Here is a 166,501-nt window from a genome sequence, read left to right as displayed (position 1 = left end):
CCTTCCGGATCCGCCCCCGAAAGCGTGAAGTCGTCGGTATGGCAGATGCCGGTCGCCTTCACCTCGACCAGAACCTCGCCGGCCCGCGGCCCTTCGAGCTCGACTTCAGTCACGACAAGGGGTTTTCCGGCCTCGACGGCCAGAGCAGCGCGAGTGCGCATGGATGCCTCCGGTACTACGTTATGTAAGCGGCCCTTGTGAGGCCTTGTACACAGATTACAGACGGGCCAAAGCACAAAGACAATTGCGACCTTAGTGTGCAAAACGCGACCTTTGGCTTCCCCCTCGGTCCCCCTATACTGAAACCCGTGAGAACACGGAGACATCAAGGATGAGAGTCGCCTGTCATGCGTTTGGTCCAATGCGCCGCCTGGCGTTTGGTTTGACGGTCGGTCTGGCGCTTGGCCTGACACAAGCCCCCGGCAATTCAGTTGCCATGGACTTTTCCGATCCGGACTGGCCCTGCATCCAGCGCAAGGTCGAGAAACTATCCGCGAGCCTGATGTGGCCAGCGCCTGTCACCACCGCTCCGCTCTCAGCCGAGGCAACCGAGCTCGTCGAAATGCTATCGCTTCGGCGGGTCAGCCTGGAAGAGGCCGATGCGCATGTCCGCGCCTTTGTGGAGCGGGCCAAGGTCGACGGCAATGTGCTCGGCAATGTTTTTTACGGCGTGTTCGAAAATATCGCCGAGACCCGACAGCGACTGATCACGGGGATAGGTCGCTACTCCCGGAGCCAGATCGCACTCTCATCCCGAATCGACAGTGCCCGCGTCGAAATGGCGAAGCTTTCGAAAGTGGAAAGTCCCGATTTCGACCGCATAGACAAGCTGGAGGAGCAGATCGACTGGGACGAGCGCATCTATCGCGATCGCTCGCAGGCGCTTACATATGTGTGCGAAACGCCGGTGCTTCTGGAAAAGCGCGCCTATGCCATTGCACAGATCCTGCTCAAGCATATGCCGGATTGACGTTTGAGCGCATTGGAAGTGTACATTGTACCCCCCACAAACGATTGCGCGTTTCTGACGCCGCGCTAAGGATCCCACTCCATTTCCGTATAGGCGGCCGTGGCGTTTTGCGGATTCAAGAGATCGAACAGGCTCCATCGGGCTGATTCGCTTTGGCCGACGGTCTCGCTCGCGTCTCCCAGCGCCAGGCCGTCGTCGAGCGCTTTCTTCGTGTCGGATTCCAGAACACGCAGATAGCGTTCGAGCGGCTCGGCTGCCTGCGGCCAGTCGAGCAGCGGGCCTCCATGCCCAGGCACGACTTTCCGCGCGCCGAGTCCCTTCATTTCGGAAAGGACTGCCAGCCAGCCGCGCAACGATCCGTCGAGGGCCGGCATGTGCGTGTCGAACAGCAGATCGCCGGCGAAAAGGATACCGGAAGTCGGGTCGTAGATCGTGAGGTCGGTAGAGGTGTGCGCCGTTGGCCAGGTGCGCAACTCCAGCACCCTGCCGCCGAGGTCGATCGCCTCCTGCTGCGCTGCCGTCCGATCCGGTGCGATTATACGGCTACCCAGGAACGCGGTCTCGCCGAGCCGCCGGGCATAGCTTGCCCGATAGTCCTCGACGCGGTCGGCCAGCGCACGCGGCAAATCGGCCTGGCCGAGCACCACCGCGCCGGCCTCGCGGAGTGCCTCGGCGCCGAAGACATGGTCCGGATGCATATGCGTCAGGATCAGATTACTGATCGGCAGGCGGCTTCGTTCCCGGATTGCCAGATAGATCTCTTCGCCCAATTTGCGCGCCCCGCCGGAGTCGATCACGGCAATGCTGCGCGACCCCACGACGAAACCGAAATTGGAAACGTCGCCGCCGTTTTCCGCATCCGGCTCCGCCACCCGGCCCCGATGCAGGAAAACCCCCGGGGCGGCCTCGCTGAAGGAGAGAACCGACTTGGGCCTCGGGGCACAGAATGGCGCCTTCTCGGCCCAATTGCCCGGCCGGCGCGTGACGGAGTGCAGCGCCTGCTCGCACCCCGCCTTCGTCTCCGCCCCAAAGCCGGGCAGCAGTGCCACGCGGCAGGTCTCGCGCGGCGGCGCGTCGGGAACGGCCGCAGCCAGAATGCACATGGTCACGAATGCTTCGAACACCTGAGGCCCCTGCGTTTTTCACAAAGTGGGCGATTTACAAGCTTGCGGCGGCCGGTCGCGCCAGACAACATATCCGAAAGGCTCGCTTCTGTTCCCTGGCATTTCTATGCTAAAGGATACATGCAGCCTTTCCAAAAAGGGGGCTTTGAACCATGAAGCTCATTCTCGCGCTTATTCCCGTCATGCTGACGGCAAATCTCGCACTTGCCGAGCCGGAGAAGCCGGACAACCCGCTTGCAGACGGTACGACCTGGCATGACTTGAAAGGCGACATCGTCGGAGAGGCGGCCATCCTCGACGGCACGGCCCTGTTCTCCGTCGCGGCGCCCTACCGTGCCAACGACGCCGCGACGGTGCCCATCACGATCGAGCAGACGGACGCGGCGGCGGGGCCGATCAAATCGCTCAAGCTGGTGATCGACGAGAATCCGGCGCCGGTTGCGGCGGAAATTCGCTTCGGCCCGACGATGGCACCGCTGAAATTCGAAACCCGCGTGCGCGTCAACCAGTACTCCAACATCCGTGCGATCGCCGAAACGCCACAGGGCATTTTCATGAATGGCCGCTTCGTCAAGGCATCCGGCGGCTGCTCGGCGCCCGCTACGAAGGATCCGGTCGCGGCTCTGAAGGGCATGGGAGAGATGCGGCTGAAGCTCTTCGGCGGCGAGGGTAAAGTACAAAAACCCCGCCGCGAGGCGCAGATCATGATCCGGCATCCGAACTATTCCGGTCTCCAGCGGGACCAGATCACTCAACTCTTCGTCGGTGCCAAGTTCATCTCCGAACTGGTGGTGAAGCAGGGAGATGAGCTTTTGTTCGCGCTCGACGGCGGGATATCGATCAGTGAAAATCCTGTGTTCCGCTTCAGCTATACCGACAATGGGGCCCCGGACTTCACGGTCCATGCGGTCGATACGGACGGCAATGTCTTCGACCGCGTCCTGCCGAAGACGCCACCCGCCTGACGGGTGGCCACATCAGACCGCTAAGTGCCCGGCCTTTTCTTGTCGCAATTTCGGACGGAAAAAACCGCTACGCACTTTTCCTGGAATTGCTTTTAGAAGCACAGCATCTCCGCCTCTGCCTGGGCGCGCCTCAGATCCGCGACCATGGTGCGCGGCACCACGGCCGACTTGAACATGGCAAGCTGTTCGCCGCTTCCCTGCTGGAGAGACAGGACCGTTTCGGCCTGAACATATTTGTCATAGGGCAGGATCGAGGCGATCACATCGATCGAGCATGCGCATTTGCTCAAGACTTCCCGGCTCTGCCCGTTGGCGGCCATGCAGCCGAACACATAATCGGCCCGGACCTCAGTGGGATAATCGTTCAGACGCTCCGACATGCTCTGCCCGCCTGCAGGGACTGCCGTCAACGCAATTGCAAGCGCCGACAAGGCGGCGCGCATCATGGCTGATCCTCCCCTGACGCATTCGACCCTGACGCTCTCAAGGTAATTGCGTGGGAATAGCCGGCCCCCGAGCTGTCGGCGGCCGAAGGAATAGTGGCCACCAGCGAAAAGTACCAGCCGGGAACATCTTCCGAAACGGTAACGGCGAGCGACAGATCGGCAACCCGCCCCATTTTTTCGCGCGCCTTGTCGTGTTCGAACGGCCGGATCGTCACCTCACGCGCCGCGATCTCGCGGTCATTATAGCGCAGCGTTACCGGCTCGATTTGCGCATCCCGCAGCAAAGCCTCCTTGATGCGATTGCGCATATAGAAGGGGCTGCCGCCCGACTGTGCCGCCAGATCGGAAAGCACGGTTTCGAGAAAATACATGATCAGCGGATTGCCGACCGAACGCGGATAATTGCCGAGCCCCCGAGACTGGCTCCCCTGATAGAGGGTCATCGAAACATTGTCGCCGGCCTGCACCTTCAGGCCGACTGCGAAGCGACCGCTCCTCTCACCTGAATCGACCCCGGACACGACCTTGTCGTAGACGAGGCTACCCTGGGGATCTCCGTTCCCGGCCTTTTCCGCCTCCAGCCCCTTCAGCGCCGCGGAATGGAAGAGAAGCTCGTAGGTCTCTGCAGCGGCTGCGGATCCGTGGGCTGGTCCAAGCAAGATTAGAGCGATCAGGAAAAAAATGCGCATCGCGGATCTACCGTCTGATATGAAGCTGCCGTTCAACGACACCGAGCCTAGCAGTGGCTCCGGCAATGTCATCGGAGACCTTTGTCTGTGTTTGCCTCACGCCACGCGGGCCCGGGTCTTCCAGTCGATCAACGCTCTGAGCCGCACCAGTTGCACAGGCTTGGTGAGCACGGCGAAGGACATTTCGGTACAGAGCTGCAGGAATTGCCGCTGCCGGTTGGCGGAAATGATGATAGCGGGGATTTCCGCTCCAGCGAGCGCCCGCAGCGTGCGGATGGTCTCTATGCCGTTATCGTCATCGTTCAACTGATAGTCGACGAGCAGAATGTCGGGCGCCGTGCCGATTTCCTGCATCAGCGCTGCCGCATCGGCAGTCGAGCCGGCCGCCAGAACGCTTGCTCCCCAGCTCTCCAGAACCTGCGTCATTGCGTGTAGCTCGTCGGCGTCGTTCTCGACGATCATGACGATCAGGTCGAGACTGCCCTCAAGCATCGGCTCCATTCTCGGCTCCTCGCTCACGCTGGCACGGCCCGGCGGCGCCAGCGGCACTTCGATCGAGAAGACGGAACCTCGGCCGGGCTGCGATGCCAGGCCTATGGGGTGACCGAGGTGCCGGCATGCCCGCTCGACGATCGACAGGCCAAGTCCCATGCCCGGACCTTTCGCAGCGCCACTGGCTCGGGTGAATTCCTTGAATATCCGCGCCCGGTCCTCCTCTGATATTCCGACACCCGTATCCCACACTTCTATTCGCACGGCATCGCCTTTCAGCCGGCAACCGACCAGCACACGCCCGCGCTCCGTATATTGGATGGCGTTGACGACCAGGTTCTGAACGCAACGCATCAGGTAGCGCTGGTCGCTGCTGACCCAGCGCGTCGACGGCACGATTCGAAGCTCGATCGCCCTTTCCGTCGCCAGGGGCGCCAGATCCTCGGCCACACCCTGCAGCAGGCTTCCGAGATTGAACGAAGTGACGTTGAACTCGGCGCCCGAACTGTCCAGACGGGAAATGTCGAGAAGCGCCTGCAGAAGCGATTCGATGGATGTGAAGGAACGCTTCAAACGGCTGACGACCTCCTCGACACCCGGCTGCCCCATCCTGTCGGTCAGCATCGACAGATAAAGCTTAGCCGCATTGATCGGCTGAAGGAGGTCGTGACTGGCCGCCGCCAGAAAACGCGTCTTGGATGTGTGGGCTGCTTCCGCAGCTTCCTTGGCGTGTCGAAGGGCGGCCTCGATTTTTGTCTGTTCGTCGGCGTGGATTTGCAGCAGGCGATTGGCCTCGGTCAGTTCGGCGGTACGCTCCTGTACGCGTTGCTCCAGAAGTGCGGAAGCTTCGGTCTCTGCCGTTACGTCCATTATAGAAACGATGAAGCCGTCGTCGGGCAGGGAATGGATGCGGATATCGAGGCCCATCCCGTCGCGCCGGCGGAAGCGCTCCTGAACGGCCTCGCCACGGCGCACCGCCTTGAACCAGCCGGATACCCTGGAGCGACGCCCCTCGCGATCGAGAATTTCGTGGCGCTCGACGTGTTCGACAATGCGCTGGAAAGGACTTCGCTTCTTTAGAAGCGAGAGCGGTACGCCGAGAAGCTCACCGAAGCGCTCGTTCCGAACCAGCAGTTCGCCTCTCGAGGAAAACGTGCAGATGCCGAGGGACATATGGTCGAAGGCCGCCTGCAGGAGATGAGACTGCTGGTCGATCAGACGGTTCTTCTCGCGCCGGTTCTCCCGTACGATGTCCGTGATTTCGGTCTGCAGGACCGTGATGTTGCCGGAACTGGTCTGCCGATAGGAAATCTGGAACCAGCGGTCGTTCCGCAGAACCATGACGAAGGATGAGAAGCGCTGCCCTGACCCCTGCTCCTTCGCGACCGGGTGCGGCCGCCCGGACACTCCGTTTTCGTCGCGGTTCAGATACTTGCTCGCATTGACTGCTGCCAGGTAGTCGTCGAAGCCAAGACCTGGCTTGATCAGCGGCTCGACATCGGGCAGCAATTGCCGGAACTGGGCATTGCAGGCCTGCAGCCGCTCTTCGGAGAAGAGAGCGAAGCCGTCCTCCATCGCCACCATGGCATCGGCGAGATTCCTCTGTATGCGCTCCTGCGTCTGGTAGGCCACCTCGAGCTCACTCGAAGCCCGGTCCAGCGTATCGAGCGCCTTTTCGAGATCCTTGGTCTTCTCCCAGACCTCCGCCTGGAGCGCGATAGCGGATTCAAAGAGAGAATAGGCAGTGCCGCCGACTTCGTGCCCGCGCTCTGCCCGGTTGACGAGGGCTTCGATGATCTTGGCCTGCTTGGCAATCTGGATCTCATAGGCCTCGTTCGGATCGATCATAGCGGCGCGCCCTCCTTTGGCCGGAAAAACGCGACGCCGACGAAGGTCTGATTCACGTGGACGCCGAGATGCTGCTCGCCATAGGTGTTGAAGCCGACGACGCGGTTCTGCCGCAATTGCTGGGAAACCTCGCTGTCCAGGCCCTTCCGCTCGATCTCGAGCTTGCGCAGATAGCAATCGAATCCCAGTATGAAGTCGGGCGCTTCGCCGTCATGGCCGTTGACCGCCAGCCCCGTCTCGAGCGTGCGGATGATCTCCTTGCCGCGACCCAGCCGCAGCAGGAGACCATCGTCTATCGCCGATAGGAAGGTGAGGCCATGCTCGCCGTGTATCTGCTGTATCGCCCGTACGTGATAGAGATTGCCGTTGCGCACCAGCACCGGGTTCTCCGCAAACACCATCGGTGACAACTCGTCGACCGGTACCTTGACGAGCCGGGCATATTCCTCCGCCGCCGGAGAGCCGTTGATTTCCAGAACCAGCCGTTCCTCCGGAACGGCGCGGGTCACCACCATGCGCTTGTCGGTCGGCTGGAAGTGGTCGAAGCCGAGGCCGCTGAACTCCAGGTCGGTTTCGAGCAGCAGGAGAAGCGCCGCATTGCTGTGAAATTCACCGTTGCGGAGTACCTGTGTGCGCTGGAACCGCAGCCCGTCGCCGGCCGAACCGCCGAAAACCGGGATATCCTTCAGCCCCGCCTCGAGCGCTGCCACCAGAACATCCTCCTGCTTGGACAGTCCGTCGGCAAAGATCAGCGCCAACCGCTTTCGGCCCGGCGTAACGCGGAACTGCGAGGCGAGCCGCTCCGTCTGCGACACGACATCGGCAATCGAAACCGGAGAAATCGGCTGGAACAGGATCGAGGCTACCCGAAAATGATGCCGTTGGAAGGCAACCGCCAGCAGGGCGTCGTTTTCATAGCCACGAGGCGTAATCTGGCCCGCCGTCGTGCAGCCGAAGACGACCGTGTTCGGCAACGACTTTCTAAGCGCCGCGGCGAGGTCGTCCGTTTGCAGCCTGTTCGGCACGAACAGAAAAATGAAACTTGGCCTTGCCGTGGCGAGCTGCCGCCTGATGTCGGCAAGGGCAGTGAACGCATCCTCGGCGCGTGATGTCGCAAGCCGCACCGCCTCCGCCGGTTTGCGCTCAAGATCATCGACAGCCGTCATGCATGGTCACCCTCCTACTCCGATCCCGCCATCCGGATACACTTCATTGAAGGCTGTGGCGGATCGATACTTCGCGGACCAGCATGGCCGCCTGGGTGCGGTTATGGACACCCAGCCGGCGCAGAAGCGCCGTGATATGCGCCTTGACGGTCGCCTCGGCAAGTTGCATCTCATAGGCGATCAGCTTGTTCGGCATGCCTTCGCAGATCAGACTCAGTATGCGGGTCTGCTGCTGCGACAGATGGGCGATCTTGCGTGAGATCGTCTCGGCCGACTGGTCCGCGGCAGTCGCGCGCGCCTGAACCGCATAGCCCGGCGGCACATAGGTCTTGCCGTTCCAGATATCCTGCATCGCCTCCTGAAAATTATGGCGATCGATGTCCTTGGGAATAAAGCCCGCGGCACCGGCGGCCATGACCGATTGAACGACGTCGTGCGACGTGAAGGCGGAGATCACAATGACCGGTATATCGGGCATCTTCTCCTTGATCTTCAGAAAGCCGCTCAGGCCCGAAGCGTCGGGCAGGTTGAGATCGAGCATGATCAGATCGGGCGAGAAGCGCAACCGCAACTGCTGCAGCGCTTCACTCAGCGACGTCGCCGTTCTGATCCGGCGTGTATTGAAGGTGCTTTCCATCGTCGCGGCCAGCGCATCGCAATAGAGCGGATGATCATCGATCACCAGGGCCGACTTTATCGAAAGCGAATGAACGGGCAAGGCTGTCCGTGGCATGGTTCTCCTCCCGAGACACTGCAAGCCGATGGAGCAGCATCGAGCCGCTCCAGATGCACCGGAAACATCTGTTCTCCCAAGGCATCTCTCCCAAGGCATCGTACTCTCCCCAGCACGATGCGAATCGTTGTTGCACAGTTTTCCACACCGGGCAATTCCGAGTTTTGACGATGCGACACCCGATCGTCGCCGCTGCGCTCCAGAGCCTCAAAGTCTGATGCTGGCGGGGGGCCGGACACTCAGACCGGCTGGGTCCCATCCGCAAGCCGGCAGCGCCATTTCTTGACGCGAAGGGCGGGGTGCTGCTCGGACCATTCGGCGATATACACCGCAGACTGAAACATGCATTGATTCAAGGATCTCAAGTCCTGAAATCGTAGCGTTTCCTCCCGGCACTTTTCGGGTGCCGATGCGAGGCATACGGTCAGTACGAGCGTTACCGGGTCCATGACTTTTCCCGTTTCGGATGAAGCTTACGCATGGGCTAATATAACCTCCAACGCGCGATGGCGCCAGCCGCCGGCAGCCGCCTTACATCACCGCCACCTCCGAGACGGTTCTCGAGGAAGGCATGATCTTCTCGATCGAGCCGGGGATCCCTCCCGGGCCGCTTCGGAATCCGTCTTGACGACATCGTGGTTCTTCGGCGCGACGGCCCGAAGTTTTCTCTTCGCTGCCCCGGACAGTTCACCTCGCCGACGGCTGACGGTCTCGTTCAACGCGTGTTGTCGAGAGGCCCGGCCCGCATCCGCGGCGCCGGCCTCTTTATTAAATCGGATGACGGGCATTCCCTATCGGCCTGCATTGGCCGCCTCTTTGAAATGTTCGCGAAACAGGTTCTTGAAGTCGCGGAACTTCCCGAACCCGAGATGACTTGCGAGACGCACAACCGTCGTTCTGGACACGCCGCACTTGCCCGCTATGGATGTTGCCGTGCTGAAGGCGATGAACTCGGGTTGATCGAGAACAGCGCGCATGACACGCTCGAGCTCCCCCGGGAATACGACTTCCCTCTTGGCGATCATCGACTTGAGCTCATACAGATTTGACGGAGGAGTTCGGCTTTCCCGCCGGGCCTGCGCCTTGCTACCGCCACCGTCCTTCGTGCCGGATGCGTGGCGCGGCGGCTGCGTCGTCATCGGACACCCTCGATCAGGCGGATCCAGTCCGCTGCACGGGCGGCGGCCTCGATCAGAACAGGTTTTGGCGCCTTGTACCACTCTGCGCGCGAAAGGCGGCGGTGTTCGCGGATATGCGCGATCGCCGCATCCAGGGTCGTGAACTGCGATGGGAGCGTCAGGTGCAGGAACAGTGCCATGACGATGACCGAGCGAGAGCGCCCTCCCCGACAGTTCACGAGTACGTTGCCCCGCTCCCGCCTCGGATAGGAGGGCTTCTCCGGCAATACCTGCTCCAGCGCCGCACGCAGGATGAAATAGGCCGCGACCATCTGCGTGTCCGGGTTGCCGGAACCGTCGATCAAGCCGATCTTGTAGTAACGGATTTCGCCCGGTCCATAGGCGCTGCCCTCGTGATCGGATACGAGGCCGGCCCGTCGCACATAGTTGAAGTCCAGGTTTACCGCACAGTTGACCACGGTGGTGACGCCATTCTGGCGCAGGAGCTCCAGATCGCTGGCACCTTCCTTGCCGCTGATGAAGAGATCGACTTGATAGAGCGGATGCTTCTCATAAATCAGGCTGAGCTTCGGGAGTTCGGCGGCGATCGATTGCGGGTCTGGGTCCAACTGCTGCATGTTTTTACTCCGGCGCAGACCTCAGGTCTCGCGCTGTGTCCGATTGGGAACGCTTGCTACTGCCCGGTCTTTGCAATCCGGGACGTCGAGATCGATCGGGCGACCCGCTCGAGCGTTGGATAATCCGCCCCCCGTCCTGTAGCGATATAGCCCGGACACATGAAATCCGGCCCATCGGCCGCGACTTTGCCGAGGGTAAGTGGTTCGTACCGCCCGCCGGCATTCTTCAGGATCAGCGTTGCGGCGGCAACGTCCCAGGCATTGACCCCGAAACCGGCCGCGGCGTCCGCCCATCCGGCCGCGACATGGGCGATGCTGAGGGCCGCACTGCCGGGCCGGCGCAGCGTCGAGAAGGTCTCCACCAATATCCCGAAATTGGCCAGCGCTGCCTCCCGGCCATCGACACGAAAATCGCGCGCCACCGGATAGCCGGTAATGAGAGTGGCGTGCTTTTCGTTATCGGCGGCACGCGACGCAAGCGCATTGCCGTTCAGTTCCGCACTTTCGAGGTCCGCCGAGAACATTAGGTCCGCCACCGGATCGTAGACGGCGCCGGCAAGCACGGCTCCCTCCCTCACGACCGCGACTGATACGCACCAGAAGGCAATTCCGCGCGCGAAGTTCGCCGTTCCGTCTATCGGATCGACATACCACTGAAACTCGCCGTCACCGGTCTGGCCGCCCTCCTCGCCCATGATCGCCGAGTTTGGTTCATGCTCGAGGATGTAGGCTCGAATGATCGCCTCCGCCCGCCTGTCGTGGACGGTGACGATATCGTGCAGGTCCGCCTTGTAGTCCACGGCCATTTCGGACCGGAACGCTTCGAGAAGAGGCATGCGAACCGCAAGGGCGGCCCCCCGCGCAATTTCCGCAAGTCGCCCTGAGAGGGCGGCGGAATCGGGATCGGCGATATGCGATCCGGAAGACGGCTTCGGCTGCATTGAATATCCAGTCTGTTGAAATCGGTCTGTCGGAGAAAGGCCGGCGCGGGGCCCCGCGCCGGCCTGAATCATTTGCTGTAATTGGTGCGCCAGAGGTCCTGCCACTCCTCACGACGGTCGAAGTCGCTGAGACCCGTCGCAGCGTCGTAGCCGAAGAGCCGGTCGGAAACGGCCATCAACCCGGATGGTTCGTCCGCGGGCATCCTGATGTCGGTATTGGTCGGCAACTTGCCGTCCTTCATCTGCGGCGCGATGCCTTCCTCGGTCAGGATATAGTGGATGAACAGCTTGGCGGCGTTCGGGCTTGAAGTCTTCGACGCGATCAGGCCCAGCTTGACATAGGTCCAGCCGACCCAGGGCTCGAGCTCCTTGCAGATGCCGAGCTTATAGCCTTTGGCTTCGTTGTCGCGGAATTTGGCCGAACTCAGGAGACCGAAGAACGGCTCCTTCTGGCCCGGCGCGCCGACGGCCTCGGCCACTGGATCGTCGCCGTCCGTCGCGAGCGGCGCGTTCTGCGCCATGGCCTTGACCCAGGCGGCGGACGCGCTCTTCTCCTCCGACCGCAATTCCTGGCCGAAATGCGCCTTGTAGGCGGCGGCAACCTTGTCATCGCCATGTGCCTCCATCTGGTTGAACCAGTCGGTGTAAGTGCTCTTCGTCAGCGGATCGACGAGCGCGACCTTGCCCCTCCACTGCGGCTCGGTCAGCTCCCAGATGTTGGAGACCGGACACTTGTCATAGGCTTCGGTATTATAGGCCCAGACGTTGGCATTGGTTGAAATCGCCAGCGGCTTCTGGAACTCCGGCGGTATTTTTGCGGCCATATCCTCCGGCAGATAGCTCTCGACGAACTCGTCCGGCAGAAGCTGCGCAAGCGCCGCCGGCGCATCGGTAATCAGGACCACGTCGCCCTGCACATTGTTCGCCTGCGCCTCCCGGATGATCATTTCCAGCTGGCTGTTCGCCGACACCTTCATGCCGGTCGCTTTCAGCCCGTATTTAGCGTTGAAATTCTCTGCCATCTCGACGATCTTGCCGGTGCTGTCATAGATGGTGATCGGTTTCTCGTTCTTTGCCGCCTCGATCAGACGGTTCAGATCAAACCCGCCCGCCGCAACAGCTTTTGCCCCGATTAGCCCGGCCATCAAACCGACCGTGGCGATGGTCGCCGGGCCCACTTTGCTGTTCCTCGACATCTTCGCTTCACTCCCAAGGAGCGCGACGGCAAAACTGCCATCGCCTCATTTCCGATCGGCCGTCTCCGAAATCCGGCCGGCCCTACTTCTGGTAGTTCACGCGCCAGAAATCCTGCCACGTCTCGCGCGCGTCCCAATCGTCGAGGCTCGTTGCCATGCTATAGGGCAGAAGCTGGTCGAGAACCGCCGCGATCCCGGAAGGCTCATCCTCAGGCAGAGCGACCTCCCTGTTGGTCGACATCTTGCCGTCGACCGCCTGGGGAGCGATCCCTTCCGCAGTCATGACATAGTGGATGAAGAGGCGAGCGGCGTTCGGGCTGTCCGTGCCCTTGGTGATCAGCCCGACCCCCGGATAGAGCCAGCCGACCCACGGCTTGAGGTCCTTGCACAGACCGAGCTTCATGCCCTTTTCCGCATTATCGCGAAACTTCGCGGAGCTCATCAGGCCCATGAAGGGCTCCGATTGGCCGGGCGCGCCGACCGCATCGGCGGCGGCCGCATCGGCATCGGTCAGGAGCGGCGCATTCGCGGCAAGCGCCTTGACCCAGGCCGCTGTCGCGCTGGTCTCCTCGGTCTGTAGCTCTTTGCCGTAGAGGTCCTTGTAGGCGGCAGCGAGTTTTTCGTCTCCGTGCTTCGCCATCTGGTTGAACCAATCGACATAGGATGCCTTGCCGAGCGGGTCCTGCATCGCAACCTTGCCCTTCCACTTGGGCTCGGTCAGCTGCCAGATATTCGTGACCGGGCATTTGTCGAAGAGTTCGGTGTTGTACGCCCAGACATTGGCGCTGGTGACGACCGTCAGGGGATCCTGGTGTTCCGCCGCTATGTTGCCGGCGAAATCCGGGGGCACCCAGCTCTCGGCGAACCCCTGCGGGATGAGCTGCGCCATTGCGGCGGGAGCATCGCTGATGATGGAGACGTCGCCCTGAATGTTGTTGGCCCGCGCCTCGCGGATGATCATCTCGAGCTGAGCCGATGCCTTGACTTTCGAGCCCTCCGCGCCGACGTCGTATTTGTCGGCGAAGTTCTTCGCCATCTCGACGATCTTGCCGGTGCTGTCGTAGACGGTGATCGGCTTTTCCTTGCGGGCCGCCTCAACGAGCGCATCCATATCGAAAGGCTCCTCGGCCCAAGCCCCGGAGCCAAGCACGCACAGCATCGCAGTCCCCAGAAAAAGGTATCTGCCGCTTCTCGCATTCCGTTTCATTTTGTTCCTCCCTCAGCAGGTTGCTTCTCGTCGTTCGTCCTATCCGGTCGTCAGTTGTAGGTTGCGGTGCTCCTCAGCCGGTCGTCCGCCTCTGCGATCCGGCGGCCGTCGGCATCGAACACATGCAGGGCCTCGGGCGGCGCAAAGAAGAGGACCCTGGCGCCCTGCTCGACCCTCGGCGGGACATGCGTCGTCAGGAACAGGGTGTGGTTGTCGGTCCTTAGCTCCAGGATCCAGTTGCCTCCCGTCGGCAGGACGCCGGTAACCGTCGTCTCGCCCGAGAAGCTCCCCTCCGGCACGTCCTCGGTCCGCGCGGCATAACCTATCGCCTCGGGGCGGATACCGACGGAGCCGATGCTCCTCAGCCCTGGAAGATGCGCGGCAAGATAGGCCTCAGCCTTATCCGTCACATCGGATGTGCCGGGATCGCCGAAGTCGAGAATATTGATGGGCGGGCTGCCGACGAACTCGGCGACGAAGCGATTCGCCGGGCGATCATAGATGTCGTTTGGCGTGCCTATCTGCTGCAGCGTGCCTTCGTTCATGACGGCGATGGTCGTCGCGAGCGTCATCGCCTCCCATTGGTCATGGGTGACAAAGACGATGGTCGTCTTGAATTCCTTGTGCAGCCGCTTGAGCTCCGCGCGCATTTCCAGCCGCAGCCGCGCGTCGAGGTTGGAAAGCGGCTCGTCGAGCAACAGCACGCCGGGGTTGATTGCCAGCATGCGGGCCAGCGCCACCCGCTGCTGCTGACCGCCGGACAGTTGCGACGGATAACGATCGCGGTACTTGGCGATATCGAGCGCCTGCATGACGCGCTCGACGCGCTCTTCCCTTTCCGCTTTGGGCAGCTTGCGCAGCCTCAGGCCGAAATCCGTATTGCGCTCGATCGTCAGGTGCGGCCACAGGGCATAGCTCTGGAAGACGAGGCCCATCTCCCGTTTCTCGGGCGGCACGAACACGCCGCCGGAGACGCAGTCGACGACCCTGTCACCGACGCGGATTTCGCCGCCCGAGAGATTTTCGAGGCCGGCAATCATTCTGAGCGTCGTGGTTTTTCCGCAGCCCGAGGGACCGAGCAGGCACATGAATTCGCCATCGCGGATTTCCAGATCGAGATCGGAAACGGCATTCGCCGAATTCACGCCGTAGTTTTTCTGCGCACCGCGCAGGTTGATCGTGGGCATCAGCTTCCAAGTCCTTCTGCAAGATTTGTGCGGGTCAGCTTCTGGGTGATGAGCGTGCCCAGATAAGCGATGGCGGCAATGATGAGCACCACGGCGTTAGCGGCCTGCGTGTAGTGGTAGTCGACGAGGCGCAATGAATAGGTGGTCAGCACATCCGTGCTCGGCACGGCGAGGATGACGAAGAGGCTAAGGCCCTTGATCCCGGAGATGAACGGCAGCAGCACGCCGGTGACGAGCGAGCCCTTCTGGATCGGAATGACGATCGAAGTCATCCGTCTGAGCCAGCCGGCACCGGCAATCTGGGCCGCCTCCTCCGGGTCCTTTCCGAGCTGAGTCATCGCAGAGATGCCGGCGCGCGAGGCGTAGGGCATCTGGTCTGCGATGAGCGCGAGCACGAGGATGACGACCGTGCCATAGAGTGCCGGCATCGGTCCGCGGGGTACTGCGAACAGTGACAGATAGGCCGCGGCAAAGGCTATGCCAGGCACCAGATAGGGCAGGAAGGTCACCTGCCGGAGATAGACCGACAGCAGGCGAACAGGCGTGCGAATGACCACATAGCCGACCAGCAGGCCGAGAATGCCCGACGTCACCGAAGCGAGCCCCACGATCGTCAGCGTGTTCTTTGCAGCTGCCCAAAGGTCGGGACTAAGGAGGATGCCGGTCTTCAGCGCAACGGTATCGAGATCACGACCAATCCAATAATCAAGGGTGAAGTTGTCGAGCGTGAATCGCGCGGGCAGCTTCATGATCGTCGACAGGAACAGGGTGAGAAGCGGCAAGCCCACACTCATCAGGAAGACCGTGGCAGCGAAGCCCGCCGCCGGCAGACGCATGCGGCCGAGGCGGCTCTGCCGGTCCATCGAGCCCTTCGAGCCGATCGTGACGAAGCGACGCGCCTCGCGCACCAGCCGTGCATCGATCAGCAGCGTGATGATGCCGATCAGCATGATGGAGCCGGCGATCACTCCGGCGACCCCCGTCTGGCGCGAGGCGATACTGCGGAAAAGCGAAGTCGAGAGAACTTCGAATTTGACCGGCAGGCCGAGCACGTAGGGCACGCCGAACTCGCCCAGGCACTTGGCGAAGATGAGCACCATCGATGAAAGCAATGCCGGACGCATCAAGGGCAGGATGATCTGCAAGGCCACCTGGTGATGCCTGGCGCCGAGGATGCGCGCCGAATCCTCGAGCTGCGAGTCGAAGCGCCTGAGCGCCGAACCGAAAAGGAGGATGACAAAGGGTGTGTAGTGCAGCGCCAGGATGATGGTGATTGGAAATCGCCCATAAGCGAGCCAGTCGGGCGGTGTCAGCCCAACCGCCTCCAGCCAACCCGGCTGACCGCCGACCGTGCGGTTCTTGAAGAGCGTGGTCCAGGCGAGCGCAAAGGTCCAGGCCGGCAACATGTAGGGTACGATCAGCGCGGTCGCGAACCAGCGGCGCCCGAACATATCCGTCCGGCTGATGAGCCAGGCGAGCACGGTGCCGATCACGAGGGACAGCAAAATGGCGCCCATCGCCACCGAGAGCGTATTGAGAAGCGGGCGCCAGAACAGGTCTGCCGACACCGGAGAAAACAGCACCCTGTCGAGGTAGTAGAGCGTGAACTCGCCGACATCCTTGCTCAGGCGCCGCTCGTGCCCGAACTGGACCCGGGCCGCATCGAGCACGATGGAAATGATCGGTACGACGATCAGATAGGTGAACAGCAGTGCAGTCAGCACGCCTATGAGTGTCGTGGGTTCCCGTAACGCAACCTTCAGCCGATAGCGCCAGGCCTGCCAGGCCGTTGGCGCGGCAGGCCCGTTTGCGGCCGCTACCGCCTTCGCCGATTCACTTAGAAGAGCCATCATTCCTCCCATGGCCGCTAATGCATATTTCGCCAGAGCCTGATGTCCGCCGACGCCGGTTGAACGCGCTTCGCGGAGATGCAAGCCTCTTGCGCGGCGACGACGGCCCACCGTTCCTCCCGGAGCCATGCCGCTGTTCCGACCTTTGCCGGCCGCCGACGGAATAAAAATTCCATAATTGCCGTCGTTATGGAACGTATGATCGATTCAGTCCGCCCGTTTGTCAACTGAAAAATGCACACGTGATCATTTGATTATTTCGTTGTTTTCATTAATCTATTTTCCTGCGAACACGTGTTCAGTTTTATTCCGGTTCGATGCAGGCGGGATGAAGCTGTCGGGCATCGGGGAAGACGGCCCGAAATGAGACCTGCCGCCACGGCCCGCGTAATTTTCCGATTGGAACTTTGCGCAGTTTGTGGCCTCTGATAGAGGGCTGATCGATGCCGAAAGGAGGACGGATGGCGAGGACTTTTGTGACTGCCGAAGAGGTCGCAAAGCGTGCGGGCGTGTCGCGCTCGGCGGTATCGCGCACCTTCACCCCCGGCGCCAGCGTCTCGAAGGCGGTCCGGCGCAAGGTCCTGAAAGCCGCTGGGGAGCTGGGTTACCGCGTCAATCGCCTAGCGCAGGTGCTGAACAATGACCGATCCAACCTGATCGGCGTGGTCGGCGCCAATCTCTCCTCGCCTTTCATTTCGAAGCAGCTCGACCTGTTGAGCATCGGGCTCCTGCGCCAGGGTAAGCAATGCCTGCTTCTGAACGCCGCGGACGCGCGACAGGACATTGCGCCTCTGATCGAACTCCTTTTCGAGTTCCGCGCCCAGGCTATCGTCGTGCTCTCCGGGGAACCCCCGGGATCGATCGTCGACGAATGCATTGCCAATGGCGTGCGTCTCATCCTTATCAACCAGCGCCTCGATCGCACGGATACGAACATGGTGCTGAGTGACGATTCGCATGGGGCGGACCTCGCCGCCCTGCGGCTGATCAAAGCGAATTGCAGAAAGGTCGCGGTCGTGACCAGCGGCAGCCAGACCCCCGCCCAGCTGCGGAGGGCCAACGCGTTCACGCAGCGAATGCAGGCCGAGGGAGTGGAGGTCGTCGCCTGGTCGGGCGGGCCGACGAGCTACGAATCCGGGCTGCAGGCGGGACGCGAGCTTCTGGCCGACAAGGCGATCGACGGCGCCTTCTGTGTAACCGACCTTCTCGCGCTGGGATTTCTCGATGCCGCACGGCTGGAAATGAACCGCCGCGTTCCGCAGGACATTTCGATTCTCGGCTTCGACGACATTCCGCAGGCCGGCTGGAAGAGCTACGAACTCACGACGGTTGCACAGTCCTTCGAATCGCTGACGGAGAAGGTCCTTTCCGCTCTCGACAGCGACGATCTGGAAACGCGGCTGCAGGTCGTGCCGGTAACATTAGTGGAGCGGCAGACGGCGCGCTAGGCTAGACCAAGCACTGCCGGACGGAAAACCGCTCCACACTTTTCCTGGAAGTGCTCTGACGTCACACGGCTTGACGGATGCGGCTGTCTATGAGGAGGCCGCTTCCGACCAGAATCGGATGGGCGACCGAGGCGACATGAGCGTTGATCCGCTTCAGGTCACGCAGCATGTCGAGATGCAGCGAGCTCGTCTGGATGCTGTCGAGCCGCCCTTCGCGAAGGCGCTGCAAATGGCATTCGGCCGATTGCTTCTCCAGCCGGCGCACCTCTTCCTTCACCTCCACGAGACGCCGCGCCAGCTCCGCATCGCCGGTCGCAAAGACCGCCTGCGCCATGCGCAGATTGTCGAGCGTGATCGCGAAGAGCCTCGCAAGTTCGCCCTGCCCGTCTTCTGAAAAACGAAGGCCGAGGCTGATCTTCTTGGCGATCTCAGGATGCAGTCCCTTCTCGATGACGTCGCCGATATGCTCCAGATTGATGGCGTAGTCGACGATCTGCCGGGCGCGACGGTGGTCTTCGTCCGTCATGCCATCCTTGCCGACCTTCGAGACATAGAGCTTTATCTCGTGCTGTATCCGGTCGACCCGACCTTCGAGCAGGCTGATATCGGCAAGCCGCGATAAATCGTTGCCCCTGAGTGCCTCCAGCGCCCGAACGAGCATGCTCTCGATCAGGTCGCCGACCGACATGACCTCTCGCCCGGCGCCTGCAAGTGCAGCAACGGGCCGCGCGAGCGCTTCCATATCCAGATAGCGCGGCCCGTTCTCGCTTTCGGCCTCCTCCGGGATGTGGCTGGCCGTCAGCCGATAAAGGAGAGGCGATAATGGAAAGGCGGCAAGCGCCACGGCAAGGTTGAAGAGAAGATGGGCGTCGACGGCGAGCTTTTGCGGCGAAAGACGCGCCAGTTCCATAAGATACGCGCCGTAACCGGCCAGCGGCAGGGCGATGGCGCAGCCGGCCGCCCTGACGATGAGGTTGCCGATCGTAACACGGCGCGCGCTGGCGGAAGCACCGAGCGTTGCGAGCACCGGCGGAACGGCGCCGCCAAGATTCGCGCCGAGGACAAGGACGATGACGAGCGCGGTCGACAGGCCGCCGGTCGCCGATAACGACAGGATCAGCACGACGATGGCAAGGCTGGAGGATGCCAGCACGGCAAGCCCGGCGGCGAAGATCAGAGCCACCGGCCAGGCGTTTTCCAGCATCGCCAGAAAGGCGCTGAGCGCCGGCGACTGCCGGAGCGGATCGGTAGCATTTGCAAGAAGATGCGAGGATAGCAGCATGAGGCCGATCCCAACGATGGCGCTGCCGGCGCCCCTGCGCGCGCTGGACCGCGTCCGGGAAAGGGCAAACCCCGCGACAATGAGCAGCGGCGACAGCCAGCCGAGGCCGAGCGCCACGATCCATGCGGTTGCGGCCGTGCCGACATTTGCCCCCAGCAAGACGACCTGCGCCATGGCCGGCGCAATCAGCTCCTTTTCCACGAAGGAGGCGACCATGAGCGCCGTTGCAGTCGAGCTTTGGAGGGCGATGGTTGCCACGAACCCCGCGGCGAAGGAGCGCGCGCCACCTCGGGTGCCGGCAGCAAGGCCGGTTCTCAGCCGTGCGCCCCAGGCTCTCGACATGCCGTCCTTGACCTGGCCCAATCCGTAGAGGAGCAGCGCCACCGCGCCGAAAAGATTGACCCCGACAATCATCGATTCCATGAGTCCACCTTATTTGCCTGTCGACTTTGCCGACGCAAAACCCGTCCAGGGCCACCCGGTCTTCCGTTGCCGATCACGCCGAAGCGTCTTGCCGGGCGGGATTTGACGGGACGACGATGTGCGCCTGACTATTGCCCGCGCGTTCAAGAAAGAGACCCAATGCTCCCAGGAATATGGCGACGAAGCCTTTCGCCGGACTGTCGTGGCAGGTCTGTGGCTCGCATCCGAACCGGTCGGCGAGAAACCGATAGAGAGGCAGCCGCGACTCTTCGATATGCGCCAAAGCGAGCGATGCCCCCTGCCGGAGACAATACCAGTCGGCGACGAGTTCTATCATCGGCAGGCGTCCGAGCTCGGCAATGTCGATTGCCGAAGCCTGCCCCAGAGCTGAGAGCTTTGGCGCGCTGCCGGCGGACTCGCCAGTGAAGAGACACGCGATCTCTTCCAGTGTGAGGTCCGCCACCCGCTCGACTATTGCGCGCGGCCACTCCTCCGGGAAATATCGGTGGCTGACCAGCGCCCGCTTGTGCGCCCTGAGAAATGCTCCGTAGCTAGGGGCCGAGAAGGCGTCGTCCGGTTCTTCACCAAGCAGGGCGGCCTCTCGCTCATAGGCGTTCCGGAGCCGCGGATGGACCGGTAATCCCGACAATTCCACCGTCTCGACTGCAACATTCCCTTCTCCCGGATGGGCGATCTTGAAGGCCGGCGGAAAGGCGACGAGCGATGGGACCGCGACATTCGTCAGTGATTGGCCGCCGCTGCCGCGGCGCGTAACGCCTTCCACATGAAGATGCCCGCTGAAATGGAGCGACAGTCCGGCCGCCAGCAGCGCGCGTTCGACTGCCCTTCGCGGTGTGCGCCGGGCAATGTTGGTCTCGCCGAAAAGCGCCCCCTCGGCGCCGGTCGCACCGTCGAAAGGGTCGAGCACCGGATAGTGCGAAAAGGCGAGCAGTGTTTTTCCGAGCCTTTCTGCCCGTGCGCAGACATCGGCAATCCACGGGATGACGAAAGGCTTACAGCGGAGCATCGCGTTCCATCCGCCCGAGGTGCTGTCGATGAAGGCCGCCTCGTCGCCCCATTCATAGACCCCGTTCACGGGCTCGAAGACATTGGCGTCGATCATCAGCAGCCATAGACCGGGCTCGGGCTCGACCAGGTAGGACGCGTCCATCATGTTGTAACGGTTCCTGCCGTCCGGCGATGCAACCTCGTATTCGCGGTCCTCCGCGGCATCGGACATACCGAACGGGGTCTCCCAATGGAGATATTCCGGCTTGCGGAAGTAGCCGAAGCCAGCCATCGGATCGAGGCCGGCCGGGTACCCTTCACAATACATGCGATCACTGACCGTAACGCCGCTGCCGGCGCGCTTCACGTCGCTGGTGACGAGAATGCCCCGACCTGCGCAGTCGAGGAATTGCTTGGTGTGATGCCTGCCCTGCGGACCGAAGATGTCGTGATTGCCGGGGAGCGCATAGAACGACATGCCGAAGGCGGAATGCTCGTCGAGAATGTTCCGGAGCGCGCCGGTGGTGGCGCGCTGGCCATCATCCGTGTAATCCCCGAGCAGGACGACGTGGCGAATGCCCCGCCGGCGCACTTCCGCGAGCGCTGCCAGGAACGCGTCCGCGCTTTCGTTGAAGACGCGGGTCGATTTCCGGGTCTCTGCCCAGCTGCGCATCGTGATTTTCCGGCCCTCCACCTCCACCCGGTCGAAGCCGAAATCTGCTTCGAGGTCATGGAAATGCGCGTCGGCGATCACGGCGACTGCCGGCAGCGCACGTTTCAGCATTGCGGGTCCCCGTGCCGCGCGCGCTCGATGAGGTCGATCCAGGCGGAGGCCTTCCTTGCCGCCTCGTAGAGCATCGGCTTCGGCGTTTCGAACCATTCGTCTTGCATCAATTGCCTGCGTTCTCGGATCGCCGCCACCGCATCGTCCAGGGTCGGGTAAAGCTCCGGCTGTTGCTTGTGGAGGAAGAGCGAAACGAGCGCCACGGAACGGCTTCGCCCGCCCCGGCAATTCACGAGAAGGTTCCCGCCGTCCCGGAAGGGATAGGTGGGCCGTTTCGGCATCGATTGGCGAAGTGCGCCGTCGAGTATGTAATAGGCGCCCAGCATCATCGTTTCGGGGCTGCCCTCACCATCGATCATACCGAGCTTATAGTAGCGTATTCCCGCGAAGCCGGCCGCCAGGCGCTCGACATCCGGCTCGTCGGACGGCGTCTCGACATAATTGATGTCGAGATTGATAGCGCAGTTGACGACGGTGGTGATGCCGTGACGTCGCAGAAGACCGAGGTCACGCGCGCCCTCGCTGCCGCCGATATAGAGAGCGGAACCATGCGGTCCGAGTCCTTCGGCTATCGGGCTGATGGCAGGTCGGTCGTGGACAGGTGCGTCCATTCTTTTTCCTCTTTGCGGGCGACGCCGCGTGATCTTCAATCCACGAAGGTTGCCGGACAGGCCGGAGCCGTCTGCCGGCAGGCAGGAATCACCGCTGCGTCCAACGGTATATTCGAGGCGCGGCTCGTCTCCGAAGCAAGAGCCGGCGCCACGGCAAGAGCCGGTCCCCCGGCGTCCAGGCTGCCGATTTCAAGATAGGGACAGACCACCCCGCCCGCTTCGCTCACGAGTAGCAGGCCGGCAAGGCAATCCCAGGAATTCATATGCAGTTCGATATAGCCGTCCGAGCGGCCATCGGCGACATATGCAAGGGCCAATGCGCCGGAACCGGCCCGGCGAACATTTGCCCCCATGCCGAGCAGCGCTTCCATCACGCCGAGATATGCCGTGTTCGGCACGCGCATCGACCAGCCCATTTCCAGAGACGCGGCATCGAAGCGGGCCGTTTGCGCGACGTGGATCGGAACCCCGTTCCGCGTCGCGCCTTGTCCGCGTCGCGCGAAATAGAGTTCGTCCTGCGCCGGATTGTAGATCGCGGCGATTTCGGTAGACCCGCTCTGGACAAAGGCGATCGAGATGCAGAAATGCGGAATGCCCCGTGCATAATTCGCCGTGCCGTCGATGGGGTCGACAACCCAGGCTCGCTCGCTTATCGCTCCCCCACCCTCTTCGCCGAAGAAACTGTCTTCCGGAAAATGCGCGGCGAGCGCGCAACGGATATGCGCCTCGGAAGCCGCATCCACTTCTGTGAGGAAGTCTTGGGGGCCTTTCATGGAGACGCTTCGTCTCCCATTGCCCAGAAACCCTCTGAGCACCAATGCGCCGGCGGAACGGATGACGTCACGGCAAAGTTCTGCGCGACCATGGAGGTCATCCGAAAAAAACTGTCGATCCACTGGCTTCCACCTGCTCATTGCACACGCGCGCAATATTGCACACGTGTTCATTACAGACAAGCCCGTTCGGATCAGGAACTGCTACGTTTGATTAGGTGCTCACGATCACGTTCATGGTTCTAGGTCGGTTCGTCCTAGGCTTTCATGAACGTGATCGCTTGTGATGGCTAGCGCGGGATGAGGAGAAGCGTGTGCACTTTTCCTCCTTCCACGCTAACCCTTGATGAAGGCGAGCAGATCCGGGTTGATCACATCGGCATGCGTCGTCAACATGCCGTGCGGGTATCCTTCGTAGACCTTCAGCGTGCCGTTCTTCAGAAGTTTGACGGCAAGCCGCGCGGAGCTGTCGATGGGCACGATCTGGTCGTCGTCGCCGTGCATGACGAGCGTCGGGACCTCGATCTTCTTGAGATCCTCAGTGAAATCCGTCTCGGAGAATGCCTTGATGCCCTCGTAATGGGCCTTCGCGCTTCCCATCATCCCCTGCCGCCACCAATTCTGGATCGCGCCGGTTGAGACCTTCGCGTCGGGGCGATTGAAGCCATAGAAGGGGCCACTCGGCAGATCGAGGAAGAACTGGGAGCGGTTTGCCGCGAGCTGAGCGCGAAGACCGTCGAACACCTCCATCGGAAGCCCGCCCGGATAGGCTTCGGTCTTGAGCATGATCGGCGGCACGGCGCCGACCATCACGAGCTTGGCGACACGGCCGGCACCATGCCGGGCGACATAGGCCAGAGCCTCGCCGCCGCCGGTGGAGTGTCCTATGTGGATGGTGTCGCGCAGGTCGAGCTCCGTGGCGAGTGCCGCCACGTCCGCCGCGTAATGCGCGATGTCATGCCCGTCGCTTATCTGGGTCGAGCGGCCGTGGCCGCGCCGGTCGTGGGCGATCACTCGGTATCCCTTGCTCAGGAAGTAAAGCATCTGGGCGTCCCAGTCGTCGGAGGAAAGCGGCCATCCGTGATGGAACACGATCGGCTGGCCGGAGCCCCAATCCTTGTAGAAGATCTCGACACCGTCTTCCGTCGTGATGAAGTTCTTTGTCATGGGAACGGCTCCTTTGTTTTGGTTCATGGGGTCTTTTTCCGCGGCGAAGGCTGTCGGGACAGCCATCGCCAACGAAACTGAGGCGCCCGCAAGCAGCGCTTGCCGGCGCGACAATTGAAGAGAATCGATCATGTTTGCCTCTTGCAGCCGTCACTGCGTTTTGCACGTCCAGGGGCGCTGGCGTTCCGCCCTCTCGTCACTTGCCCTTGATATGCGGGCGGTTGATTGCCAAAAGATGCTGTACGGCGGGAGGCTCCAACCCCTGATGATAGGCGCGGACTTCCTGCTGAACATCGGCGTCCGCCTTCGACACGCGCCTGTGCTGCCGCATGTGTTCGGCCCAGGACTCCACCGTGAACCATTCGACGACGCGGCTCGGATCGGCGGCATCCTCGGTCACGCCCCAGCCGTAGGCCCCATCGCGGCGGCGCTCGTGCGAGAGGCTTGCAAGCGCTTTCAGAAAGGCGGGCCGGTCCTTCCTGTCGACGATGTATTCGATCAGGATGAGCACGGGGCCGCGGTCGTTCTCAACCGGCTGAGCCGTCAGCGGTTCCGGCCAGTGATTGGAGGGCACAAGCTCGGCCTCGCCTCTGGGGAGCTTTACCCTATGAAAGCCGAGCCCGACACAGAGAAGGCCGATCGCGGCGATGCCGAGGGCCGACGGGACGCCAACTGCTTCGGCGATCGCGCCCCAGGCAAGGCTTCCCCCGGTCATCGCACCGTTGAAGACGGTCAGATAGACGGCAAGCGAGCGTCCCCGCACCCAATTGGGGAGGATGGACTGCGCTGTGCTGTTCAACGTCGTCAGCGCCGTGATCCAGGCAGCGCCGCAGGCCAGCAAGGCCGCGACGGCCGCCCATTGCGGCGGAGCGAGCGAAAGTACGCCCATGACAGCGGCGGTGACGATTGCGGCTGCGAGCAGCAGGCCATCGGCATCCAGCCTGGCGCGCAGGCGCGGCATGACCAGAGCGCCGCAGACCGCGCCTGCGCCGACGGCGCCAAGCAGCATGCCATAGAAGCTGGCGTCTCCACCGAGAAGCTGGCGCGCGACGAGCGGCAGCAATGCCCAGATGGCGCTCGAAAAAGCAAAGAATACGGCCGCGCGGATGAGGACGACGTGCAGTTCCCTGCTCGACCGGGCATAGCGCAGACCCGCCCTGAACGCGCCGAAGAAGCGCTCGGCAAGCGCATCGTCCTCAGGCGTCCCGCGCCGCCACCAGAGCAGTGCAGCGACGACGAAGACATAAGTGATGACATCCACCCCGTAGGTGACCGCAGCGCCGAACCAGGCCAGCAGCAGACCGCCGAGCGCCGGGCCGATCGCGCGCGAAATATTGATGCCCAGCGAGTTGAGCGCCACCGCTCCTTTGACGTCCTGCCTCTGCACGAGTTCAGGCACGATCGCCTGCCATGTTGGTGCGACGAGAGCGGCTCCGATGCCCCCAATGAAAGTAAGCGCAACGAGCGAGCTGACGGACTGAAGCCCCATGGCGGAGAGCGTGAGAAGGCAAAGACTGGCGGAAGCGAGAAGCAATTGAACGGCGATCAGGAACTTTCGCCGGTCGAGGATATCCGAAAGCACTCCGGCCGGGATGGCGAGCAGGAAAACGGGAAGCGTCGCCGCGGCCTGTACGAGCGAAACCGCGGCGGGCGTCGCCGAAAGTTCGGTCACGAGCCAGGAACTGGCGACGTCGCGGATGAAGCTGCCCGTATTGCCTATGATCGTTGCCACCCAAAGGACGGCAAAGACCTGCTGCCGCAACGGAGCGAATGTGCCCGTGCCCTCGAGACCCGCCGCTTTCATCGGAAGCTCCTTCTTGCCGCCGGACGACGGCGGGGTTCATACAGGGCGACAAGGACGAAGGCGCCGACGAGACCGAAATGCTCGAAAAAGCCGTTCATCGCCATGGACCGCTCCAAGCCCGGTTGCAAATCCCAGAAACGGAATGCGATGAAGGTCGTCGCGAAGGTGAAGAGCGCAAGCGCAAGCGCCGCCGCCCGCCGATAGAAGCCGGTAAGGATGAGCGCCGACATAGAGAGCTCGAACACGATCACGCCGACGGCAAAGAATGGCGCGGGATAAAGGCCGAAATGGTCCATTTCGGCGATCGCGCCGCTAAAATCGAAAATCTTGATCAAAGGGCCCTGAATATAGGCGGAGCAGAGGGCGAGCAGCGCCAGAAAATGAAGCCCCGACACGGACGACCTCACCGGTCGGGCGTCGCGCAATGAAATGTTCGTCATCTGAAGTTCCCTCACACGGCCCAGCAAGAGCAGCCAAGCGCGCCGAAGAACCCTTTCAGGTCTGCAACCGGCAGTCTCGATGTCCAGGCGCCGGCATGGTCGTGCCCATGGACCCCGCAATTGCTGGCGCAGCCGCAGGACGCGATTGCCGTTCGCTTCAGCGAATGCCTTCCCGCGCCCTCCGGTTCGCCCCACGCCGCATAGCCGCCATAGTTCCTTACCGGCGACCAGTCGGGCATCGCCGGCGGCAGAGGGTTCTCGTCGAGGCTGGCGAAATCGTTTGCCGCATAGACGATCCTGCCCCCGACCATCGTCAGATCGGCAGTCAGAAACGAGATCTCGTCCTCGGCACAGGTGAAATAGTCTTTGGCCGGCACGATAAGGTCGGCGAGCTGCCCCTTTTCGATGCGGCCCTTCCGGCCCTCCTCGTTGGAAAACCATTGGACTTTCTCGGTCCACATCCGCAGCGCCGTTTCGCGGTCGAGGCAGTTGGCGCGCGGATAGAGCTGCATACCGCCGACCGTCTTACCGGTCACCAGCCAGGAAAGCGAAACCCAGGGATTGTAGGAGGCGACGCGCGTGGCGTCCGTGCCCGCGGAGACCTTGACGCCTTTATCCAGCATGCGCGCGACCGGCGGCGTAGCTTCGGCGGCACCATGGCCATAGCGTTCGACGAAATACTCGCCCTGATAGGCCATGCGATGCTGTACCGCTATGCCGCCGCCCAGCGCCGCGATGCGGTCGATTGAGCTGTCCGAGATCGTCTCGGCATGGTCGAAGAACCAGTTGATGCCGGCAAGCGGGATGTCCTGGTTGACTTTCTCGAAGACGTCGAGCGCACGGCTGATCGTCTCGTCGTATGTCGCGTGCAGGCGCCAGGGCCAGCGGTTCTCCGCTAGAATTCGCACGACTTCCTCAAGCTCACCTTCCATTTCGGGCGCCATTTCCGGGCGCGGTTCGCGGAAATCCTCGAAGTCTGCCGCAGAGAAGACGAGCATTTCGCCAGCGCCGTTGTGACGGAAGAAGTCATCGCCCTGCTTGTATTTTACGGAGGACGTCCACTTGAGAAAGTCTTCCTTCTCCTCCTTCGGCTTCTGGGTGAAGAGGTTGTAGGCAAGTCTCACCGTCATCTGCCCTTCGTCGGCGAGCTTCTGAATGACGGCGTAGTCGTCTGGATAGTTCTGGAAGCCGCCGCCCGCGTCGATGACGCTGGTGATCCCGAGCCGATTGAGCTCGCGCATGAAGTGCCGAGTCGAATTGACCTGATATTCCAATGGAAGCTTCGGTCCCTTGGCAAGCGTCGAATAGAGAATGCCCGCATTCGGCTTGGCGATGAGCAGCCCGGTCGGATTGCCCCTGGCGTCCCGGGTGATCTCACCTCCGGGCGGATCCGGCGTGTCCTTGCCGTAACCAACCGCGCGCAATGCCGCGCCGTTGAGCAGTGCCCGGTCATAAAGGTGCAGGAGGAACACCGGCGTGTCGGGGGCGATCGCGTTGATCTCGTCGATCGTCGGAAGCCGCTTTTCAATGAACTGATGTTCGGTGAAGCCGCCGACGACGCGCACCCATTGCGGAGGCGGCGTGATCGCCACTTGCCGCTTCAGCATGTTCATGGCGTCGGCGAGAGAGCGCACGCCGTCCCAGCGCAGTTCCATATTGAAATTAAGCCCACCGCGCACAACGTGGGTATGGTTGTCATTGAGGCCAGGCAGGACGCGCTTGCCCTTCAGGTCGACGACCTTCGTGTCCGGCCCGGCAAGCGCCATGACCTCTTGGTCCAGCCCGACGGCAAGGAACCTGCCGTCCTTGACGGCGATGGCCGTGGCGTTCGGTTTCGCGGCGTCCAGCGTGGTCACCAGACCACGGTGCAGGATCAGATCGGCGCTCATCGGCTTGTCTCCTGAGGTCGAAACAGAATTGGCGGCGCGCGCCGGTGAAATCAGGCCCGGGAGCGCCAGGGAGGACGCTGCACCAAGAAAACTGCGGCGCGTCGGCATCAGCTGAGCTCCGTGTTGGCTGGACGATCACGCATGCCGCCATCATCTGCCCCGGTCGGCAAATTGCCGAAAACATGCGGGGCGCAGCGACTGTGGACCCAGGAAACTGTTACCGGATTGCCCGATAACAGGCGTTTGACGAGCGGCACCGCCTGCTCGCCGACGAGGATTCCCAGGAGCCCGACCAGCGCGATCACCGGCGGTGCGGGAGAGCGAATGTTGAGAAGGCTGTAGATCACGCCAACGAGCAGCCCCGCTCCGAGCGAAAGGAGATACATCTTCATCGTCGCTTCCTTTGCATCACGATAATTTCAGGTCGGATCGACGCTCCGACCGCAGGCGCGGCCGGAGCAGACCAGCGCGGCTCAGTGCCCCTCAGAAGCGCCGAACATCGACTTGGCATAGATGATGCCGAGACCGTAGGCGCCGCCGAACTTCCTGGCGATGCCGGTGGTCATCTCGTAGCTCTCGGTACGCGCCCAATCGCGCTGCAGTTCGAGCATGTATTGCAGGGAGGTCATCGGCCTGACGCCTGCCTGCACCATGCGGTCCATGGCGCGCTCATGCGCCTCGTCCGACACGTCGCCGCAAGCATCTGCGATCACATAGACTTCAAAGCCCTGGTCGAGCGCGGAAAGGGTCGGGCCGACGATGCATACGGAAGTCCACAGGCCGCAGAAGACCAGGCGCTTCCTGCCGATGCGGTTGACCTCCTCGATCACTGCCGCGTCTTCCCAGGTGTTCATGGAGGTGCGGTCCAGAAGCGCCTGTCCGGGGAACGCATCCGTGATTTCGGAGAACATCGGACCGGAGAAAGTCTTCTCCGCGACCGTCGTCAGAACAGTCGAGACGCCAAAACCCGCCGCCGCGTTTGCGACGAGCGCCGCATTGTTTCGTAACAGGACCGCGTCGATCGATTTCGTCGCAAAGGCCATTTGCGACTGAAAGTCGATCATGATCAACGTGTGGTCATTGGGCGAAACGAGGAGGTTCCCGGGGGTCGGTGTCGCGTTCAGGGTCATGGTTTCGGCCTCTTTCCGTTGGCTGCCGAATTGCAGCTTGAAAGGCTGCGACAATGGCAGGAGCGGCCGTCCCGTTCTTGTAGCCGAAGACACCTTTTTGAAGATTTTCATCGCCCGCTTTCACGACTGCCGGTGTCTTCTCCACACGCCCGGCGTCGCGCCCATCGCCTGCACGAAGGCACGCGTGAAATGGCTCTGATCCGAAAAGCCGCAAAGGGTGGCGATTTCCCGGAGCGGCGCTTGCGTGAACTCCAGCAGATGGATGGCCTTCTCTATCCGCTGTTGCGACAGCCACTGGTGCGGCGTCTTCCCCAGAGTTTCGCGGAAGGCGCGCAGGAAGGTGGCCTGCGACAGCTGGCATATCCCGGCGAGCTCTTCGACGGTCAGGTCTCCGGCCAGTCTGCTCTGCGCGAGATCCTTGAGCAACGACTGAGAACGCATGGAAAGCCTGCGCCCTTTACCCGCCGCGCGACCGCGACCGTTCCCGTACTGGCGCACGAGATGGATGCCTATGGCGGCGGAGAGCTGATCGACGAAGAGCGCGCTTCTGCCGGCCTGCCCGTCGACGGTTGCAAACAGTGCGCCCAGCATGCCGCCGAGCACCGGGTCAGCGTGTCCCGCAACGGAATTCAATTCCGTGACACCTTTGATGTCCGCCCCATCGGTGATCCGCTCGAGCGCGCTATGGCTGACCTCAAGGAGCATGAAGTCGAAAGAACCGTTGAGGTCTGCCCGATAATCGTCCGAAAAGGTTCTCACATAGATCGAATTCTCTTCGAAATCGTGGACCGTGGAATGATGCTCCCGGATTATTCGTCGCCGATGGCCGCCCGACGCCGAAACACCTATCAGATAGCCACGACCGGTGGCCGGCGTGCTGACCCGGCCGGCAGGTGCCCTCGCGGAACGCTTGCGGTGAAACGTCATGTTGCCGCCGTCGATCGTGCGGTCCTCGTCCAGCTTTTCCACGGAACAGCCAAGGCTGTCGCGGGGGCGCGGGCCGGCGACGTCTGAAGAAGCGTTCGTCATGCCGTCTTGGTCCTGCAAATTGAGCCACCTGTCAGCTGGAGCGGGATGAGGAAAGCTGGCCGGTTTTCCGCCTGCATCCCGCTCACATCATCGCTTTTGCCAAGCCGGCATTCTTGTATGAAACACACGCGTTTTGAAGGATCTGAGCCATCTGCGCTCAGGCCTTCAGCCGGAGAGCTGCTCCATTGCTGGCCGCGCGCACCGGTTCTTCCGTCTGTAGCGCGCAGGCGTCTCGCCCGTCAGACCAGTGAAGACCCGCGTCAGATGGCTCTGATCCGCGAAACCGCAGGCGATTGCGGCTTCCGCGATCGGCACATCCTGAAGCAAAAGCTCCTTCACGCGCCCGGTCCGATATTCGCTCAGCCACCTGGATGGCGTGCGCCCGAAACTCTCCTTGAAAGCCTTATTGAAATAGCTGCGCGACAGCTCGCAAAGGCGTGCCAACTCTCCAAGCGAAAACGGTTTATTGAAGTGGTTCGCGAGAAATTCCGTCGCAAGTCTTTCCTGCCAGGGCGCAAGGGTCCCCTTTTTGCCGATCGGAAAGTGCAGCCCGCCATATGTCTGGCTCAGATGCGCCAGCACGGCAAGGTTGATTTGCTCCAGAAAAAGGGAACTGGCAGTTTCGGGACTTTCGAGCGACGGCAACAGCGCCTGGGCAAGTCCGTACATCACGGGATCGATGCGCCCCTGCACAGAGGCAAGCCCCAGATATTCGTTCCGCCCGGCCTGCTTCGCAAAGGCGCTCATTCGGGCAAATGGAATTTGAAAGCGAATATTGTCGAATGGCGAAAGATGATGACACTGCCAGCGATCGCGCAGATCGGTGATCGCCAGAGATGCCCTGGAGTGCCCGCCTTCGTAAACGAGCTTGCCAGCCTTCCACAGTCGATGGGCTTCAAAGTCACGCAGTTGAACGATCACACTGAATGCTTCGGCACAGGGTGTCGCCGGTGCGGCTTTCAGATCGTACCGGTCGGAACAGACTCTGGTCACCGAAATATCGCCGGAAGTGATCGATCTGATGATCGGGCCTTGTGAATCCACGGCATTCGATTCCTGATGAAGGGCCATCGGTGTGGGTCTCCGATTTCCGGTTTGGCGCGCTACGCGGCCTGATCTTGCTGCGGATTCGCAGCTATCTGTGACTGGATACAATGAGCAGGAGCCCACTACCATACGCCACCTCATCTTCATGTGACAGCCGTCCAACCCGCCCTCTCAGAGCAATGCCAGACCGCTCGCACTTCCCTCATCCGGAGTTTAGTTGAGCCATCGTCCGCGCCAATCGGAAGGAGAGGTTCCCGTGGCTCTGCGAAAGGCACGGTCGAATTGATCCACGTCGCTGAAGCCGCAGCGCTTCGCCACCTCGCTCAACGTCAAGGCGCGTGAGGTCAGGTATTGTTTCGCCCGGACGATCCTGTGACGCATCAGCCACTGGGACGGGGTCAAGCCGGCAACGTCGCTGAAGCCATTGATGAAGTCCCGCTTGGACAGACCGGCCGCGGCGGCCGCGGCCGCAAACGAGAAGTCTTCGGCAAAATGCTCGATCATGAAGTCCTTGGCGGCCTTTTCCTGCCATACAGACAGGCCCGCAACGCCGCCGCGAGCCTCGCCGGGATCGGTATAGGAGTGAAGCAGGTGCGCACAGACTGCGATTGCAATATGCTGGAGGACTGCATTTTGGCCGCGGCCCTGTTCGTCGAAGAAGGGAAGCAGGGCGGTGCCCAGATTTCGCATGACGTCATCGTCCTCGCCCCTTCGGCACCTGAGCCCGGTTGCCCGGGGGGCATTCGCGACTTTGGATACTTCGCGAAAGAGGTCTCGCGGCATATAGAAGGCCAGCGAATCGAGGTCGCTCACGAGCCGGATGCTCGCGCCATGCGTCAGGTCTACGAGACAGACGGAACCCTCGCGGTATCGCCGCACCTCGCACTCTGTGCCGTCGCCGGCAACATCGCGATGAAGCGCATCATCAAGATAGAGCATGAGGAAATAGGCATCGTCAGCCGGCAGCCTTACCAACCGGCTGGCCCTGCCGTCCAGGCGGCACTGCAGACGGGTCACTGAAAATTTCGCCGCATGAACCGGCCGCGCCACCAGACAAGGAGATTCCGGCTCCCCGAAAAACACACCCACCTTCTCTTCGGCGATCATTCTGAGGCTCACGTCCAACTCCCGGCTCGTGCAACTGGCGGTCTGCGTGTGTGATGCGCCGCCGGGCTCCTGGATAGAACGGTTTGCGCTCCTTGGAAGTTTCGCGAGAATATCAAGACGGGCTCTCTCCCGAAATTCCGAGGATGCATTACGCGCCCTTGATCGGGAAGCTACAGAGCGGGCGCGCGGCTTTCTTGCACCTTTTAATCTCATTTTGCCGCAAAACGCACCTTTTGATGCAGGCCAGCTGCGGACTGCTGCATCGCAATCAGCAGGAAACCGGCGAAACGGATCAAATTTCCCCGTCCCGCTCTTTTTGGGCAGTGCCGGAACAGCGGCGGCGCCTTGCGGTTTGGGTCGCTTCCCAGACAGGAGGACCACATGTTTTACACGGACGGCAAGCTTCAATATCCAGTCCGCGTCGAAAAAGCCAATCCGCTTTTCGCACGCGCCCTTCAGCAGGCAATCGGCGGCATCGAGGGGGAGATCCGCGTGGCAATGCAGTATTTCTTCCAGGCCTGCGGTGCGCGCGGCGACCCGAAGTTTCGCGACCTTCTAATGAACACCGCGGCGGAGGAACTGGGTCACATCGAGATGCTGGCGACGGCGGTAGCGCTCAATCTCGAGGGCGCGCCGCTCAGTCTCAAAGAGCAAGTCGCAAACGACCCCATCTCCGGCGCTGTGCTCGGCGGCATGAATCTCAAGAACCTGCTGTCGGCGGGCCTATCGGCGATGCCGGTCGACTCCGACGGTGTACCTTTCGACATGTCGCATATCTATGCCAGCGGCAATATCGCTGCGGACATGGTGGCGAATGTCGCGGCGGAGTCTACTGGCAGGGCGCTCGCGGTTCGGCTTTACGAGATGACGGATGACCCCGGCATGAAAGACATGCTGTCCTATCTGATTGCACGGGACACGATGCACCAGAACCAGTGGCTCGCGGCCATCGAGGAGCTCGGCGGCGGTCAGGGCGTCTTCCCCATTCCGAACAGCTTCCCGCAGGATCAGGAACAGCAGGAGTTCAGCTATGCCTTCCTGGGCTTTCAGCAGGACGGCAGCGATCCCGTGGCGGGCCGGTGGTCGCAAGGCACATCCATCGATGGCAAAGGCAGCTTCAAGGCTGGGTCGATCATGCCTATGGGCGAGAAGCCGCAACTGGCACCCGCCAAGCCGAGGGGCGGCGCCCAAAAGGAACAGATGTAAGTCGCATGCGCCGGACGAATGGCGCCGGCTCATACGATCAAGAAGGAGGGAGGCGCCCACCTCCCTCCTTCTTGTGCGGCGATGTGGTTGCGGCGCTCCAAAGCGAAGACCGCCAAGGCATTCTAATACGTATTTGTAAAATTGAATTTGCATATCCTTGCATTACATGTAGAAAATACGTCATCTAAGATGACAACAATGGGATCTCATCGCCTTCTTATGCTTGTGATTCTCGCCGACGATTTGACGGGCGCTCTTGACTCGGCTGCCCCGTTCGCTGGGCGCGGCCTTCATACGGAGGTCGCACTCGCGCTGGAATCCGTGGATGCCGCCCTTGCGGACCAACCGGAGGTTCTTGTCGTCAATGTGAAGTCGCGCGAGGTCTCCCCGGACGAGGCGCGCATGGCGACGTCCGACGTCCTGAAACACGTTCCCGACGACGCGCGGATTTTCAAGAAGGTCGACTCCCGGCTCAAGGGCAATATCGAGGTCGAACTCGACGCGATCAGGTATAACCGCGCGCTTGTCGCGCCGGCCATACCCGACTTCGGCCGCGTCGTGGCCGGTGGCCATGTGCGGGGATTCGGCGTGAACGCTCCGATCCCAATCGCCGAAAGGCTCGGCCGTCACGCGGAAAGTGCATTGATCCCGGATACCACGTCTCGCGACGATATGCTCGCTGCAGTGGAAACGGGCGAGGCTGCCGGATGCGACCTGATGATCGGCGCAAGAGGACTTGCCGAAGCGCTTGCTCATCGCATGACCGGCGGTGCCGGGCTACCCCTGATGTCAGTCCCTCAGGAGCCGATTCTGATCGTCGTCGGTTCCCGCGACCCGATCACCGTCGAACAGGTCGGGGTGCTGCGGGAAGATTACGCGGTGGGTTATTTCCCGGCCGTTGGCGGCAGGGTGCAGCAAGAAGCAGGCCGCCCTGCGGAAATGGTGACCGTCATTCAGGCCGTCGAGGGGGAGATGCCGCTCAGCCCCTCCGAGGTATCCGTCAATCTGGCGGAGAGCGTCGTTCCGGCTTTCACCGGCCGCGCCTCAACGCTGCTGCTTACTGGAGGCGCAACGGCCGAGGCTGTGCTGGCACGATTGGGCGTTTCCCGCTTCCGTCTCCTCGGCGAATGCATGCCGGGGATGGCGCTGGCCTTTGCAGATGGCCGTTATATCATCACCAAGTCCGGCGGATTCGGCCGGCGGGACACTCTGAGCGACATCGCGAGGCAGATTCTGGGGGAGGCGAGATAGACGATGGGACTGCAGGAAGGGACCCCCCGCAAGGGCCTGCCCGACATCGTGTTCGAAAGAATGCACCGGGCGATCAAGTCCGGCGCTTATAAGCCTGACGAGCGTTTGCCGACCGAACATGAGCTGGCGACGGAGTTCGAGGTATCCCGACCGATCGTTCGTGAGGCATTGCGGCGCCTCAGGGAACAGGGACTCATTTACTCGCGGCGCGGCGCGGGGAGTTTCGTGCGCGCCACGGGACTTCGCGAACCGCTGGGCTTCGGTCAGCTGGAAAACGTCGCCGATCTCCTGAACTGCTATGAGTTCCGGCTGACACTGGAACCCGCCGCCGCGGCCGCCGCCGCGCTCCGGCACGACGAGACGAGCCTTGCAGCGATCCGCCGGGCGCTCGAACTGCTGCGTGACGCCACCAATCGGCAGTCTCACCGCGAGGACGCTGACTTCCAGTTCCATCTTGCGATCGCCCGCGCTGCCCAGAACAGCTACTTCTCGACCGCCATGGAGGCGCTGAAGGAACACATTGCCGTCGGCATGAAGTTCCATGGCATCTCGGTGAAGCGCGAGGCAAGCGGCCTCTCGCGCGTGTTCGCGGAACACGAGGCGATTGCCGACGCCATCGCCGCCGGCAACGCCGAAGACGCTCGCATATTGATGCTGAAGCATCTGACCGGGTCGCGCGACCGCCTGTTCCTCGCCTCGCAGTAGTCTGGATCACGATGTTTTTCAGGCGGGATTGGCCCTGAAAACATCGTGATCTATTCCAAAGTGCTGGAGCGTAGCCGTTTCGTGCCTGGCAGGTGTGTCTGTTTTTTCATGTCATCACGCCTGGACGAGAGCGGGGCGAAAAAAGTGCGCACGGTTTTCGCCCGCATCCGCTCTAACCTGTGATCACGTTCATGATTTTAGGTCGTTCCGCCTGAAATCATCTTGACCTAGTCAGATACAGCGCGTTCGTCGCTCGCCCGTCAGAGCGCCATACACAATTTCCGCGCCTCGCCTTACGCCCTACAGCGCCGTGCGTCTTATAAGACGCACAAAGGTCGCTGTAGCACTTCGATCTGCTGCATGTTTTTGTCCTTCAATCGGATCCGATTAAAGGATCATGCAATAGGCTAAAATGCCGCCCGATAGATCTCCAGAACGTCCGCCTCGCTCATATCTGCGGGATTGTTGTCCATGAGCCGGCGGATCGAATGGGCATCGGCGGCAAAGCGGGGCAGATCCGCGCCCTTGGCGCCATTGGCGGCCAGAGACATCTCTATGCCGAGACCGGCGCAGAAGTCCCTTGCGGCCGAGAGCAGATCACGCTGCGACAGGCCCTGCCCGAGGCCAAGCGCATCGGCGACCTCGGCCGTTTTTGCGGAGACGACCGGCTGGTTGAAGGCAAGCACATGCGGAAAGATGATGGCATTGGCGAGGCCGTGCGGCAGGTGCAGGAGCGTGCCGAGCGGATAGGATATCGCGTGCCCCGCCGCCGTGTTGACGGGGCCAAGGCAGATGCCGCCATAATAGGAAGCGAGCATCATGCCCTCGCGCGCCTCGGTATCTTCTCCGTCCCGCACGGCACGGGCGAGATATTTGCCGACGAGGTTGAACCCCATGCGGGCAAAGCCGTCGATCATCGGATGGGACTTGCGGTTGGTGAAGGCCTCGACGCAATGCGCCATGGCATCCACCCCGGTCGCGGCGGTGACGGCAGGCGGCACGCTGTATGTGAGCTCCGGATCGAGTACGGCAAGATCGGCGATCATGTGCGGGCTTTCGACCGCGATCTTGCTGCCCTTGCCGGGATCGGTGATCAGTGAGCGGATTCCCGCTTCCGAGCCGGTGCCCGCCGTCGTCGCGACCTGCGCCAGGCGCACATTGCGGCCAGCCACGCGATTTGGCCCGGCGACATCCGCAAGCGACTGTCCCGAATCCCAGAGCACCGCCACCAGCTTGGCGACATCCATCACCGAGCCGCCGCCAAGACCGACGATCAAGTCCGGGCGGGCCTTCCGGGCGGCGTCCAGCGCCGCGTCGAGCGTCGCGATATCGGGTTCCCCCGGAATTGCATCGAAGAGGGTTAGCTTGCCAGGAAGCTGCAGGCGCTCGGCGAAGCCCGATGTGATCGGCGTCGCGATGACGAGCGTCGAGGCCACCTCAGCGGCCCACGTGCCGACCTGACTGATGTTCCCCGCGCCGACGACAAGCCGACGCGGCTGATGAATCGTGATCATGACGCTGCCTTTCTGCTTGCCTTGCCGGCCACGAGTTTGCGGGCATAGGCGATCGCGGAATTCAGGTTGCCGTGATTTGCGATGCCCTTTCCGGCAATGTCGAAGGCGGTGCCGTGATCGACGGAGGTGCGGTCGATGGGCAGGTCCACGGAAACATTCACCGCAGTATCGAAGGCGACGAGCTTGATCGGGATGTGACCCTGATCGTGATATTGCGCAACGACCAGATCGAAGCTTCCCGAATAGGCGCGGTGGAACACGGTGTCGGCCGAGATCGGCCCCTGCACGTCGATGCCTTCTTCACGGGCCGCCGCCACCGCGGGGCCGATCTGATCGTCGTCTTCCGTGCCGAACAGGCCGTTCTCGCCACAATGGGGGTTGATGCCGGCGACCGCGATCCGCGGGCGCTCATAGCCAATGCGCTTCAGATGCGCGTTGCCGGCCCGGATCGTGGCAAGGACCCGCTCGGTCGTGGCGCGGCTGATCGCCTCCTTGAGCGAGACATGGGTGGACACGTGAATCACCTTGAGACGCTCGGAGGCAAGGAGCATATAGGCGGCGCTCGACCCGGTCAGGCTGCGCAGCATGCCGGTATGGCCATCATAATGATGGCCGGCCATGTTGAGTGCCTCCTTGTTGATCGGCGCCGTGACGATGCAGCCGATCTTGCCCTTCTCGGCATCGCGCACCGCGCGTTCGATGAAGCGAAAGGCAGCATCGCCTGCAACCGCGGAGAGGCTTCCCCAGGCAAGCGGCGCTCCCTCGATCGGAAGATCGACAACATGTGGTGCAAGGTCGACGGCAACCCCGAGTGCCTTCCTTGCAGCCTCGAGCGTCGCCAGGTTGCCGTAGATCCGGGTCGCCTCGCGGTCCTCGGCCGACATTTCCGCAAGCGACCTGACCGTGATCTCCGGTCCAACGCCACAGGGATCGCCCATGGTGATGCCGATAATGTTGCTCATCGAATTCTCCCGTCAGTCCGGTCTGCCCATCCGGGCGGCAGACGGACATATTTGATTGCACGCCGATGGAAGGTGTAGGCGATGTGCAGGCTGCCGTCGTCTCCCTCCAGGAGCCACGGATAGGACATTTCCTTGTTGTGGCCATCGGTCGAATTGTTGGAGAGGCATGTCCCCGGTCCATTCTCGATCACGATGCGCTCGGGGAAGGTACGGCCGCCGTCGTCCGACAGGCAGACGCTTACGGGTGCTCGCGGCACGCCCCAAATAGGCACGCACCCGCCCGACGGATCAGCGTCGGGCCGGCCGTCATCCTCTCCGAGTTCGTCGTAAAGCGACGCCCGGCGATCGGGCGAAAGGGCCGCGTTCACGGGATTGCAGATCATGGCCAATCGGCCGTCGCTCAAGCGAATGACGGCGATGGAGGAATTGTTGTTCGGCACATCGGTCGGCGCCGGCAAGCTCCATGTCCGTCCGCCATCGGCGCTTTCGACGCGGTACACCTGGTCCGCCTGGCGGCGACGGAAGAAGGCGGCGTAGCCGTCTCCGCCGACTGGGACCGGGCTCATATGCACGCAACCGATCGAGTCCTCCAGATCGGCGAGCCGCCACCTTTCACCGCCGTCGGTCGAAATGCCGACCGCCGCGTTGTCGTGGCTGCCGTTCCACTTCTGGCCGGGGCGTTGAATGCAGCGAAAGATGGGAAGCAGCCAGGCGCCATCATCTCTCACGACCAGCGGCGCGCGGATGAAACAGCCGCGCGGCAGGTCGAGATAGCGCCCCTCGGCGGCATCGAGTTTCGTCGGATCGTCAGGATCCCTCTCGATCGCGGCCATGCGGATGCGGCACTCGTCCTGATTGCCCGCAGGTTGGGAGGTATGGAAAAGCCACAACCGACCGTCGGGCGCCGTGAAGAGTACCGGGTTCTGTTCGGAATGGTCTGCGTCGAAGCTCAGCCGCTGCGGTTCGCCCCATCGCTCGGCGCCTGGCGCGAGCACGGAAGCGAAGATCGAGATATCGGATTTTCCCTCTAGCGTACCGCCGAACCAGGCACAGACGAGACTTCCGTCCTCGAGCCTGTGCAGAAAGGCCGCATGGTTCTGCACCATGGGCGACGGGAGCAGCGATTCCAGTCTGCCGTCCCTGGCTTCCCGGAGCTTGCCGGTCATTGCGTTTGCGATTTCCTCAGGCGTCATGAAAGCCTCCTGTTGCCATGGACAATCGCGTTATTTCTCAAGTTGTCAAGTTTTCTGTTTTTCTTTTGCAACTCTTTTGCGGCTGATGGATTGCATTATAGTGTTGAAAACACTTATTTTTTTAAGACCGAAAATTTTTCGGATCGCAATGGGCGAGAAAACAATTTGACAAACTTATCAGGAAATTGGATTGTCGGGGCAATTCCAGGCGGCGGAAGGAAAAACTCCGTCCATAGACGATAGCTAGGAGGCTGACTGCTGCCGATATGCGGCCCGGAAACGGCACAGGTCGAAAATAGGCAACCGCCTGACACGAAATTCTTAGGGAGGAGAATGCAAATGAAAAGATCGCTGCTTTTGGGAGTCCTCATGCTGGGCTCCGCCCTATCCCCCGCTTTCGGGGAATCGGGACCGATCAAGATCGTCCTACCGGAAGAGGCAGATCTGCTTGAGCCTTGCATGGCCACGCGTTCCAATATCGGCCGCATCATCATGCAGAACGTCAGCGAGACGCTGACCGAGCTTGACGTTCGCGGCGGCAAGGGCCTGATGCCGCGTCTGGCGGAAAGCTGGGAGCAGAAGGAGGATGGCAGCTGGCGCTTCAACTTGCGCAAGGGCGTCAAGTTCTCCGACGGCACCGACTTCAACGCCAAAGACGTCAAGTACAGCTTCGACCGCGTGATGAGCGACAAGAACGCCTGCGAGTCGCGCCGCTACTTCGGCGGCATGAACATCAAGATCGACGTCGTCGATGACGCCACCATCGATTTCACCGTCGATCCCGTTCAGCCCATCCTGCCGCTTCTCCTGTCGTTGCTGACGATCGTACCGGAAGAGACTCCGATGGAATTCGTTCGCGAGCCTGTCGGGACCGGCCCCTACGAGCTGACTGACTGGACGCCCGGCCAGCAGATCGTGCTCACTGCCCGCGACGACTACTGGGGCGAGAAGCCGGAGGTCACCGAGGCCACCTATCTGTTCCGCTCCGATCCTGCGGTCCGCGCCGCAATGGTCCAGACGGGTGAAGCAGACCTTTCGCCCTCCATATCGCAGACCGAGGCCACGAATCCTGCCACGGATTTCTCCTATCTCGACAGTGAGACCGTTTACCTGCGCATCGATCACAATATCGAGCCGCTGAACGATGTCCGCGTGCGCCGCGCTCTGAACCTTGCTATCGACCGCGAAGCTTTCCTCGGGACGCTGGTGCCCGACAGCGCCGTTCTTGCCACCGCTATCGTTCCGCGGCCGACGCTCGGCTGGAACCCGGACGTCAAGGTCTTCCCCTATGATCCCGATCAGGCAAAGAAGCTCATCGAGGAAGCCAAGGCCGACGGCGTCAAGGTGGACACGCCGATCACCATCATCGCGCGCACGGCGAACTTCCCGAACGTGACCGAAATCATGGAGGCTATCCAGGCGCAGTTGCAGGAGGTCGGGCTTCAGGTCGAGCTCAAGTTCGTTGAGGTCGCCGAGCATGAGGTCTATTATTCAAAGCCTTTCAAGGACGGGCGCGGCCCGCAGCTCGTTGCGGCGATGCACGACAACTCGAAGGGCGATCCCTCCTTCTCGATGTTCTTCAAATACGACTCCGAAGGCACGCAGTCGGGCTTTGCCGATCCGAAGGTCGACGACCTGATCGCCCGAGCAAATGCAGCCGTCGGTGACGAACGCGCAAAGCTCTGGTCCGAGCTCATCGCCTATGTGCACGACGAGGTGGTGGCAGATGTGCTTCTGTTCCACATGGTCGGCTTCTCGCGGGTATCGGAGCGGCTGGACTTCAAGCCGACAATGGCGACGAATTCCATGCTGCAGCTCTCCGAGATCAAGATCAAATGACCTGGAGCAATCCCAGGAAAAGTGTGTAGCAGCTTTCCGTCTGCAACTGCGAAAACCGCGTAAAAGCGGCCGTTCGAACGAAGACCTTCCGGCGGCGGGATACCCGCCGCCTCATGCAAATCGAGGGCTGCCATGCTCAGATTCATCCGCCAACGCGCGCTCGCCAGCCTGATCTCGCTCATCGGCCTGATCGTCATGGTTTTCTTTCTGTCCCGGATGACCGGCGACCCGGCGGCTCTGTTTCTACCCGTCGAGGCGTCCGCCGAGATGAAGGACCAGTTCCGGGAACTGCACGGGCTCAACGATCCCATCCTCGTCCAGTTCGCCCGGTATGTGGGCGACGTTGCGACCGGCGACCTGGGTCAATCCCTGCGCAAGGCCCGCCCTGCCCTCGATGTCGTACTCGAGGCCTTCACCTGGACCCTCTGGCTCGCCATCATCACGATGACCCTTGTCACCGGTGCGGCGATCGTCGTCGGCTCGCTTGGCGCCTTCCGCTCCGGCGGCTTCTTCGACCGGTTCTCCTCGATGATATCGCTCGTCGGAGCGTCAGTACCGGATTTCTGGCTGGCGATCGTCGCCATCGTCATCTTCTCGATCAACTTCGCGATCCTCCCGACTTCCGGCACCGGATCGGTCCTGCACTGGATCCTGCCGATCGCTGTTCTCTTCGTCCGCCCCTTCGGGATCATCGTCCAGGTGGTGCGCGGCGCAATGGTCGGCGCGCTTTCCTCGGCCTATGTGAAGACGGCCCGCGCCAAGGGCGTGAAGTCCGGACCCATCATCTTCATCCACGCTCTGCGTAATGCGATGCTGCCCGTCATCACCGTGGTGGGCGATCAGGCAGCGAGCCTGCTGAACGGAGCGGTCGTTGTCGAGACCATCTTCGGCTTCCCCGGAGTGGGCAAGCTCATGATCGACTCCATCCTGCAACGGGATTTCAACGTGGTGCTTGCGGCGATCCTTGTCACGGCCATTGCCATCTTCCTCATGAACGTCCTGATCGATCTCGCCTACGCTTTGCTCGATCCGCGCATCCGGCACTGAGGAGGCAACGCAAATGACCCTCGCAACCACCGACAACGTCATCGCTGCAGAGCCGTCGCTCCTGGTCCGCATGATGCGCATGCTGCTGGCGGATAAGTTCGCGCTCTCAGCGGCTATCTTCCTTCTCGTCATCCTGGCCATCGCCATCATCGGGCCGAGCTGGCTTGGCGATCTCGCTACGAAGCAAAATCTGCGCGGCCGGAATCTGCCGCCCTTCGACTGGACCCGCACCTGGGTCTGGTGGATGGGCGCCGACGCGCTCGGCCGACCACTCTTTGCCCGCATCATCGTTGCCGCCCAGAACACTTTGATGGTCGCCGCCGGCGCCGTGATCCTTTCGTCGGTCATCGGCACCGTTTTAGGGCTCATAGCCGGCTTCTCCTCGCCGCGCACCGGCCAGATCATCATGCGTCTCGCCGACGTGATCATGTCCTTCCCCTCATTGCTGATCGCGGTGATCGTGCTTTATGTCCTGGGCTCCTCGATCCTCAACCTGATGCTGGTGCTCGCCATCACCCGTATACCGGTCTATCTTCGCACGACGCGCGCCGAAGTGCTGGAGATCCGCGAGCGCATGTTCGTGCAGGCCGCCCGCGTCATGGGCGCCTCCAGCAAGCGCATTCTCTTCCGACACATTCTGCCTGTGGTGCTGCCGACGCTGACGACGCTCGCAACCCTCGATTTCGCCTATGTCATGCTGGCGGAAAGCGCTCTGTCCTTCCTCGGCATCGGCATCCAGCCGCCGGAAATCACCTGGGGTCTGATGATCTCGCAGGGCCGGCAATATCTCACCAACGCCTGGTGGCTGTCCTTCTGGCCCGGGCTTGCCATCATTCTCACCACCATGTCGCTCAACCTGCTGTCGAACTGGATGCGGATCGCGCTCGATCCGGTACAGCGCTGGCGTCTCGAAATGAAGGGCGGCAAAAATGGCTGAACATCTGCTCGAGGTCCGTAATCTCTCGGTCGAATTTCACACCGCGGCCGGCGTGGTGCACGCCGTAAAATCGATCTCCTATCACCTCGACAAGGGAGAGAAGCTGGCCATCCTCGGCGAAAGCGGCTCCGGCAAGTCGGTATCTTCCTCGGCGATCATGAACCTCATCGACATGCCGCCGGGGCGCATCAGCGGCGGCGAAATCCTGCTCGACGGCAGGGACCTGCTGACGATGCCAGCCGAGGAGCGGCGCGAGGTCAACGGCCGCCGGGTGGCCATGATCTTCCAGGATCCGCTCAGCCACCTCAATCCAGTCTACAGCGTCGGCTGGCAGATCGCGGAAGCCATGACCACCCATGGGCTCGCCGGCAGCAAGGCACGCGAGGAAGGACTGCGGCTCCTTCGCCGCGTCGGAATTCCCGAGCCCGAGCGGGCAATGCGCAAATATCCGCACGAGTTCTCGGGTGGCCAGCGCCAGCGCGTCATGATCGCAATGGCGTTGGCGCTGCGGCCGGATCTCTTGATAGCAGACGAACCGACCACCGCACTCGACGTGACCGTGCAGGCAGAAGTTCTAAAGCTTCTGAAGGAGCTGCAGCGCGAAACAGGTATGGCGGTGCTGATCATCACGCACGATCTCGGCGTCGTGGCGGAAATCGCCGACCGGGTGGTCGTGATGGAGAAAGGCACCCTCGTCGAGGCGGGGACCGTCCGCGAGATCTACAAGAACCCGCAGCATCCCTATACGCGCAAGCTCATCGCCGCCGCCCCCGGAAAGGGCGTGATGCATGAGCCCGGCGCCCGCGCCGAGCCTCTGCTCAGCGTGCGCGACGTGCGCAAGACCTACGGCTCGTTCGAAGCACTGAAGGGCATCTCCTTCGACCTGATGCCCGGCGAGACAATGGCGGTGGTCGGGGAAAGCGGATCCGGTAAATCGACCCTGGCCCGTGCACTGCTTCGTCTCGACGAGCCGGACAGCGGCACTGCCTTGTGGAAGGGACGCGACCTTTTCGCGTTATCGCCTTCAGAGCTCTACAAGCTCCGGCGCGACCTCCAGATGGTGTTTCAGGACCCGACGCAGTCGCTCAATCCGCGCATGACGGTGTTTCAGCTGATCTCCGAAGCCTGGGTTATTCATCCGGACATTCTGCCCAAGGCAAGATGGCGCGAGCGCGTCGCGGAGCTCCTCGCGCAGGTCGGTCTTTCGGCCGAACACATGAGCCGCTATCCGCACCAGTTTTCCGGCGGCCAGCGCCAGCGCATCGCCATCGCCCGGGCGCTTGCACTCGAGCCGCAGTTGATCATCTGCGATGAAGCCGTCTCAGCGCTGGACGTCTCCGTGCAGGCGCAGGTGATCGAGCTTCTCGACAAGCTGCGGCGCGAAATGGGCATCGCCTTCATCTTCATCGCCCATGACCTTCCCGTCGTTCGTGATTTCGCCGATCACGTCATGGTCATGCAGCAGGGAGAAATCGTCGAGCTCGGCACCATCCGCGAGGTCTTCGAAACGCCGCGCCAGGCCTATACGCGTGCGCTCCTGGCGGCCAGTCTCAGTCCCGACCCCGACGCCAAAGCCGGTTGCCCTGAACCGCCGGCCGCCGACGCCGAAATTCTCATTCCGAAGCGGAGCCACTGATGTCCAAGAAAGCTTTCGTCGCACTCGTCACATGCTTCAACGAGGACGAGACGATCAATTATGCGGCAACCCGAGCGCAGGTGCGCCGGCAGGTCGCCGCCGGCAACAACATCATGTGCGCCGGCACCAATGGCGACTTCACCGCGCTCACGCACGAGGAAAAGATCCGCCTAACCGAGGAGGTGGTCGACGAGGTCGGCGGCCGCGCAGAGGTCATCGTCAATGCCGGCATGCCGGCGACCTTCGAGACCTTACAGCTCGCACGTGCCTTCGACCGGATCGGCGTCAGCGGCATTGCCGTCATTACACCCTTCTTCATCGCCTGCACGCAGGATGGCCTGATCCGGCACTTTTCGACTGTGGCCGATGCCGTAGAGACCCCCGTCTATCTCTACGACATCCCGGCGCGAACCCAGAACCATATAGAACCAGGGACGGCGCTGAAGCTTTCCGAGCACGGCAATATCGCCGGCATCAAGGATTCCGGCGGCGCGCAGGATACGCTCGCGGCCTATCTGCAGGTGGCACGCGACGTGCCGGGCTTTGAAGTCTATTCCGGCCCCGACCATCTGGTCCTCTGGTCGCTGCAGAATGGCGCCGCCGGCTGCATTTCCGGCCTCGGCAATGCCATGCCGGACGTGCTTGCCGGTATTCTGAGCGCATTCAATGCCGGCGACATCGCCGAGGCTGAACGCCAGCAGTCCATCTACACTGCCTTCCGCACCGAACTTTACGCCCTCGGCTTCCCACCCGCCCTGGTCAAGCGCGCTCTCTATCTGCAGGATTCCTCCGTCGGCGCCTCCCGGCAGCCGGCTTTGCTCCCGAACGACGAGCAGGACGCAAAGATACGAGAGATTCTGGTGCGGTTTTCCGTCCCCATGCCGCTCTAATCCGTCCTCTGGAGAGAGCCTTTCCTGGTCTAAATGGAAAGGCTTTCGTGAGACTCGGGCAGGCCGCCGTGTCTGACAGGAGCCTCTGAGACGGCACGCATCGCTCTTACGGCGCGCCGGGGAAGAAGCGGCACATTGCGCCGCAATGCGCCGGGCAACCTCGTGACGAGCGGCAGCAGTAGCATCCCCAAATAGATGCTGATTCTGGAGCTTGGAACAAGGCTCTCAAAGAGCGCGGGACCGATGACCCGGCTCTGGTGGACCAAGTCACGCGTTGCATTGTGATAGCTCTGCAATGCCCGGCGATAGTCGCCCTTGGCCTCCGCCAACTCTCGCGCAAGGGTATATGCCCCTATCACGGCCAGGCTTGTGCCGCCGCCGACTGCCGGCGCCGGGCAGTAAGCCGCATCGCCGACCAGTGCGATGCGGGCCCGGTGCCAGCTCTGCATGGTGATCTGATCGAGCGATTCGAAGTAAAAGTCCTTTGCGCCCGTCAGCCGGTCAAGCAGGTGCGCCACCTCCCACGACTCCCCGCCGAACGTCGTTTGCAGGGCTTTGATTTGTCCCTTTACGTCGTCGTGTTGAAGGCCAAGAGGCCGGGTCGGCCGAAACAGAAATATAACGGCGGCGTCGCCGCTATGACGAATCGGAAAGACAACCACGGTCTTATTCGGAACGACGTAGCGATGCACGCCTTCGCCCAGCTTATGATCGTCTGCGACCGTGTACCCGCAGACATAGCCGCCAAGATTGCGGCTGAACCGGTCTTCCTCACCGAAAGCGATATGCCTGACGTTCGAGTGCTGGCCGTCGGCGCCGATCACCAGCTCAAAGTCTCGCGAGTCGCCGCTTTCGAATGTGACGTTCACTCCGCCGGCATGCTCATCCATACCGCTGATGGAATTGCCGAACATGAAGTCGCCGCCAGCGCTCAGGCTTCGACCGAGGATCCCCACAAGTTCGCCACGCATGATCTCGATCTGTTTCGAAGCGAACTGACCCGAGATCCGGTTGAGTTCGATCTCCCGCGGACGCAGCCCCGGCGTAATCATCACACCACGATCGTTGCGTGTACGCCGCTCCTCGAGCTCGGCAAGCAGTCCCATCCATTCAAGGACGTCGAGTGCCGTGCCCCAAAGGTCGACCGCGTGGCCGCCTCTCCGAAGTCCGGTGGACTTCTCCACGATGGTCGGCCGGAAGCCGTAGCGTCCCAACCACCAGGCGAGAACCAGACCGGCGATGCCGGAACCTGAAATGAGTATGTCTTTTCCACGCATGGACCGTGCATCCTGACATAAGCGATCTCTCGTAGAACGCACTCGATCGCTTTTCGCTGCAACCTTGCCTTCAAGGCTGCACCTTGCGTCCGCTTCGAGTCCGTCGTAGGGTACGGTACCGTACCGTATCTTCCAATATCACGCAAATTCATTTGGGGCATAGCATGAAGCGAAAGATCAAAGGCGTAGCGTCCGCGGCGACCGCGCTCCTGGTGTTTGGAGTGGGGGCGTATTTTGGACGGGCATGGTGGCAAGAGTTCCGCATGCACGAACGGACGGACAACGCCTATGTCCGCGCCGACATCACCGCCATCAGTCCCAAAGTCGCCGGATACGTATCCACGGTGCTGGTCGACGATAACCAGGTCGTCGAAGCCGGCGCCATTCTTTTGCGAATAGACGACGATGACTATCTCGCTCAGCGAGATCGTGCGGCTGCGAGCGTCGCACAGGCCGAAGCAGCCGTAGGAAATCTGACACGCCGTAAGAGCCTGCAGCTCGCCAATATCCGCGAGGCCGAAGCGATGATCGATGTCGCCCGCGCGGATCTCGAGCTTTCGCGCCGGGAGCTGTCACGAGCGACGCGCCTGGTCGATCAGGGATGGACGGCGCAGCGGAACCACGATACGGCGACGGCGAAAGCACAGAGTGCTCGCGCCACGCTCGTTCGCGCCGAAGCGGCGGCAGCGGCTGCCCGGGCGCAGCTGGCAGTGCTTGATTCGGAATCTCCGCAGATCTCGGCGCGCCTCGCCGAGGCGCGCGCAAACCTCCGACTCGCGGAAATTGCCCTTTCTGAAACGGTCATCAGAGCGCCGGTGTCCGGAGTTGTCGGGAACCGAAAAGTGCGCGAGGGCGAATATGTCCGGCCCGGCAGCGTTCTTCTGTCCGTGGTTCCCCTTGACGGCATCTGGGTCGTCGCCAATCTCAAGGAGACACAGCTTGCCCGCGTCATGCCTGGCCAACGTGCCGAAATCCGCGTGGACGGTTATTCGACGACGGTGATCGAAGGACGCGTAGACAGCCTGGCACCCGCAAGCGGCGCCGCCTTCAGTCTTTTACCACCGGACAATGCGACCGGGAATTTCATCAAGGTCGTTCAGCGCGTGCCCGTCAAGATCCGGCTTGAGCCCGATCACGCTTTTCAGGGCCGGCTCGTCCCGGGTCTGTCGGTGGACGTCGCCATACACCTGGCTCCCGAGCCCGAGCGGCCACCCTCCCAAAGCAATCCGGTCGCCGCTGGCCGCCCGACTTCATCCCTAACTGCCAGGAGAGAGCCATGACCCGCTTCGCTGCGACGCGCCACTTGCGAACGGCTGAAAGGGATGAGCCAAAGGCTTCGCTTCGACCGTGGCTGGTCCTTGTCTTCCTGTCGATTGCCGCGACCATGGATGCCGTCAACAGCACGGTGCTCGTCGTCACGCGCGGTCATCTCATGGGCGGCACGCATGCGACACCGGACGAGATTGCCTGGATCAACATGACCTACCTCGCTGCCAAGCTGACCGCGCTCCCTGCATCCGCCTGGATGATGTCATGCGCCTCGCCTTCACGCTTACTGGCCGGCGCCATTGCGGCGCTCATCGCCAGCTCGCTGGGGTGTTCCGCCACGGATGATCTCGGCTGGCTCATCGGCTGGCGGGTCCTTCAGGGCGCTGCCGGTGCAACTCTGCTCGTGGTCGGGCAGACGCTGCTGTTTTCGATGTTCCCGCGGTCCCGTCAGGGGATCGTCCAAGGACTGTTCGCCTTCGCTACCATCATGGCGCCGACCACTCTCACGCCTTCACTACAGGGCTGGATCGCCGACACGCACTCCTGGTCATGGCTTTTTGCCGCAAATGTGCCCCTTGGCACCGCCGGGCTTTTCGCTGCCTTTCTTGCGGCCGATGGGCAAACTACGGTGCGCCTTGTTCGCCGGCTCGATGGGGTCGGGCTGGTGCTCTTCGCCCTATTTGCGACCGCCTTCGTCTTTGTCACGCAGGAAGGGAGCCGCTACAACTGGTTCGATGAACCGGAAATCATCGAGTATTTTGCCCTCGGTTCGGCTGCAATCCTCGCCTTTATGGCATGGCAATTCACGAAGCAGGGCCGCGACCCCCTTCTTGACTTCGTTATTTTTCGCGACGAGCATTTCACCTTCGGCTTCGTCGTCAGCTTCGTCGCGGGCTGTGCCCTGTTCGGCAGCGCCTTCGTCATCCCGGCATTCGCCACCGGCGTACTCGATTTTCCACCCGCTTATGCGGGTTTCGTCCTCTTGCCGGGTGGGCCGCTTGTCTGCGTCGGACTTCTCGCGGCAGGCGGGCTGATCGATGCAAGGGGCCTCGACCCGGCCAAGCCTATTCCCCTAGGTATCGTCTGCTTCATGGCGGCGATGTGGGCATTGTCCGGCTCGACATCGGGGAGCGGCCTGTCAGACCTTATACCGCCTATTATGCTCCGAGGCCTGGGGCTCGGCCTGCTCTTCGTCTCGCTGACGCTCCTCACGTTGCGCGACCTGGGCCCGGAGATGATCGCCCAGGGTGTGGCCCTTTTCAACCTTGGCCGTCAGATGGGTGGGCAATTCGGGATTGCTTGGCTGTCGACAATCCTTGACAATCAGAACGCCCAGAACCGGACAGTACTGTCCCAATATCTGGCGCCGGGCGAGCATGCCGTGACTGAACGGCAGGACGCTGTGGCAAATTATCTGACATCGCGTGGCTACTTCCCCGAAGAAGCCGGCACCGCAGCCACTGCGGTCATTCAGAAGGCCTTCGCCCAGCAGGTGGCGACGCTCTCTTTCAACGCGTGTTTCCTGGCAATTGCACTATTGTTTATCGCCGCGGTGCCGGTCCTGATCGCGACGAAGCTCACCCTCGGCCGTCTGGTGGGGCGGCACGGCAATCTGAAGCAAGGGCCAGCCTGCCTGGAGAACACAAATGAGCGGACAAGCGATCTCTAAGCTTATCGAATGGCTCGCCGGCGACGATTGTCATCGGGCGGATGATGGCGGCCTGGCGGAAGGTCTGGGACAACGCCTGCGCGCTCACGGGCTGCCGCTCGATCGTCTCACGCTGCATCTGAGAACTCTGCACCCTGAGATATTCGGCCGCAGTGTGGCTTGGGCGCCCTCGGAACCGGTCGAGGTCCGAGAACGAGAGCACGGCTTCGATCGTACAGCCGGCTTTGCCGGAAACCCGATTAGAAATGCAATGGAAACAGGCGAGCCGGTGATGGTCCGTATCGGTGCTTCGAACCGTCCGCTTTGGGTCGACAGCGACCTGTTCCGGGACCGCGGGCTCGTTGAATTCTATATCATGCCGCTTCGCAACGCCGACGGCACAGCAGGCGCCGCCAGCTTCGCGACGACGCAGCCCTCGGGGTTCACGGATCTGCATCGGGCAGCAATCGATCGGATTGCGCCGGCTCTGCGCAACGCATGTGAGCTTCGCACGCTCAGGAGGATCGAGCATACCCTGCTCGATACCTATATCGGCGCCAGTCCGGCTCGCCGTGTGTTGGCGGGCGGAGTTCGCCGCGGGCAAGTCGAGAAACTTGAAGCCGCACTCATGCTGTGCGACCTGCGCGGCTTCACCGAGCTTTCAAATCAGCTTTCAGCCGAGCGGGTATTGGAACTCCTGAACGGCTACTTCGATCAGGTCGTACCTGCAATCACACAAGCCGGCGGCGAGGTGATCAAATTCATGGGCGACGCGGCACTGGCCTTCTTCGACCTGCAGGATCCCGCCACCTCCTGCAATGCTGCTCTCGCAAGCGCTTTCGATGCGCTGAAGCGCTTGCAGTGCTGCTCCCCACGCGGAGTTCGGCTCCACGCAGGCATCGCTCTCCACTACGGTCAAGCAGCCTATGGCAACATCGGCGCCAGCCAGCGCCTCGATTTCACGCTGATCGGCACCGACGTCAATCTGGTCAGCCGGATACAGGGAGTCTGCAGCGCAACCGGGCACCGGCTGATCCTGTCGGAGCGCTGCGCGCGGCTTCTTCATCCTGATTGCAGCAAATCAATTGGACGCCACAGGCTCAGGGGATTTCCGGAGCATGCTACGCTCTACGTTCCAGCCTCTCATCCGGCGTCCAAAAACTAGAACGGGGGAGGAAAATATGCGCGGTCCCCCGCCGGCAAGCCGCACGCATTCATCGTGACCTCGTCAGCTCGGTCTTCCGGATGCCGTACACAAAAACGTCGACGGCATCGCGAACCGACGAGCGAGCTTCCGCAGGCGTCGGCGGATCGCAAAGCCCAAGCACGACCTTCAGGTGCAGGTCGTCGCGGATCATGCCTATGAAGTGCTCCGCCAGTTTCGCCGCGGAACGCTTTGGTATTCCCCAGTTGTCCGCCCCTTCCTCGAGGATACTTGCAAGAGCTGCACTGGCCCTGCCGGGACCGTTCTCGAAGAAAGCGCGCGCCACGCCAGGAAACCGCGCGCCTTCGCCGACGACTATACGGTAGAGCTGCAGGGCTTCCGGTGACATGACTGCGTCGAGGTAATGGCTTCCGCTCCTGTAAAGCACCGTATCGAGGTCGGCACCGGCAATGTTCGCGGCGGGGAATGGGCCCATTACCCGGCCGGTGATCTCCTTTATGACTGTCGTAAACAGCTGATCTTTCTTGCCGAAATAGCTGTAGATGGTCCGCTTCGAACCACCCGCCTTCGCGATGATCGAGTCGACGCTCGCACCGGAAAAGCCCGAACTCAGGAACACCTCCGTGGCTGCGCGCAGAAACTCTTCGCGACGGGCGTCCCGTTTCCCGGAGCGGCCTGATGCCGCTTCCTGGTCGTCCTCGTCTTCGGCAAACTCTTCTTCGGCCATCCAATTTTCCGGTTCTGTGCTGCGCAAGTCCTGCGGCGGTTTTAATATGCGCTGGGTCGCAGAACAACGGCGATACCACGCATTACTGTCATCCGGTGCGAGTTGACGTTTACTTTGCTTCAGCCGGAAGCCCGCCGGCCGGACCGGTAGAGAGCCCATCCGGCAATCAGCATCACGGCCCCCCAGAGGAGAAAGCCGATGTCCCAGTAGACCCACTGATCGCGCGGCACCGTCTCGTTGACATGGTGGAGTCCAAGCAGCTGATGGTTGACCATGCCCTCGACCAGGTTGAAGGCGCCGAAGCCCATAAGAAAGCTGCCAGCCATCAGCCTGGCCGACCAATGCAGGCGCCTGCGGTGCGCACTGCGCCACAAAACCACCACGCCCAGGACGACGAAGATGTATGTGGCCGCGTGAAAGAGGCCATCGAAAAACGTGTTCAGCTTCAGGTTTTCCAGGCTGTCGGGGGGAAAACCTGCGCTGCTCAGCATGTGATGCCACTGAAGCACCTGATGGAGAACGATGCCGTCGAAGAAGCCACCAAGGCCCAGACCGAGCAGAATTCCGGCTGCGGCAGGGAATTCTCCGTTGCCTTGTCGGGTGTTGTCCAATGCCGGCCATCCTTTCAGCAGCACACGGCAAAATCGGCGCGCCTCAGGGAGCTCGATAGGCTGAATCCGTATCGACGGGGTTTTCGACATATTTCCCTTCAGGCGGCACCGCGAGATGGTCGAAGTCTCGCGCAAGCTCGGCAAGTGCCATGCGCATTTCCTGGCCGCGCATAGCGGGTCCGTGCCCCGTGACGGCAAGCTCGGGCCGGAGCGATGCAAGCGCCTCGACCGACATGCGCGCCTTTGCCCAGTCCACGGTGTAGTACATGGGCGGGCCATGCATTTCCGGGCTTTGGACCGCGACGGCATAGGCCGACTCCTGCCGCGTCGTAATGAAAGCATCTCCCGCGACGACGATCCGGTCGGCTTCGCGCCAGAGAGAAACGTGGCCGGGCGTGTGGCCCGGCGTATGAAGCCAGCGCCACCCGGGCATATGCGGTACGCTGCCGTCGGCCGGCAGCGGCTCTAGCCAACGGCCCACATTTACCGGTCCACGGGGAAAGAGCGGGGAAAGGAGCGACATCAGCCCTCCCCCGACCGAGGAATCCGGCGGAGGATAGGCCGCACGCCCGTCGAGATAAGGCTGCTCCAAAGGATGGGCGAAAACCGGGACATCCCACTCATCGGCAAGGTCCTCCAGGGCTCCTATGTGATCAAAGTGGCCATGGGTCATGACGATCGCCGCCGGCCGCGCATCAGACCCGAAGCGCTCCGCCGCAGCCTGCTTGATAAGCGCTCTTGTTCCGACCACACCGGCATCGATAAGCACCCATCCGCGGTCGCCGCAGCCGGGCTCTCCGAAGAAAATCACGTTGACGATCGCAAGCCGCCGGTAAGCGAGGTCCCGCGCAATTTCCTGCGTCCCGTCGTCACGCGCTGCGTCGGATTGCGGCTTGTCGGCGACTGCCGACGGGCCGAGCGGTATCTGAGCCATATCGCATCTCCTCGCCAATCAGGCCTGCCTAACACGTCTACCGGTCAATGGTTCCCGGCACCTATCCGCAGGCGGTTGGCGGTTGCGAATAGCACGCGGCCAGGCCATTCTAGTGCCCAGGCTCAATACTGCTTGCATGGAGCAACCGCTCCACCAGTATCGGCAGAAACGATTGCACGGTTCAGCTCGGGATTGTATTCTTTCGATCTATTTATTAATTGATCAGTTTGATGAAACCTTCTTTTCATTTCGCCTAAGCTGTTTTAATGTTCTCCACGTCAGTAGAAGCGGTCAGCCGCGTTAGTATCTAACGATACAACATCCGGTCGGGAATTGCTGGCATGCGATCGCGCAGACCGCAGCCCGACGGACCTTTCTGACCTCGCCTTCAGCAAAGTTGACGTCGAACTCCGGGGCGCCTCGCTCACGGGCAATCCTCGGAATTTGCCCGTGAATCGGTTTGACGGCAACTTTGGAGAGACTGATGATTATCGACATTAGCTGCTACCCGACCAAGCTTGTGGATCTGGCCTGGCGGCACGATGGCGAGCCGTTTACAGGTGAGCGCCTCCTCAAGATGATGGACGGCCCTTATTATGTGAATGGGAAGCCGCGCCGCATCGACAAAGCCTTCATTCAGCCGCCGCAGGGCAATACGATCTACACCGACGGCTACGGCGATCTGACTGGCAAGGCGGCGATCCGGGACTACATGTCCTACACCGTCGAGCTCGTTCAGAAATATCCGGACCGCTTCATCGGCTGCTTCGTCTACAACCCTCGCTACGGCACGCAGAACGGCGCCGAAGAGATCGAGCACCACGCCAAGGAATACGGCTTCAAGATGGTGCAGCTCCAGGCGAACATGCACGCCTACCGCCCCGACCGGGCGCTCGACTGGTTGCGCCCCGCGATGAGGAAATGCGCCGATCTCGGCCTTATCGTGAAGGTGCACACCGGCGACGGCCCCTACAGCATTCCGACCGAATTCTACCCGATCATCCGCGAGTTTCCGTCGGTCAATTTCGTCCTCGGGCACTTCGGCGTGCAGACGGGCGGGGTCTACGTCTTCGAGCCGTTCCAGATGGCGATGGATGCGCCGAACATCTATGTGGAGTCGGGCTGGTGCCTGCAATCGCGCATCGTCGAATTCGCCAAGGAACTACCCAAGCACAAGCTCCTGTTCGGCACCGACACCCCTCCGAACGAACCGGGGATGTGGCTGCGGCTACTCGAGGTCCTGTGCCATGAACCGCCGCAGGGACTGAACCTCGACGAGGACACGCTCGAGGACTACCTCGGCAACAATATCGGACGGATGATCGGTCTCGATCCGACCCCGCCTCCACGCAGCGTCGAAGAGGCGCAGGCGCGCCTCAAGGGCGCCCATGCCAGCCTTCAGCCGGCATGACGCTTCCGCACGCGTGCTTCATGAAATCGGAGAAATAAGATGATTATCGACACCCACCTCCACCCGACCAATCTGGTCGACGAGGCATGGCGCCACACCGGCACGCCTTTCAACGGCGAGCGCATGCTGAAACTGATGGACGGGCCCTACATGATCAACGGCAAGCCTCGCCGCATCGACATGGGCTTCATCCAGCCGCCGCCCGGCAATACCGGCTACCGAGACGGCAACCGCATGGGCCGCGAGGGCATTCGCGACTACATGGCCTATATCGCCGAACTTTGCCAGAAATACCCGGACCGCTTCATCGGCAACTTCAACTACAACCCGCGTTGGGGGCCCGAAAACGGCGCTGCAGAGCTCGAGTTCCATGTGAAGGAATACGGCTTCAAGATGCTGAAGCTGCACGCCAACATGCATGGCTACCGGCCCGACCGTGCCCTCGACTGGCTACGTCCTGCCATGAAGAAGTGCGCAGAACTCGGCGTCGTCGTGCTGATCCACACCGGGGATGGTCCTTATACCATTCCGACGATGTTCTACCCGATCATCCGCGAGTTCCCGATGGTCAATTTCATCATCGGGCACTTCGGCATCCAGACGGGGGGCAATTATTCGTTCGAGTCCTTCTGGATGGCGATGGATACGCCCAATGTTTACTGCGAGTCCGGGTGGTGCTTCCAATCCCGCATCGTCGAATTCGCGAAGGAGCTGCCGAAACACAAGATCGTTTTCGGAACGGACTCGCCGCCGAACGAACCGGGCATGTGGCTGCGCGAACTTGAGGTCCTCTGCCACGAACCGCCCCACGGGCTCGGGCTCTCGGAAGACGATCTCGAAGGCTACCTCGGCAACAACATCGCCAAGCTCGTCGGCATCGACCCTACCCCTCCGCCTCGCAATCTCGAGGAGGCCAAGGCGCGCCTCACCGACACTTATGCAGGACTGAGGCGCGAGCCTGCTCCCGCATGATGCGGCTAGTGACGGTGAACTCCGGGAATTGGAGCGGGATTCGGGCGGACTGACCGCGCGCAATTTCCTCATCCCGCTCCAGGGCAGCGGCTCCCTCCAAGGCCGCTGCCCGCTCATACGAAGTGAACGATACAGCAAAGGGCAGGGTTATGGAGTTCGGCAGCCAGGACGTCCGCTACTTTCTCCGGGAATACCAGAAGGCGTACCCGGAAGACGTACTCACCATCGAGGACCACATCACCGACGACCAGGACGCGACGGCATTCATCTGGAGGCTCAACCAGCAGGGCAAGGCGCCGCTCCTGCATTTCCGGAATGTCGAGGGTATCGCCTGCGAAGTGATCGCCAACACCTTCGGTTCGCGCGAGCGTATCGCCCGTATGTTCGGGACCTCCCAGGACCGGTTGCACGAAGCTTACCAGGCACGCTCTCGAAAGGCTCTGCCGCCGCGTCTGCTCGACAGCGGACCGGTGACCGAATGCGTCGAAGAAGGCGACATCGACCTGAACACGCTGCCGATGCTGAAGCATTTCGCGACCGACAGGGCGAAATACATTACCAGCGGCATCATCATCGCTGAGCATCCGGAAACCGGGGCCGGCAATCTCAGCTATCACCGCGCCATGATCCATTCGAAGAACGAGCTGGCGACGAGCCTGCATTCGCGCGGCCATCTGTGGCGTCTGCTCAACATGGCAAAGGACCGCGGCGAGAAACTGAGGGTCGCCATGGTCATAGGCGCACATCCCCTCTTCATGATTGCGGCATCGGCGCGCCTTGCATTCGGTGAAGACGAGCGCGACGTCGCCGGCGGCCTGCTCGGCGAGCCGCTGGAGGTCGTACGGACTCCCAGATATGGCATCCGGGTTCCAGCCTATGCCGAGATGGTCCTTGAAGGAGTGATCGAGCCCGAAGCCCAGGTTGCCGAAGGACCCTTCGGAGAGTTTACCGGCTACTCTTCCGACCGGTCGACAAACAATCTCTTCCGTGTCGAAACGTTCCTGCGCCGCAAGGACGCAATCCTGGTCAGCGTCGCCGGCGGCAACTCGTCCGAACATCTCAATCTCGGCCGCGTTCCGCGCGAGGCGGAGATGGTCGAAAAGCTGAAGCAGCGTTTCCCGAGCGTAACGGCGGTCCACTATCCTGCATCCGGCACGCATTTTCATGCTTATATCGCCCTCAACCAGACAAGGCCCGGCGAGGCCCGCCAGATCATGCTCGGCCTGCTCGGCTGGGACGCCTATCTGAAGACCGTCATTGCCGTCGACGCCGACGTCGACATCACGCAGGACTCCGAAGTTCTCTGGGCCATGTCGGCTCATTTCCAGCCGCACAGGGATGTCGTCATCATCGAGGGGCTGCCCGGCAACGCGCTCGATCCCTCGGCAACCGGCATCGGCACGACGTCCCGCATGGGTCTCGACGCGACACGCGGGCCTGATTTCCATGGCGTGCTCGCCAGGATCGACGACGCCGCCTTCGGCCGCGTTTCTTCGATCCTGGCGAAACTCGCTCGTCCATAGACTGACAACGACGCTTGGAGGATGCAGCGATGAAGGCGGACCGGGAACAGAGAAAACGGATCATCGTCGGCATTAGCGGCGCCTCCGGCGTCATATACGGCATCCGGCTGCTGGAGATCCTGCGCGATCTGGACATCGAGACCCATCTGGTGATGAGCCGCGCCGCCCAGATCACGCTTGCGATGGAAACGGACTTCAAGGTGGCCGAGGTCGAGGCGCTTGCCTGTCACGTCCACTCGAACAAGGACATCGGCGCCTCCTGCTCCAGCGGCTCTTTCCGCACCCTCGGGATGATCGTGGCGCCCTGCTCGGTCAAGACTCTTTCGGAAATCGCGACGGGCATGACATCGGGGCTGCTGTCCCGGGCGGCTGACGTCACACTGAAGGAACGCCGCCGGCTGGTGCTCATGCTGCGCGAAACGCCGCTGCACCTCGGCCATATTCGTTCGATGGCCCAGGTGACTGAAGCAGGAGCGATCATCTGCCCGCCCGTTCCGGCCTTCTATGCGCGTCCGCAGACGCTGGACGAGATGGTCAATCATACCGTGGCCCGCGTGCTTGATCTGTTCGACATCGATACCGGGCTCGCACATCGCTGGAGCGGGCGGCGCGCTGTCGTTCTGCCAAATCGATTTGAAGATGCCGACGCGAAGACGAGGTGAAGCAATACCGCTTGTTCGCCGGCCGGAGGAGGGTCGGATCAAGCGGAAGGTTCGTTGATAAGAAACGGGAGGAGCGAGAATGAATAAGGACTCGAAGTGTGATGCTATCGAAGAAATGTTTCCCGCGCCGAAGCTGGCGGCGCTCGGGCTGCAGCATGTTCTGGTCATGTATGCCGGTGCGATCGCGGTTCCCCTGATCATCGGCAGTGCATTGAACCTCTCGAAGGATCAGATTGCGATGCTGATCAGCGCGGATCTTTTCTGCTGCGGTATCGTCACGCTCATACAATGTCTTGGCATCTGGAACATAGGCGCCCGCCTGCCGATCATGATGGGCATTGGCTTCACCGCGGTCCCCCCGATTATCGCCACGGGCACGGATCCGGATCTTGGAATGCCGGGCGTTCTTGGGGCCGTGATTGCATCCGGCGTGTTTACGCTTCTGGCGGCGCCCTATTTCAGCCGCTGGGTTCGCTTCTTTCCGGCAGTGGTCACCGGGACGGTGATGCTGGTTATCGGCCTCTCACTGATGCGCGTCGGGGTAAACTGGGCGGCGGGCGGCCAGCCGATGATAAAGGGTCCGGACGGGCTCATTCCCAATCCGGCTTACGGCCAACCCTTTGCTCTTGCAGTCGCCGCCATCGTGCTGGTTTCCATTCTCCTGATGACCCGCTTCCTGAAGGGGTTTCTCGCCAACCTGGCTGTTCTCTTCGGCATAGGGATCGGGTTCGCGATAGCGGTCGCCTTCGGCAAGGTGGATTTCCAAGGCGTGGCGGATGCGAGCTGGGTCACGGTCGTGACGCCCTTTGCATTCGGAATGCCGGTATTCGACCTGTGGGCATCGGTCGCGCTGTGCACGGTCATGATCGTCATGATGATCGAAGCAACCGGCCAGATCCTCGCGGTCGGCGACATGGCTGGCCGCACGATCACCGAAGCCGACCTGGCACGCGGACTGCGTACGGACGGCATCGGCAATGTCATCGGTGGAATCTTCAACACCTTCACATACACCACCTATGCACAGAATGTGGGATTGCTCCAGATAACGGGCGTGATGAGCCGCTGGGCGGTCGCGGCAGGCGGCATCGTACTGATCCTTCTCGGCTGCCTGCCGAAGATTGCGTTCATTACCGCTTCCATACCGAGTTACGTCGTCGGGGGCGCCGCAATCGTGATGTTCGGCATGGTCTCGGCGACCGGCGTCAAGATCCTCTCCCGCGTCGATTTCGTGGCGAACCGCCGCAACCTCTACATTGTCGCCGTAAGCGTAGGGCTGGCGATGATTCCCGTCGTCGCGGACAAGATCTTTGCGCAGTTGCCGGAGTTCATCGACCGGTTCTTCCATAGCGGCGTGCTGGTCGGAACCTTCTCGGCGGTGCTGCTCAACCTGCTGTTCAACGGCATTCCCCGGCGGGAAGAGGTGCAGCCGGTTTTGCTCGGTGAAGGGGCCGTCCGGCATCCGGGGTAGATCACAGGAAAAGTATTCAACGGTTTGCCCGTGCGAAAGCGCGACATGCACCGCCCCGGCGATATCACCTGGGGCGGTGCGATCTTATGTAGCGTTGGCTGGCGGGTCGGATACCCCCTGCCTCCGGCCCGGTGGGATCCGCCGCGCAAGGACAAAGGAAATCCGCCGAAGCCTCCCGGCTTCGGCGGATTTTTCGTCATTCCCTCGGGATCAATTAACCGTTTCGCCGGCCGGGGTAAGGCAGCGCTTCAGACCTTCCTCCAGGACCGCCCGGTCGAGATTGCGGCCGATGAAGACCAGCTTCGAATAGGGCATATCCTTCCCCCAGACATGATCCGGACGGAAATCCATCAGCTTGTGCACCGCCTGGAGGACGAAGAAGCGAGGGTCTCCGGTGATCGCTATGATGCCTTTGGTACGGAATATGTCGTCGCCCTTTTCCCGAAGCAGGTCCGAGAGATATTCCGTCAGGCGATGCTGGTCGAAGGGCCGGTCGAAGACGAAGGATTCCGAGCTGACCGTCGCATCATGATGATGGTGGTGGTGATGACCGTGGTGGTGGTGATCGAGATCGAGCAGCTTGGCGCGTTCGGCAACATAGGATGGCGCGAAACCGGAAATGCCGAGGATGCTCGACAGGTCCACCTTGCCATAGCTCGAGCGTACGATTTCGGCCGTCTGGTTGAGCTTGCGCATGTCGCGTTCCAGAGGAGCGATCTCGCCATCCGATACGAGGTCGATCTTATTGATGATGATACGGTCGGCGGCGACGATCTGATCGACCGCCTGGTTGTCGCGCCCATCGAGAACGGGATCCTCGATATGCTGTCCGATATGCTTGGCGTCGACCAGGGTCACGATGCCGTCCAGCGTCACATGCTTGCCGATTTCATCATCGATGAAGAAGGCTGTTGCAACGGGGGTCGGGTCTGCCAGCCCGCTGGTCTCGACGAGGATGTGGTCGAACTTGTCCTTTCGGGCAAGCAGTTTCTGCAGGACCTCGATCAGGTCGTTGCGCACGTCGACGAAGCAGCAGATGCAGCCGTTCTTCATCTGGTAGATCTCTTCCTCCGAGGCGAGCACCAGGTCCGAGTCGACATCCACCTCGCCGAACTCGTTCTCGATCACGGCGATGCGGTGGCCGTGCCGTTCAGTCAGTATGTGGTTCAAAAGCGTCGTCTTCCCGGCACCGAGAAAGCCGGTCAGGATGGTGACGGGAATTTTGCTGTCCTGAAGATGGTTGGTCTGCATCACTGCCTCGTTTCGTTGGCTTTGGTCTTGAGCGCGTTCAACACTTGCTCGGGCGTTATCGGGTAATGATGGAAGCGGACGCCGATGGCGTCGTAGATCGCGTTGGCGATGGCCGGCCCGATCGCGATGATCGGATCCTCGCCGACGCCTTTGGCGCCGTATGGGCCGCCGGGATCCGGCGCCGTCTCGATGATGATGGTGCGGATGGACGGCATGTCCATCGACAGCGGCATCTTGTAGTCGACGAAGCTCGGATTGAGCGAGCGCCCGTCGGTAAGGTCGATGACGTAGTCCTCGCTGAGCGTGTGGCCGATGCCCTGCTGAATGCCGCCCTCGATCTGTCCTGCCGCGGCGATCGGATGGATGACCCTGCCGATCTCGTGTACCGGCACGACCTCCAGAACGGCGACCTCGCCCGTCTCCGTATCCACCTCGACTTCGGCGAAATGCGCGGCGAAGGAGTAGGACTTCGTCGGCATATAGGTACCGACGCCGACCAGTTGCACCGCCGGCATGCCCCGCTGCGGCCCCACGGCTTCGGAAAGCCGGAGGCTCTGGTTCGAGCCGTTGGCGACGACCACGAATCCATCGCGGATCGCGAGGTCGCCGGGCTCCGCCTTGAGCAGGGGGGCGGCGTGCTCGAGCACCTGCCTGCGCACGTCGGCCGCCGCGAGCTGCGCCGCCCGGCCGCCCAGATAAGTCGTGTGGCTGGCAAAGGCGCCGATGTCCCAGGGCACGATGTCGGTATCGCCCTGAACGACGGAGACGGCCTCGAACGGCACTCCGAGCTCTTCGGCGACGATCTGCGACAGCGCCGTATGCGCGCCGGTGCCAAGGCCAGCTGTACCGGTGATCAGGGTCACCGTGCCGTCCTCGTTCATTTTGACGATCGCGTTGCCCTGCTCCTTGATGCCGGGATAGGCGCTGGAGCCGTGCATTTCGCACCCGATCCCAATCCCGCGCCGCTTGACGGTTTCCGGCTTCTCGCGCCGGCGCAGTTCGTGCCAGTTCGTCTCTTCCATGACACGGCGGATACAATCCACCAGCCCATGGCCGACGATCGGATGCCCCGACGGCGCCATGTCGCCCTCGCGCACCGCATTCATCAGCTTGAACTCGGCCGGATCGAAACCGAGCTTCTCGGCCGCCTCGTCCATCATCAGGTCGAGTGCGTAATATGTCTGCACGACGCCATAGCCGCGAAAGGCCCCGGCGATCGGCGAGTTCGTGTAGATGCAGCGGCCTTCGAGACGCACATTTTCGCAGCGATAGAGCGAGGTCAGTGCAGCAGTGCCGACATTGGTTACGCCTGGACCGTGCGATCCGTAGGCCCCGGAATTGAACGTGACCCTGGCTTCGCGGGCGACGATGCGGCCATCCCTGGTGAAGCCCTGCTTGAGCCAGATCTTGCCGGGGTGACGCGAGCGGCCGCCCACGAATGTTTCCTTCCGGCTGAACTCCATCTTGACGGGGCGCCCGGTCCGGCGTGCAAGCAGCGCGCAGAGGAATTCGTTCTGAAACAGATCCTGCTTTGCGCCGAAGCCTCCGCCCATGTGGTCGACGATCACGCGCACCTTGTTCAGCGGCACGCCGAGCACTTCGGCGAGGGTGCCGCGGACCATGAAGGCACTTTGCGTCGAGGTCCACATGGTCAGCTTGCCGTTGCCGTCCCACTGGCTGACACAGACGTTCGGCTCCATATAGGCCGGAGTCGGGCGGCCGAGATCATATTCGCGCTCGATAACCAGATCCGCTTCGCCAAAGCCCTTGTCGACGTCGCCCCGCGTGACGAAGACCGGCGGCAGCACGTAATTCTGACCGAGGCCGTTCTCATGAATCGGCGGTGCCGCGGGATCCGATGCCGCTTCGATGGTGAAGAGGCCGGGCAGAGGGTCGTATTCGACCTCGATGAGTGCGACCGCCCGCTCGGCGATTTCCTCACTGACGGCAGCGACGGCGGCAACGCCCTCGCCCCAGTAGCGTACCCTCTCGTCCAGGATGTACTGGTCCTTTGTAACCGATGCCGAGCGTGGATGCGGCGAGCCGGCATGCAGCACGCGCGGAACGTCCTGGTGGGTCAGCACCGCCTTCACTCCTTGGAGCGCCAGCGCCTTGGACGTATCGATGCTTTTGATGCGCGCATGCGCGATGTTGCTGCGCTTCATCTTGGCATAGAGCATGCCGGGCAAAGCGACGTCTCCAGCATATCTCGCCGCCCCCGTCACCTTTTCCAGCGTATCGGAACGCTTGACGCTTTTGCCCACGACGGTGAAATCCCGTTCGGACAAATCTCTGTCGATTCTCTCATGCGTGTTCATAGCGTTCCCGCCCTTCTCAATTCCTCCGCCGTGGCCCTGACGGCATCGATGATCTTGGTGTAGCCGGTGCAGCGGCAGATATTGCCGGCAAGCGCGAAGCGGATCTCGTCCTCGCTCGGGTCCGGATTTTCGTCCAGCAGCGCCTTGGCCATCATGATGATGCCCGGCGTGCAGAAGCCGCACTGCGCCCCGCCGAATTCCATGAACTTCTGCTGCAGGGCGTGCGGCTTGTCATAGGCCGGCTGCAGGCCCTCGATCGTCTCGATCGCCGCCCCCTCGGCTTCGGCGGCGAGCACCAGGCAGGCATTGACCGGGCGACCGTCCATGATGACCGTGCAGGCACCGCAGTCACCGACGTCGCAGCCTTTCTTGGTTCCGGTGAGGCTGCCTTCGTTGCGCAGCGCGTCCAGCAGCGTGCGGTTCAGGGCGACGGAGAGTTCGCACGGCTCGCCGTTGACCGTCATCGAAACAAGCCGGTTCATTGCACACCCCCCATGGCGTAACCGATGGCACGGCGCGTGAGAACGCCGACCATGTCGCGGCGGTAGGCCGCACTCGCCCGCACATTGCCTATGGGCGTCGCCTCCTGCATGGCGCTTTCCGCAGCCTCGGCGAGCAGCGCCGCGTCGATCATGCGGCCCCTGAGCAGGTCCTCGGTCCTGCGCGCGCGGATGACGGTCGGAGCCACGGCCCCGAGCGCTATCCTAATGTCGGAACATTGTCCGGCGACATGTTCCATGCTGACGGCCACGCCGACGGTGGCGAGTTCCATCGCCTTGCGGCGGCCGTGTTTGATATAGGCCCGGCCGCTCGTCGGCCGCGGCGCCGGCATGGATATGCCCGTGACGATGTCTCCGGGGACGAGAACCGTCCGGCCCGGACCGGTGAAGAACTCATCGAGCGGAATGCTGCGCTCGGTGCCTCCACTATAGACGGAAAGGCTGGCGCCGTCGGCGATCAGAGGTGGAATGGTGTCGGCCGAGGGCGAAGCGCGGCAGATATTACCGACAACCGTCGCGCGATTGCGCACCTGGATCGAACCAAGGAGACTTACCGCCTTGGCGAGGTTCGGATAATTGCCGTTGACCGCCGGGGAGGTCTCGATCTCCCGGACCGTCACCAGCGCGCCGAAGCGAAGCCCGTTTGCCGGATCGTAGGCGAAATCCGTAAGGCCAGGTATTTTCTTGATGTTGACGATATGGTGCGCGCTGCGAAGGTCCTCCTTCAGCTCCACGAGAAGATCGGTGCCGCCGGCGATGATGCTTGCGTCCTTGCCCAGCCGCCTCAGAAGTTCGCTGGCCTCGGCAAGGGTGGCCGGCTCGTAATATTCAAACGGTTTCATGCATTTCTCCTCCCAGATAGCTGCGGTGAGCCGCCGCTCGCCGCGAATGGCTTCAATCGACGACGGGGCTTTCATCCGCCTGTCGTGCATTTCCGTCCGGCCCGTCGGCGGCCTGCGCGGAACGAAGCTCCTGCATGGCAGCAGCCCGCTCGGCGCCCAGTTCACGTTCCAAGGCGCGAAGATGCTCCATGTTGAGATGTGCGGCCCTTTCTCCGTCTCTGCTGGCGATTGCCTCGACGATCTCCGAATGCGCATGATTGCCGCAGAAGCGCGGCTCGGTTTCCGGCCGCGACCAGGACAGGAGCGGCTGGCGGTTGATGAGATCGCGTATGACGCCCGTCAGCACGTCGTTGCCGGCCATTTCCGCCAGGAGCACGTGAAACCGCCGGGACAGGTGCCGGGCATCTTCCATCCGTCCCCTTTCATAGGCTTCTCGCTCGTCCTCCACGAAGGCGCGCAGGCGTTCCAACTCGCCTTCCCCGATCGTCCCTGCGAGCTTCTTAACCGCCGCTGTCTCGATCACGATGCGCGCATCGAAGATCTGCCGGGCTTCATCGGGCGAGCACATCGCGATGGATGCGCCCTTGTTGGGGCTCAGTTCGACGAGGCCGGCATGCGCGAGGCGCATGAGCCCGTTGCGTATCGCCGACCTGCTGGCGCCGGAGGCAATGGCAAGCTCCCGCTCGATAAGTCTGGCGCCGGGAGCCACCCGATGATCCATGATCGCTTCGACAATGACCTGAACGACACGATGCTCGGCCTCCGGCCCGCTCATCGCGGCACCGGCAGGGGCGCGGTCTTTCTGACTCCTGAAAAAGGGCGACACGGCCATAGGAACTCTCTCCAGTTTCGATTGTCAACAATCTATACTTGGAGCCCCCGTGTCAACAATACGTACTGATTCGAATGGTAGAGTTATTTTGGAACGATGAAAATACATGGCATAGCCCTTTTCTACGACACTGCGTAATGAACGAGGCAATTTTTCGTATCTTTTTCAGACATACGAGCAACTCTCGTCGATACATTTGCCGACATGACGCGCAAAGAACCTTGAAAAGGGCGTCCATTACACATACAGATGCGCATCAACGTTTGCATTACACCGATTGTCTGTCTTGTATACTGCACCCATCGCGTGAGGAGCTGACGGAAACTGTGCCGGCCGAACATTCATGAAATATTCAAATCAATATATATTTATTATGAAATTGCCTCATCAATCGGCGCTTCATAGTCTCCATCCAGACGGAACGAGATGGAGTCACGCGATGCATACGGTTATTGGAGCCCGTCAAGGCGGCGCCCGCCGCGCACTTCTCTTGCGGGGATGCCGGATCGCCGGCGAAATTGCGGCCGAGGCCGGGCGCGACATCCTCGTTGGAGAGAATGGCCGCATCGCAAGGATCGGCTCCCGGCTGGACGTGGGTCCGGATGTGGCCGTCGTCGAGGTCCGCGGTGCACTCATCTCACCGGGATTTGTCGACGTACATCAGCATCTGGACAAGACCGGCGTTCTCAGGTTCACGCCGAATCCCTCGGGAACATTGCAGGGCGCGCGGGAGGCATTCGCCGAATATGCCCGCAAGGCGCCGGAAGAGGATGTTACGCGACGGGCTGCGCGGACCATGGCGCGCTGCCTTGGCCGGGGCACCACGGCGATCCGGAGCCATATAAATGTCGACAAGGATGCCGGCTTCAACGGGATCAACGCCCTGGCCCGGCTGCGCTCTGAATGGGCCGACCGGCTCACGCTGCAGATAGTCGCATTCATGACGCCGCATCCCAACCAGGATCTCGCCTGGCTGGAGAGCAACATCGATGCCGCCGTTGAACAGGCGGACGCGGTGGGAGGCACACCGGCCGTCGCCGAGGACCCGATCCGCTATCTCGACATTCTGTTTGCAGCCGCCAAGCGGCATGGCCGGCCCATCGACCTGCACCTCGACGAACACCTGAACCCCGAACGGCCGCTTTTCGATGCGGTGTTCGAACGCGTCCGCAAATTCGGCCTGCAGGGACGGACCGTCCTCGGGCACGCCTCCGTCCTGAGTGCACTTCCGAGGACGGAATTCGAGCGCATCCGCGACCGCATGATCGACCTCGACATCGCGGTCGTGACCTTGCCTGCCGCCAACCTCTATTTGCAGGGCCGAAGCCACGACATGTTACCGCCCCGAGGCTTGACGCGCGTCGCCGAGCTGATCCGCTCGGGCGTGGCAATCGCAACCGCGTCGGACAACATTCAGGATCCGTTCGTGCCGACGGGATCGGGCGACATGCTCGAGATCGCGCGCTGGACGCTGCTCGCCGGTCATCTGCGCGGCGACGAGCTCGCCACAGCCTATGACATGATCACCAAGATTCCGGCACGCATGATGAATTTGGGCGCTGACTACGGCATTCGCGAGGGCGCCTGGGCGGATCTCGTCATCAGCGATTGCGAGGATGTGAGCGCGCTCGTCAGCGCAGGTCCGGACTGCATGCAGGTCCTTGCAAAAGGCCGGCCGATCGCAGCACCCGCATTCCCTGCCATGGCAGCCATATGCGCATTGGAAAATGTCCCCTGAACGGCAACAAGCCGTCGGGACGGGCATGATGAGGAGAGGAAGGGAGGAGCATCATGATGATTACCAGAAGAGGCTGTTTGGCATCGGCGGTCGCAGCGGCCGCACTCATTGCCGCGGGGTCGGCACTCGCCGAGGGTGCACCGTTCAAGATGGGATTGCTTGTCCCCGGAAGCGTCTCGGAGGAGGGGTGGAACAGGATCGGGTTCAACGCCCTCAAAGGCGTGGAGGCTGAACTCGGTGCCGAGGTGAGCTATGTCGAGCTTCAGCAGAACCCCGCATCCTTCGAGAAAGCCTTCCACGACTTCGCCAGCCAGGGCTACAACGTCATTCTCGGGCACGGCTTCGAGTTTCAGGACGCCGCACTCGCGGTTGCGCCTGAATATCCCGATACGGTCTTTCTCATTTCCTCGAGCTACATATCCGAGGGCAATGTCATCGGGCTCAACACGGATACGAGCCAACCCTTCTATCTGATGGGTGTGATCGCGGCCAAGACGGGCAAGAAGGCGGGTCTCGTCGGAGGCATGGAGATTCCACCGATCAAGGAGGCCTTCGAAGGATTTACCAATGGCGTGCGAAGCGTCGCGCCGGACTTTCCGATCAGCGAAGTCTACATCGGCAATTTCACCGATGCGACAGCGACCAAGGAAGCGAGCCTCAGCCTGATCTCGCAAGGGGCGGACTTTGTCCTGCCGAACGCGTCAGGAGCGACGGTTGGCGGATTCCAGGCCGCCGCGGAATCGGGCGAAAACGTCAAGACCTTCAGCATCTTCAGCGACTTCACATCGGTTGCTCCCAAGAACATCCTCGGCCTTTACATCGCCGATTATGCCCGTGGGGTCATCCGGATCGTCGGGGACATAAAGAATGGCAAAAAGCCGACGACCAATGTCGAATTCGGTCTGAAAGATGCCGACGTCATGCAATTCACCTATAACGACCAGGCTGCAAATCCGGTGACGGAGAACGTTCGAAAATACGTCGATGAGGTGAAGGCCAAGATCGCAGCCGGAGAAATCAAGACCCGGCAGAAATAACGCCGAATCCATTCCGGTGCGAAAAGGATGGTCAGGACCCGGCGAACCGCGCCGGGTCCGCCGGCACCCCGGGATGCTCCCATCCTGCCACGATAACCGCTTCGATCGATTGTTCGACGGAAGGCCTTGGGCCTTTCCCTAATCCGAAGGCAGCAAACTCATGGCAAACAGTGAAAGTGGACAGCCGCTAGCGGTTGCCCCCCAAGCCTATGGCGCCCTGTGGCGAGGCTTGCTCCGTCCCTTGCGTACCGTCGCTCAGCCGGCTGCGGCCGTCGCGCTGGCTCTGGCCTGCGGTGCGGCGCTTCTGGCCTTCAATGGTTACGACGCGCGCGCCGTGATCGACGTGATGGTGCTGGGAGTCTTCCAGGACACCCGCTCGATCGCTGAGATTCTTCTGAAGGCAACGCCGCTGATCCTGATCGGCGTCGGCCTGTGCGTTGCCTTCCGGTGCAGCATCTGGAACATCGGTGCCGAGGGGCAATTCTATGCCGGGGCCGCGGCCGCGACTGCGATAGGCGTCTCGTTCAATGGATTGGGTGCCTGGCTCTATGTGCCACTGGTCATGCTTGCCGGGGCTCTTGCCGGGGCGGCATGGGCGGCCATCGCAGGCCTTTTGAAGATCTATTTCCGGGCGAGCGAGATCGTGACGACGATCATGCTGAATTACATCGCCCTCATCATGACGAGCTATCTCGTGACCGGGCCCCTGCGGGACGCGGCTGCAGCTTATCCGCAATCTGCGCGTCTCGTACAGGAGGCATGGATGCCGCGCATCCTTCCGCCGACCCGCCTCCACATCGGAATCCTCGTTGCGCTGGTGCTTGCGGTCGTAATGTATGTCTTTCTGTTTCGCAGTGCCCGGGGCTACGCATTGAGGGTGGTCGGGATCAGCCCGGATGCCGCGCGTTACGCCGGAATAAGCGTCCCCAGGAACATCATGATCTCGATTTGCCTCAGCGGCAGCATGGCCGGGCTGGCAGGTGCCTTCGAGATCGCGGGCGTCACCCGGCGGCTCTTCCAGTCGATCTCCCCCGGCTACGGCTTCGAAGGCATTGCCGTCGCACTTCTTGCCAACAACAATCCGATCGGGGCCATCTTTTCGGGGCTCCTTTTCGCGGTCCTGCGAAGCGGGTCCGAGCTTATGCAGATCACGGCTCAGATACCCCAGGTTCTGGTGCTCGTGATCCAGGGCATCGTCATTCTCTCGGTCGTGGGCTTTGCCGTGTTGCGGATCCCGTCATTGCGCCCTTCCGAATAGGTGGAACCATGGAAGATCTAGCAAGCCTGAGCTTTCTCGCGGCAACCATTGCAGCCTCATGGCGGCTGGCGGCGCCATTGATATTCGCATCCATCGGCGAAGTGTTTTCCGAACGCGCAGGAGTCCTCAATATCGGCCTCGAAGGCACGATGCTGGCGGGCGCCTTTGCCGGCTTCGCCGCCGCCTTCACCAGCGGGAGCATCCTGTTCGGGGTCGCCGCGGCAATCGCGGCAGGTGTTCTCGTCGGACTGCTGTTTGCGTTCTTCACCATCACGATCAAGGCGGACCAGATCGTGGTCGGCGCGGCCATCAACCTGCTGGGCCTCGGCCTGACGGCGTTCCTGTTTCGCTCCTATTTTCCCTCCGCGGGCAAAGGTATCGACATTGCCAAACCCGTCCACCTGCCCTGGCTCAGCGATCTGCCGTTCTTCGGCGAAGCGCTTTTCCGGCAGAACGCCTTTGTCTACAGCACGCTTCCCGTCGCCGCGCTTGCGGTGTTCGTTCTCTACAGGACGTCGTTCGGGCTGACGCTTCGCGCCGTTGGCGAGCATCCGAAGGCCGTCGACGTTGCTGGCCGCAGCGTTGCGCTCTACCGCTACGGCGCGGTGCTCATCTGCTCGGCGCTCGCGGCACTCGGTGGAGCCTTTCTGACGCTCGCTCACTCCAACCAGTTCGTCGAAGGCATTTCCTCCGGGCGCGGCTTCATAGCCCTTGCCGTGGTCGTTTTCGCGAGATGGTCACCCATCGGCGCCTTTGTCGTGTCGCTGCTGTTCGGGGTCTTCTATGCGCTGCAACTGCAGCTGCAGGCGCAACCGGTGCATTTCCTTCCCTACCAGCTGTTCCAGGCCCTGCCCTACCTCATGACCATTGCGGCGCTGATCTTTGTCCGAAATCGCGTGGGCACACCGAGCATGCTCGGCGTCGCTTACAAAAAGAGCTGAGGAGGCGAAAATGTCGGGAAGGCAGCTGCTTCTAATGGATGGCATTCACAAGCGTTTCGGGCCGCTCATCGTAAGCGCCGGCGTCACCCTCGATATCGAGGAGAACGAAATTCACGCCCTTCTCGGTGAAAACGGTGCCGGCAAGACCGTTTTGATGAGCATACTCTGCGGCGTTCTCTCGCCCGATGAAGGGCAGATCATTTTCAAGGGCCAGGCACTCAAGCCCGGCTCCCCGCGCCAAGCCATCAAGCATCGCATCGGCATGGTCCACCAGCACTTCATGCTGGTCCCCAACCTGACGGTCGCCGAGAACTACGTTCTGGGACAGGGCTCGCCGTTCAGCGTGATCCGCGACATGAAGACCGTTCATGCCCGCATCGTCGAGCTCAGCGACCGCTACGGTCTCGGCGTGAAGCCCGACGCGCTCATCTCCGACCTTTCGGTGGGCGAACAGCAGCGCGTCGAAATTCTCAAGGTGCTCTACCACGGCGTTGAACTGCTGATCCTCGACGAGCCGACGGCGGTCCTGACGCCTCAGGAGACCGATCGGCTCCTGCATTTGCTTCGCCGCCTCGTCGAGGACGGGAAGACGGTCATCTTCATTTCGCACAAACTGGACGAGGTGATACGCGTCAGCGACCGCGTCAGCGTGATGCGCGACGCCAAGGTTGTCCGCACCGTGAAAACCTCCGAAACCAATGCGCGCGAACTCGCGCGCATGATGGTCGGCAGAGACGTTCTGATGGATTTGCCGCGGGCACCGATCGAGCCCGGTCGCGTCGTGCTCTCGGTCGAGCATCTGAACTGCGACGGTGAATCCGGGCTTCCGGCACTCCACGGGGTGTCCTTCCAGGTCCGGGCCAACGAAATCGTCGGAATCGCGGGCGTCTCCGGCAATGGCCAGAGTGAGCTGGCTCTGGCCTTGACGGGGCTCCTTCCGATTGCTTCGGGCAGCGTCACGCTCGAAGGGGCCGAACTCGTGGGCCGATCGTCCCACGACATCAATCAGATGCCCATTGCGCATATCCCCGAAGATCGTCACCGGATGGGTATCGTGCTGCCGCTTCCGCTGACGGAAAACGTGATACTTCAGCGCTTCGACAAGCCGCCGTTCAGCTCTCGAGGCATGCTCGACATGAGCGAAATCACGAGGCAAACCCGTGATCTCATGCGGCGCTTCCAGGTCAAGGCCTCCGGCCCGGGCGACCGCATCCAGAATCTGTCCGGCGGCAACCAGCAAAAGCTCGTCGTCGGACGCGAGCTGGACCGCCGCTTCGATTTCCTGCTGATCAACCAGCTTACGCGCGGAATCGACATCGGCGCGACCGAGCTGGTGATGCACAAGATCCTCGAGCAACGCAGCGCCGGCAAGGCCATTCTGCTGATATCCACGGAGCTTGAAGAGCTGTTTACGCTCTGCGATCGAATTCTCGTCATGTATGAGGGCCGTCTCGTCGGTGAAATGCCACCCGATCGCGGCCGCCTGGAGGAGATCGGACTGCTGATGGCCGGCAAATCGCCGATGTCGGCGGCGTGAGCGAACGGCCGAAGGCGATCGACAGCCCATCCATTGTTTTTGAAGCCGAAAAAGAGGAACTTGGAGGTGAAACGGTAACGGACGGCTTTGTGACCGCCAAGCGCGAAGTACGAAACGCAGAGAACTACGTATGAATGTGACACTTCGCCAGTTGCAGGCATTTATTGCCGTGGCCGAACTCGGGCGTTTCCATCTGGCGGCGGATCACCTCGGACTTACGCAATCGGCGATCAGCATTCTGATCAGAGATCTGGAAGCCGTCCTCAAGCACCGCTTATTCGACCGGCACACGCGCATGGTCAGCCTTACGACGGCCGGAGCGGAGTTTCTGCCGCAGGCCCGCAAGATCATGTCGGACCTCGAGATCGCAGTCACGAACGTCCACGAGCTGGCGAACCTGCAGCGCGGCCGGGTTACCATTGCGGCTGCGATCGTGCTCGCTGCGACCTTGCTGCCTCCGGTCATCGCGCGGTTCGTCAAGCGATATCCCGACATACAGGTGCAGGTACGGGACATGCCGGAGGAGGAGATCCGGTCGGCGTTGAAACGAAACGAGGCGGACCTGGGCATCGGCACCGTTTCCGCCGACGACCCGGAGATTCAGGCCAGCGTGCTCATGCGTGACCAACTCACACTGATTTGCCGCTCCGACCATCGCTTCGCAAGGGCGCCGCAGGTGAGCTGGGCGAATCTTGCCGGCGAGGCTCTGATCGGTCTTGCAAAGGACAACCCCTTGCGCGGACTCGTCGATCACGCGCTGATCGCCTCCGGAGTCGAGGTGAAGACGAGATACGAGGTGCGGTTCTCAACGACGGCGATCAGCATGGTGGCGGAAGGCCTTGGCATAGCGATCCTTCCGGAAAACTCACGTCAACTCACCACGAATGTGGACGTGCGGATCGTCGACCTCGTCGATCCCGTCATCAGCCGCAACATCTCCATTCTGCAGTACCGGCAACCGATGCTCTCGCCGGCGGCGGCGAAGATGAAGGAGTTTCTTATGGGAGCGAGCCGCAAGCCCTCGTGACAGCATCATGATGGCCCGTCCGAGGCCCCCAGCAAGGCGAGGGCCTCATCGATCGCCGGCATGGCGAGACCGGCTCCTCGCCGGGCGACCGCCAGCGCGCCGAAGGCATTAGCAAGACGGCAGCATTCCCGTCCCGTCATTCCGGTGAGGCGGCCATGGATGTGCCCGGCGGCGAAGGCGTCGCCGGCTCCCGTGGTATCGAAAGCATCGGCGGGGAGCCAGGAGGCGCTCTCCGTCACCCCTGCGCTACAGAGCAACGACCGACCCTCATTCGCCTTTACCGCAACGCGTTCGACGCCGAGATCGAGCAGGGCGCGAACTGCCTCTTCCAGGCTTGTGCCGTACGGCTTGTCGGCCAGCGGAGCTAGGTCCGCATCGCCGAGCACGATCGTGTCAAGCCTCGGCAGGATGGTCCGTACGCGCGATGCAAGCCTCGAAACGATGCCGCCCGGAATATCGAGGGTGATCGGAATGTTGCGGGCGACGGCCAGGCCGATTGCATGATCGGCAGCCTCCGATTGGGGGCTCTGCAGGAAGGCGTAGCCGGACAGGTGGAAGAGTTCGGCTGCATCGAACGCCGCCGCGTCGATTGCGGCCGGCGAAAGCTGTGCATTGGCGCCGCGATAGGCGAACATGGTTCGCTCGCCGGTGCTGCCGACGGTCACGACATTGATCTGGGTCGGTTCTGCCGAATCCCGACCGATCCAAGTGGTGTCTATACCCTCGCCTCGCAGATCCCGAAGGGCCTGTTTGCCCCAGCCGTCATCACCGACCCTGCCGATAAGCCTGCATCGGTGCCCCGACCTCGAAAGGGCAACCGCCGTATTCGTCGCAGAACCGCCCAGAAACATCCTCTGGGCGGTCGCGATCGCCTCTCCGCCTTCGGGCGGATAAGTGGAGATCTCAAGGGCCAGATCGACGTTGATGTCACCAAGCAGGACGATGACGGACATGTCGCAACCTTAGATCTCCATATGCATCTGGTCTATCGCACTATCCACATCGGCGATGATGTCGTCGATATGCTCGATGCCGACCGAAAAGCGCACGAGACCGTCGACGACGCCCATCGCCTCCCTTTCCTGGCTCGGAATATCCAGGAAGGCCATGGTGGCGGGCACCTGCGTCGTCGTTCTGAGCCCCCCGAGGCTCGCGGCGAAGGAACAAAGCTGCAAACGCTTTAGAAGCCGGACACCGGACGCTTCGTCATCAACCTGGAACGAGAGCATTGCGCCGCCGCCGCGCAACTGCTCCTTGGCGGATGCGTAGTTCGGGTGCGAAGGCAGGCCCGGATAGAACACGCGCCTGACCCTCGGATGGGCCTCGAGATGCTTCGCGAGCGCCAGCGCATTTGCGCATTGCTTCTCCAGCCGCAGCGCCAGGGTCTGCGCGCCGCGCAAAAGCAGCCATGCATTGAAGGGCGAAAGCGGGGCGCCCAGTTTGTTGAGCGTGTTCCAACGCACGTCTTCGAGCCAGTCCGGCGGCAGGATATCGGATTTCAACGTGATAACCCCGCCCACCGCGTCATTATGCCCGCCGATGAACTTGGTCGCGCTCTCTACGACCACGTCGACGCCGAAATCATGCGGGCGGCAGACTGCCGGCGACGCGAAGGTATTGTCGCAGATCACCACGATGCCGCGCGCATGTGCCAGCTCCACGAGCGCCTTCAGGGGCGGCACCTTCATCGTCGGATTGGCAATGGCCTCGACGTAGAGCACCTTCGTTTCTTCCGTAAGCGCGTTCTCGACCGCCCTCACGTCGGTGCAATCCACCAGGCTCACCTTCAGTCCGAAATCCTGGGCGCGGTGATCGAAGAATTCGTGTGTGCTCGAATAGGTCGTCAGATCGGCGACGATGTGATCGCCCGCCTTGAGGATGCCGAACAAGGCATGCGAGATGGCCGCCATTCCGGACGCGGTCGCCAGGCAGGCCGTGCCGCCGGTGAGCTTGGCGATGTGTTCTTCGAACTTGTATTCCGTCGGATTGCCGCAGCGTGAATAGATGTTCACTTCCTTGCGCGCGCCGGCAACGATCTGATCGTAGATGTCTCCGTCATACTGGAAATTCGCCGACATGTAGATCGGATAGCTGATCGACTGGGAATGTTCTTCCGGCGTGTAGAATACGGCTTGGCTTGCAAAATCGAGCTCTTTGGGGGACATCGCGACTCTCCTGGGAATTGGCAGCGGCACCGGTTCGGTGACTCACCCCTTGACGGCTCCGCCGATAAGGGCCGCCGTTATCTGGCGTTCGAAAAAGACGAATAGGACGAGCGGCGCGATGGCTGCGATCAGGATCGCGGCCAGCATCACCGGGTAATTGGTTATATGTTCGCCTACGAAATCGGTCAGACCCACGGGCAAGGTCTTGCGCGACGGGCTGTTGATGAAGACCACAGGGAACAGGAAATCGTTCCAGACCCAGATCATGTTGACGATGGCAACAGTGAACATTGCCGGGCGGGCGATGGGCAGCGCCACCCGCAGAAAGATCTTCCACTCCGAGGCTCCGTCCATCCGCGCGGCATCGAACAGGTCGCGCGGGAGCGTGTTGAAGAATGCCTGCATGATGAAGATCGAGACGGGAACGTTGAAGGCGGCGGTCGGCAGGATGACGCCGAGATGCGTGTCGAGGAGGCCCGCGCCGCGAAGCATGACGACCAGCGGGACCAATGCGACATAGGCCGGAATCGCCATTGCGGCCGTCATGCTCAACTCGACCGCCGGTATCCAGCGCGGCCGATAGGCTGCGAGCGCAAATCCGGCGAGCGTCGCAAGGACCACCGTGATCAGGGTTGCCCCCGCCATGATCAGCAACGAATTGACGGCATAACCGCCGAGCGCGCCGCCGCTCCAGGCGCCAACATAGGCATCGAGGGAGAAGCTCTTCGGCAGCGACCAGACGGAGCGCATGAACTCCCTGTTGGTCTTGAAGGTGCTGTAGATCATCCAGAAGAACGGAAAGATCACCATCAGGACGTGCGCGGTCAACACTGCCAAAACGATGGTACTTGTCAGGTTCCAGCGGCGGACGGCCGTCATGACCAGGCTCCCGCACCCGCACCAATCCGCTTCATATAACGGAAAGCGATCCATGCTCCGAGAGCCGTAAGCACCATTTGGGCGAAGCCGATGGCCGCGGCGTACCCCATTTCGAAGCTTCCGAAGCCCATCTTGTAAAGATAGGTCGACACCACCTCGCTTGCGTGGTTGGGACCGCCGTTCGTCAGAACGAAGACGAGAGAAAAGGTCTTGAGCGAGCCGATGATCGCCAGCAGCGAATTGGCGCGCACGGCATCCCACACCATGGGAACGGTGATCGAAAAGAACTTGCGGAAGTCGCCGGCACCGTCGATTTCCGCCGCCTCATAGACACTTTCCGGAACGTTGCGCACGGCGGCCACGAACAGGAGCACGTAAAGACCGAGATAGGTGAAGCTCATCACGACGACGACGGCCGTGAATGCCGTCTCGGATTCTCCGAGCCAACCGCGCTTGAGGCCACCGAGGCCGATCGCCGAGAGCCCCGCGTTCACCAGGCCGAAATAGGGATTGTACATGAAGCGCCAGAGCAGCCCGATGCATATTTCGCTGACCATGACCGGCACGAGATAGAAGAAGAGGAAAATACGGCTGAAGGCGGGCACGATGCGGACCAGGCAATAGGCGATCGCGAGGGCCAGAAACACCTGCAGCACAATCGCCGATAGCGCTACGAGGATGTTGCGGAAAAGCGCCTGCCAGAAGATCGCATCGCCGGCGAGACGGACGAAATTGCCCGCGCCCAGGAACACCGGCATCGATGCGCCATCCCATCGAAAGAGCGAAAGCCATCCTGCATAGGCCACGGGATAGGCGACGAAGGCGAAGACGAAGAGCAGCGCGGGCGACAGGAAGAGAATGGCAGCCCGGTTGGATCTCTTTGCGAAGCTGGTATCGGCGCTCATGCTCTTCCCTCGAGGGGCCGGGGCGTTACTTCGCCCGCAATGCGTCTTCGATGCGCTTGGCCGCATCCGCGGGCGGCAGCGAGCCATCGAGCACTCCTTGCAGCGAGGTGTAATAGATGTTCGTCGCTGCGGGCGGCATGGCGGTGTCGTAGAAAGGATCGAGGTGGCCGGCAGCCTTCATCAGCTTGTTGCTGATATCGTAGAGGACTGGCCCGGCGGCCGTTTCGGTGGTGGCGTCCTTGACGGTCACCATCGTCTTGCGCAACTCGACATATTTGGTCATCACCTCGCGCGAGGTCAGGAACTTCAGCAGGGTGACCGCGTCTGCCTTATTCTCCGCCTTCTGCGAAACGCCGAAACTCGCAGCGACGCCGGCCAGCACGTCGGACTGGTCCCCGGCCCCGCCTGCGACAGCGGGGAAGGCGAAATAGCCAAGCTCGAAGCCTTCGGGCGCGTCCGCCGATGCGCCTATCTGCCACGTGCCGTTCAGCATCATTGCAGCCTGACCGTTGAGGAAGAGCATATTGGCTTCCTGATCGCTCATGCCGTTGAATCCGATCGGGAAATACTCTTGCTTCGCGAGTTCGGCGAGCTTCTCCATCGCCTTCGTCGCCTCGGCGCCCAGCGTCGCATCCGGATCCCCGTTCACGAAAGCCGAGACGACGCCCGAGCCCTTGAGCCGCATTTCGAGATACTGGAACCAGAACGTTGCCGGCCAGGAATCCTTGTTGCCGAGCGAAAAGGGGACAAGCCCTTCACCTTTCACCTTCTCGGCGAGGGCGAGCAGCTCTTCATAGGTCTTCGGCACCGTCCAGCCGTTCTCGGCGAAACGGGCCTTGTCGTACCAGAACACCACCGAATCCACGTCTACGGGGACGGCATAGGTGTGACCGTCCTTGCTGGTCTGGGAGATTGCGCTTTCAAGGAAACTGTCACGCCACCCGTCCCTGGCGAGTTCCTCGTCCAGGGCATACATCTGCCCGCCTTTGACGAAGGCGTTCAGGAAGCCGCCAGGCAGCGTGTAGAAGACATCCGGAGGATTGCCCGAGGCCATGGCGGTGTTGAGCTTCGTCTTGTAGGCCGATTGCTCGGCAGCGACCACTTCGAGCTTGACCTCGGGATGGGCCTTTGCGAATTCGCCGAGAGCGAAGTCGATGAATTCGACCTTGTCCTGCTGACCCGCATAAGCGTGCCAGAACGAAAGCTCTCCGGCGGAAGCCGGCATTGCTGCCAGAGCGGCAGCGGCGCCGGCGATCAGAAGACGTTTCAGCCTCACGATGTCCTCCCCATTTCCCTGCGGCCAAGCACTGCCGCCCATGAAGTGATGCCACATCGAAAATCACGTGTCTATAGTGACACCACAACATCGCCATGCTAATACCGGTCTTAGGACAGCCCCAGCTAGCAGGAGCCGCCATGACTGTTGACTTGCGTGGTCCCTCCGTACCAGCCAGCAGCCGGCTGCGCAGCGTTTTGCCTAAATTGTCGGACGCCGAACGGCGGGTGGCGCTATGGATGCTGAAGAACGTCGACCTGAGCATTCGGCAGTCCATGTCGGCGATCGCCCAGGCGACGGATGTCAGCGACACGACCGTCTTGAGGATGTGCCGCACCGCCGGCTTCGAAGGTTTCACCGACCTGAAACTGGCTTTGGCGCAAGAACCTCGCGAAGCAATCGAACATAGCTCGGGAGAACCGGAGGCGAGCGCCCTGCAGGCAGCGGGCCGGCTGTTTCGCGCGATAACTCAGGCGCTCAACGACACATTCGGGGTGCTCGACGAGGCGACCTTCGCAAAAGCGCTGGATCTGGTCGCCAATGCGAAACACATAATGGTCGGGGGCGTCGGTGGTTCGGGTATCGTCGCCCAGGCATTCTACCAGCGATGTATCCGGCTCGGCCTGCGCTGCGACGCGCCGATCGATTCACAATTGCAGATCATGCATGCCGCACTCACCGGCCCGGGGGATCTGGTGGTCGCTATCTCCTATTCCGGGATCACGAGCGATCCGGTCCTCGTGCTTCAGGAAGCAAAAGCCCGGGGCGCTTCCACGCTCTGTATTACCGGCAACAGCAGTTCCGCGCTGGCGCGCCTGGCGGATGTCGTGCTTGTCAGCGTTTCCCATGAACAAGGCAGCGAACCCATGGCGGCGCAAATCGCCCAGATGACCCTGGTCGACGCGCTTTACGCGGCGCTCGTCGCGCGAAATCCCGAGCCGGCCCAACTCACCGAGGAACGCATGGTCAACGCAATCCTTCCCAAGTCAATCTAGTTGCAAACGGAAACTGCCTTGAAAATTCAGATCTATACGATGCAGACCGCCGCCGAAGCGGTTGCCGCAGCCGCAGCCGGCGTGGACTATCTCGGTGTCACGCCATCGAACCGCGGACTTCCCGGCGAGATCACCTTCGCCAAGGCACGCGAGATCGTCGACGCGCTCGAAGGGAAAGCCCAGCGCGTCGCTCTATCGGTGGAAAGCAATCTCGATGACATCGCCGCGATGGTCGAGGCGGTTCGTCCCGATGTCCTGCACCTTTGCGGCGACATCGCGCTTGTGACGCCCGAACAGGTCAAAGTGTTGCGGTCTCGACTGTCCGCTGAACACCCCGCCTTGCGGATCCTGCAGGCCATTCCCATGACCGGTCCCGAAGCTCTCGATCAAGCCGCCGCATTCGAGCCCTTCGTCGACATGTTCATCCTCGACTCGGTTGCCCCGCATATAGGCGGCATCGGTGCTGCCGGGGTGACGCATGACTGGTCGCTCAGCCGCGAAATCGTCGCCAGAAGCAGGCTCCCGGTCATTCTTGCGGGTGGCCTCAGGCCCGACAATGTTCGGGCAGCCATCGAAGCCGTCCGTCCGTGGGGGGTCGATTCCCTCACCCACACGAACCGGCCGCTCCCCGAAGGTGGCTTTCGCAAGGATCTGGACAAGATCGCAGCTTTCGTGGAGGCCGCGAGAGCGACCTGAAACCGGGGGCGTCCCCCGCCCGGCCGATGTCGCCGCACTCCAGGCGAAAGCCTGGAGTGCGGCCTGGAAGGGCTCCGGGTAGAGAGCGTGCATCTCCGACGCCACGCGTGCCGATGCACTTCGATCGCCTTTTGCTCTTGAAGCGCCTGCTGCGGCGACTAGATCATAGTTGTTGTCCGCCCGGAGGGGCCGACACTTCATGACTCGTCCCCAGGCAAGGAGCTTCGTTCATGAAGATCGCTCAGATCGCACCACTTTTCGAGCGCGTCCCGCCAAAGCTCTACGGCGGGACGGAGCGTGTCGTTCACCATTTGACGGAAGAGCTCGTCCGGCAGGGTCACGAGGTCACCCTCTTCGCGAGCGGCGACTCGATGACATCGGCAAGGCTCGTCCCCTGCTCGCAAATGGCGCTGAGGTTGAACCCCGCCATTCAGGATCCGATTCCCTATCACATGATGCTGCTGGAAGAAGTGCGCCGGCAGGCGCCCGCCTTCGACATCCTGCACTTCCACATCGATCTTCTTCATTTTCCCCTTGTCCGCGACCTCGCCGGAAAGACGGTGACGACCCTGCACGGCCGGCTCGATCTGCCCGACCTCCAGCCGTTCTACGCCGCGTTTCCGGATGTCCCCCTGGTTTCTATCTCGCACGATCAGCGGCGGCCGATGCCGCCGGTCAACTGGATCGCCACTGTCCATCACGGGCTGGCTCCGGACGTCCTTCCCTTCACCAGCCCTCCCAAGGGCGACTACCTGGCCTTTCTTGGCCGTATCTCGCCGGAAAAGCGGCCCGACCGTGCGATCGAAATCGCCGCCCGGGCCGGCATGCCGTTGAAAATGGCCGCGAAGGTGGACCGGGTGGACGAGCCCTATTGGCTGAGTGAGATCGAGCCGCTCATCCGGCGCTATCCGAATGTCGAGTTCATCGGCGAAATCAACGAACATCAGAAGGCCGAATTCCTTGGAAACGCGCGCGCCCTCCTCTTCCCGATCGACTGGCCCGAACCCTTCGGTCTGGTGATGATCGAGGCGATGGCCTGCGGCACGCCGGTGATCGCCTTTCGCTGCGGCTCGGTGCCTGAGATCGTCGACCACGGCGTTTCGGGTTTCATCGTCGACAGCACCGAGGAAGCGTTGAAGGCGGTCCACGGACTCGACCGGGTCGATCGCCGTATGGTCCGTGCCACATTCGACAGGCGTTTTACGGCCCAGCGCATGGCAAACGATTATCTCGATATCTATCGTGCTCTGGCAAGCGGCAGCCAAAGGGTCATGCCGATCCATGCTGCGAACGAAAGCAATGCCGGCCCTGGCTCTGCCCGGGTCGCCTGATACCGGATCACATTGAACGCGCAACGACGAAGTTCAGTGTGATCGATCGAAGGAGCGAGAGCGGGATGCGCGGCGGAAAGCCGCGCGAAAGGCTCCTCATCCCGCGCTGATGCAACGGAGACCGATCCTATGGGAACCAATCTCTCCGGAGCGGCGGCCGAAGCCGCTCCCGATGTGACATCTGCGGACGAACTGGGGCCGGCAGCGGTCTCGCGTTACGAGCGAAGCTCCAGATCCCTGAAACACGGCGATACCTTCGCCGTGTTCGACCATAACGGCGACGCGTTTTCCTCTCCTTCCAATCCGGAGGGCATCTTCCATCGCGATACCCGCCATCTCTCTCAATTCGTGCTGAGGCTGAACGGCGCCAGATCGCTGCTGCTGAGTTCCACGCTCCGCGACGACAATGCCACGCTCGACTGCGATCTCACCAATCCGGCTCTCGTGCTCGATACCGGTGGCGAGGTTTTGAAGCATGACCTCATTCATGTGCGGCGCACCCGCTTTCTCTGGCAGGAGGCCTGCTACGAACGACTGGTGCTGCGCAACTTCGATGAGGCCCCGAGAAGGCTGCAGGTCGAGCTGTCCTTTGCCGCCGACTTCGCCGACCTCTTCGAAGTGCGCGGCACCCCAAGGCGGCGGCGCGGCACCCATCATAACGCGCTCGTCGGCAATGGCCGGGTGGTCCTTGCCTATGACGGCCTCGACGGCCAGACCCGCAGCACGACTCTTCGCTTCGATCCGGAGCCGCAGAGGCTTACAGGGCAGGAGGCAAGCTTTGTCGTCGAGCTCGCTCCGAACCAGGCGCAATCGATCTTCATCGAGATCGTTTGCAACAGCCTTGAGGACAATCCGCACCCCCCGGCCTTCAACTTCTTTCTCGCGCTGCGCGACGCCCGCAGGGCGCTACGCTACTCCGCCTCGCGCGCGGCCGCGGTCGTGACCTCCAATGCGGTGTTCAACGAGGCCGTCAGACGCAGCGTCGCCGATCTCTATATGCTGCTTACGGAGACGCCCGAGGGTCCCTACCCCTATGCCGGCATTCCCTGGTTCAGCACCGTCTTCGGCCGGGATGCGCTCATCACCGCGCTTGAGACCCTGTGGCTGGACCCGGCGATCGCGAAGGGCGTGCTCAGACATCTCGCAGCAAACCAGGCGACCGATTTCGACCCAGTTGCCGATGCGGAGCCGGGCAAGATCCTGCATGAGATGCGTTATGGCGAAATGGCGGAACTCGGCGAAGTTCCTTTCCGGCGCTATTATGGCAGCGTCGATTCCACCCCTCTCTTCATCATGCTTGCCGGCGCCTATCTCGACCGTACCGGTGATACCGACACCGTGCGGGGCCTCTGGCCGAATATAGTGGCCGCACTCGACTGGATCGATCGTTTCGGCGACCGCGACGGCGACGGCTTCGTCGAATATGGAAGCCGGACGGCGAAGGGCCTGGTGAACCAGTGCTGGAAGGACAGCCATGATTCGATCTTCCACGCCGATGGCAGACTGGCTAAAGGGCCGGTCGCGACCGCCGAGGTGCAGGCATATATCTTCGGAGCCTGGCGGGCGGCCGCCCGCCTGTCGCGCAAGCTCGGCCATGCAGAGGATGCGCTGAGGCTCGAGCAACGGGCCGAAGACCTGCGCATCCGTTTCGACGCGGCCTTCTTCGACGAGGAGCTTGGCACCTATTCGCTGGCACTCGACGGGGACAAGAACCCCTGCCGCGTCCGTTCCTCCAATGCGGGGCATGCGCTCTTCACCGGCATCGCACTGCCTGAGCGCGCCGGCAGGGTCGTGTCCACGCTGATGGCCCAGTCCTCCTTCTGCGGCTGGGGCGTGCGCACGATCGCCGCTTCTGAGGCGCGCTACAATCCCATGAGCTACCACAATGGCTCGGTCTGGCCGCATGACAATGCTCTGATCGCCGCAGGCTTCGTACGCTACGGCTTCCAGGCAGAAGCGGCCAGCATCTTCGAAGGGCTGTTCGCCGCCTCCACCTATATCGACCTCAGGCGCTTGCCGGAGCTCTTCTGCGGCTTTTCGCGCCAGCGCGCCCGCGGCCCTACCTTCTACCCGGTTTCCTGCGTGCCGCAGGCCTGGGCGGCAGCGGCACCCCTTTATCTGCTTCAGTCGATGATCGGCCTCGGCTTCGACGCCGAGAAGTCGCAGGTCATGTTGACCGAACCCACCCTCCCGCCCTTCCTCGATGAAGTCGTGCTGAAACGGCTGCGGGTCGGGCCTGGGATCGTCGACATTGCACTGAGGCGATCGCGATCCCAGGTGGTCGTGGACGTGCTGGAGCGGAAGGGCGGCGTGAAGGTACTGACGACCCATTGAGCCCTGGTACACCGGAATACCGGATACGCCGTTTCTCAACGTGGCACTAATGCATTAGTGTATTGCTCCTCCATTCCCGCCATGCTACAGCCGCATGGAAGATCCACTTGTCGGGAATCGTACAGTCAATGACATCCACACTTCGAAGCGCGCGGTGGTTTGCGCCCGATGACCTTCGCTCTTCCGGTCACCGCTCCCGCCTTATGCAGATGGGCTATGATGCCAGGGATTGGGGCGAGAAGCCGATCATCGCGATCCTGAACACGTGGTCGGATCTCAATCCGTGCCACGCCCATTTCAAGCACCGGATCGAAGATGTGAAGCGCGGCGTGCTGCAGGCCGGCGGATTTCCCGTCGAACTGCCGGTGCAGTCGCTCTCGGAAAGCTCGCTAAAGCCTACGACGATGCTTTACCGGAACTTCCTGGCCATGGAGGCCGAGGAGTTGTTGCGCGGTCACCCCATCGACGGGACGGTGCTGATGGGCGGATGCGACAAGACCACGCCCGCCCTCGTCATGGGCGCCATCAGTGCCGGCCTCCCGATGATCTTCCTGCCCGCCGGCCCGATGCTGCGTGGCCACTATAAGGGCGAACATCTCGGCTCCGGATCGGATGCGTGGAAATACTGGGACGAGCGCCGCGCGGGAACGATCACGGATGAACAATGGATCGGCGTGGAGGAAGGCATCGCCCGCTCATACGGTCACTGCATGACGTTCGGAACGGCCAGTACGATGACGGCTATCGCCGAGTCTCTCGGACTGACGCTTCCGGGCGCGAGCTCGATCCCCGCGGCCGACGCCAACCACATCCGCATGAGCACGCGATGCGGCAGGCGTATTGTCGAGATGGTTCACGAGAAGCTGGCGCCTGATAAAATCATCACCGAAAAGTCGGTCGCAAATGCGAGTGCCGTGGCGATGGCTACGGGCTGTTCGACCAATGCCGTGGTGCATCTCATCGCAATGGCGCGACGGGCCGGGGTGCCGCTGACGCTCGAAGATCTCGACAGGATCAGCCGCACGACGCCCGTCATCGCCAATATCAGACCCTCCGGCAAACAGTATCTGATGGAGGATTTCTACTACGCCGGCGGCCTTCGCGCGCTGATGGCAGAGATGAAGGAGCTCCTGCATCTCGATGCGATGACCGTGAGCGGATTTCCTTTGGGTGCAACGCTTGAAGGGGCGGAGGTCCATAATTCCGATGTCATCCGGCCGCTTTCGAATCCTATCTATCATGAAGGCTCGCTTGCCGTTCTGAAGGGCAACCTGGCTCCGGACGGCTGCGTCGTGAAGCCCTCCGCCTGCGAGGAGCGGCTGCGGGTCCATGAGGGACCGGCGCTCGTGTTCGACAGCTATCCGGAGATGAAGGCTGCGATCGACGATGAGGATCTCGACGTCACGCCCGACCACGTGCTCATCCTCAGAAATGCGGGACCCAAGGGCGGGCCCGGAATGCCGGAATGGGGTATGCTGCCGATCCCGAAGAAGATTCTGAAACAGGGCTGTCGCGACATGCTCCGCATTTCCGACGCCCGCATGAGCGGCACGAGCTACGGCGCGTGCATCCTGCACGTGGCGCCTGAGTCTCATATCGGGGGGCCTCTTTCGCTCGTCAGGACGGGAGACGTCATCCGTGTCGACGTGCCGAACCGGACGATCGATATGCTGGTCGACGAGGAGACTTTGGCGAAACGCCGCGCCGAATGGAAACCTCCCGCCGACCGTTACGAACGTGGCTATGGCTGGATGTTCTCCAGGCACATCAAGCAGGCCAATGAAGGTTGCGACTTCGACTTTCTCGAAACCGCCTTCGGCTCAGCGGTGGGCGAGCCCGACATTTTCTGACTTCAAGAGCGTCCCACGGAGGAAAACATGTCCGTTTATAGTCTGTCCAAAGAGGCCCGCAGGAAATTCGAAGGCGTAAGCTGCGCCACTTTGTGCACCGCCCTCTTCAAGCGGGGCCTGCGCAACCAGTTCATCCAGGACGTTCGTCCGGTCTCGCCGAAGGCCACGAACATGGTCGGCCAGGCCTTCACACTCAGATACATTCCTGCTCGCGAGGACCTGAACCAGCTTTCCGTGTTTCAGAACCCCGACCACCCCCAGCGCGCAGCCGTGGAGCAGTGCCCTCCCGGCTTCGTCATGGTGATGGACAGCCGCAAGGACCCGCGAGCGGCTTCCGCGGGCTCGATCCTGGTTTCCCGACTGATGGTGCGCGGAGTGGCGGGCGTGGTCACCGATGGTGGTTTCCGGGACAGCCCGGAAATTGGCGAGCTCGACATCCCGGCCTATCACTGCCGCCCATCCGCGCCGACGAACCTGACATTGCACCAGGCGCTCGACATCAACATCCCGATCGGCTGCGGCGACGTCGCCGTCTGGCCAGGAGACGTCGTCATAGGCGATCGCGAAGGCGTGGTCGTCGTCCCCGCGCATCTGGCCGAAGAGATCGCCGACGAAGCCGTCGAGATGACGGCCTTCGAGGACTTCGTCACCGAAGAAGTCCTGAAGGGGCGCTCCATCATCGGCCTGTACCCTGCGACGCAGGAACGGACAAAGGCCGATTTTGCAGCCTGGCGGCAGAGCAAGGGGCGCTAGGCATGGCGATGCTCCGGGACGTGACCGTTCTTCAAGCCGCCGAACTTCCGGAAAAAACCGACCGCGAGTTGAGGGAAATCTTCAACGTCCTCCGGCTTCCAACGGACGAGGCGGCGATCGGCCCGCTCCTGGCCGAGCATGGGACGCGCATTCGCGGCGTCGCCGTCAGGCACGCTCATATCGACGCGGCAATGCTCGACCGGCTGCCGGCGCTGGAGATCCTCTCCAGCTACAGCGCCGGTCTCGACGGCATCGATGTCGAGAGTGCGCATGCCCGCGGCGTCGTCGTCCGCAACACGTCGAGAATCCTCGCCGAGGATGTCGCCGATCTGGCGCTTGCGTTGAGCATCTCGGCCACGCGCGGCCTCATGCGCGGCCACGACTTCGTGCGCGAAGGCAGATGGGGACAGATCGCCTTCCCTCTGGGCCGCTCGCTTCGATCGATGAAGACGGGGATCATCGGACTTGGACATATCGGCTCGGCCGTCGCCGCCCGCCTGCGGGCCATCGGCGCGGCGACCGCCTATTCCGGACCGCGACGCAAGCCGGTCGACCTTCCCTATTTCGACAGTGTCGAAGGCCTGGCGGCCTGGGCTGATCTTCTGGTCGTCACCTGTCCCGCGGGCCCCGAGACGATCGGGCTCGTCAATCACGCCGTCCTCGCGAACCTCGGCCCGGAAGGCTACCTGGTGAACGTCTCGCGCGGCACGATCGTCGACGAGCAGGCGCTCATAAGCGCGCTCGCCGGAAACAGGATCGCAGGCGCAGCGCTCGACGTCTTCGAGAACGAGCCCTTCGTCCCGGATACCCTCCGCAACGACCCGCGCGTCGTGCTGTCGCCGCATATGGGCAGCGGAACACACGAGACGCGGCAACAGATGGGCGACAGCATGGTTGCCGCCCTGGTGGAGCATTTCGAGAGCCGAAGCGCGTGATCATCGCAAGAAGCCACGCGCAATCTTCGCGGCTTTCTGAGGGGTAGGCAAGGCGACAAGGGCGGCGGATTATAACTCTGGCAAGAGGCGTTTGGCCCTTGCAGGGCTGTACGCGCGCCGCCCGCAGCTCTACTTCGTGCCCCTTCCCTCTCGGTGAAAGAGAAGTGTGATCGCTCCGAGGATGATCGCTCCGCCGATCACCACATCGAGCCGGATCGGCTCGCCGAAGAACAGGAGGCCGATGACGAGGGCGAGCGGCAGCCGTATGAAATCGACGGTAACCAGCAGGGATGCATCCGCCAGCTTCATTGCCCGTGCGAAGGAAAGCTGCGCGAAAAGACCGCCGATACCCTGCAGCGTCATCAGGAAAAGGCTGAACAGCGAAGGCGTCTGCCAAAAGGGCAAAGCGAGGAGGAAGGCGACGGGAACCGTCACCAGGAGATTCAGCCAGGCTATGCTGACCGGGTCCTCGCGCCCGGCCGAAACCTTCATCAGGAGCGCGACGATGGCAAGACCGACCGCGGAAGCGAGTGCCCAGGCAGCGCCTGTGTCGAAGGTTTCCGCACCCGGCCGGACGACGATCAGGATGCCCGCGAAGCCGCCGGCGAGGCTGAGGGCCCGGCCGGAGGAAAACCGCTCGCCCAGAAAAAGCACCGAGCCGAAGGCGACGAAAAGAGGCATGGTGAAGGCGATCGCAGTCGCGGAGGCCAGAGGGATCTGCGTGACCGCGATGAAGGCCGCGAGCAGGGCCAGAAGCTTGATGATGGCCCTGATCGCATGGACGTGGAACGACATCGTCCGCTCTACGACGAAACCCCGCGAGCGAATGAGCAGATAGAGCGCGCCCAGACTGGCGAGATTGCGGAAGAAGACGATCCCGATCGGGTGAACCTCTCCAGCCACGAAGCGCACGATCACGCTATCCATCGCCGCAACCAGAGAATTCGCCCCCATCAACAGGGCTCCTGCGACGACCGCAGGCATGGCGATCTTCTTCATGCCGCGTCGGCGGCTGTCTGCCACTTCGGCTTCGGCGTCGCATTGATGAGCTGGCGCGTATAGGCATGCTGCGGACTGCGGAAGATCTCTTCCGTCGTCGCATGCTCGACGATCTCGCCGCTCTTCATGACGATGATCCGGTCGGCGAAGTGACGCACGATCGGCAGGTCATGGGTTATGAAAATGTAGGCGAGGCCCAGCCGGTCGCGCAATTCCGCCAAGAGGCCGATCACCTGCACCTGCACCGAGACGTCGAGCGCCGACACGGCCTCGTCGCACACGACGAGCTCCGGATCGCAGGCAAGCGCCCGGGCAATGGCGATGCGCTGCCGCTGCCCCCCTGAGAACTGATGAGGATAGCGTGCGGCATGCTCGGGGTTCAGGCCGACGAGCCCCAGCAATTCAGTAACGCGGTCGCGCCAACGGGGCTTCTCCAGAATATCCTTGTGGATGCGCCACGGCTCCGAAACGATATCGAGCACCGTCATGCGCGGGTTCATCGAGCTGTAGGGATCCTGAAAAACCATCTGCACCTTCCGGCGGAAGGCCAGCAATTCCTTGCGGTCCATCTTCAGGATATCGCGCCCGTGGAACAGCGCCTCTCCGCCGGACGCTTCGTTGAGACCCAGAAGCACGCGCGCGACGGTGGACTTGCCGGAGCCGCTCTCGCCAACTATGCCGATGGTCTCCCCTGCCGCAACGTCGAAGCTCAACTTCTTGACCGCGTGCAACCGCGCCGGTTTCGCGAAAAACCCGGAGGAGAGAGTGTAGAACTTGTCGATGTTCCTTACTTCCAGGATCGGCTTTCCAGCGGGCCTTCCGCGTTTCGGCGGGGCTTCGTGATCGCCATGCGGTAGCGCGTTGATCAGCGTCCGCGTATAGGTATGGGCGGGGTTTTCGAAGACCGCACGGGCCTCGCCCTCTTCCACGATGCGGCCGGATTTCATGACGATCACCCTGTCGGCCATGTTCGCGGCCACCTCGAGGTCGTGGGTGATCATGATGATGGCAAGGCCGTCCTCCGCCTGCAGCTTCTTCAGAAGCTCGAGAATCTGGGCCTGCACGCTCACGTCGAGCGCTGTCGTCGGCTCGTCGGCGATCAGGATTTCCGGCCTGAGCGCGATTGCCATGCCGATCATGATGCGCTGGCGCTGGCCGCCGGAGAATTGGTGCGGATACTGGTCGATGCGCTTCTCCGGCTCCGGGATGCCGACGCGCCTCAATATATCGATCGCCCTCTGCCGCGCCACGCCACCGCTCGCCACTCCGTGGACGCTGAACACCTCCTCCATCTGCCAGCCGATCGTATAGACCGGGTTCAGATGCGAAAGCGGGTCCTGGAAGATCATCGCGATCTTGCGGCCGTTGAGGTCCCGCCGCTCACCTTCCGAAAGCGAGGAGAGATCGCGGCCGCGATAGGCGACCGACCCCGCGCAGATGTCGCCGGGAGGCGTGTCGATGAGTCCCATGATCGCACTGGCGCTTACCGATTTGCCGGAACCGGACTCGCCCAGGATCACGAGCGTCTCTCCGGCATCGACATGGAAGCTGACGCCGTTTGTCGCGCGGAAGGATCCGCCAAGCGACAGGAAATCGACGGTCAGGTCCTTGACCTCGAGAAGATGTGTGCCGGTCATTTGCGTTTCTCCGGAATGCCCTTCTTCGAGCGAGCGAGTTCGATCCGCCAGCGCTGCTGCGGATCGGCATAGGTGCGCCACCAGCTCGAGAGAATATTGAGCGAAAGCGTCGTCAGCAGGATCGCAAGACCCGGCCAGAATGCAATCCACCAGGCGGTCGAGAGATAGCCACGGCCGGTGGCGACCATGGCGCCCCAGGTGAATTCAGGCGCCTGGATGCCGAGGCCGAGGAAGCTCAGCGATGACTCGGCAAGAACGACGGTCGCGAAGTCGATCGCGCCGATCGTCACAAGGGTGGGCAGCACCATCGGGGCGATATGGCGGAAAAGGATGCGCCTATGATTGGCGCCAAGCGCAACGGCGGCGCTCACGAACATACGCTCTCTCACCTCGAGCACTTCCGCACGAGTCGTGCGCAGATAAATCGGCACGCGGGTGATCGCCAGGACGAGGACGAGATTGGTGACGGAAGGCCCCAGGCTGAAAAGAACGATGAGGGCGAGCAGGAGCGACGGAAAGCTCATCACGATATCCGCACCGCGCATGATCATCGTGCCGGCGGCGCCTCGCGAATAGCCGGCAATCAAACCGAGCATACCGCCGATCACGACCGAAAAAAGCACGGCGCAGAACGCGATGCCGATGGTGTTTTGCGCGCCGACCACAAGCCGAGCGAGCAGGCTGCGGCCGAGCGTATCGGCACCGAGAACATAGGTCCAGCCCTGGGACAGGTCGAACGGCGCCATGTTTCGTGCACGGAAATTGGGCTTGTCGATAAGATCGCCCACAAGCCATGGACCGAAAACGGCACATCCGACCACGATCAGCAGGAAGATCACCGCGGCGAGCGCCAGCCAGTCCCGGCTGATGAGGCGCAGCACCTGAAAACGAGAGACTTTCGTCTCGGGGGTATCGGCAGAAGTCGTCATGGCTGTCGCGCTCATCTCGTTTCAAACCTTATGCGGGGATCGAGCCGCGCATAGACGAGATCGATCGCGATGTTCAGGACGAAGATGGCGATCGCCGTAACCAGCACCGTCGCCTGGATGAGCGCGAAATCGCGCCTCACGATCGCGTCGATCATGAGTTTACCGATGCCGGGCCAGCCGAAGATGGTCTCAACGACCACGGCGCCGTTGACGAGGCTTGCAGCAAGGTCGCCGGCGACGGTGATCACCGGGAGCAGCGAATTGCGCAGCGCGTGGCGGAAGACGATACGGGATCGGTTCACGCCCTTGGCACGCGCCGTCTTCACATAAGGGGAAGCGAGTGCGCTCATCATCGTGCCGCGAACGACCTGGACGAGGAGACCGAAGGGCCGCAATGTCAGAACGAAGATCGGCATGATCCAGTGCAGGGCCGTCCCCGTGCCCGAGGTCGGAAGCAGGCCTAGCCCGACCGAGAAGACAAGGATCGCGACGATAGCGACCCAGAAATCCGGAGCGCTGGCGCCGGCAAGCGACGCGGTGGTCGCGAGCTTGTCGAAGAGGCTACCCGGGCGAGCGGCGGCAAGCGATCCGACCACGACCGCAAGACAGAGCGAAAGAACAATCGCGATCGCGGCGAGCTTCAGCGTTTGCGGAAAGGCCTCGAGCGCGACCTCCATGGCCGGCCGGTTGCGGCTCAACGCGTCGCCGAAATCGAAACGCGCCAGATCGACGAGGTAGCGGCCGAATTGAACGACCAAGGGATCGTTAAAACCGTGCGCCTCCGAAAACGCCTGACGCTGCGCTTCGGACGAATCGAGCGGCAGATAGAGATAGGCCGGATCGCCCGTCAGCCTCGAAAGGAAGAAGACCAGGACCAGAAGTCCGATCACTGCGATCACGCTCTGGCCGGCGCGTCTGAGAATGAAAGCGAACACGGCGTTTCCTTTCCACCGCAAACAGGGACGGCGCCGCGACGTGGGACACGCCGCGGCGAAAGGTCGGGTTCGTCAGTCCTTGAAGTGAATCTCGGAGAGCGCGATCTCGCTGTTCGTTTTGAGATCCGGCTTCCAGTCGAGGCGCGAGCCGACGCGGACATATCCGATCATGTGGTACATCGGCACGTCTGCAACGATCTCGTCGTGCACCTTTGCGAAGACCTCCTGGAAGAGCTTTTCGCGCTCGTCGCCGGTCGCAGCCATGGCTTTCTTGAGGACGGCATCGAGATCCTTGTCTGCGATCGTCGAATATTGCCCCTCGCTCAGATACATGACCGGCGCGGTGAACCCGGCATCGCCGGTATTGTTGTCGTGCTGCTGCTGGAACAGGGTCGGGCCGCGCCCTTCGGGAAAAGGCTTGTCGAGATAGCGTACCCAGTCTGCCGCCTCGAGCTGGCGTATCGAAACGTTGAGCCCGATTTCCTGCCACATGGACCGGATCGCTTCCAGGCTTTCAGCCGAATTCGGGAAAAAGCCGTTGCGCCCGATCAGCACGATCTCCTTGTCGACCGGAGCGCCGTCGGCCTTGGCCTGCTCGACCAGCTTCATCGCCTCTTCGGGATTGTAGGTCCATGGCTTGATATCGGGATTGTGTCCGCGCACGCCCGGAACGACCATTTGCGACGCCCTGAGCACATCCTTGCCGAACAGCGCTTCGCCCATCCCGTCCCAGTCGATGGCCATGTTCAGGGCCTTGCGGATACGAACGTCGTCGAGCGGTGGGATTTGCGCATCGATCCGCATGCGTGTCGTCTCGGAATTCAGATAGGCGAAGTCCGACTCTGCATTGGTCGCGTCCTGTACCGCGATGGACGGAGTCATATCCGCTTCACCGGATTCGACCATGGCCGCGCGGATAGCCGACTCGCTGCGCCAGACATAGGTTGCACGCGTGACGTCCGGCTTGGCACCCCAGTAGGCATCGTGACGCTTCAGCACGATCTGTTCATTGGACTTGCTTTCGACCACATAGGGGCCCGTGCCGACGGGATCGTTGCTTTCCTTGTCGAAGGGCATGTTCGGCGAGACGATCTGGACGGTGCCGAGCAGTGTCGGCATGATCGGCACCGGGCTGTCGGAGGAAATCTCCACCGTCTGCGCGTCGACCGCCTTCGGCGTCAGCTTGACGTCGCCGAATTTGGAGCGGCTGTCGCAGGTGATGTTCGGATTCATCAGGCGATTGATGGACTTGACCACCGCTTCGGCATTGAACTCCACGCCATCCTGGAACTTGACGCCGCTCTTGAGATGCACGCGCCAGGTAAGATCGTCCACCTGCTCCCATTTTTCCGCGAGCCAGGGGCCAACGGTGCCTTTCTCCGTATCGATGACGGTCAGGGTCTCGGTGATGTTGGAATTGATGATGCGGCCGATATCCGACCGGATGGAGCGACAGGGATCGAGATTGGCCGGCTGCTCCGGCAATACGATCTTCACTTCCCCTTCGGCTGCGATGGCGGCGCCAGCGAGCAGCGTCGCTGCAAATAGCGCCAAGGCGCCGGTACAATAGCGGATGATCATTTCTCTCTCCTCCTCGATGGTCTTCCAGACGCCTTTGCGCGGCGACCGTTCACACGGCCTTATTGCTCCTCCGCACCGCATTCACATTAAAGCACTAATGTATTAGTTAGCATACATCAATCTGTCAACTCACGCTAAGGCGCTTACCGACGGCTTCCCCGCGCGCCTCAGGCAATCGGCCTCGGCAACCTGCAAGGCCTTCACCGCGACGCCGACCGGACCAAGTTTTTCAGCATTAAGATTGGAGATCATCGGCATCAGCGGCCCCGTATCTGCAATACCTGCCAGCCGCATCCCATCATGGAGGACCTGAAGGCCCCCGAGCTCCGCGCGAACTTTCTCGAACTCCAGGAACGGCCGGCTGAGTTCAAAGGCTTCTGCGCCGCGTCCTGCCTTGTAGAGCCTTAGAAGTTCCATCGCCGCCGACGGGGCAATGCAGACGGCCCCCGAGGTATAGGTCGTCAGGCTGCGGCCGCCGAGGTGATCGTGAATTGGCGTTTCGCCCATGCCGCTCGCCATCCGATCTTTTCCAATCGCCGCGATGATGGCGTCGAGATAGGCATCCTGTGCAGGATCGGGGCGCTCCACCGCATATTTGACGAAGTCGACCGCGCCTTCCGAGACGAGCCGGCCAAGCTCGTCCGGATCGACGTAGTTCTCCCGCTTAAGATATAATACGAGGCCATGGCCCAGGACCGCCGCAAGGCGGCGTACGCCATTGGCGACACCGGCCGGATCCGCCGGAAACTGCGTGGGCAGGAGCATCACATTCCTCAAACCCAGATCGCGGGCGATCGGCGCCTGCGCCAGGGCTTTTCCGAAGTCCGGACCGATCGACGTTATGATACGGGTTTCGGGCGAAGCGGCAGCGATCACCGCCTGCATTCCCGCCCGATAGTCCTCCAGACCGAAGTGGTAGAGATTGGCATTTCCGCCATAGAGTAGGATACCCACTCCGCCTTCCTCTATGTGGCGGATGATCGCGGCGTTGGCGTCGGCGTTCACCGTAAGGTCCGCGTTCAACGCGATGGGCGGAACCGCAACCACCGAAGCTGCGTAATCACGGGCATCAAGTCTGATTTGCATGAGAACCTCCTCCATAAGTCGGTTTTCATTACAACATCGTCTTGGATTTGTAAAATATAATTACTTATCAGGAGTCGATTGTTCCGTCCGTCATCCGTCGGCGCGCTTTGATGATATGCGTCTCCATCGCCACACGCGCCCATGCGGCATCTTTCGTGCGGATCGCTTCGACAATCTCGGCATGTTCGGCGATGACCCGGCGGGCGCGTGCCTGCGAGCCGGAACGGGTGAGCGCCAGCGAGACATTCATGAAACTCGTCAGCGAGACCTCCGGCCCCTCCAGCGCCTTGGCGAAGAATTCGTTTCCGGTTGCTTCGCAGATCGCAAGATGGAAACGCCTGTCGCTTTCAGGCAGGAAAGCCCCTCTGCCGACCTCATGGGCGAAGGTTTCATGGGCTTCGACGATGGCGGCAAGCTGCTTTTCCGTGCGCCGCTCCGCAGCCAGTGCGGCCGCCTGGCCTTCCACATGGAAGCGGAGCTCCTGATATCGAAGGAAGCGCGAGATATCCTCCAGGTCGGCGAGTTCCGGAAGAGTTTGCGAAGGCCGGCTGAGGACATAGGTGCCGCTGCCGCGCCGCGCTTCAACAAGGCCGTCGACTCTCAGACGCGCCAGTGCTTCCCGGACGACCGGCCGCGAAACGCCGAAACGTTCGGCCAACTCGTTCTCGGTCGGCAGCCGCGCGCCCGGTTGAAAAACTCCATTCAATATGTCGTGCAGGATGCGCCCATAGACCTGATCGGCATAGCTCGAAGGGCGGGCTTCCGCTAGGCTTTCGAGAATGAGCGGCTTCTCGGGCACGGCGATCCTTCCTATCCTGCCGGGGCCGCCGTCGCGGTCCCTTCACACTGACACATTAATGCATTATTACAGGATCGGGAACTGTTCTGGAGGAATGGATTTTTGATATCGGAAGCTCCGACAGCCAAACATCGAACCGGCCTTGATCGCACCCGGCAGATTGCACCGCAAATTGTCGAATATCTTCGCGAGAAGATCCTCGCGCTGGAACTTGCTCCCGGTACGGCGCTCTCACGCGTCGAACTGCAGAACCAGTTCGGGCTCAGCCAGACGCCGGTGCGTGACGCGCTCATGCGGCTGGAGGAAGAAGGTCTCGTCACCGTCTATCCGCAATATGCGACGCTGGTCTCCAAAATCGACATCAACCTGGCGCGTCAGACCCATCTCATGCGGCGCGCCGTCGAGCAGGAAGCCGTCTTCAACCTTGCGGAAAACGCAAACAGACGGCAGATCGCTGATCGCCTGCGAACCGCGAACACGAACCTGAAGGCGCTGGCCTCGAAGGAGTTTGCCGATTTTCTCGCCGCCGACCGTGCATTCCACTTTATAATATTCGACGAAGCCGGGCTGGAGCATATCTGGCCGATCATCCGCCGCCACAGCGGCCATATCGATCGCCTGCGGCGCCTCAATCTCGTCAATGTCGGCACCAAACGGGTCGTGGATACCCATGACATGATCATCGAAGGAATCGAAAAGGGCGCGCCCGTGGACGCGGCTCAAGCGATGAAGACCCATCTCTCCGGCACATTGTCGATGATCGACGACATCGCGGCGCGTTATCCGGATTATATAGAACTGGGGTAAGAAGCCCGGGAGCCGGGCGGAGCAACGAACGGCCGGATCTCTTCTCGCAGCCGTGTTTCAGATGCCAGCCGGATTTCTCCGGCCGGCATCTTGCAGGTCAGGCGAGGTGATGGCGTTCCTGGAGACCATAGACGGGTGTCGATATGCCCTCGCAGCGCGCTTTCAACTGCAGCGACAGATATTGCGAATAATGCCGCGACTGATGCAGGTTTCCGCCGTGGAACCAGAGCGCCTCCTGCTGCGTCGGCTTCCACATGTTTCGCTGCTCGCCCTCCCAGGGGCCCGGGTCCTTCGGCGTATCGGAGCCGAGGCCCCAGACCTTGCCGACCTTGTCCGCGACTTCCCTGGAGATGAGGTCGGCTGCCCAGCCATTCATCGAGCCGTAGCCTGTAGCATAGACGACGAGATCGGCCGGAAGCACTGTGCCGTCCTTGAGCACCACGGAATCCTCCGTCAGATGGCTGACGTCAGAACCGGATTTCAGCTTGATGCTGCCGTCGATCACGAGATCGCAGGCGCCGACGTCGATATAGTAGCCGGATCCGCGACGCAGATACTTCATGAAAAGGCCGGATCCGTCCGCGCCCCAGTCGAGCATGAAGCCGGCCTTTTCGAGATCGGCATAGAACTTGGCGTCCCGCTCGCGCATCTTCTCGTATAGCGGGATCTGGAACTCGTGCATGATCCGGTAGGGCAGCGAAGCAAAGATCAGATCAGCCTTGCGCGTCGTCATGCCGGCGGCAAGCGCCCGCTCGGAATAAAGGTCTCCAAGCCCGATCTCCATCAGCGTATCCGCTGCACCATCGTCACATCCGCGCCCCCTTCCCAGAGCGCGGCGCAGATATCGTGCGCGGAATTGTTGGAGCCGATGACGACGACCCTCTTCTCACGATATGCATCGGGACCGGGATGCTGAGAGGAATGCTGCTGCTCGCCCTTGAAGATATCCTGGCCCCTCAGCTTCGGGACGTTCGGCTTGCCCGACATGCCGGTCGCCAGAACGAGCTGCTTCGGCCGGAGGACGACCTCCTCCCCATCGCGCTCGACGACGACCGTCCATTCCTTCGTTACATCGTCATACCGTGCTGATTTGCAGGTGGTCGAACTCCAGTAATTGAGTTCCATCACTTTGGTATACATCTCCAGCCAGTCGCCGATCTTGTCTTTCGGGGCGAATACCGGCCAGTTCTCCGGGAAGGGGATATAGGGGAGATGGTCGTACCAGACCGGATCGTGCAGGCAGAGCGACTTGTAGCGCTTCCGCCAGCTGTCGCCGGGCCGCTCGTTCTTCTCGATAATGATGGCCGGAACGCCGAGCTGCCTGAGGCGCGCGCCGAGTGCTATTCCGCCCTGACCTCCGCCGATGATGACGACGTAGGGTTGGCTTGTATAACCGAGTTCGGCCGCTTCGGTTTCGCGCTTTTCCTTCCATGTCTTGCGGCTCGGGTCATGGCCGTGCTCGGCGCCGAGCGGACGTCTGGCTCCCCTTGGCTCCTCGTGTCCTTTAAGCTCCGTCATCGTCGTCAGAAGCGTCCAGATCAGGCCGTTCTTGAGGCGGATATGGCCGTGGCCGCGCGCCACCTCCGTTTCGAATTCGAACCATCCTTCGGTGACACCGTCTGCGTCACCAGGCCGTTCCATCTCGTCCTGGCGCAGCCGCGCCGGCTTGATCGCGGCAAGCTGGCTCGTCAGCATATCGCGGATCTGGTCCTGCCCCTCCATGGTTTTGAGATTCCAGGTGAAGGCAACCAGATCGCGCCAGTAGCAATCGGCCTGGAACAGGTTGACGGCGGCATCGATGTCGCCACGTTCGAGGGCTCTTCCGAGTTTGGCGAGCACAATGTCGATGCGGGTGCCGGGACTTTCTTCAAGCATGGGTATCCTCCTCTTCGCTTGGTTGACGCGCGGGCGGCTCCTCGACTGCCCGCACCGGATCTACGCGTTCAGTTCGTGAGGTCGATCAGGATCTTCAGGTGCCTGCCACCCGGATCGAGAAGCGCATCGAAGCCGTCCGCCACGGCCCGATCGAGACCAATACGACCGGTGACGACCTGTTTTGCGGGCAAATGTCCTGAGGCTATCAAGCGGATCACACGCGGCCAGTAGTGTGTCGGGTAGGCCCAGGAGCCGCGCAGATCGATGTCCTTGAACGTGACCTGAAACCAGTCGATCGGGTTCTCGTGCGGATGCAGCCCGGTCTGAACCACGACACCCTGCTTGCGCACGGCGTCGACGCAGCCCTTGAGCGCGTGCTCGTTTCCGACGCATTCGATAGCGACGTCGCACCCGACTTTGCCCTCCGTAGCCGCGCGCACCACATCGCCCGGGTTGCTCCGACCCGGATTGATCGGGGTTATGTCCGGAAGAATGGATGAAGCGAATTCAAGGCGGGCGTCGTTGATGTCGGAGACGAAGAGCTGCGCAGCACCGGCCGCGCGTGCGGCAAGAAGGGTCAGGACTCCGATCGGCCCGGCACCGGTCACGAGCACGCTGCTGCCCGCCGTGACCCCGCCCCGGTCGCAAGCGTAGACGGCGACCGCGCTCGGCTCGACAAGCGCCGCCTCCTCGTCGCTCATCTCTTCGGGAATCTTCTCGACATTGTATTCGTTGAGAAGGGCGTATTCCGCCATGCCTCCCCACGCCCAGCTCAGACCGGCAAGGGCCAGATCGGTACTCAGGTGGAAGAGGCCGCGATCGGCGAAGAAGTCGCCGGCGCGCGGCATGATCAGCGGCTGCACGGATACCCGGTCGCCGGCACGGACCGAAGTCACACCCTCACCGACGGCCTCCACCACACCGCCGAACTCGTGGCCAAGGACCTGTGGGCCATGGGCGCCGGTAAACGGATGTGGTTCCTTTGGAACGAAAATCGGACCGTAGGCATATTCGTGCAGGTCCGTTCCGCAGATTCCGACGAAGCGGTTGCGGACCAGCACCTGCCCCGCTGCGGGTTCGCCCGGCGCCTGAATGTCCTCGATCCTGAGATCCCTTGCCGCATGAAATCTGAGCGCTCGCATGTTTCCTCCCGATGACTGTGGTGTCCGGGCAGCGAGTTGCAATGGCCGTGCCAATTGCCTGGAGATGAGGAAATGCAATGTAATCAATGCCGGCGATGACTGGCCTTGTTGCAGTCAGTGGTTCGAGCGCCACAGCTGTGGCACCTGACCTGTTGCGCGGGCGCAACCGTGCTCAGCGCTTGAGGCTGTAGCGCTTGATCTGCCGGTGCACCGTCGAGCGATCGAGCCCCAGCCGGCGGGCGGTCTCGGAAATATTCCAGTCGCAAGTGGCGAGCATAAGGCTCAAGGCCGCCCCCGCCTCGCTTCCGCCGACGGTGTCCGCATTCACCAGGAGGTGGTCCGGCAGGTCGCCGATCTCCACGACGCCGTTCTCGGCGAGCGCTGCAGCCACGGCGACGACATTGTCGAGTTCGCGGATGTTTCCCGGCCAATCATGCGCCTTGAGCGCCGCGAGCGCGGCCTCCGACAATATCAACTCACCGTCGCCGTGCCGCTTCAGCAGCTGTTCGAGTATCCAGTCAAAGTCCGGCCGGTCCCTGAGCGCCGGAATCGAGAGGGTCGCGGCATTGAGCCGGTAATAGAGATCCTCGCGGAACGCCCCTTGCGCGACAAGCGTCTGCAGTGGCCGGTGCGATGCCGACACGACCCGGATCCGGACCTTTCGCGGCACGGTGCCGCCGACCGGCAGGACCTCGCCCTCGGCAAGTACGCGCAACAGCCTGCTTTGCAGGGCAAGCGGCATGTCGCCTATCTCGTCTAGGAAGAGCGTTCCTCCGTCCGCCTGCTCGATCAGGCCCTTGCGCCCCTTCGCCGAAGCGCCGGTAAAGGCGCCCGGCAGGTAGCCGAAAAGCTCGCTCTCGATCAATTGCTCGGGGATCGCCGCGCAGTTGATCGCGACGAACTGCCCCTTCAGACCGCTGCCCTCGTGGATAGCGCGCGCAAGATGCTCTTTGCCGGTCCCCGTCTCTCCCTGAACGAGGATCGGCAGCCCGGTACGCGCGAGCTTCGCGGCCCTTGCCTGCAGCGCGGCGATCACCGGCGCGTCGCCGCCGAGCCGCCGCAAGGCCGGCGGAATCTGCTCGCGCGAGACGACTGGCGCACGTACGGTCGAATGCGGCTCGATCGCATGGGCGAAGAGCGCATTTCCGTCGCGGGCGAAGACGAGGCGCTCCTGGGTCGGGCGGCGCCGGGTGAGGTCGGAAAGATCGTCGACCTCGATATCGAAGAAACGTGACACCGGCTCGCCGATCAGTTTCCGGGGATCGCGCCAGTCCAGCCCGGTCGAGCGTGCGAGTATTTTGGCTCCCCCATGCGTCATTCCGGCGATCCGGCCGAGGCCGTCGATCGAGATGGCCGCCTCCGGATCGACATCGAGAAATTCGGGTGAGCGCGAGAACCGCAGCACCCACTGGTTTCGCGCCTGCGCCATGAGGTTGGCAAGCTCTATGCGTCTCACGGTGGCGGTCACCAGATGCAGCGCGAGGTTCTGGCTGGCCTTGAGGATCGGCGAACTCAGCAGCGAGATATCCAGCACCGCGGAGAGTTCGCCCTTGTTGTCATAAATCGGTGCCGCCGTGCAGGAGAGCGGGGTGTGGGTATTGTCGAAATGGTCGGTCTGATGGATCGTCAGCGCCTCTCCCGTTTCCAGGCATGCGCCGACCGCACAGGTACCGGCGCGCCATTCGGACCACTCCGAGCCGAGATAAAGCCCGGCCTTTCGCAAGCTGTTGTTGAAGAGAGGGTCTCCAAGGAACTCCACGGTCACGCCTTCCCGGTCGGAGAGAAGCAGCACGTAGTTCTGCCCGGCAACCTGGCGGAACAGGTGCTCCAGCCCCGAGCGAGCGATGCCGATCAGGTCCTCCGATTGCTGCCGGTGTTCCTTGAGCCGGGTTTCAGGCACGATATAGGCTTCGCAACTCTGGGCCGGGTCGAGCCGGTGATGCTCGAGGCAGCGCATCCAGGATTTCACGACCGTTTCGTCGCGGCTGACCGGAAGGCCACGGCCAACGCGCTCAATTTCGCGGATATGTTCGGAATGTGAAAACACGACCGCCTCCCAACGGACACCTCGCTCCTCGCCTGAAGTGTGCGCATGGCGAGGCCGAATGTAAAGGAACCGGCCGTTTTTGGGCTCGGGTTACCTCATTCGGGAGCTTGTCACAGGGACAATGGACGAAATCGACGCATTCGGGCGCTCGCTCATCAGCTACGCCGTTTCAGTTGCGCGCGCGGCCCCCTCCAGCAGCCGGTCCACGATCATCCGGCCGATCGGAATCGCAGACGTTGCAGCCGGAGATGGCGCGTTGCAGACGTGAAGCATCCGTTCGGTCTCTTCGAAGAGGAAATCATGGACGAGGCTGCCGTCGGCCGTGACAGCCTGCGCGCGGATGCCAGATTGTGCACGGCTAAGGTCGGCGATCGTTAGCGGCGGACAGTATTTCCGGCACTCCTGCAGATAGCGGTATCGAGAGGCAGAGTTGGCAAATTCACGGATTGCCGAACGCCAGTTCCTGGCTGCCATTTTCCAGAAGCCGGGGAAAGCCGCCATGTCCGCCACATCGGCAAGAGCGAAGCTGCCCTTCGGATAACCTTCGCGCGCAAAGCCGAGCACGGCATTGGGCCCGACCGTCATCCCTCCTTCGATCGTCCGGGTGAGATGAATGCCGAGGAAGGGCAGGCCCGGGTCTGGAATGGGATAGATGAGGCGCCGGGTCAGAGCCGCCTTGGACGACGGAAGCACATAATATTCCCCCCGGAACGGAACGATCCGGTGGTGGATCGTCAGGCCAGCCATCAGAGCTATACGGTCGGACTGGAGGCCTGCGCAGGCGATCAGCTTGCGCGCGTCGAAGCGGCCGGAGGCACTTGCAACCCTCACACTGCCTGCCTCCTCCACGATGGCGGAGACCTCGGCCCCGCGCCTGATTTCGCCGCCCCGGGCTTCGATACGCGCTGCCATTGCCCGGCAGACCGCCGAATAGTCGACAATCCCGGTCGCATGGACGAGGAGCGCACCGAGGCCGGCGATATTCGGCTCGTCGGATCGCAATTGCGACATCGACAGGCGGCTGTATTCGATGCCGTTCCGGCGCGCCCTATCCTCGAGGCTCTCCATTCCTTCAATCTCGGCATCGTTCGTCGCCACCAGCAGTTTGCCGCAGGTTTCGAAAGGAATACCGTTTTCGGTGCAGAACGCCTTTGTCGCCTCCGCTCCCTCGCGGCACAGCGTCGCTTTCAGGGATCCCGGCGCATAATAAATCCCGGCATGGATCACGCCGCTGTTATGGCCCGTCTGATGACGCGCAAGCTCCGGCTCCTTTTCCAAGAGCAAGATCCTGGAGCCGGGCACTCTGTCCTGCAGCGCCATGGCCGTCGACAGGCCGACGATGCCGCCTCCTATGATGCAATAGTCGTACAATCCGCAACCCTCTCGACCGCCGAAGGCAGGCGGCCGTCGCTCTCTTGTCTAGACGATCTCACCGCTTCGTTGAAGTACGCTGCATGACAGTAGCGGCAAGGGTCCAGGCGGCCGACGCGGGCCGGTCAGAAGGCGCGCACACGCGGCAGAACCGATCTGCCAAAGACATCGATGAACTCAAGCTGATTGCGACCGACATTGTGAAGATATATCTCGTCGAAGCCGGCGGCGATATCCTCCTCGATCCAGGCGGCGTGCCGCCCCGGATCCGAGGAGATCCTGACATGCTTGTCGAGATCCTCGGGACGAACGCTCTTCGTGGCTGACTCGATTTCACCCGGCGTCCTCAGCGTCTCCGACTGACCGGGGCTGAGCACGTTGCTCCTCCACTGATCGAAAGCATTTTGCCGCGCCTCCTCGTCCGTCTGTGCATAGGAGACATGGACCTGAAGGCAGAGAGGCTTGCCGTCGCCGCCGCCGCGCCTGAAGGCCTCGGCAATGGCGGCAAGCTTTGTCGACGACTGATTGACGGTGATGAGACCGTCCGCCCATTCTCCGGCCGTTTCGGCCGTTTCAGGCGTTAGAGCCGCGGCGATCAGCGCCGGCGGGTGCTCGGCGAGCGTATAAAGGCGGGCCTCCGACACGGCAATGGGTGCTTGCCGGTTAACCGTCCGGCCGGCCCAAAGCTCGCGGATGACCTCGACCGCCTCGAGGAGTCTGGCCCTTCGCTCCGCCTTTTCGGGCCAGACCCCACCGACAGCCTGTTCGTTCAGCGCCTCCCCACTGCCCAACGCCAGCCAGGCAAGCCGCCGCGGGAACATCTGCGCAAGGGTTGCAGCTGCCTGCGCCGTTATCGCGGGGTGATAGCGCCAGCCGCAAGGAACCGTGACGAGGCCGAAGCTCTTCTCTGTCGCCTGTAGGGCGGCGCCGAGCCACGCCCAGGCAAAGCCGCTTTGCCCCTGCCGCTCGCTCCAGGGCGCGAGATGGTCGGACGACATGGTGCAATCGAAGCCGGCCTCTTCCGCCGCCCGCGCCCAGCCCAACAGGTCGAGCGGCGTAAATTGCTCGTGCGATGCGTGATAGCCGATCCTCGCCATTTCAGTCCTTCCTTCCCGAATGGAGCCAGGCATAGCCGAATGGGCCAAGACCCATCGTCAGATGCTGGCCGGAGAGCTCGACCTCGCCTTCGCCGAAAACATCCTTGAGCCTGGCGTCGATGGCGCCGGGCAGTTCGACTTCCGCCCGCCGCTTGGCCTCCGTTAGATTATGCAGCACGACGAACAGCTCGGTGCCGTCGGAATAGGCGAGCGCAAACAGCGCGGGATCCCGTGTATGCAGCACGATCGGCCGGCCCCTTTGAAAAAGCTTGTGACTGCGCCGCATCAGGATCATCGCCCGGACGCGGTTGAGGAGCGACCGGGGGTCCTCTCGCTGTGCTTCGACATTGATCCGCTTGAAGGCGAAGGGTCCGTCGGTCACGATTGGCTGTATGAGCCTGGCGCGCTGGGCCGTGGAAAAGCCGGCATTGGCGCCAGCGTTCCACTGCATGGGGACGCGGACGGGCTCACGGCCCGGGCGGGAAGGGTCTTCGCCCATGCCTATTTCGTCGCCGTAGAGGACAAGGGGCACGCCCGGAGAAGAAAGAAGCAGGCTGAACGCCAGTTCCAATCTCGTCTGGTTTCCCTCGAGCATCGGTGCGAGCCGACGCCTGATGCCGCGTCCGTAGATCCGCATCTCCTCGTCCGGAGCGAAGGCGGCAAAGGTCTCCTGCTGGATGTCTTCCGGCAGGCGGTCGAGGTTGAGCTCGTCGAGATTGCGAAGGAAATTGACCCAGCCTCGATGGGGAGGCGGCTCCGGCATTATCGAAAGCGCCTGACCTATGAGATCGGCCTTCTGCCGCGCGAGGCTTGCCGCGAAAGACGCGCTCAGAACGAAGTTGAACAGAAGATCGAGTTTCCCTTCACCGAAATAGGGGCGCAGCTTTTCAGGCGAGAGGTCCGCCTCGCCGAGCAGAAGACCATCCCGGCGTCTGCCTTCGACCAGCTCACGCATCTCCCGCAGGAAGCCATGAGGATCCCTGGGATCAGCGTGTTCTATGCCCGTCTCGCCGATGACGAAGGGCGCGGCATCAACCCGGAAGCCGTCGACGCCCAATGTCAGCCAGTAATCGACCACGCGGAGCAATTCGTCGCGCACCGCCGGATTGGCGATGTTCAGGTCCGGCTGGAAGTGGCGAAACTTGTGAAAATAATAGGCCTGGGCGAGCTCGTCATACGTCCAGACGCTGCTTTCCTCACCGGGAAATGCCGTCTTGTTGTCCGGAGCGACCGGCGGCGGGCTGGCGGACCAGACATAGTAATCGCGGAAGCGGCACCTCGCATCCCGCCGTGCGGCCTGAAACCACGGATGCTCGCTCGATGTGTGGTTGGCGACGAGATCGATGATGACGCGAATACCGTGTTCGCCGGCAGCGTGCAGAAAGTTCAGGAAGTCGTCCAGCGTCCCGAGCGCAGGATCGACAGAGTAATAGTCGCTGACGTCGTAACCATTGTCGGCGAAGGGGGACCTGAAGAAGGGCGACAGCCAGACGCAGTCGATGCCGAGGTGGCTCAGATAGACTACCCGCTCCCTCAGTCCGATGAAGTCGCCGATCCCGTCGCCGTTTCCGTCAGCGAACCTTCGCACGTCGATTCCATAGATGACCGAGCTTGTGAACCACGGCGCCTCATTCATCATCGGCTCCCTTGCAAGTTCCGCGCCGCATAAGCCGCCGTCGCAATCGTACTGCGTGATCCCGTGCCACTGTCGAGCCGGGTAAACTGCACGACGACGGGAACGTCAGCCTCTATGACCGCTCCGAAATCGACGTCCAGCGGCAGCGCCTCGGGAAAGATCAGATCATTGAAGCGGATGCGGCGTACCCGCCGAGCGGCAATCTCCACATCATACGGTCCGACAACGGGGCGATCCGCATAGTGGATCTGAATGCGCAGCCGGGCCGGGCTGTCGGAACAGTTGAGAACCGCGATCTCGTCGCGGCTGGTGAATTCGGGCTCCATGCCGTTACTCCCCAAGGGGATGTGCCCCCCGGCTATCGTCCATCGCCTTTTTCCGATCGCCTCCATGCACCCTCTTAGCACCCGAGAAGTCTGCGCAAATAAGGCGTTAGAAACCGCCCCTCCGGGTCCAGCTCCTGCCGAAGGGCAAGAAAACGATCCCACATCGGGTAGAGGGCCTTGAGTTCGGTCGCGCGAAGACTGTGCTTTTTCGCCCAGTGCGGCCGGCCGCCATGGTCCCGCATCACCGGTTCGAGGTCGAGAAAGAAGTCCCAATAGGGCAGCGTCGCGTTCTGATGGAGCGATATGCTCACAGAGTCCCGGCCATAGGCTTCGCTCAGCCAGGTGTCGTCACGCTTGATGTAACGGTAGAGCACGCGCCAGCCGACCGAGCGGCGCCATTTTTCCTTGATGCGCGTGCGCAGCTTTCTCATGCAATCCGGTCCGGCCTCGGCCGGCATGGAATATTCCATTTCCTCGAAGCGATAAGGAAGATCGCTGTGCTGCGGAATGACCTCGTGCGGCGGCCCGGTCTCGTCCTTCGCCAGCCGGGCGAAGGCGCCATAAGTCTTTTCCTCGCCCGGCGGGTTGAGGCAACGGATCTTCACCTCATCGGAGCGGGGATACCAATAGAAGTCGAAGTTCCGATTTTCCCGGGAAAGCCGATCGAGTGCCTCCATGCAGGGCTCGAAGCCAAGGCACCATTCCTGACGGCGGAGATCGTGCAAGGGTTCGAGCTGGAGAGTGGCTGAGGTGAGAATGCCGAGCGTCCCGAAGGAAACACGCAAGGCTCGCACGAAATCCAGGTCCTCTTCGACGCCGAAGGTGGTGATCTCTCCCCGGGCGGTGACCAGGCGGCCGCCGACAAGCATCATCGAAAGGTTGGGGAAGTTTCGTCCGGAGCCATGCGTGCCGGTTCCGATCGCGCCCCCGACGGTCTGGGTTGCGACGTCGCCGAAATTTGAGAGCGTCATGCCCGCCGACTGCAGCTCCTTGCTAAGCTCCGTCAGTTGTGAGCCGGCACCGACCGCGGCTCGGTGACATCGAGAGTCATGCTCATGCAGACCACAGATATTGGCCAGAGAAACCAGGACATCGTCCGTGACGTAAATCTCGCTCGAAGAATGTGCCGAGCCCACCGGCCGTATGGTTCGGCCCTGCCTGCCGGCCGCGCGCACGAGCGCTGCCACGGCCTCTTCATGCTCCGGCACCTCCAGACGCGCTGGACGAAAGCGCAGACCGCCCGACCAGTTGTGGCAATCCTGGTCCAGGTTTTTTGAGGTTGCACTCCAGGGTGTGTTTGCCATGCTAATCCTGGCAGTAGGCGATCGTGCTCAAGAGAGCGTGGGAAGGCTGCCGGGAATCGAGCCGGGTCTGTTGCACCACGACCGGCGTGTCGGCTTCGATCAGCGACGCATAGGGCGTATCCCGCGGCACGGGCTCCGGATCATCGAGATCGTTGAAGCGAAGATGTACGGTCCGCCGAGCGGCGACGGTAAACCGGAACGGGCCCGCCGGCTCCCTGTCCGAAAAAAACAATGTGATCTCGACCTTCGCCGGCGTGTCCCCGGTATTCAGGACACAGGCGCTCTCATGGGAGACGAGCGCGGGATCGTCGCTCGCGCTCGATGAAGGAATATAGCCGTCGGCGATTGCCCATCGCCTGCTGCCAATAGCATGCGTCATTCTCAAATCCTCAAAAACAAACGCTTCCGGTCGAACCTAAGAAGGCGAGCTTTGTTCCATCGGCGGGCCACCGAGGCGCGTCGCCACAAGCGCCTACGGTATGCGCCTACGGTATCCCTGGCAGGTCACCGGTATTGGCGTCCGGCGCCGCTTCATGTGGTGCCTGCGGCTCCTCCTCGGTGACTTTCCTGCCTGCGGAGGAATGCCTGAGGTTTTCTTCGATTTTCTCATGTCCCGGCGTTTGCGGAAGCGCGGCACGGAAATTGCGGGCGTAGTCCTCGGGCATTTTGGGCGGCATCAGCGGCTCGTAGCGATCGACCAGCGCCTGAATGACGACCGGTCCTTCGGCTGCGAATGCCTGATCCAGAACCCCGTCTATTTCGTCGAAGGACCGGATCGTGAAGCCTCGGCCGCCCATGGCTTCTGCCGCAGCGGCGAAGTCGATCGGCGGCAGCTCGCAGGCGAATTGCGGATTGCCCAGGAACATCATCTGTTCCCAGGCGATCTGGTTCAGCATGTCGTTACGGATCACCAGGAGCTTCAAAGGAATCTCATAGCGGACGGCCGTGGCGAATTCTCCGAGCTGCATGGCGAAGCCGCCATCGCCCACCACCGCGTAGATGGGACGGGCGGGCATGGCGATGCCAGCCGCGATCGCGTAAGGGAGACCCGAGGCCATGGATGCGAGTGCGCCCGATACCGCAAACATATGGTCGGCACCGAGATCCACATGGCGGGCCGCAAGTTCGGTGTTTTGTCCGGAATCTGTGACGACGATGCCGTTTGCCGCGATGCGCCTGCCAAACGCGCCGACCGCGGCCTGCGGCTTCAGGGGAGAACTCCTGTCGCCCTCCATGGCACGCAATTCACGCCGCCAGTTTCGCGTTTTCTCTTGCGCCTGTTCGAGAAACGTCCGGTCTGCTTTGCGCTGAAGCCGTTCATTGAGCATGCGAAGGGTCTCTCCCGCCGCGCCGACAAGCCCGACTTCGACCGGATAGCGAAGCCCGATGCGCTGCGGGTCATGATCGATCTGGATTCCGGTGGCTGCGTGGGGCTTCGGATAGTATTCGATATAGGGGAAGGTCGAACCGACGATCAGCAGCGTGTCGCATTGCTGCATGATCTCCTGCGACGGTACCGTTCCCAGAATTCCGATGCCTCCGGTGGTGAACGGGTCGTCGTCGGGCAGCACGGCCTTTCCGAGCAGGGCTTTTGCCACCGGCGCGCCCAACAGGTCCGCCGTCTCGCGCAAAAGCCCCTTTGCCTCGAGCGCGCCGCGACCGGCAAGAATCGCAACCTTCCTGCCCGCATTCAGAAGGTCCGCCGCGCGCAGAATATCGTCTTCGCGCGGCACCAGCCTGCCTTCGAAAAAGCGGCTCGGCATGTGCCCTTCGCGGTTGCGGCGGGACCGCCCACCGCCGGCCATACGCTCTTGCACGTCGTTGGCGATCGAAAGATGCGCGACCCCGCGCTTCGAGAGGGCCGACCGGCAGGCGAGGTTTGCGAGATTTTCCATGTGGGCGGCATCGTTCACCTGAGCATTGTAGACGGCGACGTTTTCGAAGACGCGGGTGAGATCGACGTCCTGCTGCGAAAAAGTCTCTATCAGGTCATGATACTGCATGCCGGTGATCGCCAGCACCGGCATCTGATCGAGCTTCGCATCGTAGAGGCCGGTCAGGAGGTTCGTTCCGCCCGGACCCGAAGTGGCAAGACAAACGCCGAGCCTGCCCGTGAACTTGGCATAGGCGCACGCCATGAAGGCAGCGGACTGCTCGTGGCGCACGGAGACGAAGCGGATGCGGTCCTGCCGCCGCCTCAGCGCCTCCATGATACCGTTGATGCCGTCTCCCGGCAGGCCGAAGACCACTTCGACCTTCCATTCGATAAGCGTCTCTATGAGAATGTCGGAAGCATTCGGCATGTCTATTCCTCCTCCGGCCAGCGAGAGCGCGATTTTGCGGGTGATGGGTTGAAGGCTCGGGGCCTTCTAATCCCCTCCGCCGGGGAATTGTTCCGCCATGGCGGTGCTGCACCGCGAGAGCCCTGGGAAGCTTTATTCGGCAGCTATGCTGTTGCTGGAACAAATCACGGTTGAAAGGGATTCATTTCCAATCGGAATGCACGGGATAGGAAGCTTGGACTGGAAAAACGCGCTCACCGGAAATACGGCCGGCCGATTGCGACGGGCAAGCCGGCCGATTATCAAGGAGGCCGAAAATGTCTGGCGCAGCGCGCCCGCACGACATCTCTCGTTCCTCGTGGATGCAGCAGCCTATTATGCCTGTCTCGACACCATGTTCGAGGAAGCGGAAGAGCAGCTGTGGATCACCGGCTGGGACTTCGATCCGCGCATCAAGCTCAGGCCGGAAGACCCGCATGCGGAATCCCTTGGAAGCACGCTTGAGCGGCTGGCTGCGCAGAAGCCCGACCTGAAAATCCGCATTCTCATTTGGGCGATGGGCCCCATTTATTCGGGAAAGTCGCTCAGGCTTTTCCGCAAGCAGCAATGGGCAGCGCATCCGCAGATCGAGCTCCGCTTCGCGAGCCATCGCGCGCTGCGAGGGTCGCATCATCAGAAGCTCGTCTGCATCGATGACAGGATCGCCTTCGCGGGGGGCATCGACCTGACGGCGCGCCGCTGGGACACGCCGGAACACGCGGCAGAGAACGAGTTGCGTCGAGATCCGGACGGCAAGCCTTATGACCCGGTGCATGACATCCAGGCGATTGTCGAAGGCGAGGCGAGCCGCGCGATCGGTGATCTCTGCCGCGCCCGCTGGACAGCCTCCACCGGCGAAGAAGTCGAAGCTCCGCGTGCGAAGGCATCAAAAGGCGCGCGCACATGGCCATGGCCCAACGGCACCGTGCCGATCCTCGAAAATTGCCCGGTCGCAATCGCCCGGACCGAGCCCGGCTCCGGCAAAAAGCGCGCCCGCCGGGAAGCATTGCGGCTGACGCTTGACGCCTTGCGCAGCGCGCGTCGCCACATCTATATCGAAAACCAGTATTTCGCGTCCGGAAGGATAGGGCAGCTGCTCTGCGACCGGCTGCAGGAGCCGGACGGCCCGGAAGTGGTGATCATCACGACCCGAAGCTCGCATGGGCTGCTGGAACGCATCGTCATGGGCGGCAACCGCGACCGTCTCATTCGACGGCTCACACAGGCTGACCGTTACGGCAGGCTCAGGGTTGCCTATCCGGCCGTTCCCGCCCCCGACGGATCCGAGCAGGAGGTGATGATCCATTCCAAGGTGGTCGCGATCGACGACCGCTTTTTCCGGGTCGGTTCGTCGAACTTCAACCACCGCTCGGAAAGCCTCGACACCGAATGCGATGTTGCCGTGGAAGCCGCCAATGAAGGACACCGCGCGGCAATTGCCAAAATACGCAATGGCCTGATCGCAGAACATCTCGACGTCCATGCGGACGCCTTCGCAGAGGCCCTGAGGGAAACGAGCTCCCTCATAGCCGCCATAGACAGGTTGAACACGCGCCCGCGCGGCATACGCAGCTTTGACGGAATCGACAATGGCGGCGCGACCGATCTGGTCTGGGGAACGGAGATCATCGATCCGCAGCGGCCGATCCGGCCCTTTTATCGCACGCACAAGCTGCTCAGGCGCTGGGTCGGTCAGCTTTTCGCCTTGCTCGCGAGGCTCTTATCGTCGTCGCGACGGGCAGCGAGCTCCGCAACGGACAGCGATATCAAGCCCAGCGGCAGCGGCAGGAAGAAATAGATCGCCCGAAAGGCGATGAGAGCGCCCAGACTCGCCGAACTGCCGAGCAGAAATGCAATCGTCGCTTCCAGGACGCCGATTCCACCGGGAACGTGACTGACGATCGCAGTCACCCCGGCACCGACATAGGCCATTGCCGTGTCGATGAAACTCACCTCTTCAAAAGCGCTGAGCAGCTGATGCAGGGATGCGCTGACGCAGAGGAAGTTGGCCACACCGACGATCACCTGCAAGGTGGCGATCTTCACCGAGGGCATTTCGAAGCTCCAGCGGAAGATGCGGACCGAACCGCGCAACAAACACGCAAGCAGTACATAGCTGGCCGCTGTTGCGATGCAGGCAGCGCCGAGCAGAAATGCGCCGCTCGTGGACAACCCGGTAAGCCGCGCGGCGTCCGCCGGCACCGCCACAAAGCAAAGCCCGGCCAATGCGATAAGCCCGAGGCCCACTGTGACCCCACAAAAGAGAATGACTTTCGCAATCTCTTCGGCGCTCAAGCCCCAGCGCGAATAGAAACGATACCGGATGGCACCGCTGCTCAGGGCCGCGCCGCCGACATTATGGCCGATCGAAAGGCTGGTGAACGAAGCGATGGCGATTTGCGGATAGGGGAGCTTTCGCCCGACATAGCGAATGGCGAGAGTGTCGAACAGCGTCAGGCAGAAATAGGAAAGAAAGACGAAACCGATGCCTGCAAAGAGATGCCGGCCAGGAATCCGCATGATCGAACCGACGATCTCATTGAAACTATGCTGGCTAAGCGTTCGATAGATCAGCCAGCCCGCCACCGCGATACCCGCCGCTATGAACAGCCTCGCTAGTATTTTCCTGGACATCGGCACTCCCTTGCGCACTCACCGGAACGAAATGCAGGCGCTGCGTGTTCCCGAAAGCGATGCGACAGCGGATACGTTTCCTCACCTATAACGTCCACAGCTGCTTCGGCACCGACCGCAAGCTCGATCCCGCGCGCATCGCCGCCGTGATCGCGGAATGCCGGCCCGACGTGATTGCCTTGCAGGAAGTCGACGTCGGCCGCGCCCGCACCGGTGGAATAGACCAGGCACACATGATCGCCACGCATCTCAGCATGGACGCTCAGTTCCATCCGGCACTCCACCTCGAGGATGAGAAATATGGCGATGCCGTGCTGACGGCTTTGCCCATGCGGTTGATCAGGGCTGCTCCACTGCCCTCGTCCGGCGAACCGCGAGGCGCGCTATGGGTGGAAATTGACGCGGCCGGCGTCAAACTGCAGGTGATCGTGACGCATCTCGGACTGCGCGGTGCCGAGCGCTTGCGCCAGGCAACGGCCCTGCTGGGCCCGGGATGGCTCGGGGCAATGGAGCAGGGAAAAACCCGCTTGATTCTGGCAGGAGATCTCAATGCAACCGGGCGTTCCGCCTCCTACAGGCTCCTCGCCCGGCAGCTCAAGGACGTACAGCTCCTCACTGGCAATAAGCCCCGGCCCACTTTTCCTTCCCGGTTGCCGCTGCTGCGTATCGACCACGTGCTGATAGGCGACTGCATTGAAGTGGTTTCCTGCCAGGTACACAGCAGCGCCCTGGCGCGAAGCGCCTCGGACCATCTTCCGCTCCTGACCGAACTAGACGTCCTCGCGTAGGCGAGATCGGCCTATCCGCCTGAGCTGTTGGTGATGGCGGGCCGCATGCCGCACGAAAACGCCGCGGACCTTCCGGGTGCGCGGCGCCGGCACTTCCGCCGAAGCGTTCGCGGCAAAGGCTGTTCAATGCTTGGCCGTCACGTCTCGCTGATCCCGCTCCAGGAACCTGCGGGTGATCTCGCCGGCGTGCTCGCCCAGCCAGTCCGCCATCGCGATTTCCTGCTGCAAGATGCTCTCGCAGACCCGCTTCGTCTCCTGATCACCCGCCTGTTCGGCCGCGGCAATGAGAATTTTATAACTCGCGATTTCCATGTGCTCGAATGTGTAACTGGCCAGCGAGCCCTTGACCACTTCGTCACTGACAAACAGACCGCTCAGGCCTTGTCCGAAAGCCATGATCTTGCCGCTGATATCCTTGATGCTCGAGGTTCCGCCGTCCAGGCGCTCGAGGCAGCGTTCGAGCATCGCCGCCTGGTCCCGCGTCTCCTGCAGGTGACGGTCGATCCTGGATTTCAGTTCGGGATAGTTTTCCAGCCGGCCGGATTGGCTGGTCAGCATCGTGATCGCCTGCTCTTCCATCGCGTGCGCATCCCTGAGCCAAGCCACAAGGTGTTCGTTCGCAGTAGCCATCTGATGTTCCTTTCTTTTTCGCGCGTGCTCCAACCGGCAGTTTGCGGAATTGTTCCTGCGGGACCGCCCCGCCGCGGCCAGTCGACGGCTGCGGAACAATTCCAGGGCTTGATGATTTGAGACCGGAAACCGCAGGTTCTCTGGTTCGGTCTCGGCAATGGGTCGGAAGGGTGCACATGTCGAAAATCGTGGCTGCAGCAGTGATCGTAGGCCTGGTACTAATCGCGGGGCTTTGGATGATGTTTCCCCTCGACCAACCGGCCGAACCGGGGCAGCCTCCTCCGCATGCTATCGACCAATCGGAATGAATCCGGAACGGACGTTTGAAAATGACGCGAGAAATCCAGGAAAAACTCAAGATCTACCGGCTGTCGCCCCTGGCCGAGCCCGACGATCCGAACTGGCAGAACGCCAGTTACCAGGGCGAAGTCGTCGTTGCCGCGAGATCAAGCGGCGACGCCCGGATCGTCGCCTCGGAGGCGGAACTCGACTTTCTGGAGATCGACGCCAAGCCGGCCGAAGGCGTTACAACCGACATGGCCAGCGCCTTTCGCAGCGAAAAGCTCTATACAGTCGTTGAGGAAGGGCCGGCTCCGGAAGGCACAGAACGCGGCGTGCTCGATGGCGTGGTCGGTGTCGACAACATCGTTTCGACGCAGCTTTAGGCCGATCCCGCCCAAAAAGATCAAGCAAGTCCCCTTCACCGGCAGCATTCTAGGGCCGCCAAGAGTTACCAGTCTCACAAACCGAACGGAAATGTATCGGGCACGCCGGCCCTTGTGTGTTCAGGTCCGAGCGGCTCGACCGGGTTCGTTTCATCGAACCAGACGAATGCATCGAACTGCCGCGGCAGCGAGGCGTGGGAATAATGGCTCAACCGTTCCGTTTCCGGTCGGTAGATGACTCCGATGAAGCGCTCGAGCATCGGCTTGAGAAGGCATTCGCTCAGGGGCGCGTGGCGGGCAAAATCGATGAGGAAGCGCGCTACGCCTGAGTCGTGAAGCACACGCTCGTAGCTCCCTTCGAGCGAGGCCCGGATAGTCTTCACTTCCATGTCGCCATCCCAATCGCTTGCGGCAGCCACACGGCCGCTATGCGTGCCGAAGCCGATCAGCACAGCCTGATCGCCGTAGCGCTCACGGCAGAGCTGGCCGATGTTCAACTCCTCGCGGGCAGTACCCATGTCGGTGTGGCGGGCGTCGCCGATATGAGAGTTGTGCGCCCACACGACCGCCTTCGATTGATCGCCGCGCGCGTTCAACAGGTGCTCGAGCGTCTCGAACATATGGCTGTCACGCATGTTCCAGGAGTCAGGCCCGGCATAATACATGATCCTGTAATAGCGCTCGGCCGAGGCCACCAGCCGCGCATTCTGTACCGCGTCGAGAAGCTCGTCGCCGCTACCGCGGCCGGCTTCGAGCTGCTTCTCCAGAAGTTCCCGGCATTGCTCGACGACGGCTTCCTCGCATTTGCGGAAGCCTGCCGTCATCGCAGCACGGCCATACGTCGATGGTTCGTTCTGCCAGGGCGTGAGACACCCGTAGCGCGCGCGGGCAACTGCAGCCGCTTGTGGATCGGTCTGGTCAAGATATCGCAGGACGGCGGCAATGGAGCCGCGGATGTTATAAATGTCGAGCCCATGGAAGCCGGCCCGATCGGAGGCCTCCCTGCTGCCGTTGAGCTCGCGCATCCATTCCACGAACTCCATCACTTCGCGGTTGCGCCACATCCAAACCGGGAACCGCTGGAAGGGCGCGTCCTGTAGCATGCCCGGCGCTCGGTGGCGAACATAGCGGTCGATCGCTGCGGCATCCGGCCAATCCGCCTCGACCGCCACGATCGTAAATCCATGTTCCTCGATCAGACGGCGCGTGATGGCCGCGCGGGCACGATAAAATTCCGACGTGCCGTGGCTTGCTTCTCCGAGCAGCACGACCCGCCGCCCGGCGAATCTATCGAAAAGCCGCCCGAAGGCCGGATCGTCGAAGGCGGGCAGCGGTTCGGCCGCCGACGCCACCATCTGCGACAGAGTGGGGGCCGGCCTGAGGCTCTGCCTTGCCCGGGGCTCCGCCCGCTCGTCGTGCCAGCCATATTCGCCGATTAGCGGCACAAACCTTACACCACCGAGGTCCTGCTCCTTAAACGTCGTGGCACTCACGCGCGTGACCTTCAGCAGGCGCTGTTCGTCCGGCGGCCCGACGGGGATGACGAGGTGGCCGCCAAGATCGAGTTGCTGCTTCAGCGCATACGGTATCTCGGGACTTCCAGCCGCAACCAGTATGGCGTCGAAGGGGCCTGCTTCCGGCCAACCGGTGGTACCGTCGCCGACGCGGACATCGATATTCTTGTAGCGGAGGTCGGCAAAGCGCTGCCCGGCGATCCTGGCGAGCCCTGCATGGCGCTCCATCGTATAGACATGTGCCGCGATCCGGCTGAGCACTGCGGCTGCATAACCGGATCCGGTTCCGATTTCGAGCACCGTGTCGCCGGGCTGAACCTCGGCTCGCTCTATCATCAGCGCCACGATATAGGGCTGCGAAATCGTCTGGCCGTGGCCGATCGACAACGCCGAATCCTCGTAGGCGAACTCTTCGAAGCCCGGGTCCACAAAGGCCTCCCGCGGAACGACGCGCATCGCTTTCACCACATGGTCGTTCCTAATTCCCCTCCGCGAGAGGTGCGACGCGATCATGCGTTCGCGGGCTCTGGAAAAATCAATCATGGCGGTGCCTCCTTGCGTCTCCTCGCAGCCCGGTACTCGATCATCTCCTTATTCGAACAGGCGACCTGGCATGCGGCCTCGGCCGGGTCGCCTGTATCGAACCGAAACGGGGGTGTGCAGCCGCGCGGGAAACTTCGGACTGCCGCCTGCTGCTACAACAGCGCCGGGGGGCTGAGGCGTTCCCGTTCGCGTGTCACCTCATCGAGGCTGTACGGGTTCGAAGCGGCGTCGAACCGGGTCCAGCCGTCTTCCGTAAAAGCGCGTCGCCGGAACGATATATCGACCGCATTGCGGTTTCTCAGAATACCATCCGCTTGGGCGACCAGCTTCTCATCGGCCCTGACCACCACTAGCGCGCTGCCTCGGCGCACGCCCTCTGCGTAAAGATGCGCATCCTCCTCCTCGAGACCGGAGTGGGTGAGCGTTTCGATGATGCCGCCGGCACACTCTCCGGTGAGAGCCCCGGCGGCGGCCGACGCAAGCCAGCCGGCCCCGACGACAGGTCCGATCCCTGGTGTCACCATCAGGTCCAGGCCCATCAAAAGCCCCGTCGCGCCGGGCACGGCGCCGCCGCTCGTATAGCGCTCGCCCGCATTGTTGGCGACGATGCTCATATCTTCCGAGGGAAACCCCGCCGCTTCGAGATCGCTAACCGCCCCTCGCGCTTCGTCGTAATCATCAAACAGCCCTGCCACGACCCTCATGTCTTCTTCCTTTTCCTTCTGCAGCGCATAGACGGCTGAGGAGCGTGCGCGGTGTCGCCCGTATCAGCGCCGATCTCTTCCAAAGAGTTGAGACGTGGGATGCGGGCAGGGCCCAGGCTTCCTCATACCGCTTCCAGGCGCAGTCAGCGGCGGCTTCCGGGACACTCATCAGCACTGCAAGGCCTAAGACGTTATACTTCAGGCCCTCGTTCTCGGGCGCCTGATCCGGCCCCCAAACCTTCCAGGCCGGAATTGGTTCCGCCGACGGCCGTGGCCGAGATCAATGGGAAACCTGCACTGGACTCGGCATTGAAGATGCGGTCGGAACATTCGCGCCCCTTCTCGGTTGCACCTGCGACCGCAGGTTTGGGTTTCAGTTTGGAGGAAGCGCAATGGCTACGAATGCAAAGGACGGCAAGGCCGCCAAGAGCTCGAAAGGGACACATGGTGGAAATCGGGCAGGAGACCAGGCGAAGAAGGACGATGTCAAGAAAAGCAGCCAGTCGGCCGGGAAGGATCCGCAGAGGGGCAGCCGATAAGGCGCCATTGGCCACAATCCGCCCGGGCTGAACGAAAGGAACAATCATGCTGAAATGGGCTCTGATTTTTTTCGTAATCTCGTTGATCGCCGGGTTTCTCGGCTTCTCCGGCATATCGGCCGCGACGGCGGGGATCGCAAAGATATTGTTCTACATTGCAGTCATCATTTTTCTCGTCTTCCTCGTGCTGGCCCTGGCGGTTGGAGGCGCCGTAACTTAGAGCAGACCCATTGAATGCAGAATCCAGTCGCCGCGTGCCTCATCCAAGGCTTGCTTTACAGAGTAGGCAGCGGCCGGCCAAGGTGGTCAACGGGCGCGCTGACCTGGTATGGCCAGAGCGGCTTCTATGCCGATGTCCAGGCCGGCTGAGCTGGTTCTCCAGCGATCTCCCTTCTGCCATTCTCGGCAATCTCGCCAGCGGCAATGACGGCTTCGGCTATGGCTTGATTCTCGAAGCCGCCAGCGCTTCGCCATTGGCGACAACTGGGCGCTCACGCCCCAGGCGCAGTTGAGCTGCGCCTCGGTCGATTTCGACGACTTCACCGATCCGTTTGCCGCCCGTGTCTCGCTCGATGACGGCGACAGCCTGCGTGCCTGGATCGGCATGAGCATCGATTATGAGAATGTCTGGCAGGGGCAGCAAGGCGACACACGCCGTATGGGGGTCTATGGCATTGCCAACGTCATTCACGACATGTCGGGCCGTATGCGGGCCCGGATGTCGGAGGTGACGCTCGACAGCCAACCCGAGGACCGGCGAGATCGGCCTTGGCGGCAGCTATAATTGGGGCGACGACAAATACGCACGCTATGGCAAGCTACGCGCCACCACCGGCCTTACCGACTTCGGCGACAGCCATGCCCTGGGCACCGTCGGACTGCGGGTCAGGTTCTGACGGCATTCAGAACGAGGGGACAAGTGAAAGGGCGGCCCGCGGGCCGCCCGGAATTGCAGGCAATCAAAACTTTGGAGCAGTTCCGCGCTGTTTTGGCGGTGACGGGCACCCAGCCCCGGTCACTCGCCACCCGGCTCGGTCAGTGCAAGCTCTTGGAGTGCATGCGCAGGAGCGAGCGAGCTTCCATCGCCGAACCGGGGCGCATGGCCGCCACATATTGCTCGGTCAGCTCCATCATCGCGAGCGCGATTTCCTGCCATGACCAGCCCGCCTCTTCGGCCAGGGCGGTCAGGACGAGGAACTCATCCTCTAATGCACGCTGACATTCAAGCTCGCGGCTGATCTGCTGGCTATGAACGGTGGGGCTGATCACAGGCATATGCTCCTCCCACAACGGCGCATCGACAGACGCGCTCGGTCGCTGTAGCGATTTGATTTACTTATTGGTTTTGCCCTTCGCTTCGGCTCGGGGCACTCATGCGATAGCTGCCAGACAAACGCCACGACCGCGCCGGCGGTTCCATCACGTTCGCACCTGGGCGCATTGCCGCAGAATGATCGGCGGATTTTGCAGGAGTGATTCCGCGTTGTTGAAGGGCGTGCCGCCCGTTCTGCCCCAACGGAACTTCCGAAAGACTGGCGTGTTGTCACGAGAGTCCCGTTCATTTGGAAGGCCAGTATGACATCAATGACCCCGCACAGCCCATCGGAAGGCCCCTCAGAGCCGCTCGCGCTGCCGCAGCTCGTGGATGAGGAAGCCGAGGCCTTCGTCGCCGAGGCGATCGCGGAGCTGGGCCGGTCGGGAATTCCGTTTCTGATCGCGGGGACTTTTGCCGTGAGTGCACATACCGGAATATCGCGGCCGACAAAGGATCTCGACGTCTTCTGCAAACCCGGTGACTACATCCGGATCCTCAATCATTTCAAGGCGCTCGGATATGCCGTCGAAATCGAGGACGACCGATGGCTTGGAAAGGTTTTCAAGGGCAAATCCTTCTTCGACGTGATCTTCTCATCACCGAACGGAACCATGATGGTCAGCGACTCCTGGTTCGCCAATGCTCTGCCGGTGGAGATCGGCCCCTCCATCTGCCAGGTCGTAGCGCCGACGGAACTCGTCTGGTCCAAGTCGTTCATTCAGCTTCGCCACCGCTACGACGGTGCCGACGTCGCGCATGTGATCCTCAAGGCCTATGACCGGATCGATTGGACAAGATTGCTCGGTTACATGGAAGCGCATTGGGAGGTCCTGCTCATTCACATCCTGAACTTCCGCTGGATCTATCCCTCGGAGCGGGACAAGGTTCCGCTCTGGCTGGTGGACGAGCTTTTGAGCCGGCTGGCGGCACAAAGAGACCTGCCACTGCCCCAGACGAAGATCTGCCGCGGCAGGATGTACTCTCGACCCGACTATGAAATCGATGTGAAGGAATGGGGTTTCGCTGACGTCGGAGGCGACTCCGACCTCAGCGCGGAAACTGAGGATAAGGACTGATGAGCAAGCTGAAGGTGGCCGCCGTGGCGGACCTGCATGTAAAGGAGGACCGATCGGTCTCCTACACGGACCTGTTTGCGGAAGTCTCGCGCGCGGCGGATGTGCTTGTCATTGCCGGCGACCTGACGGACCTGGGAAAGCCTGCGGAAGCAGAACTGCTCGCCGCGGATATGAAATCCTGCACCATTCCGGTCGTCGCTGTGCTCGGCAATCATGACCATCAATGCGACGCCGTGGAGGAGGTCTCGTCCATTCTTGTGAAAGCGGGTGTGCATCTCCTCGATGGTCAAAGCATCGAAATCGCGGGCGTCGGCTTCTGCGGAACGAAGGGTTTCATCGGCGGCTTCGGGCGGCACATGCTGGGTGCCTTCGGCGAAGCGGCGATAAAGACCATGGTCGGAACGAGCGTCGACGAAGCGATCCGGCTCGAAAACGCATTGAGGGCGACCAGGGCAGAGCGCGCGCTCGTCGTGTTGCACTACTCGCCCATTCCCGAAACCGTCGACGGAGAGCCCAAGGAGATCTATCCGTTTCTCGGGTCCTCGCGTCTTGCGGAGACCATCGACCGTTTCAAGGTGAGCGCCGTCGTCCACGGCCATGCCCACAAAGGCGCCTATCAAGGAAAGACACCCGGCGGGGCTCCGGTCTTCAATGTCGCCGCCCATGTCGAAAAGCCGACGGGCAGACCCTACGCCATACTCGAACTCTGATGCGTCATCACCCGGCCGAGCCTTTCCGCCCGCCGGCGAGCCGTCACGGTCTGAGGACCACCTTGATGCAGCCGTCCTTCCTTTCCGCGAAAGTCTTGTAGAGTTCGGGGCCGTCGGCGAGCCCGCCGCGGTGGGTCACCACGAATGAGGGATCGATCTCGCCCTTTTCTATGCGGTCGAGGAGCGCCGGCAGATAGCGCTGCACAGGCGTCTGAGCCATTCTGAACGTCAGCCCGCGGTTGATCGCCGAACCGAACGGGACCTTATCAAGATAGCCGCCATAGACACCGACGACGGAAACAGTGCCGAAGTTCCTGCAGCAATGGATCGCCTGTCGAAGCACATGTGGCCGGTCCGTTCCCATGAACGTTGCGACCTTCACGCGATCGACGAGGGAACCCAGGCTTGCACGGCTGTCAGCCTCCGTCCCCACCGCATCGATACAGGCATCGGCCCCCCTGCCGTGCGTGATCTCCATGATACGGTCGTAAATGTCCTCCGCTATGTAATCGAGCGTCACGGCGCCGGCGGTCTCTGCAAGTCTCAGCCGCTCCGCAATCGTGTCTATCGCGATGACCCGCTCGGCGCCGAGCAGGAATGCCGAACGGATCGCCATCTGTCCCACCGGACCGCAACCCCAGACGGCTATCGTCTGGGCAGGCTCGATGTCGCAGAACTCCGCCGCCATATAGCCGGTTGGAAAGATATCGGAGAGGAAGAGCGCCTGCTCGTCCGTCAGCTCGTCCGGGACCTTGATCGGTCCGACATCGGCGTGCGGCACCCGGAGATACTCCGCCTGTCCGCCGCTATAGCCTCCGAGGAGATGGGAGTAGCCGAACAGACCGGCGGGTGAATTGCCCCAGAGCTTCGCTGCCTTCTCCCGGTCGGGGTTGGTCCGCTCGCACGCCGAATAGAAGCCCTTCCGGCAGAAAAAGCACTCCCCGCAGGAAATGGTAAACGGTACGACCACCCGGTCGCCAACCTTCAGATTGGAGGCGCCGCTGCCGACTTCCACGACCTCTCCCATGGTTTCATGGCCCAGAACGTCGCCATTCTCCATGGATGGGATGAGGCCGTGGAAAATATGAACGTCCGATCCGCAAATCGCACAGGCCGTGACCTTGATGATGACGTCTCGTTCATCCTTGATTTCAGGATCGGGCACGCTCTCGCAACGGATATCGCCCTTGCCGTGCCATGTCAGCGCTTTCACGTCGGAGCTCCTTGTCAATCGCTGGAAGAAAAAGAAAAGGACGGCGCTCTGCTCGTCCTTCACATTCCTCCAAACACGGAGCTGGGGCAGGTGTTCCCAGGATCGGAGGTGATCGAAGCCGGATGCCCGCACGAAGCGGGCTCCGGGTTCGCTCCAAGGCGATCACACGACGAGCACGAAATCTCCTGCAGTCAGTCCCGGCTGTGTAGAGAGGACTGCAAACTGCACGGCCGTATGCCCCGAAAGGTTGCCGTCAGCATCATAGTAGAGCGCGCCCGTCGTCGTATCGTAAACGACTCTTTGGTTCACGCCTTGCGCCTCCGTTGCGCCGGCCGCCGCGTAGAACTGGTTGCTTGCCAGCGAACCGCCGCTCAGGCTGGTGAAAACGCTCTTCGACAGAAAGAGCCGGTCTCCGGCGGTAAAATCCAGAACCATGTCGACATTGCTCGCTCCCAAAGCGAAGTCGAACTGGAAAATATCCGCCCCCGCGCCGCCGGACAGCATGTCGCTTCCGCCGCCGCCCGACAGCAGATTTGCATTGCCGTCGCCGCTCAGGCTGTCATTGCCGGTCCCGCCCCAGACGTTCTCGATATTGCGGACCGTATCCTCGGCCACCCCGCCGACCATGACAGCCGTGGAGGCGGCACCGTTGAGGGTGACGGAAACCGATGCACTCTTGTCGCGGTAGTTCGCCGTGTCGGAGGCCGCCCCACCGTCAAGAATGTCCGCTCCGCCGCCGCCGGTAAGCAAATCCTTGCCGTCATTGCCATTGAGGGTGTTGGCGGAGTCGTCGCCCGTCAGCGTATCGTTGCCCTTGCCGCCGAATACGTTTTCAATGTTTCGGATTGTGTCTTCCGCGACCCCGCCGACGAAGACGAAGCTGTCACCGGCGCCGAAGAGGGTCACATCGACAGCCGCCGCCTTCTCGCGATAATCGGCCGTATCGGACCCCGCCCCGCCATCGATGAAGTCAGCGCCGAGCGCTCCACGAAACGTGTTGCTCGCGCCATCGCCGACAAGTGTGTCGGCACCGGACCCCGCCAATATGTTTTCTACACCGCGAATGACGTCTTCCGCAACTCCGCCGACCAAGACCGTCGCGTTCGTGGTCCCGTTGAGCGTGACGGAGATCGCGTCGGCTTTCTCGAGGTAATCCGCAGTGTCGATGCCATTGCCGCCATCCAGCACGTCACTGCCCAAGCCGCCTTTCAGCGTATCGGCACCGTCATTGCCAAGCAGCACATTGGCCAGGTCGTCGCCGACAAGCGTGTCGCCGGCCGAACCGCCTGCAACGTTTTCGAAGTTGCGGATCGTATCTTCGTTAAGGCCGCCCACCTTGACAAGCGCGGCATTCGCGCCACTGAGCGTGACGACAACCGACGTCACCTTGTCCCGATAATCGGCCGTATCGACCCCCGCGCCGCCGTCCAGGCCGTCTGCCCCGGCCCCGCCGCGGATTGTGTTGCTGTTGCCGTCGCCTGTCAGCACGTCGGCGCCGGCGCCTCCGAAGATGTTCTCGATATTGCGGACCGTGTCCTCGGCCACCCCGCCGACAGTGGCTGTCGTATTAGCCACACCCGCAAGGGTCAGGACGACGGCAGCGGTCTTGTCGCCGAAGTCTATGGTGTCTGATCCGCTGCCGCCATCCACAACGTCCTGGCCGCCGCCCCCCTTTAGCAGGTCGGCGCCGCCGCCCCCGAGGAGGCTGTTTGCCAGCGCATCGCCGGTGATCACATCCGCCAGGGCGCTTCCAGTGATGCTTTCGACGTTGCGCAACGTGTCCTCGGCCGCGTTGCCTATGAACACCCTCGCGTCAATGGCGCCGTTGAGCGTTACAGCGATCGCCTTCGCCGAGGCCGAATAGTCGGCCGTGTCGGTACCCGCCCCGCCATCGAACACGTTCTGCAAGCCGTCGCCAACGAACACGTCGTTGCCCGAACCGCCGATGATGTTCTCGATGTTGCGCAGCGTATCCTCCGCGATGCCGCCGACGAGGACCGTTGCCGGGCTCGCGCCGGCCAGAGTTACGACAAGCGATGACGTCTTGTCGCTGAAGTCCGCCGTGTCGCTGCCGGCAGCGCCATCCAGCACATCGGCGCCGAGGCCGCCACGGAACATATTGGCGGCGGCATCGCCCGTGAGCTGATCGTTTCCCGCACCGCCGATGATGTTTTCGATGTTTCGGACCGAGTCCTCCGCCGTTCCGCCGACGGTCGCAACGGCATCGATCGCTCCGTTGAGGGCAAGCACGACGGATTGCGCCTTGTCGCTGAAGTCCGCGGTATCGCTGCCGGAGCCGCCGTCAAGCGCGTCGGCGCCAAGACCACCGCGAAACGTGTTGGCAGCGGCATCGCCGCTGAGCGTATCGTCTCCCGAACCCCCGACGATGTTTTCGATCTTGGCGATCGAGTCCTCGGCAAGGCCGCCGACTGTCACTGTGACGGGATTGCCGCCATTCAGCGCCACGACGATGGCAGCCTGCTTGTCGCTGTAGTCCGCCGTATCGCTGTCCTCGCCGCCGTCCAGTATGTCGGCACCGCTGCCGCCCATGAGCCAGTCGTTGCCGCGCGCACCCGAGAGCTTGTTGGCGGCGGCATCGCCGGTAAGCGTATCGCCTGCCGATCCACCTACGATGTTCTCGACGTTGCGGATCGTATCCTCCGCAACGCCGCCGACGAAGACTGTAGCTCCATTCGCACCATTGAGCTGCACGAGGACGGAGGATGTCTTTTCGCGCAGGTCGAAGGTGTCGACCCCGTTGCCGCCATCGACGGTATCGTTGCCCTCGCCACCGAACAGGGAATCGGCGCCAATGCCGCCATTGAGAATGTCGTTTCCTACCTCACCGCGAAGAATGTTGTCCCGATCATCGCCCGTTAGGATGTCGTCGCCCGAACCGCCATAGACGTTTTCGAAGTTGCTGATCATGTCCTCGGCGATGCCGTTCACGAAAACTGTCACAGGTGTCGCCCCGGCCAGCGTGACCACGACGGAGGCTGTCTTGTCGGTATAGTCGGCCGTATCATTCCCGCCGCCGCCGTCGAGCACGTCGTTTCCGCCGCCTCCCCGGAAGAGATTGTTCAGCGCGTCGCCGGTGATAAAGTCGTCGCCGGAGCCCCCGTAAACGTTCTCTACGTTGGCAAGCGTGTCCTCCGCGACGCCATTGATAAAGACGGTCGCCGCCGTCGCACCGGTCAATGTGACTACGATTGGGGCCGCCTTCTCGCGATAGTCGGCCGTGTCCACACCCGCGCCGCCATTGATGATGTCTGCGCCTCCAAGTCCCTGAAGCAGGTCGTCGCCGGCTAAACCATTGAGGCTGTCGTCCGAACCCGTGCCGATGAGAATATTGTTTCCAGAAGTGCCGTTGATGACTGCCATTGGAATCCCTCCCTGAAGGCTCCTGATGAGACGCTGGAACGCTGCGCCCACGGCTTAGAGAATTAGTGAAAGAAACGAGCACTGGTGATGATGCGCTTCTTGGGTGTTTTCGCTCACGCAATCCCACCGGGTACCGGCGCGGGATTCAAAAACTGTGCGGCTGTCCGCTTCCCGCTCGAAATGCAACAATCAATATTGTTCAATGGCGTGGGGCCGGCTCGACCTGAGCATCTGGTCTTGGCGGTTCCTTTTCACGAAATTGCATTCAGCCCTGTTTCGAAAGTCCAGCCAGAGCGAAAGCAGGCGGCGAGGTAATGCGGAGCCGGGCCCCGCGCTCATACGCGATTGGACGGCGATCCTCTTCGCCGTCTACTTCCGAATTGTTCGGATCGCTGAAGTGCATCGTGCTGTCCCGGTCGCATTTGGTTGCGCAAGATATCCCTGTGGGATATTGCCACCGCAAACAACCGGCGGGAATATACCGAACCATATAGTGATAAAGACTATCTCGGACGTCGGAGGATACTCGGAACTCAGCAGAAATTGTCTGCCCACTATTTTCCGGGAAACTAGGATCTCTGGTCTTGACTATATATTGATCCGGACGAATTTCCCTCACTATTCGCGCGGACGGCGCGCTGACCCCATTGCGAACTCAGGCTTTCAGAGTGTTGGTGTACTGAACGTGAAGGGCGGCAAGCGTCGCGCGATTGCTGATGTCCAGCTTGCGAAAGATATTGTGCAGGTGGATGCCGATCGTTCCCTCGGATGTTCCGAGCCTGGATGCGATCATACGGTTGGACAGGCCGCCGCAGATCAGCGCTGCGATCTCACGTTCGCGTGGCGTCAGCAGACTGAACCTTTCCAGGGTCACATCTTCGCTGACCTGGGACGCCTTCTCCATCAGATCGGCGGGAAGCCACTTTCCGCCCATGGCAACCTGCCGCATGCAGTCCAGCAGCGCTTCCGGCGCATACTCCTTCAGAAGAAGACCGGAGAGGCCCATCTTCAGCGCTTCCGCGACCTGAGGTCCGCTGATGGTGGCGGTCAGGAAAATCACTCTCGTAAAACGGTGGGTACCGCGAAGCGCCCTGAGGATCTCCAATCCGCCCATGCCCGGCATGGCCACGTCAAGGACGGCAATATCGGGCTGGAGGCGGGATATGAGTGAGATGGCTTCGACCCCGCTCGCGGTCGCGCCCACGATGGTGAAGTCCGGCGCCGCGGCAATGATGTCTTGCAAGCCCCTGAGGAGCAACGGATGATCGTCGACGAGCAGCACCGTATGCATCATCTGAGCCCCGGCTTTAGCGGCAGCGTGATCGTCAGACCGAGCCCCGGCGAACTCCGGCAAATTGCCAGACTGCCGCCGAGTTCCGCAATACGTTGCGACAGCGAGAAGGGCTTCTTGGACGTGAGTCCATCCGCTATTCCTGTGCCGTTATCGGAAATATCCAGTTCCAGAAGGCCTGCGCTCCCGATAAAGCCGATCCGCACCACTGTGGCTCGTCCATGGCGCACTGCATTGGCGACAGCCTCGGAAATCAGCTGCATTATCTCGAAAAGCATCCATCGCGGGACCATCATTCCAGGCGATCCGATCGAAACGTCGATGCTGCAACTCCACTGCATTCGCAGAAGGTCGAGAAATTCCGGCAGGTCCTGATCGAGCCTCGCGAGATTGCCCTCCTCTCCGGGCCGGTTCTCATCGACGAATTTGCGCACGCATTGCTGTTGCTCGAGAATGAGCGAACCCACCTCCATCAGCTTCTGCCTTGCGCCATCGGGGAAAGCTTCACCGATGAGCTTCAGTTTGAGGCGCGCGGCCGTGAGATTCTGAAGCACGCTGTCATGCAGGTCGCGAGCGAGTCGCATTCGCCCTTCGGCACGGGCAGCCTGGATGAGAGCGACACGCTCGAGCTCCGTCCCGACGCGCGTTGCGATGATCTGAGTCAGGTCTTTCATGTCGTCGGTTGAATTTGCGTAGCTTATAACGAAAACGCGGCCCCGGTAACGGAGGCTCGAAAAGGCCGCGGAAACCACCTTGCAATTTGGCCGGCCGGCATTCGCGTGGATCTGGGGCAGATCGGCGAAAAGGCCGTTCAGGGCCTCACCGCTCCTCGAATGGCGTTCGTCGCAGCCATCGGGATCATGGCGCCGCCAGAATTCAGGATCCCTCAGGTCAGCCAATTGGAGCCGACCACTCGTCCAGAATGCGGCGCATCCGGACTCGAACTCCTGTTCGCGCCAGATGACGAGCAGATGCGCATCTCCCAGAACGCCGGAAGCATGCTGCAGGACGATGCTCAACCAGGATAGGCGGTCCTCGCCGATCGCGCCAGACGGCCATTGCGCGAGCTGCGCAAGGCGCTGCCGGCTTCGTTCCCGATACGCCCCGAAATAGCCGAGCGTCGCCGCGATAAGCACAAAATAGATCGAACGCATGATGAATATGTTGAGCTCGGCGTCCCCATCCAGGAGATCGGGAAGCCCCACCACGAGCTGAACGATCAGCGCGATCAGCGCCCCCAGCGAGGCACCCTTGAGCCCCCAGCGCATCGTCATGGCAAGGATCACGAAAGGCAGAATAGAGAAGAACGGGCTCGCCAGTTCGTTCGTCAGAAAGGTCAGCCAACCGACGACGGCGGCGTCGACGCCGTGGATCAGCAGGTGCACGGGGCTGACGAACGAAAACCGCAGTGGAAAAAACACCAGGGCAACCGCGAGGAGAAGGTAGAGGCCGAGAACAAGACGAGACTCGTAAAGCATCGAGTTCGGACGGGTGGGATCGAGATAGATCGCCAGTATCGCAAAGACTGCGGTGATCACGCGACCCAGGCAAATCAGGCGTTCCGGGTCGGTACGCAACAACCATTCACGCGCCGCCCCGGCAAATTCCTTGGCGGGACGATACGCACGCAAAGTCGCGTCATTCCGGGTGATCGCCATGCGTACTTCGCCTTCACGCAATCGCGTAAATAAAATATGTATTAGTATGCGGCGATCTTCACTGCGAACGGGTCGAAAGTCAACGACGCGAAAGAATCTCCGTCGCTTGCGGGTTTCCCCTTTTCATCCCGGACCTAGGTGCGCCTGAAGAGACGCGCGACGCCGGAGTGGCCTCGGCGGGCGGCGGCGCCCTGCCTGCCGAGAACCAGCGCGGCGACTGCAAGGCCCACAACGCAAACCGCCGCGGTCGCAGCGATCGGAACCCGGTGGCGCGAGCGGAGGCCTCCGTCGATCCCCCCGGCTACTGCGGGCGGCCTGAAGAGATTGCCGTGGCTGGTGGCCGCACGCGGCGCCCGGCTCAAATAGCGGGCGGTCATGCGCGCCATGAGCCGCGTCGTGGTTTCAGGGGCAACGAAATGTGCAAAGCGCGTCAGGTCGGCGACAAGACCCACGGTCAGTTTATTACGCGGGCGTTCTGCCAGACGAAGGATGGCGCGAGCGGCACGACGTGCATTGTAGACGGGAGGAGGAACGCTGAGCCTGCGGCCGGTATAGTTGGCGCCGTGCACGACCCCGGGCGTATCCAGGAAAGTCGGATATACGTCGCAGATGTGAATATCGCGCTCCTCGGCGAGCTCGGCACGCAGCGCTTCGGAAAAGCCTCGAAGGCCGAATTTGCTGGCGCTGTAGGCCGCAGCGAAGGGCGCAGAGGCGAAGCCGCCGAGTGAGATCATGTTGATGAAGGTGCCATGGCCCTGCTTCCGAAAAATCGGTATCGCGGCATGCGCGTCGTTGAAATGACCGATCAGGTTCGTGCGGATGACCTGTTCATGCGCTTCGATCGGCGTTTCGTCGAAGCGGCCGACTGCGCCGACGCCGACATTGCTGAACCAGACGTCGATCCTGCCGAAGCTCATCGCCTTCTTGGCGAGGCCCTTGACCGCCTCGGCATTGGTCACATCCGTCGGGGCGACGAGAACCTCCGCTCCAAGCTTTCGGCAGGTTCGGGCCACCTCGTGCAGTGCTGCCGCGTCGCGCGCCGCCAGCACGAGCTTTGATCCGCGTCGTGCGAAGGCTTCGGCGGTGGCCTGCCCCACACCCGACGAGGCCCCGGTGATGACGACCACCGCACCTTCAAGATTCAACATTTCGCTCCTCCATTCGCGGGTCGCAGGCGCCGCAACCGCACCCGATCGGGTCGACCCGATCTGAAACATCATGATCTAGCGCTTCGTCTTACCCGCATCCGACAGCTTGCCACGATGCGGATCCTTCAGGTTTTCGCCGACGGCGTCGCGGTCGCGTTCCGGGTCGTCCTTGGCGGGGAGATAGCCTCTCGGGCGTGTCTCCTTCGGTCCTTCCCAGCGGGGCGACTGCTCGGTCGTGCCGGGTGCCCCTTCCTTTGGCGTTTTCATCGTTTTCTCCATTCTACAAGTCGAACCCGCATACACGGACCGCACTCATTCCTGGTCCTTCATGTCGGGCAGGGGATTGCGTTGATCGGCATCCTCGAGATCCGATTTGACGATGTACTCGTCCCTCTTCAGGCGCGCCGCCTCCCGCGCGGCCTTGGCATTCGTGATGTCGTCCGGTTCAAGAGGGGGCTTTCCGGTCTCCGGATGCAGGTCGCTATCGTTTTCGACAGGCCGTTCATCGGGCTTGACATCCAAAGGGTCCGGCATCTGGCGCTTGGTCTTCTCCATCATGCTCTCCTGCTGCACAATTCCTCGGGTCAGTGGGGGCAACGTGAAGCCTTGGACGAAGTTCCATGCGCGCTCTTCCGAAGCGCTCGAGCCCGGAACAAAGGGTCGTCTGCCTGAGTTAGGGCCGCGTGTTGCGGGGAAAGCCCCGGCGACGCCGATGCCATTCCAGAAAGAGCTTTGCCTAGACGCAGCCTGCCAAGGAGTTCGTGACCATGGAAAGATTTCCGCAGCCTCCCTTCCCCCGCCAAAAGCAGGAAATGCCTGGCACCACCGACCAGATGCAGCCGCTTCCCGACCACGGTGAGAACTCTTACCAGGGCTCCGGACGCTTGAGAGACAAGAGAGCCATCATCACCGGCGGGGACAGCGGTATCGGCAGAGCCGTGGCGCTCGCCTTCGCCCGGGAGGGAGCGGATGTCCTTATCAGCTATCTGAGCGAGCATGAAGACGCCATGGCCACCAAGGCCCTGGTGGAGGAAGCGGGCCGCAAGGCAGTCCTCGCCGCGGGCGACATCCAATCTTCCGACCATTGCCGGCGGATCGTCGAAACGGCGGTCCGGGAACTCGGCGGTGTCGATATTCTCGTCAACAACGCGGCCCACCAGGCCTCTTTCAAGAACATCGAGGATATAAGCGACGAGGAATGGGAGCTGACATTCCGGGTGAACATGCACGCGATGTTCTACCTGACCAAGGCAGCCGTGCCGCACATGAAGAAGGGCAGCGTCATCATCAATACAGCTTCCATCAATGCCGACGTCCCGAACCCGATCCTGCTTGCCTATGCCACGACGAAAGGCGCGATCCACAATTTCAGTGCCGGTCTCGCGCAGATGCTGGCCGAGCGCGGGATAAGAGTGAATGTCGTAGCGCCCGGTCCGATCTGGACCCCGCTGATCCCCTCCACCATGCCCGAGGATAGCGTCGCCAACTTCGGCAAGCAGGTGCCGATGAAACGTCCGGGGCAGCCGGTAGAACTCGCCTCGGCCTACGTAATGCTCGCGGATCCGATGTCGAGTTACGTATCCGGCGCGACCATCGCGGTGACCGGCGGAAAGCCTTTCCTGTGAGCGAGCTGAAGCTGCGAGCGTTTCTGCTGAAACGCCCTACAGCGCCGTGGGTCTTATTAGACGCAGACGGTCGCTGTAGCGCTTCGATCTGCTGTCCAAATCAATATGAAATGAAAATTTCATATTGATTTTCATCGGAATTCGTATTCCATTTCCTCCCGACTCAAAGATCTGGCCAAGGGAGGTTATTTCCGTGAAACGTCTACTGTCCGCTGCCGTCCTGGCGCTCATTGCCGGCACGGCCCACGCCGAAAACATCGGCATCTCAATTGCCCGTTCCGACAGCGCGTTCCTCACCATTCTGCGTAATGGCATGCAGGATCAGGCTGGCAAGCTCGATGGCGTCACCGTCCAGGTGGAGGACGCGCAGAACGACACCAGCCGGCAGCTCGACCAGGTGCAGAACTTTGTCTCCTCCGGCGTCGATGCGATCATCGTCGTTGCCGTCGACGGCGATGGCACGCCGGCGCTGACGAAAATAGCGACCGATGCGGGCATTCCGATCGTCTATGCGAATCATCCGCCGGCCGATGTCGACAAGCTCCCCGAGACGGCGGCCTTCGTCGGCTCCAACGAGATCGATTCCGGCACGCTCGAGACGAAGGAAGTCTGCCGGTTGCTCGGCGGCAAGGGTGCGGCCTACGTCCTCATGGGACCGCTCAACAACCACTCCTCTCTGATCCGCACGAAAGACATCCATGACGTCATCGCCACCGACGAATGCAAGGGCATGAGCGTCATCGAGGAGCAGAGCGCCAATTGGGACCGGCTCGAGGCCGCCAACATCATGACGAACTGGCTCTCCGCCGGACGAGAGTTCGACGCGGTGATCGCCAATAATGACGAGATGGCGATCGGCGCGATCCAGGCCATGAAGGCGGCCGGGATCGACATGTCGAAGGTCGTGGTGGGCGGCATCGACGCGACGCCGGACGGATTGGCCGCCATGGCTGCCGGCGACCTGGACGTGACCGTCTTTCAGAACGCGATCGCTCAGGGAGCGGCCGCAATGGACGCCGCAGTCGCGCTCTCGCGCGACCAGGAGACCGAGCGGCAGATCTGGGTTCCCTTCGAACTGGTGACGCCGGAGAACATGAAGGACTACGCGACGGCAAATCAGTAAGGCGGCAACGGCGGGAGACCCCCTCGTCCCCCCTGCCGGGACGTTCTCTCCGCAAGCGGACGGAGGGGACTCGCGGCAGCATTCCGCACGTCTTCACCGCCGCATGGAAGTCATGTCGCCGCGTGCCACTTGTCCCTTCTCCCCGTCAGAAACGGGGAGAAGGTCCCGGCGGGAGATGAGGCGCCCGTGCCCTGCACCCGCCGAATGAACTCCGCCCGCACCAACGGCAAAACTGTCCTCCATTCGTGAATTTCATTCACAGGCATTGCGACTGGCGAGGTGCTTATCGCAGTCGCCCGAATGCCGCATATTTCACCGCGAAACGTCAACCATCGCCAACATCTTCGAGCCCGCTTCGCCTTGGCGATTGGCGGCTGGAAAGGATTTGTCATGCCTCTGGCAATCTTCGCATTGACGATCGCGGCCTATGCGATCGGCACCACCGAATTCGTGATCGTCGGTCTCTTGCCGACGGTCGCAACCGACCTCGCGATCAGCCTGCCGCTTGCCGGCCTCATCGTCAGCGTCTACGCCCTCGGCGTCACGTTCGGGGCGCCGGTGCTCACGGCTTTGTCAAGGCGGATCGAACGCAAGCCCCTGCTTCTCGGCCTGATGGCGCTCTTCATCGGCGGCAACACGGTGGCCGCACTATCCCCGAACTACGAAATGCTGCTCGTCGCCCGCGTACTTTCCGCCTTCGCTCACGGCGTCTTCTTCTCGGTCGGCGCGACGATAGCCGCCGACCTCGTGCCGGAAGACCGCCGCGCTTCGGCTATCGCCATGATGTTCATGGGCCTCACGGTCGCGATCGTCACGGGCGTGCCGATCGGGACCTATATCGGCCAGGCTTTCGGCTGGCGGGCCACCTTCTGGGGCGTTGCTGCACTCGGCGTCGTAGCCTTTGCCGGAATTGCCACCCTGCTGCCGGGCTCGCTCACCAAAGCCGCTCCGGCGAGCCTTCTCGACCAGGTGCGAGTGCTCGGCTCCGGCAGGCTGCTGTTGGTCTTCGCCATGACCGCACTCGGCTATGGGGGCACCTTCGTCGCCTTCACCTTTCTGGCGCCGATCCTGCAGGAGGTCACCGGCTTTTCCGAAAACAGCGTCAGCCTGATCCTGGTGCTCTACGGCGTCGCGATCGCCGGCGGCAACATCGCCGGCGGGCGGATCGCCAACACCAACCCCGTCAAGGCGCTCATCGGCCTTTTCCTTCTCCAGGCGCTCGTATTGGTTATCTTCAGCTTCACTGCCGCCTCGCCGGCACTCACTCTGGTGACACTTACCGCTCTCGGCTTCCTGTCCTTCGCCAATGTGCCGGGCCTGCAGCTCTACGTGGTGCAGCTTGCCAAGGAGCATCGCCCCGGTGCCGTCGACGTCGCCTCCGCGCTCAACATCGCGGCCTTCAATCTCGGCATCGCGCTTGGCGCCTGGCTCGGCGGCCGGGTGGTCGGCTCTCCGCTCGGACTTGCCTCCACCCCCTGGGTCGGCGCAATCCTCGTCTCAGGCGCGCTCCTGCTCACGCTTTGGAGCGGCCTTCTCGACCGGCGCGGCGAGTGCGGCGAGCCTTTGGCTGCAGCAAACTGAGGCGTGCTGAAGACGGCGCTGCCGCGAGATGCGGCAGCGCACAATTCTTCATTGCGCCGCGCCCAGCCAATGCTTATAAAGCGGGAACTCACCCCGGACCCGGTGAAACCCCGGGTGGCTCTTCTGGCCGCCGATCCGCCAGACAACGCAACAGCATCAAACCGTAGCGAGCCGGATAGTCCGCCGGCCGGGTGTGCTACTATTGCGAAGAAAATCAATGAAGCTGACATTTACGAGTTATAAACGCGAATGGTTCTCCAACATCCGCGGTGACGTCCTTTCAGGCATCGTCGTGGCGCTTGCGCTGATCCCGGAGGCCATCGGCTTTTCTGTCATTGCCGGCGTCGATCCGAAGGTCGGCCTGTTCGCCTCCTTCGCCATTGCATGCGTTTCCGCCTTCACCGGCGGCCGTCCGGGCATGATTTCAGCGGCGACCGCCGCCACCGCCGTGCTGATGGTGACGCTCGTCAAGGAATACGGCCTCGAATACCTGTTTGCCGCCACCCTGCTGATGGGGCTCATCCAGATAGCCGCGGGCTTTCTGAAGCTCGGGCGGGTCATGCGCTTCGTGTCGCGTTCTGTCATCACCGGATTCGTCAATGCGCTTGCGATCCTGATTTTCATGGCGCAGCTTCCCGAACTCATCGGCGTGCCGCACGTAACCTATGCGATGATCGGGGCGGGGCTCGCGATCATCTATCTCTTCCCCTATGTCACCAAGGCGGTTCCGTCGCCGCTCGTCGCAATCGCCGCCCTGACAGCGATCGCCGTCTGGACCGGCATGGACATCCGCACCGTAGGCGACCTCGGCGAATTGCCGTCAAGCCTGCCGATCTTCGCCCTTCCGCAGGTGCCGCTCACCTTCGAGACGCTGCAGATCGTCTTCCCCTACTCGGTGGGACTTGCCGCGGTCGGACTGCTCGAGTCCCTTTTGACTGCGCAAATCGTCGACGACATGACGGATACGACGAGCAACAAGAGCCAGGAATGCATCGGCCAGGGCGCAAGCAACATCGCATCCGGCCTCATCGGCGGAATGGGCGGCTGTGCGATGATCGGCCAGTCGGTCATCAACGTGACCTCCGGGGGACGCGGGCGGCTATCAACCTTCGTGGCCGGTGCCCTCCTTCTCTTTCTCATCCTCGTCCTCGACGACATCGTGCGCATCATTCCGATGGCGGCACTGGTGGCGGTGATGATCATGGTCTCAATCGGCACCTTCTCCTGGCGTTCGATCCTGGACCTGCGCCGCAATCCCCTGCCCTCCTCCGTCGTAATGCTGGCAACGGTCGTTACCACCGTCGGAACCCATGATCTCGCAAAAGGCGTTCTGGTCGGCGTGCTCTTGTCCGGGATATTCTTCGCCGGCAAGGTCGCGCGCCTCTTCCATGTCCGCTCGATACTTGACCAAAGCGGCCGGGAGCGCACCTATTACGTCGACGGCCAGATCTTTTTTGCCTCGACGGAGGGTTTCGTCGGCGCCTTCGATTTCGCCGAACCGCTGGACAAGGTCGTCATCGACGTGAGCGGGGCGCATCTATGGGACATCACCGCAGTCGGCGCGCTCGACAAGGTGGTGCTGAAATATCGTCGCCACGGCGTGGCGGTGGAGGTGATCGGCCTCAACGAGGCAAGCGCCCATATGCTCGACCGCTTCGCCGTGCACGACAAGAGCGAAGAGGCGGGCGCGGCCCTCACTCCAGCCCATTGAATTTCGCCGTCCCCGGGTTGAATCGGATCATCCCGGGGTTATAAGTTCTCATCCCTTCCGCCTGTTCGGATCGCGTATATCCTCACGATCCCCTCTCTCTTCCTACCCTGCAGTCGAGAGCCCTCATGCCGTTTTCGACCTTCCTTGTCCGAAATTGCCGATGGCTCGCAGGCGGGTTTCTGCTTTGCTTCTTCTCTTCCTTCGGTCAGACCTTCTTCATATCGCTCTCTGCGGGTGACATCCGCCGAGAGTATGGCCTCAGCCACGGCAGCTTCGGTACTCTCTACATGGCGGCCACGCTTTTGAGCGCCCTGACCCTTCCCCAGTTGGGACGGATCGTGGACCACATCCGGGCCTGTCATGTCCTTCTGCTGACGCTGCCGCTGCTGGCCTTCGCAACGCTCTCGATGGCCTATGCCTCGACCTGGCTCTGGCTCTTTGCAACGATCTATCTGCTGCGGCTGTTCGGTCAGGGCATGATGACGCACAACGCCATGACAGCGATGGGCCGATGGTTTTCCGCACAGCGCGGAAGGGCGGTTTCAATCGCGAGCCTCGGCAACCAGGCGGGCGAGGCGTTGTTCCCCCTCGTCTTCGTTGCACTCGCGCCACTTATAGGCTGGCGGCAGACCTGGCTTTTTTCGGCTGCCGCCATTCTCCTCGTCGGTCTCCCGGCGATCTATGTGCTCATACGGACCGAGCGAATGCCAAGTGCCAGCGACGGGCCCGAGCGCCGGTTCGCGGCGCGGCATTGGACACGCTCGGAGGTCCTGCGCGATCCGGTTTTCTGGTTCGCGCTCTCCGGCGTGCTTGCGCCGGGTTTCATCGCCACGACCATCTTTTTCCACCAGGTCTACCTGGTCGAGCTTCGCCACTGGTCGCTCGAGGTGTTCGCCGGAGCTTTTGTCGTGTCGTCTACCCTGACGGTGGTGTTTTCGTTGGTCACGGGTTACCTGATCGACAGATATTCGGCCGTCGACATCCTGCCTTTCTATCTCGTGCCGCTCGCCGCCGCTTGCTTCACCCTCGCATTCATCGATTCTCAATGGAGCGCCTTCGCCTTCATGGCGCTGCTAGGGGCGTCGCTCGGCTCGTCCACCACCCTGTTCGGAGCACTCTGGCCGGAGATTTACGGCGTGCGGCATCTCGGCAGCATACGTGCCGTGATCGTCGCGCTGATGGTGTTCGCGACGGCGATGGGGCCCGGCATCACGGGCTTTCTAATAGACGCCGGCGTCCCCTATTCGTGGCAAATCGCAGGCATGGGCATCTACTGCCTGTTCGGCATATTCGTGATGAATGCGGTCCGGAGCGAAGTCCAGTCGCGCAACACGGTGCTGCCGGCAGAAGAGTAGGAACCGCACCCTTATTCGTCGATCCGGAAGCCCACCTTCATCACCACCTGATAATGCGCGACCTTCCCGTTTACGATCTGACCGCGAATCTCGTCCACTTCGAACCAGTCGAGATTCCGCGTGGTTTTCGAAGCACGCGAAATCGCGCCATCGATGGCTTCGGTTATCGAGTTCGGTGAGCTACCGATCAGCTCGATCTTCTTATAGACGTGCTCGCCCACGGTTTCCTCCTGAGGGGTTCTGGTTGCATCCGGGCCCCGCTGCAGGGGCGCGGGCCCGGGACGACAGCGCAATCGCCGCCAGCGTCAATCATGCCTGCGTTGAGCGCGAACCGCCAGAGATCGAACAAAACCGGCATCCATCGCGCCTGGGCCCGCTGCCATCGGATGGAAAGTGCTATATTCTGCGTACTGGCCTACGTCCAACGCGGCGTTCCTGCGAAACCCGCGCACGGCAAGGAAGGAGGCTTTTATGCTGCCTACCCGACGCTCCCTTCTGACCGCATTTCTCGCCGTGCCCGCGCTGCCCGTTTGCAATCGAGCCGCGGCTCAGCAACCGACACTACCGCTCACGCCCGCTTGCCGCGACGATGACGACCTGACGCCCGCACTTACGGCGGGTCCGTTCTACAAGCCCGATGCGCCGCTCAGGCACGACCTTTCCGGCGACGCCCCGGACGGCGAACGCATCACCATCGCCGGCTACGTTCTCGACGGAAATTGCCGTCCGATCGCCCGCAGCCTCGTCGAAATCTGGCATGCGGACGAGACCGGCGCCTACGATACGCGCGGCTACAGGCTACGTGGACACCAGGTGACCGATGAACGGGGACGCTGGTGGTTCAGCACCATCATTCCGGCACTCTACCCCGGACGAACCCGCCATTATCACTTCCGCGTGCGCCGTCCCGGCGCCCCCGTCCTGACGACGCAGCTCTTCTTTCCCAACGAGCCCCAGAACGACGGCGACCGCCTTTATTCTCCTTCGCTGCTGCTCGACCTGCGCGACACGGAGGACGGCAAATTCGGCCGCTTCGACTTCGTGGTTTGACGCCAATGTCGCGACCGGCGGGAAGACCTCAGACAGCTTAGCTTTTCGCACTCGAGTTCGGGTTGCGCTTGTCTCCGTCACTGACGCCCCCTTTCGAGGCTTTGGAGCCGCCGCCCCACTCCTGCGCCTTGCGGGCCTCGTCGCCGCCCACGTGACCCGGCTGTTTTTTCTTGGCGGTGCCGCTTTCTCCCTTGTTCTTCGCTCTGTCCGTTTTCTCGTCCATATCGGCCTCCATCCGCTCTGCTCGATCGGTCGGCACATCCACTGTACCGGCAGGGTCTGACACTGGGGCCGAACAAGCGGGGAAGCGATCGGTTCCTCGGCGAAGGACGCGGTTCGATCGACGCTGCGTCTGGAACATTCGACGGGGGCGCGGGTTTGCCTTCCCGTCACCTGAAAGTACCCAGACAGGAGAAAGGTCTGATGTCCGATACCGATAGCGAATATGGAGCGCCGGGCGTCGGCCCCTCGGCCGAAGGCGCCGCGCGGACCAGCACGATAACCGCCTTGTTCGACAACCGCTCGCAAGCCGAGGCCACCGTCGAGCGCCTCCGCGAAGCGGAACTCGGTGCTGCCACTGTTCAACTGGTCCTCGGCAGCGGCGAGGGCTCTGCGCCCGCCGCACCGGACGGCATCTGGACCGCGCTGGAGAACTTCTTCTTTCCCAGCGAGGATCGCGAGATCTACGCCGAAGGCCTGCGCCGGGGTGGTTATCTCGTCACGGTTTCCGGGATCGACGATGCCGGCTACATGACTGCGCGCGACATCCTCGACGACGAGGGAACGATCGACCTGGACGAGCGCGTCGACCTCTGGCGGCGCGACGGCTGGAGCGGCTGGCAGCGCAGTACTTCGCCGGGGATGGATACAAGGGCTCCGACGGAAGAAACCTTTGGCGCCGCCGCCGGTGATCACGCCAGCCCCAGCATCACGCGAGACCATGCCCGAAGTTCCGCGACCGTCCGGGCATACCGGAGCGAAGCGGGTGCAAAGCCGGTGGAGAGTTCCGGTGATGCTTCATCCTTCACCAACCGTGACGAAGGACAGCCTTTCGGCGAGCCATCCTACGGTGCACCGGCGACGGAGCGAGCCGGGGGCGACAGGCTTGGAAAGGATCGCGTGGGTTGGGATGGAGACCGGCCACATGGCAGCAATGGACTTTCGCCATCAGGCAGAAACTCAGAGTAAAGTCATGCCTGGCGCAAACCTCATTACAGGTGGCTGCCTTTGCGGCAAGCGGCGCTATGCCTTCAAGGGGCCGCCTTCGCACGTCGGATACTGCCACTGCTCCATGTGCAGGCGCGCGACGGGCGGGCCGTTCACCGTCCTCGTGCGAACGGAGGGGTCATCAGTGCATTGGAACACTCCACCCGCCCTCTACCGCTCGTCCCCGATCGCGGTCAGAGGGTTTTGCCCCGATTGCGGTAGTCCGCTGTTTCTTCAATACGACGACGACCCCAGGCTGCGGTTCACGGCCGGGACACTCGACTGGCCGGAAGGCCTGGCTCCAACAGATCATTACGGCGTTGAGAGCCGGCTTCCCTGGGATGACAGCGGTCCCAGCCTTCCGGCGGAAGAAACCAAGGAACGATTCTGACCCTGCCCTGCCGGAGGCACACCGTCCCCGGCAGGAAGGCCGTGATCTTACCAGGGCCGCCAGCTATTCGACCAGTAACGGCTCTTCAGATCGCTCAGCCGGTCCTCGATATCGGCGATCAGATCTTCAATCCGCGACGAACTCCGCGAATGCCAGTAAGGACGGCTCGTGCCTGCAGCGAGCAGCCCGAGCAGGCCGATCACTGCGAGTGCCGTCCAGGCGGGGTGCTCCCTTGCCATTTCGCCCGCTCTTCGGCCCGTATTGGCGATCGCCCTACCGGAAGAAATGCCCAGCTCCGAGAGCCTTTCGCTCAGCGCATTCACCTGCTCGCGCAGCGACCTGACCTCCTCTTCGATGCTCGCTTGATTCGGAACGCCGACCGATCCGTTCTTCGTATCGACGACCCCCCGCGGTATTGTGGAACCGAGTCGCTTCTCCTGTGCCATATGTTCCTCCGTGTCTGGGTCCTAACTCGTCAGGGATAGCTACCCGGAAACGGCGGGCGGGGGCCGGGAGTTCCTTTTCAGGTGGAAATTGGATTTGGCGCAAGGCAGAGAGCAATCGTCTGGCGCTGATTCAAAGCCGGTTAGGGTTGCAGTGGATTGAAGATCATCGCGAACTTCGTTCCTCCAGCGGAAGCGCGATCATCGGTTCATGTTGTCGCTAAGCCCGCAACGCCAATGCCATTTGGCTGCGAGCACAAGCGGCGTGACCGCGGCCGGGAGGCTCCGGCGGCGATCGAGAGGGCTGGCTCCGGTAACCGCTGAGCAACGGTTATGTTCATTCAGTAGAGGTCGCCGCCCGGTTTCGAGCGGCCCAGGATCACAGCGATGAAAGGGCCGCTCCCAAGCTCTTTACCTTGTGGAGCGCCCCTGTTCTGCTTGACTATTTCGCAGGGTTTGGGCCGATCCGCTTGCCGTGAGCGACGCGTTCCGCGGCCTTGTGGACCATGGTATACGCATAATCTATGCCCATGCCGTAGGCGCCGGAATGTTCCTTCACGAGCGTCGTGACGGCGTCATAGGTCTCCTTCCGTGCCCAGTCACGCTGCCACTCGAGCAGAACCTGCTGCCAGGTGACCGGAATGACGCCGGCCTGAGCCATGCGATCCATGGCATATTTGTGCGCATCGGCCGACGTGCCGCCGGACGCGTCGGCAACCATGTAGATCTCGTAATCGGGGACATCGTGGAGAGCTGAAAGCGCGAAGGTCGTATTGCAGACCTCCGTCCACAGACCGGAGACGACGATCTTCTTGCGGCCGTTTGCGGCATTCTTTGCCAAAGCATCACGGACGTTCTGGTCGTCCCAGGAGTTCATCGACGTTCGTTCCAGAATGTCGTTTTCGGGAAATACGGCGAGCAGTTCCGGGAAGGTGTTGCCGGAGAAGGATTCCGTCTCGACGGTCGTGATGGTCGTCGGGACGTTGAAGATCTTGGCGGCCTTGGCAAGGCCGACGACATTGTTCTTCAGCACCTGCCGATCGATCGACTGGACGCCAAATGCCATCTGCGGCTGCTGGTCGATGAAGATGAGCTGGCTGTTTTCGGGGGTCAGGACTTCGAGCTTAGACACTTTGATTTCTCCGTTTGAAGTTTGGTTGCCGTTGCCGGCATTTAATTGCAAGCCTTCGCCGGTCGGCTGCCTGAGGCAGGCAGCCGTCTTTGTAGGGCCATGGACGAGTGGGTCGGAAGGCGAGGATCAGATGCGCCGGCTTATGCTGCCAGTGGCTCCAGGCCGGCCTCGATCTTTTCGCGGAAGGGCTCATAGCGGGTCGGCAGCTTGAGTGCTTCCCCGAGATGAGCGGTATCCTCATCCCGGTCGAACCCGGGCTCGTTTGTGGCGATTTCGAACAGGATCCCGCCGGGAGTCCGGAAGTAGATCGCCCAGAAATAGTCGCGATCGATGACTGGCGTCACCTGATAACCGGTATCCATCAGGGCTTTGCGAACCTCCAACTGCTTTTCGCGATTTTCGACCGCGAAGGCGATGTGGTGAACGGAGCCCGCGCCCTGACGCGCGAACGGTGTCTGGGGGAGCGCCACTAGGTCGATCGTGGCCGCGCCGTTGCCACCTGGAGTAGTGAACCGGGTGACGTCCCCCTCGACCTCGGTGCGTTCATAACCCATGAAGCGAAGGAGTTCTTCCGTGGCCGCAGTGTCATGCAGATTGAATCTTGCGCCCGAGAAGCCGCGAATGGCCTCTTCCTCGGAGATCCCGTCCACAAGCCAGGGAGCACGTGCATCGTCGACCGTTTCGATCAAGGCCAGCCTATCGCCATCGGGACCGGCGAAGCGGAGGCGCTCGACACCGAAGGTCGCGTCGGCCTGAATGCCGCCCACGCCGTAAGCAATAAGGCGGTCCTTCCAGAAAGCGAGCGATCCCTTAGGAACGGAGAACTGCGTTTCACCGACCTCACCGACGCCCGGGCGACCGGTCATCATGTGGGAGAACGGGAAGTAGGTCATGACCGTGCCGGGCGTGCCCTTCTCGTCACCGTAGTAAAGATGGTAGACGCTGGGATCGTCGAAGTTGACGGTCTTCTTCACACGCCGGAAGCCGAGGACGTCGGTGAAGAACCTGTTGTTCTCCTGTGCATCCGACGCCATCGAGGTTACGTGATGCAGTCCCTTGATATCCTTGATCATCGTTGCGCCCTCTTGTTCGAGTTGTTCGTCTCTGTTGAGTGAAGGTGTAGCCGGGTTGATTGGCGCAAGGAATTGTAATAATAATTGCCAGTGAATTGCGTTTTTTGAAATAGTTGGAATGAACGACTACAAAGCTTTGAAAATCTTTCTCCTCGCTGCCGAAAAGCGGAATTTCGCGCAGGTCGCGCGCGAGTTGGACATGACGCCAGCCGGTGTCACACGCGCGATAGCCGCCCTGGAATATGACCTTGGCATCCAACTCTTCGTGCGAACGACCAGGCAAGTTTCGCTGACGACAGACGGTGCCATCTTTGCCGCTCAGGTCCAGCCAGCCGTTGCTGTCCTCGATAATGCGCGACGCGACGTCAGGAATGCGAACAAGGCCGATCAGGGGCGACTGAGGATTAGCGCCCCAACATGGCTCGGCAAGACCATTCTGCCGCCCATCCTTTCAGGCTTTCGCGAACTTTATCCGAAGATGAGTTTCGAGATCTCGTTGTCGGATGGGCTGGTCGACATCGTCGACGGTGACTACGATCTGGCAATCCGCATATCGTCGGCTCCATCTGACAAGTTCACGATCTGGCGCAAGATCAGCGTCGTCCGACGAGTCCTGGTCGCGGCACCGGGAAGCCGATTCCATGCTATGGAGCATCCTGGCCAGTTGTCGCCCGACGACTGTCTGGCCTATAGCGGCGAGAGCCGACGCGAAACCTGGGTGCTTTCTGACGGCGGATCCAGCATGACGATTTCAGCCGGCCGCGCATTCAGCGCCAACAGTGGAGAGGTGCTGGCCGATATGGCGGCTGATGGTGCCGGTGTCGCAATGCTGCCGGGCTTCCACGTCGCCGAACATCTGCGAACCGGAAGGTTGGTTCATATCCTTCGCGAGTGGTCGCCGCAGGATCTGTGGCTCACACTGTACTATCCGCCCTACCAGGCGCTACCGCCCCGCATCGCATCCTTCTCGAAATTCTTCGAACGGCAGCTCCCAGCGCACATGGCAATGCTGGAATAGAACTGACGTGCAGCCCGGTGCCGGCTCGGACTTTAACAGGTGTATTGCGGCGTTGCCTGAGGCTTGGTTTCAGCCGTTTCACGTTGCCTTTTTACCCCGACGGCCTCGAACAGACGAGGACGAACCGGCGGTAGAAAAATGTTCTCAGCCTGTTTCTAAGGTCTGCATTCCTGCGCTGGGCAGCCGCAATCGGCCGGCGGGACGGCAGCAAGATGTTTTCAAAGCCGGCGGCCTCGATCAGAGGCACAAGCCTTTCGACTGTGAGACCGTCGCCGAAGGGCAGACGCTCCATGATCTTCGCGTGGCGTTCGCTCATGGCCCCGTCATAATGCGGGTCGTACCCGATGATGCGCTCGAGGGCAGCCACCGCAAGCGAGGCCAGCCGACCGAGCGGCGTAGGCTTCGACCAGTCCCCATCGAAGACGAGCAGCCTGCCGCCGGGCTTCAGCAGGCGGAGCCACTCTGCAAGCGCCTGTTCCGGCTCGGTGAGGGTCCAGACAAGGTGCCGGCAGACCACGGCGTCATAGGTTCCGTCCGGCTCCATCGTGCGTTCGGCATCGGCCAGTATGAAGCGGACCTTATCGTTCCCGGCATGTTTGCGCCGCGCGACCGCGAGCATGGTCTCGGAGAAATCGAGCGCGGTCACGTCATGCCCGAGCGAAAGCAGCACGCCGGTCACTTCGCCCGTCCCGCATGCGAGTTCGAGAACCTTCAGCGGCCTTGCCCCAAGTGCGCTCCGCACCGCCGCCGCCCAGGCGTCGAACTCCGGCCCACGTGGAATGCGATGACCGAAAGCGAGGTCGAAGGTTTCCGACCGCTTCGACCAGTATTCGCGGATGTCATCCTTCAGATGGTGGTTGCGAATGTCCATGATATCAGGCTCCGACAGCGGCAATTGCGGAAAACGGGCGCGGCTGCCGGCGTCTTGCGCGGTAGCGGATGAAGCAGCTTCCGTCGAATTCCTGCTCGACCTCGACTTCGATCCCGAAGACTGCGCGGATGCGCTCGACCGTCAGCACCTCCTGCGGGCGGCCGAGTGCCACAAGCCGACCGCCCTGCATGACCGCGATCCGGTCGCAGAACATGGCGGCGTGATTGAGGTCGTGGAGAGCGGCGACCACCGTCCGGTCCTGGCGGCGGACGAGATCCAGCAGGCTGATCTGATGGCCGATGTCGAGGTGGTTGGTCGGTTCGTCGAGGAGCAAAATCTTCGATTCCTGCGCCAGTGCCCGCGCAATGTGCAGCCTTTGCCGCTCACCGCCCGAGAGCGTGTGCCATAGGCGATCGGCAAGATGGCCCATGTCGACGTTCCTCAACGCCGCGTCGACGATTGCGTCATCCTGAGGCGACCAGGGCGAAAGCGGCCCGAGATAGGGTGTGCGGCCGAGTTCGACTGCCTGGCGCGCGGTTATCCGCTCGCCGGTCTCGGCCTGTTGTTCCACCAGTGCGAGCCTTTGGGCGACCGCACGGCGGCCGAGCGCAGCGATCGGAGAACCGTCCAGAAACACCTCTCCTTTTCTCGGCTTGCGGATCCCGGCGATGAGCGACATCAGGCTGGTCTTGCCGGAACCGTTCGGGCCGATGATGCCGAGAAACTCTCCCGTCTCGAGGGTCAGGGAGACCTCCTTGAGGATGTCGGTCCCGCCGGCCGACCACGAGATTTCGCGCGCTGATAGAGTCATGCGCGGTCCCTCCTTTGTCCGAGTATAAGTGCGAAGGCCGGGGCACCGACGAGCGCCGTGATCACGCCGATCGGCAGAACCTGGCCAGGGATGAGAATGCGCGACAAAATGTCTGCAAGGATCATGAAGACGGCACCGATGAGCGCCGCAGCGGGGAGCAGAACGCCATGCCGAACGCCGACGAGCATGCGCGCCGAGTGGGGGATGACAAGCCCGACGAAGCCAATCGAACCCACGATCGAGACCATCACCGCCGTCATCATCGCCGAGACGCCGACAAGCGCGAAATAGGTCCGTCTTACCGAAATGCCGAGCGAGGCGGCCGATTCCGACCCGAAAGTGAAGGCGTCCAGTGAACGTGCATGCCAGAGACAGACGACGAGACCCAGAAGCGTTGCCGGCACGGCGAGCCAGGCATCCGGCCAACGCACGCCTGAAAGGTTGCCGAGCAGCCAGAACATGATGCCGCGCGCCTGCTCGGCCGTCGCCGCCTTGGTGACGATGAATGAGGTGAGCGCGTTGAAGAGCTGAGATCCCGCGACGCCCGCCAGGATGATCGCTGCGGTGCCGCGACCGGCTTTCGCTGCGAGCAGGCTCACCAGGACAAAAGCGACCAGCGCGCCGATGAAGGCGCCGAGCGGCAGCGTCAACAGGCCGGCGCCCACCCCGAGAATGGCGACACTGACCGCCCCGGTCGATGCGCCGGCCGAGATGCCGAGGATGTATGGATCGGCCAGCGGATTGCGCAGCAACGACTGCAGCACCGCTCCGGAAAGCGCGAGCGCGGCCCCGCAGGACGCGGCCACTACCGCCCGGCTCAGCCGATAGCTCCAGATGATGCCCTCGTCGATCGGTTGCAGAGGATAGCCGGCATTCCACACCCGGTTCGCGACTGTCTGCGCGACGGTTTTGAATGGAATTGCCGTTTCACCGATCGCGGCGCCCAACCAGAGCGCCGCGATCAGAATGAGAAGCGCTGCGAGGACCGCGCCCACGCGTCCCGTCCCCGTTCGCCCGGCCAATGTCAGCACGCGGCTCACTTGGCCAGTCCTGCCCTGTCGGCCAGCCCGCCGTCTGAGCCAAGTCCGCTTTTTGAGCCAAGTCCGCCCTTCGAGGCAAGTCCGGCCTCCACGATGGCCTCCGCCAGCGCTTCGATACCATCGATCGTGCGGATCGTCGGGTTCATCGCCTGTGCATCCATGCCGAACACGTGGCCCTTGGCCACAGCCGGCATGAGGCTCGCCACCGGATCCCCCTTCAGGAATTCGAGCTTCGCCTCGAGGCTGTCGAGCGGATAGCGACGGCGTTCCATCGAACCGGCAACGATCATGCTCGGCTCGGCCTTGGCAATGGTTTCCCACCCGACCGTCGGCCATTCGTCTTCCGTCTTGATGATATTTTCGATCCCGAGCGCCGCCATGATGTAGCCGGGGGCACCATTGCTGCCGGCGACATAGGGGTCGGCATCGGCAGCGCTGGAGAACCAGAAGACCGCCGACAACTTTCCCTCCACCGACGCGACCTTGGCGCGCGCCGCCTCTTCCCGGCTCTTCAGCCCGGCGACGACCGCCGCGCCCGTGTCCTGAACGTCGTAGATCTGCGCCAGTTCACGGATCTCCCGATAGACGAGATCCATGGTGAATGGCTGACGGCGGACACCGTCGCTCGCCGCAGAATTCTCCTTGCCGGTGCAATCGGCCGGCGAGGTATAGACCGGTATGCCGAGCTCCTCGAACTGCTCCGGCCTGGCGACGACACCTTCCGGGCCGACCTGCCACTGAAACTGTACCGCCACCATGTCCGGCTTCTTGGCAAGCACGCTCTCGAAACTCGGATCATTGTCGGCCAGGCGTTCGACCTTGGCGTTGATTTCCTCGTAGCCTTTGAGCACCTGACCGACCCACAGGGCTGTGCCGACGACCTTGTCCGCAAGCCCGAGCAGATAGAGAATTTCAGTGCTGCTCTGACCGATCGAGACAGTGCGCGTCGGCCTTCGCTCGAAAGTGACCTGCCGTCCGCAATTCTCGAGCGTCAGCGGGTAAGCCGTTTCGGCAGCAGCGGCAGGGCTGCCGAAGCCGGATATGCCGATGGAAAAAAGGATGAGGCCCGCAGCGAGCGGCCCTTTGAGAAAACTGTTCATGAACATTCCCCTAATGTGATGGGACGCCGCTATGCGGCCGCGAAAATCAGTCGGCCGATTAAACGGTTCCGGCGGACGATCGGCATCCGTTTGCAAGGGGACAGCAATAAAAGCTTGCGCGGCAGGGCGCAGTAGGTGGTCATGGCTTAGCTCCTGTTCCGGGCATCCCCGCCCGTGACGATGGATCGAATTTGACGGCAGGTCTCCTGGCTCACGGACAGAAGTCGCTCATCTACCTTCCCGCGCGTCGCGCAGTGGCTGGTGCCTCGGCACCACGAGGATGAACGACGATCCGCTTACAGTTGCGGGGGCAGCCACGGTTTTGGTCCCTTTTGGGTCGTCCGCACCGTGTTCCCTATTAATCCCCTCCACCTCTCGGGTAGGGGAACCGTCGGTCCCAGTTAATGTGGAACGCAGCCGCCGGTCAAGGAGGGAGGCGACGTTTGTGTCCGCACATGCGACCGGCTCATGCCGCGGCAATGCCTGGTCACGCATGGGACTTATGTTATACCATTACATTTGTCAACGGCGCCTCGTCCTGAGGTCGCCCTTGGCGGCGGCGAGGACAGGAGATCGGTCGGCAGCGCGCCGATGAAGGCAGGCACGGCCGAGGACTTCGCTTGCGAAAATGCCCGCCGGCAGCGCGTCGCAATTGATCGCGACGAAGGGACCTGCCGAGCGCCGGCTTTGCCAGTGCGCCGGAGGCCTCCGAGGAGAAGAGTTGGAGCATTCAATCGTCTCGGCGATACCCTGAGCGTTTCCGGGTATCGCCGTCGGGCCGTTCAGAATCGGCTTTGCGCGGTGCCTATCGGCCGCGCGTCCCCTTGCATACGCGCCGCTCGGCCTGCGCCTTCCGCTCGACGTGCTGGACTTGCCTCGAAAATCTCAAGCTCCAGCCGTTCCCACTGGCCCGGCGGCTGCGGTCGCCGGATTGCGTGCGAGCAGCCGTGGAGCCTGGCTTCGCAGGGCGCGCTCTCAATCTCGATATAAGGTCCGCCGGGTCGATGGTTATCGCCAGCATGAAGCCGATCGGCGCGAGCATGTAGGGGGGAATTCCCGTCGGTACGCTCGCAAAGGCAGCGAGTGAAACAACGGCTATAATGCAAATCACGTTCGTAAGCGGGTGGGTAATTGTCCTGATGCAGATTTCAGAAATAGTATTATTTCGTTCGTAGTCCGACAATGCCATGGGAGAAATCCATCCGGTCTGAGTTGTCCTTCGCCGAGATCACGATGACTTTAGGCCCTGTCGACCCAAAGTCATGGAACGTGACCGGTGCAAGGAGCCAGAGCGGTATGCGGCCGGCGGAACGCCCGCGCATCCGCTTCAAGCTCCGGCGGCGCTTGGAGGAATATGGACTGTGAGGCGCCCCTGGCAACCGGCCTAGGACTTTTGCCCAGACGAGCTCGGACCAAGGTCCTATAGATGGGTGCGGATCGCACCCTAGCTTCGTGCCTTCCCACCTATACAAGAACCTAGACCTTTTCAGCGATATCTGGGGCGGGGTTTTGCCACGATGGCAGAACCCCTCCTTGGATCGACCGGCTGAGGAGGGAAGCGGGAACTTCGAATATGGAAATGCGAGTGCCCGCGCAGGGGATGACGCGGGCACTGCAACAGGTTGGGGTCCTGAATGTCGCTGGGGGACAGAAGCGACACCTGTTAATTCTTCAAACGTCAATTTGTTCCAAGCCGGTGACGGGGCGCGAAAAGGCCTCGCCCGCTACCGCGAATCGATGCCGGTAATCACCTCGCGACAGCCCGACGATCCTATGGAACAGCTTGCGAAAGGCGGCCGCGTCCTCGTAGCCGACTGCCCAGGCGACCTGTTCAACCGAACGTCTGGTGAACTCCAGGAGTTCCCGCGCCTTACCGACGCGCAGATGCTGGGCATATTCGATCGGCTTCATTCCGGTCGCCGCCTTGAAACGGCGCAGGAAAGTATGCTCCTCCATCGCCACCACTTTTGCCATCTGCGCAACGCTGACGGCGCGAGCCTCACGCGCTTGCAGCCAATGCTGCACCTTCAGGATCACTTCGTCGCCGTGATTGAGGCGCGGCGAAAAGCTGGAATAGTGCCGCTGCTCGCGTCCGGCGGGGTCGATAAGAAGGAAACGCCCGGTCTCGACCGTTACCGTCGGACCGAACAGACGATCCACGAGGCGCATGCCGAGGTCTGTCCATGCCATGAGGCCGCCGGCAGTTACGATGTCGCCGTCCTCGATCACGATCTTGTCCGTGTCGAGCCGGACATCCGGAAACCGGTCACGGAAAGCATTGGCGAAGAGCCAGTGCGTCGTCGCTGGCCGGCCCTTGAGCAGGCCCGTCGCCGCAAGCACGAAGGTCCCGCCGCAAGTCGATGCGAGGGTCGCGCCTTGGGCATGCCCGTCGAGCAGCCAGCGAGCATAGGGCGCGGCCTCCTCCGCTTCCATCGGCCCGGTCAACCTGTGGGGGACAAGCAGTATCTCCGGCATCTCCCGTGATCCGAGTTCGGGATGGGTGTCGAAACTTCGCGCAAGACAGCCGTCGTCCCGAAGCCGCCAGTGACTGATCCGTGCCACCGCCCCGCCCCGCTCGGCGGAGAATTGACGGGCTATGTTGATGAGGTCCGTCATGCCGTGAACCATCGCCATCTGGCAGCCCGGATAAAGCATGAGACCGATTTCAGCTTTCGAGCGCAGCGCTGCCTTTGGCATGTGGTACCTCTTTGTCGGTTTCGGCCCGTCTAATGTCCGATCCGCCAATCCCGATCATTTCGCAAACGGCCTAAATCTTCAAGCACGGGGCGCGCGGCACATGCAGCGAGCCTCTGGAAAGAGACCAACCACTGAAGAGGATGAAGAAAATGGCTAAGATCACCATGAAGGACGGCACCCGCATCTTCTACAAGGACTGGGGCCCTCGCAACGCCTAGCCCATTGTCTTCTCACATGGCTGGCCGCTCACGGCCGACGTCTGGGACCCGCAAATGGTCTTCTTCGCAAGCAAGGGCTATCGCGTCGTCGCTCACGATCGCCGAAGCCACGGCCGCTCGGACCAGGTGTGGGACAACAATACCATGGACCAATACGCCGACGACCTCGCCGAGTTGATCGAGGCGCTGGATTTGCGTGACGTGATCCTCGTCGGGCATTCGACGGGCGGCGGCGAGGTTACCCGCTTTATCGGTCGGCACGGCACCGGGCGTGTGGCAAAGGTGGCGCTGATCGGCGCGGTGCCGCCGCTCATGCTGAAGACCGAGGCGAACCCCGGCGGCCTGCCGATCGACGTCTTCGACGGCATCCGCAAGGGCACCTACGATAACCGCTCGCAATTCTTCAGGGATTTGGTCACCCCCTTTTACGGCTACAATCGCGAGGGTGCCGTCATCTCGGAGGGTATCCGCGAGAGCTTCTGGCTACAGGGCATGATGGGCGGCCTCAAGGGCCATCTCGACAGCATCCGCGCCTTCTCCGAAAGCGACTTCAATGCCGACCTGGCGAAGTTCGACAAGCCTACCCTGGTGCTCCCCGGCGACGACGACCAGATCGTGCCGATCGGCGCCTCTGCGCATTCGACCGTCAAGATCGTCAGGCACGCCGTGCTGAAGGTTTACGAAGGCGCCGATCATGGCCTGACGCAGACCTATCAGGACCGATTCAACGCAGACCTGCTCAAGTTCATCGAAATCTGATCACCGACAGTACCCGGCGTCTATATCGTCAGCCACCTCCAGGCGCAGCGGCGATGCCGCCGCCCCCCCCGGCGCTCGGCGCCGGCCGATGGCTCGGCCAATGGCAGGCGGTTTTTCTTATAACCACCGCGGCGACCAGCATCACTGGCTTCCTCTTCCCCTTCAGCGGGATCACGCCCGCACTGGTGGTCGGTGCGATTTCCGTCCTCACCCTCGGCGTCGCCTTTGCCGCACTCGTTGCTTTGACGCCTCGCGGCTGGGCGAGGCCGGCCTATGCCGTAAGCGCGACGTTCGCGCTCTATCTCAAACTCTTCGTTCTTGTCGTGCAGAGTTTTTTGAAGGTTCCGGCACTGCAAGTGCTGGCGCCGACGCAAACCGAAGCTCCCTTCGTCGTGGCGCGAATCCTTCTGCTGGTGGCAAGCATAGGGCTCGGCAAAGCCGCGGCCGTCGGCTCGCGACAGGCGGCCCTGCCGCTGCGGGCCGCGCGCGGTGCAGGCGCCTGAGCTTGGACATGGCGGAGCTTCAATTCCGCAACGACCGGAAGCGCGCTGTACCGATATGGCGCGCTTCGGTCAATGTTCGTTGGCCGGCGCCCCATGCGCGGTAACGATCGCCTGGGCTTCCTTGCCATAGAGTTCCTCGAAATGGTCGAAGCTCTTGGCAAAATAGCCGATGCCCTGAGTGGCGGATCTGAGCGAGCGCGCCAGATCGTCGAGAGCGCTGCCCGGTAGAAGGGCGCGGAAGATGTCCCACCCCTTCGCCTCCTCGTCCCTGTCAAAGCCGAGAACCTGGCCCTTCAGCGACGCAACGATCGGGACCAGACTGCCCGAATAGATGGACGGGACATGGACATCGACGCGAAAAACCGGCTGCATCAGCACGGAAGCGGCCTGCGACAATGCCTGCCTTACGCCAAGCTTCCCGGCCGTCCGGAAAGCATATTCGGAACTGTCGACAGAATGGTGCTGGCCATCGGTGAGCATCACGCCGACGTCGATCACTTTGAAGCCAAGAGGGCCCTTCTCCATCGCCTCGCGTGCGCCCGCCTCGACCGCAGGAATGAAGTTGCGCGGCACCGCACCGCCCTTGACCGTCTCCGCGAAAGAAAATCCATCGCCTCGCCCGTTCGGATGTACGCTGAGCTTCACATCGGCGAATTGGCCGGCCCCGCCGGTTTGCTTGCGATGGCGGTAATGAACTTCCGAGGATTTCGACACGGTCTCGCGGTAGACCGGACTCGGTGGCCGATCGCTCACCTCGACATGAAAGACGTCCGATAACATCCTGCAGACTTCGCGCAGGTGTACCGGCCCCTGAGCGCAAACAAGCTGCGCCCCTGTCCCCTCCTCCTGCATCACGTTCAGGCCGCGGTCCGTCTCGGCGAGTTTAGCCAGGGTCTCGGAGAGCTTGGTCTCGTCGCGCTCACTCGCAGGCACCAATATCCGCTCGAGCATGGGGGTCGGTGGCGTCGTCCAATCGGGCGGAGCGAGTGCCGCACCGGCCGTCAGCAGCGAGGGCACGGGCAGGTGGTCGGATTTCACGGCCGCGAAGAGCTGGCCAGCTTCCGTAACCCCCGAACCTATCGGCCGGCCGCTTGCGGGATCCTGCAGAGCACCGAGGCTGGAGCCGCCAAGAGCAGCTCCCTGTTTGACACCGTTTTGGAGGGCGCGGGCGAGAACCGTCTTGCCGACGCTCTGGCGGTAATGGGCATGGAAGCTGACGGCGAGGAGGTTCGCTTCGCCGACCCCGGCGCCGGCAGCCAGACGTTTCCTCAGCGCTTCGGCGCGCGGCGCCTCGTGGCGGAGCGCCTTCATCAGCCTCATCAGGCCGTTGCTGTGACTGGCCGAGCCGAGTAGCACTGGGATGATCTTGTTTTCGTTCAGAACTCTTGTCGAGATCGAATAGATGGCATCGCTTCCAGGCGCGCGATCCTCGATGAGCTCCTCCAGCAGCCAATCGTCAAATTCCGAAAGATGCTCGAGCAGCTCTGCACGCGCCTCGTTCTCACGTTCGGCCGCACTTTCCGGGATTTCGAAAAGGGAGGAAGGCTGGCCCTCGCGATAGCGCCAGGCGCGTTCCGAGATGAGATCACAGCTGCCGATGATCTTGTCGCCCTCGCGAATGGGAACCTGCCGCAGGATGAGTGGCCGGCTGCAGAAATCCTGCAAGGCGGCGACGATATCTCTTATGCGCCCTCGTGGCTCGTCCATGCGATTGACGAAGAGGATGCAGGGCGTGCCGGACGCCTCGATCATGCGCAAATAAGGGGCGGCAAGAACGGCCTCCTCCAGTACCGGCGAAACACAGAGAACGCAGGCGTCGCTTGCGAGCAGCGCGTGCTGCGCATGCGCGAGCGCCTCGTTATTGCCGGAGACGTCGAGCGCGCACCAGACTTCACCACCGAATTCGAATTCGACGAGGCCCAAACCATATGGAGTAACTGATTTCTTCGGCTCGCCTTCCAGCGAGCCAACCCTTTCCACGAGCGTGGATTTTCCGATCTGCGAAGGACCGAGTACAGTAAAGCAGCGCATCGGCGTTCCTCCCTCTGCCAGGATGACACTGAGGACAGGATGCCCCTGGACGCGCGAAAGCGCCAGAGCAGGATGAGGAAAAGTCTAAGCGGTCGCGCTGGGTGCGAATTCGGCGATGAGCTCGTGGCGGTCGCCCGGATAGGTGAGCAGCACGCTCGTCACCGGTACGCCGCCGCTCCAAGTCCGGCGCTCGATGACAAGGCAGGCCGCACCGATAGCAATTTCGAGCGCCTGCGCCGTCGTACGGCTTGCCGCAACGGCCCTGATGCGATGTTCCGCCGTGCTCCAGGGCACCTTTCCAAGCAGCCACGAGCCTGGGGCGGCGGCCTCGAACGTCTCGGTCTCGGCTTCCGGTACCGCCGAAAGGTTGATCAGGCGCTCTTCGAGACAAAAGACGCGCCCGCCGGCGAAATGGCTGCAGGTAATGTCGAGAAGCCGTGACGATCCCGGCAGATCGATGCGCCCCTTGTCGCCGGAAGTCATCTTGCGCACCACCCTCTCGCCGAGCCGGTAGGCGTAATCGAGCCCGAGCGACTGCACCTCCCGCTTGACTTCGTGGATCTCCATCACCGCGGATTGGGCTTGCGGAAAACTGACATAGCTCCCGGATTTGCGCCGCCGCTCGATCAGTCCCCGCTTCACGAGTTCGCTCAAGGCCTTGTTCACCGTCATTCGCGAGCAGCCGTATTGCTGTGTTAATTCGTGCTCGAAGGGAATGCGGTATCCCGGCGGCCAGTCGCCGGAAAGAATATGGCCCTCGACCTCGCTCAGAATTTTCTGATGAAGCGACAGGGGCTGTTCCTGGCGTTTTTCTTCGGTGTAGGCACGATTGCTGGAAATGGTGGGACCCTCGCTCGTAAACGGCCCCGTACCTTACTCATTTCGCGCCACGAGGACAGCCCTTCTGAGTGCGTCTTGTAGCCCCGACACTCCGATCGGCAGATCGAGTCCTATGGAGAATTGCCATCTTCTTTCATCAGGTGATCAGTAAAAGAGATGCCATGGCCCCAGGAAAGCGCGTGCCCACTCCTGATCCCGTTCGCCGTCGCTCGGCGCCCTCTCCCGGCCGGGAGAGACTTCCGCCGGTTTATCGATCGCTGCAGTCTTGCGTGCTGCGCTGCCGCGTACGGGTGGCACGAGGTAGCCGAGGGTCATTCCGCCGAGATAGAACATGCCGCATCCCTTCTCTTTTCCGACCTTGCGGCACGATCCTGCCAGAATGCGAGCTTCTGTCAATAGTCTACTGAATTTATGATCTATCGGGATGTGCTCCGGCTCCCGTCTCCGTCTCCGATCGCTCAGCCCGAGTTGTCCGCGGACAACCAATTGAGGAGCGGAAAGAAAAACAGCCGCGCTCCGGGCGGCACAATCGGGGTTTTTGTTAAGCGTTTGTAAAATGGCAACGAATCGGCGCATAGTATAACTGCGCAGATCAGCTTTTATCGGCGAATTTAGCGCAGTTTTCGGAGAGTAGGGATGTTGCAGCAGAGAATCCAGAGTCTTGAAGAGCAGGAGCATCTGCCGTCGCTCTTGTCTGCCGACGCTCGGGAACTCGCTCACCAGTTGCAGGAGCATCAAAGGAAGATCTTCTCTCCGACTTCGCAGAAAACGATGCGGCTCTTCAGCCCAGCCGAGGCAGCGGCCTTCATCGGAATCGGCGAGGGCTATCTGCGCCAGATCGCCTCAGAAGGACACGGCCCGCAGCCGCTGTCAAACGGCCGCCGCATGTATACGGTGGAGGACATCGACCGCATTCGCCGAGTTCTCGACGAAGGCAGCAAAACCGGCAAATATATTCCTCACCGCCGGCCGGGCGAAAAGCTGCAGGTCATCTCCGTGATGAATTTCAAAGGCGGCTCGGGCAAGACGACCACGTCCGCGCACCTTGCGCAATATCTTGCCTTGCGCGGCTATCGGGTGCTGGCGATCGACCTTGATCCGCAGGCATCGCTCTCCGCCCTCTTCGGCCATCAGCCGGAGCTCGATGTCGGGGAGGGAGAAACGCTTTATGGAGCCATCCGTTACGAGGCCCCTCGCCCCGTGGCGGAGGTGGTGCGCTCGACCTATACTGCTAATCTTCACCTCATCCCGGGCAATCTCGAACTTATGGAGTTCGAGCACGAGACCCCGAAGGCGATGATCGCGGGCTCCGCCGAAACCATGTTCTTCGCACGAATCGGCGAGGTGCTTTCCGAAATCGAAGGCTTCTACGACATTGTCGTGATCGACTGCCCGCCGCAGCTCGGCTTTCTGACCATGTCGGCGCTCTGCGCCGCAACCTCCGTGCTCATCACCGTACATCCACAAATGCTCGACGTTATGTCGATGTCGCAGTTTCTGTCGATGACCAGCGAACTCATGGCCGTCGTCGAGAATGCCGGCGGGCGTACCAGCTATGACTGGATGCGCTACCTCGTCACGCGTTTCGAGCCGAATGACGGCCCGCAGAGCCAGATGACGGGTTTCATGCGGGCGATCTTCGGCAATCGTATGCTGCAGAATGCCATGGTGAAATCGACTGCGATTTCGGATGCCGGCGTGACCAAGCAAACGCTCTATGAGGTGGAGCGCGCGCAGTTCATACGCGGCACCTACGACCGTGCGATGGATTCGCTCTCGCTCGTCAATGCGGAGATCGAAGAGATGATCCGCAAGGTCTGGGGGAGGAAGTAACCGATGGCACGCAAGAACCTGATCGGCATTTCCGACAGCTCCGCCGCTCCCGGGGACGGGGAGCGCCCGGCCGTTGGCCGCCCGATCGCGGGCCTCGCTTCCCAGCGATCGAATGGCCTCGTCGGCGGCATCACCAGATCCCTCTCGAACATCACACAAAAGGTCGAACGAGCGGAAGAACTAGAGCGCCAGCTTGTTGAAGGGCACGCGATCGTCGAGCTCGAGCCCGCATTGATCGACTCTTCCTTTATCATCGACCGGCTGGGAGTCGCACCCGAGGTTCAGGCCATGCTCGTTCAGCAGATTCGGGACCACGGACAACAGGTCCCGATCCTCGTGCGGCCGCATCCAACGGAGAGCGGCCGCTACCAGGTGGCCTATGGACACAGGCGGCTTGCCGCCTTGCGCGAAATCGGCAGCAGGGTCAAAGCGGTCATCCGGGAGCTAAGCGACGAGCAACTCGTCATCTCTCAGGGACAGGAGAACAACGCCCGAACCGACCTTTCCTTCATCGAGCGCGCATTGTTCGCAGCGCGTCTCGAAGATCGCGGCTTCTCGCGGGATACGATCATGTCGGCGCTCGGCGTCGACAAAGCGGCACTCTCCAAGATGATTGCCGTCGTGCGCCGATTGCCTCTGGATGTCATCGAAGCCATCGGCGCCGCTCCAGGTTTCGGGCGGAGGCGCTGGATGGATTTGGCTGATCTCATCGATACCGCTGAACGTCGGTCTAAGGCCCTGGATTTCATCGGAGCAGCCGAATTCCAGGCGCTGGAGAGCGATCAGCGTTTTGATAAGCTCTTTGCGCTGCTGAGCCGCGCCAGGAAACCATCAAAGGCGGAAGCCTGGATTGCGCCGGACAGAAGCCGCCCGGTCCGCATTCGTGATACCGATGCGGAAATGATGCTCGCTTTCAGCAAGAAGGCGGCGCCGGGCTTTGCGGATTTCGTGAGGCAGAGGCTCGAAGCGCTCTACCTCGAATATCAACGTGAAACAGGAGACTGAACAGAGCAAAAGAAAAAGGCTTCCGAACGACTAGCGCTGCGGAAACCCTTCTCTCGTGTAGCAACTAGAGAATCCCATTTCCGCGAATCAGTGTCAAGCATTTTTGACGTCGTTTCGGCGAACGAATTTCTTTTGCCTTGGAAAAGGTGAAGAAAATGGAACGTGGAAGTGTAACGACGCCCTTCGGGCGGCGAGCGATGACGCTTGGCATGCTCGCAAGTCAGATCGCGGCAGGTGACGTACCGCCGGACCGGTCGGTGGACAAGTGGAAATTATTCCGTTCTCTCTGCGAAGCGAAGACCGTGATCGGTGTGTCCGATCGGTCGCTTGCGGTGTTGAATGCCCTTTTGAGCTTCTATCCGGGCTCCGAGCTCACCGGAGAAAGTGGTCTCGTCGTTTTTCCGTCCAATGCGCAGCTCTCTCTCCGCACGCACGGAATGGCAGGCACGACCCTGCGTCGGCATCTTGCGTGCCTGGTGGAGGCCGGCCTGATCCTGCGACGCGACAGCCCTAACGGCAAGCGCTACGCACGACGGGGTCGCAGCGGAAGCGTGGGAGAAGCCTTCGGGTTCGATCTCTCTCCGCTTGTTGTACGCGCCAACGAGTTCAGCACCGCCGCTGCCGAACTTGCTGCAGCGAGGCAATCGCTCCGCCTCATGCGCGAAAGGCTGAGCCTTTGCCGGCGCGACGCCGCAAAGCTTCTCGAGCTCCTTCGTGAATCGGCCACGTCGGTGGACTGGGAACAGCAACAACTGCGATACGAGGAGCTTGCGACACCTCTCTCGCGCAAAGCTTCGGCCAACGATGTGGAAGCCGTTTACAATGCCATGTCGAAATTGCGCAGCGATCTCGCCAATCAATTGGAGAAATTACTAAATTCAGCAAAACTGGATGCCAATGATCGCCATAATGGGCGTCACATACAGAATTCAGAACCAGACTCTAAATCTGAATCTGAACCAAGCTTGGGAAAAGGTCGGGACACGTTTTCCACCAATCCATTGACCTACAGGATCCACGGTACAGCATGCAGACCAAACCCCTCCGGGATTTCGGCCCTAACTGCTGATGAGCCACCGGCTCGCCCTTTACTTCCACCACCGACGATCTCCCGGCACGCCCCGCAGGTTCCGCTGCCCGTTCTCCTCTCGGCTTGCCTACAGATTGCCGACTACGGACCACAGGGCCGGATAGCGACATGGAAGGACCTTACGAGCGCCGCGGTCGTCGTCAGGACCATGCTGGGTGTGAGTACCGACGCCTATGACGATGCGTGCTCAGTGCTTGGGCCGGAAAACGCCGCCACCGTCGTTTCCTGCATGCTCGAAAGGGCCGACCGAATAAGTTCGCCGGGCGGTTACCTCCGGGACCTTACCGCAAGAGCGCGACGGCAGGCCTTTTCGCTTGGCCCGATGGTCGCTGCCCTGAGCCGCGCACGAATGACGGCAGGCACGGCGCTTGCGAGTTGATGAGCTCGTGCGCGCCTGCTCTACAACACCGTGGCGTCCTGCGCAGTCCAACGGATCGAGCGCTTCGTTTGAAGACGATCCTCTGAGGGCGGGTACTCTAAGCCTACGGCGGTGTGAGCCCTCGATTGATTTCGCAAGCTGAATAGGAGAAACTCTCTTCAGTCGCGGATTCGCGGCGTCGCGCGCGTTTTTGCCAACTTGGTCGCCGTTTCTTAAGATTTTTAGTTCTATCGTAAAGCGTTGGCAAAAAAGGCGGCATCCCTCCGATGCGGAAGCTATATCGGTGATAATTTCCGTCACGTGGACGACCTCAGACGATGCAAGTTCAATCCTGCACCCGCCTCTCCTCTAAGCCAAACATTGTGAAAATTCATATCGCGCGATCAGCAGGTATCAAGCCACGTGATCGCTGTTGACAGCTGTCAACAGCGCAGACGCTTACCGGCTATTCGCGCCAATGCTCAGCGACCCACGGACTGGGAAGAATATAGTGGCGGAGGTAGCGGAACGCATTCTTCTCCCGCCTGTCCGACGAAAACAGGCCGCGAACATGGGTCAGGGGAGAAACCGCCCTCCCCTTATAGCCGAACTGTCCGTCGATCGCATGTTGCGGCAGCAAACCGCGCGGAAAGATAACCACCCGGGCATCTGCCGGCAGCCGCGGCGGCAGGAAGTAGTTCAAGGGAAATGGCCGCCGGCAATCCTGGCGAAAATGCAGGACGAAGCGCCGGGGGAAGAATTTAGCTCCGCCCGGCGCATTGCGCGTTACGAAGCGTTGCTCGAACTCGTACTCGTCAGCCACTTTCTGCGGGTCGGCGCGGAACTTCTCCTGCAACGGCATCAGCTTGCCGACAGGAAAGCGGAACAGCGACGTCTGCCCCAGACGCTCCAGCGGCGTCGTCTGGTTGCGGGTCATCATCACGTCGTCCGGTCCGCCGATTTCAAAAAATGCGTCGAGCGATCCGACGACCACCAGGTCAAGATCCAAAAACAGGACGGGCCCTTTCAGATTGCCGAGCTTAGGCCCCCAGAGGCGCGCCTTGGGCCAGATTCCTTTGGAGTTTACCGGCATTCTCTCGACATCGAGAGGCGGAAGGTCCTCGCAGAGTATTTCGGGCCGGAGGCCCTCGCGATTATCTGTAAAGCACGTGAAGGTGAAGGGGGGCGTTATGTTGCGCGCAACCATCGCGTAGAGGCGATTGATGAACGGCGCACCATACTTTGTGCCCCAGTTTATACAGATAAGCTGTTTGACTCCGCCGCTTGCGGCGAGAACCTCGGATGCCATTGTTTTCGTCCATCTTTTGCTAGCGGCGCTTGCGCCAGGGCAAGCCGCACTGTTGGCATTTGCGCCTGTCTGAACGCGAGTGGAGTTTGCAGTTCACTGGAGCGGGATGTGGAGTGCGGCATTCCGCTCGCATCCGGCTTTTAACTTATTCCACATAAGTTAAAAGCGAAAATCTCTTACTATCGAAGCTAGCGGACGCTCCCAGAAGACGGGCTGACGATGCTTCCATCGGCGTTCGCAGAACAGCGGTGCTGGATAGATATGGAGGTGCAACGCGGTTGACAGCTGTCAACTCAGCCGCCTCCCGCGCTCGAACGTCGGGGATCTGGGGCCGCGAACGATCGGCCGATGTGCAATAAGAGTGGAAAACCCCCAAATGTCTGTGATGGAAGGGAGGGGCGTGCTACCTTCCGTCCTGCCGCCAATGCGTTGCTTTTTTAATGAGATATGAATTTCCAGATCCGCTCGACCCGGCGCTGCTGCCGGCACTGATGACCGCCGAAGACGCGCTTGCCCGGCTGGACGAGCGGACAGGTCGTCATGCGGTCGCCGCGGGGTTCAGGGAGCGCGGCCAGTTTTTCGATGCGACGGCTGCCCTTTGGGTGGCCGGAGAACTCGTCCATGTCGAGGATCTCGTTCTGCACGATTCGCATATGGATGCGCGCGCGCCCTCGCACGAACTGACGATTGCGCATGCGGTGCTAAGGGCGAGGCGACGCCTGGAGCTGGCCGATGCCGATTGGGCATTTTCAACGTCTGGATTAAGTGCCTTGAGAGGCGAGGGAGGGGCGGTCCCCAATTATGAACCTCGTGAACGCTCGGATCCCGAGGGGGAAGCGAATCCGACGGATGCACCGGACGACCCGATGGACGGTTCCCTCTCCGACGCGTTCGCGGAGATCGATGCCGCAATCGCCAGGTCCGAGCGGCTGCTGGAGATTCACGCTGGAAGCGTGACGGAGGCCGATAGTGCCGCTGTCGAATTGCAGACCTCTAGAATGGAGCCGACGGGCCAGCTTGGCCTGCTTTTCGACGAGGAATGGGATGAGGCCGCTCGGCTGGATGCCTGGCGCGCCGTGCTGCCGGTCGCCGACCAATTGCCCGCCACTCTTGGGGCCGCCGTTCTTTTCGATGCATGGGAACGTATCGAACCACTGCGCCGGCAGCATTGGCTAGGCTCGCTCCTCGTCGGCGCCTATCTGCGCCTTCGCGGCAAGGTAGATTCGCACGTGCTTGCCTACAATACTGGCCTGAAGACAATCCGTCATGAACGACGGCGTTCGAAAGACCGGCTGACGCGTCTTGCCGGCTTTCTGGAAGCCATGTCTGCCGCAGCAGAGCTCGGAATGAAGGAGCTCGATCGCCTGTCGCTTGCCAAAACGCAGATGGAAATGCGGATCAGGGACCGCCGTTCGAACAGCAATCTTCCAGGACTGATCGACCTCGTGCTGTCGAGGCCAATCGTCTCCGGTCCTTTGATCGCGCGCCATCTGGGTATCACGCCTCGCGGCGCGCTCAATCTCGTGCGCGAACTTGGGGTGCGAGAGATGACGGGCAGGGGACGTTATCGCGGGTGGGGTGTCCTCTGAACGCCGAAAGGCCGACGGTTTCAGCTGCGACGGAGATTCAGCTCACTCGTCACTACACGCTTCCCGGAAGCCGGGTCCACATCGACGGTACTCAGGCGCATTCCGTTCTCGCCGAGCTTCTGCACGATGAGCGTCGCCTTCCGATCGCCATTGACTTCCCTTGCCCAGGTGACGGTGAGATTGATCGCGTTGCCGCGGCGCCTGCCTGACAGCGCGGAGCGCCCGCCCCTCGGGCCGACATAGATGCCGGTGTAGCGGGAACCGTCGGATCTCAGATCCGCGCTGATCGATCGCGACACCACGAGCAGGCCACGGCAGGTTCCTCTCATCGAGAGGGCGGTGCCGTTCGCTTGCGAATCGAAGTTGCAGGAAACATTGATCGCCTCTTTGTCGATTCGGAGAAGCACCGTGCCGCCACCCGTCCATCGGCCCTCGAGTGAACCAAGAAAGGCCGCCTCGTCGGCGGGTGCAGCATTCGTCTCGACGGGAAGCATTTCGGCGGAAAGCACGAGCCAGACAAGCAGGAGCCGAAACAATTGTCGCCGCTTCATCGTCATGGCCCTCCCGTTAGATCACGATGGTTTTCGTGGATCAACCTAAGTCCGGATGAAACGGCGCACCGATCTGAAGGTTCCGGCACGTGCGGCAGGACCGGATCCTATTATCGGCGCTACGCGCGGTGACGGCCGACTTCTTGCCGAATGGAACAGCCGCAACTCAGGCGAATTTTCTTGCGCCGGCGACGCAGGCGACGATCGCAAGCGTCGCAGCGAGCATGCCCCAGCTCACCGCCTCCCCCAGCAAAGTCGCTGCCAATGCCAGACCGAAGAAGGGCTGCAACAATTGCAACTGCCCCACCGCGACGGTCCCGCCCAGCGCAAGGCCGCGATACCAGAAGATGAAACCGACGAGCATGCTGAAAACCGAAACGTATCCGAAACCGATCCAGGACGCCGCGCTCAAGTCCGCAAAGCTTGCAGGCATGGTTGCGAGCATGAGGACCGTCATGAGCGGAAGGGAGAGGGCAAGGGCCCAGGAGATGACCTGCCAGCCGCCGAGCTTCCGAGACAGCTTCGCGCCCTCCGCGTAGCCGAGCCCGCAGGCAATGACGGCCGCGAGCATCAGGAGATCCCCCACCGGCGAGGCCGAAAAGCCTTGGCGGGAGGCGAAGCCGACGACGATCGCGCTGCCAATGCACGAGAACAGCCAGAATGCCGGTCGCGGACGCTCGCCGCCTCGGATCACGCCGAAGATGGCAGTCGCAAGCGGCAGAAGACCGATGAAGACGATGGAATGGGCGGACGTCACGTGCCGCAGTGCAAGCGCAGTCAACAGCGGGAAGCCGACGACGACGCCGAGCGAGACCACGATCAGCGGGACGATGTCACCCCGATCGGGCCGTCGTTCACGGAAGGTGAAGAGCAGGGTGACGGCAATGATACCTGCGATCGTCGCCCGCGCTACGGTGAGGAAGATCGGATCGAAGTCCATGACAGCCACGCGCGTAGCCGGCAGCGAGCCGCTGAAAATCACCACGCCGATAAAGCCGCTCATCCAACCGCTTGCTGACTTGTCCATAGGATGCTCCTTTTTCCCCGGTATCGGGCGGGAACGCTGGCTCTTCCAGAGACAGTCAGGTACAGTTTCGAAGAACTGTTATGGAGAGAGAGCCGGTACAGATGCAGCGGAATGCGGCGAGTTCGCTGGGCGAGAGCCTCATTGCCAAGGTCATGGGTACGGTGCAGCAGCGGATTGCGGCACGGAGTTTGACGCCGGGTTCCCGGCTCCCTTCCATTCGCTCTTTCGCCTTGTCGATGAAAGTCTCAAAGTCCACCGTCGTCGAGGCCTATGAACGCCTTCAGGCCGAAGGCCTGATTCGTTCGCGGCCGGGCTCCGGTTTTTACGTAGCGGCGCCGTTAGCGCCGCTGACGCTCGCCGAGATCGGTCCGCCTGTCGACCGGGCCGTCGATCCCTTATGGATCTCGCGCCAGGCGCTGGAGCCGGGGGAGGGCGTGCTCCGGCCCGGCTGCGGTTGGCTGCCGCCGTCCTGGATGCCGGAGGAAGGATTGCGACGCGCCTTGCGCGGCATTGCCCGCGGGAGCAGCGCGACGCTCGTTGATTATGGTGCTCCGCTTGGATTGCAGCCCTTGCGCCAGCTTCTGGCACGGCGCGTGGCGCAGCACGGCATCGAGGCATCGCCGGACCAGATATTGCTCACCGAATCCGGCACGCAGGCAATCGATTTGCTTTGCCGCTTCCTGCTGAAGCCCGGAGATGCGGTGCTCGTAGACGACCCCTGCTATTTCAATTTTCACGCACTCCTCAGGGCGCATCAGGCAAGAATCGTCGGCGTTCCCTACACGCCCAGCGGACCGGATATAGGCCGCTTCGCCGAAGCGCTCACTGAGCACAAGCCGCGACTTTACATTACCAATTCAGCCCTTCACAATCCGACCGGCGCAACCCTGTCGCCGCTCGTCGGCCATCGCCTGCTCAAGCTCGCCGAACAATCCGGGTTGACGATCATCGAGGATGATATCTTCGCCGATTTTGAAGAAGCGCCCGCGCCGCGTCTTGCGGCCTTCGACGGCCTCGAACGGGTGGTGCACATCGGCAGCTTCTCGAAAACGCTCTCGGCGGCCGTTCGGTGCGGTTTCATCGTGGCGCCTCGTGATTGGGTGGAGGCCTTGACCGACCTGAAGATCGCGACGTGCTTCGGTGCAGCCGGGTTCTCTTCGGAATTGGTGATGGCGCTCTTGAAGGACGGCAGCTATCGCAAACATCTTGAGGCGGTGCGCCAGCGCCTCGCTAAGGCGATGGCCGACGTTGCGGAAAGGCTCGCCCGGATCGGCATCACGCCCTGGATAGAACCGCAGGCCGGCATGTTCCTCTGGTGCCGCCTGCCGGATGGCATAGACGCCGCCAAACTCGCAAGGGAATCTCTCGGCAAAGGCATCGTGCTTGCACCAGGCAATGTCTTCAGTCACGCACAAACGGCTGCCGGCTTTTTGCGCTTCAACGTCGCCCAGTCGCAAGACGATCGGCTCTTCCGGGAGCTCGAAGCGCTGATGGCCCTTGCATGACCGGCAGCCCGAAGAGCTCGGGCTGTGGGTCGCTGATCTGTCTCACGCTACCGGGGATTGACAGTGGCAGGATGGGTAATGTTATTACGTTTGAGAATTGTAACGTAATAACATAGCGAATTTCCCGAACGTCTTCGCACTTGCCGGATTGGGAATGGCCGGCCGGCACGCAGACCGCCGGGACGGCGCCGGCAAGGCCTCGAATGTTTGCAAGTCAAGAAAGGAACTCCGATGACACTGTCACTTACCCGGGCCCACCTGATGGCCGCGGTAGCGGCAACCCTTGTGTTCACCGCCGTCGGCGCGCGCGCAGACGACCATGAGACGGAGGAGGCCTGGCGCCTGTTCGTCGCCGATCACAAGCAGCCGGTCGTGCGGGCGATCGATTTCGCCGACGGCAAGGAACTGGGCCGCTATGACGTGAAGGGATATGCCGCCCTGACGGTCAGCGCCTCCGGGCAGACGGTTTTCGCCGCGCAGTCGGACCAGGACATCGTCCATCTCATCAAGACCGGAATCGACTTCTCCGAGCACGGGGAGCACCGTGATCTGAAGGTTTCCGACGCTGCGCTTCTTCCCGTGGCACTCGAAGGCAAGCGACCCGTCCATGTCGTACCGCATGACGATCACGCGATCATTTTCTACGACCGCGGCGGCGTGGCGGAAATCGTCGACGAAGCAGCGCTTCTCGAAGGCAAGAAGGCGCAAGTCAGGACCGTCGATGCGACGAAGCCGCATCACGGTGTTGCCATCACCATGGGGCAGCACGTTCTCGTCTCGGTGCCGAACACGGAAATCGAGCCGGAGCCGGACAAGCTGCCTCCGCGTATCGGCCTGCGTGTCGTCGACGAGAAAGGCAACCAGGTCGGCGAGATCAGCGAATGCACGGATCTTCATGGTGAGGCGATGTCGGCCCGCCTCGTCGCCTTCGGCTGCAAGGAAGGGGTACTTGTCGCCCGGCCCGGCGGCATCGACGGACCCAAGCTTGAATTGCTCCCGTACCCGTCCGATTTCCCGAAAGGCCATACCGGCACGCTGCTCGGGGGAAAAGCGATGCAGTTCTTCCTGGGCAATTACGGTGACGACAAGGTCGTCCTCATCGATCCGGACAGCAGCGAACCCTATCGCCTGATCACCCTGCCGACGCGGCGTGTCGATTTCCTGCTGGATCCTGCCATCCCGGCCAATGCCTATATTCTGACGGAGGACGGCGATCTTCATGTGCTGGACGTCGTCAAGGGCGAGATCGTTCGTAAGGGCAGGGTGACGGAGCCGTACAGCAAGGACGGCCATTGGCGCGATCCGCGCCCGCGTCTTGCGGCAGCGGACGGTCAGATCGCGATCACCGACCCGCGGCACTCGCTCGTGCGCGTTGTCGATGCGGAGACGCTGAAGGAAATCCGTACCATTTCCGTCGAGGGTCAGCCCTTTGCGATCGTCGCCGTCGGCGGTTCGGGCGCGTCGCATTGATCCAAGCGGCCGCCGCCGATACGAAGCCGCCGCGGCGGCTTCGTATTTCGTGCATTTAGGCTGGCCTCAGTGCAGGTGCCTCAGCTTGTCGGGATTGCGCACCACATAGATAGCCGCGACTTTGCCGCCCTTTATATCGAGGGCGGTGGTCTGGATTTCACCGTCCGCCTCCATCGTGATGAAGCCGGGCAGCCCGTTGAGGAAGCCGACGCGCAGAAGCTTCGAGCCGTTCGCCTGGAAAAGGGCAGCCAGTTTTTCATGAACTTTCATTACGGCATCGAGCCCAAGGATCGGCACAGTTGCGGCCGGCCGCTTGCCGCCGCCGTCGGCATGAATGCTGACGTCGGCCGCAAGCATCGCGCCGAGCGCGTTCATGTCGCCGCTGCGAGAGGCGGTGAAGAAGGCCTCGGCAAGCTCGAGACCGCGCTCCTTCTCGACATGGAAGCGAGGTCTCGCCTCGCGGATATGGGTGCGCGCGCGGGCGGCCAGCTGGCGGCAGGCGGCGGTGTCGCGCTGGACCGTCGCCGCGACCTCTTCGAAGCTGAGCCCGAACACGTCATGCAGCAGGAACGCCGCTCTTTCGAGAGGGGAAAGGCGTTCCAGCGCCAACATCAGCGGCAAAGTGACGTCTTCTTCTTCCTCCTCTTCAACGACGGGATCCGGAAGCCAGGGACCGACATAGGTTTCGCGCTGGCGCCGCGCCGATTTCAGCTGGTCGAGGCAGAGCCGGGTAACGGTGCGGCGCAGGAAGGCCTCCGGCTCGCGCACCGTCGCGCGGTCGGCCCCCATCCAGCGGATGAAGGCCTCCTGCACCATGTCCTCGGCATCGGCCACGGAGCCGAGCATACGATAGGCGACACGCATCAGCTTCGGACGCAGCGGATCGAAACTTGCCGCTGCCTCGGCCTGCGTGGCCGGCGTCATCAGGCGACTGCCTTTTCGGCGATTGCTGTCGCTGCTGCAGGCTCGACCCACAGGCCGAAGCCGACGGCGAGGCGGTTCCACCCGTTGATGACATTGATCATGAGCGTGAGCTTCACCTGCTCTTCCTGCGTGAACTCTGTCTCCAGCGCCGGATAGGCGTGTTCATGCTCATGTCCCTCGGAAAGCCGTGTCAGAGCCTCCGTCCAGGCGAGTGCTGCGCGTTCGCGATCGGTATAGCACGGGGCCTCGCGCCACGCCGAGAGCAGGTAGATGCGTTGCTCGGTCTCGCCCTTGGCCCGAGCTTCTGCCGTATGCATGTTGATGCAATTGGCGCAGCCGTTGATCTGCGACGCACGAATCTTGACAAGCTCGATGAGGCTCGGCTCAAGGCTCGAAGCGACCGCGGTCGATATGCTGAACCAGTTCTTCATCAGCGAAGGAGCGGCTGCAAAGGGATCAAGTCTGGCTGTCATGGTGACGTCTCCTTTTCGTTAGTTCCGACATCATGACGAGACAGGAATGGCTGGTGTGACATCGACGCGAAATTTTGTTGCCTCTGCAGTCACAGCAGCCTGGAGAACGGACATCAAGACTGCGTTGCAGAGCCGATCATCCTATCAGCCTTCTCTATGTCGTGAAGGAACTTGCTCAGGACGTCCCTGCTTGCGGCAAGTCTCTCCATTTTATGATCCACAAGGCTGATCTGTTCATTGAGCGTAACGCGCAGCTCGTCGCACGGCTCGAATACGGGCCCTTCGCCCCGCACGCAGGGCAGGAACTGCTTGATGGTCGCAAGCGT

General features: G+C 61.9%; 148 protein-coding genes, 3 pseudogenes, 1 riboswitch and 1 other annotated feature (1 of these 153 only partly in view). Of the genes and pseudogenes, 58 read left to right on the top strand and 93 right to left on the bottom strand.

Features of this window, described 5'->3' with window-relative positions:
• Window positions 1-161 (bottom strand): annotated as a pseudogene (locus FB009_RS03300) (S-(hydroxymethyl)glutathione dehydrogenase); the annotation flags it as partial.
• A 170-nt stretch (window positions 162-331) separates the two neighbouring features.
• On the opposite strand from FB009_RS03300, the gene FB009_RS03295 reads away from it, so the two are divergent.
• Entirely contained in the window at window positions 332-970 is a 639-nt protein-coding gene (locus FB009_RS03295; RefSeq protein WP_011969579.1) for a hypothetical protein, read from the top strand.
• Between the two features lie 65 nt (window positions 971-1,035).
• Here FB009_RS03295 and FB009_RS03290 read toward each other — a convergent pair whose 3' ends face one another.
• A complete protein-coding gene (locus tag FB009_RS03290) occupies window positions 1,036-2,094 on the bottom strand; it encodes a quinoprotein relay system zinc metallohydrolase 2 (protein WP_011969580.1) in 1,059 nt (352 codons plus the stop codon).
• A 152-nt stretch (window positions 2,095-2,246) separates the two neighbouring features.
• Between FB009_RS03290 and FB009_RS03285 the strand changes: the two genes are divergently transcribed.
• On the top strand, window positions 2,247-3,059 hold the full coding sequence (locus FB009_RS03285) for a quinoprotein dehydrogenase-associated SoxYZ-like carrier (protein WP_011969581.1): 813 nt from the start codon (window positions 2,247-2,249) through the stop codon (window positions 3,057-3,059).
• Between the two features lie 92 nt (window positions 3,060-3,151).
• On the opposite strand, the gene FB009_RS03280 is transcribed toward FB009_RS03285, so the two are convergent.
• The 13 genes from FB009_RS03280 to FB009_RS03215 all read right to left on the bottom strand — a co-directional run bounded on the left by FB009_RS03280 (window position 3,152) and on the right by FB009_RS03215 (window position 16,570).
• On the bottom strand, window positions 3,152-3,505 hold the full coding sequence (locus tag FB009_RS03280; protein ID WP_011969582.1) for a hypothetical protein: 354 nt from the start codon (window positions 3,503-3,505) through the stop codon (window positions 3,152-3,154).
• On the bottom strand, window positions 3,502-4,194 hold the full coding sequence (locus tag FB009_RS03275) for a hypothetical protein (RefSeq protein ID WP_162305183.1): 693 nt from the start codon (window positions 4,192-4,194) through the stop codon (window positions 3,502-3,504). The genes FB009_RS03280 and FB009_RS03275 overlap by 4 nt, the downstream gene beginning before the upstream one ends.
• A gap of 96 nt (window positions 4,195-4,290) precedes the next feature.
• Window positions 4,291-6,534 carry a hybrid sensor histidine kinase/response regulator gene (locus FB009_RS03270; RefSeq protein WP_011969584.1) on the bottom strand — a complete coding sequence of 748 codons (2,244 nt, stop codon included), beginning with the start codon at window positions 6,532-6,534 and terminating at the stop codon, window positions 4,291-4,293.
• Entirely contained in the window at window positions 6,531-7,700 is a 1,170-nt protein-coding gene (locus FB009_RS03265; protein WP_011969585.1) for an FIST signal transduction protein, read from the bottom strand. Before FB009_RS03265 ends, FB009_RS03270 begins: the two co-directional genes overlap by 4 nt.
• Window positions 7,701-7,743: 43 nt before the next feature.
• Window positions 7,744-8,433: a response regulator gene (locus FB009_RS03260; RefSeq protein WP_011969586.1), complete on the bottom strand. Its 690-nt coding sequence runs from the start codon at window positions 8,431-8,433 to the stop codon at window positions 7,744-7,746.
• Between the two features lie 239 nt (window positions 8,434-8,672).
• Complete coding sequence (locus FB009_RS33065) at window positions 8,673-8,882, bottom strand: hypothetical protein (protein WP_011969587.1); 210 nt, start codon at window positions 8,880-8,882, stop codon at window positions 8,673-8,675.
• A 342-nt stretch (window positions 8,883-9,224) separates the two neighbouring features.
• Window positions 9,225-9,572 (bottom strand): MurR/RpiR family transcriptional regulator, encoded by a 348-nt coding sequence (locus tag FB009_RS03245; protein WP_011969588.1) that lies wholly within the window; start codon window positions 9,570-9,572, stop codon window positions 9,225-9,227.
• Window positions 9,569-10,189, bottom strand: coding sequence for a dual specificity protein phosphatase family protein (locus tag FB009_RS03240; RefSeq protein ID WP_011969589.1), 621 nt, complete (start codon window positions 10,187-10,189; stop codon window positions 9,569-9,571). Before FB009_RS03240 ends, FB009_RS03245 begins: the two co-directional genes overlap by 4 nt.
• A gap of 56 nt (window positions 10,190-10,245) precedes the next feature.
• Window positions 10,246-11,130, bottom strand: a complete 885-nt coding sequence (locus FB009_RS03235; protein ID WP_024312507.1) for an inositol monophosphatase family protein — start codon at window positions 11,128-11,130, stop codon at window positions 10,246-10,248.
• Between the two features lie 68 nt (window positions 11,131-11,198).
• Complete coding sequence (locus FB009_RS03230; protein WP_011969591.1) at window positions 11,199-12,326, bottom strand: ABC transporter substrate-binding protein; 1,128 nt, start codon at window positions 12,324-12,326, stop codon at window positions 11,199-11,201.
• A gap of 82 nt (window positions 12,327-12,408) precedes the next feature.
• Entirely contained in the window at window positions 12,409-13,533 is a 1,125-nt protein-coding gene (locus tag FB009_RS03225; RefSeq protein WP_011969592.1) for an ABC transporter substrate-binding protein, read from the bottom strand.
• A 50-nt stretch (window positions 13,534-13,583) separates the two neighbouring features.
• A complete protein-coding gene (locus tag FB009_RS03220; protein WP_011969593.1) occupies window positions 13,584-14,720 on the bottom strand; it encodes an ABC transporter ATP-binding protein in 1,137 nt (378 codons plus the stop codon).
• Window positions 14,720-16,570 (bottom strand): ABC transporter permease, encoded by a 1,851-nt coding sequence (locus FB009_RS03215; protein ID WP_145161439.1) that lies wholly within the window; start codon window positions 16,568-16,570, stop codon window positions 14,720-14,722. The genes FB009_RS03220 and FB009_RS03215 overlap by 1 nt, the downstream gene beginning before the upstream one ends.
• 461 nt (window positions 16,571-17,031) lie before the next feature.
• Between FB009_RS03215 and FB009_RS03210 the strand changes: the two genes are divergently transcribed.
• Window positions 17,032-18,018: a LacI family DNA-binding transcriptional regulator gene (locus tag FB009_RS03210; protein ID WP_011969595.1), complete on the top strand. Its 987-nt coding sequence runs from the start codon at window positions 17,032-17,034 to the stop codon at window positions 18,016-18,018.
• A 61-nt stretch (window positions 18,019-18,079) separates the two neighbouring features.
• Here FB009_RS03210 and FB009_RS03205 read toward each other — a convergent pair whose 3' ends face one another.
• The 13 genes from FB009_RS03205 to FB009_RS03145 form a co-directional block, all read right to left on the bottom strand.
• Window positions 18,080-19,723, bottom strand: a complete 1,644-nt coding sequence (locus tag FB009_RS03205; protein ID WP_145161436.1) for a Na/Pi cotransporter family protein — start codon at window positions 19,721-19,723, stop codon at window positions 18,080-18,082.
• Window positions 19,724-19,796: 73 nt separating this feature from the next.
• Entirely contained in the window at window positions 19,797-21,515 is a 1,719-nt protein-coding gene (locus FB009_RS03200) for a metallophosphoesterase family protein (protein WP_101799307.1), read from the bottom strand.
• A complete protein-coding gene (locus FB009_RS03195) occupies window positions 21,509-22,126 on the bottom strand; it encodes a dual specificity protein phosphatase family protein (protein ID WP_011969598.1) in 618 nt (205 codons plus the stop codon). The genes FB009_RS03200 and FB009_RS03195 overlap by 7 nt, the downstream gene beginning before the upstream one ends.
• 35 nt (window positions 22,127-22,161) lie before the next feature.
• Entirely contained in the window at window positions 22,162-23,022 is an 861-nt protein-coding gene (locus tag FB009_RS03190; RefSeq protein WP_018210134.1) for an inositol monophosphatase family protein, read from the bottom strand.
• Between the two features lie 213 nt (window positions 23,023-23,235).
• Entirely contained in the window at window positions 23,236-24,066 is an 831-nt protein-coding gene (locus tag FB009_RS03185) for an alpha/beta fold hydrolase (protein ID WP_011969600.1), read from the bottom strand.
• 196 nt (window positions 24,067-24,262) lie between these two features.
• Entirely contained in the window at window positions 24,263-25,870 is a 1,608-nt protein-coding gene (locus tag FB009_RS03180; RefSeq protein ID WP_011969601.1) for an MFS transporter, read from the bottom strand.
• The gene (locus tag FB009_RS03175; RefSeq protein WP_011969602.1) at window positions 25,867-26,310 is read right to left on the bottom strand and encodes a DoxX family protein; all 444 of its coding nucleotides are present in this window, start codon (window positions 26,308-26,310) and stop codon (window positions 25,867-25,869) included. Before FB009_RS03175 ends, FB009_RS03180 begins: the two co-directional genes overlap by 4 nt.
• 11 nt (window positions 26,311-26,321) lie before the next feature.
• Window positions 26,322-28,307 carry an amidohydrolase gene (locus FB009_RS03170; RefSeq protein ID WP_018210132.1) on the bottom strand — a complete coding sequence of 662 codons (1,986 nt, stop codon included), beginning with the start codon at window positions 28,305-28,307 and terminating at the stop codon, window positions 26,322-26,324.
• Window positions 28,307-28,591 (bottom strand): XapX domain-containing protein, encoded by a 285-nt coding sequence (locus tag FB009_RS03165; protein ID WP_011969604.1) that lies wholly within the window; start codon window positions 28,589-28,591, stop codon window positions 28,307-28,309. Before FB009_RS03165 ends, FB009_RS03170 begins: the two co-directional genes overlap by 1 nt.
• Window positions 28,592-28,672: 81 nt before the next feature.
• Complete coding sequence (locus tag FB009_RS03160) at window positions 28,673-29,323, bottom strand: hydrolase (protein WP_024311093.1); 651 nt, start codon at window positions 29,321-29,323, stop codon at window positions 28,673-28,675.
• Between the two features lie 126 nt (window positions 29,324-29,449).
• A complete protein-coding gene (locus FB009_RS03155; protein ID WP_011969606.1) occupies window positions 29,450-30,358 on the bottom strand; it encodes an AraC family transcriptional regulator in 909 nt (302 codons plus the stop codon).
• Between the two features lie 165 nt (window positions 30,359-30,523).
• Window positions 30,524-31,429, bottom strand: a complete 906-nt coding sequence (locus tag FB009_RS03150) for a helix-turn-helix domain-containing protein (protein ID WP_024311092.1) — start codon at window positions 31,427-31,429, stop codon at window positions 30,524-30,526.
• A 189-nt stretch (window positions 31,430-31,618) separates the two neighbouring features.
• Window positions 31,619-32,524 carry a helix-turn-helix domain-containing protein gene (locus tag FB009_RS03145; protein WP_011969608.1) on the bottom strand — a complete coding sequence of 302 codons (906 nt, stop codon included), beginning with the start codon at window positions 32,522-32,524 and terminating at the stop codon, window positions 31,619-31,621.
• A 369-nt stretch (window positions 32,525-32,893) separates the two neighbouring features.
• On the opposite strand from FB009_RS03145, the gene FB009_RS03140 reads away from it, so the two are divergent.
• The 3 genes from FB009_RS03140 (at window position 32,894) to FB009_RS03130 (ending at window position 35,674) form a co-directional block, all read left to right on the top strand.
• Window positions 32,894-33,718: a manganese catalase family protein gene (locus tag FB009_RS03140; protein ID WP_011969609.1), complete on the top strand. Its 825-nt coding sequence runs from the start codon at window positions 32,894-32,896 to the stop codon at window positions 33,716-33,718.
• A 219-nt stretch (window positions 33,719-33,937) separates the two neighbouring features.
• Window positions 33,938-34,969, top strand: coding sequence for a four-carbon acid sugar kinase family protein (locus tag FB009_RS03135; RefSeq protein ID WP_024311090.1), 1,032 nt, complete (start codon window positions 33,938-33,940; stop codon window positions 34,967-34,969).
• A gap of 3 nt (window positions 34,970-34,972) precedes the next feature.
• Window positions 34,973-35,674, top strand: coding sequence for a FadR/GntR family transcriptional regulator (locus tag FB009_RS03130; RefSeq protein WP_011969611.1), 702 nt, complete (start codon window positions 34,973-34,975; stop codon window positions 35,672-35,674).
• Window positions 35,675-36,081: 407 nt separating this feature from the next.
• On the opposite strand, the gene FB009_RS03125 is transcribed toward FB009_RS03130, so the two are convergent.
• Genes FB009_RS03125 through FB009_RS03115 form a run of 3 tightly spaced genes read right to left on the bottom strand, consistent with a single transcriptional unit; the run spans window position 36,082 to window position 39,343 of the window.
• Window positions 36,082-37,188 carry an iron-containing alcohol dehydrogenase gene (locus tag FB009_RS03125; protein ID WP_011969612.1) on the bottom strand — a complete coding sequence of 369 codons (1,107 nt, stop codon included), beginning with the start codon at window positions 37,186-37,188 and terminating at the stop codon, window positions 36,082-36,084.
• Entirely contained in the window at window positions 37,185-38,150 is a 966-nt protein-coding gene (pdxA, locus tag FB009_RS03120) for a 4-hydroxythreonine-4-phosphate dehydrogenase PdxA (RefSeq protein ID WP_011969613.1), read from the bottom strand. The genes FB009_RS03125 and pdxA overlap by 4 nt, the downstream gene beginning before the upstream one ends.
• Complete coding sequence (locus FB009_RS03115) at window positions 38,147-39,343, bottom strand: sialidase family protein (protein WP_018210129.1); 1,197 nt, start codon at window positions 39,341-39,343, stop codon at window positions 38,147-38,149. Before FB009_RS03115 ends, pdxA begins: the two co-directional genes overlap by 4 nt.
• Window positions 39,344-39,682: 339 nt before the next feature.
• Between FB009_RS03115 and FB009_RS03110 the strand changes: the two genes are divergently transcribed.
• The 5 genes from FB009_RS03110 (at window position 39,683) to FB009_RS03090 (ending at window position 45,692) form a co-directional block, all read left to right on the top strand.
• Window positions 39,683-41,182, top strand: a complete 1,500-nt coding sequence (locus FB009_RS03110) for an ABC transporter substrate-binding protein (protein WP_145161433.1) — start codon at window positions 39,683-39,685, stop codon at window positions 41,180-41,182.
• 132 nt (window positions 41,183-41,314) lie between these two features.
• Window positions 41,315-42,229, top strand: coding sequence for an ABC transporter permease (locus FB009_RS03105; protein ID WP_011969616.1), 915 nt, complete (start codon window positions 41,315-41,317; stop codon window positions 42,227-42,229).
• Between the two features lie 13 nt (window positions 42,230-42,242).
• The gene (locus FB009_RS03100; protein ID WP_011969617.1) at window positions 42,243-43,166 is read left to right on the top strand and encodes an ABC transporter permease; all 924 of its coding nucleotides are present in this window, start codon (window positions 42,243-42,245) and stop codon (window positions 43,164-43,166) included.
• Window positions 43,159-44,802, top strand: a complete 1,644-nt coding sequence (locus tag FB009_RS03095) for an ABC transporter ATP-binding protein (protein WP_145161430.1) — start codon at window positions 43,159-43,161, stop codon at window positions 44,800-44,802. Before FB009_RS03100 ends, FB009_RS03095 begins: the two co-directional genes overlap by 8 nt.
• Window positions 44,802-45,692, top strand: a complete 891-nt coding sequence (locus FB009_RS03090; protein WP_011969619.1) for a dihydrodipicolinate synthase family protein — start codon at window positions 44,802-44,804, stop codon at window positions 45,690-45,692. Before FB009_RS03095 ends, FB009_RS03090 begins: the two co-directional genes overlap by 1 nt.
• 29 nt (window positions 45,693-45,721) lie before the next feature.
• Here FB009_RS03090 and FB009_RS03085 read toward each other — a convergent pair whose 3' ends face one another.
• On the bottom strand, window positions 45,722-46,969 hold the full coding sequence (locus tag FB009_RS03085) for an FAD-dependent monooxygenase (RefSeq protein WP_018210128.1): 1,248 nt from the start codon (window positions 46,967-46,969) through the stop codon (window positions 45,722-45,724).
• A 263-nt stretch (window positions 46,970-47,232) separates the two neighbouring features.
• On the opposite strand from FB009_RS03085, the gene FB009_RS03080 reads away from it, so the two are divergent.
• The 3 genes from FB009_RS03080 to FB009_RS03070 are packed head-to-tail and all read left to right on the top strand — an operon-like array spanning window position 47,233 to window position 51,051.
• Window positions 47,233-48,249, top strand: a complete 1,017-nt coding sequence (locus FB009_RS03080; protein ID WP_018210127.1) for an HlyD family secretion protein — start codon at window positions 47,233-47,235, stop codon at window positions 48,247-48,249.
• Window positions 48,246-49,907, top strand: coding sequence for a DHA2 family efflux MFS transporter permease subunit (locus FB009_RS03075; RefSeq protein WP_011969622.1), 1,662 nt, complete (start codon window positions 48,246-48,248; stop codon window positions 49,905-49,907). The genes FB009_RS03080 and FB009_RS03075 overlap by 4 nt, the downstream gene beginning before the upstream one ends.
• Window positions 49,885-51,051, top strand: a complete 1,167-nt coding sequence (locus FB009_RS03070) for an adenylate/guanylate cyclase domain-containing protein (RefSeq protein ID WP_011969623.1) — start codon at window positions 49,885-49,887, stop codon at window positions 51,049-51,051. The genes FB009_RS03075 and FB009_RS03070 overlap by 23 nt, the downstream gene beginning before the upstream one ends.
• 49 nt (window positions 51,052-51,100) lie before the next feature.
• On the opposite strand, the gene FB009_RS03065 is transcribed toward FB009_RS03070, so the two are convergent.
• The 3 genes from FB009_RS03065 to FB009_RS03055 all read right to left on the bottom strand — a co-directional run bounded on the left by FB009_RS03065 (window position 51,101) and on the right by FB009_RS03055 (window position 53,323).
• Window positions 51,101-51,778: a TetR/AcrR family transcriptional regulator gene (locus FB009_RS03065; protein WP_011969624.1), complete on the bottom strand. Its 678-nt coding sequence runs from the start codon at window positions 51,776-51,778 to the stop codon at window positions 51,101-51,103.
• A 119-nt stretch (window positions 51,779-51,897) separates the two neighbouring features.
• Window positions 51,898-52,413, bottom strand: coding sequence for a DUF2243 domain-containing protein (locus FB009_RS03060; RefSeq protein ID WP_011969625.1), 516 nt, complete (start codon window positions 52,411-52,413; stop codon window positions 51,898-51,900).
• Window positions 52,414-52,432: 19 nt separating this feature from the next.
• The gene (locus tag FB009_RS03055; RefSeq protein ID WP_018210124.1) at window positions 52,433-53,323 is read right to left on the bottom strand and encodes an MBL fold metallo-hydrolase; all 891 of its coding nucleotides are present in this window, start codon (window positions 53,321-53,323) and stop codon (window positions 52,433-52,435) included.
• Window positions 53,324-53,807: 484 nt separating this feature from the next.
• Between FB009_RS03055 and FB009_RS03050 the strand changes: the two genes are divergently transcribed.
• From FB009_RS03050 to FB009_RS03030, 5 genes are all read left to right on the top strand, one after another.
• Window positions 53,808-54,734 carry an amidohydrolase family protein gene (locus FB009_RS03050; RefSeq protein WP_011969627.1) on the top strand — a complete coding sequence of 309 codons (927 nt, stop codon included), beginning with the start codon at window positions 53,808-53,810 and terminating at the stop codon, window positions 54,732-54,734.
• A gap of 39 nt (window positions 54,735-54,773) precedes the next feature.
• Window positions 54,774-55,706, top strand: a complete 933-nt coding sequence (locus tag FB009_RS03045; protein ID WP_011969628.1) for an amidohydrolase family protein — start codon at window positions 54,774-54,776, stop codon at window positions 55,704-55,706.
• 149 nt (window positions 55,707-55,855) lie between these two features.
• Window positions 55,856-57,229, top strand: coding sequence for a UbiD family decarboxylase (locus tag FB009_RS03040; protein WP_011969629.1), 1,374 nt, complete (start codon window positions 55,856-55,858; stop codon window positions 57,227-57,229).
• A 29-nt stretch (window positions 57,230-57,258) separates the two neighbouring features.
• Window positions 57,259-57,891, top strand: coding sequence for a UbiX family flavin prenyltransferase (locus FB009_RS03035; protein ID WP_011969630.1), 633 nt, complete (start codon window positions 57,259-57,261; stop codon window positions 57,889-57,891).
• 79 nt (window positions 57,892-57,970) lie between these two features.
• The gene (locus FB009_RS03030) at window positions 57,971-59,362 is read left to right on the top strand and encodes a nucleobase:cation symporter-2 family protein (protein ID WP_011969631.1); all 1,392 of its coding nucleotides are present in this window, start codon (window positions 57,971-57,973) and stop codon (window positions 59,360-59,362) included.
• Window positions 59,363-59,572: 210 nt separating this feature from the next.
• Here the strand turns inward: FB009_RS03030 and FB009_RS03025 are convergent, their stop codons facing one another.
• From FB009_RS03025 to FB009_RS03005, 5 genes are read right to left on the bottom strand one after another with little or no spacing between them, the layout of a single operon-like run.
• Window positions 59,573-60,613: a CobW family GTP-binding protein gene (locus FB009_RS03025; protein ID WP_018210123.1), complete on the bottom strand. Its 1,041-nt coding sequence runs from the start codon at window positions 60,611-60,613 to the stop codon at window positions 59,573-59,575.
• A complete protein-coding gene (locus tag FB009_RS03020; RefSeq protein ID WP_018210122.1) occupies window positions 60,613-62,931 on the bottom strand; it encodes a xanthine dehydrogenase family protein molybdopterin-binding subunit in 2,319 nt (772 codons plus the stop codon). The genes FB009_RS03025 and FB009_RS03020 overlap by 1 nt, the downstream gene beginning before the upstream one ends.
• Entirely contained in the window at window positions 62,928-63,413 is a 486-nt protein-coding gene (locus FB009_RS03015) for a (2Fe-2S)-binding protein (protein ID WP_011969634.1), read from the bottom strand. The genes FB009_RS03020 and FB009_RS03015 overlap by 4 nt, the downstream gene beginning before the upstream one ends.
• Complete coding sequence (locus FB009_RS03010) at window positions 63,410-64,273, bottom strand: FAD binding domain-containing protein (protein ID WP_011969635.1); 864 nt, start codon at window positions 64,271-64,273, stop codon at window positions 63,410-63,412. The genes FB009_RS03015 and FB009_RS03010 overlap by 4 nt, the downstream gene beginning before the upstream one ends.
• Window positions 64,274-64,325: 52 nt before the next feature.
• On the bottom strand, window positions 64,326-65,105 hold the full coding sequence (locus tag FB009_RS03005; RefSeq protein WP_011969636.1) for a GntR family transcriptional regulator: 780 nt from the start codon (window positions 65,103-65,105) through the stop codon (window positions 64,326-64,328).
• Window positions 65,106-65,544: 439 nt separating this feature from the next.
• Between FB009_RS03005 and FB009_RS03000 the strand changes: the two genes are divergently transcribed.
• From FB009_RS03000 to FB009_RS02975, 6 genes are all read left to right on the top strand, one after another.
• The gene (locus FB009_RS03000; protein WP_011969637.1) at window positions 65,545-66,843 is read left to right on the top strand and encodes an amidohydrolase family protein; all 1,299 of its coding nucleotides are present in this window, start codon (window positions 65,545-65,547) and stop codon (window positions 66,841-66,843) included.
• A gap of 53 nt (window positions 66,844-66,896) precedes the next feature.
• Entirely contained in the window at window positions 66,897-67,880 is a 984-nt protein-coding gene (locus FB009_RS02995) for a BMP family protein (RefSeq protein WP_011969638.1), read from the top strand.
• Window positions 67,881-68,040: 160 nt separating this feature from the next.
• The gene (locus FB009_RS02990; protein ID WP_011969639.1) at window positions 68,041-69,138 is read left to right on the top strand and encodes an ABC transporter permease; all 1,098 of its coding nucleotides are present in this window, start codon (window positions 68,041-68,043) and stop codon (window positions 69,136-69,138) included.
• 8 nt (window positions 69,139-69,146) lie between these two features.
• The gene (locus FB009_RS02985; protein WP_011969640.1) at window positions 69,147-70,079 is read left to right on the top strand and encodes an ABC transporter permease; all 933 of its coding nucleotides are present in this window, start codon (window positions 69,147-69,149) and stop codon (window positions 70,077-70,079) included.
• Between the two features lie 10 nt (window positions 70,080-70,089).
• Entirely contained in the window at window positions 70,090-71,616 is a 1,527-nt protein-coding gene (locus tag FB009_RS02980) for an ABC transporter ATP-binding protein (protein ID WP_011969641.1), read from the top strand.
• Between the two features lie 130 nt (window positions 71,617-71,746).
• Complete coding sequence (locus FB009_RS02975) at window positions 71,747-72,643, top strand: LysR family transcriptional regulator (protein ID WP_011969642.1); 897 nt, start codon at window positions 71,747-71,749, stop codon at window positions 72,641-72,643.
• Between the two features lie 5 nt (window positions 72,644-72,648).
• Here FB009_RS02975 and FB009_RS02970 read toward each other — a convergent pair whose 3' ends face one another.
• The 5 genes from FB009_RS02970 to FB009_RS02950 are packed head-to-tail and all read right to left on the bottom strand — an operon-like array spanning window position 72,649 to window position 77,868.
• The gene (locus tag FB009_RS02970; RefSeq protein WP_011969643.1) at window positions 72,649-73,596 is read right to left on the bottom strand and encodes a carbohydrate kinase family protein; all 948 of its coding nucleotides are present in this window, start codon (window positions 73,594-73,596) and stop codon (window positions 72,649-72,651) included.
• A 9-nt stretch (window positions 73,597-73,605) separates the two neighbouring features.
• Window positions 73,606-74,808: a trans-sulfuration enzyme family protein gene (locus FB009_RS02965; RefSeq protein ID WP_011969644.1), complete on the bottom strand. Its 1,203-nt coding sequence runs from the start codon at window positions 74,806-74,808 to the stop codon at window positions 73,606-73,608.
• 42 nt (window positions 74,809-74,850) lie between these two features.
• Window positions 74,851-75,687 (bottom strand): carbohydrate ABC transporter permease, encoded by an 837-nt coding sequence (locus FB009_RS02960; protein ID WP_011969645.1) that lies wholly within the window; start codon window positions 75,685-75,687, stop codon window positions 74,851-74,853.
• Window positions 75,684-76,592 (bottom strand): carbohydrate ABC transporter permease, encoded by a 909-nt coding sequence (locus tag FB009_RS02955; protein ID WP_018010905.1) that lies wholly within the window; start codon window positions 76,590-76,592, stop codon window positions 75,684-75,686. Before FB009_RS02955 ends, FB009_RS02960 begins: the two co-directional genes overlap by 4 nt.
• Window positions 76,593-76,617: 25 nt before the next feature.
• Window positions 76,618-77,868: an ABC transporter substrate-binding protein gene (locus tag FB009_RS02950; protein WP_234705092.1), complete on the bottom strand. Its 1,251-nt coding sequence runs from the start codon at window positions 77,866-77,868 to the stop codon at window positions 76,618-76,620.
• A gap of 140 nt (window positions 77,869-78,008) precedes the next feature.
• On the opposite strand from FB009_RS02950, the gene FB009_RS02945 reads away from it, so the two are divergent.
• The 7 genes from FB009_RS02945 (at window position 78,009) to FB009_RS02915 (ending at window position 86,762) form a co-directional block, all read left to right on the top strand.
• Window positions 78,009-78,863, top strand: coding sequence for a MurR/RpiR family transcriptional regulator (locus FB009_RS02945; RefSeq protein WP_011969648.1), 855 nt, complete (start codon window positions 78,009-78,011; stop codon window positions 78,861-78,863).
• 18 nt (window positions 78,864-78,881) lie between these two features.
• Complete coding sequence (locus FB009_RS02940; protein WP_018010902.1) at window positions 78,882-79,559, top strand: phosphoribosylanthranilate isomerase; 678 nt, start codon at window positions 78,882-78,884, stop codon at window positions 79,557-79,559.
• A 230-nt stretch (window positions 79,560-79,789) separates the two neighbouring features.
• On the top strand, window positions 79,790-80,890 hold the full coding sequence (locus tag FB009_RS02935; RefSeq protein WP_018210119.1) for a glycosyltransferase family 4 protein: 1,101 nt from the start codon (window positions 79,790-79,792) through the stop codon (window positions 80,888-80,890).
• Window positions 80,891-81,019: 129 nt separating this feature from the next.
• Window positions 81,020-83,224 carry an amylo-alpha-1,6-glucosidase gene (locus FB009_RS02930; RefSeq protein ID WP_011969651.1) on the top strand — a complete coding sequence of 735 codons (2,205 nt, stop codon included), beginning with the start codon at window positions 81,020-81,022 and terminating at the stop codon, window positions 83,222-83,224.
• Window positions 83,225-83,352: 128 nt separating this feature from the next.
• Window positions 83,353-85,074, top strand: coding sequence for an L-arabinonate dehydratase (araD, locus tag FB009_RS02925; protein ID WP_011969652.1), 1,722 nt, complete (start codon window positions 83,353-83,355; stop codon window positions 85,072-85,074).
• 27 nt (window positions 85,075-85,101) lie between these two features.
• Entirely contained in the window at window positions 85,102-85,827 is a 726-nt protein-coding gene (locus tag FB009_RS02920; RefSeq protein ID WP_011969653.1) for a ribonuclease activity regulator RraA, read from the top strand.
• A 2-nt stretch (window positions 85,828-85,829) separates the two neighbouring features.
• On the top strand, window positions 85,830-86,762 hold the full coding sequence (locus FB009_RS02915) for a 2-hydroxyacid dehydrogenase (RefSeq protein ID WP_127581256.1): 933 nt from the start codon (window positions 85,830-85,832) through the stop codon (window positions 86,760-86,762).
• Between the two features lie 129 nt (window positions 86,763-86,891).
• Here the strand turns inward: FB009_RS02915 and FB009_RS02910 are convergent, their stop codons facing one another.
• From FB009_RS02910 to FB009_RS02880, 7 genes are all read right to left on the bottom strand, one after another.
• A complete protein-coding gene (locus FB009_RS02910) occupies window positions 86,892-87,761 on the bottom strand; it encodes a DMT family transporter (protein ID WP_024311088.1) in 870 nt (289 codons plus the stop codon).
• Entirely contained in the window at window positions 87,758-89,398 is a 1,641-nt protein-coding gene (locus FB009_RS02905) for an ABC transporter ATP-binding protein (protein WP_011969656.1), read from the bottom strand. Before FB009_RS02905 ends, FB009_RS02910 begins: the two co-directional genes overlap by 4 nt.
• Complete coding sequence (locus FB009_RS02900; RefSeq protein ID WP_026160887.1) at window positions 89,395-90,327, bottom strand: ABC transporter permease; 933 nt, start codon at window positions 90,325-90,327, stop codon at window positions 89,395-89,397. The genes FB009_RS02905 and FB009_RS02900 overlap by 4 nt, the downstream gene beginning before the upstream one ends.
• Before the next feature lie 11 nt (window positions 90,328-90,338).
• Window positions 90,339-91,262: an ABC transporter permease gene (locus tag FB009_RS02895; protein ID WP_011969658.1), complete on the bottom strand. Its 924-nt coding sequence runs from the start codon at window positions 91,260-91,262 to the stop codon at window positions 90,339-90,341.
• Between the two features lie 72 nt (window positions 91,263-91,334).
• On the bottom strand, window positions 91,335-92,843 hold the full coding sequence (locus tag FB009_RS02890; RefSeq protein ID WP_011969659.1) for an ABC transporter substrate-binding protein: 1,509 nt from the start codon (window positions 92,841-92,843) through the stop codon (window positions 91,335-91,337).
• A gap of 129 nt (window positions 92,844-92,972) precedes the next feature.
• Window positions 92,973-93,944 carry a dihydrodipicolinate synthase family protein gene (locus FB009_RS02885; protein WP_018210117.1) on the bottom strand — a complete coding sequence of 324 codons (972 nt, stop codon included), beginning with the start codon at window positions 93,942-93,944 and terminating at the stop codon, window positions 92,973-92,975.
• Window positions 93,945-93,996: 52 nt separating this feature from the next.
• Complete coding sequence (locus FB009_RS02880; protein ID WP_011969661.1) at window positions 93,997-94,728, bottom strand: FadR/GntR family transcriptional regulator; 732 nt, start codon at window positions 94,726-94,728, stop codon at window positions 93,997-93,999.
• Window positions 94,729-94,830: 102 nt separating this feature from the next.
• On the opposite strand from FB009_RS02880, the gene FB009_RS02875 reads away from it, so the two are divergent.
• Window positions 94,831-95,535 carry a GntR family transcriptional regulator gene (locus FB009_RS02875; RefSeq protein ID WP_018210116.1) on the top strand — a complete coding sequence of 235 codons (705 nt, stop codon included), beginning with the start codon at window positions 94,831-94,833 and terminating at the stop codon, window positions 95,533-95,535.
• 97 nt (window positions 95,536-95,632) lie between these two features.
• On the opposite strand, the pseudogene FB009_RS02870 reads toward FB009_RS02875, so the two are convergent.
• From FB009_RS02870 to FB009_RS02825, 10 genes and pseudogenes are all read right to left on the bottom strand, one after another.
• A pseudogene (locus FB009_RS02870) lies at window positions 95,633-97,410 on the bottom strand (NAD(P)-binding domain-containing protein).
• Window positions 97,411-97,478: 68 nt separating this feature from the next.
• Complete coding sequence (locus FB009_RS02865) at window positions 97,479-98,552, bottom strand: 2,3-butanediol dehydrogenase (RefSeq protein ID WP_011969664.1); 1,074 nt, start codon at window positions 98,550-98,552, stop codon at window positions 97,479-97,481.
• Between the two features lie 172 nt (window positions 98,553-98,724).
• Window positions 98,725-100,599, bottom strand: coding sequence for a sigma-54-dependent Fis family transcriptional regulator (locus FB009_RS02860; protein WP_011969665.1), 1,875 nt, complete (start codon window positions 100,597-100,599; stop codon window positions 98,725-98,727).
• Window positions 100,600-100,758: 159 nt separating this feature from the next.
• Window positions 100,759-101,970, bottom strand: a complete 1,212-nt coding sequence (lhgO, locus tag FB009_RS02855; RefSeq protein WP_127581253.1) for an L-2-hydroxyglutarate oxidase — start codon at window positions 101,968-101,970, stop codon at window positions 100,759-100,761.
• A gap of 125 nt (window positions 101,971-102,095) precedes the next feature.
• A complete protein-coding gene (locus tag FB009_RS02850) occupies window positions 102,096-103,067 on the bottom strand; it encodes a TIGR03885 family FMN-dependent LLM class oxidoreductase (protein WP_011969667.1) in 972 nt (323 codons plus the stop codon).
• 1 nt (window position 103,068) lies between these two features.
• Window positions 103,069-104,703 carry an alpha-amylase family protein gene (locus tag FB009_RS02845; RefSeq protein ID WP_011969668.1) on the bottom strand — a complete coding sequence of 545 codons (1,635 nt, stop codon included), beginning with the start codon at window positions 104,701-104,703 and terminating at the stop codon, window positions 103,069-103,071.
• Window positions 104,703-105,095: a sensory rhodopsin transducer gene (locus FB009_RS02840; protein ID WP_011969669.1), complete on the bottom strand. Its 393-nt coding sequence runs from the start codon at window positions 105,093-105,095 to the stop codon at window positions 104,703-104,705. The genes FB009_RS02845 and FB009_RS02840 overlap by 1 nt, the downstream gene beginning before the upstream one ends.
• An 8-nt stretch (window positions 105,096-105,103) precedes the next feature.
• Window positions 105,104-106,333, bottom strand: coding sequence for a D-arabinono-1,4-lactone oxidase (locus FB009_RS02835; protein WP_011969670.1), 1,230 nt, complete (start codon window positions 106,331-106,333; stop codon window positions 105,104-105,106).
• Window position 106,334: 1 nt separating this feature from the next.
• The gene (locus FB009_RS02830; RefSeq protein WP_011969671.1) at window positions 106,335-106,712 is read right to left on the bottom strand and encodes a sensory rhodopsin transducer; all 378 of its coding nucleotides are present in this window, start codon (window positions 106,710-106,712) and stop codon (window positions 106,335-106,337) included.
• Between the two features lie 106 nt (window positions 106,713-106,818).
• Window positions 106,819-108,636 carry a thiamine pyrophosphate-dependent enzyme gene (locus FB009_RS02825; RefSeq protein WP_011969672.1) on the bottom strand — a complete coding sequence of 606 codons (1,818 nt, stop codon included), beginning with the start codon at window positions 108,634-108,636 and terminating at the stop codon, window positions 106,819-106,821.
• A 145-nt stretch (window positions 108,637-108,781) separates the two neighbouring features.
• Here FB009_RS02825 and FB009_RS02820 point away from each other — a divergent pair, with 145 nt between their 5' ends.
• Window positions 108,782-110,452 (top strand): phospholipase D-like domain-containing protein, encoded by a 1,671-nt coding sequence (locus FB009_RS02820; RefSeq protein ID WP_033042440.1) that lies wholly within the window; start codon window positions 108,782-108,784, stop codon window positions 110,450-110,452.
• On the opposite strand, the gene FB009_RS02815 is transcribed toward FB009_RS02820, so the two are convergent.
• The gene (locus FB009_RS02815; protein ID WP_018210112.1) at window positions 110,347-111,288 is read right to left on the bottom strand and encodes a putative bifunctional lysylphosphatidylglycerol flippase/synthetase; all 942 of its coding nucleotides are present in this window, start codon (window positions 111,286-111,288) and stop codon (window positions 110,347-110,349) included. The two genes, FB009_RS02820 and FB009_RS02815, sit on opposite strands and share 106 nt — an antisense overlap.
• Window positions 111,289-111,347: 59 nt before the next feature.
• On the opposite strand from FB009_RS02815, the gene FB009_RS02810 reads away from it, so the two are divergent.
• Window positions 111,348-112,076 carry an endonuclease/exonuclease/phosphatase family protein gene (locus tag FB009_RS02810; protein WP_011969675.1) on the top strand — a complete coding sequence of 243 codons (729 nt, stop codon included), beginning with the start codon at window positions 111,348-111,350 and terminating at the stop codon, window positions 112,074-112,076.
• 123 nt (window positions 112,077-112,199) lie between these two features.
• Here FB009_RS02810 and FB009_RS02805 read toward each other — a convergent pair whose 3' ends face one another.
• Window positions 112,200-112,706, bottom strand: a complete 507-nt coding sequence (locus FB009_RS02805; RefSeq protein ID WP_011969676.1) for a ferritin-like domain-containing protein — start codon at window positions 112,704-112,706, stop codon at window positions 112,200-112,202.
• 341 nt (window positions 112,707-113,047) lie between these two features.
• Between FB009_RS02805 and FB009_RS02800 the strand changes: the two genes are divergently transcribed.
• Complete coding sequence (locus FB009_RS02800) at window positions 113,048-113,371, top strand: hypothetical protein (protein ID WP_024311083.1); 324 nt, start codon at window positions 113,048-113,050, stop codon at window positions 113,369-113,371.
• A 74-nt stretch (window positions 113,372-113,445) separates the two neighbouring features.
• On the opposite strand, the gene FB009_RS02795 is transcribed toward FB009_RS02800, so the two are convergent.
• Both FB009_RS02795 and FB009_RS02790 read right to left on the bottom strand, forming a co-directional pair.
• Window positions 113,446-115,428, bottom strand: a complete 1,983-nt coding sequence (locus FB009_RS02795) for a protein-L-isoaspartate(D-aspartate) O-methyltransferase (RefSeq protein ID WP_011969678.1) — start codon at window positions 115,426-115,428, stop codon at window positions 113,446-113,448.
• Between the two features lie 152 nt (window positions 115,429-115,580).
• The gene (locus FB009_RS02790) at window positions 115,581-116,132 is read right to left on the bottom strand and encodes a general stress protein (RefSeq protein ID WP_011969679.1); all 552 of its coding nucleotides are present in this window, start codon (window positions 116,130-116,132) and stop codon (window positions 115,581-115,583) included.
• Window positions 116,133-116,524: 392 nt separating this feature from the next.
• On the opposite strand from FB009_RS02790, the gene FB009_RS02780 reads away from it, so the two are divergent.
• The 3 genes from FB009_RS02780 to FB009_RS02765 all read left to right on the top strand — a co-directional run bounded on the left by FB009_RS02780 (window position 116,525) and on the right by FB009_RS02765 (window position 117,455).
• Entirely contained in the window at window positions 116,525-116,671 is a 147-nt protein-coding gene (locus tag FB009_RS02780; RefSeq protein ID WP_018012305.1) for a hypothetical protein, read from the top strand.
• Between the two features lie 46 nt (window positions 116,672-116,717).
• Window positions 116,718-116,891 carry a DUF1328 domain-containing protein gene (locus FB009_RS02775; RefSeq protein ID WP_011969681.1) on the top strand — a complete coding sequence of 58 codons (174 nt, stop codon included), beginning with the start codon at window positions 116,718-116,720 and terminating at the stop codon, window positions 116,889-116,891.
• A gap of 288 nt (window positions 116,892-117,179) precedes the next feature.
• Window positions 117,180-117,455 (top strand): autotransporter outer membrane beta-barrel domain-containing protein, encoded by a 276-nt coding sequence (locus FB009_RS02765; protein WP_024311082.1) that lies wholly within the window; start codon window positions 117,180-117,182, stop codon window positions 117,453-117,455.
• Window positions 117,456-117,706: 251 nt separating this feature from the next.
• On the opposite strand, the gene FB009_RS02760 is transcribed toward FB009_RS02765, so the two are convergent.
• A complete protein-coding gene (locus FB009_RS02760; RefSeq protein WP_011969683.1) occupies window positions 117,707-117,946 on the bottom strand; it encodes a hypothetical protein in 240 nt (79 codons plus the stop codon).
• Between the two features lie 300 nt (window positions 117,947-118,246).
• Here FB009_RS02760 and FB009_RS02755 point away from each other — a divergent pair, with 300 nt between their 5' ends.
• Both FB009_RS02755 and FB009_RS02750 read left to right on the top strand, forming a co-directional pair.
• Window positions 118,247-119,062: a hypothetical protein gene (locus FB009_RS02755; RefSeq protein ID WP_011969684.1), complete on the top strand. Its 816-nt coding sequence runs from the start codon at window positions 118,247-118,249 to the stop codon at window positions 119,060-119,062.
• Window positions 119,062-119,772 carry a metallophosphoesterase family protein gene (locus tag FB009_RS02750; RefSeq protein ID WP_011969685.1) on the top strand — a complete coding sequence of 237 codons (711 nt, stop codon included), beginning with the start codon at window positions 119,062-119,064 and terminating at the stop codon, window positions 119,770-119,772. The genes FB009_RS02755 and FB009_RS02750 overlap by 1 nt, the downstream gene beginning before the upstream one ends.
• A gap of 43 nt (window positions 119,773-119,815) precedes the next feature.
• On the opposite strand, the gene FB009_RS02745 is transcribed toward FB009_RS02750, so the two are convergent.
• The 7 genes from FB009_RS02745 to FB009_RS02715 form a co-directional block, all read right to left on the bottom strand.
• The gene (locus FB009_RS02745; RefSeq protein ID WP_127581244.1) at window positions 119,816-120,985 is read right to left on the bottom strand and encodes a zinc-dependent alcohol dehydrogenase; all 1,170 of its coding nucleotides are present in this window, start codon (window positions 120,983-120,985) and stop codon (window positions 119,816-119,818) included.
• Between the two features lie 162 nt (window positions 120,986-121,147).
• Window positions 121,148-124,366: a beta strand repeat-containing protein gene (locus FB009_RS02740; RefSeq protein WP_011969687.1), complete on the bottom strand. Its 3,219-nt coding sequence runs from the start codon at window positions 124,364-124,366 to the stop codon at window positions 121,148-121,150.
• A gap of 655 nt (window positions 124,367-125,021) precedes the next feature.
• Window positions 125,022-125,657: a response regulator gene (locus FB009_RS02735; protein ID WP_024311079.1), complete on the bottom strand. Its 636-nt coding sequence runs from the start codon at window positions 125,655-125,657 to the stop codon at window positions 125,022-125,024.
• On the bottom strand, window positions 125,657-127,315 hold the full coding sequence (locus FB009_RS02730) for a sensor histidine kinase (RefSeq protein WP_127581241.1): 1,659 nt from the start codon (window positions 127,313-127,315) through the stop codon (window positions 125,657-125,659). The genes FB009_RS02735 and FB009_RS02730 overlap by 1 nt, the downstream gene beginning before the upstream one ends.
• Window positions 127,316-127,449: 134 nt before the next feature.
• Window positions 127,450-128,463, bottom strand: a complete 1,014-nt coding sequence (locus tag FB009_RS02725; RefSeq protein WP_011969690.1) for an SDR family oxidoreductase — start codon at window positions 128,461-128,463, stop codon at window positions 127,450-127,452.
• Between the two features lie 75 nt (window positions 128,464-128,538).
• Window positions 128,539-128,730: a hypothetical protein gene (locus FB009_RS02720; RefSeq protein WP_011969691.1), complete on the bottom strand. Its 192-nt coding sequence runs from the start codon at window positions 128,728-128,730 to the stop codon at window positions 128,539-128,541.
• Window positions 128,731-128,775: 45 nt separating this feature from the next.
• Window positions 128,776-129,018 carry a hypothetical protein gene (locus FB009_RS02715; protein WP_011969692.1) on the bottom strand — a complete coding sequence of 81 codons (243 nt, stop codon included), beginning with the start codon at window positions 129,016-129,018 and terminating at the stop codon, window positions 128,776-128,778.
• A gap of 212 nt (window positions 129,019-129,230) precedes the next feature.
• Here FB009_RS02715 and FB009_RS02710 point away from each other — a divergent pair, with 212 nt between their 5' ends.
• The 5 genes from FB009_RS02710 (at window position 129,231) to FB009_RS02685 (ending at window position 135,858) form a co-directional block, all read left to right on the top strand.
• The gene (locus FB009_RS02710; protein ID WP_011969693.1) at window positions 129,231-130,088 is read left to right on the top strand and encodes an SDR family oxidoreductase; all 858 of its coding nucleotides are present in this window, start codon (window positions 129,231-129,233) and stop codon (window positions 130,086-130,088) included.
• 193 nt (window positions 130,089-130,281) lie between these two features.
• Window positions 130,282-131,211 (top strand): substrate-binding domain-containing protein, encoded by a 930-nt coding sequence (locus FB009_RS02705; protein WP_026183636.1) that lies wholly within the window; start codon window positions 130,282-130,284, stop codon window positions 131,209-131,211.
• A 390-nt stretch (window positions 131,212-131,601) separates the two neighbouring features.
• Window positions 131,602-132,792 carry an MFS transporter gene (locus FB009_RS02700; protein ID WP_011969695.1) on the top strand — a complete coding sequence of 397 codons (1,191 nt, stop codon included), beginning with the start codon at window positions 131,602-131,604 and terminating at the stop codon, window positions 132,790-132,792.
• A gap of 92 nt (window positions 132,793-132,884) precedes the next feature.
• Window positions 132,885-132,940 (top strand) — a sequence feature (sul1 is cis-regulatory element that is thought to sense ions involved in sulfur or methionine metabolism; They are found in Alphaproteobacteria).
• A gap of 69 nt (window positions 132,941-133,009) precedes the next feature.
• Entirely contained in the window at window positions 133,010-134,503 is a 1,494-nt protein-coding gene (locus FB009_RS02690) for a SulP family inorganic anion transporter (RefSeq protein WP_026183635.1), read from the top strand.
• A gap of 125 nt (window positions 134,504-134,628) precedes the next feature.
• Window positions 134,629-135,858, top strand: a complete 1,230-nt coding sequence (locus FB009_RS02685) for an MFS transporter (RefSeq protein WP_011969697.1) — start codon at window positions 134,629-134,631, stop codon at window positions 135,856-135,858.
• 11 nt (window positions 135,859-135,869) lie between these two features.
• Here the strand turns inward: FB009_RS02685 and FB009_RS02680 are convergent, their stop codons facing one another.
• The gene (locus tag FB009_RS02680; protein ID WP_011969698.1) at window positions 135,870-136,079 is read right to left on the bottom strand and encodes a dodecin; all 210 of its coding nucleotides are present in this window, start codon (window positions 136,077-136,079) and stop codon (window positions 135,870-135,872) included.
• Window positions 136,080-136,329: 250 nt separating this feature from the next.
• Here FB009_RS02680 and FB009_RS02675 point away from each other — a divergent pair, with 250 nt between their 5' ends.
• Window positions 136,330-136,908, top strand: coding sequence for a dioxygenase family protein (locus tag FB009_RS02675; protein WP_011969699.1), 579 nt, complete (start codon window positions 136,330-136,332; stop codon window positions 136,906-136,908).
• A 37-nt stretch (window positions 136,909-136,945) separates the two neighbouring features.
• Here FB009_RS02675 and FB009_RS02670 read toward each other — a convergent pair whose 3' ends face one another.
• Window positions 136,946-137,131 carry a hypothetical protein gene (locus tag FB009_RS02670; RefSeq protein WP_011969700.1) on the bottom strand — a complete coding sequence of 62 codons (186 nt, stop codon included), beginning with the start codon at window positions 137,129-137,131 and terminating at the stop codon, window positions 136,946-136,948.
• Between the two features lie 200 nt (window positions 137,132-137,331).
• On the opposite strand from FB009_RS02670, the gene FB009_RS02665 reads away from it, so the two are divergent.
• Both FB009_RS02665 and FB009_RS02660 read left to right on the top strand, forming a co-directional pair.
• Window positions 137,332-138,096, top strand: coding sequence for a hypothetical protein (locus FB009_RS02665; RefSeq protein WP_011969701.1), 765 nt, complete (start codon window positions 137,332-137,334; stop codon window positions 138,094-138,096).
• A complete protein-coding gene (locus FB009_RS02660; protein ID WP_318893237.1) occupies window positions 138,038-138,505 on the top strand; it encodes a GFA family protein in 468 nt (155 codons plus the stop codon). Before FB009_RS02665 ends, FB009_RS02660 begins: the two co-directional genes overlap by 59 nt.
• A gap of 47 nt (window positions 138,506-138,552) precedes the next feature.
• Here the strand turns inward: FB009_RS02660 and FB009_RS02655 are convergent, their stop codons facing one another.
• The 3 genes from FB009_RS02655 to FB009_RS02645 all read right to left on the bottom strand — a co-directional run bounded on the left by FB009_RS02655 (window position 138,553) and on the right by FB009_RS02645 (window position 141,153).
• Window positions 138,553-138,951 (bottom strand): hypothetical protein, encoded by a 399-nt coding sequence (locus FB009_RS02655; RefSeq protein ID WP_011969703.1) that lies wholly within the window; start codon window positions 138,949-138,951, stop codon window positions 138,553-138,555.
• A 439-nt stretch (window positions 138,952-139,390) separates the two neighbouring features.
• Window positions 139,391-140,080, bottom strand: coding sequence for a hydrolase (locus tag FB009_RS02650; protein ID WP_011969704.1), 690 nt, complete (start codon window positions 140,078-140,080; stop codon window positions 139,391-139,393).
• A gap of 140 nt (window positions 140,081-140,220) precedes the next feature.
• Window positions 140,221-141,153, bottom strand: coding sequence for a VOC family protein (locus tag FB009_RS02645; protein WP_011969705.1), 933 nt, complete (start codon window positions 141,151-141,153; stop codon window positions 140,221-140,223).
• A 118-nt stretch (window positions 141,154-141,271) separates the two neighbouring features.
• Here FB009_RS02645 and FB009_RS02640 point away from each other — a divergent pair, with 118 nt between their 5' ends.
• On the top strand, window positions 141,272-142,171 hold the full coding sequence (locus FB009_RS02640; RefSeq protein ID WP_011969706.1) for a LysR family transcriptional regulator: 900 nt from the start codon (window positions 141,272-141,274) through the stop codon (window positions 142,169-142,171).
• Between the two features lie 91 nt (window positions 142,172-142,262).
• Here FB009_RS02640 and FB009_RS02635 read toward each other — a convergent pair whose 3' ends face one another.
• The 5 genes from FB009_RS02635 to FB009_RS02610 all read right to left on the bottom strand — a co-directional run bounded on the left by FB009_RS02635 (window position 142,263) and on the right by FB009_RS02610 (window position 148,690).
• Complete coding sequence (locus FB009_RS02635; RefSeq protein WP_011969707.1) at window positions 142,263-143,042, bottom strand: class I SAM-dependent methyltransferase; 780 nt, start codon at window positions 143,040-143,042, stop codon at window positions 142,263-142,265.
• Window positions 143,043-143,046: 4 nt separating this feature from the next.
• Window positions 143,047-143,853 (bottom strand): ABC transporter ATP-binding protein, encoded by an 807-nt coding sequence (locus FB009_RS02630; RefSeq protein WP_011969708.1) that lies wholly within the window; start codon window positions 143,851-143,853, stop codon window positions 143,047-143,049.
• Window positions 143,850-144,893 carry a FecCD family ABC transporter permease gene (locus tag FB009_RS02625; RefSeq protein ID WP_011969709.1) on the bottom strand — a complete coding sequence of 348 codons (1,044 nt, stop codon included), beginning with the start codon at window positions 144,891-144,893 and terminating at the stop codon, window positions 143,850-143,852. Before FB009_RS02625 ends, FB009_RS02630 begins: the two co-directional genes overlap by 4 nt.
• The gene (locus FB009_RS02620; protein WP_011969710.1) at window positions 144,890-145,993 is read right to left on the bottom strand and encodes an ABC transporter substrate-binding protein; all 1,104 of its coding nucleotides are present in this window, start codon (window positions 145,991-145,993) and stop codon (window positions 144,890-144,892) included. Before FB009_RS02620 ends, FB009_RS02625 begins: the two co-directional genes overlap by 4 nt.
• 179 nt (window positions 145,994-146,172) lie before the next feature.
• A riboswitch (cobalamin riboswitch) is annotated at window positions 146,173-146,401 on the bottom strand.
• Window positions 146,402-147,664: 1,263 nt separating this feature from the next.
• Window positions 147,665-148,690, bottom strand: coding sequence for a GlxA family transcriptional regulator (locus FB009_RS02610; protein ID WP_145161425.1), 1,026 nt, complete (start codon window positions 148,688-148,690; stop codon window positions 147,665-147,667).
• A 149-nt stretch (window positions 148,691-148,839) separates the two neighbouring features.
• Between FB009_RS02610 and FB009_RS02605 the strand changes: the two are divergent.
• Window positions 148,840-149,667, top strand: a pseudogene (locus FB009_RS02605) (alpha/beta fold hydrolase).
• 53 nt (window positions 149,668-149,720) lie between these two features.
• Window positions 149,721-150,170: a hypothetical protein gene (locus FB009_RS02600; protein ID WP_234838688.1), complete on the top strand. Its 450-nt coding sequence runs from the start codon at window positions 149,721-149,723 to the stop codon at window positions 150,168-150,170.
• Window positions 150,171-150,239: 69 nt separating this feature from the next.
• Here FB009_RS02600 and FB009_RS02595 read toward each other — a convergent pair whose 3' ends face one another.
• The 3 genes from FB009_RS02595 to FB009_RS02585 form a co-directional block, all read right to left on the bottom strand.
• A complete protein-coding gene (locus FB009_RS02595) occupies window positions 150,240-152,201 on the bottom strand; it encodes an elongation factor G (RefSeq protein ID WP_018210098.1) in 1,962 nt (653 codons plus the stop codon).
• Window positions 152,202-152,285: 84 nt separating this feature from the next.
• A complete protein-coding gene (gene hutC, locus FB009_RS02590) occupies window positions 152,286-152,993 on the bottom strand; it encodes a histidine utilization repressor (RefSeq protein WP_081612469.1) in 708 nt (235 codons plus the stop codon).
• A 192-nt stretch (window positions 152,994-153,185) separates the two neighbouring features.
• The gene (locus tag FB009_RS02585) at window positions 153,186-153,374 is read right to left on the bottom strand and encodes a hypothetical protein (RefSeq protein ID WP_018012326.1); all 189 of its coding nucleotides are present in this window, start codon (window positions 153,372-153,374) and stop codon (window positions 153,186-153,188) included.
• Between the two features lie 306 nt (window positions 153,375-153,680).
• Between FB009_RS02585 and repA the strand changes: the two genes are divergently transcribed.
• From repA to repC, 3 genes are all read left to right on the top strand, one after another.
• Window positions 153,681-154,874 (top strand): plasmid partitioning protein RepA, encoded by a 1,194-nt coding sequence (repA, locus tag FB009_RS02580; RefSeq protein ID WP_375714208.1) that lies wholly within the window; start codon window positions 153,681-153,683, stop codon window positions 154,872-154,874.
• 3 nt (window positions 154,875-154,877) lie between these two features.
• Complete coding sequence (repB, locus tag FB009_RS02575; protein WP_011969719.1) at window positions 154,878-155,879, top strand: plasmid partitioning protein RepB; 1,002 nt, start codon at window positions 154,878-154,880, stop codon at window positions 155,877-155,879.
• A gap of 155 nt (window positions 155,880-156,034) precedes the next feature.
• The gene (repC, locus tag FB009_RS02570) at window positions 156,035-157,348 is read left to right on the top strand and encodes a plasmid replication protein RepC (protein ID WP_011969720.1); all 1,314 of its coding nucleotides are present in this window, start codon (window positions 156,035-156,037) and stop codon (window positions 157,346-157,348) included.
• A 445-nt stretch (window positions 157,349-157,793) separates the two neighbouring features.
• Here repC and FB009_RS02565 read toward each other — a convergent pair whose 3' ends face one another.
• Window positions 157,794-158,636 (bottom strand): hypothetical protein, encoded by an 843-nt coding sequence (locus tag FB009_RS02565; protein WP_011969721.1) that lies wholly within the window; start codon window positions 158,634-158,636, stop codon window positions 157,794-157,796.
• Window positions 158,637-159,076: 440 nt separating this feature from the next.
• Here FB009_RS02565 and FB009_RS02560 point away from each other — a divergent pair, with 440 nt between their 5' ends.
• Entirely contained in the window at window positions 159,077-160,225 is a 1,149-nt protein-coding gene (locus tag FB009_RS02560) for an RHE_PE00001 family protein (RefSeq protein WP_011969722.1), read from the top strand.
• Between the two features lie 20 nt (window positions 160,226-160,245).
• On the opposite strand, the gene FB009_RS02555 is transcribed toward FB009_RS02560, so the two are convergent.
• Both FB009_RS02555 and FB009_RS02550 read right to left on the bottom strand, forming a co-directional pair.
• Window positions 160,246-160,782, bottom strand: a complete 537-nt coding sequence (locus tag FB009_RS02555) for a hypothetical protein (protein WP_018210097.1) — start codon at window positions 160,780-160,782, stop codon at window positions 160,246-160,248.
• A 160-nt stretch (window positions 160,783-160,942) separates the two neighbouring features.
• Window positions 160,943-161,803 carry a DMT family transporter gene (locus FB009_RS02550; RefSeq protein WP_011969724.1) on the bottom strand — a complete coding sequence of 287 codons (861 nt, stop codon included), beginning with the start codon at window positions 161,801-161,803 and terminating at the stop codon, window positions 160,943-160,945.
• A gap of 80 nt (window positions 161,804-161,883) precedes the next feature.
• Between FB009_RS02550 and FB009_RS02545 the strand changes: the two genes are divergently transcribed.
• The gene (locus FB009_RS02545) at window positions 161,884-163,308 is read left to right on the top strand and encodes an aminotransferase-like domain-containing protein (RefSeq protein ID WP_018210096.1); all 1,425 of its coding nucleotides are present in this window, start codon (window positions 161,884-161,886) and stop codon (window positions 163,306-163,308) included.
• Window positions 163,309-163,539: 231 nt separating this feature from the next.
• A complete protein-coding gene (aztD, locus tag FB009_RS02540; RefSeq protein WP_011969726.1) occupies window positions 163,540-164,778 on the top strand; it encodes a zinc metallochaperone AztD in 1,239 nt (412 codons plus the stop codon).
• 66 nt (window positions 164,779-164,844) lie between these two features.
• On the opposite strand, the gene FB009_RS02535 is transcribed toward aztD, so the two are convergent.
• The 3 genes from FB009_RS02535 to FB009_RS02520 all read right to left on the bottom strand — a co-directional run.
• Entirely contained in the window at window positions 164,845-165,702 is an 858-nt protein-coding gene (locus FB009_RS02535) for a sigma-70 family RNA polymerase sigma factor (RefSeq protein ID WP_011969727.1), read from the bottom strand.
• Window positions 165,702-166,175 carry a carboxymuconolactone decarboxylase family protein gene (locus tag FB009_RS02530; RefSeq protein WP_011969728.1) on the bottom strand — a complete coding sequence of 158 codons (474 nt, stop codon included), beginning with the start codon at window positions 166,173-166,175 and terminating at the stop codon, window positions 165,702-165,704. The genes FB009_RS02535 and FB009_RS02530 overlap by 1 nt, the downstream gene beginning before the upstream one ends.
• Window positions 166,176-166,288: 113 nt before the next feature.
• Window positions 166,289-166,501: the 3' portion of a MerR family transcriptional regulator gene (locus tag FB009_RS02520; protein WP_011969729.1), read on the bottom strand. 171 nt of this gene lie beyond the right edge of the window; the window shows 213 of its 384 coding nt (coding positions 172-384); its start codon lies off the right edge, out of view; the stop codon is at window positions 166,289-166,291.

It is taken from the genome of Sinorhizobium medicae, assembly GCF_007827695.1.
In the GTDB taxonomy this organism is placed as follows: Bacteria; Pseudomonadota; Alphaproteobacteria; order Rhizobiales; family Rhizobiaceae; genus Sinorhizobium; species Sinorhizobium medicae.
Note: the sequence above shows the minus strand (reverse complement) of the source record. Positions and strands in the feature narration are given on the sequence as shown.

Bases quoted from the DNA above. Each gene is read 5' to 3' on its own strand.
- FB009_RS03210 (WP_011969595.1), top strand. From the start codon at position 17,032: ATGGCGAGGACTTTTGTGACTGCCGAAGAGGTCGCAAAGCGTGCGGGC.
- FB009_RS02830 (WP_011969671.1), bottom strand. From the start codon at position 106,712: ATGACGCATGCTATTGGCAGCAGGCGATGGGCAATCGCCGACGGCTAT.
- FB009_RS03200 (WP_101799307.1), bottom strand. From the start codon at position 21,515: ATGCTGAAACGTGCGCTGCCGGCAGTCGCCGTGATCGCCGACGCGCAT.
- FB009_RS03205 (WP_145161436.1), bottom strand. From the start codon at position 19,723: ATGGAATCGATGATTGTCGGGGTCAATCTTTTCGGCGCGGTGGCGCTG.
- repB (WP_011969719.1), top strand. From the start codon at position 154,878: ATGGCACGCAAGAACCTGATCGGCATTTCCGACAGCTCCGCCGCTCCC.
- FB009_RS03260 (WP_011969586.1), bottom strand. From the start codon at position 8,433: ATGCCACGGACAGCCTTGCCCGTTCATTCGCTTTCGATAAAGTCGGCC.
- FB009_RS02690 (WP_026183635.1), top strand. From the start codon at position 133,010: ATGAAGCTGACATTTACGAGTTATAAACGCGAATGGTTCTCCAACATC.
- FB009_RS02725 (WP_011969690.1), bottom strand. From the start codon at position 128,463: ATGTTGAATCTTGAAGGTGCGGTGGTCGTCATCACCGGGGCCTCGTCG.
- FB009_RS02755 (WP_011969684.1), top strand. From the start codon at position 118,247: ATGACATCAATGACCCCGCACAGCCCATCGGAAGGCCCCTCAGAGCCG.
- FB009_RS02655 (WP_011969703.1), bottom strand. From the start codon at position 138,951: ATGGCACAGGAGAAGCGACTCGGTTCCACAATACCGCGGGGGGTCGTC.
- FB009_RS02730 (WP_127581241.1), bottom strand. From the start codon at position 127,315: ATGGCGATCACCCGGAATGACGCGACTTTGCGTGCGTATCGTCCCGCC.
- FB009_RS03165 (WP_011969604.1), bottom strand. From the start codon at position 28,591: ATGAAGATGTATCTCCTTTCGCTCGGAGCGGGGCTGCTCGTTGGCGTG.
- FB009_RS03135 (WP_024311090.1), top strand. From the start codon at position 33,938: ATGCTTGTGATTCTCGCCGACGATTTGACGGGCGCTCTTGACTCGGCT.
- FB009_RS02550 (WP_011969724.1), bottom strand. From the start codon at position 161,803: ATGGACAAGTCAGCAAGCGGTTGGATGAGCGGCTTTATCGGCGTGGTG.
- FB009_RS03090 (WP_011969619.1), top strand. From the start codon at position 44,802: ATGTCCAAGAAAGCTTTCGTCGCACTCGTCACATGCTTCAACGAGGAC.
- FB009_RS02930 (WP_011969651.1), top strand. From the start codon at position 81,020: ATGGGAACCAATCTCTCCGGAGCGGCGGCCGAAGCCGCTCCCGATGTG.
- FB009_RS02980 (WP_011969641.1), top strand. From the start codon at position 70,090: ATGTCGGGAAGGCAGCTGCTTCTAATGGATGGCATTCACAAGCGTTTC.
- FB009_RS02560 (WP_011969722.1), top strand. From the start codon at position 159,077: ATGAGATATGAATTTCCAGATCCGCTCGACCCGGCGCTGCTGCCGGCA.
- FB009_RS02715 (WP_011969692.1), bottom strand. From the start codon at position 129,018: ATGGAGAAGACCAAGCGCCAGATGCCGGACCCTTTGGATGTCAAGCCC.
- FB009_RS02910 (WP_024311088.1), bottom strand. From the start codon at position 87,761: ATGAAGAAGATCGCCATGCCTGCGGTCGTCGCAGGAGCCCTGTTGATG.
- FB009_RS02915 (WP_127581256.1), top strand. From the start codon at position 85,830: ATGGCGATGCTCCGGGACGTGACCGTTCTTCAAGCCGCCGAACTTCCG.
- FB009_RS02885 (WP_018210117.1), bottom strand. From the start codon at position 93,944: ATGGAGGAGGTTCTCATGCAAATCAGACTTGATGCCCGTGATTACGCA.
- FB009_RS02900 (WP_026160887.1), bottom strand. From the start codon at position 90,327: ATGACGACTTCTGCCGATACCCCCGAGACGAAAGTCTCTCGTTTTCAG.
- FB009_RS03245 (WP_011969588.1), bottom strand. From the start codon at position 9,572: ATGACGACGCAGCCGCCGCGCCACGCATCCGGCACGAAGGACGGTGGC.
- FB009_RS02530 (WP_011969728.1), bottom strand. From the start codon at position 166,175: ATGACAGCCAGACTTGATCCCTTTGCAGCCGCTCCTTCGCTGATGAAG.
- FB009_RS02760 (WP_011969683.1), bottom strand. From the start codon at position 117,946: ATGCCTGTGATCAGCCCCACCGTTCATAGCCAGCAGATCAGCCGCGAG.
- FB009_RS02975 (WP_011969642.1), top strand. From the start codon at position 71,747: ATGAATGTGACACTTCGCCAGTTGCAGGCATTTATTGCCGTGGCCGAA.
- FB009_RS02535 (WP_011969727.1), bottom strand. From the start codon at position 165,702: ATGACGCCGGCCACGCAGGCCGAGGCAGCGGCAAGTTTCGATCCGCTG.
- FB009_RS02810 (WP_011969675.1), top strand. From the start codon at position 111,348: ATGCGACAGCGGATACGTTTCCTCACCTATAACGTCCACAGCTGCTTC.
- FB009_RS02545 (WP_018210096.1), top strand. From the start codon at position 161,884: ATGGAGAGAGAGCCGGTACAGATGCAGCGGAATGCGGCGAGTTCGCTG.
- FB009_RS03030 (WP_011969631.1), top strand. From the start codon at position 57,971: ATGAATAAGGACTCGAAGTGTGATGCTATCGAAGAAATGTTTCCCGCG.
- FB009_RS02970 (WP_011969643.1), bottom strand. From the start codon at position 73,596: ATGTCCGTCATCGTCCTGCTTGGTGACATCAACGTCGATCTGGCCCTT.
- FB009_RS33065 (WP_011969587.1), bottom strand. From the start codon at position 8,882: ATGGACCCGGTAACGCTCGTACTGACCGTATGCCTCGCATCGGCACCC.
- FB009_RS03155 (WP_011969606.1), bottom strand. From the start codon at position 30,358: ATGACGAACGCTTCTTCAGACGTCGCCGGCCCGCGCCCCCGCGACAGC.
- FB009_RS02630 (WP_011969708.1), bottom strand. From the start codon at position 143,853: ATGACTCTATCAGCGCGCGAAATCTCGTGGTCGGCCGGCGGGACCGAC.
- FB009_RS02660 (WP_318893237.1), top strand. From the start codon at position 138,038: ATGGAGACCGGCCACATGGCAGCAATGGACTTTCGCCATCAGGCAGAA.
- araD (WP_011969652.1), top strand. From the start codon at position 83,353: ATGACATCCACACTTCGAAGCGCGCGGTGGTTTGCGCCCGATGACCTT.
- FB009_RS03065 (WP_011969624.1), bottom strand. From the start codon at position 51,778: ATGGCCGAAGAAGAGTTTGCCGAAGACGAGGACGACCAGGAAGCGGCA.
- FB009_RS03055 (WP_018210124.1), bottom strand. From the start codon at position 53,323: ATGGCTCAGATACCGCTCGGCCCGTCGGCAGTCGCCGACAAGCCGCAA.
- FB009_RS03140 (WP_011969609.1), top strand. From the start codon at position 32,894: ATGTTTTACACGGACGGCAAGCTTCAATATCCAGTCCGCGTCGAAAAA.
- FB009_RS02955 (WP_018010905.1), bottom strand. From the start codon at position 76,592: ATGAGCGCCGATACCAGCTTCGCAAAGAGATCCAACCGGGCTGCCATT.
- FB009_RS03275 (WP_162305183.1), bottom strand. From the start codon at position 4,194: ATGCGCATTTTTTTCCTGATCGCTCTAATCTTGCTTGGACCAGCCCAC.
- FB009_RS03265 (WP_011969585.1), bottom strand. From the start codon at position 7,700: ATGACGGCTGTCGATGATCTTGAGCGCAAACCGGCGGAGGCGGTGCGG.
- FB009_RS02750 (WP_011969685.1), top strand. From the start codon at position 119,062: ATGAGCAAGCTGAAGGTGGCCGCCGTGGCGGACCTGCATGTAAAGGAG.
- repC (WP_011969720.1), top strand. From the start codon at position 156,035: ATGGAACGTGGAAGTGTAACGACGCCCTTCGGGCGGCGAGCGATGACG.
- FB009_RS02935 (WP_018210119.1), top strand. From the start codon at position 79,790: ATGAAGATCGCTCAGATCGCACCACTTTTCGAGCGCGTCCCGCCAAAG.
- FB009_RS03050 (WP_011969627.1), top strand. From the start codon at position 53,808: ATGATTATCGACATTAGCTGCTACCCGACCAAGCTTGTGGATCTGGCC.
- FB009_RS02920 (WP_011969653.1), top strand. From the start codon at position 85,102: ATGTCCGTTTATAGTCTGTCCAAAGAGGCCCGCAGGAAATTCGAAGGC.
- FB009_RS03015 (WP_011969634.1), bottom strand. From the start codon at position 63,413: ATGAACCGGCTTGTTTCGATGACGGTCAACGGCGAGCCGTGCGAACTC.
- FB009_RS02795 (WP_011969678.1), bottom strand. From the start codon at position 115,428: ATGATTGATTTTTCCAGAGCCCGCGAACGCATGATCGCGTCGCACCTC.
- FB009_RS03185 (WP_011969600.1), bottom strand. From the start codon at position 24,066: ATGACAAAGAACTTCATCACGACGGAAGACGGTGTCGAGATCTTCTAC.
- pdxA (WP_011969613.1), bottom strand. From the start codon at position 38,150: ATGAGCAACATTATCGGCATCACCATGGGCGATCCCTGTGGCGTTGGA.
- FB009_RS03295 (WP_011969579.1), top strand. From the start codon at position 332: ATGAGAGTCGCCTGTCATGCGTTTGGTCCAATGCGCCGCCTGGCGTTT.
- FB009_RS03005 (WP_011969636.1), bottom strand. From the start codon at position 65,105: ATGGCCGTGTCGCCCTTTTTCAGGAGTCAGAAAGACCGCGCCCCTGCC.
- FB009_RS02645 (WP_011969705.1), bottom strand. From the start codon at position 141,153: ATGATCAAGGATATCAAGGGACTGCATCACGTAACCTCGATGGCGTCG.
- FB009_RS03080 (WP_018210127.1), top strand. From the start codon at position 47,233: ATGCACGAACGGACGGACAACGCCTATGTCCGCGCCGACATCACCGCC.
- FB009_RS03240 (WP_011969589.1), bottom strand. From the start codon at position 10,189: ATGCAGCAGTTGGACCCAGACCCGCAATCGATCGCCGCCGAACTCCCG.
- FB009_RS02825 (WP_011969672.1), bottom strand. From the start codon at position 108,636: ATGCCGAATGCTTCCGACATTCTCATAGAGACGCTTATCGAATGGAAG.
- FB009_RS02990 (WP_011969639.1), top strand. From the start codon at position 68,041: ATGGCAAACAGTGAAAGTGGACAGCCGCTAGCGGTTGCCCCCCAAGCC.
- FB009_RS03040 (WP_011969629.1), top strand. From the start codon at position 55,856: ATGGAGTTCGGCAGCCAGGACGTCCGCTACTTTCTCCGGGAATACCAG.
- FB009_RS02675 (WP_011969699.1), top strand. From the start codon at position 136,330: ATGCTGCCTACCCGACGCTCCCTTCTGACCGCATTTCTCGCCGTGCCC.
- FB009_RS02790 (WP_011969679.1), bottom strand. From the start codon at position 116,132: ATGAGGGTCGTGGCAGGGCTGTTTGATGATTACGACGAAGCGCGAGGG.
- FB009_RS02890 (WP_011969659.1), bottom strand. From the start codon at position 92,843: ATGATCATCCGCTATTGTACCGGCGCCTTGGCGCTATTTGCAGCGACG.
- FB009_RS02840 (WP_011969669.1), bottom strand. From the start codon at position 105,095: ATGGAGGCGATCGGAAAAAGGCGATGGACGATAGCCGGGGGGCACATC.
- FB009_RS03280 (WP_011969582.1), bottom strand. From the start codon at position 3,505: ATGATGCGCGCCGCCTTGTCGGCGCTTGCAATTGCGTTGACGGCAGTC.
- FB009_RS02820 (WP_033042440.1), top strand. From the start codon at position 108,782: ATGCTGTTGCTGGAACAAATCACGGTTGAAAGGGATTCATTTCCAATC.
- FB009_RS02835 (WP_011969670.1), bottom strand. From the start codon at position 106,333: ATGGCAAACACACCCTGGAGTGCAACCTCAAAAAACCTGGACCAGGAT.
- FB009_RS02670 (WP_011969700.1), bottom strand. From the start codon at position 137,131: ATGGACGAGAAAACGGACAGAGCGAAGAACAAGGGAGAAAGCGGCACC.
- FB009_RS02945 (WP_011969648.1), top strand. From the start codon at position 78,009: ATGACTGTTGACTTGCGTGGTCCCTCCGTACCAGCCAGCAGCCGGCTG.
- FB009_RS02850 (WP_011969667.1), bottom strand. From the start codon at position 103,067: ATGGCGAGGATCGGCTATCACGCATCGCACGAGCAATTTACGCCGCTC.
- FB009_RS03215 (WP_145161439.1), bottom strand. From the start codon at position 16,570: ATGGCTCTTCTAAGTGAATCGGCGAAGGCGGTAGCGGCCGCAAACGGG.
- FB009_RS03175 (WP_011969602.1), bottom strand. From the start codon at position 26,310: ATGACGAACATTTCATTGCGCGACGCCCGACCGGTGAGGTCGTCCGTG.
- FB009_RS02665 (WP_011969701.1), top strand. From the start codon at position 137,332: ATGTCCGATACCGATAGCGAATATGGAGCGCCGGGCGTCGGCCCCTCG.
- FB009_RS02805 (WP_011969676.1), bottom strand. From the start codon at position 112,706: ATGGCTACTGCGAACGAACACCTTGTGGCTTGGCTCAGGGATGCGCAC.
- FB009_RS03230 (WP_011969591.1), bottom strand. From the start codon at position 12,326: ATGTCGAGGAACAGCAAAGTGGGCCCGGCGACCATCGCCACGGTCGGT.
- FB009_RS03010 (WP_011969635.1), bottom strand. From the start codon at position 64,273: ATGAAACCGTTTGAATATTACGAGCCGGCCACCCTTGCCGAGGCCAGC.
- FB009_RS02585 (WP_018012326.1), bottom strand. From the start codon at position 153,374: ATGTTCTATCTCGGCGGAATGACCCTCGGCTACCTCGTGCCACCCGTA.
- FB009_RS03035 (WP_011969630.1), top strand. From the start codon at position 57,259: ATGAAGGCGGACCGGGAACAGAGAAAACGGATCATCGTCGGCATTAGC.
- FB009_RS03025 (WP_018210123.1), bottom strand. From the start codon at position 60,613: ATGCAGACCAACCATCTTCAGGACAGCAAAATTCCCGTCACCATCCTG.
- FB009_RS02685 (WP_011969697.1), top strand. From the start codon at position 134,629: ATGCCGTTTTCGACCTTCCTTGTCCGAAATTGCCGATGGCTCGCAGGC.
- FB009_RS02905 (WP_011969656.1), bottom strand. From the start codon at position 89,398: ATGACCGGCACACATCTTCTCGAGGTCAAGGACCTGACCGTCGATTTC.
- FB009_RS03195 (WP_011969598.1), bottom strand. From the start codon at position 22,126: ATGGACGCACCTGTCCACGACCGACCTGCCATCAGCCCGATAGCCGAA.
- FB009_RS02595 (WP_018210098.1), bottom strand. From the start codon at position 152,201: ATGCGCTGCTTTACTGTACTCGGTCCTTCGCAGATCGGAAAATCCACG.
- FB009_RS03085 (WP_018210128.1), bottom strand. From the start codon at position 46,969: ATGCGTGGAAAAGACATACTCATTTCAGGTTCCGGCATCGCCGGTCTG.
- FB009_RS03285 (WP_011969581.1), top strand. From the start codon at position 2,247: ATGAAGCTCATTCTCGCGCTTATTCCCGTCATGCTGACGGCAAATCTC.
- FB009_RS03110 (WP_145161433.1), top strand. From the start codon at position 39,683: ATGAAAAGATCGCTGCTTTTGGGAGTCCTCATGCTGGGCTCCGCCCTA.
- FB009_RS02960 (WP_011969645.1), bottom strand. From the start codon at position 75,687: ATGACGGCCGTCCGCCGCTGGAACCTGACAAGTACCATCGTTTTGGCA.
- FB009_RS03130 (WP_011969611.1), top strand. From the start codon at position 34,973: ATGGGACTGCAGGAAGGGACCCCCCGCAAGGGCCTGCCCGACATCGTG.
- FB009_RS03170 (WP_018210132.1), bottom strand. From the start codon at position 28,307: ATGCCGACGCGCCGCAGTTTTCTTGGTGCAGCGTCCTCCCTGGCGCTC.
- FB009_RS02740 (WP_011969687.1), bottom strand. From the start codon at position 124,366: ATGGCAGTCATCAACGGCACTTCTGGAAACAATATTCTCATCGGCACG.
- FB009_RS03020 (WP_018210122.1), bottom strand. From the start codon at position 62,931: ATGAACACGCATGAGAGAATCGACAGAGATTTGTCCGAACGGGATTTC.
- FB009_RS02565 (WP_011969721.1), bottom strand. From the start codon at position 158,636: ATGGCATCCGAGGTTCTCGCCGCAAGCGGCGGAGTCAAACAGCTTATC.
- FB009_RS02780 (WP_018012305.1), top strand. From the start codon at position 116,525: ATGGCTACGAATGCAAAGGACGGCAAGGCCGCCAAGAGCTCGAAAGGG.
- FB009_RS03150 (WP_024311092.1), bottom strand. From the start codon at position 31,429: ATGGCCCTTCATCAGGAATCGAATGCCGTGGATTCACAAGGCCCGATC.
- FB009_RS03270 (WP_011969584.1), bottom strand. From the start codon at position 6,534: ATGATCGATCCGAACGAGGCCTATGAGATCCAGATTGCCAAGCAGGCC.
- aztD (WP_011969726.1), top strand. From the start codon at position 163,540: ATGACACTGTCACTTACCCGGGCCCACCTGATGGCCGCGGTAGCGGCA.
- FB009_RS02845 (WP_011969668.1), bottom strand. From the start codon at position 104,703: ATGAATGAGGCGCCGTGGTTCACAAGCTCGGTCATCTATGGAATCGAC.
- FB009_RS02600 (WP_234838688.1), top strand. From the start codon at position 149,721: ATGCCGCCGCCCCCCCCGGCGCTCGGCGCCGGCCGATGGCTCGGCCAA.
- FB009_RS03180 (WP_011969601.1), bottom strand. From the start codon at position 25,870: ATGAAAGCGGCGGGTCTCGAGGGCACGGGCACATTCGCTCCGTTGCGG.
- FB009_RS02735 (WP_024311079.1), bottom strand. From the start codon at position 125,657: ATGCATACGGTGCTGCTCGTCGACGATCATCCGTTGCTCCTCAGGGGC.
- FB009_RS02965 (WP_011969644.1), bottom strand. From the start codon at position 74,808: ATGTCCCCCAAAGAGCTCGATTTTGCAAGCCAAGCCGTATTCTACACG.
- FB009_RS03235 (WP_024312507.1), bottom strand. From the start codon at position 11,130: ATGCAGCCGAAGCCGTCTTCCGGATCGCATATCGCCGATCCCGATTCC.
- FB009_RS03045 (WP_011969628.1), top strand. From the start codon at position 54,774: ATGATTATCGACACCCACCTCCACCCGACCAATCTGGTCGACGAGGCA.
- FB009_RS02700 (WP_011969695.1), top strand. From the start codon at position 131,602: ATGCCTCTGGCAATCTTCGCATTGACGATCGCGGCCTATGCGATCGGC.
- FB009_RS03000 (WP_011969637.1), top strand. From the start codon at position 65,545: ATGCATACGGTTATTGGAGCCCGTCAAGGCGGCGCCCGCCGCGCACTT.
- FB009_RS02995 (WP_011969638.1), top strand. From the start codon at position 66,897: ATGATGATTACCAGAAGAGGCTGTTTGGCATCGGCGGTCGCAGCGGCC.
- FB009_RS02710 (WP_011969693.1), top strand. From the start codon at position 129,231: ATGGAAAGATTTCCGCAGCCTCCCTTCCCCCGCCAAAAGCAGGAAATG.
- FB009_RS02775 (WP_011969681.1), top strand. From the start codon at position 116,718: ATGCTGAAATGGGCTCTGATTTTTTTCGTAATCTCGTTGATCGCCGGG.
- FB009_RS02985 (WP_011969640.1), top strand. From the start codon at position 69,147: ATGGAAGATCTAGCAAGCCTGAGCTTTCTCGCGGCAACCATTGCAGCC.
- FB009_RS03095 (WP_145161430.1), top strand. From the start codon at position 43,159: ATGGCTGAACATCTGCTCGAGGTCCGTAATCTCTCGGTCGAATTTCAC.
- FB009_RS02640 (WP_011969706.1), top strand. From the start codon at position 141,272: ATGAACGACTACAAAGCTTTGAAAATCTTTCTCCTCGCTGCCGAAAAG.
- FB009_RS02620 (WP_011969710.1), bottom strand. From the start codon at position 145,993: ATGAACAGTTTTCTCAAAGGGCCGCTCGCTGCGGGCCTCATCCTTTTT.
- FB009_RS03225 (WP_011969592.1), bottom strand. From the start codon at position 13,533: ATGAAACGGAATGCGAGAAGCGGCAGATACCTTTTTCTGGGGACTGCG.
- FB009_RS03100 (WP_011969617.1), top strand. From the start codon at position 42,243: ATGACCCTCGCAACCACCGACAACGTCATCGCTGCAGAGCCGTCGCTC.
- FB009_RS03125 (WP_011969612.1), bottom strand. From the start codon at position 37,188: ATGATCACGATTCATCAGCCGCGTCGGCTTGTCGTCGGCGCGGGGAAC.
- FB009_RS02720 (WP_011969691.1), bottom strand. From the start codon at position 128,730: ATGAAAACGCCAAAGGAAGGGGCACCCGGCACGACCGAGCAGTCGCCC.
- FB009_RS02610 (WP_145161425.1), bottom strand. From the start codon at position 148,690: ATGCCAAAGGCAGCGCTGCGCTCGAAAGCTGAAATCGGTCTCATGCTT.
- FB009_RS03105 (WP_011969616.1), top strand. From the start codon at position 41,315: ATGCTCAGATTCATCCGCCAACGCGCGCTCGCCAGCCTGATCTCGCTC.
- FB009_RS02865 (WP_011969664.1), bottom strand. From the start codon at position 98,552: ATGCGAGCGCTCAGATTTCATGCGGCAAGGGATCTCAGGATCGAGGAC.
- FB009_RS02815 (WP_018210112.1), bottom strand. From the start codon at position 111,288: ATGTCCAGGAAAATACTAGCGAGGCTGTTCATAGCGGCGGGTATCGCG.
- FB009_RS03220 (WP_011969593.1), bottom strand. From the start codon at position 14,720: ATGCCCACGATCAACCTGCGCGGTGCGCAGAAAAACTACGGCGTGAAT.
- FB009_RS03115 (WP_018210129.1), bottom strand. From the start codon at position 39,343: ATGACGCCTGAGGAAATCGCAAACGCAATGACCGGCAAGCTCCGGGAA.
- FB009_RS02555 (WP_018210097.1), bottom strand. From the start codon at position 160,782: ATGACGATGAAGCGGCGACAATTGTTTCGGCTCCTGCTTGTCTGGCTC.
- FB009_RS02635 (WP_011969707.1), bottom strand. From the start codon at position 143,042: ATGGACATTCGCAACCACCATCTGAAGGATGACATCCGCGAATACTGG.
- FB009_RS03070 (WP_011969623.1), top strand. From the start codon at position 49,885: ATGAGCGGACAAGCGATCTCTAAGCTTATCGAATGGCTCGCCGGCGAC.
- FB009_RS03075 (WP_011969622.1), top strand. From the start codon at position 48,246: ATGACCCGCTTCGCTGCGACGCGCCACTTGCGAACGGCTGAAAGGGAT.